Genomic DNA, 230,686 nt, shown 5'->3' on the forward strand with positions numbered 1-230,686 from the left:
ATTCATTAACACAAAGTATCAATGGCTATCCAGGTTGGGCAAATAATACGGCTTATTTGGAGCGGGATGCGCAGGATGGCAAAGTGTATCAAGTGGATTTAAAAAGCGGTAAACGTGAATTGCATGTTGTGCCGGCTAAATCTTCTGTGAAAGTGTACATTTCAAAAAATGATATTTTTATTCAGGACGGTAATCAAGCTGCCAAGCAATTGACAAATTCTCCCGATATTGCTGAGCAAAATCCAACCCTTTCACCAGATGGTAACCTTGTCGCATTTACACGAAAAAGCGATTTATATGCTATTGATTTAGTGTCGGGGAAAGAAATTCGCTATACGAATGATGGCACTGATGTCATTTATAATGGTTGGTCATCTTGGGTATATTATGAGGAAATATTAGGAAGATCGACCAATTATAAGGCTTTTTGGTGGTCTCCGGACAGTAAGAAATTAGCATTTATGCGCTTTGACGATACTAAAGTGCCGATGTTTCCAATTTATGTGTCAAAAGGTCAGCATGGCTATTTAGAAGAGACACGTTATCCGAAAGCTGGTGATCCCAATCCTGAAGTGAAAGTCGGAATTGTGAGCGCTACAGGTGGTCAGGTGATATGGTCTGATTTCAATGAAAAAGATGATCAATATTTTGGTCAACCGTATTGGAGTTTTGATAGTAAAAATATTATGGTCCAATGGATGAATCGTGACCAGAATAATTTGAAATTTTACCAAGTAGATCCTAATTCGGGCTCTAAGAAAGAAATTTATGATGAAAAGCAGTCCTCATGGATCAATTTAGATCATGATGAGCGGATTACTTATTTGGAAGATAATAAGCATTATATATTAAAATCGGATAAGACGGGCTGGGCACATTACTACTTATACACCTTAGATGGTAAATTATTAAACCCGATTACAGCAGGTGATTGGCAGGTGACTTCATTGGAATATATCGATGAAAAAGCTAAAGTGGTGTATTTTATGGCTCGTAAAGAAAATTCTGCCCGCTATGATCTATATCGTGTTGACTTTTCGGGTAAAAACATGAAGCGTTTAACATTTGGAGACTATTCTCATGAGGTGAAGATCTCTCCTGATGGACAATATTTTATCACGAATTACTCTAACGTAAGTACGCCAAACAAGGTTGCTTTGGTCGATAATAAAGGTAAGATCGTGAAAGAGCTTGCTGATAGTAAATCTCCTGATTTTAATTCTTATCAATTTGGTGCGACTAAGTACTTCACGATCAAGTCTGATGATGGTCAGTATGATTTACCGGTGGTGGTTACTTATCCGACAGATTTTGATGAGACAAAAGAGTATCCAGTTATTTTCAGTATCTACGGAGGTCCTGATGCAGGAACAGTCAAGGATACTTGGAAAGGAACTCGAAGTCAATATTGGGCTAATGAAGGTATTATTCAAGTTTCAGCAGATCACCGCGCATCTGGACAGTTTGGAAAGCAGGGGGTAACACTGATGCACCGAAACTTAGGGCATTGGGAAATAATCGATTATTCTACCATTGCGAAGTGGTTTAAGGCAAAGCCTTATGTCGCTAAGCATAAGTTTTTAATAACGGGACATAGCTATGGTGGGTATATGACTTGCTTGGCATTGACGAAGGCTGCTGACGTTTTTGATTTCGGTATTGCGGGTGCTCCTGTGACCTCATGGGATCTATACGATACGCACTATACAGAACGTTGGATGGATACACCTCAAGATAACCCTGAAGGGTATAAAAATGGATCGGTATTGACTTATACGGATAAATATAAAGGTGTTTTAAGAATCATGCATGGAGATATGGATGACAATGTCCATTTGCAAAATACCACACAATTGGTAGATGCTTTAACAGATCGTTCGGTACCGTTTGAGTTGATGATCTATCCAGGTAGTCGTCATGGATTTGAAAGGTCAAAAAATGCGTATGATTTTAAAGAACGCGTTCGTTTCTACTATCAATATTTATTGGAAAAACCAGTTCCAAAAGACTTCAAATAGATCATTTTTAATGTAAAGAGCCTTCTCAGATATTATTTTGAGAAGGCTTTTTTGATTTAGAGTACTTTATCTTTAAAAAAAGATGAAATATTGATGTGTTAAATTGTTGATAACCAAAAATTATTTCATCTTTGTGTAATTTATTTTTATTTCGATGATTCAGTTTCTCAAGGAGAGCACTTTTGCTGTTAATGAAGTTTTAAGCAAGTCAATTCAAATACTTAAGGGACATTATTTCTCTATTGGAGGATTACTGTTGTCTATTTTTTTATTGTTTGTCGTTGCACATGAATTGACATTCTATTTAGAAATGTCAAGTATACTCATCAAAATTCCTTTGATGTTATTATTTGCTGTTACTTTGTTAGGATTGCAATTGTTTCTTTTTAAGTATATTTTAAATTTATTGGATCATAAAGAGCATGTAGGAGTGGTCAAGACATGGCCTTCATGGTCAGAATTATTTATCTTTTTAGGTGGAATCGTTTTATTTACGCTATCTTCTTTATTGATTCTTGTAGTTGCCATGATTGTTTGTTTTCCCCTGATCTATATGGGTATTGATACCGAGGTAGTTTCTTTTGAGATAGTGCCAAATGTGGCAGCGATTTTGTCGTTCTTTATTTTACTTCGAATTTCTTTTTTCCCATTTTTTATCATTGATAAAGGAACAAATGTGACGAAGTCATTGCGTTGGAGTTTGGCGATTACAAAAGGAAATGTCGTTAGACTTTTTTTAATTTTGTTGAGTTTAGCATTTGTGAGCGTATTGAATATTTATTGGGTCTATATGGAATACTCCATTATGGCGATTATATTTAGTTTAATAAATTCCTTTTTGATTATTCCTTTAACATCAGTTGTTTATACTGTTGCTTACCGAGATATGGTTCAAGAATATAAGGGAAGTGAAGATCCAAGTATCTTAAGTAATATATTTTAATAAAAAATTTTGATTTTGAATAAAAAAGGAATAGCTGTTTTAGGTTCGACGGGTAGTATAGGGACACAGACCTTAGATGTGGTGCGGGCTTTTCCTGATCGTTTTGATATTGTCGTATTGACTTGTGGTTCTAACGCTACTTTGTTAGTTGAGCAGGCACTGGAATTTTTACCACAGGCTGTTGTTGTAATTGATGAAGCTCAGTTCGAATTTGTTAAAGTAAAATTGAGTCATACTGCTATTGCTGTTTATTCCGGTATGCAAGCTTTAGAAGAAGTAGTGCAGTTTGAAGAAATCGATGTGGTTTTAAATGCCATTGTTGGTGCGGCAGGTTTACGACCAACCATTAAAGCCATTGAAAATGGTAAAGATATAGCACTTGCAAATAAAGAGACCTTGGTTGTTGCTGGGGAACTGGTAATGGGTTTAGCGTCACAACATCAAGTTCAGATGTTGCCGGTTGATTCGGAACATTCTGCTATCTTTCAATGCTTAGCTGGAGAGGAGACTAACCCGATTGAAAAGATTTATATAACCGCTTCTGGTGGTCCTTTTCGCGGAAAGGATCGGTCTTTCTTGGCGTCAGTAACAAAGGAACATGCTTTGAAACATCCAAATTGGGTGATGGGCGCTAAGATTACTATTGATTCTGCTTCTTTGATGAATAAAGGTTTAGAGGTCATAGAGGCAAAATGGCTTTTTGATTTGGAAGTGGATCAAGTTGATGTCATCGTACATCCACAGTCTATCGTGCATTCTCTTGTTCAGTTTCAAGATGGTTCTATCAAAGCACAGCTTGGGGTGCCCGATATGAAATTGCCGATACAATATGCGTTGTCTTATCCGCATCGTTTGGAAAATAATTTTGAACGGTTTAACTTCTTGGATTATCCTCAATTGACTTTTGAAAAGCCCGATTTACATACCTTCAGAAATTTGGCACTGGCTTATGATTCATTGCGAAAAGGCGGTAATCGTCCATGTGTGTTAAATGCGGCCAATGAAATCGTAGTGGATGCATTTTTAAAGGATAAGATCAGTTTCTTGGGTATGAGTGATGTAATCGAGACGGTATTAGAAAAAGTAAATTATCTTGCGAGACCAAGTCTAGATGACTATATTGAGTGCGATTATGCCGCAAGGAGAATTGCGGAAGAAATTATCAATTAAGTAAAATTATAGAAGGAGATACATGGGTGTTTTAATTATGGTGGCACAAGTCATTTTAGGCTTGTCGATTTTAATTGTATTGCATGAGCTGGGCCATTTTTTAGCGGCACGAGCTTTTGGGATCAAAGTAGAAAAGTTTTATTTGTTTTTTGATGCTTGGGGTGTCAAATTATTCAAATTCAAATATAAAGATTGTGAGTATGGTATAGGATGGTTGCCTTTAGGAGGATACGTTAAAATCGCTGGTATGATTGATGAGTCCATGGATACTGAGCAATTGAAAGGAGAACCTCAAGAGTGGGAATTTCGTTCAAAACCAGCTTGGCAACGCTTGATTGTGATGTTGGGCGGTATTATCGTGAATGTAATTGTTGGTGTTGTAGTTTTTTGGATGTTAACATTCAAAATGGGAACCACAGATATTAAAAACGATCAATTGGTGAATGGAATTGTTCCGGGTGAAATTGGTAAATCAATCGGCTTACAAGCGGGAGACCGTATCATGGCTATTGATGGTGTTAAAATTGAAAACTATTCGGACTTAATCAGTTCAAAATTATTAATGGGTGGTGTTGATCTTACCGTTAATCGTGCTGGTGTAGATACTCAAATTCATGTACCTGCTGATATTTTAAATACTATTGCAGATAAAAAGGATGAGAAGTTTATCGAACCTCGTATGAAAATGACTGCTGTTGCTGGTATTCAACCGGGTTCTGAAGCTGTAAAAATGGGCTTTATGAAAGGTGATAGTATCATCGCAGTTGATCAAACCCCAATTTTGTTTTTTGACCAGTTCAAAGATCAGTTGAATAGTAAAATAGGCAAGCCGATTGAATTGAAAATTGTACGTAATGGTCAAGAACAAGCACTAAAAGGTGTGGTACCAAAGGATGCAATTTTAGGTTTTAATGTCAATCGTGATCAAACGATTAAAACGTTTACCATCCATTATAGCTTATTGGAATCTTTACCAATGGGCGCAAAAAAAGCATTCACTGTGATTACAGATAATGCAAAAGGATTTGGTAAAATATTTAAAGGCGAGATTCGTGCTGATAAGGCGCTTTCAGGTCCTGTAGGAATAGCACAATTGTTCGGTACTGAAGTGGATTGGGTACGTTTCTGGTCACTGGTAGGTATGTTGTCAATGGCTTTGGCATTTATGAATTTATTACCTATTCCAGCTTTAGATGGTGGTCATGTTGTTTTCTTATTAATAGAAATGATACAAGGAAAACCGTTAAGTGAAAAATTCTTGGAGAAAGCACAAATGGTTGGGTTTTTTATTCTACTCGCTCTGATGGTGTTTATTTTCGGGAATGATATTTTTAAATTATTTAAATAGCATCGCATAAACTTAGTGAAACAAGGTCTTACTTGATTTGTAAGACCTTGTTTATTTTTACATATTTGTATTATGGATGGAAAAACAAGAGCAACGATTAAACCAGGTATGTTGGTTAATATTATCCTAAAAAAAGATCAACGTTCGGGAGAGCTTACAGAAGGTATCGTAAAAGATTTATTGACTTCAGCCCCTTATCATCATAGAGGAATTAAAGTCCGTTTGATGGACGGTCAGATAGGTCGTGTGGCTGAGATTATTGAAGAAGACTTTTAATGGAGTTCTTCTGTTGTAAAAAAGGCTTCTATCCAGTAAGATAGAAGCCTTTTTTATACCTATTATCAGAGATTTATTGCTGTCTGCTTTTTTTCTCTGAAGCATGTGTACATCGTTGAATTAGATGATCGGGAATATCTTTTTTTGGAGATCGATCTTATAATTGCTTTTTAATGAATTGAAAAAGTCCTGATTGCTCGGATTATTTTGATATACGAGATAAGGAATTTCAATAATCTCCTCCTGAGTTTTGATTCTAAAATATCCAAACAACAATCCTTTTGTATTTTGAATAGACTCGATTTGTTGTACAGCTTGGACATCGCTAAGCAAATTAAAGCGATAGGTCTTCTCTGTTAGAGATTCAATCATGACATCTGCTGTTTGTTTATTATACCAAATTACCTGACTGGTTGTTTTCTTTAAATGATTTTTGAAGAGAAATAAGTAGCCCATCATATAGATTGAGATTGGCAGTAAGAACAGCAGTAGCTTGACTTTGATGATCAATGCAAGCATGATAATAAGTAAGACGCCACCTATACCCACATTTTTCATTACTTTTTGAGAAGTATCGGCGATGATGACTTTGGAAGTATCGATTTTTTGATAACCATTTTTTACAATAATAGCTGGACTATTACTGGCAGTAAATGATGCTGACAACTTTTTACTGATGTAGTATAATATAAATAAGATAAGTCCGGCTATTAAAATAATTTTGGTCATGACAACTATCGGTTAATATTGTTCGTTTTGATTGGGATAATCGACTGATTTTACATCAGCAACATATTGTCCAACTGCTCCAGTTATTTCTTGATAGAGCTGTGCATATTGCCTTAAGAATTTAGGTTTAAACCCATCTGTCAATCCAAGCATATCATTAACGACTAATACCTGTCCATCGCATTGATTTCCAGCACCTATACCAATCGTTGGTATGTTTAGCGAAGCACTTACTTCTGCGGCTAGTGCAGCAGGTATTTTTTCGAGTACAATGGCAAAGCAACCCGCTTCTTGTAGTGCTAAAGCATCAGCTTTTAATTTTTCAGCTTCGTTTTCTTTTTTAGCACGAACACCAAAATTTCCAAATTTATTGATTGCTTGAGGGGTTAATCCTAAATGACCACAGACAGGAATCCCTGCGTTTATAATTTTTTTAATGTTGTCAATGATTTCCAGGCCGCCTTCTAATTTCAGCGCATGTGCTCCAGATTCTTTCATTACACGTACCGCTGATAAATATGCTTGCTCAACACTACCCTGATATACGCCAAATGGAAGATCAACTAAAACCATAGCTCTGTTTGTACCACGTACCACAGAAGCAGCATGGTAGATCATATGATCTAAAGTAATGGGAAGCGTAGTTTCATAACCCGCAAATACGTTCGCCGCTGAATCTCCTACTAAAATGATGTCGATTCCGCCTTGGTCTAGTGCCCTAGCCATGGTGAAATCATAACCGGTTAACATCGCAATCTTTTCGTTACGCTGTTTCATCTCTTGTACTTGTACTGTTGTAATACGTTTTACTTCTTTATTTACAGACATTACTGATTTATTTTAATTTAATCAAAATTAGAGAAATTCGTTGAATTAAGGTCATTAATTATTGATTTTAACATGATAGTTTAGTAATTAGAAGACTAAATTGCTTTGATTTTACTATTTTTGTGCCATGAGAGAAAACGAAACTCGCTTATTTAAATTTCCGAAATTTTCCGATCTTATTGTTTTTGAAGATGATAATTTGATTGTTATCAATAAACCACCATTTATCGCTTCTTTGGACGAACGCGAAGGGGGGGAGATCAATATTTTACGCTTAGCAAAAAAATATTTTGCCGATGCACAAATTTGTCATCGACTGGACAAGGAAACTTCGGGATTGTTACTTATTGCTAAAAATCCGGAGACCTACCGTGCCGTCTCTATTGAATTTGAAAGACGTCGTGTCCATAAAGTATATCATGCTATTATCGCTGGAACACATACCTTTACAGATCTGAAGGTTGAATTACCGATTTTGAATCAGGGTAGTAAAAATGTATCTATAGATCGTGCCAAGGGAAAAGCTGCAACTACAATTTTTAATTCTATCCGTTATTTTAATCATTATACTTTAGTAGAATGTAAACCTATTACAGGTCGTATGCATCAAATACGTATTCACCTAGCGACTCAAAAAGCAGCTATTGTCGGTGATGATATGTATCATGGAAAGCCCATTTATTTATCACAGATAAAAAAAAGAGGATTCTCTTTATCTAAAAATGAAGAAGAGCAACCGATTATGAAACGCTTTGCGTTGCACTCTCGATATGTTGATTTTACGATTGACGGAAAGAAATTTGAATTTGAAGCTCCTTATCCAAAAGATTTCGCCACATTGCTTAAGCAGTTAGAAAAGTTTGATTCCTAAATGTATCATTCATGAATCCAAAAACTAAAAAAATAGTATTCAATTCTATCTTTGTTGTCATCATTCTTTTATTGCTTTGGCCTACAAGTCGTGCATATTTTCAACAGGGATTGATGCGGATCGGTTTATTTAAGCCTTCTTTAGAAAAGCCTACAAAATCAGAGTCGGAAGCTTTTATCGCTACGGATCACAATATTTCTTTTAAGAATGATCAGGGAGAAATTGTTCAGATGGCTGATTTGAAAGGAAAAGTGGTATTCATCAACTTTTGGGCTACTTGGTGCCCACCTTGTATTGCCGAGATGCCATCTATTGCTACTTTATATGAACGATTAAAAGATAATAAAGATGTTGTTTTTCTTATTGTAGAGATTGAGGGTGAGTCTGAAAAGGCGAATACGTTTATGAAGGGTAAGCAATTGAATTTGCCAGTTTACTATCCCAATTCTGCAATTCCAAAAGAATGGTTAGGGGGTTCTATTCCAACGACATTGATCATCAATAAGAAAGGTGTTATTGAAACTAAACATGAAGGCTTAGCAGATTACTCTCGTAAAGAAGTATCTGATTTTATAATCGAATTAACAAAAAAATAGTACAGAATAACAAGTATGACAAGAGCAGAACTTATTCAACAGATCAAAATAAAAAAATCATTTCTTTGCGTTGGTTTAGATACAGATATCACTAAAATACCTGAACATCTTTTAGCTGAGGAGGATCCAATTTACGCGTTTAATAAAGCAATCATTGAGGCTACAGCAGATTTATGTGTTGCTTATAAGCCTAATATTGCATTTTACGAGAGCTATGGAATAAAAGGATGGCAATCCTTGCAGAAAACTTGGAAGGCACTTCCTAAAGATTGCCTAAGCATAGCGGATGCTAAGCGAGGTGATATTGGAAATACGTCGAAAATGTATGCACAAGCTTTTTTTGATGAGCAACAATCGGGTTTGGGTTTTGACTCGATCACTATTGCACCTTATATGGGAAAAGATTCTGTTACTCCATTTTTAGATTTTGATGGGAAATGGGCAATTGTACTTGCTTTAACATCTAATGAAGGAAGTTTGGATTTTCAGAATTTTCAAAACACTTCTGGATTGCAGTTGTTTGAACAAGTTATTGATAAGGTAAATACTTGGGGAACGATTGAAAATCTGATGTATGTCGTTGGGGCAACGCGTGGAGAAGGATTTATTAAAATTCGTGAGCATGCTCCTGATCATTTCTTATTAGTACCTGGTGTGGGTGCGCAAGGAGGATCGTTACAAGATGTGTGTCAATATGGAATGAATAAGGATTGTGGTCTTTTGGTCAATAGTACTCGAGGTATTATCTATGCATCAAAAGGTCTTGATTTTGCAGATAGGGCAAGAGAAGAAGCGCTTAAATTGCAACAAGAAATGGAAGTGGAATTGATTAACGCTGGAATTATCAGCTAGTTGATATAACTATAAGCTTAGAAAGCTCCATATCGAAAGATATGGAGCTTTCTTTGTTAGAGATTTTATATTTTGGGAAATTTTTGGTAAATAGAGTTAAAATCAGCCTCATCAAGTGTATGATGTTTGTAATTTTAAAATGGGACGTATGTGGTTTGTGAAACGAAAAAATAGTTGGATTCTTTTTGTATTGTTTATCTTGATATGCATTGCTATTCCGCTCTTTCATATTATGAAAACAAAGTGGAATGAAAATAACCATCATACCACGATACCTGTAGGTTATACGGACGATGCTAGTCAGTTGAATTTGACTAAAATAGACTCCATTATACCGGTTTCTGAAGATCCAGAAGAAATGATCAAGCAATTACGTGAAGTTATACACTATGCCAAAAAATATCATTTAAAGATTTCTATAGCTGGTGCTCGACACAGTATGGGTGGGCATACCATGTCTAAAGATGGTTTGGTACTTAATATGCTTCCTTATAAACATATGCATCTAGATACCGTGACCAATGTCCTCACTATTGGAGCAGGTGCTTTGTGGAGAGATGCGATACACTATTTAGACGGTTATAATAAATCAATAGCTGTCATGCAGGCATTTAGTTCATTCTCGATTGGTGGTTCAATAAGTGTAAATGGTCATGGCTGGCAAGCGAATTCGGGACCAATTGCTTCTAGTGTTATCTCTTTTACATTAATGAATGTTGAAGGACAAATCCTGACTTGTAGCCGAGATCAAAATACGGAATTGTTCCATCTGGTACTTGGAGGTTATGGATTATTTGGGATTGTGCTGGATGTTTCTTTGCAAGTTGTTGAGAATATTCCATTGACCTATCATTATCTACGATTGAGTCCTGAGCATTATGTGGAGTCTTATAAAAAGTTTGTTTTAGATAATCCTCGGATTAACATGGCGTTTGGCAGACTGAGAATTTCTGATAAATTTTTCTTAGAAGAGGCAACACTTACATTTTTTGAGAAAGGCAATGATAAAATAGAATTATTAAGGGAGCAGGCTGACAAAAAAATAGAATCAAGGCGTTTAGTTTTTAGGAGTAGCGTCAATAGTGAGTACGGGAAAAGACTGCGCTGGAATTTAGAAACTGGCTTGAATAATATATTAAAAAATCAAGTTTTTTCAAGGAATGATCTGTTGAATGATGATGTTTCACTTATTGAAAATAGGGATTCATTATCAACAGACCTTTTACAGGAATATTTTATTCCTGAGCGAAATTTCAACCATTTTATTGAGGGGATAAAACCAATTTTGAAACGGACATCAATTGATCTTTTAAATATCACCATACGTGCGGTAAATCGAGATCGCGATAGTTTCATGCATTATGCAAAAGAAGATGTGTTTGGGTTTGTATTCTTATTTAACCAGCGTAAAACAAAAGAACAGGAAGAGGAAATGAAAATATTAACAAATCAAATTTTCGATGAAGTAATCAAAAATGAAGGAACTTTTTACTTGCCTTATCGTTTACATATTGATCAGACCAAGATGAGAAAAGCTTACCCACAGGCAACTTCGTTTTTTGAACAAAAATTAAAATATGATCCAGATGAAATTTTTAGTAATAAATTTTATGAGCATTATAAATAGGGGGAGCTAATTTTAACTAAAATGGAAATTTAAGATCAAAAACGTAATTTTAAATAGTAAATTATCATTAAAGAATATTATAACTGATGAAAGTAATCAAATTACTGCTTTTAATAGGTCTAATGAGCATATGGCATGTTAGTGTTGCGCAGGAGAAAGAAAGTTTAGCTGTCCAAGTAAAAGAAGTTGGGGATGTGGTATTAGAACCAACAAGCTCTTCTAGTGATGACTTGTATCAAGTTGCATGGGATCTTTATAAGGCTGGGAAATATGAAGAAGCTTTAAAACTGATTAATAAGCTTATTGTTCAAGATCAAACAATAAGTGCTTACTATGAAGTGAAATGCTATATCTTAATTGGATTGAAAAGGAATGCAGATATTATTGCTACGGCGACTAAAGGAATAGCATTGGATCCTGAAAATCATTCTTTTTATGATATTCGTGGTAATACGTATTATTTTGATTTGAAACCGGAATTGGCGAGATCCGATTATCAGCGGGTGCTTCAGTTGGAGAAAAATAATGCGCGATATTACAATAATTATTTGAAGCTGTTGAATGAAATGCGCAAAGATGATGAGCTCATAAATGTATTTACGATTTTTGAAAATAATATAAAAAGAGGCGAAGAGATAGCTGAAGCACGATTTGTAGCTGATGTTTATTTTTATGGGTCTTTGGCCTTTCAACGTCAAAAAAATAATTTAAGAGCTATTGAACTTCTTGGTAAAGCGATTGAAAAGTCTCCAAAAGCAGCCATGTATTACAATAATAGAGGTTTGATTTATCAAGATATGGATAAGCTATTGTTGGCCAAGAAAGATTTGGATGAGGCTATTGAATTGGATAATACCAATCCGTTGTATTATGAGAATAGATATTCCATATTATTTGACTTGAAGAAATATCAGGACGCTCAAAATGATTTATTGAAAGTGATTAGTTTGGGTAATTCTGATTTGGATATTTATGCTTCGTTGGCATTGACTTACGATGTGCTAAACAATTATGCAAAGGCAGCTGAATATTATGATTTGGTCTTACAAAAAAGTCCAAAACAAAGCATGATACTTGGTAACTATGCTTATGCTTTATTCGAGCTCAATCAAATTCCTAAGTCGATCGAAATGTTTGAACGTGCGCTTGCTCTAGATCCTTCGGAAATTGATGCATTAGTGGGATTAGTGGTTTTATATCATCTTGATGGCAAAGAGGCTAAATCTAAAGAAATAATAACAGTGATTAAGATGAAAACTACTTACCCAGCCACAAAAAAATTATTAGATATTCTTGAGAAAGGAGATTACAGATTTACACCTAAATTTAAATTAGCCTGGGGAAAACTCCTCTTGTTATAATAGAACAGAGACCTATATACTTATAGGTTATAAAACTACAGAAATTAATTTCTATGCGTTGCATTTAATTAAAAGAGTTTATTTTTATTGGAATAAAATAATGGGTTCTTTTTATACTATATGGAGTATTTTGAGTCGATTTAAGTCAAATTTCCATTCTATAAATTCATATCAAATGTGTAACTTTGCGCCATGCCAGAAAAAATTATAATTCTTGACTTTGGTTCGCAATACACGCAATTGATCGCGCGTCGTGTAAGAGAACTTAACGTATATTGTGAAATTCATCCATTCAACAACTTACCTGAATTTGACGAGACTGTAAAAGGAGTCATCCTTTCAGGAAGTCCATATTCAGTGAGACAAGAGGATGCGCCTCAAATTGACTTTAATTCAATTCAAGAGCGTTTTCCTTTGCTAGGTGTTTGTTATGGAGCACAATATATCGCTCAAAAATCTGGAGGTGAAGTTTTGCCTTCGGAGATTCGTGAATACGGACGTGCAAATTTGCAATTTGTGAATGCTGAGAATGAATTATTAGCAGGTGTACCTGTTCAGTCTCAAGTATGGATGTCACATGGTGATACGATTAAAGAGGTTCCTTCAAATTTTGAAATTATTGCTAGTACGGATAAAGTTCGTGTGGCGGCTTATCATGTAGTAGGTACAAGAACGTATGGTATTCAATTTCACCCTGAAGTGACACACAGTACCGATGGTGTAGTTTTATTGAAAAACTTTGTTGTTGGAATTTGTGGATGTGCTCAAGAGTGGACTCCAGATGCTTTTGCTGAAACTAGTGTTGCTGCTTTGAAAGCTGAATTAGGTGAAGACCATGTAATATTGGCACTGTCAGGTGGGGTTGATTCTACTGTAGCTGCTGTATTGTTACATCAAGCAATTGGAAAAAACCTACACTGTATATTTGTGGATCACGGTTTGTTACGTAAAGGTGAGTTTGAGCAGGTATTGGATTCATACAAAAATATGGGTCTTAATATTAAAGGTATCAACGCGAAAGAATTATTCTTTGGTCGTTTAGCTGGAATTTCTGACCCGGAGCAAAAACGTAAAATCATTGGTAATTCTTTTATCGATGTATTTGATGAAGCTGCAAAAGAAATTCAAAAAGAATTACCTGAAGGTTTGGAAGCGAAATGGTTAGGTCAGGGTACTATATATCCAGATATTATTGAATCGGTATCGGTAAAAGGTCCTTCTGCAACTATTAAATCACATCATAATGTGGGGGGGTTGCCTGATTTCATGAAACTGAAAGTAGTAGAGCCTTTAAAAACTTTATTTAAGGATGAGGTCAGACGTGTTGGTAAAACATTAGGTGTAGATCCTGCAATCCTTGGAAGACACCCATTTCCGGGTCCAGGATTAGCGATACGTATATTAGGTGATATCACAGAAGATCGCGTTCGTATTGTTCAGGAAGCAGATGATATTTTTATCCGTAACTTGAAAGAAGCAGGATGGTATGATAAGGTTTGGCAAGCTGGCACGATTTTTCTTCCTGTTCGTTCTGTAGGTGTTATGGGTGATGAGCGTACTTATGAGCATGTTGTTAGTTTACGTGCTGTAGGTTCATTGGATGGCATGACTGCAGATTGGATTCACTTACCTTATGACTTGTTGGCTAAAATTTCAAATGAAATTATAAACCATGTTAAAGGAATTAATAGAGTTGTATATGATATCAGTTCAAAACCACCAGCGACGATTGAGTGGGAATAAAATAGTTCTTGCAGTAGCATTGGCTTTATGCCTTTCAAGCTGTACGACAAAAAAAATAGGCGTACTTCGCTCACCTTCTAGTAAAGGTGAGCAGGGTACTGCTTCTAATAATGGTGGAATAACGGCTGCTAAACAAGCGGAAGACGCCAAAAAACTCGAAGCTGCTAAATCGAGTGAAAGCCTTAAAAATCAAAAATCTATTGCTCTTCTTTTACCTTTTCAATTGAACCGTATCTCTGGTATGCGTCCTACAGCAGAGGATGTCAAAAGATCGGCTTTAGCATTGGATTTTTATCAAGGTTTTCAACTTGGATTAGAGGAACTCGGTGATCAGGGTAGTAAATTTAATTTACAGGTGATTGATTCTGAGGATGATAATTACAGGAATTCATCTTTGGCGACATCTAATGTTATCAAAAATGCAAGTTTGATTGTCGGACCTATTTATCCGAAAGAGATTAAAGCTTTTTCACAATCTTTTAAAGATAAAAATGTCTTACAAATTTCGCCTTTAGCGGCAACGTTAGCTTCTGAGTTTGCTATTCCTAATTTAGTATCTTTGACACCTTCTATTCGTGCTCACTCTGAAATCATGGCCAAGTATGTATCAAAGCAATATGCATATGGTGATATGGTATTGGTATACCATGTGCAAGATGCGGATAGCAAGCAGTTTTTAGACAATTTTGCTTCGGAAGCTCTTGGGTATAATAAAAGCTTGCAAATAAAGGTTGTCACTTCAATAGCGGAGTTAAATGATAATTTGGTTGTAGCAGGGACTAATCATATTATCTGCGGTACTACAAATAGAAACCAAATCCGAGCATTATTAGCCAACATGGATGTGCAAAGTAGTGAGTCCGGATACGCTTTTAAATTGTATGGCCATCCAAATTGGGCTAAACTTTCTTTTGAAGACTATACAAACATAGACCGTTATGAATTGACCGTTACCACTTCAACATTGGTAGATGAGGGGGCTGAAAAGACACGTAAATTCGATCAGAAATATAAAGCTAATTTTAAAATAGTACCATCTGATTTTTCTTATAAAGGGTATGATGCTGCTATCTATTTTGGTGGTCTGATAACTAAATATGGTGAAGACTATGTAAAGCATCTAGTAACAGAGACTTATTCTGGTATTAATAATGATTTTAGTTTTGATTATTTTCCTGAATGGGGATATGTGAATAGGGGAATACGATTTATGATATATCGTAATAATAATTTTGATAGGAAGTTATAGATGAGTGATTTTAGCGAAAAAAGAGTTCAGCAGCAAATTCGTAATTTTGAAAGAGCACTGGACGGTTATGAAGGGAATGAGCCGTTTGCACGTTATCTTACCACATTTTTCAAAATGAATAAACAAATGGGATCAAAGGACCGTAAATGGACTTCCCGGTTGTGTTATAATTATTTTCGATTAGGGAAAGGGGCGAAGCAGCTTTCTCAGCAAAAGAGGTTGATTATAGCAGAATATCTTTGTGAGACAGAGAGTCCATTTGTAGCTTTATTTGAACCTGAATGGAATATAGCAAGACCTCTTAAGGATAAATTATCTTTTTTAAAAGAGCAGGATTTGTTACAAGTTTCTGATGTTTTTCCTTTCAAAGATGACTTATCGATTGCGATAGATCAGGATGATTTTATTCATAGCCAATTTTTACAGCCCGATTTATTTATTCGCGTGAAGAGGGGTAAAGAAAAGTTTGTGAAAGCTATCTTTGAGTCCGAAGGAATAAGTTATCAATTTATTTCTGAACAGACGGTTGCTTTGCCAAATGGTACTTCATTGCAGCGGTTTAGAGATCTTGACGGCGTAATTGAGGTACAAGATTTATCCTCACAGCGTACTCTTGACTTTATGGATGCTTCTCCAAAAGAAAACTGGTGGGATGCTTGTGCTGCTTCGGGTGGTAAAGCACTATTGTTTCTTGATAAACATCCTAATACCAATTTGTTAGTTTCAGATGTCCGCATGAGTATTTTGCGTAACTTGGATGAACGTTTTGAACGTGCGGGAATAAAAGATTATCGTAAGAAAATAGTGGATCTAACAAAGGATACTACTCCGATCTTGGGTGCAGAGCTATTTGATGGAATTATTTTGGATGCTCCTTGTACGGGTTCTGGTACCTGGGGACGTAGTCCTGAGAATATCAATTATTTTAATGCAAGGAAAATCAATGAATTTGCTTCATTGCAAAAGGAAATTGCAAAGAATGTATCTCAGCACCTTAAAGTGGGCAAACCATTAATATACATTACGTGCTCTGTTTTTGGAAAGGAAAATGAAGAGGTTATTGCATACATTCAAAAAGAATTAGGCTATGCGCTTGAATCATATCAAGTCTTAAAAGGTTATTATGAAAAGGCTGATAGCATGTTTGTCGCCCGGTTAATAAAATTATAATCTGTTATTTTCTATAAGAAATTCATAGCCATTTGCGTCAAGCAAATGGCTATTGTTTTTCTTAAATATGGTGATGTCTTTTAAATAGATAACTATAAGCTTTCAAACGTGTTTACTAAAATGGTACTTCAATTGAGCGCTTTTTAAGACTTCTAAATTTTATAATGACGTGAATAAGTTACTGTTTTTGCAGTAGTTGAAAATAAGATTTGTTATGGGACAGGACTGATGAGCTAACAAGTTATACCAGTAGACAGATGCTGTTTATTTAGTATTGCCTACTGGTATAGATACCGTTTTATTCGCACTTGCTGGGTACCACTAGTACCGGGCATGTTGCTTTTCGAATGACTGCTTCAGAAACGGAACCAGATATAAAATGATCAAAACCAGTTCGCCCATTAGAACCCATGACGATAAGATCTGCTGACCATTCATGTGAAGTGGCAAGTATTTCTTCTTTTACAGATCCAATTCTATTGAATAGGAAAACCTCACTGGCACCTTCAAATTCTTGTCCAAGTTCTTCTAGATATTTTTGTGCATTTTGCTGCTCTATTTCTGATACCTCTGGTATAATAATAGGCTGCTGTCCTAATAGGGGATCAGCTCCGTAGCTTGCTGGTGAAGTGGGAGAGGTGACGGTCACTAATGCAACTGAAGTTTCAAATTTCTTTACCATCTCTTTAGCATATGCTATGGCTTTATGTGAACAGGGTTCATCGTCCACAGCGACTAATATTCTAGTTATTTTTACGACATTGGTATCCATGGTTGTGATATTAAAGTTTATTTTCGTATTATATATATTAATTTATATATATTAATAACCTGAATATACACATTTTTGTTTTTATAAATATGGAATTTGGAATATGTAATTTGACAATCGTCCCTCTTCGTGCAGAAGGTGCACATCGGAGCGAAATGATTTCGCAACTATTATTTGGTGAGACTTTTGAAATTATTACGAAATCAAAAGATTGGACTAAAATCAGTACTACAGCTGATGGTTATATGGGTTGGATACAAAATGGTCAATTTTTAACAGTAGACAGTCAATTATATCAGCACTATCAATCTTTATCTATAACACGTGTCGGATTTGAGGGAGGCTTTCTTAGACATCGTGATTATGCTATTCAGCTTTTACATGGAACTCATGTTAGAACATCTTTTGCTTATTTTGATGCGGATAATATACAAGAGTTTGTTGGCCAGGAATTGCGATACAGCGCAGTAGATTTTAAGGAACAGGTCTCATTATTAGCAAAGCGCTATTGGGATGTACCTTATCTATGGGGTGGTCGTTCTAAGTTTGGAATTGATTGTTCTGGTTTTTCACAGTTGATCTATCAGTCATTTGGGGTTTCGTTGCCTCGTGATGCTTATCAGCAGGTTGAATTAGGAGATACGGTTGACTTTTTGTCAGAGATTGAGGTTGGTGATTTGGCCTTTTTTGATAATGAGGAAGGTCGGATCAATCATGTCGGTATAATGTTAGATTCTGAAACGATCATTCATGCCTCCGCGCGTGTACGTATTGACCGCATGGATCTGGAAGGTATCTTTAATCAGGAATTAAATCGCTATACCCACAAATTACGTATTGTCAAACGGTATATATAAAAAAGCAAGGGTCGGTTTATTAAACCGACCCTTGCTTTTTTATACTCTATGAGATTAGAATTTGAAAGTTAAACCAAATTTAGCAGTATCAAAAAAGTTATTGAAGCTATTGATGTTAGCATTAAATTCATTTGAAGATTTTGCACCATCAACATCAACTTTTTTGCTGTTGAATGACAATAAGTTTGTTAGACCAAAGTTGATCGCGATTTTTTCAGTAACAAAGTAGTTAACACCTAATCCAGCTCCGGCACCAAATCCTTTTGTTTTAGCGATATCTGTTGTTGTTGTACCATTATTGATTTCACCACCGAATTGGTTGTAACCAGCTGACAATTGTGCATAAGTTTTGAAACGTGGGCTTAAATCTAAGAAGTAGTAACGACCATAAGCACCAATTCCAAAATTGTTGTTTTTAACATAAGTATCTTCAGTTGCTGAATAATCCGTGTTTTTTGAATTACCAATATTGAAATCTAAACCAACTGCAACTTTATCTGATACGAAATAACCAACAGAAGGATTGAAGTTAAATGTACTTGTTTTTTTCTCTGTTTCTTTGTTATTCGTTGTATTTGCTGATAAATTACCTTCCACAATAAAATCAGTTTTTTTGAAACCAAATTCTTGAGCTTGAGATGCAAAAGTTAAACCAGCTACTGCTGTTAATGTAAGTAATAATTTTTTCATTTTTTTAAAAGTTTGTTTTTTAACGTCTAGCCAAACCTTTTGACTATTTGATTGATAATATCAATATGGATACCAATCGCACTTTTAAATGTCATGAAAATGTATTAAGAAATTATGCGAATCGTAATTTAAACACTATCAGAGATTTAAAAATTGACATTATGGAAAAATAAATCTTCTAAATTTTTCAGTTTGATATTCATCTAACTTTTTGTGAAAAAATGTCAGTTTGTATGATGACATAAAAAAAGACCATATGTCAGTGCTGACATATGGTCTTATATGTGTTGATACTATTTATTATTTAATCGAAATATTCTTTGATACGTTCAAAGAAAGATTTTTCAGATTTACCTGGTTGAGGTTTGAAATTTGGAGATTCTTTCAATTTCTCTAAGATTTCTTTTTCATCAGAAGATACCGCTTTTGGAGTCCAAATATTAACATAAATAAGTTGATCTCCTTTATGATAAGAATTGACTTCAGGAATACCTTTTCCTTTAAGTCTTAAAATTTTACCAGCTTGTGTTCCTGGGTCAATCTTAATTTTTGCTTTACCATCAATGGTAGGCACTTCAACACTGGTTCCTAATGTAGCATCTACGAAGTTGATATAAAGGTCATAAATGACATTTAGACCATCTCTTTTCAAGGCTTCATGTGGAATTTCTTCAACTAGAATGATAAGATCTCCAGCAATTCCACCACGAGGTGCAGCATTACCTTTTCCGCTCATTGATAATTGCATTCCTTCACTTACACCAGCAGGAATATTGATAGCAATAGTTTCTTCTCCTCTTTCTAATCCTTCACCTTTACATGTTGTACATTTAGCAGTAATCTCTACACCTTCTCCGTTACAAGTAGGGCAGGTGCTAGTTGTTTGCATTTGACCTAAAATCGTATTGGTGACACGTCTAACCGATCCAGAACCGCCACAAGTATTACAAGTATGGAAAGATGATTTATCTTTTGCTCCACTACCATCACAAGTATGACAGTTTACCTGTTTATTTACTTTTACTTTTTTCTCAACGCCTTTAGCAATTTCTTCCAGCGTTAACTTTACTTTAATGCGAAGATTTGTACCTCGAGCAACACGGCGACCACCTCTTGAGCCCCCGCCGCCGCCACCGAAGAAACTTTCGAAAGGATGACCACCTCCACCAAATATATCTCCAAATTGGCTAAATATGTCATCCATATTCATACCACCACCATAACCGCCACCTGAAGCAGAGTTACCCGCATGACCAAACTGATCATAGCGTTGTTTTTTCTGAGGGTTGCTTAATACATCATATGCTTCTGCAGCCTCTTTAAATTTTTCTTCAGCTTCATGATCACCTGGATTTTTATCTGGGTGATACTTTACGGCTAGTTTACGATAGGCAGATTTGATTTCTTTTTCATCTGCACCACGAGCTACACCTAATATATCGTAATAATCTCTTTTTGACATCTTTTTTATCTTATTGACCTATAATTACCTTTGCATGACGGATTACTTTATCATTTAAATAGTAACCTTTTTCAATAACATCAATAACTTTATTTTTTAAATCAGGGGTAGGAGAGGGAATTGCTGTAATTGCTTCCTGTAAATCTGCATCAAATTCCTTACCTAATACATCCATTTCTTTTAAACCTTGTTGCTCCAAAGTTTGTCTAAATTTATTATTGACGATATCTATACCTGTTTTGATTGATTCGACATCTGTAGCTGTTTCCATTGCTTTTAAAGCTCTGTCAAAATCATCTACCGTTGATAATAATTTTGTGATGACATCTTTTCCTGCAGATTGAATCAATTCAACACGTTCTTTACTTGTACGTTTTCTGTAGTTGTCAAATTCTGCTGATAAACGGATATATTTATCTTTTGATTCTGCTAATTCAGCACTTAATTTTTCCTCAACAGATAGTTCAATGGTTTCTTCTTGATTTTCCGTTGTATTATCCTCAATAGGATCTTGAATCGTCTCGTTATTATTCTCTTGTTCGCTCATTTCTTCTAAATTCTATGTTGGAAACTAATGTTCTTTCTTTAAAATTTAAATACAGTCAAAGTTGTTGCCAAAACAAAAAAATCCGACAGCTTGTCAGTAAGCCAAGAATTGGACTAACAAAATGTCGGACGATAAGGTTTTCTGTCAGTTTTGACAGTTATATTTCTACTTGATCTAGGAGTACACCATCAGCTGTTTTTATAATACGTGCTGGCATATTACGAATGATTTGGTAATCGTGAGTTGCCATTAATATAGCCGTTCCTGAAGATGCAATATCACGTAAAAGCAACACAATTTCTTCTGAAGTAGCTGGATCTAGATTTCCTGTTGGCTCATCGGCCAATATAATTTCTGGATTGTTCAATAAAGCACGAGCAATAACAATACGTTGTTGCTCACCTCCTGAAAGTTCATGTGGCATTTTTTTCAATTTTGAACGCAAACCTACTTTTTCTAAAACATCAAGCATGCGATGCTCAATTTGTGTTTTATCTTTCCAACCTGTTGCTCGTAGTGCGAATTCTAAATTTTTCTCTACAGAACGATCTGATAATAAGTGGAAATCTTGAAAAACGATTCCGAGTTTACGTCTTAAATAAGGAACATCGTTTTCATGCAGTTTTTTAAGATCAAATCCTGCAATTAATCCTTCTCCATTGCCAATATATAAATCGCCATAAATGATTTTAAGTAAACTACTTTTACCACTCCCTGATTGACCAATGAGGTAAAGGAATTCGCCTTTATTAATATTCAAATTTACATTTGATAGGACCAAATGTTTTTGTTGATAGATATCGACGTTTTTTAATGTGATTACTGTATTTTCAGACATTGAACTATAATTCTAATTTTTTTATTTGTCCAAATGGTAAGTCCTTTACCATTTGCATAATATACTCTGACTTATCTCCAAGACCAATTTTGTCCAACGATTTGTCAGGGCGATCTACCCTAAAATATGCTAAAAGAGTGAAAGAATCATCTCTTAATTGCACATAATCCGGGATTTTGGCTACTCCTTTTACTTTGATTATATACATCTACTTACAAAGTTAGTTCTTTTTATTTCAAAAACCCTTCCACGAATATAAGGCTATGCTTATTGGTTTGCAAATAAAAAATCGAGTGTATTGACTCCATCAGCATAATCATCCAACGCAGGAACTTGACTTGCCCCAAATCCAAAAGTAGGTGTTTTGATCGCCAATGGCATCTCTGATGTCACACATTGTAGACGATCTGCTATAATATCCAAATATTGGGCTAAATCATTTACATTTTCGTATTCATCGAAGTAAATAACGGCTAATGGAGATGCTATTTTGTCATCTTTTTTTAATAATAGAAATCCATTATCGTAATGTTTGTCAGCATTGATGAGGTAAATGGATTTATTATAATCGTAATTGTTGTTGTATTTGAAATGTGTGTTTACATATTCAAATGATGCAATTCCTTCATAAAAATGGCTGATATCGTAGTCTTTAGGAACAAATACTTTTGATACAGATCGACATCCTAAACCGAAATAGTCAAAGATATCATGCCCCAAAGCTTTCAGCTGATCAGGTGACTCGTTGCCGGTTATTACAGCAACACTATTTCTGTTTTTTCTAATGATATTTGGTTTTTTTCCAAAGTAATGTTCAAAATATCGGGAAGAATTATCGGAACCTGTGGCAATGACTAAATCGAAATGGGTTAAGCGTTCGACTACTTCAACTTTATCCTTAAATCTCGGCTCCACTTCAATCAATTTTTGGATGACATAAGTGGTTAAGTATGCATCGTCAGATGAAACTTTTACACTGGCTTTAAAGCCTGCAGCTAGTACACATAAAAGATCATGGAAACCTACTAATGGTATATTGCCTGCTAATACAAGACCTACAACTTGATTACTTTCAATATCTGGATAGGGTGCCATCCAATTCTCGAGTTGCTCAATTTTTAAATTCGCTTTCCAAGAAGCAAAAGCCTTAGTTACATGTTCTGCAGTGTACCATGCATTTTTATGATGAGCAGAAGTGATTAATTCTTGTAGCTCTGTGTTATCCGCATGGAATAAGTTCGCAAGTTTTGCAAAACCTTCTAATCGTTGTTTCTTTGTCAAAATGTGAAAATTAATAAACATGTATACACAAATTTGTTTTATATTTGTGTTGTCAACATACAATCAGCAAACCAAATTACTATATTTTAAACGTGTAAAATGATTTGATTGTATAAATGACATTACAAAAATAGTTTTTTATCATAATTTTGAGGTTATAAATGGCGATTAAAATTACAGACGAGTGTATTAACTGTGGTGCTTGCGAACCGGAGTGCCCAAATAATGCAATATATGACGCTGGAGTGAGTTGGAAATTCTCAGATGGAACGGCATTAGATGGAGTAATCGATTTTGGAGATGGGGTGACGTTAGATGCTAGCGATTCTCAAGCTGCAGTGTCAGATGAAGTATATTACATTGTTTCAGACAAATGTACAGAGTGTGTTGGTTTTCATGATGAGCCACAATGTGCAGCAGTATGTCCAGTAGACTGTTGTGTCGACGATGAAGAAGTTCGTGAATCACAGGAAGAGTTATTAGCGAAAAAAGCTTGGCTACATGCTGAATAAAAGTGTCGCTTTTAAAATAATATTTCGGAAAAGGTAGAATATTCAAATGTTCTACCTTTTTTTATGACCATATCTTTGCATTTAGTTTGAATTTATGATCATAGAGCTATATTAATATTTGTGAAAGCCTAGTATTTTTTTATTTTTGTACTTTACCTTTATAATAGTGTGCCGATGTATAAATCAAAAATGGGGCTAATTACCCTTGTTTCGGTAACGATTGCAGCAATTATTGCAATATGTTACGAATTTAGTTGGGTCAATTTTTCTCCATCATTTTTAATGGCAGTAAGATGGATTGTTGCTACTGTGTTAATAGCGAATGCTTTGGTTCGTAAAAATCTGACTACTTGGATTTTGACTTGTATGATCTTAGGTATTTTTGTGGGTTTGGATTTTCCTAATATTGCTATTTCTTTACAACCTTTGAGTAAGGGCTTTATCAAGCTGGTTAAGACAATTGTAGGTCCAATTTTATTTGCTACTTTAGTATATGGTATAGCTGGTCATTCTGATTTGAAACAAGTCGGTCGGATGGCATGGAAATCTATGTTATATTTTTTCTGTGCAACAACTTGTGCTATCTTTATTGGACTTGGTGCTATCAATTTAACAAAAGCAGGTGTTGGAGTAGATGTGGCACATATGCCACATGAAGAATTGCCGAAAACACAGATCAGCAATGATGCTGATATTTTAGCTTCATTGCCCGAGCATGTTCACCCTGTATACAAGTTTACTGCTTTTTTCAGAGATCTTTTTCCGGAGAATATTGTCAAAGCAGTGTATGATAATCAGGTACTTCAGATCGTTGTATTCTCAGTTTTATTTGGAATTGGTCTAGCGATGGTTGACGAAAAGAAAAGAAAACCTTTAGTCGATTTTACTGAAAGTTTGTCTGAGACCATGTTTAAGTTTACGAATTTGATCATGTATTTTGCACCTGTTGGGGTTGGTGCCGCTATGGCCTTTACAGTTGGTCATCTTGGTGTGGATATTCTGAAAAATCTATTTATGCTCTTAGCAACGCTATATTTGGCATTAATTGGTTTTATGTGTTTCGTTTTATTGCCAGTTGCATTATATTTAAAAATTCCGGTATTACGATTTATCAATGCTATAAAAGAACCTGTCTCCATCGCTTTTGCAACGACAAGTTCTGATGCTGCTTTGCCAAAGGCTATGTCGGCCATGGAAAAATTTGGTGTGCCACGTAAGATCGTATCTTTTGTTATACCGACAGGATATAGTTTTAATTTGGATGGAACCTCATTGTATTTATCATTGGCGGCTATATTTGTGGCTCAGGCGGCTGGAATACATTTAACATTTGGAGAGCAATTGATGATTGCTTTTACGTTGATGATCACTTCCAAAGGAGTTGCTGCTGTACCTCGTGCTTCATTGATTATTTTAATAGCTACAGCAGATCAGTTTGGTTTACCAACATTTGTGATTGCCGCAATTTTGGGAATAGATGAATTGATGGATATGGCGAGAACTTCTGTAAATGTGATTGGTAACTGTCTTGCAACAGTTGTTGTAGCCAAGTGGGAAGGAGAATTTGACGAGGAAGCTCCATATCGAGATGATCATGAACAACCGGAGTTAGAAAGTTAATAAAAAAATAGGTTTTATCATAAAAAGGGTCTTACAAGATGATGTAAGACCCTTTTTTATGACAAAAGATCACCATCTACATAATACCATATTCCTTCGGTTTGTTTAAAACGGGATATCTCATGATGAATCTGTAGATTCAGTTGAGCATCAAGATAGTGCGCTTCAAACTCTACTGTATTCGTGTTTGTCCTCAAGATCTGCAGCTGCAACCATTTCGACTCCTCTGCCCATTTTCGGATTTCTTTTTTATTTTGAAAACTACGTGTCGCCACATAAAAGCTTTTGTATAAAAAATCAATATTTTGAACAACGAAAGCGCTGTACCTTGCACGCATTAATTGTTCGGCAGTTTTTGCTTCCTTTTGGTCAATATGGACTTTCTTGCAGCAGTTCTCATAAGGAAGGGAGTGGCCACAATAGCAAGTTGTATGTTGTGTTGTCAATAGAAGTTGATTTAGATGTTTAGCAAAAGTAAATAATGATTCGTTCTTTTTGTTTTTTATGTAAATAAATTTTAATCTGATAAATTACTATATATCTGTATAGTCGTATACAATGTTATGTAAAATTTATTTTTAATAAACTGATAGTGAGGTTGTTTTTATATTTTTAACAAATATTAACATCTTTTCGTTAATCTTCTTTTGAGTCCTAGAGTCCTACTTATAAATAATTTGAAAAACATAAAATAATGGGAGGAGCAGGTATGAAAAAATTAGTTTACTTAACGGTATTAGTTGGCGGTTTGTTTTTTGTAAAGCCTGCTGCAGCACAAGTTAATGTCAGTATTAACATCGGCAATCAACCTTCTTGGGGACCGGTAGGATATGATTATGTTCGTTATTATTACATTCCGGAAATTAATGTCTACTACGATGTGATCAACCGAAGATATACGCATTTTCATGGACGAAGATGGGTCACCAGCAGAAGTTTGCCCGCAAGATACCGCAACTTCAATTTTTATAACACGTATAAAGTAGTGGTCAATGATAGAGACCCCTGGAGACATCACGATCGTTATAGAAGAGACTACGGACATTATGCAAATCGTAGAAATCAGGTCAGCATAAGAGATTATAGAGGCGGGCATGATCGTCCTCGTCATCATGCCGGATATGATAATCATCGTGTTGAACGCCGCAATGATCATCGAGGAAATCGACCAGATCATCGAAAATCGGAAAAAAGAAATGATAAAAGGAACCATGATCGCCGCTCGGATAGGGGTGAGGGGCATGGCAGAAGATAAAGGTTAATTTTTAGTGTGTTTATTAGAAAAAGAGGAAATGGAAGTTTCCTCTTTTTCTGTTAATCTAATGAGTTAAATAGGATATGCTGTTTCACTTTTGGTTTCAGATAAGACGAAATAGGTTTGTACTGTATTGACATGGGGAAGGACCGCGAGTCTATATCTTAAAAATTCATGATAAGCTTGCATATCTTTAGTGGCTATTCGAAGCATAAAGTCATAAGATCCCGCCATTTGATAGCATTCCATGACTTCTGGAAATTTTGCTACTTCTTTTTCAAATTCATTCAAAACTTCTGCGGTGTGTGCTTTTAGGAATACTTGAGAGAATGATATCAGACCCATATTAACTTTTTGCCGGTCAAGAATCGCAACTGTTTTTTTGATATAACCCTGCTGTTTTAATTTTTTGACCCGTTCATAAATTGCAGCAATGGATTTATGTAAGCGAAATGCGAGCTCTTTATTACTTAAGGTTGCGTCATGCTGTAATATTCTTAATAATTTGATATCTGTATCATCCAGCTGCATATGTGTTTTTTATTGATATTAGTAAAATGAGAATATGTATTTTGTTTTTTTTATTAAATATATCAAATTTTCAATAAAATTTATTGACTTTAATAGTATGTATTGAATATTATTTTGTTTTAAACCAATTTTGGTAATTATATAGAAGATGTATGTATCATCTCTATGTGATTTAAGTAATATAGATCATGGTTAACGATTTGATGTTTAGTAAGTGTTTATCTCCAGAACTTGATAGTAGATTTAAACATTTATGGTGTTTAGTTGGCAATACGCCAATGTTGGAGTTGCAATACACGTATAAAGGTAGGGCGGGAAAGATTTACGTGAAATGTGAAAACTATAATTTAACAGGAAGTATAAAGGATCGTATGGCATTATATATTATGTATAAAGCGTATATGAATTGTCAAATTCAGCCTGAAGATGTCATTATTGAAGCTACTAGTGGTAATACAGGTATTTCTTTTTCAGCAATTGGTAAAGCTTTAGGACATCAAGTAAAGATCATAATGCCTAATTGGTTGAGCAAAGAGCGAATTGACATCATCAAAAGTATGGGGGCAGATATACAATTGGTCAGTAAAGAAGAAGGTGGTTTTTTGGGCAGTATCCAGTTGAGTGAGGAATTGGCTAAAAAAGGTGGTGTATTCTTACCTAGACAATTTGAAAATCAATTTAATGCCGAAGCACATCAATTGACGACAGGTCGAGAGATTGGTATTCAGTTGGCATCAAAAAGTTTAGTGGCTGATGCTTTTGTAGCTGGTGTAGGCACCGGTGGGACCGTAATGGGGGTGGGACGTCATCTACGTACCCTAAATCCTCATGTCAAAATCCATCCATTGGAGCCTGCTGAGAGTCCTACTATGTCAACTGGACATAAAGTCGGGTCGCACCGTATTCAAGGTATCTCTGATGAATTTATTCCAGCTATTGTGAAATTGGATGAGTTGGATGAGATTATTGCGGCTTCAGACGGTGATTCTATTATTATGGCTCAAAAACTTGCTCAAGAGTTGGGTTTAGCAGTAGGAATTTCTTCTGGAGCAAATGTCATAGGGGCAATTAAATTGAAACAAAAGTTAGGGGATGATGCCGTGGTGGTGACCTTATTGTGTGATGATAATAAAAAATATTTAAGTACAGATTTAGTTAAAGAACAACCGATTCGTGATGGTTACGTATCTACAGATCTTAATTTTACAGGATTTCAACCCATTAGTCGATTAGAGAAATCTCTTTTTAGAGCAGAAATGGTCTAAAGTTTTGTTCTTAATTGATTTGTATTCAGGGTTGATTTTATATTATAAAATGATCTGATGCAATTGTATATATGCTATTGCATCAGATTTTAACCAATTACAATTTGTCGCTAGACATTATTATTTAGTTATTTATGAAAAGTTTAATCGTAAAATTATTGCTTCTAATAGCTTTTTATCCGGTTTTAGCTCAAGCTCAGCAACCTGATACTTTATTAAAAATGGATGAATTAGAATTTGTAGACGGAGGTGTTCCTGAAGTAGAGGCGGAAACTGTAGTCGCTGATTCAGCACCGTATGTTCAGAAAACTGAAGCTGTTGTGATCAATAATGAGGCTAAAGGTGGTGACTCTCTTGTTGGGATATTTTTAGCTGGATTTATTGGCGGTTTTGCAGCATTACTCATGCCATGTATATTTCCGATGTTACCACTAACGGTAAGCTTTTTTACGAAAGGAAATCAAAATCGTTCAAAGTCTTTTATTCGGGCTTTATTTTATGGAGTTTCTATCATTGTGATATATGTGATCCTTGGGTTAGCGGTTACGATCATCTTCGGTTCTGATGCGCTTAATGCTTTATCTACGAATGGTATCTTTAATTTCTTTTTCTTCTTGATGCTTATTGCTTTTGGTGCATCTTTCTTAGGAGCGTTTGAAATCAGTCTTCCGAGTTCTTGGGTAAACAAGATGGATGCTAAATCGGATGAAGGAGGATGGGTAGGTATATTTTTTATGGCTGCCACATTAGCTTTAGTATCATTTTCATGTACAGGACCTATTATTGGTACTTTATTGGTGCAAGCTGCGACTAGCGGTGCGTTGTTAGGACCTGCCGTAGGGATGTTTGGCTTTTCGTTAGCTTTAGCTATCCCATTTGCATTATTTGCCTTATTTCCAAGTGCGATGAAAGCGATGCCAAAATCTGGAGGTTGGTTGAATAGTGTGAAAGTTGTATTGGGATTTTTAGAATTAGCTTTTGCTCTTAAATTTCTTTCTAATATTGATTTAGCATACCATTGGAATTGGTTTGATCGTGAAATTTTCTTGTCCTTGTGGATTGTTATATTTGGTCTAATGGGTCTTTATTTACTTGGGAAGATTAAATTTGCGCATGATAGTAGTTTACCTTATTTATCTGTTTTACGCACTTTTTTTGCGATCATCGTTTTGTCATTTACAGTCTATATGATTCCGGGCTTGTGGGGAGCCCCGTTGAAGTCAATATCTGCTTTTTTACCGCCACAAAGTACACAGGACTTTGATTTGAATCAATCTTCAAATAGTACATCGACACTTCCAAATGATCTATCTAACCGTAAGTATGCAGATCTATTTCATGCACCTCTTGGTCTTAATGTGTTCTTTGATTACGAAGAGGGGATGGAATATGCCAAAGCTCAAAAGAAAATGGTGATGCTTGATTTTACTGGGCATGCCTGTGTTAATTGTCGGAAAATGGAAGCTAATGTTTGGACAGATTCGCATGTTCGTTCTTTTTTAACGAGTAATGTCGTTATTATACAACTTTATGTGGATGATCGTACAGAATTGGCTATCGCAGACCAACAAAAATCAAGTGCTGGTAAGTTATTAAAAACAATAGGAAGTAAATGGAGTTACCTGCAATCTAGTCAGTTTGAATCGAACTCACAACCTTTTTATGTATTAATGAACTCAACTAATCGTCAGGTTTTGGTGAAGCCTAAAGGAGCTGATTATGATCCTATTACTTATTTAGCTTATTTAAATGAGGGTTTGGAGGTCTTTGTGAAATCAAATTAGCTTTGAATAACTAATCTGATAAAAAATGTTTTTATTCTTGACGAAAAAAGGTTTCATAAAATTGGATTACTGATAAATTTAATCTTACTTTTACATCGTTAAAACCACTACGTTTTAAATATTGTTTTGAGTGGTTTATGTGTAGGGTTAACAGTGAATTATAACATGAAGAAAGCATTCAATCTGGGGTTGTTCCTTGGATTATTATCAGTGACATCTTTTGCATTACAATCATGCAATGAAGGTGGAAATAAAAAAACAGGTTCAGTTCCTATCGGTACTGTTGATAGCACAAACGCAATAGATGATATAGATACGGATACGGTTGTTAAACAAATTAAAAAAGATTCAATTGCCGTTAAGGATAAAAAGAGTATTCTACATCATGAAGTAGATACGGCTAAATTATTGACGGATTCTGTGTCTCCGCGTTATATTTATCTGACTTTTGACGATGGGCCTTTGAATGGTAGTCAATTTATTGATTCGATAGCAACAGCAAAAAATATAAAAATCAATGTATTTCTTATTGGAAAGCATGATCGTATGAGCAAAGGCTTGCATAAATATTATGAACGTTATATGAATAATCCTTTAGTGGATTGCTATAACCATAGTTTTAATCATGCGAACAATAAGTTTACTTATTTCTATAGTAATGCTGAGTCTGCTTATGAAGATTTTGATAAAAATGAGAAAGATTTAAATTTAAAACATAAAATCGTAAGATTGCCTGGTCGTAATATTTGGTATTTTGCTGATCGTAAACGTATTGATATGCAAAGTGGATCGAGCACTGCAGATTTATTATACCAAAATGGTTACCGATCGATGGGTTGGGATTGTGAGTGGAAGAAGGGTAAACCATCGGGTATGCCAGTAGAGTCTGTGAGTTTTATCTATCGTCAAATTAATAATAGGTTGCGTAATGGTACGTCATTTTCTAAAAATAATGTTGTTTTATTAATGCATGACGATATGTTTCAAACTAGGAAAGCACAAAAAATGTTAAGTGATTTGATCGATAGCTTGAAATTGCATCCAAATTATGAATTTGCACATATGCGCGACTATCCTAAACAGAAATAAAAAAGGACTGTTTAATAAAATCCTTTATTTAAAAAAGATCCCCGATACTTTTCTGTATCGGGGATCTTTTTTATTTTAATTCTGCTTTCTTAAATATTTTGTCAAAATCACGATCGTCTGACCATCAATTTTTCCTTCAATTTGTTCTGTATTATCGAAAACAAGTCGGATATTTTTAACAACAGTACCTAATGTTGCACGGATTGAAGATCCCTTTACATCTAATGTCTTGGTGAGCACTACAGAATCTCCGTCAAACAATTGTTGTCCGATACTATCCAGGTGAAATTCTACATAGCCATCATTTTCATGATCTCCTGTTTGTTTGGCCCATTCCAAGGTATGATCATCTAGATATAAAATATCTAATGCATCTGAAGCCCAACCTTCATTTTTTAAGCGATTCAACATACGCCAAGCAGCTACTTGGACAGCAGGTACATCTGACCACATATTATCGGGTAGGAATTTCCAATATTCGGCATCTAATTGTGTCGTTTTATTGAATTGATCGGCACATTTTTGACATACAACGATGGTGTTTTCGGCATTGGCTTGTAAATCGGGTGGTAATGTGTATAGGACTAAATCTTCAGTTGCTTGACTCAATTCACATTTATTTCCCGCTCTTTCGAAAAGTTGATTTTCTAATTTCATCTAAATTTTGGATAAGTTGCAAATGATAAGTTGCAAACATAATGAATATTTATAATTCTATATCTAAAAATACCAGATATAACAACTCTAAAAATAAAGGATTGATAATTTGGAATATAATTTGCGATGCTGTAAACGATATAATTTGTATCTTATTTAATATTAACTGAAATTAAACTAAAATTGTGTAAACATGAAATGGCAAGGTGGTAGAAAGAGTGACAACTTTGAGGATAGAAGGGGAATGTCTGGTGGTCAAAAACTGACTTTAGGTGGCGTAGGTGGAATAATTGTATTGATTATTGGATTTCTGATGGGGGGAGATCCAGCGCAGTTATTACAACAGGCGCAAAATATGACTGGTACAGAGCAAACTGGACAGCCAAGAGAAATTAGTGAAGAGGAAGCAAAATTAACTGATTTTTCAAGAACTGTTTTAGCGAGTACGGAGACTGTTTGGACGGCACTTTTTAAAGAGCAGTTGGGTAAAAATTATGAAGCAACCAGTTTGGTGGTTTATGATGGAGGTACGGAAACTGATGGATGTGGTGTAGGAAAAGCATCTTACGGACCATTTTATTGCCCGGGTGATCATAAGATCTATTTAGATTTAACTTTCAATCAAGAATTGAAAACAAAATTTGGTGCTAAAGGTGAGTTTGCTTTGGCCTATGTTATCGCACATGAAGTTGGTCATCATATTCAACAACTAGTTGGTTTGCTACCACAGACGAATAATATGCGCGGTAAATTGAGTGAAGTTGAAAATAATAAAATCTCGGTGATGACTGAATTACAAGCCGATTTTTACGCTGGAGTATGGGCGCATCATGTTAATAAACTGTCTGACATAAAGATTGACTACAATGATATCTTGGATGGTATGGCTGCTGCAGAAGCTGTAGGGGATGATAAATTACAGACTCAAGCTCAAGGTTATGCTGTGCCCGATTCTTTCACACATGGAACCTCAGCACAGCGACGTGCCTGGTTTAAGAAAGGATATGATTCTGGTGATATGACAAGTGGAAATACTTTCGAAGATCCAAGTTTGAAATAATGATATAAAAAAGACCAGAAAGTTAAAATCTGGTCTTTTTTGATATTTTGGCTAACTTTTAAAATCAGGTTTTTTTATTATTTTCTTTCTGCATATCTTAAGCATACATCTAATTGCGACGATCTGCATGCATAAATTATTGTACAAGTAAATTACAACCGCGTATATCGCTTTGATCAAACCGACCTAATACTTCAAAAGATCCATCATCGTAAATTTTTCCGAGGTCTTGGGTTGCGATAAATGAACATGAATATCGATTTGCTAGGTCAATAACATTGATCGCTCCTGTTTTTTTGTTTGTCGCAAGTGTTAGTGGATCATTTGTTTCTCGAATTAAAATCTTCATCCAATTGGGATGCTTAAATATGCCATTGCCATAAGAATATCCTTGAGACAGTAATTCTGTCATTCCATATTCAGAATGTATGCCAGAAACCTGAAAGCTTTTACAAAGTAAATCATGAATTTCTTCCCGAACCATTTCTTTACGTTTGCCTTTCATGCCTCCCGTCTCCATGATGATTAATTCTGGAAAAGATAATTCATATTTTTCTATGAAATCTAGTAAGGCAAATGTCACTCCGAAAAGTAATGTCTTCGTCCCTTTTGTTTTTAATTGTAAGAGTGTTTGGTATAGTTCTTCGTGATTATACAGAAAATAGTTACTTTCTGGCTGTTGACTATGCTCCATTAAATCATTAATCATATAAATTAGTGAAGATCCAGTACGTTCTAAATAGGAGGGAAGTAGAGCTAATATGGCTATATTTTCCATTTTTCCATAAAATTGTTCAAAAGCAGTTCTGAAACTTTGCTCATAAACTTTTTTTTCAGCAACAAGATGCTTACTGGTAGTCATTCCTGTGGTTCCTGAACTTGTAAATATGATCTCAGGTTGTAGATCATGGGCAATAATTTCCTGAGTTTTAAAAAGCTCGATTGGCAGAAATGGTATTTTAGTGTAATGATCGATCGTATTTATTTTTATATTGAGGTACTGCACATATTTTTTGTAAATACTGACATGTTCCATTTGAAAATGAAAAGTGTCTAAGCAGATTTTATTAAATTCTGTTTGATTTTGAATAGTAAATACCCGATCCCAGTTCATACGCTATAAATTTCAGTACAAACTTAGATAAATTTGTTTTATTTACAATCCTAAATGCATGACAGGTCACTCATGTACCCATTCATTTTTTTGCTTTTGACTAATGTTTGTGCCAATATGAATAATTTCTAGGCTGTTAATATCTGTATTGGATAGTGGCAATGAGGCTATCAATAAAAATTTAGCGCATAAAAAAGGTTCTTGTTAATGTTCAAGAACCTTTTTTTAATATTTTATGTATATCTGATTACAACATACCGCCATCTACAGGCAATACTTGTCCTGTAACGTATGCCGATAAATCTGATGCAAGAAATAAACATGCATTTGCAACATCTTCTGCTTCTCCAGCACGTTTCAATGGTATACCTGCTTCCCAGCCTGCTACTACTTTCGGATCTAATACTTCTGTCATTTCAGTACGAATAAAACCTGGAGCAACGACATTGGATCTGATATTACGTGAACCTAATTCTTTAGCAACTGATTTTGAAAAGCCAATAATTCCAGCTTTAGAAGCAGCATAATTTGCTTGGCCTGCATTTCCTTGAACGCCTACTACAGAACTCATGTTAATAAAAGAACCCTTACGGTTTTTCATCATGACCTTGGATGCTGCTTTAGTGATATTGAATACGGATTTTAAGTTTACATTGATTACATCGTCCCAATTTTCTTCTGTCATACGCATTAACAAGCCATCTTTTGTAATTCCTGCATTGTTTACAACCACATCAATAGTGCCGAAATCAGCAACGATGTCACTGATTAATTTTTCAGCTTCATCAAATTTTGATGCATCTGAACGGTAACCTTTTACAGTCGTTCCGAAAGCCTGAAGTTCTTGCTCCAAAGCTTGACCTTTTTCCACAGATGATAAATATGTGAATGCCACTTTTGCACCATGTTGTGCAAATACTTCAGCAATTTTTCTTCCTATTCCTTTTGAGGCTCCAGTGATTAGAGCAGTTTTTCCTTCAAGTAATTTCATTCTTTTGTATTATATGTACTATAATGTACTTGCAAAAATGTTAAAACTATACTACAATCGCAACCTTAATATCAATTTAATTTTGCATTCTCGAAAAGCATAATTGAAAAATAAGTTTTAAAAATAGCGACTACTTTAAAGAGTCGGGTTAAATCAAAATAAGGAAAACGTTCAGGTTAGGGAATTCTTAATAATAGTATGGTATTTTTGAATAAGTGGTTTTAAAAAGTACAGTTTTTTGACAAAAGGATTGCGTTAATATAAAAATCTATATTAAATTTGCATCAATCACGAAGACATGAGTAAAAAAACAAAAAATACCAAAGAGGTAGACGTCGTTTTAATTGGCGCAGGTATCATGAGCGCAACTCTAGGCACACTTATTAATGAGTTGAGTCCGGATATTAAAATAGAGATTTTAGAGCGCTTGGATGTTGTTGCAGCGGAGAGTTCAGATGCATGGAATAATGCAGGAACTGGTCACTCTGCATTATGTGAATTGAATTATACCCCACAACAAGCGGATGGTTCGGTAACAATTGATAAAGCAATCAGTATTGCTGAACAATTTGAGGTATCTAAACAATTTTGGACTTACTTGGTCGACCAAGGAGTTATCAAAAAACCGGAAGACTTTATTCGTTCTGTCCCGCATATGAGTGCTGTTTTTGGCGAAAAAGATATTGATTTTCTTCATAAGAGATTCGATGCTTTGTCTAAGAATAACTTGTTTAAGGGCATGGAATATACAGAAGATAAGGCCGTCTTAAATGAATGGATTCCATTAATGATGAAAGGTCGTCCTGCAGATGATAAAATCGCTGCGACGAAAATGATATTAGGTACGGATGTAAATTTTGGCGCGTTAACACGTGATTTAGTTGAGCATTTGGATTCTAAAGAAAATATTACCTTACATCTTACCCAAGAAGTACGTGATATTGATAGAAATGAAAATGGTACATGGGAATTAGAAGTCAAGGATTTAAAGACTGGGGAAAAAAGATCAATCAACGCTAAGTTTGTTTTTATAGGTGCTGGTGGACACTCTTTATTATTATTAGAGAAATCTGGTATTCCTGAATCTAAAGGTTATGGAGGATTTCCTGTTGGAGGTCAGTGGTTACGTTGTGTCAATGATGATGTGATCAAAGAGCATCATGCGAAAGTATATGGTAAAGCATCTATAGGTGCACCTCCAATGTCTGTTCCACATCTTGATACGCGTTATATAGATGGTAAGCAAGCTTTATTGTTTGGACCATACGCTGGTTTTTCCACTAAATTTTTAAAACAAGGTTCTTATTTTGACTTACCGGCTTCTATCAAGTTATCAAATATTAAACCGATGTTATCTGTAGGACGTGATAATATGGACTTAACAAAATATTTAATTTCAGAGGTGATGAAGAGTCCCAAAGATAAATTAGATGCTTTGAAACAGTTTATGCCTACAGCGCAATTAGAGGATTGGAAAATTGAAGTTGCTGGCCAGCGTGTACAAGTGATCAAAAAAGATGCTAAGCATGGGGGTGTTCTAGAATTTGGTACTGAAGTTGTATCTTCTGCAGATGGTTCCATTGCAGCGTTATTAGGCGCTTCGCCAGGTGCATCTACTTCTGTAGCTATTATGATCAAACTTCTGAAAAGATGTTTTCCGGAACGTGCTAAAGCGGATGAATATCGCAAAAAGTTACGTGAAATGATCCCATCACATGGACAATCATTGAATGATGATGCTGAGCTTTGTGAAGCCACTAGAAAGCGGACACATACTGCATTAAAACTTGAAAATTTTAAAGATTAATTTCTTCTAACCATACTTATGGGGTGCTTGCAGTAGGATTTACTGTTACAGGCTGAGATTATACCCAAATAACAACAATTGCTCATTTACTCTGAGCAATTGTTGTTATATACCTGATCCGGGTAATGCTGGCGTAGGGATATTTAATTTCAAAAATCTTGCATTTATAGCGACTCCCTAAGTGTGTATTGTTTTTATTTTACACACATATTAAATGCAGTTAAATCAAATTTTAAACGATTTTTTTCAGCAGGTTAAAGCTACATCCCTCGCAGAATGGCTAGCAGTAGGCTTTGGTATATTGCAGGTTTGGTTTGCAAAGTCTAATAAACCTATTAATTACCTTTTTGGTATTTCTGGTATTGTGATATCCATTTACGTTTTATATTTCGCAAAACTATACGGTGAAATTGCCTTGAACATGTATTACTTATTAATGAGTATTTATGGTTGGATTTACTGGCAACAAAATAGTAATCATCAACATATCATATCGAGTGCATCACGTAAGGATTGGATTATTGTCTTATTGATATGTATTATAGGATTTACCGTATTCTATTTCGGATTGTTACATGCTACAGATTCTGATGTTCCGCTATGGGATGCCTTGGTATCTTGTACCGCATGGGCAGGCATGTGGTTGCTGGCAAAGCGAAAAATCGAGAATTGGATTTTATTAAATATTAGTAATCTCATGGCGATCCCTTTGCTTTATCATAAAGATTTACTACTATTCGCAGCACTGACTGTATTTTTATTTGTGATGGCTTTCTTTGGTTATTTTAACTGGAAGAGAATTCTTAAACATGAACTAACATATGATACTTACTCCAGATCAAATTAATCTGATAAAAGACCAACAACAGCATGCAATTGATTCTAAAACGATGACTGCAGCTCAATTGGATTTAACCATTGCTGAAAAATGGTTTAAGATATGGGTACCTCAATCTCTTGGTGGTTTGGGATTTTCTTTGTTAGAAGGACTCCAATTTTTAGAGGAGTTGGCTTATCATGATGGCGGCTTAGCCTGGACCATTACTTTATGCTCCGGAGCTAATTTATTTGTCGGTTTTATCGATCTGCAAATCGGTAACGAGATTTTTAAGAATCCTCAAGTCTGTCTTGGTGGAAGTGGTCGTGCATCGGGATACGCAGAGCGTGAGCAAGGAGGTTATATAATTAAGGGTCATTGGAAATATGCTACTGGAGCTCCGCATCTGACTCATTTTACAGCAAACTGTGTCATCACTGAAAATGGTATACCCGTATTGGATGAAAGTGGTCATCAGCTTGTATATTCTTTCTTTTTCGATCGGAATGATGTTTTAATTCATTATGATTGGGATACGTTTGGTTTAGAGTGTACAGCAAGCCACAGCTTTTCTGTAGAAAATATTTTTGTAAAGGACTCACGGAGTTTTTTGATTAATGAATCAAAAAGTACTTGGCCTGAACTTTTGTACCAGTATCCCTTTATTCCGTTTGCAGAACTAACATTGCTAAGTAATTTTATCGGTATGTTTAGACGCTTTATTGATCTGGTCGAAAGGTATTTTATTATAAAATCTCAGGATGAAGTCTGGTTAAAGGATAAAGGGAAACTTCATTTTAAACGATTGGATAAGATACGAGATGATTTTAATAAACGGAGAGATTTAATTTATCAATTGGCAGAGCAATCGTGGAAAAATCGGGAACAAGACATGGATAACGCCATAATATATAACAGGATTGCAATTGAAAGTCGCGCCTTTGTATCTATTTTCAAAGATCATGTGATTCATTTATTTCCACTTTGTGGCATAGAAGCTGCACAGCGGGAGAAGGAAATGAACATCGTATTTAGAAATATTTTTACCGCTTCGCAACACAGTTTATTACAGGAATAATATCGAAGCGATAAGGTTTATCGCTTCGATATTAATTATTGATTCTCAAGCGCTTTTTTTAAATTTATCAGACGATGGTAAGAAGGACATTTTTCTAATTCTTTATTCCAACGTTCCAAAGCAGCTATATTAGCTTGTAGAAACTTGGGCATATCGAAAATATGCATATCAACTGTTATTTGTATTTCTTCGGGTAATGATACAACATCAAAATATTCTTTTAATTCCTCAATAGTCATATGCCAAAGATAAAATTATAATGTGATAGAAAAAATTTAAGGTTACTCTTTGTTTATGCTAAATCATCTATATTTATAATCTGGCAATAGTTTTAAAACAAGATTTAAAGATTCATGAGAATAGAAAAAAGTAGTATTGAAGATTTGGTTACCCACATGGAATTGTATGAGCAGGCAATTGCCTATCAACATGCATTAGGTAAGGTGAACTGGTTGGGATTTGAAGAGTGTGTGGTACTTAAGGAAATTGAAGCGGGACAGCAGTATAAGATTGTGATAGATAAACAAATTGCTTGTGTTTTTCTACTCGCTGATTCTGATCCGATTATATGGCAAGAAAAAAATGATATACCGGCGATTTATATTCATCGTATTGCTACAAATCCATTTTTTAGAGGTCAAAATTTTGTCGTCAAGATAATTGAATATGTGAAAATAATAGCTAAACAAGAACAAAAAGAATTTATAAGAATGGATACTACTGCAGGTAATAAACGATTAAATCATTATTATAAAGAATGTGGTTTTAATATTGTAGCCACCATTGCGCTTCAGGGAAATACTGATATGCCAGCGCATTATCGAAATAACTCATTTACGCTTTTTGAAATGAAAGTATAATATCTTTTTTTTTAATACTGATTATTTATTGTTTATAAACAATGCTTAATTTCTGCTAAAAGAGATTCTACCTATAAATTCCTTTTACTTTACATGGCTAATTCCTACCAATAGATGCTATTGGAATATAAGCTATCTATAAATCTAAAGGTAGACCTTATCGGGAAAGGTTCTTATTTATTTCTTTGGGTATAATTTTTTAAATGCATTATATACGGCTTGGTGAACAATTGTTGCATGCAATTCTAGTTGTAAATAGTCAAAACATAAATTGATGTTATTGATTTGTTTCAATATCTGAGAAAACTTTATTGATTCCTCATACATTTTAATGTCTTCATCTTTATTGGGAATTCCTAAATAGACGTTTAATGGATTTTTGATATTAGCATTTAATGGATTTTTAGATTCATGTAATAATTTTTGTTCTCCCCACCATAGACTCGGTGCTATAATGATGTATTTACTAAATAAATCAGGCTTCTCCACTAGAATTTCAGATGCTAAAAGACCTGCTAATGATTCTCCAATAACTGTTCGATCTTTATTTGCATGGTATTTATTTTCCATATAAGGCTGTAATTCACTTTCAAGAAATGCGATGTATGCTGCTGATTTTCCATATTGGGGAAAACTTTCTTTCTTAAAACCTTCTTTTTCTAGGAATTCCAGATTGTCTACAGCAAATGTGAAATCTCTCTTTCTATTGGTATTTTCGATACCAACGACGATTGATTTTGGAAATTGCGCGATCCACGGTTGTGTATAATAACGAACGATCCCCACTAGGTGAATAAAATCTTCTTTTATACCTCCATCTAAAATATAGATGGTCGGGTATTTGATTGTATCTGTGCTATTATAATCTTCTGGAAAATATATATTTATAGTTCTATTCTCTTTAAGTATTGTTGAATATATCTGATCTGTTTGCCCAAGATCAATGACGCTTTGAGCATGTAAATTACTCGTTGAGAAAATAATTGCAATGAATAGTTGTATGTATTTTGTCATTATAATTTTTTTACAGAACAGACTAGCGATATCGTGCTGTTAAAGATAAGTCTAAATATGCAAAATCGATTATGAAAACTAGGCGTTTGGAAAATATGCATTTAAGAGGAAAAGCCATGATATATAATGATTAAACACTATAAGCATTTGATTGTTATATATATAAGTAATAGAATAAATCTATGGACAGCAATAAAAATAGTTTGGATGCACGTATTGCACGATACAATAAGCATTATGGATTCTTAGAAAATCCTCAAAAATTTAGTCTAGTATGTAATCCACATCGATTGATTGTTAGAAATTTTGCGCTGCGAAATAATCGACGTGATCTATATGAAGAATATATTCGGAATTTTTATCCTGAAAAAGCAATTAAAGAATTGGTAGAATTTGATTCTTGTCTTATGTATTTAAAATTTTTGACTAAGGAAGAGGCTAGATACTGGTTTATTTCTAATGATACGAAAGTGGTGGAATCTGACATTCAAGTGAGTGAAAGTGATGCCATATTGCGAATGCTGTTTGTAGAGAATGAACAGGATCGTAAAGATTTACTCCATTCTGATCAATCCATTGTTTTAAATCGAGTTACCCCGGAATCTATTCTAAAAAGTCGCGATCATTTTTGGATTGATACCCGAATATGTTAATGGCTAAAAATTGAATACTTGCATGTACTGATTTTATTGCTTTTTAAATGGTATGGGATGATTTTGCAGGTGTCCGTGTGTGTCGGACGAATTATTATAATTTCCGACTTCTTGGTGTTTTTAACTATTGAAAAAAATCAATTAAACTTATTCAAATGGCATATCAATTCGTTTCATAAATGTTTCAATATAAATGTCACCCTTTCCTCTACAGAAATTCTAGGAACTTCTATAATATCGTAATGATAATTGGTATAAGTGCTTCGCATGATGGTAAAGGTATAAATTGCTTCTTCCCAAGAGTAAAGCTTATAATAGATGAAACCAACTGTTTTTTGGACCCATTAGGATCCAGGGAAAAATCCAAATTATTACATATTCTTTTGATAAGAAGAATATTTTTATATTTTTGCATAACTAGTTATGTAATTGGTTATGCAGATGGGCAATCTAAAAAATATTTTATGAATTTTTTTAATAAAACTGGAAAAATGGCGTTGGGCAGTAGACTCCGATTATTGACTAATAAGGTGACGGAAGATGCTGCGCAGATATATGAACTATACCATGTCGAGTTTCTTCCGAAGTGGTTTCCCGTATTCTTTATCTTGGCAGAAGAAGGGGAAAAAACAATTACTGACATTGCAAATGAAATTGGACATTCGCAACCTTCTGTAACCAAAATTATAAGAGAAATGGCTCAGGCTGGACTTGTTGAAGATAATTTATCATCAAGTGATAAACGTCGAAATGTTGTGGGCTTAACTGATAAGGGGAAAAATCTCAGTGAAACAGTAAAAATTTCATGTAGCGATGTGGATGCAGCCATCGAGACGGTTATAGATGAAGCTACATATAATCTTTGGGAGGCAATTGAAGAATGGGAATTTCTTTTAGAGCAAAAATCATTGTTAAAAAGAGTAAAAGAACAAAAAAAGATACGAGAAAGTAAAGCAGCACAGATTGTTTCTTATCAATCTGAACACCAATTAGCCTTTAAATCTCTTAATGAAGAGTGGATTTCTACTTATTTTGAAATGGAAGAGGCTGATTATCGAGCGCTGGATAATCCTCAAGAATACATTTTAGATCAAGGTGGGGCTATTTTAGTAGCGCTTTATAATCATGAACCATTAGGTGTTTGTGCTCTTATTAAAATGAATGACGGAGATTATGATTTTGAAATGGCTAAAATGGCTGTATCTCCAAAAGCTCAAGGAAAAAATTTAGGATTTTTGCTTGGTCAAGCGGTCGTAAATAAAGCTAAAGAATTGGGTGCAGCAAGTATATACTTAGAGAGTAATACCATTTTAAAACCTGCTATCAATTTATATCATAAGCTCGGATTCCGAAAAATCGCGGGGCGAGCGACTCCTTATAAAAGATGTAATATTCAGATGGTTTTACAATTGAGTCAGTAAGTATATATTTTCTGTTTCCCTGTTTTTTAGCCTATTTGTTGCTATCGTAACCTTTTTAACAATCGATATGAAGCAAATTTTATAGATAGTACGTTTAGATAAAGGATAACAACCATTATTTCATTATCGTGCAGCTAGGATATTTAAATAATCTCAATGCCTAACTCTTTGTAAACTTTTAATGCATTATGGTTTGGATCTGCTTCAGTAATAATGCTATCAAGAGCAGTGGCTGGTCCAATATAAAATGCCTCAACGGTACTGGTTTTTTCTAGGGTTGATAAAGCAACTGTTTTAACAGCTTGTGTAATCATCAATTTTTTTATTTGTGCATCCTCGTAATCCTTAGCGGTAATACCTATGGTATGGTGAATACTACAAACACCTAAGAAACAGACATCAGCGCGAACATTCTTTATCGTATTCAATGCGTCTATACCTATAGCTGTGAAAGATACTTTATATAATCTTCCCCCTGCAAATATAACTTCCACATTTGGATGGTCTTCTAGAACATTGACTACGGGAAAACTATTTGTTACTACTGTTATTCTTAAATTTTTTGGAAGACTTGCTGCTAACGCCACAACTGAAGTTCCTCCATCAAAAAATACGACATGTCCATCTTTTAAAAAATTTAATGCTTTTAAAGCAATAGCTTGTTTTTGACCTAAGTCATACTTTTCTCGATCTCTATAATGATGTGGAATAGGAGAGTTGGCCAATGCGCCACCTCTTACAGCCTTTAAGAGCCCTTGAGAGTCTAATGTTTTAATATCCCTACGGACAGTATCTTCAGAAACCTTTAGCAGATCACTGAGATGCTCTAGTCGTACTTTATTTTCTTTTGAAAGCTGTTCTAATATGAGTTGTAGGCGCTCCTCTTTTACCATAATCGTTACTTATATATGCAAATATATACAATTATATTTGGCATAATGTTGTATAATATTGCATAATTTAGTATTTTTATTGCAAAAAATAGTAGATATGAAAAAATCAATCGCTATAGATATGGATGGTGTCATTGCTGACATTGAGCCACATCTTATTGAATGGTATAAAAAAGAAACTGGTGTAGCATTAAACCAAGATATGATCAAAGGGTTGGGAGAGGAGGAGGCATTTTCTGATAAAGAAGCGCTACACAAAATCTTAAACACAGAATCATTTTTTAGGACTGCTCCGGTTATGGACGGTGCTATAGAGACGGTCAAATCGCTAATGAAAGAGTATGAAATATTTATTGTTTCTGCTGCTATGGAATTTCCATTATCCTTGTTTGAAAAGAGAGCTTGGTTGCAAGAGCATTTTCCTTTTATAAGCTGGAAAAATATTATTTTCTGTGGAGATAAAAGTATTATAGATACGGATTTTATGATTGATGATTATTGCAAGAATCTTGATTTTTGTAAAGGAAAACCGTTAATGTTTACGGCTTATCATAATATTGCTATCGATCATCATGAACGCATTAATCATTGGAATGAAGTTCCTTCATTACTTGAGAATCACATTGCTAAAACTGAAAAAGTGCTATAAAAGCACTTTTTTAAATAATGCGTTCATATTTAGTTGTCTACTTCTGTATACTGGATGTATATTTATACTGTTTTTTACAGTTTGTAGAATGTAAATAGAAAACCGATAAGAACTATCATTTCTTCGACCATGATGGATCAGATTCCCATAATTAAATCGTACTTAGATTTAATGTTAATGAATCACTGTTACACTGTAAATCTATTTACATCTTTAAAATGGTTACAGCTTCTATTTCAAAATCTAAATTTTGCCAACGTTTATTCTTCAAATGAAAGACTTACTTTATTGAAACCTAAACCCTTTAACAGCGGTGTAAAAACGTTCAACGCATTTGCTCGGGTTTGTTGCAATATATCTGATTTTTTTACCTCGGTTGCAATCTCCTTTTCCGCATTTTTATAGGCTTCATCTACAAGGTCAGCTTCTCTAAAGAATGCCATTTTGGTATCGTAAACTCGGGAAGATTTATGATCTATCTTGATGTAGCAAATTTCAGGTAAAGGTAGACGCATAGAAACAGAGTCTCCAAAAACTTCAATATCTTCTTGTTTGACTTTTGTTAAATCGATACATCCAACGGCATCTGCTTTTATGATAAGTAGTACACTTGCGTCGGGTAAGAATGTTGTAATATTTTTATGTTCAACAACATCGCTAAATCTATATTTGACCAATTCAAGCTTGCCCATTGCTTCTATTCGCTCGATCAAAAGTTGATGTGTTGTAACTTTTGTAGTTTTGTTTTCAAACTTAGACCATAGCAACCATCCGAAGACCGCAATAATAGCTAATAAGAATATTACTTTTAAAAATCTTGCCATAACTTAATACAATCAATTTATAGACCAACAATTACTATATATATGTAAAATTTTTATTTCATTAAGATTTTATGTGATCTATCATAGCTTAACGTATAGGTATATAATAAGCGACATTGGCTATTTGATGTATGCATATTGTGCATAGAAAAGGTATAGAAGGCCTGTTTGTTTAGTGGATCTCGTATCATCCTATAGTTCGTGTTGTATGATCCTAGGCTAGTCCTTGTGTGGTGCAAGTGTGGTCATTCAGTCCATGTTGTATGATCCTAGGGTTGTATTTGGGTGGAGGTGTGTGATCATAGAATTGATCGTGTATGATCCTAGATTAACCTATTGTTACTCTTTATAATAGGGTAACTACATGGTTGAGGATTTTTGTTTATGTATTTTTTGTACTTGTTGTCAGTAATCCGGTTCTATAAAGATTCAGTGCTTCTTGCATGATGTGATTGATCGTAACTAAATCGAAGTCTGCGTTGGGATCAACATAAAAAACTTTCATTTTAGAACGATTTCCCGATTCAAGAGCTGGAATATCTAAATGTCTGCCTTCTACCATCATGATATAGGGAATATCTTTTTTTGAATCTATTGACAGATAACAAAATATTCTATTTTTATAGCAGAAACAGGGCATGCCCCATTTCTGCGTTTCTGTTATAAGCGGATCCAGTCTGAGAATAATTTCTTTTAATGCTAGTAAACAACTTTTTATTGGTTCTTTTTTACTGTGATAGTAATTCTCAACTGTTTCAAACATAATGAATAGTTATATGTATTATTCGCAAATTTCTTTTAACCTTGATAAGGCTTTGGGCCAAGTTTCATCAAAGTAAGATAGGTATTCTTCTGTGGTATCTACTTGAACAGTTACATTTGTTATTCCATTATGTTCTTTAAAATGATAGTTCTCCGTACCTCCTGCCCAGCTTTCGACTGCTGGTCCCTCTGTGATTTCTATATCTCCATCCAATATTCCGTAATGATAAATGGAAACAAATTCATTAGGGATATTTTCTAAAATTTTAGCTACCATACCTTCACGTTTACCATCTTTATTTTGTCCAATAAAGTAAATTTTATCATCTTTATTCCATCCGCCTTCATAATCTGATGTAGGGTTGAATTCGGAAGTCCATAATTTATAGGTTTCTTTATCTAGCATTTTGTGAAATACTACTGAAGCTGGTGCTTGAATGTCGATTTGATATGTTTGGTTTTTCATGATTTATTTTTTTGGAAAATTTGGATCTGCTAATACTTCTTCAATCTGTTTAGTGTGTCTAGCACAGTGAGCGGCGATAAAAAGTAGGTTTTGATAACCATCAACTACGCCTGTTGGGTAGTCACTGATGTGATTGCGAAGGTCATCTATATTTGCATTTTTGATGTATAATAAAACAGGCTCTCTAGCTGCTAGAAAGTCCTTTATTGCTACTTGGCTATTTTTATATTTTCCTGTGGGTTGCAGTTCTTTTGGCGCCTGAAATTTTTGACTTCGATCAGTCATCATGTTTATGAGACCTTGATCAGTTGATTTGACTTCATTTTTCCGGTTAGGCTGTGGCGCTTTTCCCAATTCTTTTTTTGCCATTTCAAATAACAGACTTTCTGAGCTTATGATATGCTCTAGACATTGACCTATTGACCATTTTCCTTCTCCAGGACTAAATTGTAGTTGTGCTTCACTTAATCCTGATATGTCATCTTTTAATGATTTGGTTGTGTATTGAAAATATTGGATTAATGAATCAATATTTCCTTGCTGATTTAAAATGACAGAAGGGGCGTTTTGTTCAATTATTCGCGTAACGTTATTTATTACAGCAATTTTATCAGCAGCTTTGGCCATGATACAGGGAAGAGTTATACTGACACCTAGTGCAAGCATAAATTTTATTAGTATTTTCATTTTTTTTTAATTGGTGAAGTGTGCAAATTCCATTGTTATCTATTATATTTTTTTAGATCCTGACGTTAAACCGTTCATAATTGTTTCTATTTCAAACAATTTAGTTTTAACAATTATAACCTTATTTTGTTTAGCACTGCTTGCCATAAGACAAGAAATAAAAATACGCGTATTGAATAGTAAAAGTGAAGATTTAAATCAGAGAAAAGATTAAAATAATACTGCTCCATCTTAAATATAAAGAAGTATGTGCTGAATTTTGTTTAAGGATGACTCTGTATTGTATGATCTTCTAATTATATGTATTATTGTAGCTAGGATAATCCTTATTTTTTATTTGATGAGAATAGGTGCAATCTTAATCTTTGATGAGCGCGCATCCATATTTCGCAGGTAAGTCTACACATCTGATGTGGATTCAATTAATTTTTTATACGAAATTATTCGTATTCTACGATCACTCCTATGAGAATAGAGTTCAAGGTCATCTTTTCTTGAAACGTAGATTATTAAAATGGATATAATGATCTGGAAACCTGAATGAAAAAGTAAGCCGTTGAGAGGGAGATAGATTAGGGTAATTCTCAAATTAATAACGTAGATCGATAATTTAAATGCTAAAAAAGATTGTGGCATTCCTATTTAAATGGCGCAATAATAATTTATTAAAATAAATGAAAATAAAAAGCTTAGTTACTTTGAAAGATTTTAGAATTGTCAAATCATGGTTAAATAGTACATATAAAACCATTAAGTTTGGTCGTATTTGTACAGAGTCTCTACCAAAACGACAAACAGTACTTAATTTAAATAAAACTATAAATTGGCGTAGTCTCGGTCATAGTTTTATTTTTCTCTTTCTTTCGCATGCGACATTGGCGCAAAAAAAACCAGTAGAATATGTTAATCCATTTATTGGAACAACTAACTATGGTACGACTAATCCGGGTGCACAGGTTCCGCAGGGGCTGATGAACGTTTCGCCTTTTAATGTCATGGGGTCATCTTTGAACAAATTTAATAAGGATGCACAATGGTGGTCCACTCCCTATGAATATAACAATAAGTTTTTTACGGGATTTTCTCATGTTAACTTGAGCGGTGTAGGATGTCCAGATATGGGGAGTCTTTTGCTGATGCCAACAACAGGCCGTCTTGATGTCGATTATCGGAATTATGGAAGTACTTACAAAAATGAAAGTGCCACACCGGGTTACTATACCAATTTTTTAGAAAAATATGGTGTGAAAACTGAAGCTACAGCGACACTACGAACAGGAATTTCCAGATTTACCTTTCCGAAGGGTAAAAGCCATATTTTACTTAATTTAGGTGAAGGGTTAACGAATGAAACGGGAGCTACAATGCGATTTGTTAACGATCGAGAGATTGAAGGTTCAAAGTTATTGGGATCATTTTGTTATGTTAACAATCAAGCTGTATATCCGATTTATTTTGTCTTAAGGTTGAGTAAGAAACCTTCGGAAAAGGGATACTGGAAATTTCAGAAGCAGGGAGAAGTTTGGGAAAACGATTGGAATAAGGATGCTGGAAAGTATAAAGTTTTTACAGCATATCATAACGAAATGTCCGGGGATGATATTGGTGCTTATTTAAGCTTTGAAACTTCTGAAAACGAGCAGGTTGAAGTCCAGATGGGAGTCTCCTTCGTAAGTGTTGAAAATGCAAGACAAAATTTAGATCAAGAACAACCCAAAGGCGGATTTGATCAAATCAGATTAGCCGCTTCTAAGAGATGGAATGAAGATTTGTCGAAAATCGAAGTTGAAGGTGGTACTGAAGATCAGAAAGCAGTCTTCTATACAGCATTGTACCATGCTCTAATTCATCCAAATATTCTTCAGGATGTTAATGGACAATATCCCGCTATGGAGACCCGTCAAACATTAAAAACGTCAGGAAATCGTTATACTGTATTTTCTCTGTGGGATACTTACCGCAATGTCCAGCCGTTAATGAGTCTATTGTTTCCTGACCGACAAACAGAGATGATCCGTTCTATGATCGATATTTATAAAGAAAGCGGATGGATGCCTAAATGGGAGCTGTATGGTCGCGAATCTTATACCATGGATGGAGATCCCGCAATTCCCGTTATCGTTGATGCATGGATGAAAGGTATTCGAGATTATGATCATGAAGCTGCATATGAGGCGTTTTATAAATCAGCAACAACTATAGATAGTACCAATAAAATTCGTCCTGATAATGCTGATTATGTAAAATACGGTTACGTACCACTACGTGCCAAATTTGATAACTCAGTGTCTCATTCAATTGAGTATTTCCTTGCAGACTGGAACCTTTCACAGTTCGCGGCTTCACTAGGTAAGAAAGAGGATGCCAAAATGTTTGCTGAGCGGGCAAAAGGTTATAAGCACTACTATTCAAAAGAGTATGGAACTTTTAGACCTATACTTCCTGATGGTAAATTTCTAACCCCTTTTGATCCTTTGCAAGGTGCTAATTTCGAACCAAATCCTGGTTTTCATGAAGGAAATGCCTGGAATTATACTTTTGCCATTCCACATGATATTGCTGGATTAGTGAAATTAATGGGGGGTAAGCGTAATTTTGTGGAAAAACTTCAAGCTACTTTTGATAAAGGATATTTTGACGTAACTAATGAACCTGATATGCTTTATCCGCATATCTTTTCGGAAATCGAAGGGGAGGAATGGCGTACTCAAAAATTAGTAACGGAGATTTTAGAAACTCATTTTAAGAATGCTCCAGGAGGAATACCTGGTAATGACGATACAGGCACAATGTCTACTTGGGCATCTATGAATATGATGGGAATATATCCGTTATGTCCAGGGAGGCCGGAGTACACGGTTGTAACTCCGGTATTCGATAAGGTGACGATACATTTAGATGCAAAATATCATCACGGTAAAGATAAGTTGATTATCAGAAGGGACCGTAAAGGTGATGCAGGGTTTATTAACGGTATTTCAATTGATGGGAAAAAAGTAAAGGGCTTTAAAATATCTCACCATGATCTTGTTAATAGTAATGAAATTGTAATTACTACTGGAAATCGTTGATATATGTTTTTAACAGTGAATTATTTGAAAAAAATAGCCTTAGGGCTATTTTTTTTTGATCTGAGTATTCCAACTTAGTTCGATAATCTTTATTCTTTCTATATAAATAGTTTGATTTAATATATCTCTAACTCGTTGTGCATTATGATTTAGGGCTATAAATAAGATAAATAAGTTGTTCATTAATCTGATAATCAGTAAACTGTTTTTTCATGCGAGCCGGAGCAGGCTTATGCTTATTTCTTCCATTTCATCAGTTTTGTTAAGGGCAATGAGTTTCAGCCAGAATATTTTTGTTACACAAACGGAGGTTCCTCTCTTTAATTTTTAGGTGCAGCAAACGAAGATCAGATGATTACCAAATTATATCTTTTAACATTATTTGTTCAGTGTTTGTTCAGTGCTTGCTCAGTGATCACTCAGTGTAGACTGTATCAATATTGACTGATTACTGTATAAAAATTGATTAAAAAGTGCTATTAATTAAAATTTGGTATTAGGTTGTTTCCGTTTTAATGTTTATCTTAATTATCTATAAACTAATCAGGTAATTATGGCAATCATCAAAAATGGCGTTAATGGGACTGTTTCCGGGAAAGCAGGTTCTGTTGTGTTTGTCTTAACGAAAACAGGAAATTATGTGCGTTCTCTCCCTCGCGTTAAAAAACGCGAACCTACACCTGAGCAACTGCTCAGTAGAACGCGCTTCAAAATTGTGAGGTCGCATATTAGTATGTTAAATCCCATTATCAATATTGGTTATAAGGCATACAGCTATCCTAAGCGGGCATATGATGTGGCGATGTCTTATAATTTGAACGAAGCACTTATTCGGAAAGAAGACGATTTTGTAGTTGACTGGCAGAAATTTATGATTGCCAAAGGAAGCCCGAATCCCATCACTTCCTACACGATGGATTTCGATCAAGAAAATCAAGTGATTCGCGTTACTTGGGAATATGATGTCTATCTGGAGAAGAAGTTTAACACCAGGTCTTACGATTCCTTCTTAATCCTGTATAATGCAGAAGATAATGGGGTTGAATATCCACTTTTGATGAACGACTCGAAAGACAGCTTAATATCTGGCAAACAAAATGTTAAAATCCCGAAACATAAAAAGGAAGTGATGTATGAAGTGTTTATATTTTTTGTAGAGAGTTATGGTGGTGGTAATACAGACAGTATGCACTTAGGTAAGATTAAGGTTTGAGTGCTATCAGGTGTCATTATTCCAGGGTGAATGTAAACTGGAGGTACAAGCTTTGAAACAGATTTAATAAATTAAAGAAACCCGTTGTGCATTATGATTTAGGGCTATAAATAAGTTGTTCATTACTCTGATAATCAGTAAATTATTTTTACGACAAAACGATTTAGAATGAATAACCTACTCGCAAATTACGAAAGAATATTGGGAGTTTTAAGAGCAATATCAATAATTTAAAAATTAGCACTATTTAAAATGTACAACGGGTTATCTCTAATCATATTTCATTACGATAATCTAGACCTAAGTCTTGTTGTGCAGCTCATGCTATTTTTATGATTTTTTCAAGGGAATTGTCATTTTAAATTCAATTGTAATAAAATTTGTTACAATATAAAAAATATTCCTAACTTTGTTGGTGATATGAATAATACAAGATTTTCAACAGCTATACATATATTAACATTGCTGGCTGATAGTGGAGAAAATTGGGTGAACTCGGATTGGATTGCAGGTAGTATTAACACGAATGCTGCGATGGTGCGGAAAGAACTAAGTGCATTGCAAGATGCAGGTTTTGTCATAGGACGTAAGGGCAAAGAGGGAGGTTCTCGGTTAAATAAGCCGAGTAGCCAAATTTCATTGGCAGATATCTATGTGGCAGTGAAGAATACTGAAGTGCTAGGTAAAAAGAATTTGAATACGAATCCGCAATGTCCAGTCGGTAAACAGATTAATAAGGAGTTGGATCAGCTCTATTCTGATACCGATCAATTGGTGATTAATTCGTTAAAAGGGCTGACATTGGAAAATTTCGCGAAGAAATTTCGTTAGTTTTTTTTGCTTTTAAATGTAACAAAATTTATTACAATATAGAATTTATGAAAATAGGAATAACAGGTGCAACTGGACATCTAGGACGTCTGGTAGTGGAAAAATTAAAAGAAAGAACTGCAAGCAGCAATTTAGTTGCATTAGTGCGTGACACTCAAAAAGCTGGTGACTTAGGTATCGAAGCACGCTTATTTGATTATAATAAACCGGATACTTTGGTCGAGTCATTGAAAGGAATTAATCATTTATTATTGATATCAGGAAATGAAATTGGACAGCGTCAGGCACAACATGAAAACGTTATCAAGGCTGCAAAAGAAGCGGGAGTAGAATGGATTGTATATACCAGCCTTTTACATGCTGATACATCTTCATTGGTGTTGGCAAATGAACATCTATTAACGGAGGAAATTCTAAAATCATCGGGTGTGCCTTTTACTATTTTGCGTAATGGTTGGTATACTGAAAATTATACCGCTTCTGTTCCTACAGCACTACAAAATGGTGCATTATTTGGTAGTGCAGGAGAGGGGAAAATAGCATCTGCAGCGAGAGCTGATTATGCTGAAGCGGCAGCAGTTGTTTTAACCAGTGCAGATCAACAAAATAAGATATACGAGCTAGCAGGTGACTATGCTTACACCTTAGCTGAGTTGGCTGAAGAGATTTCAAATCAAACAGGTAAAGTTATTCCATATAAAAATTTAAGTGAGTCAGATTATGCGAAAGCTTTAATAGAAGCAGGTTTACCTGAAGGATTAGCAACTGCTATCGCAAGTTTTGATACCGGGGCAGCAAATGGTGATTTATATGATGATGAAAAACAGTTATCTACTTTGATCGGTCGTCCAACAACTTCGCTGACTACTGCTATCGAAGCAGCTTTAGCGGGATAAAATTTAGCGTAGTTCTAAAAAAAGGAGTATCAGAAATGATACTCCTTTTTTTTAGAACTACTTCCTATATCATATTCATATCATACCCTATTTGAGAATATTTTATAAATTGCATAAAAAGATTCTAGAATGAGTACAAAACAAGATCCGATTAAGCATTGGTCCCGTGTTGAATATTTGCACAAAACTCATACCAATCCCAATATTCATATTAAGGGCAATACAAGTTATTACAGTAACGCTTGGACAGGAAATTTTGAAGAATGTGTTGTTCGTTATTTGTATGGAGATGTGTACAGTTTAAATCAATGGGAACCTGCCTGGGTTATAGACCAGTTATATATAGGTTCGTATGTGTGTATTGCGGCTGAAGCTGTAATATTGATGGGGGGAAATAACACGCATCGTTCGGATTGGTTTAGTTTATATCCTTTTGTTGAGTCTATCGTAGAATCGTATCAAAGTAAAGGAGATACAATAATTGGTGATGGTGTTTGGATAGGGATGCGTGCCATGATTCTTCCGGGTATTCAGGTTGGAGAGGGCGCTATTATTGCTTCAGGAGCTGTTGTTACAAAAGATGTTGCACCCTATAGTGTTGTTGCTGGAAATCCGGCAAAGCATATTAAGTTTAGGTTTCAATCGGATACGATTATTTCATTGCGTGATTTAAAAATTTATGATTGGGATGAGGCGAAATTTAAACATTTACAGTCATTTATATGTGGAAACGATATAGAACGATTGATAGAGGAAGCATGCAAATATGAAGCCTCCCTGTAATATGTAGTTTGAAAACAATTTAAGAAATTAGAGCTTATTTGTTTTTTTGAGGTTATTTTCTTGTAGCGTTAACATAATTTGTAAAAATTCATTTTTCTTAAAAAAATGATTCTCTTCCAACAAGTGGTTATAGTTGGTGATAGCATTAAATAAAACTTCTAGGTTCTCATCTTGATATTGGTCAAAATTGAAATACATAAGATCATTAGATAGGTATCTATTTAAAGAGTTCAGGTTCTCTTCATTAAGATCTTCTGTAATTCCAGGTTGTTCTAAGAGTTTTTTCAATTCGCATTTAAGTTCGATCTCACGTCTTTTGAGATCACTGAATTTTGCTTCTATCTCTGCAAAAGGTGTAGTCTCGAAAATAAATCGTGTATTTTCAATAAGCTCTTGATATAACTTTTGTTTACTGTCAAATGATTTTTGATAGGAAGCGAAATCATAATATAATTGCTCAAATAAGACTTCAGTTTCTTGTTCTTTGGCCAATTGAAAGAAATAATGATATACCAAACAATTGTTCTCTTTTATTTTATTTTCGATATCACTGATTTCATTATCTATTCTACGAAGAATTTGATCTGACTCTGAAGCTAAATATCTCACTCCATCATAATCAAATGTCTTTACTTCAAGCATATTCGTATGAATAGCTTCAATGGTTGCTTTGTCATTTGTAAGTGCAATTAATGTATAGATTTCATCACGCCATTGATCTGAAAATAATTCTTCAAATTTCGATACGCTATTATTTTCGAATTTGAGAGGCGGACCTTCTACACTAGGATTGTTATGATCGTAGAAGTTATTAAATATGGAATCGAAAGTATATTTATTTACTATTTCGGAATAGGATGTTTTAAACATTTCTATTGGAAATACAGTAGGATTTTCCGTGTATTGAATAGAAGAAAACAGTTTATTAGAAATATGAAGAGCAATAGCAGCATTATTGGATAGTAGATTTATTGCAGGGGTATTAATTATATCAGATTTAATAATGTTAAGATTTAAAAGAGCCTGAACGCGGTCTTCTTCGGATGGGTGAGTAGCCCATTGGTTTTCAAGGTTTAATTTTGATTTGTTATACTTTTTTAAGGTTGCTATTTGAATTTGTGGTAGATCATTTTCGATTAAATAGTTGTTTTTTTTCGCTAGAAAGTTCATAGCGTAATGATGCTCAAGATAAATATTCTCGCTACGAACGTTAACATTTATTTTTTGTTCGTAAAAATTTAAAACGCCTTCCATTGCATGATTTGCAAGACTTAATCGTAATAATGAATCAGCTAAGGCTTGTGATCCAGCGACGTTTGCGGCAATTTCATCAGCATGGAATTCCATTTCACGGGAAAGAGCCATGTAGTTGATATTGATGTATTCATATAGCTTTTTTAAAATACTTTGTATCTTTTGAATGATAAAAACTGAAATTCCAATAAAAATGGTGGCATATCCTGTTACATTCCCCCATTTTTCAAACATCCTATCTAAAGATTCATTTTTGTACAGCATGTTATAAATAATTTGATTGACATGATATACATAACTTCCTACTTTCATGCTACGTTGAGAAAAGTGTCCAAATTCATGAGCTAATATGGCTTTTAATTCTTGATGTGTAACTGCATTTATCAGACCTACACCAATTTGTAAGTTTTTGCGGATAGGGAGGAACATACTCCAAAAATTAGAATTATAAAAAACGGAAGCATTTACTTCATAAGACAGAAAAACTTTTTTAGGAAAGCTGGTTTTTACTTCATTTACTACTTCATGAATGAGTGCAAATAATTGTGGTTCATCTTTTTGAGTTATTTCTGTCAGATGTCCTATGTCTATTTTTGTAGAAGCAAAAATGAATTTCACGAGGAAAAACAAAATTGATAATCCTGATGCAAATAATCCCAGACATAAGACCGCAGTATAGAACATTGGTTTAGCCATGAAGATCCAAATGCCGGCAAATGTGAAACCTAAAGTAAGAGAGACTGCTAAAGCAAGAAGAAAAAGATAGGTTAATGCAAAAACAAATATGAAAAACACTGTTTTTTTTGCATATTTTTTAAAATTCGAGGATACTTCTACTTTCATAATTTATTAATAATACTTTAAATTATGATTTTTTTTGAACAAAAAAAATTTAGCATTTACTTAGAGATATACGTTCTTGACAAGGGGGGAACTTAAGTTTAATTAACCTGAGTAAAGAAATAGTACGAAACATATTATTGGACCTATTTTTTCAGTATATTTATTCTAATAAAATGAGCGATAATTTCTTGAATTTTATTCCTAATTGAAATCCTAAATATGAAAAAAGTAACTGGGCTTGGAGGTGTGTTTTTTAAATGCGAGGATCCTCAAAAGATGAACGACTGGTATGCCAAGAATCTAGGTTTGGAAGCTGGTGAATATGGCGCAACTTTTAAATGGCGCGAGCTTGATCATCCATCGGTTAAGGGGGCAACAGCATGGTGTACATTTCCTCGTGATTCTGAATATTTTAATCCTTCTGTAAAGCCCTTTATGATCAATTACCGCGTCGAAAACCTTGTTGCGCTGGTTGAGGAATTAAAAAAAGATAATGTCACTATCGTAGATGAAATTTCGGAGTATGATTATGGAAAATTTATTCATGTATTAGATCCTGAAGGTAATATCATTGAACTCTGGGAACCAATAGGGGATCTGGAATAGCATCGTCAAATAAAATAATAGTATGAAAAGTACCGCTGGACATGATGAACGAATAGCAAAAATGATATTTGCATCGGTTTATCCTCATTATCTCGAAAAAGTTGAAAAGAAAGGTAGAACAAAAGAGGAGTTGCATCAGGTTATAAAATGGTTAACCGGTTTTGATGAACAACAGTTGCAGGATCAAATTGATCAAAAAGTAAATTTTGAAACATTCTTTGAAAATGCACATCTTAATGTTAATGCCAGTCTTATTACTGGTGTAATCTGTGGTTATCGTGTAGAGGAAATTAAAAATCCTCTAACACAGAAAGCTAGATATCTCGATAAGATCATAGATGAATTAGCAAAAGGGAAAAAAATGGAAAAAATTTTGCGATGAGTTTGTTAATTATTTGTATATTAGATTGTTGTAAATGATTGTTGTTTCTTTGTTTTATTGAAGCTAACTCAATATATAATAAGTAAAGCCGTTTGCATTCGTGTAGACGGCTTATTTTTTTAATAACCTGACTTGATGTTAACAGTGATTAGTAAAAAATAATTTTAACTTTACAGTTGGTCGACCGACTGTGATTGCGTACTATTATCAATAGTCAGCAATCAAAATGAATGAGGATATATAGATTAACTGTTATCTATTCTTCCTAAAATATCAGAACATAAATGATTTAAATCCCATGGGAAAACGCTTACAAATTGCACTCTTTTCATTACTATTTACTATAACTGCCCATGCACAAAATATAGAGGGTTTAAGAAAAAATATTCAGCAGATCATGCAGAACAAAGATGCTGTTGTTGGTGTAGCAATAAACGGCATTAATCATAGTGATACATTGGGTGTAAATGCCGATAGACGACTTCCTATGCAAAGTGTTTTTAAATTTCCATTAGCGATTGTCATGTTAACAGAAATCGATAAGGGTAATTTTAAACTTGATCAAAAGATAGAAATCACGAAGCGTGATCTTACACCAGAAATTTGGAGTCCAATTAGAGAAAAATATCCTACTGGAACAACGCTTACGATAAAGGAGATTCTGGAATATACAATCACTTTAAGTGACAATGTAGGATGTGATGTTCTTTTAAAACTTCTCGGCGGACCTCAAGTTGTAGAAAGCTATTTCGCAAAAAAAGGATTTAAGGACATATCGATTAAAATTAATGAAAAGACGATGCAAAGTAATTGGGATAAACAGTTTTTGAATTGGTCAACCCCCAAAGAAATGAATCGAATTTTGCAGACCTATTATGTGAATAAGAATAATTTGCTTTCGATGCCGATGTATGATTTTTTGTGGACAACCATGAAGTCTACTAATACAGGTCTTAAACAATTGAAAGGACAACTTCCTGATCAAACAGTTGTAGCACATAAGACTGGCTCATCTGGAAGTAATAAGAAAACTGGAATAACGGCTGCACTCAATGATGTTGGAGTTGTTTTACTTCCAAGCGGTGAGTACTTTGTGATCAGTGTCTTTGTAACCCATTCGAAAGAAAATCAGGAAACGAACGAACGTATTATTTCAGATATAGCGAAAGCGGCTTGGGATTTTTTTACAGGAGCTCATCAATTATAGTAATACTTCTGGATCAGTTGTTCCTTTTTTTATCAGATCATCAATACTTTTCAGTGTTCTTTGAGATATTTGTTCTAATGCTTCCTCTGTGAAAAAAGCCTGATGGGCAGTAACTAAAACATTAGGGAAGCTCAACAATAACTGAATGGTGTCATCGTCAATAATTGTTGCCGATAAATCTTTAAAGAAAAGTTTCTCTTCCTGCTCATAAACATCGATACCAAGTAGGCCTATCTTTTTAGTTTTTAATGCTTGTATTGCATCATTGGTATTAATCAGATTACCTCTGCTCGTATTGATTATTGTGACACCATATTTCATTTTATCAATAGATTCTTTGTTAATTAGATAATGGTTGTCAGCTGTAAGAGGGCAGTGTAGCGATATGATATCAGATTCCATAAAGAGTGTTTCTAATGCGACATATTTTACACCTAGATTAATTAACGTTTCATCAGGGTATAAATCATACGCAATAACCTCTGCCCCAAATCCCAGTGCTATTTTAACAAATGCTTTTCCTATTTTACCGGTCCCGACCACACCAATTTTCTTTTGGTAGAGATTGAATCCTAATAAACCGTTTAATGAAAAATTTTGTTCACGCACACGATTATAAGCCTTATGAGTTTTTCTGTTTAAGGTCAATAGCATAGCCATTGCATGTTCTGCTACAGCTTCTGGTGAATAAGCGGGGACACGGCAAACTTGAATATCAAAATCTTTAGCGGCTTCTAAATCAACATTATTGAATCCCGCGCATCTCAAAGCGATGTACTTAACTCCTTTTTTCGCAAGAATTTCAATGACATTTCTATTTAGTTTGTCATTTACAAAAACGCATACTGCATCTTCATTTTCAATTGCATTTACGATATGAGGTCCTAAATGTGTTTCAAAAAAATGAAGTTCAAAACCATATTTTTCATTTTCTTTTTCGAAGAATTCTCGATCGTATGGCTTGGTTGAAAAGAAGGCTATTTTCATAACATATATTTTATATAAACTTAAGTAAATTTGCCAGTATCTACAATGATTTCATTAAGTTAAATGTCACTCTACTATCAATTCCCTTTTCAATCGATACGTTTTAAAATTCGTAAGTAAATGTTTACGTTTCTTTGTTATTGAAACTGTAATTTGAATATTTTTTTCTATGGATACACATATATACAATTATTGATATTTTTTTTATTTTAAAAGGCGATTAAATTGATTCATTTAGATGTTTTATGGTTTTAAATTCTTTTAATAATGGTTTAAATAAAATTTACTAGCCCTTATAACTCTGTTTAGTGTATGATTTTATTTGTTTTTAATCAATTGTAACATAATTATGAATAATTGGTATTAATAGCTATCTTAGTTTCGGCACTAACCTAAGATATGTCTAACCAAACCTTGATCTCTACCGCAGAATTTGAGCGTATTTATGAAAAATGGAACCGAAAAGTCTATCAATATGCTTTAAGCAAGACTTCTTCCACTTTTATTGCCGAAGAAACTGTCCAACGTGTATTTATCAAGCTTTGGAATAATATTTTTCAAAAGAAAGTGCATGTGGAAATAGAAGCTCAACTATTTTGCATTGCTCGTACCACACTTTTGGATATTGTGAAAGAAGAAAGGAGGAGGCAGGATCTATTGCATCTAAAAGTTGAAACTGATCAAGTCCCCACACCGTCAGAGTTATATCGCTTAAAGGAACTGAATGAACGGTATGAGGACATCGTGTCAAGAATGCCAGAATCTAGAAGAAAGGTGTTCATGATGAGCAGGTTCGAAAATTTGACTTATAAAGAGATCGCAGAAAGATTGTCGATTACACCCAAAACTGTTGAAAATCATATCGCTTTGGCATTAAAAGTTTTGAAAAAAATGTTTGTGTTTATCATTCATCTATTTTTTTAAAAATAGGCTTGGGGGTAAGTGACGTTTCTGCAGTATTATTATTATATGAAGATTACGAGAGAACTTATCAATCGATACCTAAAGAATCAATGTTCGGCTGAAGAAGCTGCTTATCTGGAAGATTACATAGCACATTTGGGAGAATCTCTTGATCAGCTATTGTCTAAAGAAGAATGGGATCTTACTGACGAAAATTTAGATTATCCCAATCAGCAGGAAATCAAAGATAAAATATTAGCTTTTGCTAAAAAGCAAAATGTTTTAAAATATAACAGGAAATTACTTCGCATTGCTTCCGCCGCCGCAGCTATAATCATTTTTATTTTCGGTTTTTATGTGAATTTAAATCCATTATTAAATAAGCCTGCACCACATCTTGGACAAATAGCTTCTGTTGAAGATGAGAAAGAGGAGGTAAGTAATCTATACTACATAAATTCAGGCAATGACAATATGTTATTAACGGCTAGTGACGGATCTGTTATTACACTTTATCCGCAGTCAGAAATCAAATATGCTGAAGATTTTAGTACCCAGCAGGAGAGAGTGCTGTATTTGAAGGGGAAAGCTAAATTTGAGGTTGCCAAAGATAAATCGAAGCCATTTCGTGTACATTCGACCGGTGTAGTCACTACAGCTTTAGGAACGGTTTTTAGTGTTGATGAATTGCGATCTACTCAAACGCAGATCAAATTGATGGAAGGTAAAATAGAGGTGAAAGCTGTGGATCACCAGAGAGGGAAAGAATTAGTGCGGACCTTTTTGCCACACGAAGAGATTACCTTGGATCATCGTGAATTAAAGGTTGTCGAAGAGATAAAGACTCATACAATAGGAACAGATCGAGGTGGCCATTTTCTTCAAAATAACCAGATCATCCAGTTTAAAAATATAGCCCTAGAGGATGTTTTGACAATTCTGATGCAAAACTATGACATCAAGTTGCAATACGATAAATCATTGATCATTAATAAATTTTACAGCGGAACTTTTACGAATAAAACGAATGTCTTTGAAGAAATTATCAGAGAAATTAACTACTTACATCATGCCGGTATAAACTACACCAATCCACAATAATAAACAATTAAACCAAACAAATTATGAGCAACTTTTTATCTAAAAAGCATCAGTTTCAAACTGTGCTGCTACTTCGATTTAAAAGTCCACGTACTAACTGGCCCCTTCGACTCGGAATGTTGGGATTACTGAGTATGGGATTTCATGTGGGGTACAGCCAGTCAACAGCTTCTGTAAGTGGAGTTGTCAGGGATGGAAGTAATAATCCCATCAGTGGCGCTACTGTAAGTATTGAAAATCTGTCTACGAAGTATAAACAGATGAATACGACGAATGCAGAAGGAACTTTTTCGTTTGACCGTATTCCAGAGGGGCAGGGATACGAAATTAAAATCAGTTTTGTAGGCTTCAAGACCAAAGTACTTAGTAACTATAATATTGATTCAAAAGATAAAGTTGCTATTACTGTTGCTCTAGAGCAAGAACAGGAAAGTTTAGAAGAGGTTGTAGTAGTTGGTTATGGAAAGCAAAAAAAAGCAAATATTACAGGTTCAGTGACTTCGGTCAATGCCGAACAATTAAAGAATATTTCGCCTTCTAACCTTTCTAATGCCTTAGCTGGACGTGCCGCAGGTATAAATGTTACGAATACTTCGGGTATGGCGGGAGCTTCCTCAAGCCTACGCATTCGTGGTAGTTTTGCAGAACCTTTGTATGTAATTGACGGAATTGTACGGGATAAAGCGGCATTCGATGCTTTGGAAGCCAATGAAGTGGATCAGATGAGTTTTTTGAAAGATGCCGCAACAGCTGCGGTCTACGGGACAAGAGCGGGTAACGGTGTTGTGGTTGTCACAACTAAAAAGGGATCAGCTCAGGAGCCTGTATTTAATGTGCAAAGTAATTATAGTTTTGGCGCTCCTACTCAAACGCTTTTAGCAGATATTACGACTGCGGCTGATGAACTGACTTATCAAAATCGGGTATCTCAATTTCTGTGGGAAAATGGCTCTAAAACAGAACCATGGGTAGCACCCAATGGACAGGCTGAGTTTGATTATTTTAAGGATAAGGACTATAGTGTTAATGATAATATCTGGAGAAACCCTTTTAGTCACCGACAATCGATCTCGGTGTCGGGTGGTGGAGACCGAATTACTTATTATAATTTAGTCAGTTATCGTAAAGAAAATGGATCTTACAAATCATTGGATCATGAAAAATTCAATTTAAGGAGTAATGTCAGTGCCAAGATTACGGATGATTTTACGATTGATGTTAATATCTCGGCCAATCAAATCAATTCCAAGCGTTTTTATTGGCCATTTAGTACTTCCGCTAATGATGATGATTTTGATGTGTCAGATTTTTATCGCGTAACATTCAATTGGCCTAAAATGTATCCGTTTTATTTAAATGCAGATGGATCTCCAAGTAATTCCCCAACAGCATATCCTGTTCAGACACCCATGGGGAGCTGGCAAGCCTGGAATGTGATTGACCAAGTAGTTGGGAATCGATATATCGATCGTAAAGTTCGTCAGGTGAACCCAATCATGACGTTGAATTATAAGTTGGATAAACTCATAGAGGGCTTGTCAACAAAAGTTGTAGGTAGCTATCTCGCAGAGGATTATATGCGTAAAAGATTTATGACCTTCCAAAAGAACTACACATTTACTTCTCTGAATCCGGATGGAAATAGGTTTATACCTGCACCACCTTCAGAAGACAAAGTGAATATTTTTACTTTTAGTCAAGCACAGCCTTTTATGGATTATTCTCCTCAACGGGAGTGGGAATATCAGGTCAACTGGTTTTTGAATTATAACCGTAAATTTAATAAACATGCCATTGATGCGTTGTTGGTCTATGAACAATTTAAAGCTGGTGGAACCTATGTAACATCCCGTGCTGAAAATCCAATTGTTAGTATTGATCAAATGTTTATTTACCCGACTGATCGTAATTTTAGAGCTACTGATGCGTATGAAACTATTAATTCTAGAAGGGGATTTATCGGACGTGCAAATTATAACTATGCAGATAAATATATCGCTGAATTTTCATTTAGATATGATGGTTCGCCCTTATTCCCCGGCGATAAACGGTGGGGATTTTTTCCATCCATGTCAGCTGCTTGGCGTGTGTCGGAAGAACAGTTTTTCTTAGATATCAAAAATACAGTGAGTGATCTAAAGTTAAGAGCTTCATATGGAACAACAGGGAATGATCTTGATGTTAATGCGCAAAGGATCGGACAATTTTTGTATCAGGAAAAATATAGGCCTTCAGGTGGCTACATGTTTGGTGATCGTTACTATAATGGTATTGCCTATGGTGATACACCTACACAGAACCTGACTTGGACGACATCCAAAAGTGTTAATATCGGTTTGGATTTTGGTTTTGTAAATAATAAACTAAGTGGCTCAATAGATGTGTTTAATCGTAAGGAAACAGATATTTTAGGACGGCGTACTTTGAAAATTCCTGATAATTATGGACGGTCATTGGCTCCGGAAAACTATGCTGCTCGAAGTTATAAAGGTGGAGAGGTATCTATTAATTGGAATGATCGTGTGGGTGAAGTAGGTTATGGAATCACAGCTAATATGGGGTATGCAAAAGATCGTTGGGATGTCTATGATGAAGAGCCTGCATTTGCTGTAGGGGGAACGCGCAATTTCGAATCTCGAATAGGAAGACCTGAAAATCGAATCATCGGCTTTGAAGCTGTGGATCTTGTTAGAACACAGGAGCAATTAGATGCATTGAAGAGCAGTGGGTTTAAAACATATGGTCGTGATCCATACTTAGGTATGATTTTGTACAAAGATATTCGTGGAGCTAATTATTCTGAAAGCCCAGATGGTAAGATCGATGATAATGATCTGACGTTGCTTTCCGAAAATAATACTCCACGCATCAATTACGGTTTTGGGCTAAATGCAAACTGGAAAGGTTTTTCTGTTTCAGCTTTATTGCAGGGTGTACTGGCATATGATCGTGTTATCAGTAATTTGGAAGGTGGGGGAATTCGTCAGCATGGCGGTACTTTTCGACCGTATTATCCTATTTGGGCAGGCGATGTTTGGACAGCAGATAATCCACAGGCAGATTATCCGAGAGTAGTAGGTTCCAACTGGCAGGAATCGGGAACAGGTGCTTCGAGTTTTTGGATTCGTAATGGTGCATATTTGCGCCTAAGAGATTTAAATATATCCTATAGTTTACCGCAGTCAATTACAAAGTCGATGAAAATAAACAGTGTGAATGTATTCTTTAATGGAACAAACTTATTTGTGCTTTCTCCTATGACCGAGTTTCATGATCCGGAACAGAAAATGTATGATTCCTATCCTGTTATGAAAACATTCACCTTGGGTTTGGATGTTAAATTTTAATTGAAAAAACTATGAAAACGATATTTTATACCCTAATAGCACTTTTATTTACAGTAGCGTCTTGTAAAAATGTGTTAGATATTGAAGATCTTAATTCACTTGACGAAAGCAAAGTATGGAATGATCCGAATCTTGTGAATGCCTATATAACGAATCTTTATCCCATGTTTGGAAATTGGAATGCTTCAGCGGATGCCAATTCAGAGCAATTAATGGGCATATCTTTTCCTTTGGATGCTATCACTGTTAACAATGCCGCTTATAAATCTTGGGATTATACCACTATCCGTAGAATTAATACTGCAATTCAAAAAGTAACCGAAAGTGCAGGATTAAATGCAGATGTAAAAAATGCTGTTCTTGGGCAAGCTTTATTTATGAGAGCATATATGTATTTTAATATGGTTCGATATCATGGTGGTGTGCCCTATATTACTGTACCGCAGGATTTGGAGAAAGATGATCTAGAAACACCTCGTAATACAACGAAGGAATGCTTTGATTTAATGATAAAAGATCTAGATCAGGCGATTGCCATATTGCCGCCTATGATTGCCAAAAGTTCAGGAGATTATGGTAGAATCGATGGGAATTTTGCACTATCTTTTAAAGCTAAGGTTTTATTGTACAAGGCTTCCCCTCAGTTTAATCCAACTAACCCTTATAATAATGTGTATTGGGCAGAAGCGCATGCTGCAAATAAAGCTGCCTATGATAAGTTAAAGGCTGATGGATATAATTTGACTCCAGACTATGCTAACATTGCTTTGCAGGAGAAGGGATCTGAAGTTGTTTTTGCTGTAATCAATTCGTATCCGAATAAAGTGGCGAGTTGGGATAATGGAGTGCGCCCAGGTTCTGAAAGTAGAGGCGCAGCAGGTGCAGTTCCAACATGGGATTTTGTCAAGTTATTTCCCATGAAAGATGGTAAGGCTTTCTCAGATCTGACAGGTAAGTATTTTAAAACGAATGAGCAGTTTTTACAATCTTATTGGGAAAATAGAGATCCTCGGTTCGACAAATCTATTGTATGGAATGGCAAGATCTACGAAGTTTCTGGGAAATCAGGGAAACGTCAATATACCTCTGTGGGTATAGCCGCAGATCTGGATAACTTTGGTATTAATCCTAAGGCTAAAACACCATCAGAAAATCTGAATCGATATAGTGGATTTTTTATACTTAAAAATTCAAAGTTATCGCTGAAGCAAACAGAAGTAGAAACTCAATATGATGTGGATTTTGTACTGATGAGATTTGCGGAGGTTATGATCAACTATGCTGAAACTGCAAACGAAACCGGGGATTTTAATACCGCATTAACCATTCTAAAACAGATCAGGATGCGTGCAGGTATTGAAGCAGGAAGTGACGGAAATTACGGTATTACCGCTATTGACCGTACTCAGATGAGAGATGCAATTTTGGCAGAACGGAATATTGAGTTTTGTTTTGAAGGACACCGTTTCTGGGATCTGAGAAGAACTCGAAAATTGAATATACTTAATAATACGACCAAATATGGTGTAGAGGCTATTGCTATTCTTAGTAATGGGGCTGAAATGGATTTGGATGAGGCCGCAAATCTTGCCAAAACTTATCAGCTTAAGGAAAATCAGTTTAAATACAGTGTTTTACAAGTTCCAAATACGGGAAATAAAGTAAATCTTGTACCCGATACTTATTACTTCTTTCCATTAGCTCAATCTGTGATTGATAAAAATCCTAAAATATCACAGAATAAGGATTGGGGTGGAACTTTTAATCCGACACTGGAATAGTGATGTATGATAAATAGCGTATAAGTAAAGCACGGTATGTTTATTGACATAATCGTGCTTTATTATTGTTTTATGTGTTATAGGAAAGTTGGTTTCAGCTTATTTTTATTAATGGATAACATCATTTCTTAAGCATTTTTTTATTTAATAGAATTGATTTCTCAAGAAATCCAATATTTTTTTTAGAATCAATGATGTACATATTTTAAAACTTGATAAAAATTTGTTTAACAGTTGTCAAAAAATGATATAATGGATCGTTGAACTACAAAGCTAAATTCGCATTTTAAACTTATATTATGTAAGCTTAATTCTGACTTTTGACAGTGAATTGTCAAAAAACAAAAATATTGGATTTTATACCTATTTTAAATTTTAACTTAGATTATCTCATATCAGAGTTTAAGATTTATGGAACGTCGAATTACATTTTTCACTTTAAAAGAATTTGTTGCTAGACAGATGAATAAGCAACAGTATGATGGATTTACTATTTGTCATTTACAGAAAAATAAAATGGCCGATATTAAATTATATGAACCTATGCGCACGGATAGCTTTGGTATGAGTATCATATTGAGTGGGAGGCTCCGGATGCGAATTGGTTTTTCAGAGCAAGAGATTCATGGAAACATGATTTTTCTACATTCGCCCACGACAATTATTGAATTTTTAGACATGGATGATGATCTTGATATGATCACTTTTATGTTTTCCTTAGATTTCGCAAAGAAAATTGGTATTTTTTTTCATGGTAAAACCTCTTTGGATTTCCTTCTTGATAATTATTTGCGCGTCTTTACCCTACAAGAGCGTGTTATAAAACGATTTGTGATGTATCTTGAGCATCTGCAGGAATTAAATTTGAGCACTAAACCCAGTAAAAATCAAGCAGAAATCATTAAAAATACTTTTGCCCTATTAAATTATGAAGTTGAATCTGAGTTAATGGGCGACATTGTTAATCGTGTTGTACTGAGTGGAAGGAAAGAAAAGTTATGTTTGGATTTTATTACACAGGTGGTCGAACAATTTCAGAGTCATCGATCAGTACAATATTATGCAGATAGCTTATTTGTTAGTCGGAAGTATCTCAGCCGAGTAGTCAAAGAAGTTACAGGAATGAGTCCGATGCAAATTATTGAACAAACATTGATGGCAGAAGTTACCGCTAAATTACGTTCCAATTTTTATTCAATTTCTGAAATTATGCAGCAATTAAACTTTAGTGATTTGCCAACGTTCAGTAAGTTTTTCAAAAAAAATATGGGACAATCTCCCATTCTGTACCGTAAAGAATTGTTGAACTAGGAACCTAGTTACAAAATTTAGTGTCTTTCTGACAAGTAAAAACTCCCTTTAGACTTTTTAACCTATTTAGTCAGTTGTATATTTGTGGTATTCATGCGAGATGATAAGGGGTTGGTTATTAAATAAATAAGTTTTAACTTATAATCTTTCTTCGTATCTTTAAGATTGCGAGAGCACCATATATGATAGTTAGATGACCATGCTTTTATCATTAGCATGGTGGGTTAACAATCATATTTTACCAAATTGTGATCAGAATCCAAAAGTGAAGAATAGTTTAAATCGCATTGAATTTGCAGTCTGGATAGTCTTGATTGCGAAGTAAATGCGCGGTGATGATTGTTTAAAGGGACAGTAATGCTTGATTATGTTTATTAAAATTGCCTATCAAATCATCAGTATTGAATAAAGAATAGCATTAGTAGTTTATTATATCAGTTTAACGATGTGTCTTGAACAATGGTGTTTAAGACATTTTGCCCAGATTGAGGTCTGGACAATTGATTTTAATTATCACTTAAAAACAATAAGATGAAACAGCAAGTGAATGAAGCAAAAGGCAAGCTTGGTATACTGATTCCAGGTTTGGGTGCAGTAGCCACCACATTGATCGCAGGTGTCGCAGGTATTAACAAAGGTTATTCGAAACCCATCGGTTCAGTTTCTCAATTGAGTCGCATTCGTTTAGGTAAGCGTACAGAGGATAGAAATCCATTGATTAAGGATTTTGTGCCATTAGCAAAATTGGAGGACATTGTATTTGGAGGATGGGACGTATATGCAGACAATGTTTATGAGGCCGCTTCAAAAGCTCGTGTATTAGAATCATACCAGTTGGAGCAGGTACGTGAAGAATTGGAGCAGATTACGCCTATGAAAGCCGTATTTGATCGCAGCTTTGTTAAAAACTTGGATGGCCAGCATATTAAAGAAGGTCTTTCAAGAAGAGCGCTAGCTGATGCGGTACAAGCGGATATCGAAAATTTTAAAAGGGATAATAACTGTGATCGTATTGTTGTACTTTGGTGTGGGTCAACAGAAAAATATATTGAAGGAGCTGATATTTTTAATAGTTTGATGAATTTTGAAGATGCATTAGATCAGGATGACTCTCGTATTCCACCGAGTATGATCTATGCATATGCTGCTCTAAAACAAGGTGCGCCTTATGTCAATGGAGCACCAAACTTAAGTTGTGATGTTCCTGCAATAGTGGAGCTCGCACATCTTATGCAAGTTGCGATTGCTGGTAAGGATTTCAAAACTGGTCAAACTTTAATGAAAACAATTGTTGCTCCAGGCTTGCAAGCTCGTGCATTAGGTGTCGAAGGTTGGTTCTCTACCAATATTTTAGGTAATAGAGATGGACTTGTCTTAGATGATCCTGAGAATTTTAAGACAAAAGAAGTTTCAAAATTGAGCGTGCTGGAAGAGATATTAGACGCTAAGAAAAACCCTGAATTATATGGCGACTTGTATCATAAAGTTCGCATCAATTATTATCCGCCACATGGTGATAATAAGGAGAGCTGGGACAATATTGATATTTTTGGTTGGATGGGATATAAGATGCAGATTAAAATCAATTTCTTATGTAGAGATTCTATTTTAGCCGCTCCTGTAGCATTGGATTTAGCTTTATTTATTGATTTAGCACAACGTGCGGGTATGTTTGGCATTCAAGAATGGCTGTCTTTCTATTTAAAATCTCCTCAAACAGCACCTGGTTTACGTCCTGAGCACGATATATTTAAGCAATTGATCAAGTTGCAAAATACATTACGTCATATGATGGGTGAAGATTTAATCACGCATTTAGGACTTGATTATTATCAGGAACTAGTGGATAGCATGTAAGCTATTATAAAATTTACATCACCCTTGAAGTATGTTAATAGTACTTTAAGGGTTTTTATCTATGAAGATGGAGTATGCGATTATAGCTGCTGGAGAGGGGCAGCGATTAAAAGATGAAGGATTTCCTAAAGCTAAGCCTTTATTGACTTTGCTCGGTGTTCCTATGATTGAACGCTTGATCAATATTTTTGCTGATCAAGGAGCAAAGTCGGTATTTATTATTATTAATGAAAAGAATATAGAGTTGCATGAGTTTTTAGTAACACATGAATTTTCTATCCCTATTCATTTGTTGGTTAAGAACACTATCAGTTCATTGCACAGTTTTGTTGCTTTGCAAGAAGCCTTCCCCAAGTGGGAGTCTTGTTGTCTAACGACTACAGATACGGTTTTCGATCCTAAAACTTTTGGACTTTATATTAAAGAGTTTCAACAAGGTAATATGGATGGTTTGTTTGCCGTTACCCCATTCGTGGATGATGAAAGCCCTTTATATGTTACAGTAGATCATGATAAGCGTATCGTTTGTTTTTCAGATAACAAATATTCGCAGTCGGTATTTGTATCTGGAGGTATTTATTGTTTACGTAAGGATGCAATGCAAGCTGCAGAACAGTCTTTGGCTGCTGGAAATCATCGTATGCGAAATTATCAGCGATTCCTTATTGATCGTGGATTGATGATTAAGGCATATCCTTTCGAAAAGATCGTAGATGTTGATCATCTTCATGATCAGGAAACTGCTGAATACTTTTTACTTGAACAAAAGATACGATCATGAGAGTTTACGGAATTTTGAGAAAAAATGACTTTTCTCCCAATCACATCAATAATGATATTGCTATTTTTCAGCAAGTAATCCGTTTATTGGAAAAAGAGGGAGTGAGTATTACCGTCGTGACCGAAGATGAGTTTTTGGTGATGAAAGATTATGATAAAGAACCCATCATTACGATGGGTCGATCAAAAGCTTTGGTGCATCGTCTTCAAGAGCTAGAGCGCACTGGTGTTTTAATTATCAATTCTTCATTTGGTATTCAAAACTGCTATCGGACTCTTATGACTACCAAATTGGTTGAGAATCAAGTACCGTATCCAGACAGCATCATTGTCGATACACATGCAGATATCGAAGCTATATTTGATATTTTGGGAGTACCCGGTATCTGGATAAAAAGAGGAGATTTTCATGCCGTTCATAAAGAAGATGTTAGTTTCGTGAGTACAAAAGCTGAGGCGAATAATATTTTAGCGGAGTATGCGCTACGTGGTATTGAAGAAGCTGTCATATCACAGCATCTTTTTGGGGATTTAGTTAAGTTTTATGCAGTAGCTGGAACCGATTTTTTCTACTGGTTTCATCCTTATGATCTAAATCATCATAAATATGCGGCATATGAACAAATTAATGGTGCTACTGCACATTATGCATTTGATGAGGCAGCGTTACAGCAGACTGCGCAACTTGCTGCCGAAGTATTAGGAGTTTCTATTTATGGCGGGGATGCTATCATACATGCTGATGGAAATTTTCATATTATAGATTTAAATGATTGGCCGAGCTTTGCACCTTGTAGAGAAGTAGCTGCAGAAGCAATAGCCACCCATATTTTTAATAAATTTTCTGACTTTATAGATCTAACGATCTTTCAGGAAGAAGATAAAGATGATATTAATTATGTCTAAATCAGAGCATACATTATTTGAACAATCACTTAAGTCAAATGATACGGAAGAGAGGATCGACATTTGGTTTTATAGACCTATAGGTTACCGTATTGCCAAAGTTTGTGCGAGTTTAGGAGTGACCCCCAATGCGGTTACAATCACCAGTATATTTTTTGGGGTGGGTGCGGGCATATTATTTTATTTTTCTGAATTGTGGATTAATGTTATCGGTATGCTCCTATTAATATTTGCAAATTCTTTAGATAGTGCAGATGGTCAATTAGCTCGAATGACAGATAATAAAAGTCGATTTGGAAGAATTTTAGATGGATTTGCTGGTGATTTTTGGTTTGCAGCGATTCACATTGCCCTGTGTTTGCGTTCTATGAATGAAGGCTGGACAGCTTGGATATGGGTACCTGGAGTATTGGCAGGAGTATCTCATGTATTCCAATCGGCCATGGCTGATTATTATCGAAATGTACATCTGTATTTCATAAAGGGGAAAGCAGGTAGCGAACTGGATAACTCAACCGAACTTCAAGCAGAGCTGGACAAAATGAGTTGGAAGAAAGACTTTTTTCAAAAATTCGTACTCAATGGCTATAAGAATTATACCAAAATGCAAGAAAACTTTTCTCCAAAGCTTCAACACTTACTGCATCTGGTCAAGTTTAAATTTCAAGATCAGATGCCGGCAACCTTTATACATGCTTTTCGTCTTCGTAATAGACCCTTGATGAAATATACCAATATTGTCCAGTTTAACACCCGCGTACTGTTTTTGTTCTTGTGGATTTTTATTGATCAGGTATGGTTATATTTCTTTTTTGATATGTTCATTCTCAACCCCATTCTGATTTATATGTGTAACAGGCAAGAACGAGTAAGTGCTCATTTTATCGATCAGTTAGCATCATCCAAATACGATGAAGAACATATATAAGCTGCTTTTCTTGATCATCGGAGTGATCACGCTTGGGTATATGATCTATAATATTGGTACAACTAAAATTTGGATCAATATGCTACAGACAGGTTGGTGGTTTGTTCCCATTTTACTTAGTTGGTTGATCATTTATATCATAAATGCGGTGGCTTTTAAGGCTATTATTGAAGAACCTACTGTTCCTGGAACTAAATTGCCATTTCTTAAGATCTTACAGTTGACAGTAAGTGGTTATAGTATTAATTATGTCACTCCCTTTGTGGCATTAGGAGGGGAACCCTATCGGATTATGGAATTAAAACCATTCTTAGGTGAAGCAAAAGCTAGCTCCTCAGTATTGTTGTACGGCATGGTGCATATCCTATCCCATATTGTTTTTTGGTTGGTTTCTATCGTTTTGATTTTAGCAGTACTTCCATTAAGTCCGACTATGTTGATACTATGCTTATTTATTTTATTATTTGGACTGGGTATCTTTTGGTCATTCTCGAAAATTTATAAACGTGGATTTACGGTAACTATATTACGGTTTTTACAGAGAATACCGCTTGTTGGAAAATATGCGTGTACATTTTACAAAGAAAAAAGAACAGTCTTAGAGCATATTGATGAACAAATCAAAGATTTATATGCGCAGCGCAGATCTCAATTTTTTAAAGCTTTGTTTTTGGAATTCTTTGCTCGGGTTATTGGTTGTGCAGAACTTTATTTTATTGCTATAGCACTCGGTTTAGACATGAATATCATTCAAGCATTTATCGTTAGTTCAGGCTCATCTTTATTTGCAAATCTCATCTTCTTTTTACCGATGCAATTAGGTACTCGTGAAGGAGGGTTAGCGATGGCGGTGACCAGCATTGGATTTTCAGCTTCAGTTGGTATATTTATGGGGCTAGCAACGCGTATACGTGAGATTATATGGATCGCAATAGGATTGATTTGGATGAGTATTGTGCGTAAAGAAATCATGAATTAATATGAAGAAAATAACAGGTATAAAAGGATTGTTGTTTGATTATGGCGGAACATTAGATACCAATGGAAGACATTGGGCTGCTGTTTTTTTTGAACAATATCAGCAACATGGGATAGCGATCGAAAAGTCAGATTTCTATAACGCTTATGTGTATGCTGAACGTAAAATGGCAACACAGCCCATTATCAAATCTTCTTTTAATTTTAAAGATGTACTTTTTGCAAAGATTAATGCTCAGTTTGAGTATCTAAAAATGGAAACTTTAGTTGATAGTGTAGGTCTACAAATTGTGAATGCTTGTGATACGATTGTATTAGATTGTTTGAAAAGAATACAACCTTTATTAGCATCTTTATCTATACAGTATAAGATGGTTATGGTATCCAATTTTTATGGCAATTTAGCGCATGTATTAAACGATTATGACATGACGCACTACTTTCAAACGGTTATTGAATCTTCACTTGTAGGGGTTCGTAAACCTAATCCTGAAATCTATACATTAGGAGTTGCAGCTTTAGGATTACCTGCAGATGCGTGTGTTGTTATTGGAGATTCCTACACGAAAGATATGGAGCCGGGCAAGGTAAATGGTTGTAAAACAATATGGCTGAATGGTGATGGTTGGGAAGAAAAACCACTTATTTCAACAGAAGCTGCCGATTTTATGATTACTGATATACTACAACTGAAGAAGTTGTTATAGTAATTTCTTCAATTGTAAGTTTCCATAAACCTCCATCATTATTGGCTTTCTTGATTTATGCCGATTTTGTTTGGAGGTTCTTTTTGTGCTGAATATTTTCCTACTATCTCTCTGTTATTTTAATTTCATCAATAAATCATGATGAACTTTTATTGATCATCTTGTGAATCAAGGATCGACTTATATGATTGTTTATCTATTTATAAGTCGTTATGTTGTTTTTTGATTCTCTATTATTTTAAGGTCATTCCAGTTCTGTATCAAACGAGTTATTGGTTACACCTTTTAAATAATGGGTAAAAGTGTTGCATGGATACTATTCGTTATATTTATGAATTAACCATTGGAATGGGAGTAAAAGCAACTGTATCGTAGTTGTATGAGAACACTAATATTAATAAAGGCAACGCAAAAACAGATTGTAAACTATGGGTAGGTTAGTCTCTTCATACTTTTAGCGCAGATTCAACCACTCAGATCATTCAAAATTTAATTGAAGAAGTAAGTGCATTAGCTTAAGAAAGAAATGTGGTTAAAAGGAGATAGTAAAGAAATTAGAATAAAAAAATGCGCAGTTTTTGGCTGCGCATCTAAAAATACTGTTAATACTATTAACCTAAATAAGATTTTAAAATCTTGCTACGAGAAGTATGACGTAAGCGTTGTAAAGCTTTGTCTTTAATCTGGCGGACACGTTCACGAGTCAGGTTGAATTTTTCACCGATTTCCTCTAAAGATAATTGGTGGTTTGATCCAAGACCGAAAAATAAAACGATTATTTCTCTTTCGCGCTCTGTCAATGTAGAAAGTGAACGTCTAATTTCCTCCGATAAAGACTCATCGATAAGGGAACTGTCAGTATCTGGGTCATGATTCTCTAATACGTCTAATAGGGTGTTTTCTTCCCCTTGCACGAATGGTGCATCCATAGAGACATGTCTTCCCGAATTACTTAAAGTATCCGAAACTTTATCGACTGTTGTTTCAAGGATGTCCGCTAACTCTTCTGGTGAAGGTTCGCGTTCATACTCTTGTTCTAATTTAGAGAATGCTTTACTAATTTTACTTAATGAACCCACTTGGTTCAAAGGTAAACGCACAATACGAGATTGCTCCGCAATAGCTTGAAGAATTGATTGACGAATCCACCATACCGCATAAGAGATAAATTTAAAACCCTTAGTTTCGTCAAAACGTTTAGCTGCTTTTATTAAGCCCAAGTTGCCTTCGTTGATTAAATCACCTAAGGTTAATCCTTGATTCTGATATTGTTTTGCTACAGATACGACGAAACGTAAGTTAGTTTTAGTCAATTTCTCCAAGGCAACTTGGTCACCTTCACGAATACGTTGTGCTAATTCAACTTCTTCTTCTGCTGTTATTAAGTCTACTTTACCAATTTCGTGTAAATACTTGTCTAACGACTGTGACTCACGATTGGTAATCGATTGTGTAATTTTGAGCTGTCTCATTAATTATATTAATACCTTTCTTCTCTGAAATGTTTGCAAAAATACAAAATAAAAACGAATTATTTTAATATTTATTGCTGATACATGATTATATCATGCTGATTATGAGGAATTTTATTTCTTAATTGATGTAGCAAAAATTATTCCAAAAAGAGTTGAAATGGTCATAATAATGTTTGAACTTTTAAATCAGGTTGTAATTGATTGGTAATGAATGAGCTTTGCCTGTGTAAAGGACTTGCTACTCATAATGGGAGAGGAAAAGCTGTATTTTTCAAAATAAATGATACATTTGATCATACTGGAAATTAAATTTTTCATAACCAAAACATTTTTATGATTCACATGTTTTTCAATAAAACATATAATTTTGATTATGCCAATTATTATACATTTAGACAAAATAATGCGAGATCGCAAAATGTCACTGAATGAGCTAAGTGCTAAGGTAGGCATCACACTGTCAAACCTATCTATCATTAAAAATCAAAAAGCCAAAGCATTGCGTTTGGATACTCTGGCTTCGATCTGTGAAGCGTTAGCGTGTCAGCCAGCTGATTTAATGGAATTTATACCGGAAAAATCCGATGAACAGAAAAAAGAGGAGGTGGCATTCTAGAACCGATACCCTCTTAAGAAATCTATAATTTCCATTTTTTTCTTACCTTCTATCTGCAATTGGATCACATGTATGTAACCATTATTGCCTGCAAATTTTAGGTAAGACTTACCGTCGGTCTTATAATCTCCAGGTGTAATATCTGGGGTTGAATATTCTTTTGCCCCCATATAAATCTTTAATACTTTATTGTCTAAGTATGTATAGGCGGTAGGATATGGACTCAATCCGCGAATGAGGTTATAGATAGTATCAACATCTTGATTCCAGTCAATTTGACAGTTTTCTTTGAATATTTTAGGCGCATGCTTCAATTCGTTCTCTGGAATTAACGTGTTTTGTGCTTTGGGTGTTAAGGTATTAGTTTTTAGTCCTGCCAAAGTTTTTAAAAGTAATTGTGCACCAGTATGCATCAGTTTATCGTGTAAAATTCCAGCATGGTCATCAGGGGCAATAGTAACCTGCTCCGATAATAGAATATTTCCGGTATCGATTTCATGTTGTAAAAGAAAGGTTGACACACCGCTCACTTTTTCGCCATTGATAATTGCGTGGTTGATGGGGGCAGCTCCTCTATATTGCGGTAATAATGATGCATGTACATTAATGGTGCCATAAGGGGGCATATTCCATACTGCTTCAGGTAGCATGCGAAAAGCAACGACCACTTGCAAATCTGCTTGATAGATTCTTAATTCTTCCAAAAAATCAGGATCTCTAAGTTTAACAGGTTGTAATACCGGTATACCATGAGCTTCTGCATAAACCTTGACTGCAGATTGATGAAGTTTTTGTCCGCGACCCGCCGGTTTGTCTGGTGCTGTGACTACTGCTACAATATTTTCTCCGGACTGTACCAGAGCATCCAATGAAGCGACTGCAAAGTCTGGAGTTCCCATGAATATGATGCGCATATCGATAATGTTTTCTTATTTTAGTACTGAAATGATGGAAACAGCAGGAATAAAGTAGGCTGGTTCGCATTTTTTTTTAACTTTGCGAAGTTACATAAATAATTTAAAAGCTTGAATTTTCCATACTTTTTAGCCAAGAGGATCACTTTTTTAGGAAAAAGAACTTTTTCTAAATTAATCGTGCGCATTACCATAGGAGCAATAGCCTTGGCAATCGCGGCGATCATTCTTTCTGTGGGTGTATTACGAGGATTCAAATCAGAGATCACCGGTAAGCAACGTGGTTTTTTTGGAGATATTATCGTTCTTCGTTATGATCTCAACAATTCTTATGAAAATTCACCGATTGCTTTAGATTCGGAGCAATTAGATTCCGTTAGAAATCATGACAATGTGGTTGGTATTAGTTCTTTTGCTACTAAGCCTGGAATTATCAATGTCAACGATGAGGTGGAGGGGGTATTACTAAAAGGAGTGGATACGGGATACGATCAACGTTATTTAAAGAATATACTAGTTGAAGGGGATACCTTAAATTTTAATAAGGATGAAGGTACAGGAGAACAGATTTTAATTTCTAAATATCTAGCCAACAGATTAATGCTTAAGGTCGGTGACGATTTTATCATGTACTTTGTGCAGCAGCCTATTCGAAAACGTAAATTTGAAATAAAAGGTATTTATAACTCGGGTTCTGAAGAGTTGGATAAAGTGTATGTCATCGGTTCTCTTAATTTGATTAGGAGACTTAATAATTTGGATAGTACGGCTGTTGGCGGGTATGAAGTGCGTATTCACGACTTCTCTAAATTGCAACAAACAACTAATGAAATTGATGATCTTATACCTGTAGATATGCATGCTGTAAGTATTCGTGATCAGGTACCTGATATCTTTCAATGGTTAGATTTACTTGATATGAATACGACAATAATCTTTATACTGGTCACTTTAGTAGCGATCATCAATATGGTTTCAGCCTTACTAATCACCATTTTGGAACGTACTTCGATGATTGGGATTCTAAAGGCATTGGGCTTTCATAATACTGGTGTGCGACGGGTGTTTATGTACAATGCGCTATATTTGATTGGTTTAGGGCTATTGTTAGGTAATTTTATCGGATTAGGCCTTTATTTCTTCCAAGATTATACTCATTTCTTCAAATTGGATGAACAGACTTATTATATCTCTTATGTGGCGGTCAAACTATACTGGACCGATATTGTGCTGATCAATATGTCATTGGTAGTGATCGGTATGTTAGCGCTGTTTATTCCTTCCTTATTGATTACTAAAATTAGTCCTATTCGCGCGATTTCTTTTAAATAATTGATTGCTTTAATTGTAGTTCCGAAATAAATATTTTACTTTTAGAGGTTTTGTAGAGGGATTTCTATGTGAAATACTTTGCACATGTGTACTTGAATTAGCTTATATATTTATGAATAGAAACGTATTAGATCACTTATCGCATGCTTTTGAAGCACCTTTAAAAAGTCCAGTACTCATTTTCGCGCTTGTCTTATTTATTATTTTATTGTCTCCTATTTTATTACGTTCTATTAAGGTTCCTGGTATTATAGGTTTAATTATCTCTGGAGTGGTCATTGGTCCACACGGATTGAACTGGTTGGAGAAAAATTCGGCAGTGGACCTATTTTCCACAATCGGCTTGCTCTATATTATGTTTATTGCTGGATTGGAGCTGGATATGAATGAATTTAAAAAAACAAAGCATAAAAGTTTATGGTTTGGTTTTTTTACTTTTATCATTCCAATAGCCATCGGTTTTCCGGTCTGTTATTATTTTTTGGATTACGGTATTTTAGCTAGTATATTGATTTCGAGTATGTTTGCAACACATACATTGGTGTCATATCCGATTGTTAATAGTTATGGTATTTCGAAAAATGAGGCTGTAGCTATTACTATTGGAGGTACCATATTGACTGATACTGCAGTATTGATTATTCTTGCTGTGATCACAGGTGCTTCCCAAGGTAATATCGGTCAAGAATTTTGGGTTACCTTAGGTGTATCCTTTGCTATCTTCCTTTTTATCATGTTTGGTGTTATTCCTCGTATTGCCAAATGGTTTTTCGAACGTATTGAAAGTGAAAAAACTTCTCACTATATTTTTATCTTATCGATTGTATTTTTCGCGGCTTTTTTGTCTGAGATAGCGGGGCTTGAACCTATTATAGGTGCATTCGTTGCAGGCTTGGCATTGAATAAGTTGATTCCCCATTCTTCGGCACTGATGAATCGGATTGAGTTTATTGGAAATGCGATTTTCATTCCTTTTTTCTTGATTAGTGTGGGGATGATTGTTGATGTAAGCGTTTTATTGCGCGGTCCAGAAGCTTTAATTATAGCAGCTACATTGACATTAGTTGCTATATTAGGTAAATGGGGTGCTGCATGGATAACACAATTAGTCTTTAAATATTCAGCAGGACAACGTAACGTTATCTTTGGTTTGAGTAGCTCACATGCTGCTGCAACTTTGGCTGTTATAATGGTCGGTTATAAAAATGAGATCATTGATGAAAATGTTTTGAACGGTACGATTTTATTGATTTTAGTAACGTGTATAGTAGCAAGTATTGTGACGGAGGGAGCATCTAAAAAAATTGTAATGGATGGGGATCAAGATGAGAGCCATATCAATATCGTAAAAGAACATGACGAGCATATTTTGATTCCACTGGCAAATATGGAGAATATGCAGCCTCTCTTGGATTTTGCTACTTTAATGCGTAGTAAAAAATCACATTATCCGATTAGTATTGTTTCTGTAGTGAAGGATAATGAGCAGGCGGAGAAAAATATGGCAATTGCTCGTAAAAACTTGGATAATATTGTTAAATATGCTTCAGGAAGTGAGACTGAAGTCAATATTGCAACAACTATTGATTTCAATATCCCAAGTGGTATCAGTCGAACTGCAAAAGATGTGATGGCTGATTGTATCTTGTTGGGATGGCCGAGCGCAAGCAATTTTGTGGATAAAATCGTTGGCGAGAAGTCTGAAAGTATTTTAAATCGTACTTCTGCTAATGTCATGATGTGTCGATTTAAAAAACCATTTATTACGCATAATAAGATTATTGTATTTGTACCACCCTTGGCTCAATCTGAATTTGGTTTTGAGTATTGGGTTGAGAAAGTGCTTAAATTAGGACAGGAGCTTACTATTTCGGTCACTTTTGTATGTGATCAACGTACAGAAGTCGCTACTAAAGCATTTCTAGATGAAATCAAAAATTCAGTTCCAGTCAATTATAAGATGTATGATGATTGGGATCATATACAGGGACTAGCATCATTTAGAGAGGATAACGCACTTCTATTTTATGTGTCTTCACGTTATGGGGAAGTGTCATATCGAGATTCCTTGGATGGTTTGGCAAAGAAATTGGAAAGTATCCATGAAAATGTGGTATTAGTATTTCCAAGTCGAGTAGACAATCAACATATCGATGAATATGAAGATGTACAAGCGGCGCCGATTTTTAGAAAAATCAGTAAGGAAATTGGCAACATGTTCAATAAAGATAAATAAACTGAACTATGGCGAGTAAAATAACAAAGTCTTTGAATGGATCGTTGCAAGTGCCCGATCAACCGATTATTCCTTTTATTATTGGTGATGGAATAGGTCCCGATATTTGGCATGCTTCTGTGCGCGTATTCGATCGAGCTGTCGAGGTGGCTTATGGTGGTAAAAGAAAGATCGAATGGAAAGAGATATTGGCTGGTCAAAAGGCTTTTGATACGACTGGAGAATGGTTGCCACAAGAAACGATTGATGTATTGAAAGAATATTTGATCGGTATTAAGGGGCCTTTGACAACACCTATTGGCGGAGGAATTCGTTCTTTAAATGTGGCTTTGCGTAAAGAGCTTGATTTATTTGTGTGTCAGCGACCGACTAAATGGTATGAAGGTGTGCCTTCACCAGTGAAACATCCAGAATATGTCAATATGGTCATATTTCGTGAAAATACAGAAGATATCTATGCTGGAATCGAATTTGCTGCTGGTACATCAGATGCAGCTAAAATTCAAGATTTCTTACGTGATGAACTTCATGTTGATTATAATTTTTCAACGGGTACGGGTGTGGGAATTAAATTGGTTTCTGAATTAGGATCTAAACGATTGATCCGTGCGGCTATTGAGCACGCTCTCGAACATAAACTTCCTTCGGTTACTCTGGTGCATAAAGGTAATATTATGAAATTTACAGAGGGAGCATTTAAGAATTGGGGTTATGAGCTTGCTGAGACAGAATTTGAACATCAGACCTACACTTGGGGGCAGTGGGAGCGTACCAAAGAGGAAAAAGGAGATTCCGCTGCTAATGCCGAGCAGCAGGAAGCTTTGGCAGGAGGTAAATTATTGATTAAAGATGTAATTGCCGATAATTTCTTGCAGCAGATTTTATTGAATCCAAGTGATTACTCGGTGATTGCCACATTAAATCTGAATGGAGATTATATATCTGATGCTTTAGCGGCTATTGTAGGCGGTATCGGTATAGCTCCTGGAGCGAATATCAATTATAACACAGGTCATGCTGTTTTTGAGGCAACACATGGAACTGCTCCTCGTTTTGCAAATACGGATACGATGAACCCCTCCTCTGTTATTTTAAGTGGTGTGATGATGTTGGAATATATGGGTTGGCAGGAAGCTGCTGATATCATTGTAAAAGCATTGAGTAAAACCATAAAGGAGAAAACTGTAACCGTAGATTTTTTCAGTCTAATGGAAAATGCAACGCTTGTTAAAACGAGTTCGTTTGCTGATCATATTATTGAAAAGTTGTAAAAATTGTTTCAAATACAAGAGATAAATTTGACCTTTGACTATTGTTCAAAGGTCATTTTTTTTATATGCAATTTTCAGATTTACCCCCTTTTATAAAAGTTTCCCCTGTATTTACACCAGAAGAGATACAACAATTGTTGACAGTAAACCAGCTACCTGATGATGATGAGATCGACGCGATACGCGATGAACCGGAAATTTTTGATCTGCTCAATGCTTTTATTGGTGATGATTCGAGTCGTCAAATACATCTCCAACTTTATGCCCAAGATTTATTAAAAAAAAATAAAGTAGATCAAGCTTGGAAAGTAATCTTATTATAGGTTGGACATAATATCATTTTTAACAAATTTGAAGCAGTTTTATGTTATCTTTTTATCATTTAGGCATTAGTTTTTTCTAAATTTCATTAATATTGATTTTTTATTGAAATTTAAATAAGAAATCTTGTACCTTTGATCTTCGGAAAGCAAACGTTTGCTTAATCGAAGCGTAGAAAAGCTATACAAAAACAAACTATATATCGATGAAACATAATTTTGGAGCAGGTCCTTGCATTCTGCCAAAGGAAGTTTTTCAAGAAGCTTCACAAGCTGTAATTGATTTTAATAATACAGGTTTATCCATCTTAGAGATTTCGCATCGTTCCAAAGAATTTGAAGCGGTATTGGATGAAGCTACTAAATTAGTTCGCGAATTGTTAAATGTACCGCAGGGATATTCCATTTTGTTCTTACAAGGAGGCGCGAGTTTGCAATTTGCTATGGTAGCGATGAACTTGTTGCCGGAAGGTGGTAAAGCGGCTTATTTGGATACTGGAGTTTGGGCTTCTAAAGCGATTAAAGAAGCTAAGAAGATCGGAGCTGTAGAGGTTGTTGCTTCATCGAGTGATAAAAACTACACCTATATACCAAAACAGTTTACTGTTCCTGCTGATGCGTCTTACTTTCATTATACATCGAATAATACAATTTATGGTACGGAAGTATTTGATGTACCAGCTTCAAATGCACCCATAGTGGTTGATATGTCTTCGGATATTTTGAGCCGTGAGATTAATGTTTCTGATTTTGATTTGATTTATGCTGGCGCACAGAAAAATATGGGACCTGCAGGTGCTACTTTAGTAGTTGTAAAAGATGAGATCTTAGGTAAAACGGGTCGAGTTATTCCATCAATATTAGATTATTCAGCTCATATAGCTGCAGATTCTATGTACAATACTCCACCTGTATTTTCTATTTTCGTCTCGTTGCTTAACTTACGTTGGTTGAAAGCTAAGGGTGGTGTCGCAGTTATTGAGCAAGAAAATATCATCAAAGCACGTACTTTGTACGATGAAATTGATCGCAATCCATTCTTCAAAGGAACTGCTGCATTGGAAGATCGTTCTCGTATGAATGTTACCTTTATCATGGATTCTGCAGAATTAGAAGCAGAGTTTTTGGCTTTGGCAAAAGAGCGTGAGTTGATCGGTATCAAAGGGCATCGTTCAGTTGGTGGTTTTAGAGCTTCTATTTACAACGCTTTGACGATCAGTAGTATCAATGCATTGGTGGATGCGATGAAGGAGTTTGAAGAATTGAAAAATAAAATCTAATTTATATCATGAGAATATTAGCAAATGATGGTATCGATCCAGCAGGTAAACTACTTTTGGAGAATGCCGGATTTGAAGTAGATACGAATCATATACCGCAGGAAGAGTTAGCGGAAAAATTACAAGTATACGATGCTATTACAGTACGTAGTGCAACGAAAGTAAGACAAGCGTTAATTGATGTTTGTCCAAATTTAAAAGTGATTGGACGTGGTGGTGTCGGTATGGATAATATCGATGTTGAATACGCACGCTCGAAAGGAATAGCCGTATTAAACACTCCTGCAGCTTCTTCATTATCTGTAGCGGAATTGGTATTTGCTCATCTATTAAATGGCGTACGTTTTCTTTACGATTCGAACCGTCAGATGCCAATATCAGGCGAAAGTAAATTTGGTGCTTTGAAAAAAGCATATGCTGGTGGAACTGAACTTAGAGGTAAAACTTTAGGTGTTGTTGGTTTCGGTCGTATTGGTCGTGAGACTGCAAAAATTGGATTAGGTATGGGTATGGACGTCGTTTACTACGATCTTGCCGATGGTCCTAAAACTTTAACTTTGTCTTTAACACAGGGATTTGAAGTCGAGCTACCTGTAGATCAGGTATCGATGGAAGATTTATTAAAAACATCTGATTTTATTACGCTGCATGTTCCTTTCCTAGATAAACCCGCAATTGGTCAAGCTGAATTTGCGTTATTAAAAGATCAGGTCGGTTTAGTGAATGCTGCTCGAGGTGGTGTGATTGATGAGCTTGCTTTGATTGAAGCGTTAGATTCAGGTAAAGTGGCGTTTGCTGGTTTAGATGTATTTGACAATGAGCCTACTCCGCGAGTAGAGATTTTAAAACATCCAAAAATTTCGTTGACGCCCCATATTGGAGCGGCTACAAATGAAGCACAAGAACGTATAGGTGTTGAATTAGCACAGTTGATTATCGAAAATCTTAAGAAGTAATCTTCCGCATAATAAATGATGCGGCACAAAAACTTTATGTATTTGTGCCGCATTTTTTTGCAAAAAAACTAAGTAATTGCCTATATTCACGGCAAAATTTAAATATAATGTAATTCAGTATGAAAATTTTAAAATTTGGTGGTACATCTGTCGGAAGTGCAGAACGCATCAAAGGGTTGTTAGATATCGTAAATCCTTCTGAGCGTCAAGTTGTGGTGTTGTCAGCTGTGTCTGGGACAACAAATGCTTTAGTAGAAATTGGTCAAGCATACCTTGCAGGTGATAAGGACTTGGCGAAGGATTTAATAAAGAAGCATAAAGACAAGTACGAAGACCTTATTAAGGAATTGTTCAAAACTGAAGCGGGATATAAAAATGGTAAAAGCCTGATTGATTCTCATTTTAATTTCATTGAAAGCTTTGCCAATGAAATTTTTACTCCTATCGAAGATAAAATCATCTTGGCGCAGGGAGAGTTGATGTCTACCGCTTTATTTCATTTTCATTTGACAGAAATCAATGTTCCGTCTATTTTATTGCCGGCATTAGATTTTATGAAGATTGATGAAGACAATGAGCCTGTTGTAGACTTTATTACAGAAAGGTTGACACCCTTGCTTGCTAAATCACCAGAAAATACGTTATTCATTACTCAGGGATTTATTTGTCGCAATTCTTTTGGTGAAGTGGATAATTTACGACGTGGCGGTTCAGATTATACTGCCTCTTTAATAGGTGCGGCTATCGGTGCTGAGGAGGTCCAAATTTGGACAGATATTGATGGTATGCATAATAATGATCCGCGTATTGTTAAAAATACTACTCCAATAGCACATTTGAGTTTTGATGAGGCAGCAGAGCTAGCTTATTTTGGAGCTAAAATTTTGCACCCACAATCTGTTTTCCCAGCTCAGAAGTATAATGTTCCAGTGCGTTTGTTGAATACGATGGACCCACAGGCAACCGGCACGCTTATCAGCAAAGAAGGTGGTCAAAAAGGAAGTATCCGTGCTATTGCTGCTAAAGATGGTATCACTGCCATTCATATTCATTCTTCTCGTATGCTATTAGCATACGGATTCTTACGTCGTGTTTTTGAGATATTTGAGCGCTATAAAACGCCAATTGATATGATTACAACTTCTGAAGTGGCTGTTTCAGTTACTATTGATGATACAAAAAATCTTCTGGATATCATCAAAGAAGTCGAAGATTTTGGAACAGTTTCAGTTGATGAGCATCAAACGATCGTATGTGTAGTTGGTGATTTTGACTTGAACACGCATGGATATGCTGCGCGTGTTTTAGATGCTGTAAAGCACTTACCTGTTCGTATGATTTCATACGGTGGTTCTGACTATAATGTTTCTGTTTTATTGGATACAAATCATAAAGTCGAGGCATTACGTTCGTTACACAACCGTTTATTTTAATTGAAATAGCCTAAATGAAAAACGAAAATATAGAAAATCAGTTCATAGGAAAAGAAACTCCTTTTTATTATTATGATCTGAACGTATTGGAAGATACGTTGGATGCAGCATATGAAGCATCCAGTAAACGTGGATTTCATGTACATTTTGCTTTGAAATCAAATTTTAATAGTAGATTGCTTGAAATGATCCAAAGCAAGGGCTTTGGTGCCGATTGCGTAAGTGGTAATGAGGTGCAACAAGCCATTGATGCAGGTTTCAACGCAAAGATGATCACTTTTGCTGGAGTAGGAAAGTCTGACAAAGAGATAAATTTAGCATTAGAGCACGATATTTTTGCTTTCAACGTAGAGTCTATTCAAGAGTTAGAAGTTATCAATGAGTTAGCTGAAGTACAGGGGCGTAAAGCGAAGGTAGCTTTGCGAATCAATCCGAATGTCGATGCCCATACTCATCATTACATCACTACAGGGTTGGATGAAAATAAATTTGGTGTCACAAATGCGGAATTAGAAAGAGCAGCTGCTGTAATACGGAAATGTGAAAATATCGAGCTTATTGGACTTCATTTTCATATTGGTTCTCAAATAACGGATATGAATGTATTTAAGAGCTTGTGTGTAAAGGTAAATGAGTGGAAGAACTGGTTTGAGGAGCGTGGTGTAACGATCAAAGTATTGAACGTAGGGGGGGGGCTAGGAGTAGATTATCATCATCCAGATACCAATGCCATACCTGATTTTGAGGCTTATTTTGATATTTTTGATAAGTTTTTGGAAAGAACAGCTCAACAAGAAGTTCACTTTGAGCTAGGTCGAGCTTTAGTAGCACAATGTGGTTCTTTAATTAGTAAAGTACTTTATGTGAAGAATGGTGTAAAGAAGAATTTCTTGATTTTGGATGCTGGCATGACCGAATTAATGCGTCCGGCATTATACCAAGCTTTTCATAAAATCGAAAAATTGGATGATGCTGCATCCACGGAATTTATCAACTATGATGTTGTAGGACCGATCTGTGAAAGCTCAGATTGCTTTGGAAAAGAGGTGACTTTGCCCGTGTCAAAAAGAGGAGATTTGATTGCGATACGTACTGCTGGTGCGTATGGTGAAGTTATGTCTTCGCGTTACAACCTTAGAGAAGAGATCCGTTATGTCTATAGTGACGAATTAGCATAAACTATCCTTATAAAATAAAAAGGCTTAAACAAAAGTTTAAGCCTTTTTATTTTATAAGAAATTATACGCTTATCAATTCAGTAAAGGGGTGAAATATATTTCTGTTTTGCTGTATATCCTTGTACATTTGTAAATGCAACAGATTCAAGATATACTAAAGAAATTGTTTGGACACCAACAGATTGACTCAGATTTTGATTTAATGGATAATACAACCGCTTTATTAGCGAAGTATGCTTATTTACCAATCCAAGAATTGCTTGATTTTAAACCTGAGGTCACTGCCGAATATCAAGGGATTTTAGCTGAATTAGATGTTGTAAATGCGGAAGCTACTGCAATACTTTTATTGAAGGGATTGACAGCAATACAATCTGGTTCAATAGATGCTGCAAATTATTTACAACAAGCTCAAGGGGTACAAGTAACTGCGCTAGGTTATAGTTATCTAGCATTACACTTTTTTTTACAAGATGAACCTGAAAAAGTTGTTGAAGTTTGCACGAATGCTATCGTAGATTTTCCAAAAGAACCTTATTTTTATGCATGCCGTTGTATACTGAATCGTAATTTAGATGATGATGAAGGTGCTTTTTATGATTATCAGGTGGCAAAGCGCCTCGACTTTAATTATCATAGCTTATTAGAATGGCATGAGCATCTTCCTTATTTGGAGGCACTCAAAGCGGAACAATTAGACATCCAAGAGCTCGAAAGATGTTGCAGACAAACTCCAAATAATATTGAAAATTTAGCGAAGCTTGCTTTGGAATATGTTCATATTTATGATTATCAACAAGCTATTGATTTGTATTCACAAGGGTTAACCTTGTCATCTGATCCTGCGGAATGGTATGTTTACCGTGCAGCTATTTACAGCAAGTTGACCTTATACATATTGGCCTTAAAAGATTGTAATCAAGCATTAATAATTGATAAGTCTTGTGTGTCAGCCTATATTTTACGTGCAAAATTGCATGAATGCCTAGGGAAGGATAAGGAGGCGTTAGGAGATTATGAGAAAGCCGAGTCTATAAATCCAGATCAATCAGCGATCTACGAGGAGCGAGCTTCGCTATTTGAAAGATTGGGAAAAGACGAAGATGCAATCGTTGATTATTCTAAATTGATCGCTCTGATGAAAGATGATTTCTATCCATATGTACTTCGTGCAGACGTATTTGAACGCCTGGGTAAGCAGGAGGAGGCTTTATTAGATTATAATCGGGCTATTGATCTCAATCCATACTATTCGGATCTTTACCAATACCGTGCAGCGATTAAAGAATCATTAGGTGACAGAATCGGAGCTGAGGCAGATTTACAAAAGTTTGAAGAACTGGATGAAGAATAGATTCATCTTATTTTATGAAAAATCCCCTAAAGCTAGATACGTTTTAGGGGATTTTTATTTAATGCGAAGCATATTGATGGTTATATTCCTAACTCAACCTGAAATAGAAATCCCCATGAATTTTTTTCATTAGCATTGTCAAATTGCCCCTCTTTAAAGGTGTAATTACCACTTAGATTAAATTTTAGGCGATGTGCTTTTATATATTTATTTATGCCAGCTTCTATAATCTCTGTCTGCTTTTCATAAGCTTGAATATCTCTGTGTGGCTGAACAAAAGTATAGCGACTGACAACTTCATATCCATGATTCATTAGATAGGACATCTGTTGGTTGATCCCGAATCCTTTATATGCATAGGCTGTGTTGCCTTGTAAATCAATATTCATTGGATTGTCGACATCGCGACGCATATACTCAACTTGATAAGCAAATCCTTGATATTTGAAGATCGCATCCACAAAGCTTGTTTTTAAAGTGAAAGGGTTTTCAACATATTTACCGGTTTGACCACCTATTCTTGTCGTTCTATCGTTGAAACTATATCCTCCTCCAATTGATAACTTAGGTGTTTCCTCCCTTTCTAAATCTCCTTCTGAATAGTCTCCTCCGTTTTCAAAATTGCCAAAAGGTAAAAATTCAACCCTTCCTGTGTAAGACAATCCACTATCTGTACCACTTGCTGCTCTACCTTCACCCGTAGAGATTGCTACTTTAGCATTAATAGGTACTTCGCCAATTTTTTTGCTGAGATTGGCACTCATACCGAAATCGCGATCTAATGTAAATCTGGTGTTTACTAAGGAACGATCTGCAAACTGGAGTTGCCCAGAAGAATTGACACGTTGCCTGTTTCCTGGTAATTTATTTTGCCCAAAACTGATGTAGAAATCATCTGTAAAGTTGTAGAATACAACCGCGTCACGGACAATATTGGGAATACCAGTTTCATCAAAATCTTGATCACTTCTAGTAAAGGCCAATTGCAACGAGTAGCTAATCTTAGGTGTGTAGATATAACCGTCGACACGCATCCTAAGTCTACGAACACGTGCATCCCACTCTCCATTTTTTTCTCCGTCTAGTTTTTCGGTGAAGCCTGCGCGGTTTTGCATTCTAAACCTGAAGTTTGTGTAGAAAAGGGAATCTTTGCTATGGAATTGAATTCCTTTGAAATTTAAGATAGTAGCTCTATCATCTCGTTCTTGCCCTTCTGCTGCACAGGTTAAGATCGCAAGTAAGGCTGTAAGGGTAACAATTTTTGTTGCTCTCATTCGTCTTTTAAAAAAAATTATAGTAAGGGTTGTTTTTTATTGTAATTAATGATGATTTCACTGAGGTATATAGAAATATCAATAAAGTTCCATATGCTGAAATGCAAAGATCTCTATTGGAGTCATGTTGGAGATAATTTTTTCAATACATCATTTTAGAATTTAGAATATGGTAGCTAAATACTTGTTATTGGTTAAAAATATGAGTTATTTGTGCGATCGTTTTTTTTTAGTAGATCCTTTTCTACTACTTTTTTCAAATTGAAATATGCGAAGTCAATTCACATTTTGTATCTGCTTCTTTTTGATTGTTAAGAACAAAGATAATAATCTAAACAATAAAAAGCCACCAGTTGGTAGCTTTTCAGTTTTTATAATTCTTTACGTAGACGGGCGACAGGTATATTGAGTGCTTCACGATATTTCGCTACAGTACGTCTAGCAATATTATAACCTTTATCTTTCAGAATTTCTGTTAATTTCTCGTCAGCTAGAGGTTTACGTTTATCTTCATTTGCAATACATTCTTCTAGGATTTTTTTTACTTCCTTATTGGAAACTTCTTCACCGGATTCGGTTTGGATCGCCTCAGAGAAAAATGATTTGAGAAGGAAAGTTCCAAATTCGGTCTGTACATACTTGGAATTTGCTACACGGGAAACTGTTGAAATATCCATGCCGATACGATCAGCAATGTCTTTCAAGATCATGGGTTTAAGTTTGACGTCATCTCCTGTTAAGAAGTAATCGTATTGGTATTCCATGATGGCATTCATGGTTTTCAATAAGGTTTGTTGCCTTTGTTTGATAGCATCAATAAACCATTTAGCAGAATCCAGTTTTTGTTTAACAAACTGTACAGCTTCCTTCATCTTTTTATCCTTTTGATTGGACTTTTCGTAGTGTTCGAACATACTTTGGTAGGAACGGCTTACACGAAGTTCTGGAGCATTACGGCCATTTAGGGTAAGATGAAGTACACCATCATTATTACTGATATGAAAATCAGGTATAACATGCAGTTGTTTGCCGGCAACAGCGCCCGAATCTCCTGGTTTAGGATTTAGTTTGAGTATTTCATTAACGATATTCTTAAGATCTTCAGAGGTTAATCCTAATGATTTCTCCAGTTTATCGTAATGTTTCTTTGTAAATTCTTCAAGATAATTTTTAACAACTTTGGTCGCTTGAATAACCGTAGGGTTATTCTGATCTTTCTTTTGTAGCTGGATGAGTAGACATTCTTGCAGATCACGTGCACCGATACCAGCAGGTTCAAAATCTTGAATCACTTTAAGCATCTCCAATACTTCACTTTCTGATGCTATAACATTCTGTGAGAATGCTAGATCATCGATAAGGCTTAATATAGGTCTACGCAGGTAACCATCATCGTCTAGACTTCCAATAATTTGTTGTCCAATTAGAAAATCACGGTCATCTAAAGCTAATAAATCCAATTGTTGCTGCAATTTTTCGAAAAATGAATCTTGCACAGCAATAGGAATTTCTTTTTTATCATCATCTTCATCGGAGTAATTATAATTATTGGAATAATCGGTATAATCATCTTCCTGAATGTATTCATCTACATTAAACTCATCGCTGTCATAGCTTTCTTCACTATCGAAAGTATCATCAGGATCACGATCCGGGTATTCCTCATTTGGTTCAGCCATATTTGCTAAGCTGCCGTCTTCAAGAGCTGGATTTTCTTCTAATTCTTCTTTAATGCGTGCATCCAGGGATACCGTAGGAACCTGTAAAAGTTTAATAAACTGAATCTGTTGTGGAGATAGTTTTTGTAATAACTTTTGTTGTAAGGTTTGCTTTAACATGTTTTGTATGACTAATTCGAAGATAAATTTAAATAAATTATATCTATTAATGAAACAAAAATACATAGATAACATATTTAGGTATAGTTATTGTAGCAATATGGATTCTTATAATCCTAGTTATCAGATTTGGAATAACGAAATGTTAAATTTCGTTAATTCTTCTTTAGAGCATGTAAAAGCTTATTTTTTTTGCTTGTTTTCACAAAACATTTTTAGACCTTTACCGTATGTTCAAACGTATTAAGAATAAATTTTTACGCTATATAGCGATCGCTATATATTTTTTAATCGTCCTGGTTTGTGCTATACAGCTTAACTTTTTAGGGCTTTTTGGCTACTCGCCTACAAAAAAGGATATTACGATGCCAAGTGTCAATATCTCAACAGAATTGTATACGGCAGATAGTGTATTGATAGGTCGCTATTTTGATGAAGACCGTAATCCCGTTGCTTTTGATAGTATATCTAAGCATGTCATAAATGCTTTGGTTGCTACGGAGGATGTCCGTTTTTATAAACATAGTGGGGTTGATTTTTGGGGTTTAGGATCGGGTATTATTTCGACCTTGACTGGTGATAAAAGGGGAGCAAGTACCATTACACAACAACTTGCAAAAAATCTGTATCGTACTCGATATAATAAATCTGGTGGTTTGCTAGCAAAAATACCAGGTGTAGGTTTGATCGTGACCAAATTCAAAGAATGGATGACAGCTTATAAATTGGAGTCCCGTTATGAAAAGAATGAGATCATTACAATGTATTTGAACACAGTCTCGTTTAGTAATAATTCTTATGGTATCCAAACTGCTGCTCGTCGTTATTTTAGTAAAAATGCAAGTGATCTGAGTATTAATGAATCCGCAGTATTGGTGGGAATGTTGAAAGGAACTACGATCTATAATCCAATGCGTAATTTAGAAAAGTCGCGTGAACGTAGAAATGTTGTATTGGCTCAAATGGCAAAAGCTGATTATATTGATCAATCACAGGTAGATAAATTGTCAAAAGAACCATTGGTATTGCATGCCGATAATAAGGATGTACATGCAGGAGAAGATTCGTATTTGCGTGCAGCTGTAGAACGTTGGTTAGAGAAGTGGGCAGAAGAGAATGATCGAGATATTTATAAAGATGGTTTAAAAATTTATACCACCATCAATTCAAAAATGCAAAAGCATGCCGAGGAGGCTGTGGCTAAACAGATGCAAGTATTGCAAAGAAGATTGAAAAACGCATGGGGCAGTGAAGAACCCTGGAGAGACCTGTCGGGCAAGGTAATTCCTGGATTTATTGATAATTTGGTTAAAAAAACTGATTATTATAAATTTTTAGCTAAAAAATACGATAACCGTACAGATAGTATAGATTACTATTTGAATCGAAAAAAAGAAATGGAAGTTTTTTCATGGAAAGGTGAACGCTTGCGTGAGAAGGTTCAAATGTCTACAGTGGATTCGATAAAATATTATGTCACTATGTTGAATACGGGTGTGATGAGTATGGATCCATATTCGGGTGAAATCAAAGTTTGGGTTGGAGGTATTGATCATCAATATTTTAAGTATGACCATGTGAATCAGTCAAAAAGACAAGCAGGATCTACATTTAAGCCATTTGTATATCTAGCTGCTTTAGAATCAGGTATGACGCCCTGTGATCAAATGCAAGATAAACCAGTCACGATTAAAATTGATAAAGGCGATTCTATTGAAGTTTGGGAACCTAAAAATGCAGATTGGAATTTTAGTTACCGAGATATGTCATTGCGTTGGGCAATGGCGCGTTCGGTAAATTCGATCACCGTGCAGTTAACGGAGAAAGTTGGGGCGGATAACATAGTAGAAGCAGCTCATCGTGCCGGAATAGAAAGTAAGTTGAGTCCTGTCGCTTCGATTGGCTTAGGACCGAATGATGTTTCAGTTTTCGAGATGGCCAATGGGTATTCAACTATGATGAATCATGGTGAGCGTGTAACTCCGATTTTAGTTTCGCGTATTGAAGATTATGAAGGTAATGTTATTGCCACTTTTAAGCCAGAACGTAAGCAAGTTATCGATAAACAGGATGCTTGGTTGATGACTTATATGTTGCGTGGAGGCATGGAAGAGCCAGGAGGTACTTCACAAGCATTGTGGGAATATGACTTGTTTAATAAAGAAAATGAGATAGGCGGTAAAACCGGAACTTCATCCGAATATGTGGACGGATGGTATATGGGTGTCACGAAGGATTTGGTAACAGCAGTATGGGTAGGCTGTGATGATCGTAATATTCACTTTAAAAACTCGCAAACTGGAGAGGGTTCTAAAACAGCTTTACCTATCTTTGGTTTGTTCATGGAAGCTATATATAAAGATAAAGCCTTGGGTTATACTCAGGGTAAATTTCCAGCACCAACAGTCGAAATCACTAAGAAATACAATTGTGAGACACCCCGTCCTCCTCGCGAAGAAGTGTTATCAGATTCTACAGCAATAGAAGATGAATTGCCTTTGGAGGAATTAGAAAATAGTGGTAATGAGGGAGCGACTCAAGAAGAGGGATTGTCAACACCTGGGCAGGGAGACCAAATTGATGTCTTGTCTAGCGAAAGAGATGCTGTCGCAACAAAACCACGTGATTCGATCGGCGATGATGAGTAAAATAAAGAAATAATAGTTTTTAAAACCGGTTGTTTATGAAGTATAAGCAACCGGTTTTTTTTGTGCTGTATGAATCTGGAACGGACACAGATTTTTCCAATTCGCATTTTGTTTTCGGATCAGTTTTTCTTTTTGCATAAAGGTAAAATGACGCAGTTCAAGTAATCTTTTCTCTGCCTTTTCTTTAGATTCAAATTTTTCCATATAAACGATACGTGTTAAGTGCGGTCCGTTAGGAAAGAAGATATTACTACTGCTTCTTATTTCGTTTGCTGTTAGAGTAAAATCTGATGTGATGTCGACATTTAGGAAGTGTCTATTGCTGTCAGTAATGATGTATAAAGTGTATGATTTCATGTTTGAGCTAATAAATTTGGTTATTTGTATAATTTTTACTAATTTTATTGGCACAATATTACTAATATTTTTAGATATTAAAAATTAAATTTTAAAAAATATGCCAAACATAGCTTCCAATCTTAAGTTTTTAAGAAAAACGAAAAGACTTACACAACAGCAGTTTGCCGATTTATTGGATATAAAGCGTGCTTCAGTAGGGGCGTATGAAGAAGATCGGGCTGAACCAAAATATGAGTTACTAAAAAAAATAGCAGAGTTTTATGATCTATCGATGGATGAGCTTGCTAATGATGAGATTAATGATAAGTGGAAGCGAGCACCGAAGAGTAACGCTTCTAATTTGCGTGTATTGAGTGTAACAGTAGATGGGCATGATCGTGAAAATATAGAACTTGTTCCCGTTAAGGCGAGTGCTGGTTATATGAATGGTTATGCTGATCCCGAGTATGTAGCAACTTTGCCTAAGTTTTCGTTACCCATGTTCAATCAGGGGACTTATCGTGCTTTCGAGATTAAAGGAGATTCGATGCGTCCTCTCGCGAGTGGCTCTATTATTGTGGCAGAATATGTTGAAAACTGGAATGATATTAAACCAGGACAAACTTATGTGATTGTTTCAAAGGATGAGGGGGTTGTTTATAAGCGAATTGCTTATAAATTTAAGGAAGATAAAGGATTGAAGCTGGTTTCGGATAACAAAAGTTACGATCCTTATTGGGTTGAGGCAGGTGATATTATGGAAGTTTGGCGAGCAAAAGCATTTATCAGTACTGCCTTACCAGAGCCAAATAATGAGCCGACGATGGAAACGCTAACAAGCATGATGGCTGAAATGCAAAAAACAATAAATTCGGTCGTTGATAAAGGTTAAATGTAGATTATTGGTAAACTTTTTTGATTCGAATTTTGATTGTTTGAAAAAAATAGTTACCTTTGTCCTATCTGAGAGGAAGGGGGCAACGTATGCCCCCTTTTTTAATTCATTGATTTCAGTATTTTTATTCGATTTCGACAGAATATGCAAAATATAGAGAAAAGAGTTATCGAACTCGTTCAAGAAAAAATAGCAGATCGCGATGATTTGTTTATTGTAAGTGTTAAATTTCATCCAAACAGTGTCTTGGAAGTTTTGCTGGACGGTGATCAAGGGATTAGTATCGATGACTGTGTACAGGTTAGCAAATTTGTTGGATTCCAGCTGGAGGAAGAGGGAGCAGTAGAAAAAGCTTACCGTCTTGAAGTTTCATCTCCGGGTATAGATACTAATTTTGTTCATCAAAGACAGTATGAAAAAAATATTGGACGCAATGTGCAAGTGAAGTTGAATGATGGAACTAAAACTGAAGGTATTTTACTTGAAGTTGAAGAGACGAAGATAACAATTGAAGAAACAATAAAAGAAAAAGGAAAAAAAGCGCAGCAGGCTGCTCGTATTATTCCTTTGGAACAAATAAAAGCAACTAAGGTGTTAATTTCATTTAAATAAAAATGAGCAGCAATATCAATTTGATTGACTCTTTCCAAGAGTTTAAAGAGTTTAAAAACATTGACCGACCTACGGTTATTTCTGTATTAGAGGAAGTTTTCCGTAGTATGATCCGTAGACGTTTCGGCACAGATGAGAATTGTGATGTTATTGTCAACCCAGATAATGGGGATTTAGAGATCTGGAGAACTCGCGTTGTTGTTGAAGATGAATTTTCGGAAGATGATGATTTAGAAATTGAATTAACAGAAGCGAAGAAATTTGATGTTGATTTGGAAGTAGGTGATGACTATATTGAGCAAATTACATTAGAGAGCTTTGGTCGTCGTGCTATTTTGGCAGCACGTCAAACTTTGGTTTCAAAAGTATTGGAATTAGAGAAAGACGAAGTTTTCAAAAAATATAAAGACCGCGAAGGTGAATTGGTTATTGGTGAAGTTTATCAAATCTGGAAAAAGGAATTACTTGTTTTGGATGATGATGGTAATGAATTGATTTTACCAAAAACCGAACAGATTCCTGCGGATTATTTCAAAAAAGGTGATAGCATTCGCGCAGTAGTTTATAAAGTAGATATGATGAATAACAATCCTAAGATTCTTATTTCTCGTACTGCTCCAGAATTTTTACAGCGTTTATTTGAGTTGGAAGTTCCTGAAATTTTCGATGGCTTGATCACGATTAAGAAAATCGTTCGGGAACCAGGAGAGCGTGCCAAAGTCGCTGTTGAATCTTATGATGATCGTATTGATCCAGTTGGTGCTTGTGTTGGTATGAAAGGATCTCGTATCCATGGAATCGTACGTGAGTTGCGTAATGAGAATATTGATGTAATCAACTTCACGACCAATCACTCGCTTTATATCACTCGTGCATTAAGCCCTGCTCGTATTAGCTCCATCAAAATTGATGAGGAGAATAAAACTGCAGCTGTTTATTTAAAATCTGATCAGGTATCTTTAGCAATTGGTCGTGGTGGACACAATATCAAATTGGCTGGTAAATTGACCGGTTATGAGATCGATGTATATCGTGAAAATGATGAATTTGATGAAGATGTGGATATCGAAGAATTCAGCGATGAGATTGAAAGCTGGGTGATTGACCAGTTGAAACGTGTAGGTTTAGATTCAGCACGTTCAGTATTGGCACTGACAGAAGAAGAATTATCCAGACGTACTGATTTGGAAGAAGATACGGTAAAAGAGATTTTACGTATTTTACAGGCTGAATTCGAATAAAATGAAGCCACATAATTTATTTTCATCTCTATTTCGAATTTAATTGTTATAGAGATGTAAAAAAAACATATTTTTGTATTAAATATTTAATTAGTTAAAATAATAGATGACTGAAGGAAAAGGTACAAACCTGCTTAAAGCAGCAAAGGAACTCAATATTGGCATATCTACTGCCGTAGATTGTTTAGTGAAAAAAGGATATGACGTCGACGCCAAGCCTAATACTAAACTATCCGGAGAGATGTACAATGTGCTGTTGAAAGAGTTTCAAGGTGACAAAATCGTGAAAGATGAAGCTAAACAAATTGTTATTGGCAAAATTCGTCGTGATGAGTCGCCAGTCGCTTCTCCTAAAGAATCATCTAAAAATGACGATTATGAAGAAACTGCAGTTTCAAAAGAAATTTTGATTAAGAACGTTGCAGTTAATACAAGAGAAGGATCTGATGCTGTTAAGAATGAGACACCTACTGATAAAGTAACTGAATCTGAAGCAAAAGAAAGTTCGTCAAATACGCATACTGGAGGGATGAAAGTCGTGGGTAAGATAGATTTAGATGCTTTGAAAAGAGGATCTAAACCTAAAAAAGAAGAAACTCCAGAAGTGAAAGCTGAAACTCCAAAGGAAGTGGAGAAGAAGCCAGAGGTGGTTAAAGAAGCAACTCCTGCTGCTCCAAAACCTAATGTAATAGCAGAGCCTAAAGTAGAGGTTCCGAAAGTGGAAGCGTCAAAAGCTCCGGCAGTGGAAGCAACAAATGCAGAAGAGAAAGCGAAGGAAGCACCGAAGGTTGTCATTGCTGCACCTCAAAAAGTTGAAGTTAAAACTGAAGCTCCAAAAGTTCAAGAGAAGAAAGTGGTAGAAGAAAAGCCAAAAAATGAAAAACCTGCTGTAAAAGCACCGGTTGAAACTCCTGTAAAGGAAGAGAAAAAAGTTAATCCTGCTGATGAAGTTATTAGTGCTAAAGCAGAACGATTAACAGGTCCAAAAGTAATTGGTAAGATTGAATTGCCTACGGCAAGACCTTCTCATAGAGATAAACCTGTAGCATCTTCTTCAAGTGCTACTGGTAATGATCAGAAACGTAAGCGTAAGCGTACAAATAATACGGGAACTGCACCTCAAGGTGGTGGTACTCATCCTAATCGTACAGGTGGACCTAACCAAGGTGGTGGTACTCATCCTAATCGTACTGGAGGGAATCATCCTGCGGGAAATAATCAAAATCGCCCAGGTGGTGGTCCAGGTGTAAATCAAAACCGTCCAGGTGGTGGTCCAGGTGGACAACATAACCGACCAGGAGGTCCAGGTGCTAACAAAAGTCGTCCTCCTTTTAATAATAATAGAGGTAAAGGACCTAATGAGCCGAAAGAGGAACCTACAGAAAAGGAAATCCAAGATCAAATCAAGGCGACATTAGCACGCTTAAGTGGTGCTGGTAAATCAGGTAAATTCGCACAACGTGCTAAATTGAGACGTCAAAAACGTGACGATGTAGCTAGTAATGCAGAAGAGGAAGCATTAGAAAGAGAAATGCAAGCAAAAGTGTTGCGTGTTACGGAATTTGTAACTGCAAACGAACTTGCAAACTTAATGGATGTGGCTGTTACACAAATTATCGCAACTTGTATGAGTTTGGGTATGTTCGTGTCGATTAATCAGCGTCTAGATGCAGAAACTTTAACAATTGTTGCAGATGAGTTTGGTTATCAAATCGAGTTTATTAAACCTGAAGATGAAGAGATCGCAGATCTTGAACAATTAGACAACGAAGATTCATTAGTTTCTCGTGCTCCAATTGTTACTGTAATGGGTCACGTCGATCATGGTAAAACATCTTTGTTAGATTATGTGCGTAAAGCAAACGTAACAGGTGGTGAGGCCGGTGGTATCACCCAACATATTGGTGCTTATGCGGTACAACTAGATGGTGGACGTAAGATCACATTCTTAGATACCCCAGGTCACGAAGCTTTTACCGCGATGCGTGCCCGTGGTGCTAAAGTAACAGATATTGTTATTATTGTTATTGCAGCGGATGATGCTGTGATGCCACAAACAAAAGAGGCGATCAACCACGCACAAGCTGCTGGTGTGCCGATTGTATTTGCATTTACAAAAATAGACAAGCCTGGTGCTAATACAGATCGTATTAAAGAGCAGTTGTCTCAAATGAATATATTAGTAGAAGATTGGGGAGGTAAATACCAAGCGCAAGAGATCTCAGCAAAAACTGGATTAAATGTTGATCTTTTATTAGAAAAAGTATTATTAGAAGCAGAAATGTTAGACCTTAAAGCCGATCCTAATAAGCGTGCTGTAGGTTCTGTTATTGAAGCTGCTTTAGATAAAGGTAGAGGTATTGTTACAACTGTATTGATCTTAGGAGGTACGTTACGTGTAGGAGATCCAATTTTAGCAGGTTCTCATAGTGGTAAAGTAAAAGCTTTGACCAATGAACGTGGAGAACGTGTTAAAGAAGCTGGTCCTTCTGTGCCGGTTCAGATATTGGGTATGGCAGGAGCACCTACTGCAGGTGATAAGTTTTACACAATGGAAAGCGAATCTGAAGCACGTAATGTGGCGAATAAACGTCTTCAATTGCAACGTGAGCAAGGTATGCGTGCTACGAAACATATTACTTTGGATGAGATTGGTCGTCGTTTGGCAATCGGTAACTTTAAAGAATTGAACGTAATCGTAAAAGGTGACGTGGATGGTTCGATCGAGGCCTTATCAGATTCATTATTGAAATTATCAACACAAGAGATTCAGGTAAATGTAATCCACAAATCTGTGGGTGCAATCTCTGAGTCAGATGTATTGTTAGCTTCTGCTTCTGATGCGATTATCATTGGATTCCAAGTTCGTCCATCTATAGGTGCACGTAAATTGGCTGAGCAAGAGCAAATCGATATTCGTCTTTATTCGATCATCTATGATGCTATTGCTGAACTTAAATCAGCAATGGAAGGTATGTTGGCTCCGAAATTTGAAGAGAAAATCGTTGCTAACGTTGAAATCCGCGAAACATTTAAAATCTCTAAAGTTGGTACTATTGCAGGTTGTATGGTATTGGATGGTAAGATTAACCGCAATAATGATATTCGTATCGTACGTGATGGAGTTGTTGTTTTCACAGGCAAATTAGCTTCATTGAAACGTTTCAAAGACGATGTGAAAGAAGTGTCATTTGGTTATGAGTGTGGTTTGAATATTCAAGGATACAACGATATCCAAGAAGGAGATATTGTAGAAGCTTACGAACAAGTTGAAGTAAAACGTAAATTGTAATATCCCATTTACGTTATATAAATAGGCTATATTATGAATTCAATTTAGTCTTTAAGTATAAAATATCCTTGTAAAGGATAATAAGAAAAAATAGGTTGCACTTTTTTAAGTGCAACCTATTTTTTTGTTGACTTCATATTTGATTGATTTCAAAGGTGGCATATTTTTAATTGGCATCTTATTGATCTACTTTTTTAAAATATGCGCACGATTATATTCATAGTTCATTCGCGCAATGTTTAGAACCGAAATACTTTGAGGGCACTCTACTTCACAAGCTTCAGTGTTTGTACAATGCCCAAAAAGTTCTTTATCCATTTGATGTACCATATCAATCACACGTGATAGACGTTCTTCTTTACCCTGCGGAAGTAATACCATATGATTGATTTTGGCAGAAGTAAAAAGTGCTGCACTTCCATTTTTACAAGTGGCAACGCAAGCACCACAACCAATACAAGCTGCCGAATCAAATGCAGCTTCTGTTATTTCATGTGTAATCGGTATGGTGAGTGCCTCTGGTGCCTGTCCTGTATTGATAGATACAAACCCACCAGAGGAAATAATGCGATCAAATGCAGAGCGATCTACTTTTAAATCTTTTTTAACAGGAAAAGCTTCTGATCTAAATGGTTCAATAATAATAATTTCTCCATCTTTAAAAGATCTCAAATGTAATTGACAGGTCGTTGTATTTTTAAGAGGACCGTGTGCAATTCCATTAATCATTATACCACATTGACCACAAATTCCTTCACGGCAATCGTGATCGAATTCTACTGGTGTGTCATTGGACAATATGAGTTTCTCATTGAGGGTATCCAACATTTCGAGAAAAGACATATGTGGATTGAGATTTTCTAATGTATAATCTACGAGTTTGCCTTCAGTGTTTTTACCTTCTTGCCTCCATATTTTCAGTTGTAACTTCATAGCTTGAATTTTAGTATTATTTATAACTACGTACAATTGGTTGAATCACTTCAAAGGATAGGGGCTCTTTATGCAATAGGGGTATTTCATTATTATTCCATTCCCAAGCAGAAATAAATTGATATTCCTCATCATTTCGTTTGGCTTCACCCTCTGTTGTTTGATATTCTTCACGGAAATGTGCTCCACAAGACTCATTTCTTGTAATTGCATCATAACACATCAGTTCACCAATTTCCAAATAGTCTGCAACTCTCCCTGCTTTTTCTATTTCGGTGTTCATGGTTGCCTCAGTTCCTGGAATATGAACATATTTATGAAATTCTTCTCTTAATTTTCTTATTTCAGAGATTGCAAATTTTAAACCATTTGCATTTCGAACGAGTCCGCAATAGTCATACAATATTTTACCAAGTGTTTTATGATAATAATCTACCGTTTTATCTCCTTTGCTATTGCTGAATCGATGCAATTGTGCTCTTACCTCTTGTTCAGCTTTTTCGAACTCAATATGATCTGTCGATATTTTTCCTGTATGGATATCCCCTGATAAATAATTTGCAATCGTATAAGGTGCTATAAAATATCCATCTACAGAAGCCTGCAAGAGTGAATTTGCACCTAAGCGGTTAGCCCCATGATCTGCAAAATTAGCTTCACCTAAGGCAAATAATCCAGGAATTGTGGTCATCAGTTCGTAATCTACCCAAAGACCGCCCATTGAGAAGTGTGCGGAAGGAGAAATCATCATCGGTACTTCATATGCATTGTAACCGGTAATTTTTTCATACATATCGAATAAGTTACCATACTTTTCTTTAATCTTCTCGATCCCTTGTTCTTTAATTGCTTTAGCAAAATCAAGATAAACTGCATTTTTTAATGGTCCAATTCCAAAGCCAGCATCAATCCTTTCCTTTGCTGCACGAGACGAGATGTCTCTTGGGGCAAGGTTTCCAAAAGCTGGATATCTACGCTCTAGGTAATAGTCTCTTTCCTGTTCGGGAATCTCATTGGCAGATCGTTGTTCATTTTCTTTACTCGGTACCCAGATTCTTCCATCGTTTCGCAATGATTCAGACATCAGCGTTAATTTGGATTGGTAATCTCCAGATTGCGGTAATGAAGTAGGATGAATTTGAATCCAGCTTGGACTAGCCATTAAAGCCCCTTTTTTATGGGCTCTCCAGATGGCAGAACCATTACATCCCATTGCTAAGGTAGAAAGATAGTATATTTTACCATAGCCACCCGTTGCCAATATCACTGCATGTGCTGCATGCCGTTCGATTTGACCGGTGTCGAGATTTCTTATAATTACACCTCGTGCTTTCCCCTCAATAACTACTAAATCTAACATTTCATGTCTACTATATAAAGCGACACTTTTTTTTCCTACCTGACGCATAAGCGCTTGATAAGAACCTAATAACAATTGTTGTCCTGTCTGTCCTCGTGAATAAAAGGTACGGCTTACCTGCACCCCACCAAAAGAGCGATTATTTAAATAGCCACCATATTCACGACCAAAGGGTACTCCCTGAGCCACTGCTTGGTCAATTAGATTAAGTGAACATTCGGCCATACGGTAAACATTTGCTTCGCGAGCACGAAAATCACCACCTTTTAGTGTATCAACAAACATACGATACACACTGTCACCATCATTCTTATAATTTTTTGCCGCATTAACACCTCCTTGTGCAGCGACAGAATGTGCACGTCTAGGGCTGTCTTGGAAGCAAAAGGATTTGATATTATAGCCCATTTCTCCTAATGATGCAGCGAGGGAACTTCCAGCTAGCCCAGTTCCAATGACAATGACATCTAATTTTTTGCGATTTGCAGGATTGACCAATTTGGCGTTTTTTTTATAGTTCTCCCATTTTTTTTCCAAAGAACCTTCTGGGATTTTTGCTTCTAAATTCATGTTCTTAAAATATGAAGGTTAACCTATTGTGTAAAGTAAATGTAGATGGGCATCATTGCAAATCCTACACTTATGATGACGGAATAAGCGATACCACAATTTCTTATCCATTTTACATATTTGGGATGGAAAAGCCCTAAGGTACGAATAGCGCTATGTACACCATGTATTAAATGATAGCACAATGCGACCATAGATAATACATAAATCACCACATACCACCATTCTCTAAAAGTGGTGACCACCAATATGTAGAGATCTTTATTGCCATTACTGTCTATTGGGGGGGTGCCAAATTTATAGATATACCAAAAATTTTGAAAATGAATGACTAAGAATATTAAGATAATTGTACCTAAAACACCCATATTGCGACTATACCATTTGCTGGCCCGCTGTCTTTGATCGCAATGGTATTTTTTTCCTGATCTTCTATTTTTAATGGTGATCACGACTGCATCTAATGCATGTAATATGATGCTGGTATATAAGACATACGATACTATTTTAATAACGATATTGCCTGATAAAAAATGAGAATATGCATTAAATTGGGTATGTGCTTGTTCGGCAGGAAGAAATAATTGTAAGTTTCCTAAAAAGTGAATGATTAAGAAAAAACAAAGAAATAGACCTGTAAAACACATCAGCAATTTTCGAGATAGCGTTGTCAACATAAGCAAAGAATTAATAGTAACCGATTATTTTCATCCACAGACCACCAATTGCCATGTAGATCACAAGTAATAAAACACCAATTTCAAAACCTTTTACCCACCATGATTTAAGGTCTACATATCCACTTCCGAAATAAACGGGGGCGGGGCCATGTCCATAGTGAGTCAGAACACCATATATTGAACCAACAAACCCAAGCATCATTGCGAGTAGCATACCTGGTATGCCTAAAGAAACCCCTACACCTAACATAGCAGCATACATTGCGGCAACATGAGCTGTCGCACTTGCGAAAATATAGTGACTGTAGAAGTAGACTAAAATAATTACAGGAAATGCAATAATCCAATTAAGACCCCCGATTTGGGTTTTAATTAAATCGCTAAACCATCCTATAAATCCTAGCTCATTTAGGGAGCTAGCCATCATGACCAACACTGCAAACCAAACGATCGTATCCCAAGCGCCTTTTTCAGATTTGACATCTTCCCAAGTGAGTACGGAAGTGAGCAGCAAAAGTGTGAGTCCTATAAAAGCGGTTGTCGTGGCATCTATGGACAACGAACCACCGAAAATCCATAAACTCAATAGAATGAAAAAGGCAAGTAACATCAACCATTCGTTTGTTTTAATTGCTCCCATTTCTTTTAGTTTTTCCCTTGCCATTTTGGGGGCATCAGCTGTTTTTTTTAATTCAGGTGGATATAATTTGTACAAGACTAGTGGCACTAGAATAAATGCAACAAGTCCAGGAACAAATCCTGCAGCTGCCCAAGACATCCATGTTATATTAATTCCTAAATCTGCTGCAAATTTCTGACACATCGGATTACTTGCTGTTCCGGTAAGAAACATTGATGAGGCAATGAGATTCATATAATAACTATTTAAAGTTAAATAGGCGCCAATTTTTCGATGTGTATTCGGGTCTTCTGGGAGTGAACCAAAGCTGATTGCCATAGATTTCATAATGGGGTAGATGATACCTCCACCTCGAGCCGTATTGCTTGGTATAGCGGGAGCAAGGCAAACATCTGCAAGACCTAGTCCATAAGCTAAGCCCAATGAACTCTTTCCGAAAATTTTGATAAATATAAACGCAATTCTATTTCCTAAACCTGTTTTGATAAAGCCTCTAGCTATAAAAAATGAAATACCAATAAGCCAGATTACTTTGTCACCAAAACCACTTAATGATTTGGTAATAGATAGGGCGGGATTACCTGGTGCTAATACTTGTGTTAAAGCTGTAAATCCTATAGCTAGCATACACATGGTTCCCATAGGTGCTGCTTTTAGGATAATACCTAATATGGTTGCTGCAAAAATTGCAAATAGGTGCCAAGCTTCGGGCGATACACCATGTGGTACCGGTATAAACCAAATAATCAATGCGAAAGCAAAGGTGATACCCATTTTTTTCATGTCCACTTCTTTCATAATATGTATGTTAGTTAGGTTACAATCGACTTTGAACTTGTAAAATGAACAAATTGCCATTGTATTTGTTTGAACTTTCGAATTGATGTTTATAATAGTCGATCTGCATACCCATTTGTATTCTAGCACCGTAATTTTTTAAGAATTCTAAACTGATCATGGGTACTATAGATTGTCTTGGATTGGAATTTTGCCTAAAATCAGTATCTAAATATTCGTACCTGCATGAAAATTCAATAGCTTTTAGGTTTTTATAATCAATTTCATAACGCATATTGGGTAAGAAATAAGCCCCTCGCATTTGATATTGATATATGTTTTCTAGTCGATTTGCTTGTTCAAGACTGAAATATAAATTGTGATTAATCGCTTGTTTTGCCTCTATTTGAAAATCCATGTTCCACTTTTGAGCAAGTTGAAATTTGGATGATATATCAAATGCTAAAGCGTGTACATTTCTTTTAAATACGGTACCCGCCCCCCCGTTTAATCCTATGCTAAAATCATGTTTTTTGGAAAGATCAAACACAATACGCGTTAAAAATTGTTTACCATTATCCTTGTCCGAAACCTGATTTTTTCCATTTCCATTAACTACAGAAACAGCATACCGCATAGGTATGGTACCAATAGGTAGTGTTCCGCCAACAGAGGCTCCTATCTGAAAGCTTGTCCAACCATTTTTACCAAACTCTGTATATTGATTTGACCATTCTAATGATTTTATAATATCCACTGGGTATGTTTCTTCTAGTCCGAACCAAGGCCTGAACTGCCCTACAGTAATAGCAACCTTAGGATTAAAGCTATATCTCAGATAAGCGTTTTCTAAAACTCGTGTTTTGGGGTCATTTTTAAAATCTGCGAAGTTGGCTAAAGCTACAACTTCTACTCTTTTACTGATTTGTCCTTTCACTTGTGCTCGCATATATTTAAGAGAAAAGGAGTTGTTGGTACCCTTCTGATCTGTATGATGAAGGCCTTCTACATCAACATTTTTTTTAAGACTTGTGGTAAATCGTCCTTGAAAAAGTCCTTTGAATTGAAATTTAGGATAACTATCCAAAATTTTTCCTTGTGTACTATCTGGTACCTGGGCTCGAACAGCGTGACTTTTTAAAAGTATAAAACTGATCATGACACTTATTACAAAAGGTAAAAGTTTTTTCATATAAAAAAAATAATGTGAAAAGAACAAGGTATTGATTGATATAAATTTTAATTTATACTCCAAATGTAATTGTATAGTTGGTTATTAATAAGCAATTCTTTTTTTTTGCTCATATAATAAAAGTAAGGAGTTAAATCTAAATAAAAAAGGAAAAAATATAATAATTCAATATTTTTTTAAGTTAAATGATTGGTTCAAGTTGCTTATTGAAAAAGTACTTCAATGAAAAAGTAATATACTGTTGTTTAGGTGAAGAGAGACGAAAAGCTTTTAACATCAATTTTGTGATGGGATAATCTGTTTAATCTCAAATGAGCAATATTATTAAGTAACATCATGCTTGCACAGAGATTTTATCGTACAAGGATTTCGGATGAAATCTAAAAAAAGCCTTCGTCAGTTTATGACGAAGGCTTGATGTCTTTTTTATCTCAAGTATATTTTAAATCCTTTTTTGACAGGTCATATTAATTGATTTGAATGAGTTTATCCAAAGACTTTTTAATTGCTGGATCAGCATAGTCGCGCCCACCTTCCAGTCGATCTACCAGTTCTCCCTTTTTATTAAGGATTACTGTCGTTGGAATAGCGTTTCCTAAGAACTCAGATGGTATTTCACCATGGGGTGCATAGACTTGTAAATCATATTTATTTTCAGCCATGAATGCTTTCGATTTATCCATCATACCATCAACATCTACCATTAAAAAGATAATTTCATTGTTTTCTTTAAAAGATTGTTTTAAAGAATTTATAGATGGCATTTCATGAATACATGGGGGACACCATGTAGCCCAAAAGTTAATAAATACCACTTTACCTTTTAATGAACTTAACGTAATATCTTTTCCATTTTCATCTATAAAGGAAACCTCATTAGCTTGGGATGTTGGACTTGTTGCAGCACTGTCAACAGTTGTTTCGACTGCTTGTGAATTTGGATTGTCTTTAGTTTGCGAATTGCAGGATACAGCAGTAATACTGGTTACAACCAGGAACATGCCGATCATTTTTTTATTTAAATGGGTTATCATATTTATTTCTATTTGTTTATTATACCTTCTTTAATTTCTTCCGATGGTTTCAGTATGATTTGACTATCTGCCGAAACTTGACCAAATACTTCTGTTAAAGTATCCAAATATATGCCTTCTTTGATAGGAATACGTTTAATTTCCTGATTGTCTAATATAAGGATAAATGTGCCACTCTGTGTAGTCAGAATACTTTTTTTAGGTACCCAAGTTGACGGTTGCTTACGTTTTAACATGAGTTTGACTTGAGCATAATCTCCTCCTTGTAACTCTCCTGATATATTATTTACATCAAATTCTAGTGTTAATGATCGATCATGTTGAGCCAACAGTCCAGATGTACGTGAAAGTGTTGTCTCAAATATTTTTCCAGGTTGAGAACTTACGGTAAAATTGGCTCGTACACCTTGTTGTACGGATGCAGCATGTTTTTCTGGAAGAGATAGGGTTAAGCGTAATTTATTTTCTTGTGCAATTATAAATAGAGATTGATTGGACGACGAGCCCGCCAATGCGCCTATAGATACATTTCTTTCCGTGATCACGCCATCGAAAGGAGCAGTGATACGTAGATATTGCTGTAATTGTGACGTATGCGAAGTACTTGCTTTAGAAGCTTCGAAAGAAGCTCTTGCACTTTCAACATTACTTTTAGCCCTGTCTAATTCAATTGCTGCTACGGCACCCGATGTTGTTGAAGCATCTTTTAAGCGATCATATGCTTGCTGAGCAAAAAGATAATCACTGTAGATTTTCTGTTCTGTAGCTTTGTCAGATAAATAACGCTGATTCATTTCGGGAGCTTCTAATACCGCTAATAGCTGTCCTTTGCGTACATGATCTCCGCGATCTACATATAGCTGTTTTACAAATCCTGATACTTTTGCAAATACTGCTACTTGCTCATAGGGTTTTAGTTCCGCAGGAATAGAAATTTCGTATTCTGGATGGATAAATTGTACTGATGCTGTTGGATGATTTATTCTTTTTTCCGTTTTTTTTGCTTCCTTATTCACCTGATTTTCTTGCTGTAAGCATGCCGTAAGTGGAATTGATAAGGCAAGTGCAAGGGTCAATCTTGTAATTTTATATGTTGAAATTGTAGGGGACATGATCGTATAGTTTAAATGAATTATCTCGTTTGATTAGAAAAAAATTGGCTTTCCTCATCATCAGGATCTAGAGATGGACTGATATTAGCTGTTTTGGACATGAGGGATGAGAAAAAGTGTGGTAATAGAAGCAGAATCGCGAGGGTAGATGCAACAAGCCCACCAATAACAGCTCTACCTAATGGTGCAACTTGTTCTGCTCCGTCGCCAATCCCTATTGCCATCGGTAACATACCAGCTAGCATGGCAGCAGCAGTCATTAATATAGGTCTTAAACGGGATGCTGCTGCTAGTCTTGCTGCATTTACTGGTTTCAAAGCCATATTTTTTCTATAATATTCGGCTTGATTAACGAGCAATACAGCATTGGATACTGATACACCAATGGACATAATTATTCCCATATAGGATTGTAAATTAAGTGTACTGTTGGATAAAAAAAGTAAAATCAGACTTCCGGTAATCACTGCAGGAATAACAGATAAAATAATCAATGGTACTTTAAAAGATTGGTAATAACCAGATAGCATCAAGAAAATAGCGATGATTGCTACTGCTAATCCGGTCAATAGGCTCCCTAATGTGTCATCCAGCAGCTGCATTGTTCCTTCTGTCCATACATTGATACCCCGAGGAGGTTGTCCTACATCATTGATTGCTTTTTTTACGGCAGTAGAAGCTGTACCCAAATCCTTATTGTACACATTGGCTATAATGGTGACATAACGATTAGGACCTTTTCGGTTTACTTGTGCTGGGGAAGTCACTCTGCGCACTGTTGCAACATCTTCCAGTAGTGGACGAAGATTTCCTTTTTTTAACGGAAGCGACTTGAGCATTTCTTCTGATGACATGATATGCTCGGGAATTTGTACCTGAACTTGAAAAACAAGTCCTGATTTAGGATCTATCCATAGATTTTTATCTGTAAATCGAGTAGAGGATGTAGCAGCAATCAAACTTCGTGTGACGTCTTGCATGGTTAAACCAAACTGACCCGCAAGATCACGATTGACTTCAATTTCCATTGTAGGATATTCCAGTGATTCCGCGATGCGTACATCTCTTAAATATGATATTTCTTTTAAATTGGATTCAATTTTTGATGCATATGCACTTGCAGCCATTAGTTGCCCAGCTCCGACTTTCACTTCAATCGGAGTCATGGCCCCTTGTCCCATTATTTTTTCAGTCAGCTCCATCGGTTCAAAATTTAGTTGTACTTGTGGGTACCTTTCGTTTATGTTTTTTCTTATTTCCTCTTTGAGATCCTCCATGGAATTTTTATAAATATCCTGATTAACGGATACTTGCAATACCGCTTCATGAGAAGCACTGGTAAACAGAAAAATAGGGTTGATTGGGGATGTTGCTGGATGCATCCCAACAAAAGCTGATGTGATCGTAATTCCATTGTCAGGAATCTTCACTTTGATATCCTCTGTAATTGCTTTGACAATTTGTTCTGTTTTTTCAATTCTACTCCCTTGGGGTGCTTGGATACGGATCTGAAAGTCGCCACTATTGGAAATAGGCATCACATCAGTACCAACAAAGTTCAATAATAATCCAGTTGTAGCTCCAGTGCATAAGGTGTACATTATAAAAAGGGGCAATGATTGGGTAGACCATTTCCTTATCCTATACGAATAGTTTAGGCTGAATTTTTCAAAAAATACTCTTTTTCTTGGTGTTTTCCTTATCTCTTGATACTTATCTTTCATAAGCCAAATGGCCAATATCGGAACGAAGGTTTGAGAAGCTATAAAAGAGGCAATCATAGCAAACGCTACAGCCATAGAGAGAGGAATAAACATGTCTCTAGGAATACCGGTCATGATAAAAGCAGGTGTTAACACAGCAAGGATACAAAGTAGAATTAACAATTTAGGAACAGAAATTTCAAGTAATGCATCGAGAATAGCTCTTTGTTTACCTTTTTTCATTTCCATATGCTGGTGTATATTCTCAATAGTGACCGTGGCTTCATCAACAAGGATACCGATCGATAATGCTAGGCCACTCAATGTCATGATATTGATTGTTTGACCAAAGTAGTATAGCACCATAACAGCTGAAAGAATAGCAATTGGGATAGTAAGTACCACGATAATTGCCCCCCGACTATCACCTAGGAATAAGAAGATCATCAATCCGGTAAATATGGCTCCCAATATACCTTCATGTATTAGATTTGTTAATGATCGTTCTATATATTTTGACTGATCAAATTCATAACGGATATTTACATCTTCAGGAAGTTGGTTTTTTAACAGATCCATTGATGATTTTAAATTATTTACAGCATCAAGTGTCGAAGCATCAGCTTTTTTAATAATGGGCAAGTACACAGAGCGCTTTCCGTTGACCAAAGCATAACCTACTGTCTGATCCGCAGCGTCAGATACTGAGGCTACATCACGAACATAAATGGTTCGATTGTCTGTTGTTCTAATAGGAGTGTTTAAAAATTCCTCCGGATTTTTGACAATTGAGTTAATCGGAGCCATTAAATTTTCATCTGCGATACGGATGTTTCCCGCAGGAGATGGAATGCTACTTTTTGTAATGGCTATGGTAATGTCTTCTGGATTCAGACCATTTGCTTGCATGGCTTGGGGATCAATATCGATCACTATAGAACGCGTGCTACCTCCAAATGGTGCAGGAGCAGTGATTCCAGGAATGTCGACAAACATAGGCCTAATCTTCGTCAGGACAAGAGTCTGTATTTCATTGATTGAGAGCTTGTCACTTTCAAATACCAATTGCCCGACAGGAAGTGAACTTCCATCAAAGCGTACGACCATAGGAGGTACTGCTCCTGCAGGTAGAAAACCCATGGCTCTTGAAACTGATGTTGAAACCTCACCAGCCACTTGTGCCATGTTGGTGCCTGGATAAAAGGTCAGTTTCATCAGGCTTAGCCCTTGTACACTTTTAAAGTCTATGTTTTTGACACCGCTTACAAATAGGAGTACCTTCTGAAATTCATTTGCCATAAATCCATCCATGTAGGCTGGAGATAAACCTCCATAAGGCATAGCGATATACATAGCAGGTAGTTCAACTTCCGGGAAGATATCTACATTTATTTTTTTTATTGTACTGTAGGAAAAAAAAGCGATCGTAATGACGGCCACCATGATAGTAATGGGTTTCCTAAGTGCAAATCTAATTAAATTCATGGCTATGTATTAAAGGTTATTAAAAAGATAATCGAAATCGGCAGTTAGCTCTGATTCATGAGCTAGTAATATCCAGTAGGAAAGAGAAGCTTCGATATGATTATTTTCAGCTTGTTCTAATAAATTGCGGATTTGTAATAATTCACTCAGCGTGATCAATCCACTCTTATATCGGGCGAGATACATGAGATAAGCATCTTGAGCTTGTTTAACAGCAATTTGGGATTTCTGGATTTGTTTATATTGCCAGATGCTTTTTGTTTGAGATGCCGATAGGTCAGCTAGCATGGCTTGCTGATATTGTATTTGTAACAGCTTAGTGCTTTCAGCTTCTTTAAATAAGCCTTCTCCTCTAAATCGATTTGTATATAGGCTCGTTATATTCCAGGTTAATCCTATTCCAACCAACAGATTGTTGGTGCTATTTTTAAATCCATCTTGCCATGCATTTGAAGTTTTTCCACTGGTATTAACCCCTGTTCCACGATATGCATAACCACCTAATAATTTCAACGATGGCATGGATGCTTTTTTTTGTGCTTCTCCGCTATGGGCGTAATATTGTGCTTGCTTGTCTAATGTAACTAATGCCGGATGTGTATTTGATATGCCTTGATCAGCATGTAGATGATATTTTTCCTTCGGATTAGAAAAGCGATGAATAGAAGATCTGTAATTCAGATCTTCTCTGCCATATAATTCTTGCAGTTTGATGTAAGAGGAATGCTTATTACCCATCCAATGGTCATACTCACCTATAGCCTGCATATAAGAAGAGGACGCTAAGAGACTGTCAGCTGCAGGTTTAAGACCGGATAAGGCTAGACTTGAACTGATCTTGCGGATATCGTTTAAGCGTTCTGTGTTTTTCTCTGATAAATCTAATTTTGCGTTATGATAAAGCAATGTGATATAGCGTTCCGATAGTACTTTTTTGAGGTTAAGAATGTATGACTTTTGCTCACTGACTTTTTTCTGAAATAACATCTGTGCTGCTTCATTTTCGTTTTTAATTCTACCGAAGGTGAACAATTCCAATTCTATAGTAGCAGATGCGAAATTATTTGCGGCCAATCGGCTATCTTCTAATGCAGTTGAATTACCACTAACATTAAAAAAACCGGGTTGTGGAAAAAAAGCTCCTGCATTACCTTCATATGTCCCGAAAGTACTTTGTAGTTGTGTTTTTAGTTGTGGAAGACTATTGGTCTTTATAGCCTTAGCTTTTAACTGGGCAGCATGTGCTATACTTTTTTTAACCCCTATTCCGGGATAATTTTCTTCCACTTGCTTCCATAAATTGCCGAGTGTATTATCGATTTGTTGCTGTCCGTATATTGGTGATAAGGACGCAATGGCAAACCATACATATGTAGTTGCCACCATGTGTTTCATCATAGTGATTATAATTATTATGAGACCGTTGGTATATCAACGGTATATCTTGAATAAAATAGAAGTTTTGCCTATTAAAAAGTGATGATCAATAGGAGTACAGATAGGTAAAAAGGAATATTATATTTGGAGATTACGAACTCGAATAAAAATGGGTATGGAACTTGATATCTTCAAGTTTACATAATGTGGATGTACTTGCAGGCTGCGAAGAGTAATGCTAAACAGCAGCATAAATGCAACGGTAAATAAAACTGTTGGTGCATAATCACTCGCCTGGAAAGAAATAGTTTGTGATATCTGTGTATTTGTGATTTCAGCACTGGTACAATTATACGTATTGCTACCCGAAAATAGATTTCCGTTTTTTATCGGGGCTTGAGCTGTACTGCTTTGGATATCAGCCCAACTTTTGATACTACTTTTTACTGCACAGGAGGTAGAAAGCACAAAAAAAATCGTGGCAACGATAAATAAGATGCGATGAATTTTTTTTGTTATATCTAGTCTACAGTAGTTCATATCTTCGTAAATCTAGGGCTTTTTATATGAGTCAGCAAATATTGCCTATTGTTTTTTGTTTTCTAACAGGTTTGTTGCTTAAGCCATAACTTTTATAGGAAGAATTTTAGTCTGTTTTATGAACGAATACCATTATTAATTAGTGATGATATGAAGTACGACTCATATTACGAGTTTTATATGCTGAGTTTTTTTAGCATCTCTTGATGATGTTTATTCTCAAAGTATGGAAAAGGCTTCATCTCTGGTCTTTACAAAGTTTATTTGTTTTCCTTTGTTGCTTTCAAAAATAAAACCGCTCATACTTCTAGAATTGTATTTTGAAAAATCACCAATAAAAATAAGTTGTATACGATAATTTGAAAATTTTTGTAATACATCTCCTGCAAATTTATTCTGCAGATCAAAAAAATCTGGAATTAAATTCTTTTCATAGACGATTACTTTAGATATATCCTGATAGTAAAGATTACCTATTAATTCTAGGGCATCTTCTAAATTTTTCATAATTGTATTTTCTGAAGTTACTTCTGCAACTTTATTACCAGTGACATGATGGATATTAATATTCATAATTTATGTTGTATGTGGCATAGTCTACAGTTCTTCTATAATGGAATGCCCACTAGATAAATCTCCTGATGTCCATTGCCATTCTTCATATAGCCTTATTTTTCCATTTGATAAGATTTTAGGCTTAGATTTACAAATACCTGTCATTAATTTCCCTTCTGTATTTACTTGATGATACCGCATATCTATCTCTCCAAGCTCATTCACTATTCCGATCAATTGACCACTAATAATTTTGCCTCCCGTGTAGTGAGCCATTAAAATATTGTCCATTTGTTTATAATGAAATACCGTTTCAGATGATGTTTCTCCATTTTCACTATTGGCTATCGCAGAAAAGGATTTATTATGATAATTGATCATACTTTTTGTGTTATATCTTCATAATGTAGTACTTGAGGGAAAGGATCATAATAATCATGCAGCAATGTTTTCCACTTTAAGTATTGCGGAGATTTACGGAACCCGACTTCATGGGCTTCAATAGAATTCCATTCCACTAAAAGAAGGTATTGATTCTCTATTTCAATACATTTTTTCAAAGAATGGGCTAAATATCCTTCAATAGATGATATGTATTGGCTCGCCTCGAGAAAATCATTCTCAAATGCTTTTTGCTTACCTTTTTTTACATTTAATATGGCTAATTCTATTATCATGGGAATATTTTTGGTATAACTTCAAAATACAATAGCTCATCTTAGCTAATTCAAAATTGCACAAAAGTTCAGGTTCATCATCTCCTGCTCATAGCTGCAATTTAAGAAATAATCTTAAAAAATCATTCACGCTATTATACTCCTTGAATTCTATCCTTAATTGAGGATGCTTTAGCCTGTAATTATTCGTCTGTGCAATAACTGAGTCGAACCAGACGAGGTCTATTTCCATATCATTTTATGGTATCTATATTTTTCTTTTGAACCTTATTGGTGCCTGCTTTTACCTGTCTTTGAAGATTACTAGCTGTTGTAAAGTCATTGCATAGACTGTGCAATGATACCAGAGTTAAAAGCTAGTTACTAGCTGGTAGGCTATAGGTTGGATACGATATTGAATTAATGGGTTTATTTAAATCAATTGTTGTTTGTAAATCTTTTTCTGCTTTTAAGTTTTAATTGATTAAATTGTTTTTACAGTTATCGATTGGTTCTATTTGAAAATAATAAATCTTAAAAAATGATCATATCCGAATTATACCCAAATTTTCTGCTCTTAATCTGCAATTACTGTCTATATTTTGGAATCAAAGAATCAAAAATAAAAAGATATTGTAAAAAAACTCATCTAAAGATGAAGGTTTGTGTGGAGAGCAAGGGATTATTTCTTGATCTCATTAAGAGTTAAGCTTCATGATAAGATAAAGCCATTTGCTTTGCTTAGTTCTTTTATTTTATGTTTTTTCGTTTGAGGGCTCGCACAAAAGTCTATAAACAATAAAAGCCCAAGTTACTTTGGGCTTTTATTGTTTTTGGCGGAGAGCGAGGGATTCGAACCCCCGGACCTATGACAGTCAACAGTTTTCAAGACTGCCGCATTCGACCACTCTGCCAGCTCTCCGCGACAAAAGTACGAATTTTAACATTGCTACCAAATTTATTTTGAAAATATAATCACTTTAGTGGGAGATAAAAGGGGATTTTATTGGTATTAAGGGTTTTAATTTTAATTATTGTATGATTTTAGATGGGAGTTAAAGATGTGTTCAATAAGAAACATGAAATTTTAATGTTCAAAAAAGAATGATGATCATGGAGTAAAGTATACTTTGTCTTATTTTCGTTTATAGGTTAAAAAAACAAATTTTGAGATCATATGTTATAAATTAAAAGTTTATTCGTATGAAATCATTTAAAGTTGCACTCGTTGTTGGTAGTTTAAGAAAAGAATCATTTAACAAAAAAATTGCTAGGGCTATTCGTGAGTTAAATGTTGAAGGTATGCATTTTGAAAATATTGAAATCGGAGATCTACCTTTATATAATGAAGATTTGGAAAAAGATGTACCCCAGTCATGGCAATATTTTAGGGATGTGCTACCATCTTATGATGCTGTATTGTTTATTACTCCTGAATATAATAGGTCAGTTCCGGCTGTACTTAAAAATGCATTGGATGTGGGATCAAGACCTTACGGTAAAAGTGTATGGGCTGGAAAACCAGCTGCTATTATCAGCTGTACAGCGGGGGGATTAGGTGCTTTTGGAGCTAATCATCATCTTCGTCAATCTTTAGTTTTTTTAGATATGCCTACTTTACAGCAACCAGAAGCCTATCTAAGTCATGCAGCCAATTTATTTGATGAATCAGGTACATTAAAAGATACATCTACTCGAGACTTTCTAAATTCTTTCCTTATTAAATTTGAATCGTGGATTGAAAAGAATATAGAAGAGAAAAAAGTGTAAAGCAAAAAATCCTCTTTACTTTTGTAAAGAGGATTTTAAGTACGCCCATCAGGATTCGAACCTGAGACCGTCGGTTTAGAAAACCGATGCTCTATCCAGCTGAGCTATGAGCGCGTTTCCCTTTCGGTGATGCAAAAGTACTTAAATGATCTATATTTCCAAAACTTAAGTGCTTTTTTTTTAATCAAAAACATTAAGTACTTGCTTTTCAAGCTGATTAATTTTGGAGTATATGAACTAAAAAATGTGGATTGCTGTGATCTGAGCTGATTTTAATGGAGTTGATAGTTACAAAGTATATCTTTTTCATTAAAACTTGATAATTTCAACGGATATGACAGATGTTACAGTATATCATCTTAATAATTTTGTTTTGATTTTGAGAAAAAATTATTCCTCACTAATTTTTATTAGCTATTCAGTAGACTTATTCACAATCCATATCTGGAACACTTATATGTTCGAATGCGGTAATGGTTAGCCATTTGGTGTAATTTGTATCAACTGGTTTATCACTTGAATAGATGTTATCACCATAATCAATCCGCATGATATCCTCTGGGAGCTTTACTTTATCCTTTGGTAATTGGAATAGTTCTTCCAATTTATTCTTTGCAATACTATCTTTAAAGGTGACGACTATCTCTTGTAAACTGCCGTTTTCAAAACTAAGACCGATATCCTTAATTAATGGGGAAATTTTAGATGTCAATGCCGATGGAAATTGTATGCCCTCATAATAGGCATCGGTTAATACACATGGGTCACCTTTATTAATATAGTTGTTATGGTCGCAATTAAATATGGAATCTCGATAATCAAAATGTTTTTCGATGATGCAGCCTATTTCTGCTGGATTTTTTCCTGCCCAAGATAATATGGGATAAACATAGTGTCCATCAAAAGGTGATTTTATTACAGACGCTATTGTACTTCCAGTATAGTTGTTACAGGCACTACTTAGGATTAAAAAAGAAAAAAATAGGATGCTGGATATTCGTAGCATTTAAGTTTTTTTTATGAAAAAATATTAAACTTTGAAGTTACAAAAAAATATTACCGTGAGTAGAATAGTATGTATAAATAATCAATTTGTTACTGAAGCGGGGTAAGTATAAAAAAATAGCTTTAACATGCATGTTAAAGCTATTGATGTGGTGCCAGCTGGATTCGAACCAGCGACACAAGGATTTTCAGTCCTTTGCTCTACCGACTGAGCTATGGCACCTTCCAAGTTTTTATTTTGAATCTGTTACTTTCAGATTTGGTGGTGCCAGCTGGATTCGAACCAGCGACACAAGGATTTTCAGTCCTTTGCTCTACCGACTGAGCTATGGCACCTTCCAAGTTTTTATTTTGAATCTGTTACTTTCAGATTTGGTGGTGCCAGCTGGATTCGAACCAGCGACACAAGGATTTTCAGTCCTTTGCTCTACCGACTGAGCTATGGCACCTTCCAAGTTTTTATTTTTGAATCTGTTACTTTCAGATTTGGTGGTGCCAGCTGGATTCGAACCAGCGACACAAGGATTTTCAGTCCTTTGCTCTACCAACTGAGCTATGGCACCTTCTTCTTGCATTCACGTTTAACTTTGAATGCGATGCAAATATACCCCGATAATTCGAATTCTAAAATTTTTCACCCATTTATTTCATGTATTTTTTTGAAAGACTTGATTTAGATACAGATAAAATTTACAAGAAATTAACACGTTAAAATTTGAAATAGCCTATCTTTGCATTTCAATAAAACAAAATGAGTAAAAGAGGAAGAGTATTAGTTGCTATGAGTGGGGGTGTTGACAGTTCGGTAGCGGCTGTCATGCTTCATGAACAAGGATATGAAGTCATAGGGATCACGATGAAGACTTGGGACTACGCAGCTTCTGGTGGTTCGTCTAAGGAAACTGGATGTTGTAGCTTGGATAGTATCAACGATGCACGTTCATTGGCGGTCAATTATGGTTTTCCACATTATATATTGGATATTAGAGATGAGTTTGGCGATTTTGTTATTGATAACTTTGTAGAGGAATATATTGCCGGCCGTACGCCAAATCCTTGTGTATTGTGTAATACCCATATCAAGTGGGAGGCGTTAATGAAGCGTGCTAATAAATTGGACTGTGAGTTTATTGCTACGGGACACTATGCCAATATTCGCCTTCACGATAATAACCGTTATGTGATTTCGAAAGGTAAAGATGAAAATAAAGATCAGTCATATGTACTTTGGGGAGTGGCACAAGAGAACTTGGCACGAACTCAATTTCCATTAGGATCATTTACGAAAAAGGAAATACGCCAAATGGCTTTGGATATGGGACAGGTTGAGCTCGCTAATAAAGCGGAAAGCTATGAAATCTGTTTTGTACCAGATAATGACTACCGTGCTTTTTTGAGACATAAAGTACCAACATTAGATCAACAAATTGGTCAAGGTAACTTTATATTGACAGATGGTACAGTAGTAGGTCAGCATATCGGTTATCCTTACTTTACTATTGGGCAGCGTAAAGGTTTGGGAATTGCATTGGGTAAACCCATGTTTGTAGTCGAAATACTTCCAGAAAGTAATACGGTGGTTTTAGGTGAAGAGCACGAATTGGAAAAATCATTCGCTTATGTGCGCAATGTCAATTTGGTGAAATATGCTTCATTGGATCAACCGATGGAAGCGATCTCGAAAGTACGCTATAAAGATGCTGGAGCTTTATCAACCATCTCGCAAGAAGGAGAGATGGTTAAGATTGACTTTGTCCATAATGTAAAAGGAATTGCTCCTGGACAATCTGCTGTTTTTTATGAAGGCAATGATTTGATCGGTGGTGGATTCTTAATGAAATAGAAAAGTATAAATTAAAATAAAGAAAGGTCTTAAATTTAGTTTTAAGACCTTTTTTCGTTGATATTGCTCTCTGCTATTTGTAAGACTCGATGATTTGATTTATTTTCCATTCTTGATTCTCATTACATAAGGTAATACATTCAACTTTTGTAAATGTATCGTATTTCATCTCTATTCTCGCTATGACACAGTTGTCATTCTTTTCAACAATGCTATAGTTCGTTTTACAATTTTGAATAAGTCCTTTGTTTGATTTTAGGTAGGCGACTAGATCTGCTTTATTATATGTTTTTGTTTTTGCATTTGAGGATTGCGTCCACTTAAAATCTTTGGAAAATAAATGTTGGATACCTTCGGTATTACCTTCAGTTGTGATCTGGATGTAGTGATCAATGACAGTTATGGCATTTGTGTTTTTATTTTTTTTATCCTTTGCAAAACTATTCGTTGTCAAAGCTACAAGAGCTCCTATTAGTGCAAATACGATAAAGATCGAGTTAAATGAATTTTTCATGGTTTTTAGTTTTAGATTTTTGATTAAAGTTTTTCTATTTGTTAAATCAAAAGTAGATACGTCAACTAAAAGTATGAATGGCAATCAGGTAAATGATCTGGTAAACTCGGTAAAAGGGGGGAAGGTCTCGGTAAATCGAAACTACAATTGAAAAAGGCTCGGTAAATATTTTTTGGGTATAAAACAGTTCTTTTTGATGGAAAAAGAACTGTTTTATTATAGGCTGAAGTGGACTAATATTTCATCCACTTCATAATTTCTTTATAATTTGCTTTTTTACCATAAATCAGAATACCAACTCGGTATATTTTGGCTGCTAACCAAGTTACAAGCAAGAAAGTAAAAATCAAAATGATCAATGACACAGCAATCTGCCAAGTCGGAACTCCAAATGGTATACGTACTAACATAGCAATAGGGGAGGTAAAGGGTATGAAGCTTAACCAAGTTGCTATAGGACCATTGGGATCGTTAATAATGACACCAAAAGATAACACATAAGTTAGCAATAATGGCATGGTGATGGGCATAGTGAATTGATTGGCTTCTGTCTCACTATCTACAGCCGAACCGACTGCTGCAAAGATAGCGCTGTAAAGTAAATAGCCTGCTAGGAAGAATAGGAAGAAACAAATAATGATCTCTGTGACATTAACTGACTCAAGATGTTGCAAGATGCCAAAACCAAATCCAGAGTTTGGTGTTTGCTGCATAGCCGGCATACCACCTTGCTGCATTGCAGCCTGTTCTACAGTTTCTTTATTCAGAAGATTAGTAGCTAAAAAGATTAATCCACCTGTCAGTATAATCCAAAGTAGGAATTGCGTAAGTCCGACCATACCAATACCGATGATTTTGCCCATCATTAACTGAAAAGGTTTGACTGATGAGATAATGACTTCGATGATACGGTTGCTTTTTTCTTCAATGACACCTCGCATCACTTGAACACCATAAAGAAATAGCGAAAGGTAAACTAGTATTGCTAGCCCTACACCGATACCCATAGCAATACCTGTGTTACTATTTTTCTCTTCGCCATCTTCAGTCAGTTCTTTGGCATTGACGTTTATATGTGGTTGTACAGAGACTAATACCTGAGGGTCAATACCCAGCTTCTTGTATTCTGTTAGTCGAATGATGCCTTCGAGCTGACGAGCGATGGAATTTTGGATTGTTATATTTGCTTTATCAGCAGAAATGAGCTCAATAGCAGAGTTTTGGTAGATATTCTTTGGAATAACCAGTATCGAGCTGTTTTGTTCATCGTCTTTGATTTGTATTTTCAAATCTCTTAGGGGGCGGTTACTTACAGTGAACGTAATGTTGGGGTCGCTTTTCAATTGCGGAGCAAAGTCACCGTGTTGATCCAGAATGTAAATATGAGCATGGGCATCTTTGAAACTTTTCTTTGTCAAATAAAATATTCCACCATATAAAGCGATGAAAAATAGGGGAACCAGAAATGTCATCAATAGGAATGATTTCTTTTTAACGCGGGAGAAGTATTCGCGTTGGATGATGAGTAATATTTTATGCATGATCGATTTCTTTTTTAGAATTATTGGATAGGGTAACCTGCTCGATGAAAATGTCATTAATAGATGGAACGATTTCTAATACTTGATGGATCTCGGCTAATGGTAGTAGACTTTGTAATACTTGATTTATACTAATGTCTTGGTTTAACTTGATCGTTATATTTGTTTTGTTTTCAATTTGTTCTAAGTTTTTTAATTGATATAGATTTTCTATACGAATCGATTTTTCATCTGTTAAGGAATGTAATTCGATTTTATAGGTCTGATTTTTATATTTGTTTTTAATGTCCTTAATATTGCCATCTAGTATTTTCTGCGAGCGGTTTATCAATGCAATATGATCGCAAAGTTCTTCAACAGATTCCATACGATGGGTCGAAAAGATGATTGTAGCCCCTTTTTTGTTCAATTCGATGATTTCATCTTTGATTAGGTTAGCATTGACTGGGTCAAATCCAGAGAACGGCTCGTCTAAGATAATAAGATCAGGTTCATGAAGTACAGTAGCGATAAATTGTACTTTTTGTTGCATGCCTTTACTGAGATCTTCTACTCGTTTATCCCACCATGACAAAATGTCAAGTTTTTCAAACCAGTAATTAATTCGATTATTTGCTTCTTTCTTATTCAGGCCTTTTAACTGCGCTAAGTAAAGCATTTGTTCACCTATTTTCATCTTCTTATAAAGCCCTCTTTCCTCAGGAAGATAACCTATACGTTCAATATGTTTAGGTGCTAATGGTTCACCATCGAAAATAATTTCTCCAGAATCTGGACCTGTTATTTGATTGATGATTCTGATCAATGATGTTTTTCCTGCGCCATTCGGACCTAATAGTCCAAATATTTTTCCTCTTGGAATACTGAGAGATACATGATCCAAGGCTCTATGACTCGCATAGTCTTTTACGACATTTTTGATTTCTAAAAGCATGTTTTATTTTGGTTAATTCTTATGTACTATATGTTCTGTAACGGCTGTGTAGTGAACTCTTGTTGTTTTGATAATTGATGATCATCATTCTATTTCTTGATGATTTATACCAGTGAGCTAATCAGTTACATTTGCTTAACATGAGTATTTTAAAGTTAGTAAACAGTCTTCATGAAATGTTACAATTTTATTTACTTTATTGTTTAGATAAAATTGCATGGCATCGGAGTTGAATTTGTCAGAAGGATAGTTTTATGCTACCTTTGCAAGATGCAAATTAAAAAAGCCGAATTCATCTGTAGTAATACACGAGTTGATAAATTGCCGGAAGGCAAACTACCAGAGTATGCTTTTATTGGTCGTTCCAATGTAGGTAAATCATCGTTAATCAATGCTATGGTTGGTAAGAAAGGTTTAGCTAAAACATCGCAAAAACCCGGTAAGACTCAACTCATAAATCATTTTATCATCAATGATGATTGGTTTCTAGTGGATTTGCCTGGTTATGGTTTTGCTAAGACTTCAAAAACTAATCGGGAAGCTTGGGAGAAATTTATTCGCCGTTATTTGACCCATCGCGATAATTTGCAATGTATTTTTGTTTTGATCGATAGCCGCCATGAACCACAAAAAATAGATCTTGAATTTTGCTATTGGTTAGGTGAGAAGGGTTTACCTTTTATGCTCGTATTTACCAAGGCGGATAAACAGTCCCATGTGAAATCTGATGTGAATATGTCAAAATTTAGAAAAGCATTGTCGGAATGGTTTGAAGAGATCCCGAAATGTTTCCTAACTTCTGCAGAGGTAAAATCAGGGTGTGATGCTATATTGGATACCATCGCTGATATCAATACGCGATTTGTTTTGCCTGAGGTGACTTCAGATGTTGATCAAGAGGGATATGATGATGGGGATGAGGATAAATACGGTGACGTTGATCTTGATAGATATCGTCATGCTGATGAAGAGGAATAGTTTATGAAGAAATATCTATCCCTTGTATTATTTGCGCATAGTATTTTTGCATTGCCATTTGCCATTATTGGTTTTTTCTTAGCAATCCATACAACCCATCATACTTTTGATTGGAAGCTGTTGGTGCTTATGCTTATTTGTATGGTAACAGCAAGGAATGCAGCCATGGCATTTAATCGTTACTTAGATAGGGATATTGATGCAATTAATCCTAGAACAGCCATGCGGGATATTCCGGCAGGTAGAATTTCTGCACCTGGTGCACTACTATTTACCATAATGAACTGCTTGATTTTTGTAATTGCGACCTATTTTATCAATAGCTTATGCTTCATGTTATCACCAATTGCTTTATTTGTTGTGCTGTTTTACTCTTACACAAAGCGTATTACTGCATTGTGTCATTTGGTACTTGGGCTAGGGTTAGGTTTAGCTCCTGTAGGTGCTTACTTAGTCGTTACAGGACAATTTCATATTGTACCTGTACTTTATGGACTGGCGGTATTGTGTTGGGTAAGTGGATTTGATATTATTTATGCCTTACAAGATGAGGAATTTGACCGTCAAAATAAGTTGAACTCTATACCTGTATTATTAGGTACTAAAGGGGCTTTAAGGTTCTCCGAAATCTTACACATATGTTCATTTATATTCGTCCTACTGCCTATATTATATATGGAAGTGGGATGGTTTTATTATATAGGTGTTGTCTTTTACGGATCTTTACTGATCTATCAGCATCGAATTGTGAGTCCTACTGATTTGAGGCGCGTAGATCGTGCTTTTATGACAACAAATGGTATCGCATCGGTGATATTTGCTGTTTTCTATTTGCTCGATATTGTTCTATATTGATATGATGTAGCGTTTAGTTATATAGGTTACTTAAAGCCAGATTAATTTTGATTAGTCTGGCTTTTTTGTATTTTCTGAAATGTTTTTTGCATCATCCTGAATAAAAATTTATATTTTCAGAACTTGAAATATGAATTAAACGCTACTTATTAGCAAAACCATAAATTATGACAGAAAATTATTTTGAAAATTTTGTAAAATTAGCATCTGACCTTGTGTGGAGTGATGTTTTTATTTATTTATGCTTATTGACAGGTTTGTATTTCTCCATACGTACTGGATTTCTTCAACTAACATATATCAAAGATATGTTGCGGTTGTTGTTCCAAAAAAAACAAACTGATGAAGGCATTTCTTCTTTTCAAGCCTTTGCATTGGCTATTTCAGGTCGTGTGGGTACCGGAAATATTATCGGAGTAGCCACAGCTATCTATATGGGTGGCCCAGGTGCTATCTTTTGGATGTGGGCCATTGCATTTTTAGGTGCTGCATCAGCATTTGTCGAATCTACCTTAGCGCAGGTATATAAACAACAGGTTGGTGGTGAATTTAAAGGAGGTCCGGCTTATTATATCGAAAAATGTCTCGGTGTAAAATGGTATGCGGTTTTATTTGCCATTATAACAATTGCAAGTACTGGTTTTTTACTACCTGGTGTGCAAAGTAATGCTATTGCATCTTCGATGCACAATGCCTTTGAGATACCTGTGACTTATACAGGCATAGGAGTAGTAGTTTTACTTGCTGTTATTATTTTCGGTGGCGTACAGCGAATAGGACGTGTGGCTGAACTCGTTGTACCCTTTATGGCAGGAGCTTATATCTTGATGGCTTTAGTGATTATTGCTCTAAATTATACCCAGATATTTGATGTTTTTGGTTTGATATTTAGCTCTGCTTTTAGTTTGAATGCCACCTTTGGAGGTATTATAGGTATGGCTATCGCGTGGGGAGTAAAGAGAGGTATCTATTCCAATGAAGCTGGACAGGGGACTGCACCACATGCTGCTGCAGCAGCAGAGGTGAGCCATCCGGCGCAACAGGGATTAGTACAAGCATTTTCCGTATACGTCGATACTTTATTTGTTTGTACAGCTACAGGGCTGATGATTTTATTTACCAATCAGTATAATGTGGGACAATTTGATGGTGCTGGCCAACTGATCGGGTTCATTTCAGAACATGTTCCTGGGGTAAATTATACTGCTTTTACACAAGCAGCAGTATCGCATCATTTTCCATTGATAGGTAATGGCTTTGTCGCAATAGCATTATTCTTTTTTGCATTTACTACCGTAATGGCCTATTATTATTACGCAGAAACTAACTTGTCATATATATATTCAAATAAGGTAAATCAGACGATTACTTGGGTTTTACGACTGGTATTTTTAGCTTCGGTGTATTATGGATCTATAAAAACTGCGGAAGTTGCTTGGGCAATTGGCGATATTGGTGTTGGTCTAATGGCATATGTCAATTTGATTGCTATTTTATTGATGAGCAAAACAGCATTAAAGGTTTGGAAAGATTATAAAATGAAACGCAATAGAGGCGAGTTGAATCCAAAATTTAGTGCGAAGGAATTGGGAATTAAAAATGCAGATTTTTGGGATCAAGAAAAATTATAGAAGAGATCTATCATAACATCAAATATTAAGAATTAATGCTTCTGATAAGGAGTCAGTCTCTACAGGCCGCTTTCCTTACCGCTATAAATTAAGAAAAGCTCTCAAGTCAATCTTGAGAGCTTTCTTATTAATTTAAAGTGCCAAATTGACGATCAGCCATATCTTTTTCATAATGTGCCATGAGCGCATTACGATGATTTAATACTTTTGATTTTGCAAAGTACTCTTCATTGTCCGCGTAAATAAATAATAGCGTTCCATCTTTAATGGTGTTAATAATGGGTTTGCTTAATTCTCTTGGTAGGGCAGGGCAGCCATAGCTGCGTCCTAATCGACCCAATGCACTGACGATGCCTGTATTGACATAATCTGCTCCATGAACCACTACAGCTCTTGATTTGGCCTTATCATTGAATCCCTCTTCTAATCCATTTAGTACTAAAGAATATCCATTTTCACCTTGATAAGTATTCTCTGTTACATAAAAACCAAGTGAGCTTTGGTATGATTCGGGAGTATTTGAAAAAGAAGTAGCATAATTGCTACCGCTATTCTTACCATGGGAAACAAGGGAATGAAAAAGGACCTTTTCGTTTTTAATATCTAATACAATAAGTCTTTTTTCGGTTGATGCCAATGTAAAATCAATTATCGATAATATATCTTTGTTTTTAGCCGGTAGTAATTGATAACCTTCCATTGCTTCTTTGAATGCTTTATAGTTCACTACATCCTTCAGATTCATGCTTTGGTAGAGTGAATCTACCTTTGTTAGTTCTTTTGTAATTTCAATTTGTTTTTTATGAATTTCTGGCGCTACTGCATTTTTTGATTCTGAGAATACTGCCGCATATAAACCCATAAATAAAATGAACACTAATTTCTCCATATCTTATCCTTAATTGTTTTTCAAATACAAATCTAAGAACTAAAGATAGTTAAAAAGTGTAAAAAATTGTTAATCAGTTTATTAATTATTGTTAATCAATAACTATCACCAATGTTTGAAAGTCTTTTGACCTTTTATAAACAAATTGTGCATGTGATGACGCATTTCTGACACACATATGTGATCGAGGAATAGTACCTAAAGTGGAACTATATTCTGTTATTTTTCCATTAGGATTATTAACAGGAACCCCGTGTATGTAAGCTCCGGCCGTAAAACGGCTTGCATATGGCGCATATCCTTCTATGCGTTTTGTACCATCTTTAAAATAAAACATTTTGGATTTATGCTCTTGAAGTACGAAGATACCTGTAGGTGTTTCTTGTGCATGGGGAGGCTTGTGACGGCCCGTTGTAGCGGGATTCATGCTGCGGACTACCCATCCTTTTTCTGTTTTATCTAGTGTACAAATATTTTGGTTTGTAACATCTACGATCGCTACTTTGTCAAATCTGACCGAATCTCCGATTGTTTTAACATATTTTTTTGGCACTTCCCATGTTCCATCAAATGATACACCCTCAACTTTTATACGTTTTAAGGTATCACTACTTTGTAGCTTGACTAGCCATCCATCTTTACCATATATAGCAGGTAATTTTGTTTCTCCTATACGGTATAATGGACTTGCTTGATAGCGCTCAGTTCCTAAAGAATCGGCAACGCGCTTGTAAGAATCTCTTTTGAAATTGGGAATTGTTGGTGCCTCACCATTCGAGTTTTGATAATTTTGCAAAACTCCATAAATCGACTGTCCATCTTGAAAATTTTCAATAAAGGCTAATTTTTCTTTTATTTTATCCCATTGAAATTGCCTTACAGTATCCTTATAAGGATAAGTATCTTCCAACGTATACTTTGTATATTGTAATTCTTTGGTGATTTGGATGTCTTTTGCGTTCTTTGGTTTAGCTTTTGCTATTTCTTCTGCCTTCTTTTTCGCCGCCGCCAATGAATCTGCAGTCATATTTTTTTTGTTTTTTTGATCACTATTTTCAGGTTGGCCATGTTGACAAGAAATAAATAGTAAACTAATAAAAACAGTGTATTGCAATTTTTTTTTGACAGACAAATACTTCATAAAATAGGACTCATTAAAATGATGATCTTTCAGAAAACTTTTAATTCTTAACGATGAAATTTTCCTGAATTATTTCTTTACCAAACATAGTGCCGAGATTTAGCATTTATAAGGTATTTTGTTATAGAACATCACAAAAATAGAGCATGAGAGGTTGTTTGAACTAATTTTATTGTAATCAGGATAAAACATTTATATCATGATGACGTTCTATCAATAATTTCCATTATTTTTAGATTAACTATTTTTTTTAGGTATATGAATTCAAATTTGCGCTATTTAATATTACTCTTATTTATTTCTTCTTGTGGTATTATGCATAATGTACCGCTCTCACAGAAGCCTAATTCTTTCGTTAAACCTAATATTTCAAATTCATTTGTGGATCAGAATGGAAATTTTTATCCTGATAATTGGCGAAAAACTTATGGAAATCCTCCACAGAATGGAAAAAGAGAAGCATATTCGTTGATGAAAATAGCGACAGACCGAGGAATTGTAGATGAACTGAATGGATTTGAAGTTAAAAAACTGAAAGAACTTAAGGAGCATGTGAAATCAAAGAAACGTATTTTTATTTTTGTTCATGGATTTAATGCAACCAATCAAGAAGTAAATGAGAGTTATGGTTATATCCAAAAATTAATTAAGATTAATGCTAAGGAAGACGAGATCATACGTTTTTATTGGGATGGGCTATCCATTACGAATCCCTTTGCAGGAGTCAAAGTTTGGTTTACAGCGACATCTTTTAGTCAGATGGCGGGTGAGTTTGGTTTACGAAGGGTGTTAAATGCGATATCAAATAAAGACGTTTACATTATTTCACATAGTCGTGGCGCTTCTGTAGTACTTAGTGCACTTAGTAAGCCTTCTTTTAATGAGAAATTTGTTAAAGAAATTAAGGAAGTGCATAAGGTTGATGTAGAAAAAGCGAGCAGTTTATTAGAAAATCAAAATCGTATAACTTGCATTATGTTAGCGCCAGCGATTGGGTTGATTGATTTTAAATCAAATGAAATGGGCAATGATTCTTTTTGTTCATTTAGTCCTCAAATCAAAAAAATACATATTACTACAAATAATACTGATAAGATGCTCAAGAAATTTTTTGGATTTCTTGCTGATAAATTAACGCCAACAGATTTAGGGTATAAAGATGATGTCTACAACGAATTGATCAAACATTATTCTTGCATTGATAAAACTGATTTTTCAGGAATGGAAAGCCACGCTTTTAACCAGTATATTCGTAACCCTAAATTTAAAACCATGTTAAAAGCAAATGGAATTGCATTAAAATAGGCAAACTAACTGTTTTTGTTGTTTTCTCTCTTATTATAAGTAAGATAAATTCTTTTTACTTCTAATTGTTCTGATCTCCCTTTTTTAATCATCATATGTCGATGTTTATCCGTCATTAACTTACTGTTTCGAATTTTATTTTTTAAGATATTAAGATGGGCAATAGCGCCAAATCGCGGTTTGTTTAAACCTAAAAGTTGACATGAATAATTGCCTAAAAGATAGTAGTTGTAATAAAGGTGAATTTCACGCATCATTTTACGGCCTAATGCTGATGTGGGGTAATAGGCTGCTAGTGGTTCCTGCTGTAGTGCATTTGCTAGCAGTTTGGAATCTGCATCGCCTTCTTTTTGTGTCATTGTCCAATAATAAAGTGCTTGGATCGCTTCCTGCTCTGTGTCAGGCAATAATTCAAGAGAAATTCCTAATAAGTATCCAATATATTTCCAAAGGTGAAGTACAGCAGTGATCTCTTCAGGAAGAATTTGAAAATGCATATGTTGTAGACCTACCATAAAAACTAAAGAAAAGCCTAGGTTTGTAGCCAACATATCCCACTGGTTGAGTGGAATACCCCAGTCATCTTTCTTCCAATCCGTCTTACTCAAAATATTAATTCGAGAATAGGAATGGATCATTCTAGTTTCAATGATTTTTAGAAAACCGATCTGATCTTTTTTTAAGGATTGGTTTTGCATGATATCAACCCAGAATTCAACTGTATCAGCAAGTCTTTTGACTGCTCCTTTTTTTAATGCACCTGTATAAATTAATGGCTTATTGATGGCAGCGGATTCATAGCCGCCCATAAGGCAATAATCGCGCAAAACAATTAATCCATTTAAACCTGATCGTTGGCTAATTCCTATACCCTTCTCTAATAAGTCCCAATTGAGCCATGACGGTGAAGTATCTATTTGTTTAAAAAAGCTATCTAGTGCATATTTAAATGGTGGCAGTACACTTTTATGATCTATTAAATAATCTTTTATAAGTTGTTGACCTTTTACAAATCCAACTTGCTGATGCAGCTGCTTCACCAATTTATCGGCAGACTCATCGTATGCGTACAGATAAGGAATAAGTTTTTTCGCATCATCTAAGTTGGGTGTATGATCTAATTTTTTTAATAGTTTTACTCCAGCTCCTTTTGTCCAATAATGTTGAAAAGAGGAGGTATTGATTTTGTACCGATTTGGTATTTCCATTTTATACTAATTTTCAATATTCCAGTTTACAAAATCTCCTACGGCATTTATAAAATTTGGTCGATAAGTAAAAGTGAAATCGATATAATCCGACTGACAAGAGCTGGTATCGCTACAACAGAATTGACGATTTATATTGAAATTAATTCGGAATTTACCATTAGTTTTTTTCTCGTCAATAGTGAATTTTGCTACTGTAAGATCATCAATTAGTGGGGCACCATCTTTATCGGATAAATTGTCAAACACAACTTCCTGCAATTGTTTTCGCTCGTCAAGTGTGATGTTATTGATTAATAATGTGGAATTATGATTGATTTCTACCCATTCTTTTTCCGACACCTTTATATTTAATTTGATTGTTGACATGTCTTTAATGTATAAGCAATTTGATCCTGAATTAACTGTCCTTCAGGAAAATAGTGTTTTCGTATTTTGGGGTTCAAACTCAAGAGTTCAGCAATTGCGTTAAAAATGAGGTATTTAAGCTCAGAAATAGACAAACAAATAATAACGTTGCTAAAAGTAATGCTATTTCGGTCTTGAATAGTGTATAAACGTTTTTGCATGGATCTAAGTTTTATCACATTGATCAATATCTGTAATTCTTCTTCCCAATAACCGATGAGATCTGCCAATTGTTGTAATACAAACTGTTTCCTCCATTTATTCAACTGTTTTTGATACTCCGTGTTACGTTTACAATAAATGGAAATCGTTCTATTTTTTACAATGATCTTAGGAAAAATGCTATTCTTGATAATTTTAAGTATATAGTTTTGTTGAAATAGTTGAATAGGCTCATCTACATAACTAATTTCTTCATTAATAGCGGTATTCGTTTTTTTATTTTTTATAAACTGTTCTAATGTTTTGACATCAATATTCGCAGGGACAAAGATGGTAGGAACACTCAGCTTCGTGTCTAAACGAATATCTTTCGCATCTGTGGTAATGATTTTATAGTGTTTTCCAGCTATTTCAGTGATCATATGGAAATTAAATGTTTGTCCTTGTAAACATAATACTTACTTTTATTAAGTTTGTCATTAAATTAAAACAAAATAAACGGTGATATGAAAAAACACACAGTACTTGCTGCTTTGATGATGTGTGGAGGGGTTCTCTTTGCACAGCAAAATCCAGCAATCAATCCAGCATTTATGGATAAAAGTGTTCGTCCACAGGATGATTTTTACAATTTTGTAAACGGTCAGTGGATGAAAACGGTTGAAATACCTTCGGATAAAGCAAGATGGGGATCTTTTGATGAACTTCGTGAAAATACGGATATCGCTACTTTAAAGATCTTAAAAGAATCCTTAAGTACTACATTTGAAAAAGGCTCTGATGGTCAAAAGATTGGTGATTTGTACCGTTCCTACATTGATTTTGACAAACGTAATCAATTGGGGGTAACTCCAATTAAGCCTTATTTAGATAAGATCGATGCTATAAAGGATTTTAAAGGCCTTTATAATTACTTAGTCGAAGTAACGCCTATCGGTGGCAATCCTTTCTTTGGTGGTTATGTATATGCGCATTTGAAAAACAGTAATGTCAATACGGTTTATTTAGGTGCTGCGAGTTTAGGTCTTGGACGTTCTTATTACCAAGTGGTAGATGCTAAAAATACCGAGACTTTAGGAGATTATTCTAATTTTATTTCGGCGCTTTATAGCAAAGTCGGTCAACGTACTCGTGACTTAAAAGGTCCAAAAATTGTTGCATTTGAAAAAGAATTAGCTAAAAATCTAAAAACAGTAGAGCAGTCGCGTGATGCTGAAAAGCGTTATAATCCAGTTGCAGTTGCTGATTTAGGAAAGATGGTTAAGAACATCGATCTAGCGAAATATTTGAAAGATACAGGATTTAAAGCAGATACGGTTATTATTTCAGAATTGGGTTATTACCAAAATTTAGATAAAGTATTGAAACCTGAGAATTTGGATATGATAAAAGAGATGCTGAAATTTAATGTCATGAATGATGCAGCAGGATACTTAACGGCAGATTTGGATCAACTCAATTTTGATTTCTGGGGTAAAAAGCTGAAAGGTCAAAAAGAGCAGCGCGATCTGGAAAAAAGAGGTCTTGAGTTTGTCAATAGCCTTGTGGGAGAGCTTTTGGGTAAGATGTATGTAAAAGAGAATTTCCCGCCTCAAGCAAAAGCACAGGCAGAAGAGTTGGTCGATTATTTGATCAAATCTTTTCAGCAACACATCAAAGATCTAGCATGGATGTCTGCAGATACGAAAGTGAAAGCTTTAGAAAAATTGGCTAAGTTCAAGGTGAAGATTGGCTATACGGATAAATGGAAGGATTATTCTACTTTAGCGGTTGGTACTTCTTTATTTGACAACATTTTGAATGAGCGCAAATGGGCTTTTAAAGATAACTTAGATAAACAAGGTAAACCTGTTGATAAGACAGAGTGGGGTATGACTCCGCAAACGGTAAATGCTTATTACAGTCCTTTGTTCAACGAAATTGTATTCCCCGCAGCTATTTTACAACCACCATTCTACGATTATAAAGCTGATGCAGCTGTTAATTTTGGAGGTATCGGTGCGGTGATTGGTCATGAATTGTCTCATGGTTTTGATGATCAAGGTGCCAAATATGATGGAAATGGTAATTTGAACAACTGGTGGACTGAAGAGGATAAAGCTAAGTTTGAAGCTTCGGCTGATGCTTTGGTCAAACAATTTGAGGCTTACGAACCTGTACCAGGTGTTAAAGTAAATGGCCGTTTTACTTTAGGTGAAAACATCGGAGACTTAGGTGGATCATCTGTTGCTTTTGATGCATTGAAGATGTATTTGAAAGATAAAGGTAATCCGGGCTTGATCGATGGATATACACAAGAGCAACGTTTCTTCTTATCATGGGCGACAATCTGGAGAACCAAAACGACAGATGAGTTTGTTGTGAACCAAGTGAAGACAGATCCCCACTCGCCTGCACAATACCGTGCTTTTGCTCCAATCATCAATTTAGATGGTTTCCATGAAGCATTCGGTACTAAAGAAGGTGATAAACTATTTGTTCCTAAAAACGATAGAATTGTGATTTGGTAATGTAGAATAAATTTTAAAATAGAAAGGGGTCAGCGTTTTTTAATGCTGACCCCTTTCTATTTATCCTGATCTTATTTAAAAAAGTAAAGCTCTTATTTGTCTTTCATCTTCTTTAATTTGATCCTTCATTTCTTGTAGTGAATCAAATCTTTCATCATGACGAATAAAGTGTAAAAACTTTACACGCAATGTTTTGCCATATATATCTTCATTGAAGTCAAAAAGGCTAATTTCAATACTTCTGTTCATTCCATCTACTGTCGGACGTGTGCCTATGTACCCCATTCCTTTAGCAATGCTATATGGTTCAGTTTCGATGTATTCACCTGTGGTGATATTTTGAAGATGATCAAAAATATGAACTTCTACGGCATAAATACCATAGGCCGGAATCAATTTATGCTGTTCATGTACCTGAAGGTTGGCTGTAGGAAAACCTATTGTTCGACCAATTTGATCACCACGTATTACCGTTCCTGTTAATTCAAAGGGATAACCCAAATATAGGTTTGCGGTGTTGATATCACCTGTAATCAATGCAAGGCGTATTCGTGTTGAGGATACGGCTACATCATTGATGTCCTGCTCGGGGATTTGCTCTACGGAATAATCAAAAATATCAGCATACTGCTGTAAATCTTTTAAACTGCCTTTTCTATCCTTTCCAAAGTGATGATCATATCCAATTACAATCTTTTTTGTACCTAATTTTCCTACTAATACATTGCTAATATATTCTTCAGGAGTTTGGTTTGAAAAATCACGAGAGAAAGGGGTAATAATTAAATGATCAATATCTAATTCTGAAAGTCTACTGACTTTCTCTTCGATATCATTAATAAGTCTCAAACTATCATCATCAGGATTGATAATTAATCTTGGGTGAGGGTAGAAGGTTAATAAAACCGTTTCCCCATTAATTTTTTTAGCACATTCTTTTAAATGAGTTAATATTTTTTGATGACCAATATGGACGCCGTCAAATGTACCAATGGTAACAACTGCATTTTCCAATGCTTTAAAATCATCTAAACTTCTATAAATTTTCATTTAATGAAATATTTTCGGGAAATTAATAAATAGAAATCAATTCTTAAGATTGATGTTCTGCCATATTAATTTCTTTATGAACTTTTATTTTTTGAATTAATTCTTCTAAGTTCCAAGCATTTTCAACTTGGTAATCGCCACTTTTAGTTCTTCTGAGTGAACTTAAATGAGCACCACTGTTGAGTACTTTTCCAAAGTCATATGCGAGGGAACGAATATAGGTTCCTTTACTGCATGAAACCCTGAAATGGATAACAGGCATTTCTATTTTTTCAATGATAAAGCTATTAATCGTGACTTTGCGGGTTTTTAATTCGACTGTTTCACCTCGACGAGCTTTTTCATAGATACGTTCTCCATTGATTTTAATAGCTGAATGCGCAGGAGGGTATTGGTCAATATCACCTTCAAAAGTCTTCGCAGCATCATATATCATTTCTTCCGAAATATGATTTGTAGGAAAAGTTTCATCGACTTCTGTTTCAAGATCGTAAGAAGGGGTTGTCCCACCTAACGTGATGGTCCCCATATACTCCTTATCTTCAGCTTGATAGCTATCTATTTTTTTTGTAAATTTACCAGTACACACAATTAACAAACCCGTTGCTAATGGATCTAATGTACCCGCATGACCTACTTTTATTTTTAATGGTTTAATGGAGTTACGAATTTTCCCAACCACATCAAAGCTTGTCCAGGTCAGTGGCTTATCTATCAATAACATTTGTCCTTCGGCAAATGAAAACACTTTTTCTATTTGATCTTTTTCGTTATTTTCCATTCATTGATTCAATTGCACTAGATCATTGATTTTGTTTTCATTTGTTAAATCCTTTTAAAACAAGTATTTGACATAACAAAGTCAAGTTGATTTTGTGTTTTTTTTGCAAAGCTACTAATATTATTTTTCGCACTTGTATTTAAATAGTAAGCGTAGCGTCAAATGTCTTAGTTATTCCAGAAAAATACCAATAAAGCGATACCTATAATAATACGGTACCAGCCCCAAAATTTAAATCCATATTTCGTTAATACGGTAATAAATGATTTAACCGCTATCATAGCAACGATGAAGGCAACGACGTTACCCACTATAAAAACAATGATATTTTCATTGGTGGCAAATATCATTTCATAGCCTTTCTGTGCATGTGCTGTACCTTCGCCCCAAGTTTTAACAAATACGGAGTAAACGGTTACAGCAAGCATGGTAGGAACTGCTAAGAAGAATGAAAACTCTGCTGCAGCTCTTCGGTCTAATCCTTGAGTCAGTCCACCAATAATAGATGCAGCTGATCGAGAGGTGCCGGGCATCATAGCTAGACATTGCCAGAAACCGATAATTAATGCTTTCTTAATTGGAATTTCTCTTTCGTCCAAGATTGTTGGATTCTTGAACCATTTGTCAACAAATAGCAAGACAACACCTCCTAGGACCAGTACTGTCGAGATAGCGATCTGATTACCTAATACAGCTTCTATTTTATCGTCCAATAGTTTTCCTAGAACCAATGCCGGAATAACAGCAATGGCTAATTTATAATAAAGTTGGATATTTTTTATATCAAAAAATTTCTTCCAATAGAGAACTACGATGGAAAGGATAGCGCCAAATTGGATAGACACTTGAAACATTTTGAGGTATTCACTTTCCTGCATACCCATTAAAGCTGCAGTAAAGCCCATGTGGGCTGTTGATGATATGGGAAGATATTCAGTTAATCCTTCAATAATCGCTAGAAGGACAGCTTCAAATAACGACATAGTCTAGTATTGTTTTATTTAGATTTTGGTTTGTAAAGAATGGCTACAAAGCCTAAAGCAAAACCAAGTACTATGACTATGGGAGCTAACGTGATTTTAGTAAAACTATAGATATCTGTATTACCGCTCATTAGGAAAAAACCAATGATAACAATAATAATACTGACAATAAATAATTGATAATTCAATTTTCCGAAAACAAAAGCACTTTTGTTTGTCGATTCAGATTTTTTGATTTGAGCCATTTTTAACTGTATAAATCGTTAGATTTTGCTTTTAAATATTTGGTTACGGCAAAGTATGTACTTAGGCCAGAAATTAGAATTCCGATTGCGATAACTACAATAAAAATAGCTGCAAACTCATACCAATTTCTTAAAAATACCAATTCAGGAATTTGCTGTTGTGCAAATTTTAATGTAAATATCAATAATAAGATTGCTATTAATGAGCCTAATAGACCATGTATGATACCATAAGTAATAAATGGCTTACGTATAAAGTTTTTTGTAGCTCCAATTAATTGCATACTCTTGATTAGAAATCTTTGTGAGTAAATCGCTAAACGTATCGTGTTGTTGATCAATGCTACTGCAATTACCAATAAAATTGCCGCAAATGCCAATACAACAATACTGATGATCCGCACATTTTTATTCACCATATCAATAAGTGATTCTTGATAAACCACTTCTTTGATTCTGTTGTTTCGCGATATTTTTTCAATAAAAGTTTTAATACTGTCGGAGTTTGCATAATCTTCCTTCATATAAACATCAATAGAAGGAAGTAGTGGATTGTGCCCTAAGTACTGAACAAAATCTTCACCCAAATCTTCTTTTAAAGATTTCGCTGCAAGTTCTTTGCTGATATACTCTGAGCGTAAAACATAATTATCCTTCTCTAGATCTTTTTGCAATGAAAGAACATCACCTTCGTTAGTACCATCGTTAACGATAACATTTAAAACAATGTTTTCTTTTACATATTTGGATAAATTCTTTGCGTGAACAAGTAATAAACCTAACAATCCAGTCACTAAAAGGACCAGTGCTATACTGATAACAGTAGAGACGTAAACTGATTTTGTTTTTCTTTTTTGCGTGCTTGATTCGTATTCTGACATAATAAGCAATAAAAATTTATTTGCGAAAGTAATGATTTGAGGGGATTAATTCGAATTAATCTTGTAATAACTTTATTTCGAAAGTGCAAAAATTCGCTATATCCTTTGTAATTAACTTTTCAATACTATCATTTATTGTTTAAACTACAAAACTTTTCTTACAATTCCCCATTAAAATCGTAATTTCGCAAGTCTTACAAAATTCCTCAATACAAAAATGGAGTACAATCACAAATCGTTAGAAAAAAAGTGGCAAAAATTTTGGGCCGATCATGAAACATTCAAATCAGCGGATACACATGAAAAACCGAAATATTATGTTTTAGATATGTTTCCTTATCCTTCTGGAGCTGGTTTGCACGTCGGTCATCCACTTGGCTATATCGCTTCGGATATTTTTTCAAGATATAAACGTTTAAAAGGTTTTAATGTTTTACATCCCATGGGATATGATTCATTCGGTCTACCTGCGGAGCAATATGCAATCCAAACGGGACAGCATCCGGCAATCACGACTGAGGCTAATATAAGTCGCTACCGTGAACAATTGGATAACATCGGTTTTTCTTTTGATTGGAGTAGAGAAGTACGTACTTCTGATCCTTCGTACTACAAGTGGTCGCAATGGATTTTTATGCAATTGTTCAATTCCTGGTATAACAATGAATCGAATAAAGCAGAGTTAATAGATACTTTAGTTAGCTGTTTTGAAACAGTTGGTTCAAAAGGAATTAATGCAGTTTCTGATGATGATGTCTTGTCGTTTACAGCAGCAGAGTGGCTTGCATTTGATGAAGAGAAGCAACAGCGTGAGTTGTTGAAATACCGTATTGCTTATTTACGTGAAAGTACTGTTAACTGGTGTGCTGCATTGGGAACTGTACTTGCTAATGATGAAGTGATCAATGGCTTTTCTGAAAGAGGGGGATTTCCTGTAGAACAAAAGAAAATGATGCAGTGGTCTATGCGTATCACAGCATATGCTGATCGTATGTTGCAGGGATTGGATCTTGTTGACTGGCCTGAACCCTTAGTCGAGATGCAACGTAACTGGATTGGAAAGTCTGTTGGTGCTTTAGTGAAGTTTCCAGTTCCACAATTAGATACAAATATTGAAGTTTTCACGACACGTGTAGATACAATCTTTGGTGTTTCATTTGTTGTGTTGGCACCGGAACATGAATTGGTTTCAAAATTAACGACTGATGAGCAACAGACTGACATCAGCGCATATATTGATAGAACAAGTAAAAAATCTGAATTAGACCGTATGTCTGATACCAAAACGGTATCTGGTGCTTTTACAGGTTCATATGCAAAACATCCGATCACGGGAGAAGATGTTGCGATTTGGATTGCTGATTATGTATTGGCAAGCTACGGAACTGGGGCTGTGATGGCAGTACCTTCTGGAGATCAGCGAGATTATCTGTTCGCTAAGCATTTTAATCTGCCTATTGTACAAATTTCTGATTCACAGCAGATCGAGGAGGAAGCGGATCCAAATAAAGAGGGTAAATATATCAACTCTGATTTCATGAACGGTATGAACTATCAAGATGGTGTTACTGCTGTAATCGCGAAATTGGAAGAGCTAAAATTAGGAAAGGCTAAAATTAATTACCGTATGCGCGATGCGATCTTTGGTCGTCAGCGTTACTGGGGAGAGCCGGTTCCGGTTTACTTTAAAAATGGATTGCCTTACTTGATTAAAGAAGAGGAGCTTCCATTGTTATTACCTGAGGTAGATAAATATTTGCCAACAGAAACTGGCGAACCTCCATTAGGACGTGCAGAAAACTGGAAGTATGAAGATCAATACGATTATGAATTGAGTACAATGCCAGGATGGGCTGGTTCTTCTTGGTACTGGTTCCGTTATATGGATCCTCAAAATGAGCAGACTTTTGCTTCTAAAGAAGCTGTCGATTACTGGAAGTCTGTCGATCTATATATCGGTGGTTCTGAGCATGCTACAGGTCACTTGTTATACTCGCGATTCTGGAATAAATTCTTGAAAGATTTAGGTTTTCACAATGAGGAAGAGCCTTTTAAAAAATTAATCAATCAAGGAATGATTCAGGGACGTTCTAACTTTGTGTACCGTTTATTAAGTGATGAGGGTAAGGGGACAAATACCTTTGTTTCTTACGGATTGAAAGATCAATATAATACCACTCCATTACACGTAGATGTTAATATTGTAGTAAATGATATCTTGAATTTGGAGAAATTCAAAGCTTCGAGACCAGATTATGCCGCTGCCGAATTTATATTGGAAGATGGTAAATATATTTGTGGAACGGAAGTGGAGAAAATGTCTAAATCAAAATTCAATGTCGTTAATCCTGACGATATCATTGAGACATATGGTGCAGATACGCTTCGTTTATATGAAATGTTCTTAGGCCCATTGGAGCAAGCGAAACCTTGGAATACAAATGGTATTGAGGGGGTATATAAGTTCCTAAAAAAGGTGTGGCGTTTATTTCATGATGCTGAAGGTAACTTTAAGGTATCAAATGATGAACCTACGAAAGCTGAATATAAAGCTTTACATAAGATCATTAAAAAGGCCGAGGATGATATTGAACGTTTTTCATTCAATACATCTGTTTCAGCTTTTATGATTTGTGTCAATGAGCTTACTGATCTCAAATGTAATAAGCGTGCCATTTTAGAGCAACTGGTTATCGTACTTCAACCTTATGCACCACATATCTCAGAAGAGTTATGGTCTTTACTGGGAAAAGAAGATGGATCGATCTCGTACGCAACATATCCGACATTTGTTTCTGATTATTTAGTTGAATCTGAATTTGCTTATCCCGTATCGATCAATGGTAAAATGAAAATGAATCTTTTATTAGCATTGGATCTGGATGCGAAAGCTGTTGAAGAAATTGTTTTGTCGAATGAAGATGTCAAGCGTTTTATGGATGGAAAAGCTTTGAAGAAGTTAATTTTTGTAAAAGGTAAGATTATCAATATAGTCGTTTAATCAGGGTAATAGATATTCTAAAAAAAGCCGCTTTTGAATTATTCAAAAGCGGCTTTTTTTAGAATTATATATTGTTGTTACATTATGTTTCCTGACCTCTGTTTATTAAATAGATGTGTTTTGCTCTACGAAAGTGATCAGGGTAACGTTTTTTTAACAGCCTTTATTTCTATTCAATTTCTATTCATCAGTTTACTCACTATCATACGCTTTCATTGATACCCTAGATCTGGTTTTTAAAACAACACATCTTGAAAAGCTTCAGTTCTGTCAAATACAGATTTTGCAAAGGGACAAAGCGGCATAATTTTAACATTTTTTTTACGGGCATAATCTACTGCTTCCAAAACCATTTTTTTACCTACACCATTGCCGTTAAATTCTGGATATACTTCTGTATGGTCAATGATAAATTTATCTTCTCCTGCCCAGGTATATTCCATAATACCAGCTTCTCTTCCGTCTAATTCCGCGATTATTTGACCTTTCTTTTCGTCTTCAATATTTTTTATAGTCATCTCTTTTTATTTAAATAAACAGCTAATTTCTGTCTTTGGTTTTTTAAAATTAAGATTTTTATAATAATTTTTTTTCATTTAAATATTTCCAATAGCGTTTTGGTAAACTTTTAACATGCAGTTTTGTATTTTTCCGTTCTTTTATATTAACAGCATCAAAGTAATTTTTCCATAGGTAACTATAGTGTAATTCATCATCATCTAATTGAATTGAAACATGATTTTTATCTAATGTATGACTAAACTTAACCTCCGTAATCTGCTCTAAATCATAGTAAATACCGTAATTTCTTTTTAAATCGTAGATAAGCCATTTTTGATCGGCATAACGATCTTTAAAAAAATTAACAATTAAGGGTAATACATTAAAGTCGGGCTCCAGATTCGCAAAGTATAATCCATCTTTCATCTTTTGAAATCTAACAAATGCTTTAACGCGATGTCTTTCCCTTGAAACAGATTTTACAATTTTTTTTATTTGTAAAATATCATCATTTGCGTAATTAAGATTTGGTTTATTATTCGGTTTAAAGTAATAAACAATACTTCGAAGTATGAGGAGTTCCATATTTTTTAACTCTGAAAGAAATACGTAGTAAAGCTCTTTAATTCCTTGAATTCCTATTTTTTTCTCTAATCCTAAAAGAACGCGTTTAACCTTAACATCATCTGTTATTACTGTTTCTGAAGTAACGAATAAGCCGGACTGTATGTTCTGATTATTTTGTTGGATAGTCTCAATCTGCCATTTGTATTCGAAAGAACAAAATACACAGGTGATCAATCCTGGCCATGTACCATCATAAATAAGTGTTTTGAGCATCTTAAAATAAGGTTAATTGTTGCGTATTATTTTTGATGTATTTACTAGTTGATTGTGCTAATATGTACTGTTTGATATTTGCTCCTGATTTATCAGCATATATTTGTTGAAATCCAAGACAAGTGATGAAATATTTCGCACGATTGATCGCAACTCCTAACTTTTGGAGATTTTCTATGCGTAAGGGGCCAAATCGTCTAGCCATGATGATTTTCTTAGCTGATTGAACTCCAATGCCCGGGATACGAACTACAGCATTATAATCAGCTTTATTGATATCAATAGGAAATACATGTTGATTGCGTAATGCCCAACTTAATTTAGGATCAATATCGAGATCAAGTAGTGGATGAGTATCATTAACAATTTCGTCGGCATTAAAACCGTAAAAACGCAATAGCCAATCGGATTGGTATAATCTGTTTTCTCTAACCATAGGTACTGCAGAACCGATCTCAGGCAGTCTCTTATCGTAAGATATCGGAACATAGCCCGAGTAATAAACACGTTTTAGGTTAAAATTTTTATAAAAATGCTGAGCAGTCTGAATAATATGTTTATCAGATTCGCCCGATGCGCCAATGATCATCTGTGTACTTTGTCCAGCAGGAGCAAAGGTAGGTGTCGATTTGATGATCTTTCGTTCTTCATTTGTTCTTATGATTTCATTTTTCAGATAACGCATAGGGACAATCATATCTTCACGATTTTTATCTGGAGCTAAGAGTTTAAGCCCTTCTTTTGTAGGTATTTCTAAATTGATGCTGAGACGATCAGCATATAAACCTGCTTGATGTACAAGTTCATCACTAGCCCCTGGAATAGTCTTTAGATGAATATAGCCGTTGAATTTATGTTCTAATCTCAACTTTTTAGCTATGGAAACCAACCTTTCCATTGTATAGTCTGCGTTTTTAAAAATGCCTGAACTTAAAAATAAACCTTCAATATAGTTTCTACGATAAAAATTGATGGTCAGATCTACCACCTCTTGTACAGTAAAGGCAGCACGCTCTATATCATTGCTTTTTCTTGATACACAGTAAGCGCAATCATAAATGCAGTGGTTAGTCAATAAGATTTTTAATAAGGAGACACATCGTCCATCTTCTGTATAAGAATGACAAATCCCTCCTTGATTAGCATTGCCCAGACCTTTATTTTTATTAGCCCTATTGCTACCACTAGAACTGCAGCTTACGTCATATTTGGCTGCGTCTGCTAAAATATTAAGTTTTTGAAATATACGATCTGACATAAATCTATTTATTTTAGTAAATGTACTAATATTTTTAGATATCTAGAGGTTTTCACATAATTTAATGCAATACATTGATTAATTTAACTTACCTATTTACATCATTGTAAGTCACACAAAGCCTAAATTATATTTTGTGTTTTTTATATACGATTATTAATTTTAGATATACTATTAAATAACAGCTCTAGTTTATTTCTTGTATTTAAAATAGAAAATGCCTTGGTTTTAAAAAGATAAAAAAAATTAAATTCAGATTACTGATTTTACTTTTTTGAATGCAATTCACGTATATTGAGCTATTCAATTCAAATGTCATAATTATTTTGATTGATTCATTCCAATTTTGATAGAGCTTATAGTAAAAATAGAAGCATGATTGAATTATAATGTAATGATTATTGTCCGATTATTGAATTATCAACTTATTTAGATGGAAAATGACCAAATTTATATAGAGCAAGTGATTGCCTCGCGGACATGGAGAATTCGTCAACAGGCATTATATCCTAAGGGTTCACTAAAAGATGTGATGGTTGATGAAGATTTTGATGGAACACACTTTGCTGCTAGCGTAGAAGGGGAGTTGGTTGGTGTTATTTCTGTTTTTGAGGTTGATAAAGAGACTTATCAATTTAGGAAATTTGCCGTAATACCTAAATTTCAAGGATATGGTATAGGCACTGCATTGCTACAGTCTGTTTTTGACTTTTGTGTGCTATGGAAAGGTAGTACACTTTATTGTGATGCGCGAGTAGAGGCAGTTTCATTTTATAAAAAATTTGGTATGGAAGAGAAAGGGCAACCTTTTTTTAAGGGAACGCTTGCATATGTCCGCATGCAAATTTGTTTAACCGCCGATCTAGCATGATACTATTTGATATGAGCTAGTATCGATATCAAAATAGGTTTATCTATGGGAGTATGATGCCGTCATGTGTTAAACAATGTATAGACCTAATTCCACGTTTTTAAATTTTCAGAATAGAATTTCCATTCTGGTGTTCGTATAACTTCACCAGATAGGGCATACCAAGGACTTATAGATTTGTTAATGGGATTATTGATGATTTGTAATTCTTGCGCAGGCATGTAACTTTGTGCCATTAATACTAATTTTTGACCTGTTTTGGGATTTATTACCAGATCTACAACCACGATAGCATGGCCGATAGGATTTCCTTTCTGAACAAAAGTATCTCCTATTCGCACGTCATCCATCGATTTAACTGTCGACAATTCATCATGAAGAGATGCAGTGTTAGCATAGGCGAAAATATATTCTAAGTACTTCCAGTATGTTGAATAGGAATAGTCCCCATTTGCAAATTTATTATAATACCTCGGCTTGCCATCGGACAGGAAATTGAAATGAATATCATTATATTTCTTATTTTGATATAAATAATCAGCTCGCAGTCTCATAACAGCATCTGCACATTGATGTAGGTCTCTTTTTCCTATAGGCAGATCAATCACACTTGCATAAATATCTCTTCTATCTTTAGTCCTTCCATTATAATAGGTCACGAGTTTATCTATAGATTTGACGGGGAGCTGCTGTAAGAAATAACCAAATTCATTTTTTTTATAATTTATCCTTTCGTAGCCAACCGGAGGTTTGAATCTATCTTTAATGATTTTTCCCTCGGCATCTACCAATTGCTGATTATAGCCATCAACCATATGCAATTGTTCGGACTTATCTTTCAATTTATTTTGATTGGAAGATGCAGTACAGTAGGTCAGCATGAAACAAATAGAAATAATACACAATATATTCATTACCTTGATGCTAAAATAAAACATTATAACCTAGTGAAAAACGGGCAAATGGATAACTTTTATCAACATCAGGATAGTCTTTGAAGTTCCCTTCTAATCTAAAATAGCCAGAATTCATGTTTAATGAAAAGTTTTTCAGCAAACGAAGACTTCCACTGATGGAAGCTGTATGTAAAAAATAGTGGGATTCGTTGCCGCTCAGGGTGACGAAATAGCCTCCATGGTACTGTGCTCCAAACTTAAATCTATTCAGCACACTGATTTCCCCCGAACCGCGGACATCGATACCTGGTCCATAATTGTAATTTCGGCTTTCTCCAAAAAGGAGGTAGGGATCTGGTACTGCAGCTAATATCACCGGTCCACCTCCTAAGGTTGTTGTTAAACGATTCTTACCACCCAAACTAAAGGTCGATATGACATTATAGTTCATACTTTGTGCTCCATAGAAAAAAGCTTCATTATGGTAAAAATCATAATTTGCAGACAAAACTCCGAGATGCCTTCCTGGTAGATTTTTTAGTACACGTTTTCCGTAAAGTGAGGCATATACATTGACGGTGTTGACAAATGAACTATCGTCACCGCCGACTTCCAGATTAACATAAAAATCATCAAAAGGTTTCTTGTTTTCAATATCATCATTGGAATAAATCAAGCTTAACCGGACAAAATAATCTGTTTTTCCTTTCGTGATAATATCCAGATCTTTTGTGTCAAAGCGTCGGAAACCAAAATCGACTTCAGCTCTAACTTTTGAGGAATCGATCACAGAACCTTTTACGACTCTTCCCCAACGTCCGTCCAATAGGCGATTTAAACCATTAACAGGATTAATAAAAAAAGCTAATACTTCTTTTCCTTGTCGTTCTGCTAATGAGCTTGTCGGTCTAGATAGTACATTTTGTGAAATACGGTGGGTGATTTCACCTAATATAATACCGCCATAGGTGGTGTTAACTAAATCGTTGATCGAAGGAGCTTGTGTTTCACCAGCGGTTTCCCAAATAAAGCTTCCCGCTAAAGTGGCGGCAGAGGACTGTAGGAAACTATAATTATTTGATCTGAACGCATTAAAATACAATTGCCCATGATAGGGATGTGCAATTTGGTTTGTCGCAAAGGCATTATCATCCCATTCCCATGCGTTTGGTTTTAGATGTTTAAACCAATTATTTAGCGTGATATGCGAGTATGGATCTTTTCTGATGAAATAATTGAATGAAGCCGGTAATGCCTGAAACATAAACCATTCGGTTGCTGCCCTAGCAAAATGTTTACGCGGATTATGATTGATGGTGTCTTGATAATTAGGAAGTTGGTAATTTCCATGAGTAACTGTAGAAGAAGTTATGATACTTTTACTGTTTTTAGTTGTAGCAGATGGAATTTTATCCTGTAATGGCTCGAAATTATTAACCGTATCTACATATTCCTGAACATACTCCTGGGCATGTATAGTTTGCGTTGAAAGCAGGAACTGTACAAATAGCATTGTTACATATAAGGATAGAAATCTAATTTTCGTCATTTTAAACATGTCATATATCAGGCTTAAATTCATAAACAAGTAATAAACTTAAATAGTTTTAAATTTAAAGCCTAAAAATATTATTGAAATACAATTAATTTGACCAAAATTTGATTAAAAATTAGTAGATTCTTTAATTTCAAGTCTATCAGCTTCGGTAATATTCCTAATAATTTTGCACGGATTACCAGCAGCAATGACATTGGCAGGAATATCTTTGGTCACAACTGATCCTGAACCAATAATGCTGTTTTCTCCAATGTTTACACCCGGATTGACGATAACATGCCCACCTAACCAAACATTGTCAGCTATCGTGATAGATTTTGAACATTGCCAACCTTTTGCACGGTCCTCTGGATGAATCGCGTGTGTTGAAGTAAATAACGATACATGCGGTCCAAATAAAACATTTTTACCGATGGTAATAGGAGCTGAGTCAAGTAAAGTGCAGTTATAATTAGCGAAAAAATTATCATCTATTGAAATATTGAATCCATAGTCGCAATAAAATGGAGCTTCGATAAAGAAACGATTGGATTTTGTTTTTAATAGATTTTTAATGAGGAGTTGTCTTTCCTTAAAAGATTTTGGCTCGGTATCATTAAATTTTTTAATCTGTATTTTTGCATGGAGTCTTTTTTCGAAAAGTTCTTTTCCAGATTCGCGATAGAATTGATTCCTTAGATTCTTATTATCCATGGGTCGAAATTACTTCAAAAAAACTAACTTTGTTATTGAAATAGAAAAAATTATGACAAATAATAATTTAGAAGCTCTAACTCCTCAGGAGTTGTGGGCAAATTTTTCTGCATTGAATGCAGTTCCTCGTGCTTCTAAGAAAGAAGAACGTGTTATCGCATTTATGATAGATTTTGGTGAAAAATTGGGATTAGAAGTTACTGAGGATCATGTTGGAAATGTTTTGATGAGAAAAGCTGCGACTCCAGGAATGGAAGATCGTAAAACAGTAGTTCTGCAATCTCATTTAGATATGGTACATCAGAAAAACAATGATACTATTTTTGACTTTGATACCCAAGGAATCGATATGTTTGTTGATGGAGATTGGGTTAGAGCTAATGGGACCACCTTAGGTGCGGATAATGGAATTGGTGTAGCCACGATTATGACAATATTAGCATCCAAAGATTTGTCACATCCTGCTATCGAAGCTTTATTTACAATTGATGAAGAAACGGGTATGACTGGTGCAATGGGGTTGCAGGGAGGAGTTTTAACAGGAGAAATTTTATTAAATCTGGACACCGAAGAAGATGATGAAATTGATATTGGTTGTGCAGGAGGAATTGATGTAACGGCATCTAAATCTTACCTTGAAGAAGCAAGCCCTTCTGGAGCAGTGGCTTTTGAAATCGCTGTCAAAGGACTTAATGGTGGCCATTCTGGGATTGAGATTCACAAAGGGTTGGGTAATGCAAATAAAATTATGAACCGTTTGTTGTATAAATCCTATGAAGAATTTGGTTTACAGATTGCAACTTTAAATGGCGGAAGCTTACGTAACGCAATCCCTCGTGAATCGGTTGCCAAAGTGATTGTTTCTTCAGAACATGAAGATCATTTTGCATCAGATCTAGCGCCTTTAATAGCTGATATTCAAGCTGAGTTTAAAACGGTAGATGCTGGTTTGACAATCACTGTTGAAAAACTAACACAAGTTCCCGCTCAGGTGATTTCAGCTCATGATCAAGAACAACTGATCAATGCTGTTTACGCTGCCCAAAATGGCGTATATCGGATCAGCGCTGATTTCGACGATTTAGTGGAAACTTCTAATAATATTGCCAAGGTAAGTGTTGCCGACGGTAAAATCAGTGTAAAATGCTTAACAAGATCATCTGTTGAAAGTTCTAAAATAGATTTGGCGCAATCTTTAGAAGCAACTTTCTCTTTAGCAGGATTTGACGTCGAATTTTCTGGTTCATATCCAGGTTGGACTCCCAATGCAAATTCTGAAATCTTAGAAGTATTAAAGCGTATTTATATAGAACAGCATCAGGAGGAACCAAAAGTGGTGGCTTGTCATGCTGGATTGGAGTGTGGAATATTAGGTAAAAATTATCCAGACATGGATATGATATCTTTTGGACCAACTATTTTAGGGGCTCATTCTCCAGCAGAAAGAGTATCTATTTCTTCTGTTCAAAAATACTGGGAATTTGTAAAACAAATCTTGAAGGAAATTCCAAAGAAGTAATATATTAGTTCTTATGAAAAGGCTTAAATTAATTTTTAAGCCTTTTTTATTTTTGTCTATTGTTATTTTGACAAAGATTTTTTAAATTTACTTTTAGAGTTGTAGATATAACCATATATGTTTACTCATTCCTTAGATAGATAGTACTACCCAATATTTCCTTCTGTCTTCATCGAATTTCCATTCATTCCATTTGTTTTTATATTTATTCAAAAAAGACAAAATTTTATTCTGGATAAAATTGCTATTGATTCATATATGGTTGGAATTTATGTTCAAATCCATAATAACTAGAATGATCTAGTATTTATTTTTTAGCTTATCTGCGTTTTTTATGTGTTTTTGTTAAAATTTGACGCAACAAAAAGCATGTTTTAACACATGCAATTGATGTTAAAATTAGTTAAATAGGTGTGGGAATTTTACTTTTGCACCATCAAAACTATATCAAACACATCTTACATGAAAAAGTCTCTACTTTTTTTTGCTCTTGCTGTTGCAAGTTATGGCACAATCCATGCACAAACAACAACAAGTAGTGTTACAGGGGTTGTCAAACAATCTACTGGACAAACAACGACAGGTGCAACCATTAAAGTTACACACCAGTCAAGCGGAGCCACCTTCAGCGGATCGGCAGATTCTAACGGACAATTTAACATCGTAAATCTTCAAGAGGGGGGGCCTTACAAAATTGAGGTTACTTACATTGGTCAAAAAACCCTTGTTTACGAAAATGTGTTCTTGAAAGCCGGTGAAGCACTACATTTAGACCCTGTTTTTGCAGAATCATCTTCAACAAATTTGGGTGAAGTTGTTGTGGTAGGTCGTGGTTTGATTGACATTGCTGAAGATCGTAAAACGCCGATTGCTGTTTCAACTATTTCTCAACAAGAAATTGAAGAGAAAGTAGGTGCACAAGATATCACAGCGACTTTGGCCAATACTCCATCTGTTTATGTGACAAGTCAAGCGCGTGGTTTTGGAGAGTCTTCGATGACTACTCGCGGATTCGATCAATCTAATACTGCCTTCTTATTAAATGGCCAACCGATCAATGGTATGGACAATGGTCGTGTTTTTTGGTCTAACTGGAGTGGTTTGACAGATATTGCTTCTCTTGTTCAAATTCAACGTGGTTTAGGGTCCTCAAAATTAGCGATTTCTTCTGTTGGTGGTACAACAAACTTTGTTACTAAGTCGACAGATATGAAACAAAGTGGTTTTATTAAGACAACGATCGGTAATGATATGTTTGTGAAATCAACCATAGCCTATAACACAGGTTTAATGAAAAGTGGATTCGCTGTCTCAGCAATGGTTACAGGATGGCAAGGGAATGGGTACATGAAAGGTACTGAAGGTGCCGGTCAAAACTATTTTTTATCTGTTGGTTATAAGGTAAACGAGAAGCACAACTTAAATCTAATGGTGACAGGTGCTCCTCAGTGGCACAATCAAGGTTATACTTCTGAATTATCTAACTTCTTGAAAGAAGGAAGAAAATATAATGATAATATAAAAATGATCAACGGGGTAGAGACTAACCCACGTAAAAACTATTATCATAAACCAGTTGCTAATTTAAACTGGGATTGGACAATTGATGATAAATCATCATTGTCAACGGTTGTATATGCTTCTATGGCTCGTGGTGGCGGTCAGTCACTACGTAATGATGCTTCTAAAGAAAAAGTTCCTTATTTAGCTGCTGATGTTAATAATCACCAATGGTATGGTGTAGTTTCTAACTACAACCGTAAATTAAACGATAATTTAAACTTTAATATTGGATTTGATTTACGAGACTACAAAGGAGAGCACTATCGACAAGTTACAGATTTATTAGGAGCTCCAAGTATATCACATAAAGACAATGTAAATTTACCTGGATTGACCGTTACTTCAAATCAATACTCCACAAATCCTTGGAAGACATGGTCTGATAAACCGACTGATGCTAAAGATCGTTTAGCTTGGGATTACGAACAAATTATTCGTTACGCGGGTTTGTTTGGCCAGATCGAATATGCGAAGGATGGTTTCACAGCATTTGCGCAAGGATCGGTATCGCAACAGCACAATAGCCGTAATGATGTATTTTTATACAAAATCGGTGAAGGTAAATCAGAATCTGTTAACAATTTTGGATATAATGCTAAAGGAGGATTAAGTTATACATTAGGTGGTCATACGTTATTTGGTAATGCGGGATATTATTCACGTCAGCCTTACCAAAATAATATCTTCATGAACTACAAAAATGATGTTAATCCATATGCTGTTAATGAAAAAATCTTAGGATTAGAATTAGGTTATAAATATAATTCGAGATACTTTGATGTAAGTGTAAATGCGTACCGCACAACTTGGGCTGACCGTACAACTGGTAGTTCTTTTACTGCTACTCAAAAAGAAGTGGATAAATATGGAGCTGACTTAGTTCAAGTTGGTAGTCTTATTTACAATACAAACTATGGTGTAAAACAGGACCATCAAGGTGTAGAATTGGAATTATTGACACGTCCTTTTTCTTTCTTACAATTGAAGGGTTTCGGTTCAGTAGGTAAGTGGGTATATGATGGTGAATCCAACACTATCGTACGCAATGAGGATCGCGTCGTATTAGAAAATAAAGTAAGGGATTTAACAGGTGTTAAAGTGGGTGATGCAGCACAAACATCATTCGGAGTTGGTGCTAAAGTATTCATCATAAAAGGTCTTTCTGTAGATGCCGATTACAGAAGATACGAAAGATTATACGGTGCATTACCGAGCAATACACCTACAATGAAATTACCAGATTACGATTTGTTAGATGCGGGTGTATCTTATAGAATTGCTGTGAGTGAAAAAAATGCGATCAGTTTCCGTGTTAATATGAACAACGTTCTGGACAAGTTGTATATTTCTGAAGCTACTTCAAATGTTGAGTCTAAAGCAGGTGCCACATACTGGAAAGGCATTGATACTTCAAACTACGTGTTGATGGGATGGGGACGTACATGGAATGCTTCTGTGAAATTCACGTTCTAAGCGAATACAAAACATAATTTTACTTCTTAAAAGCCGTTGCAAATTATCGCAACGGCTTTTTTTATATCGACCAATCTAGATCTTAATAAAATAGATGATGTTCTATTTTTATTTGATGCTGTATAATTTTTGTTAGTGCTTTATGAGAATGATGGCACAATGAGGTACAGGTGGATATTTAATTTTAGGTAGATTATTATAGTTATCATATCCATACCGCTTTCTATGTTTACGATTTTTTGATTATATCTTGCTTTTATTAGTATAAAAAAAAGGCTAAACATAGTTGTTTAGCCTTCTTGTATCTTTTTAATTTTATCTATCTTGACATGGACTGTATCACACTAACATGTGATTTAAAAGCCGAATTTAATGTTTTATATTCCAGGTATTTAACATTAAATTCCTGACATGTTTCTCTGACCAATTTATTAATGGCAGGATAGTGTATGTGACTTATCTTTGGGAATAAATGATGCTCAACCTGATAATTTAAACCACCTAATATCCAGGTTAAAAACTTGTTTTTTGTAGCAAAATTTGCTGTAGAGCTCAACTGATGGATCATCCATTCATTTTCCATTTTAGTTGCATCTGTTGTTTGTTCTAAAGCAACAAATTCTGTTTCAGTTACTACGTGAGCGAGTTGAAATACAGTGGCCAAACATATACCACATGCAATGCCGGATATTAATAATCCCACTAAAGTAGGCACCCAACCAACAACTAAAACAGGGATAACAATAAAAATACTCAGGTGAACAATTTTACTTACCCAAAATATTACTTTTTCACGTAAAGGGAACTCAAATGATTTTTTTCTACTGCCCATAGCTTCAAGAAAATATTTTTCATAATCTTGGTAGAAGATCCAAGCTAAATAAGATATGCTATATAAAAGCATAAAATAATACTTTTGATAGGAGTGATGCTTCTTTAACTCTTGGTCTTTGTGCACGCGCATAAATTTAATATCAATATCATGGTCTTCACCTTCAATATTGGTATAAGTATGATGTGCTATATTATGCTTTAGTTTCCAAAAATATATATTGCCACCCATTAAATTAAGGCTGTAAGACAAAGCGCTGTTTAGCCTTTTACTGTTAGAAAAAGTATCATGACCAGCATCATGCATCACGTTGAAGCCAATGGCTGCAAAGTTAATGCCGAGTAGTATTAAAACAACAACACTGATTAACCAATGTGGTTGAATGACAACTAATGTGATATAGAAAGATATAGCGGTTAAAAACAGGATAATTGCTTTTGTTAATACTCTTTTTTCTCCTGTTTTTTGAATTTTATTAGTTTTGAAATAGTCGTTAATTCTTTCCTTTAAAGATTTGGAAAATAATGTGTTAACATTATTAAATTTAATTGTTGTTTTCATTGAGATCGTTTAACTCTGGTTAAAAATAAGTGTAAAACTAAATTTGCATACAGAGCTTAAATTGATTAATTTATTATTTGTATAAAGGTAATAAATATTTTTTTCAATGATGTTAATTTAAGTTAAAGGTTTTAAAAAGTAATTTGGTCTTCTTATATAATTATTTATTGAGATTCAAGTTTTTGATTCTACATTTTGGATAGGATACTAGAATAGAAATATTTTAGGAGGCAAATAAAAGGGATTGCAAATTGATGCAATCCCTTTTATATTATCAAGCTATAAGTTAGTTTAAAGCATTGATTTTAGCTGTAATTTCTGAAGTTTTTGCTTCATCTTGCATAAAAACGTAATAGTTTTTAAGATTTGTTAAAGCATCAACATTTTTAGGTTGCAACTCCACTGCTTTTGTTAAATACACTAAAGCAGGTTTTATTTCTTCTTTAATCTTCGCAACACCTTCATTGTATTTTGCTTGACTTAACGATCTATCATTATTCAAAATATTCAATTTTTCGCGAACACCATTCATCATTGTAATTGCGATATTAGTATTTGCTTCAAAATAATCAGGGTCAACAGCTAATGCTTTTTTATAAGCTTCAATAGCAGCTGCATCATTTTTATTTGCAGAATTAGCAATACCTAAATAATAATTTAAACTTTTGTTATTTGGATCTTTTGCTAATTGTGCCGTGATACCAGCTAAAATTTCTTTTTCACGTCCAGTAATCAAGTTGAACTCGATATTTTGAACTGCAGCAGCATTATCTTCAGGATATAATTCTACCGCTTTAGCAGCATACTCTAATGCTGAAGAGGTATCTTTTGCTGATAAATATAATTTTGGAAGATCCACCACTACCTGTTTGTGAGAAGAAAATTCTTTCACAGGAATCAATTGTTTATATTTTGCAATTGCTTTATCGTAATCATTAACCTGTAATGCCGAAATACCGCCATAGTAAATTAATGTTGTATCACCAGGTAAGTATGTCAATGCTTTTTCAAAAGAGTCGTAAGCTTCTTTATATTTTTGACCTTGATATTCTTCAGCACCGATATTAAAATTATATTGACCTAATACTTGTTCCGACACTCGGATATTATCTTTATTTGCACCATCAGTATCCAAAGATTTTGCTTTAGCAATTCCATCTTCTGCTTTTTTTGCAGCTTCAGTAGATTTATCCAAATTAGCTAAATTAGCATATACCAAAGAATAGATCGTCCAAGCCTCTGCATTATCTTTTGTCTTGTCATGAACAACAGCAAGATCAATAGCTTCTTGTGCAGTTTTTAAATTCGGTAAAGCTAATTGCGGAGTACCTGCGCCTTTCAGTTCTTCAAATTTGGCTATACCAGTTTTTGCTTTATTAACATTATTTTTTTGTGCATAAACAGATGTTCCCGCCGATGCAATAGCTGCCAATAATAATAATGATTTAATGTTCATCTCTAATTAACTGTTAATTGATTTAATAATATATTCACACGATCTAATTGTACAAAATCTTCTATCGCATTGTAGTAAGTCGATAGGGCTTTAAGCGCATTAACATCATATGGTTTAATTTCATTTGCTTTGAGCAGATATGCTTGTGCATATTGTTTGTCTTCGTCTGTTTTAGACTTTAGAAAATCTTTCAAATAAATAAGTCCTAAAGCTAAATTTGATGGATAATTATTAGCATCTAAACGCAAAACCTTATTGTAATATTGTTTTGCATTTCGAATATCTTTAGCGTCTTCATATGCATAACCCGCTAAATAATTTAACTCCACATTTTCAGGCTCCAATTTTATAGCTTCATCAATGATCGGCAAGACAGCGTCATAAGATTCATTTTTAGCATAAATATCGATTAGCTTAAAAAGAATCTCTTTATTTTGAGGAAATTGCTGACGACCAGCTGTCAATGTATTAAGCTCATCTTGCTTGGTGCCAATTTTCTCATATACCGCCGCCAGTTCCAGATAATATTGCGCTTTTCGAGAATCCTGTTTGATTAATTCATTGTAGTATTTAATGGCATCAGGATATCTTTTGCTGCTTACCGCTAATGTTGCTAAATTAAATTTTAAGTCAGCATTTTTAAAACCAAGAGAATCTACTTTAAGAAATCCTTTGTAAGCTTCATCAAACTTGTTATTTTTCAAATCAATATTTGATTTGTAAATTAAAGCCGTTGCTAAATTTTGTTTGATATAGTCAACTTCAGTGGGAAAATTTTTATAAGCCTTTTTACTATTGATCAGTTTTAATGTATTTAAACTTTCATCAATAGGGTCGAGGGTATATTTTTGTTTTCTTGTTGAATCTGCCACAGCAAAGGAACTATAAACTAATCCTCTTAAAATATTATTGCGAACTGAAGATGAATCTTTTCGAGTTTTAAATGCAGCATCACTAAATTTTCGTGCATTTTCGAGATTTTTTATATCTCCAGTTTGCGTATAAAGTGCAAAACTGTTGCTGCCCTCCTTGATATTGGATTGGGCAACAACAGTTAAACTTGAAGCTGACAGTATTAATGATGTCAATAATGCTCTCATTCTATTTTATTCTTCGTTAGATTCAGATTTCTCGTCTTGATCGGTTTCTGTTATTTCCGTAGAAGTCTCACCATCTTCTGTTGTTGGTATTTCACCATCTTCAGTTGCGATAATTTCTTCTTCTTCTTCTTCTTCTCGATCTACTTTAGTAATAGAGGCAATTTCATCATCACCTTTAAGATTGATCAAACGTACACCTTGTGTAGCACGTCCCATTACTCTTAATTGTTCTACTGAAATACGAATAACAATTCCTGATTTATTGATGATCATCAAATCTTCAGTATCGTTAACACCTTTTACTGCGACTAAACTACCTGTTTTTTCTGTAACGCTAATCGTTTTTACACCTTTACCACCACGGTTTGTAACGCGGTAATCTTCAATGTCTGTACGTTTTCCATAGCCTTTTTCCGAAACAACAAGTACTGTAGTCTCTGGATCATCTACACTAATCATACCAATTACTTCATCAGTTTCACTACCTAAAGTGATACCGCGAACACCAGTAGCTGTTCTTCCCATAGGTCTAACCGTAGACTCGTTAAAGCGAATAGCGCGTCCAGAGCGTAATGCCATTACAATTTCGCTAGTTCCACTAGTTAAACATGCTTCTAATAATTGATCTCCTTCGTTGATGTTAATAGCATTAATACCATTAGCACGAGGGCGAGAGTAAGCTTCTAAAGATGTTTTCTTAATTGTACCTTTCTTAGTACACATAATGATGAAATTATTCTCCAGATATTCTTGGTCTTTTAAGTTCTTCACTAAAATGTAGGCCTTAATTTTTTCGTCTTTTGGAATATTAATAATATTCTGTAAAGCACGACCTCTAGAAGTTCTGCTTCCTTCAGGTACCTCAAATGCACGAAGCCAGAAACAACGTCCAGATTCTGTAAATAGCAACATGTAATTATGTGCAGAAGCTGTAATGATATGTTCCGTAAAGTCTTCTTCACGTGTAGTGGAACCGATAGATCCACGTCCACCACGACCTTGACGTTTATATTCAGTAAGTGGAGTACGTTTTACATAACTATTGTGAGAGATTGTAATCACGATTTCTTCATCGTCAATAAAATCTTCCATACGCATATCTTCAGCGGAGTGTACGATAACCGATCTACGTTCGTCACCATATTTCTCTCTGATTTCGATCAATTCATCCTTAATGATTTGCATACGAAGACTTTCGTCTGCTAGAACAGATTTTAAGTATTCGATTGTTTTCATTAATTCAGCATATTCTTCTTTAATTTTGTCATGTTCTAGTCCAGTTAGACGACGAAGCGTCATATCTAGAATAGCACGAGCTTGGAGATCCGATAAACCAAATTTCTCCATTAAACCTACGCGGGCATCTTCAGGAGTTGCCGAAGCACGAATAAGTTTAATGACCTCGTCTAAATGGTCTAGAGCAATTAAATACCCTTCTAATATATGTGCTCTTTTTTCTGCTTCAGATAATTCAAATCGAGTACGACGTGTAATTACATCATGACGGTGATCTACAAATACCTGAATCATATCTTTCAAATTCATCAACACTGGTCTTCCTTTGACAAGTGCGATGTTATTTACTGAAAATGATGTCTGTAAAGCTGTATACTTAAATAGATTATTGAGTACGACGTTTGCATTAGCATCACGTTTGATATCATATACAACACGTAAACCCGTACGATCCGATTCGTCCCGAATGGCTGAAATACCTTCTAATTTTTTCTCATTAACCAATTCAGCGGTACGTTCAATCATATTCGCTTTATTGATTTGATAAGGAATCTCCGTGACAACGATCGATTCTCTACCTGATTTTGATACTTCAATTTCGGTTTTTGCACGCATGACCACACGACCACGGCCTGTATTTTCAGCATCTTGCACTCCCGAATAACCATATATCAAACCACCAGTAGGGAAATCTGGACCTTTGATATATTGCATCAATTCTGGAATGTCAATATCGCGGTTATTAATATAGGCAACTGTACCATTGATGACCTCTGTCAAGTTGTGCGGCGCCATATTTGTCGCCATACCCACAGCGATACCCGATGCTCCGTTTACTAATAAATTAGGAATACGGGTAGGTAATACTGTTGGCTCTTGTAAAGAGTCATCAAAGTTCAATTGATAGTCAACTGTATCTTTATTAATGTCCGATAAAATCTCCTCAGCAATTTTTTTCAATCTTGCTTCTGTATAACGCATTGCTGCAGGTGGATCTCCATCGACTGAACCGTAGTTACCCTGCCCGTCCACTAAAGGATAGCGCATGTTCCAATCTTGCGCTAGACGCACCATTGCATCGTATACGGAAGTATCACCATGTGGATGGTACTTTCCTAAAACGTCACCAACGATACGTGCCGACTTTTTGTAAGGTTTACTACTTGTAACACCTAAATCCAACATGCCATAAAGAACACGACGGTGTACAGGCTTCATGCCATCTCTAGCATCTGGTAATGCACGAGAAACAATAACTGTCATTGAATAATCAATGTAAGCAGTTTTCATTTGATCCTCTATACTTACCGAAATAATTCGATCGTTTGCAGGCACTAAATTATTATCATTTTCTGTTTCTTCAGCCATATTAATTTGGTTTCGATAAAACTATTAAACAATACCGTCTACACGGATTGCTACGCATGCGAAGTTACAAAAAAATAACCTCAAAAGCGAATGTTTTGAGGTTCAAGATAGTGAAAAAAATAGTCTATTTTTTTATTGATTTTAAAATCAAAATCTAATCACAGTTGCTCTTTATCTTAATTTTTTAAAACGTAGTCGAAGTGAATTGCCAATCACAATAACATCTGAAAATGCCATAGAGAATGCCGCCAGCATAGGACCTAAAAATCCCATCGCTGCAAGTGGTATCGCCACGATGTTATAAGCAAAAGCCCAAAATAGATTTTCCTTGATTGTTTGTAAGGTATGTCGACCAATAAGTAATAGATTCTCAATGGATTTTAAATCGGAGTTTAATAAGATTATTTTTGCCGATTGAATCGCAATGTGACTCGCGTCGCCCAAAGAGATTCCAACATGTGCTGTTGTTAGGGCAGGGGCATCATTGATTCCATCTCCAACCATGGCGGTGATACCTGTTTTTTTTAATTGATTGATGATGTTTAATTTTTCTTCTGGATTGCGGTCTGAATAAACTTCTGCTATTCCTAATTTTTGGGCCACCTGATCGCATTTTGTTTTGCGATCGCCACTTAGTATGACGGGAGTAATGTTTTTAGCTTTAATCGCCTGAATCAATTCTTTTGCGTAAGGTTTTATTTGATCTTCAATAACCAGTCCCGCAACAACAACATCATTGATCGACAATATTAAGTCATAACGGTTTGAATAATCAACTTTTCCTAATCGTGCATTGATCAGTTTGTATGCATTGTTGTTGGTATCTGTTGCATAGATGCCTTCGCTCTTAATTTCCTTGACATGCTGAAAGATGATGCGGTATGCTTTCACCTCAGTCATGTGTTGTCGGATAGAGGTTGCAATAGGATGATTAGAATAACTTTCTAATTGAGCGATAATAGATTCAACTTGCTTTTGTTCGATACCAAAGGTTTGGATTGCTTTAATATTAAAATCGCCCGTTGTCAAAGTACCTGTTTTATCAAATACCATATACTTCAGTTCGGACATTTCTTCGATCGTATCGCCTCCTTTGATTAATATTCCCATTTTTGCGGCTCTACCTAAGCCGACCATGATTGCCGTTGGTGTTGCTAACCCCATAGCACAAGGACAGGAGACGACAAGTACAGCAATGGCATTCATTAACGATTGCTGTAATGAAATTTCAGCAATAAAATACGTGATGAAAAATGTGAACACCGCTATGACAACCACTAAGGGTACAAAATATGAGGCAACTTTATCACCCAGCTTTTGAATAGGAGGTTTTTTTGATTGCGCATCTTTAATCAGTGATATGATCTGTGAAAGTACCGTTTTTCGACCAACCTTAGTTGCAGTTATCTTAAAGTTTCCATCTGTTAAGGTTGTTCCTCCAATAACGCTATCATATTTCTTTTTAAATACAGGTAGACTTTCTCCCGTAATCATGGCTTCATTTACAAACCCATCTCCAGATAAAATATCACCATCTACAGGGATGAGATCCCCTGATCTAATGAGTAAAACATCTCCTTGTTTGACATCTTTCGTATGTATTATTTCTTCATGTTCACTTGAAATTCTGGTCGTATTCACATTTTGAATTTTGATGAGATCTCCAATTGCTGAAGTTGTTTTTTTGACAGACTTCTTTTCTAGCAAGTTTCCTAAAAGAACTAAAGTAATAATCGTAGCACATGTTTCATAAAACATATAATCAGGGCCCAGCTGCTGGATGGTACCGATGAGACTATAGGTGAATGCTGCCGACGAACCTATAAATATAAGCACATCCATATTGGGCATTCCATTCCTTAAGGAGAAGAATGCACTTTTACCAAAATGAAAGAAACCAAGTAAGAATACAGGAACACAAAGCGCAAGTTGTACATAAGGATCATGCAACAAGGAATGATGTATAAACATATGGGCAAATAATGGAATCGTAAAAATCAGACTAAACCAAAATTTAGTTTCTATTTTTTTGTAAAAATGCTCTTTAGGTGCTTCATCAGTTATGACATGGAAGCCTAAGTTTTCTATTCCCTTGGTTATTTCTCTAAGATTTTCTTGTGCAATACCGGAAAACTTCACTTCATCTGAAGCAAAATCCACAAATATATCTTTAGCGTCCTTTTTCTCTAAATATTGATGTATAGCTATTGCACAATTGGTGCAATGCATCCCGGTTACAGTAAGCTCTACAGTTGTTGTTTCTTCGTTCATACTTTTTCGACCGCTGGTCTACTGCAAATATACTTAATTTTAGGTGTATCATTTTTCTATATTGATTGAAAAATGATTAGTTTAGTTCCTTAAGAAAATCAGATTTAAATGGTTAAAAATAAATTGTCCCTATCATTCGTCATTCGTTGTATTCTTTGGTTAGCCTTAAGCTACTCATTTGTTGGTTTAGCCTCATTTTACGAGCAAAATCGTATTATACTACATTTTGCTTATGCTTTAAACACATTTTTGACAGCCAATCTTCTCATTTCAATTGGACGATTTTTAATTGTTTCGCTGTATAATCGTAAACATGCAAATCACGATGTCAGGGGTAATTTTGTTTTAGGTATCTCACGCGTTGCGCGTGTGCTAAATGCTGTTATGATTGTGGTTACTGTGATGATTGCATTGGGTATTGATCCGAAGGAATTTATAACCAGTATGACCATTGTCGCGATGGCGATAGCCGTTATCTTTAGGGAATACATAACCAATATGATTAGTGGATTATTGGTCATGTTCTCTGACCAATTTTCTATTGGAGATCATATTAAAATCAGCAATTATCAAGGTAAGATCGTTGATATTACCCTAGCCAATATTGTTGTTAGGGATGAAGATGATGATGTGGTGTTAATTCCTAATAATCTGATATTTACTTCCACTATGGTGAATAAGTCATCTCAAAAGTCCAATAAGCTCATTGTCAAGTTTGAACTTCCTTTAGAAAAACCTCTTGAGATTACTTCTTTTGAAAACCATTTAAAGCCGTTGCTTAAAGTAAATAGCAACATTATTTGGAATGATTTATTTAAAATAAAAGTCGCTGAAGTGGGCAAGGATTTTGTTAAATATAAAATTGAACTGACGACCATATCCAGTAGCAATAAGTTACATCATCAGATTCAAAATGAAATCTTAAATGAAATGTTATTATTTCGATCTAGAGAAGACTAGATTTTGCGAACTTTTACATTTTTAACGAAATGATGACTACCTTTTTCTAAGATCAGATCTGCTCGATATCGAGTCGGCAATATATTGTGTATTAGATTTGGTTTGTTGATCTCATTCCAGATTTGATGCGCCATCTGAATACTCTCTTCTGCATTCATATCGGCATAGCGATGAAAAAAAGATGCTGGATTTTGGAAAGCTGTACGTCGTAAAGACTCAAATCTATTGGTATACCACTCTAATAGATTTTTTTCACTGGCATGAACATAAATGGAATAATCAAAGAAATCAGAAACGAAAACACTGTGTCCTTTTCTTGGTCTTTGTGAATTGACTTGCAATACATTGATCCCTTCAACAATAAGGATATCCGGGTGATCTATCAATTGTTGTTGATCATCTGGTAGGACATCATATTCAAGATGACTATATAAGGGGACCGAAAGTGATCCCATACCGGATTTTATCGCCGATAAAAATTGTATTAATTTTTTAGCATCGTAACTTTCAGGGAAGCCCTTTCTATTCATGATATCTCGCTCATTTAAGATATGATTAGGATACAAGAAGCCATCCGTCGTTACTAAATCTACTTTTGGCTTATTAGGAAGGAGACTCAAAACCCGTTGTAATACACGCGCAGTCGTACTTTTTCCAACAGCAACGGAACCTGCAATACCTATAATAAATGGAAGCGTACTTTCATTTTTTTCAAAAAAAAGATTTGTACTTTTATGTAAGTCCTGAAAACGTTCAATATGAATACCCAAAAGATGACTTAGCGGAAAATATACATCTTCAATTTCTTCAGCGTTCAAAGGTTCATTGAGTGCATGCAATTGATCCAAATCGTGTTGCGAAAATGTGTGCTTCAAGTGACCATTCAGTTTTTTCCAATTTTCTCTTTTTATTGAAGTAAAAGGAGAGTCAATTGGAGTGTGCTGTTCATTTTGCATGTTCATAGATTCTTTGTGGCGACAAATATAGCATCTGATGGATGTAATCAAAAATTCTAATCGATTTTTTTAGATCAAATTAGAAGAAATGATAATTGGATTAGACAGAATTTTGTGAATAGGACATTTTTCTGCAATCTGTAGCAGACGATCTTTTTGCTCCTGGTCCAATTCTCCTTTAAAAGAGAGGTGACATTTTATATAGGTTGTTTGCTGTAATTCACTTTTTAAAGTTTCATAGGAAAGTTTAATATTGACCTCTTCCAATTTCCATTTTTTACGATCAGCATACATTTTTACTGTCATTGCCTTACATGAGCCTATTGCTGATAGTAATAGGGCAGGAGGATTAACCCCTTTATCTTGTCCACCTAATTCTTGTGGTTCATCAGCAATCAAGGTATTTTTTCCATGTGTAATGGTTGTTGTATAAGGAATGTCGCCAATCGTTACCAAGATTTCGTTATCGTTCATATTTCTAAATATAAATAATAATTAGGATAGTATGTATTTAAAGTTTTTTAAATCCTTATTCATCTTCCAATAGCCCTTCAATGATCAGGCTTCCTGTCGCGGGATTGGTTGCCAATGGAACATTGTATAAATCACAGACACGCATTAACATTTGTATATCTGGTTCATGAGCATGTTTACCAAGTGGATCTCTAAAAAAAATGATGCCATCGACCTTTCCTTCCGCTGCAAGAGCTGCAATTTGTGCATCACCCCCCATAGGACCGCTTAACTTTAGCTCCACTTCAAGCCCTGTTTGTTTCACATAAGAACCAGTTGTACCTGTCGCGACCAAATGTGCCTTTCTTAAAAACTCGATATGATCTTTTACAAAAGCAACCATTTCTGGTTTCTTACCATCGTGTGCGATTAAAGCAATTGTTTTTATCATCTAAAAAAATATTGAAAAATTTAACCAAAAAAGATATAGGCTAAAATAATAGCCGCAATTAAGCCCACTAAATCAGCTATCAGGCCACATATAAGAGCATGTCTGGTATTTTTAATACCGACAGAACCAAAATAAACGGCCAGAACATAAAAAGTTGTTTCCGACGATCCCTGAATCACACTTGCAAGTCTGCCTTGAAAGGAATCCGCTCCATAGGCTTGCATCACATCAACCATAAGACCTCGTGCACCTCCACCGCTCAGCGTTTTCATCAATCCAACCGGAAGCGCTGGCACAAAACGGGTGTCTAAACCAAAATAAGCAAAGCATGAACCGATTGCATTCACGATATAATCCATACATCCGGTAGTTCTAAAAGCAGAAATAGCAACCAAAATAGCGATTAAAAAAGGAATGATCATAATGGACGTTTTAAATCCATCTTTAGCCCCATCAATAAAAGCATCATATACATTTAGTTTTTTAAATGCACCATAAACGATAAATAGGATGATAATTGAAAAGATTAAAACGCCACCAATTAATCCAGTTACAATTTCAATTTTTTCAGGAGGTAAGCCATTTAAACCAAAATATAGTGCAGCCATTAAAACAACAAAGCTGCCCAAAAAAATGAGTATAGGTAGTTTAAATAGGTTTATTTTCTGAAAAAAAGCAACAGCTACCATACCAGATATAAAGGAAATAAATGTTCCAATTAAAGCTGGAATAAAAATATCAGCAGGATTTGCGGCACCATTAGCCATCCGTAATGCAATGACTGATGTAGGAATTAGTGCGATACCAGCTGTGTTTAAGACCAAAAACATGATTTGCGCATTTGTCGCTGTTTCTTTTTCAGGATTGAGTTCCTGTAGTTCTTGCATTGCCTTAAGTCCAACAGGCGTGGCGGCATTATCCAAGCCAAGCATATTTGCAGAAAAATTCATGATAATAGAACCATTTGCAGGGTGATTTTTTGGAATCCCAGGAAATAGCTTACTAAAAAAAGGATTAACCGCTTTAGCAAACAATGTAATCATACCCGCTTTCTCACCAACTTTCATGATTCCTAACCAGAAAGTCATCATACCAACTAACCCTAACGAAATTTCAGCCCCATTTTTAGCACTGTCAAACATGCCATTGATTATTTTCATGAAAATCTCGGTATCACCAAAAAAAATGAGCTTGATCAAAGCAACAATGAATGCAATAACAAAAAAGGAGATCCAAACGATATTTAGTGCCATATTGATTTAAAATATGCGTAAATGTAAACTTTTACAACCTATCCATCAACTTAGACCAAGGATTTTTCTTGTTTTTAGCATTATTTTCTTTGATCAAATGATCTACGATCTGATTCAATTGATATTCATTATCACTCATAAGTCTATCTGCCAGAGAGATGAGCTTTTGGATGTTGTTTTGTGAAGCTGCATCCATGGAAGATTCAACACTTGACATATTTGTTGGCTCCAAACGAATATAATTTTTAGATTTTCGATTGAACTTAAATAATTGCTCAATAAAAAACTCTGTGCTTTCAGAAGACGCGCTTGTCATGATATCGACTAATGCGGGCCCAATCTGAATAGCTAATTTTTTCTTAAAATGTTCATAATTATAAGCGGTCTTTGCTATACCCGTGCCTAAAGAAACCATAAATAGATCGTTTATTTCCGTGTCTTCAAAGGCCTTCATCACTTCCAATAAAGCACAAATGGATGGATTTTGAGCCACCATTCCACCATCAACCAATGGAAATCTTGTTCCAGCTATGGAGTAGATTTCAGCAACAGAGAAATAGGTGGGGGCTGCTGAGGTCGCCCGGCAAACGTCTTTTAAATAGAAGTCGCGAGCTGTACCATGCGTGATGGCCTTTTGCTGTCTGAAAAAATGATTCTTTCGGAGTTCGATGTTATAAGCGGTGATGATACATGGCTTGATGAGCTGACTTAACTTCGTTTCTCCAAAATACTCTGCCAATACACTCTCTAATGCATTAGCGGAATATAATTCGCTTACCAGGCCAAATTCACTTAAAAATTTTCTCCATTTTGTAGTTTTAAAAATGTCACTACCATGAGATACATAGAGATTTAGCGCTTCTTTAGCAGAATATTTAGGTTTTAAAGGGTTTTCATCACTCGGGTACAATAGAATACAGGCCAGAATACCTCCCGTACTTGTGCCTGCTATGAAATCAAAATATTCAGCAATTCGAGCATCAGGGTCATTGCATTTTTTTTGAAGAATTTCTTCTAATACCACTAATACCATTGCTGGTATTACACCTCTAATCCCACCTCCATCTATGGAAAGTATATTTTTCATTTTTAATGTTTATCCTTATAAAAATAGGATTAAATAATGAAATAGGTAAATGCTTTTTCTCTTTTATTTATTGGATATGGCTTTGTTTGTAAAACAATTACTGTCGAGTGACATGAATCTATCAAATTAGAGTTCAATTAAAAAGGGTGCGATTATTAAACAAATAATCGCACCCTTTTTGGTCAAATAGTGACTTAAGAAAACCAAGCCAAGACTTCGTCTTTTGTTGGCATTGTGATTTCTAATTTCATTTTTTTACGCATTCCACCTAAGTCGTTAAACACTTTATTAGGATTAGCCTCTTTCAATTCAGGTATAGTATTAAAACCCATTTTTTGTAATACAGGTACCCATTCCGCAGGAATTCCTAATGCTATATAATCCTCAGTTGAAGCAACTGTTGCAATCTTTTCTGGACGCATTTGAGGAAAGAATAATACTTCTTGAATAGAAGCATTATTGGTTAGGAACATAATTAAACGATCCATACCAATACCTAAACCAGAGGTTGGAGGCATACCATACTCCAATGCACGTAGAAAGTCTTGATCGATAAACATGGCTTCATCATCTCCACGAGCGGATAATGCCATTTGTGCTTCAAAACGTTCGCGCTGATCAATAGGGTCATTCAACTCTGAATAAGCATTTGCGATTTCTTTACCACAGACCATTAATTCAAAGCGTTCAGTAATCTCTGGATTATCGCGGTGCTTTTTAGTCAATGGAGACATTTCTTTTGGATAATCTGTGATAAACGTCGGTTGAATATATTTGCCTTCACATTTTTCGCCAAAAATCTCATCAATTAATTTTCCTTTACCCATGGTGTTGTTCACCGCAATTCCCATTTCCTTAGCAGCTTCGAAAATTTCTTGTTCAGATTTCCCTGTGATATCAAAGCCTGTAAATTCCTTAATTGAATCCGCCATGGTAATCCTTTTGTACGGAGCACGGAAATCGATTTCATGTTCACCGAATGTCGTTTTCGTTGTTCCATTTACAGCAATTGCACAGTGCTCTAACAATTGTTCTGTAAATTTCATCATCCAGTTGTAGTCTTTATAAGCTACATAAATTTCCATTGCTGTAAATTCTGGATTGTGTGTGCGATCCATACCTTCATTTCTGAAGTTTTTTGAAAATTCGTAAACACCATCAAAACCGCCCACGATCAAGCGTTTCAGATACAATTCATTTGCGATACGCAAATATAGAGGCATATCTAAAGCATTGTGATGCGTTATAAATGGACGAGCTGCCGCACCCCCAGGGATAGACTGTAGAACTGGAGTTTCCACTTCCATGTAACCTGCGTCATTAAAGAAGTTACGCATAGCGCTAAACAACTTCGTTCTTTTGACGAAGATCTCTTTATTTTGCGGATTAACAACAAGATCAACGTAACGCATTCTATAGCGTAATTCGGGATCTGTAAAAGCATCGTATGTTTTTCCTTCTGCAGTTTTTACAATTGGAAGAGGGCGTAATGACTTCGATAATACTGTTAATTTTTCAACGTGAACACAGATTGCTTCCGTTTGAGTTGTAAAAACATAGCCTTTGATTCCAACGATGTCACCAATATCTAATAATTTTTTAAACACGATATTGTACATCGTTTTATCCTCATCAGGACAGATGTCATCACGTTTTATATAAGCCTGAATACGGCCTGAACTATCTTGAATTTCAAAGAATGAGGCATTTCCCATGACACGACGGCTCATGATACGTCCCGCAATGCTTATATTCTTATAGTTAAGCTTATCTCTATCGTAATTTTTTAATATATCAGCAGCATTTGCACTGATCTCAAACTCTTCAGCCGGATAGGGGTCGATACCCAAATCCACAAGAGATTGCAATGCCTGTCTTCTTAATTGTTCCTGTTCGGATAATACAGTACTCATTGGTAAGGATTAAATAATATAAAAATCAGACAAAAATAGCTTTTTTTTTGCATTTATAGGAGCTCAAACTATTTTATATTTTATAATAATAATCCTGTAGCATAATGTTACTGGAGATCGTTATTAAACTGTACTTAATAAATAGCATGACAAAAATTGAAATAAAGACTTTTAGAATCTTAATTTAGAAAGTATTATTTTAGATAAAGATTAGGAAATTAATATAGTCTTATTTGAGTGAGCATTATACAATCATACTTTAAAAAGGAAAAGCAAGAAACGCTGAAAGGTGCACTGGAAGAGTGTTTGCGTGATCGTGAGCAAGGGAAGGCTTTTGTCTATAAAAAGTACTATGGCTACTTAATGGCTATCATTATTCGCTATGTTAAATCCGATGTAGATGCAGAAGAGTTAACGAATGAATCATTTATACGAATTTTCAGACGTTTGGATTCTTTTAATCATTTAGTTGAAGAAGAGGTGTTAGAAAAATCATTTCGATCATGGATCGGTAGAATTGCAGCTAATATTTCGATTGATTTCCTGCGTTCAAAAAAGCAGATGACTTCATTGGAAGATGTGGCAGAAAATAGTATACATGTTCCGATGGTCTATAATTCAAGTAATTTAGAGGTTAGCGATATCATGAAGTTATTGGATTCATTACCTGAATTGCAGCGTATCATATTCAATTTATATGAGATTGAAGGTTTTTCACATGATGAAATTGCAAAACAGCTATTAATTCCCGATAGCACCTCCCGCACTTATCTTACTCGAGCAAAGCAAAAACTAAGAATGCTTTATTTGGAACAGAATAAGATAGGACAGGAATTTAAATAATAAGAAGTAGTTACTAAGATGACAAAAGAAAAAGATAAGGAATTGATAGACGACATCGTCGATAAAATGAAAGCTCATGAGCTTCCTTATTTGGAAGGGGCTTGGGAAAAATTTGCGTCAAATCATACTACTCTTGTTTCAAAAAAACAAGTTAATTGGAAGTATTGGAGTGCAGCCGCAGCAGTATTATGTATTGCCGGTGCTTCATTCTTATATCTAAGACACTTACCTCAAGAGGATTTACCTGCTGTCGCCCACATAAAATTAGTAGAAAAACTGGTTGAACAAAAGGATGATTTAGATACAACAATCGATTCTCCGACATGGTCATTCAGTGATCCTAAGACAAATCGTGCTGAAGCCAATTCCAATTCTAGTGATCAAAGTCCTGTTCGTGCCATAGGTCATGATGAGCATAACAGGCTTGCTGCTGGGCATGACTTCAGCTTTTCAACCCCAACTTTCAATGATCATGATCAAAAAAATGATTTTATAGATCCTCAACCTTCAACGATTAAAGATATTGTAGAAACAAAAAGAGAGGGGGTAAAGGATCATAATTTAGTAACCAATAGTAGTGTCAATAAGAATAAAGAGACTACGCGTTCCATTGCAGAAAAACTGGAAAGCCTCGGATCTTTATATCCTGGAAATTCAGAAAAGCATGATTTTGCTTCAGCTATTAAAAAGTGGGAAATAGGAGCCTTTGTATCCCCATCTTCAACTGTTGATAAGATGAGCTTAGGTGGAGGTTTAAGTTTAGCTTACCAAGTCACGGATAAAATCAGTATTCGATCGGGAGTTTCTATGCAACAATATGGTGCAGGGGCAAATCGACAAAATAATTTAAGCGCTGTGCAATCAGCTAGTATGTCCTATAATGCAGCGGTATCCAATAATCCAGTCATCAAAAATGATGAATCATTGCTATTGGCTAAACAGCAAGCTCCAGATAAAGAATTAAGTGCTGTCAATAATAAACTTTTGACCATTGATATACCCGTTGATGTACGTTATCATGTAACGAAGAGTTTCTACACTTCAGTGGGCGTATCTTATGTAGGTGTATTAGATCAAACGCAAGAAAATTATTTTGTAAATGGAATCAATGAGCATACTGCTGCAGATAATGGCAATGCAGTTTACGCTCCAGAAAACATGAAACAATCCTTTAAAGGTAATGCCGTTAATACAAATGAGTTTAACGGGTTTGTCAATTTTTCTGTTGGAAAAAAGATGCAAGTAGGAAAGAAATTGTCTGTCGCAGTCGAACCCTTTGTAAAGCTTCCTATTGGCGGGCTTAAATCCACCGATTTGAACTATACCAATGGAGGTTTAAAAGTGGTGACCAGCTTTTAAATTTGGTCAATACGTACAGCTCCCATTCCAGCAGCTAAAGCTCCCTGTACTCCAGGTACTCCATCTTCATATACTAAACATTTTGATGGGTCTATCTGCAATCTCTCTGCGGCCAAGAGAAATGGTTCCGGAGAAGGTTTGCCATGAGCAGTATCACCAGCACATACCAAAGTTTCCAATTTATCCAAGACATCAAGAACCGTGAGTGTAATATTTAAGGTTGATCTTGATCCTCCTGATACTGCTGCAATACGTTTCTTACCAATTTGAAATTTTAAATGCTCGACGACATAATCTATAGGTTGTGTTTCTTGAATAAATCGTTCTATAAAAATGGCTGATTTACGAGTTGAAAATTCCTGAACATCAAAAGTTTTATGATATCGGACACCTATTTCTTTGGCTACAGCAACAGTAGGCCAGCCAGCAGTTTCATCGATGAGGCTATCATCTAATGAAACATCATATTCTGCAGCAGCAGCCACATATGCTGCTTTGTGTGCACTTATATTATCAGCTAATGTTCCATCCACATCAAATAATAAGGCTTCGTATGATTCGGCTATTTCATTAAGTTTATTGAATTTCGCTATTGATTCAGGTGACATATGTTAATTTTATTGTGCAAACTTACAAAAAAAGCTAGTCTTAACGACTAGCTTTTCTTCTTTGTTTTTCTTTCATGATTAAACCCAGCTCGCGACCTGTTTGGCCTGCAACTGATGTATTTTCCTGTGCTCTACGGAATAAATAGGGCATCACAGCCTTAATCGGTCCATAAGGCATATATTTTGCTACATTATAGTTTGATTCGGATAGGTTGAATGTCAAATTATCGGACATTCCCAACAATTGTGCAAAATAGATGCGGTCACTTCTATGGTCAATACCACGTCTGTCTAGTTCATTTGCTAACAAAAGACTGCTTTCCTCATTATGAGTACCTGCCATCATACCAAAGCGATCGATATGATCTAATATGAAATGGATAGCCGCATCATAATCTTTATCAGTTGCTGCTTTTGTTGGTTGGATAGGATCTGGGTAACCTTTTTCTGCAGCTCTTTGTCTCTCAATCTCCATATATGCACCACGTACAATTTTAGCACCGATGAAGAAATTTTGTGTGTTAGCATAATCAAAATCAGCTTTTAATGATGCTAATTTATCGTGACGGTATAATTGATAGGTGTTATATACAATAGGTTGTTCTTTATTGTATTTTTCCATCATATCACGTGCGATATCATCAATAGCATCTTGGATCCAAGAGTGTTCGGCATCGATTAATACCTTCACATTTGCCTCATAACAAGCCTTGCAAATTTGATCACAACGATCATACATTCTGTCGTATTCCGCTTGTTCTGCTTCCGTTAATGTTTTGTTTGCATTTACTTTTTCAAATAAATCAAAACGGCCTAATCCAGTAGGTTTAAATACAGAAAAAGGAATGTATTTGTTTGTTTGAGCTGCAACTACTGTACGTAAAGTCTCTTTAAAAGTAGCATCAAATGCCGCTTCTGTATCTTCACCTTCTACCGAATAGTCTAAAATTGTACCGACGTTGTTTTCGCCCAAATGGTTAATTGCTGCTGTACAGCCTTCAATTGTTTCACCTCCGCAAAATTGCTTGAAGATTGTAGATTTTATGATTCCTTGGATAGGCAATCCAATATGAAGTGCAAAATTAGTGATTGGAGGACCCACTTTTACTAAAAAGTTGCTAGCTATTACTTTGTAAAGTAAATAAGCACGATCTAAATCTTTGTCGGTTTTACTTTTGAATGCAATTTCTGTATTATCAAAAGATAGTTTTCTGGTTTCAGCAATCTGTGTCATCATTTTAATCTAATCCACACAAATGTAGTAAATTCAAAAATATTACCACTTATTGATTAGGAGATTCCTGAAATATTAACTTATTTTTGCTGTATGCAAACATTCAAAATCGAAGGAGAATATATTCCATTAATTCAGTTACTAAAAGCTTTAAACTGGGTGGAGCATGGTGCTATGGCTCAGTTAGTTGTAACTGAGGGCATGGTGACTGTTAATGGTGAGGTAGATTACCGGAAAAGACTGAAAGTTAGACCTCATGATATCGTGGAATTTGAAGGTCAACAAGTAAAATTGGTATAATATTTAACAAAATTTGTTTATAAAAAACATTAACTGAACGCAATAGAAATGCAATTTATAGAAAGTTTAGGCTATCAAGTAGTCTTTGATGACTCCTTACAGTCTCTAAAAACCTTTATACAAGAAAGAAATTACTCCAAGATTTTGGTCTTAGTTGATCGAAACACCAGTGATCATTGTTTACCTATTTTACAACCTATTTTGGCTGATCTCGGAAATTTTGATGTGATTGAAGTCGATCCTGGAGAAGAAAATAAGAACATTGATTTTTGTATCGGTGTATGGAATACCATGCTTGATTTTGGCGCTGATAGACATAGCTTATTAATTAATTTAGGTGGTGGTGTTGTTACCGATATGGGCGGTTTCGCTGCCTCCACATTCAAAAGAGGAATTGATTTTATTCAAGTTCCTACGACATTATTGTCTCAAGTAGATGCATCTGTTGGAGGTAAAACGGGAATAGATTTAGATAATTATAAAAATATCATCGGGACATTTACTCAGCCCCAAGCCGTATTTATATCAAGTGTATTTTTGAAAACTTTGGAAAGAAGACAGTTGATCTCGGGTTTTGCAGAAGTGATCAAACATGGATTGATTTTCGATGGTTCCTATTATAACAAGATTAAAAACCTTGATGTAAATGCCATTACTTCAGAATATGTCAGACATTCGGTAGGTATTAAAAACACGGTGATCACACAAGATCCAAAGGAAAAAGGACTTCGTAAAATATTAAATTTTGGACATACGATTGGTCATGCAATCGAAGGTTATTCATTAGTTCATGATGAGCAATCCCTACTTCACGGTGAGGCTATTGCAGTTGGTATGATCTGTGAAGGTTATTTGTCACACAAATTGAATGGTCTTCCGTTGGAAGATCTACATGATTTAATTGCCACATTTAGAAAAAACTTCAACGACTATCAATTTGATGATTCCATTGATCATGAGCTACTCGGTTTGATGAATAACGATAAGAAAAATCATTCCAATCAGATCGGGTTTGCCTTGTTGAGTAAAATTGGATCATGTGACTATGATATTTTTGTTACGGAAGATTTAATTATGGAAAGTTTAGATTTTTATCGTAATTTAATTGCATAAACCTCATTATAACTATGTCTAATCTTTTCAGAAAAGTAGTATTCTTCTTTACAACATTTTGTGCGACTCAGGTGAGTGCCCAAGAACGAATTTTGATTTTTTCCAAGACAACGGGATTTAGACATGAAAGTATCGAACATGGTGCTGCGGTATTAAAGCAATTAGCATTGAGCAATAATATGCAGGCCGATCATTCTGAAGACAGTCGCTTATTTACAGACTCTACGCTAGCAAAATACGATGCTTTAGTTTTTTTGAGCACAACTGGAGATATTTTTAATGAAAGTGAAAAAGCGGCATTTGTTCGTTTTATACAATCTGGTAAAGGATTTGTAGGCATACATGCTGCAAGCGATACGGAATATAATTGGCCTTGGTATGGACAACTTGTTGGCGGATATTTTGCTTCGCATCCGGCCGTTCAGAAAGCTAATATTAACATCATCGATCACCATCACGAAGCAACGAAGCATCTACCTAAAATTTGGTTTCATCGCGACGAGTGGTATGATTTTAAATCAATGAAAAAGGGACTTCATGTATTAATGGAGTTGGATGAGACCAGCTACAAAGGAGGGAAGATGGGAAAATTTCATCCCATTGCTTGGTATCAAGAGTTTGATGGCGGCCGATCATTCTATACGGGGCTTGGCCATACTTTAGATGCTTTTGACACTGAAAAATTTCAACAGCATATTATTGGTGGAATCCAATATGTTATGAAGAAGAAATAACAAAAAGATCATTCTATGAGTGGCCCCAAATAGTAAACAACTATTTGGGGCCATTTTATTTTGCCTCACCTTTTATCAGTTTAGTAGCTAATCGTGTATTTTGCACCCAGTGTATACCAAGTACCTGGCATGGGTACTGCACCAGCTTCAATGTATTTCACATTAAATAGATTCTGTGCATCTGCATAGAGGTTTAATTTGTTGATTTGATTGGAAACACGAACATCCGAAATATAATACGATTTATAAGAAAGTCGTTCATTGAAGCGATTGGCAGTTGTTAAACTCCAACTTTTATGACTCACTGTTAAGTTTAAGTTGACTTGGTTTCTCAAACTTTCAATCGTATATTTTGAAGCATTCGGAAGTTCATCCTCTAATTTTGGATGCAAATAACTGTAACCAATAGTGGCGTAATATTTTGTTTGAGATTCTGGAGAATTTAGGTCTACGCGCAGATTGGCATGGAAACCATGTACTTTATTGTTATCGATGTTTTGTGGTTGCCAAGGCTCTGTATTTACGGAACGAGTCCAGTCTATAAAATCACTAATCGTTCTGTAGAAATATCCTGCTTGTGCAATGATATGCGCACTCGTATATTTCACAGCCCCTTCGATTTGTTTGGCTCGTTCAGCTTGCAATTGAGGGTTTCCAATGTTAGCAGGTCTTTGATTTAAATACAGATCTGTAAACGAAGGTATCCGTTGACTCGATCCCGCATTGAAAATCAATTTCCAATTGGTATGCAGATCATATCCCAAATCTATACCTGGGAATACTTGCCAACTGTAGTCACTATTATAATTTACATAAGTACCTAAGTTGATATATAGATTTTTGATCATTTCAGTCTTGAATTCGATGTATCCACCATAATTTTCACGACTGTGCTTGCCTATATTGGAACTGGTTATATTTTCAAAACGACTTTCAACCCCTAATCCAAAAGAACCGTAATTTTGATCGTAACTAGCATTTAATTCGGCCATAAAGGCGTTATTGTAATGTTGACTTCTTGCCTTACTTAAGTCATGTCTAAAATAGCGGTAATCGTCTTCGTTGTAACGATTAGAAATCCGTGGAGATAGGGTTAATGCTTCGCTGAGTTTATGCTTCGACTGTATGGTTGCAAATGCTGTTTTAACCAATTCGTAGGATTCTTTATCTCCAGGAGAAGCATAATAACCATTTGCTCCAAACTGATTATCGATATAGCCAATAGATGTAGCAATATTATTTAGACTATCGGGAGTATAAGTTCCTTGATAATAAATTTTATTGTTTTTTGAAGCGGTGTTATAGCGCTGTCCATTTGAATCTTCATGTCCTAAATAGAGCTGATGGTCAAACTTGGATGTCTTATTCATGATGCCCAACTGAAATCCTTTACCATAGTATTTTCCAGTTTTTGTATCCTCACTGTTTTGAAAAGAACTTCCCGTGTATACTTGAGCACTGATGAGGTTGCTTGTTGCTGATTTTGTGACAATATTAATTGCACCAGTTAAACTATTGATGCCATAAATTCGAGATGCAGGACCTTTAATAATTTCAATGCGTTCGATAGCTTCTGTTGGAATGGGCAGGTTAAGAGAATGATGAGCCGTTTGTGGGTCTGATATTTTAGCTCCGTTTAATAATATAAGTGTTTGTTCAAAAGAACCTCCATCAATGTTGACGTCAGCCTGTGAGCCGAATGGTCCTCTTTGACGGATATCGACACCATTTATGTATGCTAATAGTTCATTGACAGATCGTGCGGGCAACCGTTTGATATCTTCCTGCGTTATAATTTGAATATTTCTTGTTTGTTTTGTAAAAGGAATTTGCAGCCGATTTTGATTAATGATCACCTCACTTAAGTTTGTTGTATCTTTTAATCTCTCGACTTGATCACTATTTACTTGACTAAAGGCATAAGTAGATGCTACTAAAGCAAGTGCTAGTAGGGTAATTTTTTTACTCATTTGGCATGTCTTAAAATTTATGTGACAAAAGTAATTTCATCATGATTTATTTTAAGGTGCCGGTTTTTAAATTGTATCTAGTCCGGTTGATTTAAAGTTCTTCTCTTCCCATATTTTTTTTATTTTCCGTATTTATAGGGGCTTCATCAATCGTCACTTTTCCTATATTTTTGAGATCTGGTTGACCTGCTTCCACCCACGCAGAGTACCAAAATGCACCTACTTGTTGTATAGCGCTTGTCATTCTTCTTTCAACCATGCCATTGAGTAATTGATGATAAGCATGTGCATATTCGTCCGAATACGTTCTGATTAATATATTGTTTCGTTCAATGAATGCATATTTTTTATATTTTGAGAATGAATTGTTTAATTGTTTCTCAAGCATGAGTACAGAATCTACAAGTCGATTGCTTTCTTTTACAATATCCCAAGCAGTCGCTATTGGATCGTTAATAAAATGTGCCCGCCCTTTGATGAATGTATATTTGCTAGAAAACATTTCGGGCAAACGACTTTCCCAAAAGGCATGTATACCAATTTGGTTAGTCAATTGTCCATTGTAGTTTTTAGTGGTGTGAAGTGGGACATGGGCATCCCCAATATAATGACCCAAATCAGCTGAAAACCGGATGATCTTAGGGATATCTTTATGTTTAAATGCCAGTACCAATTTATTGTAGCTAAAGGATATTTGCCATGGAACGATTCCGGTTAACAATAACTGCTTTTCTTGATATTTTTCTTTTGCTTTTGACCAGTGTATCGGAATAGAGTCAATAGTAAGTTCATCAAAATTATCGATGTCGATATAATGACGAGTTGGTTCGAGACTATCGATATAGCATCTTTTATCTGCATCGACTGCTTTTTCACTAATTAAGATAATATTTTTCTTATAAAAGGCTGCTAGTGTTGGCGGGAGGGTGTAAACAGCATATTCATTAATTTTTTTATGAGCAAAAAATCCCCAAGAATTACATAATAGAAAAATAATGGATAAAGAGATTATGATTGATAATCTTTTCATGTTTTAATAATTGGTTATTAGAAAGTAAGTTACGGACTATCATTTAAAATGCCAAGCATTTATTCATCATAAATGTAAAAACCTAACCTAAATTTAACTTTAATGTCATCAAAAATTTTTATTTTGGCGATAAATAATCGCGAAGTTTATGAAAATACTTTATGCGGTACAGGGTACAGGAAATGGTCATCTCAGTAGAGCGATGGATATCGTACCTTGTTTACGTAATTTTGGAGAAGTGGATGTATTGGTTAGCGGGACGCAGGCTGATTTGGTTTTACCGTTTGAAGTTAAGTATCGGCTTCATGGTTTGAGCTTCATTTTTGGAAAATCGGGTGGAGTAGATCTTTGGAAAACATTTATGAGTTCTACGGTCCGTAAATTTACTCAGGAGATTAAATCACTTCCTATTGAACAATACGATCTTGTTATCAATGATTTTGAACCCATATCTGCTTGGTCGGCTCATATGAAAGAATATCCCTGTATTGGTTTGAGCCATCAGATTGCCGCTTTAGACCCGTCCAGTCCTAAGCCCGATGATACCGATATGTTGGGGAAATTTATCATGAAAAATTATGCTCCTTCTACCTATGCTTATGGATTTCACTTCAAAAGTTATAATAAAAACATATTTACTCCTGTTATTCGAAATTCTGTTCGTGAACTCGATGTGCAAGACAAGGGGCATTATACGGTATATCTACCAGCCTATGATGATGCGCATCTCTTGAAGCATCTGATGAAATTTTCCGATATCAATTGGCAGGTATTTAGTAAACATAATTCGCGCGCTTTTGACATGAAAAATGTTTCTATACGTCCTATTAATAATGATGCCTTCATCACCAGTATGGCTAGTTCTTCAGGTGTTCTTTGTGGGGCAGGATTTGAAACACCTGCAGAAGCCTTATACCTGCAAAAGAAACTATTGGTCATTCCGATGAAGAACCAATATGAACAGCATTTAAATGCTGCAGCATTGGAAGAAATGGGTGTACCTGTCATATCTAGCCTCAAACAAAAAAATATGTTATCCATAGAGGCTTGGTTAAATAGCAAATCTCGGGTAGTAGTAGATTATAAAAATAATACTCAAGAAATTATCACTAATATTGTGACAAAACATACTTAAAATTTTATGAAATATATTGCTTTAGCATTACTGTCTTTGGCTACACTATCGGTATCGGCACAACAAAAAAAGAAAATTGTAAAAAAAACAACAGCGGCAAAACCAATGTTATCTTCAAAAGCAGATTCTGTATCTTATGCTTTTGGGCGTGATATTGGATCATCGCTAAAAAGTTTAGAAATTGCGGACTGGAACAAAGACCTGATCGGTAAAGCTATCATCAGTGCACTTGATGGACAAAATTCTTTAATAGCAGAAGATGAATTACGTGTTGTGATCCAAAACGCTGTCAATGAAGCTAGAGAGTTGAAAGAAAAGGAGAATCTTGCTAAAGAGCAAGCTTTTTTTACTGAAAATGCTAAGAAAGCGACAGTGAAAAGTACGGAAGAAGGACTACAATATGAAATATTGGTGGAGGGTAATGGTGAAAAGCCTAGCCGTGAGAATGAAGTAACTGTGCATTACACCGGGACCTTATTGGATGGAAAGAAGTTTGATAGTTCTCTTGATCGTAATGAACCCTTGAAAATGAAGTTGGATCGTGTGATTGAGGGTTGGAAAATTGGAGTTCCACTGATGTCTAAGGGAGCAAAATATCGATTTTATGTTCCAAGTAAATTAGGATATGGAAGTCAAAATATGGGCGCTATTCCTCCGAATAGTATTTTGATCTTTGATATTGAATTATTAGATTTTGTTAAAGATGAAGTATAATACAATAGGTCAATCATCTATAGCCGTATCTTCAATTGGTTTGGGCTGTATGTCTTTAAAAGGAAGCAAGCATAAGCAAGGGGTAGAGCTCATTCGTAAGGCTTTTGACAGCGGTATCAATTTTTTTGATACCGCTGATTTATATGAAAAAGGATTTAATGAAATGCTTGTTGGTGAGGCCGTGCAAGATTTTAGAAAGGATATCGTTCTATCGACTAAAGTTGGAAACAGTTGGCGAGCTGATGGAAACGGTTGGGATTGGAAAGCATCCAAGCATTATATTGTCAAAACAGTTGAATCATCTCTGTCGCGATTAAAGACAGATTATATTGATCTTTATCAATTGCATGGAGGGACTATTGAAGATCCCATTGATGAAATTATAGAAGCTTTTGAAATACTCGTTGACGCGGGTAAAATTAGAACCTATGGTTTATCTTCGATACGGCCCAATGTCATTCGACAGTATGTAGCAAAATCAAATATAAGTGCTGTCATGATGCAGTATAGTTTGCTTGATCGACGTCTAGAAGAAGAAATTGCCGCTTATTTATTGGAAAATCAGGTCTCCATATTGGCTAGGGGAGCAATCGCAAAAGGAATGTTAATCAATAAACCGGCTGAAAGTTTTTTACAATATAGTTCCAGTGAAGTGCAGCATATCATCCGGAATCTGAATGCCTTTGCTAAAAGACACGAAGTTAACAACCTAACCGCTGCGCTATCCTTTGTACTATCCAATGAAGCCGTGACTTCCGCGTTATTGGGCATAAATACCCCATTGCAAATGTCCGAATTTATTCAAATTAAAGAACAGATTCGTCTTTTAAGTTTAACAGAAAAAACTGAATTATTAAGCGGTGTCCGTGCACTGTATTTTACGGAGCACCGTTAAATTTAGGATGTGAAATAAGTTTGTATAATACGTTCCAGATCTTCTTTTGTATCGACAGCAATTGTTTCATGCTCTGTTTCTGCCGTTTGGATGGTGTATCCGTGCTCGATCCAGCGCAATTGTTCTAACGCTTCAGTCTCTTCGAGAGCTCCAATAGGAAGCTGTGTAAGTTCTTTTAAAATAGCTGTTCTATAACCGTATATTCCAATATGTTTATAAAAGCTATGTTTTGAAAGCCAGTGTTCTTGTTCTAAGCCTCTAAGGTAAGGTATCGTTTGTCTCGAAAAGTAGATTGCTTGTTCATGAATATTGCGTACCACTTTTGGGATATTGACATTAAACAATTCGTCCGGTGTATGAATTTTTTTGACAAGCGTGGCTATTTGTGTTTCCTCCTTATTAAAACAAGATGTGAGTAATTCGATCTGTAGCGGATTGATGAACGGTTCATCTCCTTGTATATTGATCGCTATATCAAATCCACTGATCTTAGATACCACTTCTGCACAACGATCTGTTCCAGATTGATGTGCAGATGATGTCATAGCGACATTTCCAGCAAAGCTACGCACATGTTCTGCTATCCGTTCATCATCTGTTGCTACGATGACCTCATGCAGACAACTTGCATTTTTTACTTGTTCATACACACGTTGAATCATGGATTTACCAGCGATATCAATTAATGGTTTTCCAGGAAATCTGGAAGAAGCAAAACGTGCAGGAATAATACCGATTACTTTCATTTTTTTAGCTTTAAAAGTAAAGCCAGTTTCCATGGAAAAACTGGCTTATGAATTATTTTATCCTATGTTGATTAAAACAAACCAAATAATTGGGATTCAATTTTTTCAACGATAGTACCTAAATCTTCTGGATTCTTTGTAAAATCTAGATTATCTTTATCGAGAATCATCAACTTACCTTCTTTGTAATTGTCGATCCATTTATCATACTTTTCATTCAATTTAGATAAATAATCTAAACGAATGCCTGATTCATAATCGCGTCCACGAACCTGTATATTATTGACTAGAGTAGGGACTGAGGCTTTTAAATATATTAATAAATCAGGAGGTTTGATATAATGTATAATACTTTGAAAAATATTACTATAATTTTCAAAATCACGTGCACTCATCAATCCCATATCATACAAATTCTCAGCAAAGATATAAGCATCTTCGTAAATTGTACGATCTTGGATCATATCAATATTTGTTTTTTGCAATTCGACAATTTGTCTAAAGCGACTATTCAAGAAAAAAATCTGCAAATTAAATGACCAACGCTTCATATCAGCATAAAAATCCTCTAAGTATGGATTATTGTCTACTGCTTCAAATTGAGGTTCATATTTAAAATGATCCGCTAATAATTTTGTTAGGGTTGTTTTCCCGGCACCAATATTTCCGACAATAGCAATATGCATATTTTTGGGTTTTAATTCTTAATAAAATCTTCTAATACCAATAATCTCGCGAACCTCTTTCAATGTTTTTCGAGCTGATTCTCCAGCTTTTTCGGCACCTAGCTTAGCAACTTTTGCAATATAATCATTGTCATTTGATATATCTTCAATTCGCGAACGCACAGGTTCAGTCGTATTGACCATATCTTCTGCTAGTTGCTTTTTAAAGTCTCCATAGCGAATGGCACAATTATTATATAAATCTTCAAAATGTTGTAAGGTGTCAGCACTTGAAACCACTTTCATCAAATCAAATAAATTTTGAATAGCCTCTGGTTTAGGTTGATTCATTTCCGTAGGACCTGAATCTGACACGGCACGCATGACTTTTTTACGAATCACATCTGCACTATCTGATAGATAGATACAATCTGCTTCACCATTAGATTTACCCATTTTACCCTGTCCTGCTAACCCGGGTATTTTAACGAGTTTATCCGAATAACTAAAAGCAAAAGCTTCTTTGAAGTATTCAACATCGTATAAACGATTAAAACGATTGCCAAATGTTCTGGTCATTTCCAAATGTTGCTCTTGATCTTTACCAACAGGAACTTTTGTACCATGATGAAGTAAGATGTCACAAGCCATCAAAACAGGGTAGGTAAGTAGTCCGGCATTGACATTATCGGGATTGCTACGTACTTTGTCTTTAAAAGCTGTCGCACGTTCGAGCTCACCTAAATAAGCATTCATATTCATATATAAGTATAATTCGGAGACTTCTGGTACATCCGATTGTACATATATAGTTGATTTTTCAGGGTCTATACCAGCAGCAAGATACTCCACAATCACTTGACGAACGGTGCTTTGAAGACCGTGAGGTGTTGGGTGAGTCGTTAAAGAATGTAAATCGGCAATGAAAAAATAACAATTATATTCATTTTGCATTTTCACAAAATTGCTTAATGCGCCGTAGTAGTTTCCTAAATGTAATTTTCCGGTACTTCTAATACCACTGACAACAGTTTCCATATTGCTTGCGAATTTAAGTATAAATTCCTTAAATATTGTTCTGCTGACTTTTTCTTTTCCTTTTTTGTTTGACTTTAATTTATGTTAGAAAAACATGTTAAGGCCCATGTATCTGGAAGCTCTTGCTCTAAGTTAACGATAACTCGAATTAATTTAAACAAAGACTTAACATAAGGTATCTCATTATTTTTAAGCTATGCTTGGACTAAAATCGCAATATATAGTCCAGTGTCCTAATTTTTTTTATTCTTATTTTTTATTGGTCCATAACGACCCTAAATAATAGATCTGCCGCTAATTTAGCTGTACGATTATCATAATCATACTCTGGATTAAATTCTGCGACATCTATACTCACGAGCTTTCCAGAAGAAAGGAGATGCTCATATATGTCAAGGAAAAATGCATCGGGAACAATTCCATTAAAGGCAACTGCACTAACTCCTGGAGCATAGCTTGCCGCAAATACATCCAGATCTATCGTTAGATAAAAGTGATCGATCCCGCTGATGAATGCATCAATCTGATCTAGGATTACTTTTCTATTGTGAGACTGAAAGTCTTGTGCCTCTATCCAACTGATTTGATATTCGCGTGCTGTATCAAATAAAATTTGAGTGTTGCTGATCTTTTGTATCCCAATAGGTAGGTAACTCAACTGTTTTTCCAATTGTGCAATTTGATAAAAACTGGTACCTGATGTCGCAATTTCTTGTTGCGGTTTTCTGATGTCAAAGTGAGCGTCAAAATTTATGATGCCAAGTTTACTTTTGTAATTAGCTTTGAGGCCTAAATAATGGCCAAAGGTGATTTCATGTCCACCCCCTAATACGATCGGGAATCCTCCACGCTGAAGAATAAGATGGATCACAAAACCAAGTGCTTCTTGTGCATTTTCCAGGTGCTTATCATTGCAGTGGATCGTACCAGCATCTATTAACTTGGTTTTTTTATTTCGAAATACAGGAAGGTTTGCAAGCGTTTTCTTTAAGATTTCAGGACCCTTTGCCGCTCCAGACCTCCCCAGATTTCGCAACACACCCTCATCGCATGCAAAACCTAGTAACACATAACTGCCGCTAAGATCCAGCTCATCCCTGAGATCAATACAATGAATAATTTGATGCCATCTTAAATGGTCTTCTGTCATACCATCTATACGACCAGACCATTTTTTTAAATCTGCCCGATCATAATAGGTCCAATGCCTAGTCTCCATATTCTTCAAAAATTTGATTTATTGCTACAGTTTCAACACGATTTGCCAACGTTACTTTTAGGGATTTAGTTCTTGCCAATTCGACTTCAATAGCCTGTCTGGCCGTATCATTTCGAGCCCATGCACGACGTGCTATACCATTGTTGACATCATAAAAAAGCATATTTTCGAGTTTTCGATCTGCATCTTCAGAACCATCCAACAACAAACCAAAACCGCCATTAATAACCTCACCCCAGCCAACACCACCACCATTGTGAATAGAGACCCAAGTCGCTCCTCTAAAGCTATCACCGATGACATTATGAATAGCCATATCTGCGGTAAATTTGCTTCCATCATAGATGTTACTAGTTTCCCTGTAAGGAGAATCTGTTCCGCTGACATCGTGATGATCTCTTCCCAGTACAATGGGAGCACTTAATTCGCCCTTTCTGATAGCCAGATTGAATGCTTTTGCTATTCGTATTCTACCGATCGCATCAGCATACAGGATTCGAGCTTGGGAGCCGACGACGAGTTTATTTTGATCCGCTTGTTCGATCCATTTAATATTATCCCCCAATTGTTGCTGAATTTCAGGATAAGCTGTGTTTTGTAAGTCTTTTAGAACTTTTAATGCTATTTGGTCTGTGGTTTTTAAATCATCTGGGTCTGCAGAAGTACATACCCAACGGAAGGGGCCAAATCCATAATCAAAGCACATCGGTCCTAAAATATCTTGTACATAAGAAGGGTAGCGGAAATTGATATCATCCCTTGCCATTACATCTGCTCCAGCGCGGCTACTTTCTAGTAAAAAAGCATTACCGTAATCGAAGAAGTAAGTGCCTCGTGCGACATGATCGTTGATCGCCTTGACGTGACGGATTAGCGATTGTTGCACTTCTTTTTTAAATTGCTCGGGTTTTTCGGCCATCAGGACATTGGATTCTTCAAAGCTTAATCCGATAGGGTAGTAGCCACCTGCCCAAGGATTATGTAAAGAAGTTTGATCAGAACCTACCGTAATCTGAATGTCCGCGTGCAGGAAAGCTTCCCATACTTCTATGATGTTGCCCAGATAAGCGATTGCAACAATTTGTTTGTTTTGAATAGCTTGCCTAACATCAGTTATGAGTTCGTTTATATTTTCTATTAATACATCTACCCATCCTTGCTCATGTCTTTTGCGAGCAGCATCAGGATTAACCTCTGCACAAACGGTAATACAGCCAGCTATATTGCCCGCTTTAGGTTGTGCACCACTCATGCCCCCCAATCCAGATGTTAAAAATACCTTGCCATGTATAGTATCCTCTTTTGATAATTGCTTTCGAAAAGCATTCATGACTGTTATGGTAGTACCATGGACGATTCCTTGTGGTCCGATGTACATATACGATCCAGCTGTCATTTGACCATATTGTGTCACACCCATGGCATTATACTTCTCCCAATCATCAGGTTTAGAATAGTTTGGGATCATCATACCATTGGTGATCACCACCCTTGGAGCATCTTTTGACGAAGGGAATAATCCCATGGGATGACCGCTATACATATGTAGCGTTTGATTATCGGTCATTTGAGCTAAGTATTGCATGGTCAATACATACTGTGCCCAATTTTGAAACACAGCACCATTTCCACCATAAGTGATAAGTTCATGAGGGTGTTGCGCAATAGCGGGATCGAGGTTGTTCTGAATCATCAGCATGATACTTCGCGCTTGCAGACTTTCGCCAGGATAATCCGCAATTGGCCTGGCATACATCGCATAGCTGGGACGAAAACGATACATATAGATACGTCCAAATTGTAGTAACTCCTGTAAAAACTCTTTCCCCAATTCCACATGCCAATCCATAGGGAAATAACGTAGCGCATTCTTTATCGCCAATATTTTCTCTTCTTTGGATAAGATATCTTTACGTTTAGGAGCATGACTTACACGACTATCATAAGCAATTTTGGGAGGTAAACGCTTAGGTATACCCTGTAATATTTCGTCTTTAAAACTTAACATATTTCATTTCCTTTCGTATAGATCAAGGTTCCTTTCTTCCATACCTGGATAGGTTTTAAAGTACCTTGTCTGTATGTGATATTTTGATAGTTATCGGTTTTGTAAACGGCAAAATCAGCTAATTCTCCCTTCCTCAATCTTCCTCGGTCACTCAAATTCAGGGCTTGAGCAGCTCGGTATGTAATTGCGGCAAAGAGTTCAGCATTTGACAATTTCTCCGCAGTTGCTAGAATAGTAGCTTGTGTCATGAGTTGACCCATTGGTGCAGATCCCGGATTCCAGTCAGTAGCAATAGCCAAGCATGCTCCTTGGTCCAAAAGCTTTCTAGCAGGAGTAAAAGCGCAACCGATACCAATTGATGCACCTGGCAATGCGACAGCAACAGTATGGCTATTTGCCAATAATTCAATTTCCAAATCGGTTGATGCTTCCAGATGATCTGCACTTACTGCTTCAAATCGAACTGCAACCTCAGATCCTGATGTTGAAAATTGATCCGCATGTACCGTGATGTCAAAGTCCATTTCTTTAGCTTTGCTGAAATACTGTTCAATCTGATCGGCAGTGAAAGCACTTTTTTCAATAAAGGCATCTATTCTGTTGGTCAGCTGTTCACTTTTTAATACTGGAAAAAGTTCATGAGCGATTTCATTCAGGTAGTCTTCACTGCTACCATTATAGTCTTTAGGCTTCATATGAGCTGCTAGACAAGTCGGAATTAAGTCAACTGAAACAGATTGTTGTGCTTTGTTGATGGCACGCAGTATTTTTAGTTCCTCTTTTATAGATAACCCATACCCACTTTTAACTTCAATAGTGGTGATTCCTTGTGCTAATAATTCTTTTGCATATTGGATGATATGTGCAGTCAAGTCCGATTCGCTTGCCGCTCGAGTATGTTGTACTGTGCTCCAGATACCTCCACCTGATTCTGCAATTTCGAGATAACTGGCTCCAGCGTTTCGTAATGCAAAGTCATTTGCTCGATTTCCAGCAAATGCAAGGTGCGTATGGCAGTCGATATAACCTGGAACACATACAGTATCATCTGCCATCAATAGCAGTTCTGCCTCATTATGCTCACTTTTTTTTAAATCATTATAGTTGCCAATCGCGACTATTTTACCGTCTTCAACGACTATGCCTGCATATTTTGCAATTTCGATCTGATCATCTGTTAATGCTCCTTTTAATGGCGTATGATCGAATGATAGCAATTGAGAGAAAGGGCCAATTAATATTTTATCCATTATTAAAAATTATTAAAATATTCGTGATGTAATCCATGATAAGGTACACGTTGTTCTTTTGCGATTTGTTTTGCGACGTGCACCAAGGATCCTGAAGAAACGAGTTGCTGTGCAGCAGAAAGAATATCTTCCATCATTTGATCTTCCGTTATATGAGGAATCACTTTTCTGATTTCTTGATGTACTGCTTCCATAATAGCTGTCGATTGGAGTGGTTTATGAAAATCAAAAGCTTGAGCCGCACAGATGAGTTCGATACTCAGAATGTTGCTGACATTATTAATGACTTGTAGCAGTTTTCGGGCACCAATGGATCCCATGCTCACATGATCCTCTTGTCCTAATGATGTTGGGATGCTATCTGCACTGGACGGAAAACATAATCCTTTATTTTCGCTTGCTAATGCTGCAGTACTATATTGTAAGATCATAAAACCAGAGTTGAGCCCTGTTTCTTTCAGTAGTAATTTGGGCACATTTGGTGTATCACCTTCTAATGAAAGATATACGCGTCTATCAGAAACGTTTCCGATTTCTGAGATCGCCAATGTCGCATAATCAATGGGTAGAGCGATTGGTTGTCCGTGAAAGCTTCCTCCACTTATTGTCAATTCACTGTCGATAATAATCGGATTATCTGTAACCGAATTGATTTCAATTTCAATCGTATCTTTTAAATGTAACCATGCGTTGCGTGATGCGCCATGTATTTGCGGAATACAGCGTAAAGAATAAGGATCTTGGACACGTGAGCAATTTTGATGAGAAGTAACGATTTCTGATGCCTGTAACAAGTTATAAATAGTACTTGCTACATATTGGTTCCCTTTATAAGGTCTAAGTTGATGGAGTTGTGCAAAAAAGGGTTTGATCGATCCATTTAAACCCTCTATCATTAATGTTGCAATCAGATCTGCATTTTCAAGTAAATTATGCATTTCTGAGACCGCTTTTATAGCATGTGCCGCCATAAATTGTGTTCCATTTATGAGTGCTAACCCTTCCTTTGCACCCAATGTAATAGCCTTTGTTTCCAATAATGCTAATACCTCTGAAGTTTGTCGTATCTCATTTTGATACCAAACTTTTCCTAATCCAATTAGTGGTAGAAATAAATGGGACAGCGGGGCAAGGTCTCCAGAAGCACCTACAGATCCTTGCTTGGGAACGATCGGAATGATATCATGATCAATAAACCATATCATGCGTTCCAATGTGGTCAGCTGAATCCCCGAATATCCTTTAGCAAGCGCATGTACCTTTAAGATCATCATCAATTTGGATAATTGCTTATCGATCGGTTCGCCAATACCGACGGCATGACTTTTTAAAATATTTTCTTGTAATTTTTTAGTGTCTGCTGGATTGATTAACGTGGTACAAAGCGGTCCAAATCCAGTATTTATTCCATACACTATTTTACCAGAATCAACTATTTCTTGCACATATTGGGCACTTTGTACAACCTTTTCTATGGTTGATGCAATCAGTTCTCCTTTAATATGTCCTGTCGCAAGTTGCATCGCGATAGAACAGGTTAATTGATCATTGCCGTATTGAAATATTTTTCTTTTATTTTCCATCGAATAAATTGTATTAAGCGTGTAGTTCCCACATTTGGATGAATTTGCTGCACGCGACTTGATTATTGATTATTTAGTTTTGAGCAGTCATATTATTTTTAAACTTTTTAAAAGCATGAAGAATCTCATTGGGAAATATAGTAGTCCTATTTTTTAGATTTCACGTATGCCGATTATACCATTGTTGCAGGATAAAAAATACTTTACCCGCTATGATTTCATTCTATTATCTCAAATTTAACTGATATCTTTAATGATTATAAATACCAATATTGACAAGTATTGATTACTATGAGTTATCAAATAGAATTGAGGCATCTTTATTATTTTAAAGTTTTAGCAGAGGAATTGCATTTTAGAAAAGCAGCTGAACGACTTTATATCTCCCAACCTGGGTTATCTCGCCAGATCAAACAAATGGAAGAAATCTATCAGGCCCTTTTATTTGATAGGGGTAAGCGCTATGTCCGATTGACTGGAGCAGGAGTATATCTAAAAAAGGAAGTTGATATTTTATTCAACCAGATGGATAAGATGACACGTGAGCTCCGTATTATGGGATCTGACGATATCACAGAACTTCGTCTTGGTTTTATTGGATCTGCTGTTCAATCTGTGCTTGCTAAAGTGTTGGTTCATCTGAGGCATGATTTCCCTTCGGTAGAAGTCGATTTGCAGGAACTATCTAACGAAATGCAGATTACTAAGGTATTGAAAGAAGAGTTGGATTTTGGATTTGTTCGATTAGATGATTTTCCAAAAGGAATTCATCATATTGCCATCGTCAAGGAGCACTTTTCTTTAGTTGTTCCAAGAGATTACCCCATTCAGCAGGCAAACTTCACCAGTGTGAGTGAATTCAAGAATGAACCCTTTATTCTTTTTTCAAAAGACTATAGTCATTCCTATTATGATTTAGTGATGAGCATTTTTAAAGATGCGACATTTGATCCGCATGTAGCTTTGCGTACAGTCAATGCCTTGACCATCTTTAACCTAGTGGAACAGGGGTTAGGAGTAGCGATTGTTCCAGCCTCATTAAAAAATGGTTATACTTCAAAAGTGAAATTTATTGATTTAATCCATATTGAACAAAGGACCACCTTATCACTGATTTATAATGCCAGTGTTAGCCATCCGGGAATTGATCTTTTTTTAAATGTGATACAAAAGGAACTGAGTCTTTCACAGTAAACCGAATCTTAAAAAACTAATAATCGATATTCTTGCCACCTATTATTTCAAGATTAAAAGGTGAACTCTGTGTGCATTTTTCCCTGAGTCAAATCCCTGTTAAACAATATTTAATTGTTGTTATTATCAGTATTTGGAGGATTAGTAATTTAATTTTTTTTATATTTATACCCAAACTAAACCAAGGTGAGGGAGAAAGCATATGCCAGTCAAAATACCAGATAATTTGCCAGCTATTGAGCTATTAAAAAAGGAAAATATTTTTGTAATGAGCGATCTGAGAGCCAATGAACAGGACATTCGTCCCATGAAGGTGCTCATTCTAAATTTAATGCCATTAAAAATTACCACAGAAACCGATTTTATTCGACTATTATCAAACAATCCTTTACAGGTTGAAGTAGAATTTTTAAGGTTGGATACCCATATGTCTAAAAATACTCCACAGGAGCATTTGGAACTGTTTTATAAGTCTTTTTCAGCAATTGAAGATCAGTATTACGACGGTATGATCATCACAGGCGCGCCTGTTGAGATGATGCCCTTTGAAGAGGTGAACTATTGGGATGAAGTAACCCGTATTTTTGATTGGGCAAAAAGACACGTTACTTCTACATTGTATATCTGTTGGGCATCTCAAGCAGCACTCTATCACTTTTATGGGGTTGAAAAAAGCCCATTGGCTGAAAAGCTATTCGGCGTGTTTAAACATACCACTTTAGATAAAACGAACCCGTTATTTAGGGGTTTTGACGATGAATTTTTTATCCCACACAGTAGACATACCACGATTTTAAAATCTGAAATTGAAGGTAAACCAGAAATTGAACTGTTGTCCGAATCGCCAGAAGCAGGCTTAGCTATTTTATCATCACGCGGTGGAAGGGAATTTTATTTGACCGGACATTCCGAATATGCTCCCTTGACTTTACATACCGAATATATGCGTGACGTAGAGAAAGGACTTGAGATCGAGGTTCCAGATAATTACTACTTAAACAATGACCCAGCTCAGGGACCTTTGGTCAGATGGTCAGGACATGCTAATTTATTGTTTAATAATTGGTTGAATTATTATGTTTATCAAGAGACTCCATTCGATCTCAACGAACTGGAAACATTAGAAGATATTAAAAGACAAAACTAGTTTCAAGATTAATCATAAAGTAAAATAGCTTTAAGATATAGCAGATCATACGAGCCATATCTTAAAGCTATTTTTTTATCTTTAGTGCTTTTCAAAAACTTCCGAAAGTTGAGGTTTATTACGATTTTGACAATTTTTTCGCCTCATTCCAGTAGACATCCATTTCCTCCAGTGTCATATCCTGTAGTTTCTGTCCATTTTCACCTGCTCTTTGTTCGAGATAAGTAAAGCGGCTGATAAATTTTTTATTTGTACGCTCCAATGCATTTTCAGGATTAATACCAATATGCCTTGCATAATTTATTAATGAAAATAGCAAATCTCCAAATTCACCTTCTGCTTTATCGAGATCTGATTCTTCTGGTTTGTCAATATCGTACTCGGCCTTAAATTCAGCTAATTCTTCTTCCACTTTAGCCCAGACTTCTTTCTTATCTTCCCAGTCAAATCCTACTCCACGAACTTTATCTTGGATCCGATAGGCTTTGACCAATGCAGGCAGACCATGAGGTACTCCAGATAATACTGATTTGTTTCCTTCTTTTAGCTTAAGGGTTTCCCAATTTTGTTTTACTTGGTCTTCATTCTCCACTTCGATATCGCCATATACATGCGGATGACGGCTGATCAGTTTGTCACAGATGCCATTTAATACGTCCACAATCGTAAAGCGATTTTCTTCTTCTGCAATACGTGCATAAAAAACCAGATGCATCATGACATCACCCAGTTCCTTTTTGATCTCTGGATAATCTTCATCCAAAATAGCATCTGTAAGTTCATATAATTCTTCGATCGTCAGGTGACGTAATGATTCCATCGTTTGTTTTTTGTCCCAAGGACAGGCCACACGAAGGGTATATAAAACATCTAATAATCGTTGAAAAGCAGTTGCTGGAGTCGATTCGCTGGCAGGTATGGGATAACTCATATTGAAAAATTTAATACAAAATTAGGGATTTAATAGTGAAAAATACAAACTTCTATTGTATTCTGGCTATTGACTCAGCAAGAATGGTGACACTTTTTTCCATTTCTTCTTGATTCAAATTGCCAAATCCAACTCGTATTGCTGTCATATCCTTCGCTTGGTACAAGATTGTTTTAGGTAGAAATAGATTTGCTTTTGCACATTGCTTTCTCAACTGGATTAAATTTATATCTTTTGTCCAATTGGTCCAAAGTGCGAGCCCGCCTGTAGGGATATCAAAATCAACATATTCATGTAAGTCACGAGCAAGTAAGTAGCTCATATAATTGCGTCTCTCTTTATAAAGTTTTACCGATTTTTTTAACGATCGATGTATTTCACCTTCTTCTATTAGATCACTTAGTACTTGTTCCATCACAAAATCACCTTGATGGTCCATCATGTTTAACAGCTTTTGTAATTCTATAATCAAATTTTCGGGAGCAACGATAAAACCAGTTCTAAAACCGGGAGCTAAAGATTTACCAAAGCTACCTGTGTAAATGACCATACCATCATAATCTGCGGCAGCCATGGGCATTAGTGGAGCCTCATTATAATGAAACTCATAATCATAATCATCTTCAATGACCGCAAAACCATATTGGGAAGACAGATGTAGCACCGCCGTTCTTCTCTGCGGGCTCAGCGTTACTGTAGTCGGATAATGATGATGCGGAGTAAGATAGAGAAGTCTTATTTTGTGTGTTTGACAGATGTGCTCAAGAGCTTCGATCACAATACCATCATGATCTACAGGTATAGATTTAATTCTTGCACCAGCTTGCTGAAAAATCATATTCGCTGCAAAATAACTGGGCTGACCGACAATGACCAGATCATGCGCTTGCAAGAGAGTTTGAGCAATGATATAAGTACTCATTTCGACAGAGCGCGTTATTAAAAGATTTTTAGGTTGGATGTGTAACCCTCTGCTTTGGTTTAAAAAGTTGCACAATTGTTCTCTAAAAGATGCCGGTCTGTTTTGATCGCTAGAACCAAGATATTTTAAATTCTTTTTTCGTTTTAAGTTTGCCGTATAAAATTTGGAAAGCTGATGTATGGGAGAAAGTCTACTGTCAGGGATACCGTCATCAAATTTTAATACACACATGCTTGATTCGAAAGGGTTTTCTAAAATATTACTCTTCTCAAAATCATAACCTGTCTGCCCAGCATACTGTTTCTGTACTACTGTACCAGAATGATCGATGTTTTTTTTTGCTTTACTGGTGTTTTTAAGTACATATGACCCAATATTTGCTTTAATATCAATCCATCCTTGTGCCTCAAGTTCCTGCAAAGCTGCTACGACGGTGTTACGATGGATGGCTAAAGTCTGAGCCAATTGGCGACTTCCAGGCAGTTTCGTTCCCATAGGTATGAAACCTCGTTGAATAGCCTGAATAATTTGTTGTGCTAATTGTACGTAAATAGCAGTATCCTCGTGTCTATTAAGATGGATAAAGCTATTAAAAGGAATTTGCCCCGGACTATTCATTTACCATATAAATTGAATTTATCAAATAGTCCGGAAAGTTAAGGATTATTACTTTATTGTAGGCACCTGAGTTTAGGTTTCTACTATTTACGTTTTAATCTGGATTCCTCCAGGTCAAGCGTATATTCTAAGTCCTTGATAATACTACTATCATAATGCTTTTCTTCACGTATTTTATAAAGTCCATTTCTTCTAATGGCAACAATTTCTAACATGATTTTATTATAAAGACTTCTTACAGCAGTCAATTGAGCACAGCTATCTTCCTGTTTTGCACTTTCAGAAACCGAGATACTTCTTTGTAATTGCTCTTTTATTCTTGCAATTGTTTCATATTCTTCCATTTCTTTGCTATAATTCTGATCTAAATATGCGATAGATTCTTTTGCTAACAATACACGAATTTCGTCGATCTGATTTTCGACAGGTTCCTCAATATCAATTTCATCTATCTTGATAAGTTTTATTAAAATAGGAAGCGTCAATCCCTGAAAAACTAATGTAATCAAAATAACAACGAAGGTGATAAAGAGAATTAAATTGCGATGCGGAAAAGGGTCTCCATTATTTAATGTTAATGGTATTGCCAATGCAGATGCAAGTGAAACGACACCACGCATGCCCGCCCAGCCTACGATCAAAGGTAATTTCCAACCTGGACTCTTTTCTCTAACCCTTATTTTTTTGGATAACATACGAGGAAGAAATTCTGATAAATATACTAATACAATTCGCAAGACGATAACGATAGCACTAATGATTAAAGCATAGTTAATCGCCTCTCCTTGAGAATATGCTCCTAATCCGGCCACAATGACCGGTAATTCCAGTCCGATCAAAATAAATACAAATCCATTCAATAAAAAACCTAAAGTAGCCCAAACTTCTTTTGTTTGGATACGGGTATGATAGTTCAGATAGTCACCAGAACGAAAGGATAAAAACAATCCGCCGCTCACGACTGCTAATACACCAGACCAGTGGAAATGCTCTGCCACAATATACATGATATAGGGAGCTATCAGTGTGATAGGAGTGGATATGCTGGATGATTTGGCGACATAACGTAGAAATAAATATAAGATATGTGCGATGGCCAAACCTACAACAACGCCCATGATGGATAATACCACAAACTCAGTTGCTGCTTTCTGAAATACAAATTGACCAGTCAGGATAACGGCAACAGCAAATCTAAATACGGTCAAGGAAGCGGCGTCGTTGACCAGACTTTCTCCTTCTAATAACGTGATACCTCGTTTAGGAATTTTAACACCCTTCAATACCGATGTTGCTGCCACAGCATCTGGTGGAGAAATAATGCCACCTAATAAAAATCCCAGGGCTAGTGTAAATCCTGGAATAATATTCACAGAGAAATATGCGATCGCAATCGAGGTGAAGAATACTAACCCAAAACCTAAACTTATTATTGATCTGCGCCACTTTTTTAAACTATCCCAATTGGTATACCATGCCGCTTCAAATAGTAGTGGTGGTAAAAAAACTAGAAATACTAAGTCAGGATGGATGCTAATTACAGGCATTCCCGGAACAAGTGAAATCGCTAACCCTCCAATAACCAATAAAATGGGGTAAGAGATGTTTATTCTTTGGCTGATCACAAATAACATCGCCATCACAAAAAATAATGACAACACTAATAAGACATTTTCTTCTATCATAAGTTTTTACTGAGTATTGATTTGGTATAAAATTTAAGATACAAAGTTAAAAACATTCATTTTATTGTACTCCATAAGTCAGTAGAAAAATATTTCGTTTGGTTATTTTAATTTTATCATCCATCATGAACAAGATTATTTTATCATAGTTAATAGCAAGATGAGGTCAAGCGATAAGTTTTTTTAAGCTGTATTTTTGTCGTAGGAAGCGTAACCGATCAAAAAGAACATAAATTCCATAAGTATCTGCGAATGCTTATGTATTTTTGCAGAAAAAAATCAATGAGTGCACTACTTCGATATTTAAATCCACATGGGAAAATCAATTACAGGGTAGAGATTTTGGCTGGGTTAACTGTTGCGATGACAATGATTCCCGAATCGTTGTCTTTTGCCATACTAGCAGGACTATCGCCTTTGACGGGTTTGTATGCTGCTTTTATAATGGGTTTAGTGACCGCTATTTTAGGAGGTAGACCAGGTATGATATCGGGAGGAGCAGGGGCTACAGTTGTCACCCTGATCGCCTTGATCAGTATGCATGGTGTAGAATATTTATTTGCAACAGTTGTATTGGCGGGTATTATTCAGTTTCTTGTTGGCGCTTTTAAATTTGGGAAGTTTGTTAGATTAATACCACAACCCGTGATGTATGGTTTTCTGAATGGTTTAGCGGTTATTATTTTTATGTCGCAGGTGGAGCAGTTTAAGATAGTCGATGCCTCGGGAGCCACGCATTGGTTGTCTGGACCATCTGCCTATGTGATGCTCGGTTTGACGCTATTTGCAGCATTTGTCGTATATGTATTTCCTAAAATTTCGAAAGCAATTCCTGCATCTTTGATTGCCATAGTAGCGACGTTTCTTGTGGTATATATATTCCGCATCGATACCAAGACGGTTGGTGATATCGCATCAGTAAAAGGCAATTTACCTGCATTTCATATTCCCCAAATACCCTTTAATTGGGAAACTTTGACGATTATCTTTCCATTTGCACTGGTCATGGCTTCAGTAGGGATGATTGAGTCCCTGCTTACCTTATCGATGGTGGATGAGTTGAGCAATACAAAAGGTAATGCCAATAGAGAAGCAATGGCACAAGGGACAGCTAATCTTGTCAATGGTTTTTTTGGTGGTATGGGAGGCTGTGCCATGGTCGCACAGACCTTGGTTAATATCAATGCAGGTTCTCGGTCGCGTTTGTCTGGAATTATTGGTGCGCTGACTATTTTAACCATTATTTTAGTCGCATCCCCATTTATAGAGCAAATACCCATGGCGGCATTGGTAGGCGTGATGATGGTCGTGGCTATTGGTACTTTTCAATGGGTTTCTTTCCGTATTATCACAAAGATGCCAAAGTCTGATATTTTTGTGGGTATGCTGGTTGCTTTGATTACGATTGTACTGCACAACTTAGCGTTAGCTGTTCTCGTTGGGGTTGTTATTTCCGCTTTGGTATTTGCCTGGGATAATGCGAAGCGCATTCGTGCCCGCAAAACAATTGATGCAGCAGGAAATAAGGTGTATGAAATATATGGTCCTTTATTTTTTGGATCGGTAACAGGATTTTTAGAAAAGTTTGATATAAATGAAGATCCGCAGTATGTTATTGTTGATTTTAAAGAAAGTAAGATCACCGATATGAGTGCTATTGATGCGGTCAATAAGTTAGCCGAGAAATATCAGAGTCAATCCAAAATACTCCGATTGCGACATTTGAGTGAAGACTGTAAAGCGATATTGAAAAAAGCAGACAGCCCTGTACAAATTGAGACTTCTGAAAATGATCCTACTTATAAAGTCATGCCTAAATAATTTTTCGCTACTGACAATAGGTTGTCAATATCCCTGCTATTTTTGAAGTATCAATTTAAAATAAAGCGATATGAATACAGTAGCAATTATTTCGAAAGAAGAATTATTGAAGCATTGGTTGGGGCATAGAAACCTGACAAAAAGAACCATTGAGAAATTTCCTGAAGCAGAACTTTTCAATTATGCCGTACCAGGTATGCGTACATTTGGTGAAATGCTCAATGAGCTCATCTCAATTGCAGTTCCAGGTTTAAAGGGGATTGTCCATAAACAGATAGAAGGATATACAGAAGGGATGCCATACACGACCAAAGCAGAAATATTAGCTGTATGGGATCAGCATACGGAAGAACTTAAAGGATTATGGGCTCAATTGAAAGAGGATGAATTCCATCAGACATTTAATTTATTTGGTCAATATGAATTTCCAATTATTGATAATATCTTATATTTTATCGATAACGAAGTGCACCATCGCGGGCAGGGTTTTGTATATCTACGAGCATTAGGCATTGAGCCTCCATTTTTTTGGGACCGTTATACCAAATAGAAAACTTTTAATGATCAATACCTCCGAGAAAGTGCTATGCTTTTCCGGAGGTATTTTATTATATTAAACGTTTGATTTGTACTTGTAGCAGTGACTTGACCGTATCCTTTAGCGATTGTGGACTGATGATATCAGCACGGTCTCCAAACATAAGAAACCATCTTGCAAAACCCATATCCGGATTTTTTACATCAAAAATCATCTCAATACGATCATCTTTAATGCTTTCTTCCTTAAAACCAAAATATTTGCGTTCCCAATGTAGATAATGGGCAAATGGTTGATCAACATGAATCACCACCCTTGTCATTATGGCATCTAATTCGCGTTCAGCCAAATATTCTTCTAATTGGGGGTGCTGTTTAAATTGCACCTGATCCAATATTTTGATATCACAAATGCGATCTGTTCTAAATTGTCGGTAATCATTTCTAACTAAACAAAAAGCATAGATGTACCAATGATTACTTTCATGGAATACCCCGATAGGTTCGATTTCCCGAACGGTAGTTTCAGACTGATAAGCAGCTTGATAGCTGATTTGCAGTACATTTCTCTGGGCGATACACTGAAAAAGTAAGGTCAGTGTATTGGGCAATGCTTTATTTTGTTGATTGTGCCCAATCGATTTCATGACGACATGTTTGTCGATAGTCTCCATCCAATCTTTATCCGAACTTCGAATAATTGCCTTGAGTTTATACAAAGCCGAAGAAAAATGATTCTTCATTTCCTGATCAATAAATTTGAAGACCAGTTTTTCAGCAGCAACAAAACTCGTAATCTCAGCCTTTGAAAACATCATAGGCGGTATTTTATAACCATCTACCAATTCATAACCTAATCCAGCCTCACCGATAATCGGGATTCCAGCAGCAGTGAGACTTTTTATATCTCGGTAGATGGTGCGTAAACTGACCTCAAAGCGGTTTGCTAATTCTTGAGCCTTGACCGTTTTTTTTGATTGGAGTTGAATTAAAATTGCAAGAATGCGATCAAATCTATTGAGTTGTTCCACTTTAAAATCTTCTTCTGAATACTATAAAATATAGGTTCAAGATATCGATTAATTTTTAAAGACAACAATTGAAATGCATATTTCTCCCAAACACTTTACTACTCATTACATTAAAAAAACAACAGATTTATTGATCTGATGCAAACCAATTCATATCAATTGATTTCTTTTTTTACTGTTGATTTTTCCAGATCTTCAATAATTGCCGTCGTGTAATCTTCTCCATTCAGTTCACAGGCTTGCGGTAATGCTCCAGGGCTAAAAACATTGATCTCCATGATTTTATCCGCAATAATGTCTAGACCAACGAAATACATACCATCTTCTATCAATTTTCCGGAAACTTTTTCGACCATTTCCAATATCTCAGGAGTGATAACTGCTTGCTGCGCTGTCGCCCCCTGATGGATATTACTTCTTAATTCACCCTCTGGTTGTACTCGATGGACGCTTGCATATTTTCCATTGATAACCAACGGCTTTCCATTCAGTAGAAAAAAACGGATATCGCCATACTGAGCATTTGGTAAATATTCTTGTGCAATTAAATAACCATCTCGACAGATGACTTCTACAATCTGTTTTAGATTTTTACTTTCTTGTTCATTGACCAGAAATACATTCTTTCCTCCAGATCCTTTTAATGGTTTTAAGATGATTTTATGGTTCTCTTCATCAAAGAATTGTTTTACGTCGTCGTAACTGCGAGTCACGATTGTTTTGGGACGAATTTCTTCTGGAAATTTTTCAAGATAAAGTTTATTTTCAGCATCAACTAAGGCTTTCGGATTATTAAGAACCCGGACACCACTATGTTGTGCCAGCTGAGCAAACTGTAATCCCATAGATGCTGCCCATGGACGATTTATCATATCAAGGACGGGATCAAATCGAAGCCATAAGATATCTAAATCTTGGACTAGAACACGTTCTTTTTTTGTAGATCGAAGTTTATCCATCAGCTCTTCGCAATCCGTGATATCTTCAATCTGATGTACTGCTCGGGCATGTGCCGCAATCTGATCTTGACCTAGATATACAAAATCTGCCAAACCGATGTAATAGATTGAATGACCACGTTGTAGGGCTTTTAGTGCTAATAATGTCGTTGTAAAACTAGCTTTTTCTTTATGTGTTTGATTGATGACAAATGCAATGTTCATAGGTGATATGATATTAATGGTTTGAAAGGTTGAAAATATTGTCTCCTGATTTAATTCTATCTAAATTGTGTAAATAAGGTTCGTCTAGATAGCGCGGTTTCAAGATGGGATTATTTAATAATCCCCGTTGTGTTAATTCTTCTACGATTGGAATATAATCTTCTCGTATTTTTCCAATAAGGAGAGGGGATAAATCTCTTCCTTCTCGGATGTAGGTAATGATGCTCATCAGACCTTTGAGGTAAAGAGCATCTTTTGTAAATCCCCCACCGCGATATACGCGCGTACAGATATGAAAGGATATTTCTTCTGTGAAATGATAACGATCGACCAATAGGAAGAATGTATCGCTAAAATTATGACCTGCTAACATATGATGAACGGCAACAACACGAGCAGCAATAATACGGAGACGGTCACCACTAAGTTCATTGACCATATATTCCGAAAATACAGCAAGCCCTTCTTGCAATTGCTCATAGCCCGGTACACCTAGACTGAATAATTTGAAAGGCTGCGCTTTACCATTGAAATAGGTGACGATGTGTGTTCCGACTTCGTGCTGAATTAATGCGATAGCTCTTGAAGCTTCGATTTCATAATCTTTACTGATATTGAGTACACCACGGTTGACCATAATACCCGTAATATCATCTCGAATCCGTACACCTGTTTCTAAAGAAGGCATCTGTTGTCTCAAGTAATGGAGTTCCTCTTTCGCTAATTTAGCGAATTCGGTAGCATTGATCATTTTCTTAGGAGCAACGGGCTTATTTTCGTTGTGCTCATAGACCATTAAAATGGCGCGCGCTGTTTCTAGCAAATGGTCATTTACATTGCCAAAGACTTGTAAACTACCATGCAAAAAACCTTCATTTCCGCGATCAATGAGCATCGTCATCATCGCATCCAACTCTTTTCTTTTATCTCTAAAAAGGTAAGCGATTGTTGGATCATCAATATCCTCGATCCGAAGATTGTATAAATTTCGTTTCACCAATTCTGGATCTACAGGCATGGGTCTGTACCTAAATTTAGGTGTTTTTAAAAATTTATCTTTTTTAAATTGAATCCAAGCTTCACGCGCATTTAATGGACTCACTAATAATAAAAAATCAAATTTTTGACTTTCTACAGCTAATTCTTGATCAATTTCTAATACGAGCGGCTGAAGTTCCGTTGTGCTTAACATACGGAACTGGGAAACTTTCAGAGAAGTATAAAGACGAACAAATTCTAAAAAGCTCTTGCGTAGACTTTTCGTTAAAACATCTCTGTAATTTCGCAAAATAAGCGGATAGGCTTTTCCAGAATTTTCATCGAGATAATGCGGTTTTATAGCTATTCCAGCATAGAGCAATTGTTTAAATTCTTCCGCCAAAGGATTGATAACCGGTACTGTTCCAGGGGGACTTGGTGACTTCGTATCCTTTTTAATATCAATGGACAAAGCCATATTCTGCTCATTAGTTTTAAAATCTTTAATAAACTTTTGAGCAATAGTCAAAGCAGATTTTTGCGAAATATAAATAGATACATCGCTTTCCATTTGCTTATCTTGCCAGATTTCAATGAGTTGACAAGCCCCAAATTCATCTATCATTTGTCTGATGATAGGGGTTACGACCGCAGTAAAATCCAAATCAGACTCTTTGCCGACTAAAGAGCATGTTTCTGATTTTGCCAAATTGGATATCATCTGATCTTTCCCTTCAATAGGAATACGATAAATTAATAATAACGGGCTGATGCGTTTAAGAACGAGTTTACTGTCTTTTGAAAACTGGATGTGAACGGGTTCTTTTTGTATGATGGATGTAACTGCTTTTGCGATTGCTTTACTTTGATCCATAGTGATTTTGATAGCTTTTTTTAATAAAGGATACAGAAGAATGTAAGATTTTTCTCAACGATTCGATGTGGTCAAGGTGAGGTATACCATTCCATTCATTCATAAAATCTTTACGAAACTCAATCGATAAAACACAACCTTTTTGACCATATTTACTTGTAATCCATTTGGATAGGTAACCTCCCGAAAACTTCACATTTTCGCGAGCATCAATAGGTTGATCTTGAATACGGTGATCCTTCAGATATTTTATAAAGGAGTCGATTAATGGTCTCCAAATTCCCTTGTTATTAAGTGTTCCAATATTTATTTGGGGATTAGCCTCGGTATCCACTATTTCATCAGGTCCTAGACGTTTTGCATTATAACTATGGATATCGTAAATAATAAAATACCCATATTTTTGAATACTATTTTCGATAACCAATGATAATATTTTTTGAATATAATGATAAGAACGTTGTAGTTCTGCTAGCATCATTTTAGTGGGTTCCTCTTTCCATACTTGGAGTCCCCAAGCCTGATCAGGATGTAAATAAACGGCATCCTGTATGGATCGATTTAGATCCACTTGAAATCTGGAGGTGTTAACGATCAGCCGGTTGGTGTCTATATCCGTTAACATCCCTGTGAAGGGGTCTTCCTCCCTCAATCTTTCAGATTCGGAGAGATTCATGATAGGCGTAAGTTGATCTGCAAGTTGGTGTCCGTCGTGAATGGCCAACGCAAAGATTGGTCCACCTTTTTCTTCTAATACATATTGTATGTCCATATTGTTTTTCGCTTAAAAATAAGTAGATCGTACATAGATTAAACAATTTGGAAGGCAAATAGTTTGATTAACATGCAATCGTGATGCGGTGTAAACTAATTACTGGCATCCTTGTTATTAAGAATATGGCGTTAATAAGTTTTACTAATCGAGGTATTTATTGCAAACAGGGAGATTTTTATATCGACCCTTGGTTGCCAGTAGACTATGCTGTCACTACACATGGTCATGCCGATCACGTGCGTTGGGGTAATAAATATTACCTATGCCACCATTTTACAAAAGCGATTATCAAGTGCCGCATAAGTGCCGATCTGATTGTCGAATCATTAGAATATGGAGAGACTGTCGTGCGAAATGGAGTGGAAATATCCTTTCACCCAGCAGGTCACGTGATTGGATCCGCACAAGTTCGATTGGCCTACAAAGGGGAGATTTGTGTTATTTCGGGAGATTATAAGGTTGAATATGATGGAGTCAGCACAGCTTTTGAACCGATCAAATGCCATACATTTGTTTCAGAAAGCACTTTTGGGCTGCCTACATACAACTGGTTGGCACAGAATATCATCTTTGACGATATTAAAAAATGGGCTATTCAAAATAAAGAAAACCATAAAACAACCGTGCTCATTGCTTATAGTTTAGGCAAAGCACAACGCTTATTACAAAATTTAGCAGGCGATCTTCCCATCTATGTGCACAACAGTATTGGTCGATTAAATGAAGCTATTGAACATGCAGGAGTGCCATTAGCCGCATATCAAACCATAACTCCAGAATTGAGTAAGGACGAGTTACAGGGAGGTATTTTGATCGTGCCCCCAGTCATGCGCGATAGCAAGTGGATCAAGAGTTTACAGTCAGCAGCTGTTGGTGTCTGTTCAGGATGGATGCAGGTGCGTAGTCACAGAAGGTGGCAGAGTGCTGATGCTGGATTTGCATTAAGTGATCATGCAGACTGGCGTGGTCTGATTACAGCAATCAAAGCTACTGAAGCCGAACAAATATATGTGACGCATGGATTTACATCGGTGTTTGCTCGATATTTATCCGAACAAGGCATAGCTGCCCAAGCCGTAGCTACGCAGTTTGGTCAAGAAGATGACGATGTTGCAGCAGAAAAGGAGGTCATAATTTGAAAAAATTCAGCAGGTTAATTTCCAAGCTTGAACAAAGCAACAAAACCAATGATAAACTATCTGCATTGGTAGATTATTTTTCAGAAGCAGATGATGCTGATAAAATTTGGGTGATTGCCTTATTTACGGGTAAAAAGCCTAAAAGAACCATCAATACCAAGTTATTGAAAGAGTGGATTATCAAAATCACGGGTTTACCTACTTGGCTTTTTGTGGAAAGTTATCATAATGTGGGGGATCTAAGCGAAACCATTGCACTGCTTTTACCACCCTCTACATCCGAATCTGATATTCCTTTACATCAATGGATCTTGGAGCTGAAGGGACTGGTTCGTAGTAGTGACCAAGAAAAAAAAGAATTTGTATTAAATGCCTGGCAAAAATTGAATACTCAAGAACGGTTTGTATTTAATAAATTGATTTCAGGGAATTTTAGAATAGGAATATCGACCAAAAATTTAATTCATGCTTTGGCAAAATTAACTGGTTTAGATATCAACCATATTACGCACAGTATCATGGGGAAGTGGGATCCTGAACAGATTACCTTTACCGATTTAATAAACGGTTCACATGTTAATACAGATAGTTCTTGGCCCTATCCTTTTTGTCTAGCACATCCAATTGATGTGCCTGTGCATGAGCTTGGACCTCCATTGGATTGGCAGGCGGAGTGGAAATGGGATGGTATCAGAGGACAAATTATTAAACGAAATGACGAATTGTTTATCTGGTCCCGAGGCGAAGAATTGGTTACCGATCAATTTCCTGAATTGCATATTGCCTTATTGGGTCTTCCCAATGGTACGGTTATCGATGGAGAAATATTAGCTGTTCGCGATGGTGAAGTATTATCATTTAGTACCTTGCAACAGCGTCTGAATAGAAAGATAATTTATAAAAAACAATTGGAAGAAGCGCCTATTGCTTTTTACGCATATGATGTACTCGAATTTGGTGGAATAGATTATAGAAATGAGCCTCTTCATACAAGAAGAGCTATATTGGAACAATTATTACCTATAGAAAATATCATACTCACTGCACCAATTGTGTTATTTGATTCGTGGGAAGAATTAGTGGAAGAAAGAAAGCAATCTCGTGAATTGAATAGTGAAGGGATTATGTTAAAACATAAAGATTCTCTTTACCATAATGGTCGAAAACGGGGGGATTGGTGGAAATGGAAAATAGAACCTTTTACGATCGATGTCGTCATGATTTATGCTCAAAAAGGGAGTGGAAGAAGAGCTAATTTTTTCACAGATTATACTTTTGCTGTGCGTGACGGAGATCAATTTATCACAATTGCCAAAGCGTACTCTGGTCTTACTGATAAAGAAATCAAAGAGGTAAATAGTTTTGTTGTGAAAAATGCGATTGAAAAATTTGGACCAGTACGTACGGTTAAACCAGAATTGGTATTTGAAATTGCATTTGAAGGTATAGCAGTCAGTAAACGTCATAAAGCCGGACTTGCGTTAAGATTTCCCCGTATTGTTCGTTGGAGAAGGGATAAAAAAGTCGCTGATATCAACACACTAGAAGATTTGCAAATGCTATTACAATCCACTTTGAGAGCTAGTGAAAGATGAAAAAAACAATGGGTTATCAACACGTTTTAAAGTGGCTTAAAACAAGTAAAAGAAAGCCATTTCCATTTCAAGAAAAAACATGGGAATCCTATTTGCAAGGTTATAGTGGTGTGGTCAATGCCCCCACAGGCTTTGGAAAAACGTATTCTGTATTTTTAGCTCCTATTATTGCCTATCTCAATGAAGAACATGGTCAATCCAAGAAAAAGAAAAAACTTGGACTCCGCATGATCTGGATAACACCCTTACGTTCCTTAGCAAAAGATTTGGCGCGCGCAATGGAAGAAACCTTGTTAGAGCTTAATATCGACTGGACAGTGGGTGTACGTAACGGCGATACATCCGTATCAGATCGACAAAAACAAAAACGTGCTATGCCGCAGGTATTACTGATTACACCAGAGAGCCTACATTTGCTCTTAGCACAAAAAAATACAGACCATCTATTTGATGACCTCACTTGTATAGTCGCAGATGAGTGGCATGAGTTATTGGGTACAAAGCGTGGTGTATTGGTCGAATTGGCTTTGTCCAGAATTAAAGGAATAATTCGATCGAGAACGGATAGAACACTTCGTATTTGGGGTATTTCTGCAACAATCGGTAATTTAGAAGAGGCTTTGGAAGTGTTGCAGCCCGACCATATGGTTCCAAAAATAATTGTCAAAGCAGATGCCGAAAAGAAAATCCGGATACAATCCATTATTCCAGATACCATCGAAATGCTTCCCTGGGCAGGGCATTTGGGCATAAAATTGGCAGATAAATTAATTCCAATCATCAAAAAAAGTAAAACCACGTTAGTCTTTACCAACACGCGAAGTCAGGCGGAAATCTGGTTTCAACATTTATTGAAGATTCATCCAGACTTTGCTGGTCAGATGGCTATACACCATGGATCCATTGATTTTGAGTTGCGCAATTGGATTGAGGATGCGCTGCATACCGGTATTTTAAAAGTCGTGATCTGCACCTCTTCTCTCGATTTGGGCGTCGATTTTAAACCTGTAGATACCGTAGTCCAAGTGGGATCTCCAAAAGGGGTGGCGCGTTTTTTACAGCGTGCCGGACGTAGTGGGCATTCACCCTTTGAAACGTCAAAAATTTATTTTATGCCCACGCACGCTCTTGAATTGCTTGAAGTTGCTGCAATAAAAACGGCAGCTAAGACACAACAGATTGAAAGACGTGAACCCTTTATTTTACCTTTTGATGTCCTGATTCAATACTTGGTCACCTTAGCCGTCGGAGATGGGTTTGACGATAAAATAGTTTTTGATGAGGTAAAAAATACTTTTGCATTTTCAGAATTATTGGCAGAAGAATTTGCTTGGTGTATGCAGTTTATTACCCAAGGAGGCAATAGTTTACAGGCTTATCCCGAATTTCATAAAGTAGTTTTAGATGAAGAGGACGGCCTCTGGAAAGTAACGAGTAGACAGATTGCCATGCGCCATCGTTTACATATTGGTACCATCGTGAGCGATGCGATGCTAAAAGTAAAGTTTTTGACAGGCGGATATATTGGGATGATTGAAGAATATTTTGTTTCCAAGCTAAAACCCGGGGACCGTTTTAATTTAGCAGGACGAAGTTTAGAATTTGTCATGGTCCGAGATATGCTGGTTCTTGTGAGAAGGAGTAATCATAAAAAAACGATAACGCCAAGTTGGATGGGGGGGCGGCTGCCATTAAGCTCTAATTTGGGAGCGATACTACGTAAAAAATATAGCCAAGTACTGACTGAAAATCATGAAGAAGAAGAGTTGACCGTAATAAAACCATTGTTTGAATTGCAAGAATCGATTACGCATGTACCATTGGAGCATGAGTTTTTGGTAGAATTGATCAAAACCAAAGAAGGGTACCATCTTTTTGCATACCCCTTTGAAGGAAGATTGGTCCATGAAGTCATGGCCGCATTGGTAGCTTATCGGATTTCAAAATTAATGCCCATTACATTTTCGATTGCGATGAATGACTATGGTTTTGAATTGTTGAGTGATCAAGAAATCCCAATGGATGATGCGATTGTCTATGAAGTTTTTTCACCTGATAATTTGAGTGAAGATATCAATGCCAGTATCAATGGGACAGAAATGGCCAAAAGAAAGTTTAGAGATATTGCCTGTATTTCAGGGCTGGTATTTCAAGGTTATCCAGGTAAATATTTAAAAAATAAACAGATTCAATCTTCTTCTTCTTTATTTTTTGATGTATTTGAGTCTTATGATTCAAAAAATCTATTACTTAGACAAGCTTATGATGAAAATTTTCATTATCAGCTTGAAGAACCGAGATTATTGCGAGCTTTACAGAGAATTCAGCAGAGTACTATTGTACTAAAGTCGGCAGAGCGTTTCACCCCTTTTTCTTTTCCAATTAAAGTTGATAGTATGCGTGAGAGTATGAGTTCTGAAGAATTAGAGGCACGAATAGAAAGAATGAAGGCAGAGGTATTTAAAAATTTAGATTGAGATGATTCGCATTATAAAAAGAGGAATTGAGCTCATTCTTGATCAGGAGCGAGCGTTGTATATTCCTTATTATCAATTGCTTGTTATTAGTGATTTTCATTTGGGTAAGTCGGGACATTTTAGGAAAGAGGGCCTACAAATTCCTAGGCAAGTATCCGAAACCGATATTACGCGTCTTGATCATCTCGTAGCGATGTACAATCCAAAAACGTTATTGGTAACGGGTGATATGTTTCATCATCATCATAATATGGATTTAGAGGAATTTCGGATATGGAGGATAGAAAATAAAACATTGGAAATTATTTTGGTGAAAGGCAATCATGATAAGCTGGCCAGTATTTTTTATGAACAATTAGCGATTAAACTTTTTTCAATCTACTATGAAATAGGTGATTTTTGCTTTGTTCATGAGCAAAAAGATGCCCCTGATCACGGTAAATATATTTTTTCGGGACATATTCACCCAGGCATATTATTGAAGGGGCCAGCAAGACAACGGTTAAAATTGCCTTGTTTTGTTTTTGATGATAACACCGCTTTATTACCCGCATTTAGTTTGTTTACCGGTTTGTATTTAATTCAAGCTAAAACAGGTCAGGAGGTATTTGCCATAACAGCAAATCGAGTTACAGCTGTTGCAACATTTTAATATTTATGTTTATGAAAACATTTTTCGTTCTTGCATTTATTTGTATTTCAAACAGGCTGAATAGTTTGTTACAGAGTAGGGATGAGGTGAGTAGGGGATAACAATCGAAATTCATTTTGTCTTTTATCAATTGAATAGGCTGTTCATGGAAAGTTTCATTCATTTTTAAAAGATTCTCCAGATCAACTTTGGAAAAAAAAAGGTTAGTAATTTTTGAAAAAAAACACTTAACATCTGAGTTATCAGAAATTAAAATTAAATTTAGGTAAAGCAATAAAAATTAGAAATAGAAAAATATGAAAAAGCTGATTATATTATCCTGTGTCGTATTCACCATGCTAAGCTGTAGAAACAAAGATGCGAAAAAAGCTGATGCTCACGAGGTTAAATCTGAGATGCCTCAGCAAACCAGTACGGCACTTGATTTAGGGTGCTATGTCTTTAATGATGGCAAAAATAAAGTTTCCTTAGAAATTACTGAAAGTGGAGCAGAAGTGAAAGGAAATTTAAGCTATGCTTTTGCTGAAAAGGACAAGAATACAGGAACTTTTATTGGTCAATTGAAAGACGGGGTGTTAGTCGCAAATTATACCTTTCAATCCGAAGGATTAGAGTCGGTTAGACAAGTAGCATTTCAAGTCCAAAAAGATACGCTTATGGAAGGTTACGGTGATATGAATGCTGATGGTACGACCTTTAAGGATGTCAACAGGTTAACATTTTCTTCTGATATGCCATTAGTTAAAACAGATTGCGATGAGCAGAAAAATGCATGTTTATATCAAGATGGAAAAGTATATTCTGTACTAGAGCAAAACTGTTTAACCTTGGCATCCTTTAAAACTAAATTAAATCCTTTAAAAGATGGCGCTCGAGTGGAAGGAAATCCTACCTATCTCATTTTTAATGCGGACAATTCGAAAGCCGAAATTTTTTTACCAAATTCCGATAAAGGAATTGTGTTAGAAAAATCAAGTGAAGGCAATTGGGATTCAAAACAATATAAATTATTTGCCTGGAAAGGATTTGTCTTACAAGAAAAGGGCGTAGCCATATATGGTGGATAGGAGTGTCAACTCCTTCCACTTAACTATAATAAAGGTCTTTCAAGTGCCTTATTTTTCAGCATCGATCATCGCCAAATTTGCGATCTTGATGAGCCAATTGATGCGATCATTTTCATCCAACTCATACAGAGGTCCAATAAAATTATTTTCTATAGCAGATACTCCACAGTATTCTAAAATTCCTGTTTTCAACTGAATAAGTCCACTTGAACCATATTCTTTTTCATAACTATCCAGAGATACGTCACCCGCTGTGGTGATGACTCGTCCTGTCTTGTTCTGTAATAATCCTTCACTGATTCCATTTTTATTGCTTTTAAAAGTAAGGCCAGGAAGAAATGCTCTGTCAAAGAAGCCCTTCATAATAGCCGGCATCCCCAGCCACCACATGGGATGTATCCATACTTGATGATTACTCCAGTGGATATCTTCAAGAGCTTTTACCAAATCAGGTTCCAAATCCATCCTTTTCCGATAACCAAATTGCAAGTTTGGATTGAAATCCAATTCCCCTATGGCGAGGTATCGAACTTCAGCGCCAGCTTCTTGTGCCGATTGGATATAGGTTTGAGCAATAGCACTGTTAAAACTTTCTCTGTCCGGATGTCCATTGACTACTATTATTTTTTTCATTTATCTTGATTTACTGTTTTTGTTAATACATTCAATAATCGGTCATAAAATGCATCTGATAGCGAACTCTCGAAAAAATCAAACGCATGCACCGCTCCTTGTATTTCGATAAGCTCCGTCGATACAGCTGCTTGTCGTAATTTCTCGGCATACATTTTCCCCTCATCTTTAAGCGGATCAAATTCGCAGACCACTACCGTAGCATCGGGAAGTTGATTGAAATTTTCTTCAAGTAGCGGCACCGCATAGGCAGGCCGTTGATCCATATGGGGTAGATAATGTTTCCACATCCATTTCGCGGCATTTTTGGTTTGCATAGGTGCATCCGCCAATGATTCCATTGAAGCTGTGTTGAGCAAATGACTCATCGCAGGATAAAGTAAAAGCTGATGTCTGATTTTTATTTCTTGTTTATCCCGTGCCAAATGGGTGATGGAGGCCGCAATTGTGGCTCCAGCACTGCTGCCTCCAATGAGGACACGATTCGGATCTCCACCAAGGTTAGAAGAGTACTGAGCGAGCCATTTTAAACTATCATATCCATCTTCCATAGCTGCAGGAAATGGGTGTTCGGGAGCTAATCGATAATCGACAGAAACAATCATTAAGTCCACATCCGAAGCCAATCGAAAGAATATAAAATCATACTGTTCGGGAGTTCCATAGATAAAAGCACCACCATGAAAATATACTAAGACGGGCAAATTGCTTTTATCCTTTGATCTGTAAATTCTTAAACGGATATTTCTCCCTTTGTCAGAAGATGGTATATACCTATTTCGAACGTCGAGGTCGTGTGGTATAATGGCATCTGGTTCCAATAGGGACACCTGCATTTCTTGATCTCTAATTTTTTGGGGATTATGCTGCAGTAAATTTTCATAATCGATCTCTCCATAAGCACTATGCGAAATTGCGGCTAAAAGCTCCTGATCTATTGTGTTCATTTCTCTTGCTTTTTATAATTTAACAACGACTTTTCCTACGGTTCTTCCAGTTTCAATTTGTACATGTGCTTTTGCCATTTCATCAAAATTGAACACGTGAGCAATATGAGGTTTTAGTATTCCCGATTCCAACAAGCCAGCGATACGCTGCATATCTCTACTGCTACTGTAGACGGACATAAAATAACAAGCATGAAGCTGTTTTTCCTGCGCCTTTAATTCATCATCTTTACTATGGCCAGAGGGCAGGGTGACAATTGAACCAAATGGTTTCAATACTTGTACTGATTTTTGAAAATTTGCGCCACCGACCGATTCGAGGACAAAATCTATATCCGAAAGAACTTCTTCAAAAGCCGTTTTTTGGTAATCAATATGTTCATCTGCTCCCAATTGGATGATAAAATCTCGGTTAGATGCCGAAGAAGTTGTGATGACGTAAGCTTGGAGATACTTCGCGATCTGTACAGCAAAATGACCTACACCACCTGATGCGGCATGGATAAGAACCCGATCATGGGGTCTTAGTTTTCCGTAGGAATGAAATGCTTGCCAAGCTGTCAATGCAGCTAAAGGGCTTGCCGCAGCTTCAATATGACTAATTTTTTGCGGTTTTCGTGCAAGATGCCCTTCAGGAGCCGCTACATATTCCGCATACGCTCTGCCATGACCGACAAAGTTGATCAGACCAAAAACTTCATCTCCAATTTGAAAATTGGTAACCGCATCTCCAATTTCAACAATGACTCCCGAAATATCCCAACCTAAAATTAGAGGATCATATTTTGATAACATGTCAGCAAGTGGAGCATCACAACTTCTAACTTTGACATCGACAGGATTGATACCGATCGCCTTCACCTGGATCAGCACCTCATCAGGTTTGATGTTGGGTTTTTCAATATTCTTTTCAATAAGATGTTCAACACCGCCAAATTTTTCCAATACAATTGCTTTCATATATTATTCTTGAACAACAAAAATAGACTGAAAAAAGCATTGAATACAGGTACATATAAGTGTTATTTGGGTATCTTTGCATCATGGCAAAAGAAAATATCTATCAATCCCTTGAAGTTTTTTATGAAAACGTAACCGTATGTCCGCTGCGTGACAGACAATTTAATTTCTTTGAGCTGGTGTATGTTATTTCTGGCAAAGGAAAACACAGTGTCAATGGAAATAAATTTGACTATTTCCCAGGAGACTTATTTCTTATTACACCAAATGATTGCCATGGGTTTGATTTGGAGGGAAATAATGAGTTTATGGTCGTACGTTTCGGAGAAAGTTATATAAAAGAATATCAATGGAAAAGCATCGATCACATCGAATGTCTTTTATATTATGCTTCTCATTTATCAGGTTCTATTTTAGTCAATAATGATGATAAACATATGGTCAATTCGTTGATTCAGAGTTTGCAACAGGCATGCAGTCACCAATCCCTTTACAATGAAGATTTGACCAGACATCTGGTCAATGCTATTATCGTTATCGCAGCGCGAAATATAGCCATCAATAAACCTCAGGAACTTACTCCTAATGCGGATAGGCGTACACTACAGATATTAGATTATATCCAAGCATACATACGACAACCCGAGCTCCTTACCATCGCTGTAATTGCTGCGAAATTTGGATTTTCGCCAACCTATCTAAGCAGCTATTTCCGCAAAGAATGCAACGAGTCTCTACAGCAGTATATCTCTTCCTATCGGATTCGCTTGATCGAACATCGATTGCGGTTTAGTGATAAAAGAGTGCATGAAATCGCAGATGAATTTGGATTTGCTGATGAAAGTCATATCAATAAGTTCTTTAAGCGTCATCATGGTATCAGTCTAAAAAAATATCGGGAAGCATCCCTTTCCTAAAAGCAATTGGACGCAGCTTCATTTTGATTAAGCTTCATGAGCTGATGATCTGTATACGAATGGATGGGTTCGAACACCTGGAGCGTGAATTTCAAAATAGAGCACATCCCGCTAATACTTTGGTTTTACGATCCAGTTACCTCTTTTATCATTATCTTTTACGTTAATTGTCTAAATTGTTTTAGTCTTTGTATCTTTGTCCCATAAATATAATAACATGCCAAGAGAAACAAAAAAAGGGCTATATCAAGGAATAATCGAGCAAGACGAAAAAGGTAATTACTATTGTGGACCATATTTATTGGACTATCAATTGGTAGAAGATCAGTTTAGATTAGGAGATAAAGTTAGTCTAAAAAAAATAATTGGTAATTCCAGTAGAAAAAGTTTTGATGATTATCCTCAAAAATCAATCAAGTTTTCACTAGTGGGAGAAGACCACGAAGGTTAATCACAAACTTATACCAGTCAGTATTTAATTTTATACATGCTGACTGGTATATTAGCTTTTGAAGAATAATAGATCTGATTGACTTGATGTGGATTAAGTTAAATCTGCTGTCCAAAAGTAAGTAAATTGTTATCGGGATCGAGCAAAGAAAATTCTTTTTGTCCCCAAGGCTTTACCGCTAAATGACCATTTGGATGTATCGGAATGTGGTTATCCAATAAGGTCTGGTAAACAGCATCTATATCATCCGTCCTAATATATACCTGACCATAGTTTTCTTTAGGATCAAGATCTGTAAACTTAAAAAAATGAATCTGGATCTGATCCTTATAGACCATTAAATAATCCTCAAATTCATTTCCGAAAGTTTGAAAACCGAGTTTGTTGATGTAATAGTCAGCTGTTATCTGCCTATCTCTCATGGGTAACTTTGGGTTTATTTCTAGTAGCATATTAAAATTCAGTTTAAGTTTTTCAAGAATTCTAAATTTTTTAGAATAGGTTGTTCATGATTGAATGGCGAAAGCATTTTATGCTGCTTTGTACTAAAATGTAAATTCAAGATTTAAAAAGGCTTTCTAATCGTACAAATAGTATCTGAAAATTTCTTGCGATGCCCTTATTGATGTTCAGTACCTTATACGTAAAAATAACAATTTATTTTCAATCAACGAGGGAGTACCTATTTTTATTATTTTAACATGGATTTCATTTCTTAAACCTAATTTTTATTTCCATTGAGGATTATGACCAATAAATGTTCTATTTTTTAGCTCATAATAGGAGTCCAAGCATAATGATAGGGTTGATTATAGGAACATGTTGCTGAAAACATGAGCGCTTTGAGACATGAAGTAACGGATGGACATTCAATTGGATCAAATATTTAGCCTAAAACTAGCGGTATTCAGGGAGATATTCACAACATTATAATTAAGATATTTGAGAAAATCTTGAGGTTCATGAAACATCTTCTTCCTATCTTCTTTCTGCTATTACCTTTTTTTGGATATTCACAAACTGTTCAGATCGTAGAATCAATGGGCTTTGAGCGGTCCATTTCACCACTAATCAAAGTTAAAAAAGAAAAGAAGGATTTTTTTTATCATTTAGCAGGCAATCATTGGATAGATGATGTAGAAGAGCACGCGGCAGATTTATTTGTTGTGATTAAGGATGGTTATTATGGAGTGCTACACGAAGATGGAGATCTGATTGTTCCTATAGCGTATGATGAGATCGAACTTGCTACATCTTATGATGGACAGTGGCATAAGGGAAAGCAATACGATTATAAATACCTTGTGCTAAAAAAGAATGGAAAGACTGGAGTTGCTGATGAAAAGGGCAAAATTATTGTTCCGGTCCAATTTCAGAAAGCTGAAGTAATTAATAAAAATATTATTGGTGTTGCTGATGATCATCTGTGGGGATGGGTTTCCGCTCTTAATGGTCAAATTTTGCAAAGACCTCAATATGAGTATATAACAAGTTTCTTGTCTGATGAGTTTGTGGAGATACGCACACACGATAAAAGTGGGTTGGCCAAGATAAATGGTGAGCTCATCGTACCTGTCGAGTATGATAGTCATCTTCAGTACATCAAAGGGGATGGACAGACCTATATTAAGGGGAAAAAAGGTACACAACTTGATCTCATGGATACCAATGGCAACGTATTGCTTTCTGGATATACGGATTATAAAATCATTGATGGTTCTAAATGGTTGATTTTTAAACAGGGAAATCATTATGGTGTTGTTGATCCAATTTCCAAAAAAGTAATCATAAAAAATGAATTTGAACAGCTGGATTCATTTATTAGAAACCTTGGAATAGCAAAAAAAGCAAGTGGTTATGGCGTTATTGATATCAACGGTAAGACAATTTTGCCTTTTGAGTATGAGGAGATCCGCGTATTAGCTGCCAATGGGAATCATAAATACAGTTCCAGTCCAGTGATCGGGATGTCTGATCTTATTTTTGACGCAAATATAACGGAACAAGTCAGGCAAAGATTAGCTTATGAAGTCCAGATTGAGCAAGCTCCATATTTTTTTGAAGTGACTAAAAATGGAAAAACAGGTATCTGTAACTGGGATGGAAAAACCATTATTCCATTGGGGAAATATCAGAACATCAAGTTGCACTATTATAACGGGAAGACTTTTTTCTTAGTCGGATCTAATCAAAACTCAGGAATCGTATATGAAAATGGAATGGAAATCTTACCGGTGCACTATAGTTTCGATGATGGTTACCAATATTCAGCATCGGGAATAGAAGATCAATTTGATATATCGCAACGTTTTATCACATTTTCAGATGGAAAAGCGGGCGAACATCATGCTTTAAAAATAGGTTTGTTTGATTTGGAGACTAAGAAAGTATTGATCTCTCCGCATGAACAACAAATCACGATCTTTAATAAGGATCTTATTCTTGTCCGCAAATTAGTTTCTAATTATCAGTACCAGTTTTGGATCTATCATATTGGACAGGATAAGATCCGTACATTCGACAATACGGTCACAGATATACGTTTAGTAAACGACCATTTCTTATTGGTTGAACATCACGATAAATCTTTGCAATTAACCGACACGGATGGAAAATTGGTGTATTCGAATACCAATTGGACATCCGATGGTAGTTACGATTTGATCCGCTTTCCCAATTATAAAAAATATCCGAATGGTAGATTTTATCATGGCTTAAAAAAGATATATGCCAAAGAAGGAAATCTTTTTATCGATACCGTGGGAAATGAAAAACGCTTTGAAGAGTACGATCAAGTCGATGATTTTTATGAAGGTTATGCCATAGCAGCTAAAAAAATCATCGATAAAGAAAATTACTCAGGCTTTAAATATCAGCGCGGAATGATTGACTTAAAAGGCAACATCGTAGTTCCTTTTGAATATGAACAGGTATTGACCACTGGTAAAGAATCTGACATATTGATCTTCAGTAAACTGAATCAGCAGATCATGGTCAGACGTGATGGGCAGATTATACTCGGTCCTGGATATCAGGATCTCGAAGTTGGTGGTGCATATCTGAATTTTACTTTTGCAAAAGGCGATAAGTATGGACTGGCTGATTGGTCAGGTAAAATTTTGGTAGAACCATTGTATGATGAGATCCGTCGAAATTATGAAGGTGAAGATAAAACATGGCCGCTGTTGGTAAAGGAAGGAGAATGGTATTATTTTGTTGGTAAAGACGGACAGAAATATGCTATAAAATCAAAAGAGAAACGGTACTAATCTCTAAAAATAATTTTTATGATATTATTCTTAATTAATAGCGCACAGAGTACCTGGAATTTGAAGCTTTTTTTATTCCATTTTGCTTTATTCTTTGGCTTAGTATTTTCAGCCCAAGCACAGACCGAGTTATATCAGTTTGGACAGGAGGGGAGGCGTATGGCACCTTTTAGAAATGGATTTGCAAAAATAATAGATAAGGATAATACGTACTATATAGATACCCTTGGAAATAGCCTTATACTGGCAGAAGAAACCTCCATTGAGTTTAACGATACCTATGCAATAGAAGATTATAAACGGGAGTTGGCAGCCCATCCACAGCTATTTCCCAAAACTGTACTAAAATATTTAAAAGACAAAAAAATGGGTATCATATCTCCCAAAGGTGATGTTTTGCTTGAAGCAGAGTATGATGATATAGATATTCAATTTCGTGATTTTTGGAAAATAAAACGTGATGGTAAAGTAAGTTTATTATTTGTTGATAAAACGCAATTGCCTTTTTTTGATGAAATTGGTTACTTGGATGGTGATTATTTTGACGTCAAACAACATGGGAAATGGTACTTATTTAGTCGGTCGCACAATAAAATAATGACTAAAAATGGTTACGATGGCTTTGATTATTGTGGAGGTTGTGGTCATCGTCAGTCTTATCTTTATGCACAAAAAAATGGAAAATGGGGTGTTATAGATTGGAATGAGCATATCTTGGTTCCGTTTGAGTATGAGCATCATCACCTGGGTATGCGCAGTGATAACTGGATTTCTTCCTTTTCAAAAGGAGGTAAGTCGCTTGTTATACATATTCCTACGAAAAAGGAATTTGTCGATACTGAACTCTTAATGGGATTACTGATTGCCAAAAAAAACAATCTTTACGGCGCATATGGTCAAGATGGTGAGTTGAAAATTCCGTTTGAATTTGAACGTATTGAACTTCCTAATGATAATTCTTTTAACGGTTACTACGGAGAATATCTCATTACGACAAAACAACATAAAAAAGGAGTGGTAGACTTGAAGGGAACCGTAATATTACCTAACATATACGATGAGGTCAAAGTATACGATGATTATTTAGTTACTAAGAAGCAACAGATCACCTCCCTTTTAAACCCGAATCGACAGGTCGTTTTTAAAATAGAACATGGTGATATAACACATGTCAATGACTATTTTTACTCATCGGGGAGCCATGGATTAGCTATTTTTAAAATCAAGAAAAGAGCTTTTTATGGATTGTACATTCCACAAACAAATACTTTTATAGATCCTCAATATTACCATATCCAATTTTTTGATTTTAAAAATCCAGACCGTCAAAAAAAATACCTGATTGCCGAGAAAAATAAATTGTTCAGTTTTTTTGATACAAACGGTCAATTGTTATTAAGTGATGTAGAAGGAATTTCTGAGTTATACCATGGACCTGAACATATAATCGCCTTTATAAAGAATGGGAAAACTGGCCTATATGATCTGGATTTGAACAAGGAGATGATTCCGGCTATTTACGAAAGTATCGATATCTTAAATTTAGGAAAACAAGATTATATTAAAGCGAATATGCATATTCCTGAAAATGAAAGAATTGATGAGTTTGATACTCAAATCAGTCATTTATTTGACCTAAAAGGTACAAAAGTAGTAGGAGCGGATATCAAGCAGATCGATACCATCGATAGCAAAAGATCTCTGGTAAAGATTAGAAACGGTAATAAAATGAGCTATCTTTTAATGAATCTGGAAAATTTAAAAGGTGAAGAACTAAATTATCATGCTGTGTATCGCATGAATTCAGCTCAGGTTTTACTGGTGTCCGAAGATGATAAAATAGGAAAGCTCTATGATATGACGTCTCATCAGGAGCTGAAAGGATCATATAGCCTAACATTTGTAAAACAAGGGTACTTACCTCAGAATTCAGGTAAGGAGACCGTCATTATGCCATATAAAAATGGTATGGCTTTGATACATAATGAAAACGGCTATGGATATATCAATGAAGAAGGTCGAATCGTTGTCGCTCCGCAATATGTATGGGCTTTTGATTTTGTAGGAAATGCTGCTCTAGTATGCCAATCCGAAAATTCGGATCCGAGAGCATTAATGTTTAAAATGGGGCTTATCAATAAAAAGGGAACCATCATATTCCCTTTGGAATATGATCTGACCAATTCGAGATTAAACCATCAAGAATCTTTCTTCCTTGATCATGCTGTCATATTACCAAAAGTAAATGGCTATGATCAATATTATGGTCTTGGGGATTTGCATAGCGGTAAGCTACTGCTTCCCGTTGAATATACCCAAATCCGATCTATTCAGAATGGACAATATCTCCTTCTTCAAAAAAATAATAAATTTGGGATATCAGATGTTCAAGGTAAGATTATTATCCCAGTGGAGTTGGAAGAAATTCTATTTGATGCACCATCATATTTTAATACTCATACAGATACTTCCCCAGATATTTTTCCTCTACTCGTTTATCGAAATAATACCTGGAGATATATATTAAAAAATGGAGATTTGCTCCCTTTTCATTTAGGAGCAAAGTAGGTTCAACCCCAACACCCTATTTATTTTATAAAGTTTTGGATCTCTTTGTCGTTTTCTATTTAATTTACTGATCTAGCTTTGATATTGCCTGGCAATTTTTTCTTCAGGTTTTTCACTATACAAGTACAGACATAAGAGGAAAAAATATTCTAAGGGTTTCATTAATCTATATACCAAGTTTGATCTTTGCACGGTTGTGACCTTTTTAGACAAAGGGTAACCGTATTTATCGTACAACCCTCTTATGATTTTATGTGCCGCAGGCCAACTTTCCCAGATTAATTCTTCAAAAGCATTTGCAATGAGCAACTGTCTGTTTACAACGATTTCAAGCCCATGTCTTTTTCCTAAACGCAGTGGTTTTACGACTTTGGGATCACCACATATGGCAACAGTACATAAATAATGCCCTCGATGATCTAAAAATGGAGGATGAGTTTTTGTTGAAAAATTCCAGGTTGTAGTTTCCGTAAATACTTTTGATATCGAATCAGCTTCCTGTCCAAATAACATCAGGATAGCCACTATCATTATACATATAGGTAACAGCAAAATAATAACATACAAGGGTTGATGAGCTGTATGAGCCATCTTTTGATTCAGGTAATTGAGAAACTTATTACGATAAGTTTTATTCGAAGCTTCCGTTGCCTCTTCAGCAATGACTTTGTAAATTAAAGTTATAGCCGTTATGATGTTGGTGACAGGTAAAAAGCCAAACAACCAAGCATCGTAAAATTGCGTGTTAGAGGAAATCTGTAATAATACAAAAAAACTAATTATGATGCCAAGGACGACAAAAATCAATGTTAGTACAAATAACAAAGGGGGTAGTGATCTCCCTTTTAACCAGAGTTTTATCGATCCAAAAAGAGCTGTTCCAAATAAGAAAATGAGGGTTAAACTATGTTCCGAAGCAAATGGAGAATAACCATTGTCAACGATATCTATCGCTTCTGTGTGATGTGATCCGTACATCATCAACCCAAAACAGAATAAAAGGGATGATAAGCATAAAGCAACAATAAATATATACTCCACAATTTTTGTAGGAGTACTAACCTGTTGTCGAATTTGCCTATAAATCAAATAGCCGATTACTGGAACTGATAGTATAGATAGTATAATAAGGATTTCCATTAGTTTTGCAGTAAATTATTTTTAAATTTAGTTTGTACAATGAATTTATGGTGTAAATTTCCGTTTATATCTTAATGTTAAATGTCCTATTTTATGATAAAGACCTCCTATTTATACCTTAAAAATACAGTTTTTCGAATCAAGAATTAAAAGAGATTAGCATTCGTATTAAAATTGGCAATATATATTTATTGTACCCCTAAAAAATTGTGTTTCTGTATCTGTATCCCATACATATCGTTCTTTAAATTTGCCGTTCACGAATATGATATGAGCATGAAAGTCAACAATTTTGAAGATTTTAAATTAGAAAATTTATATCTATCTGAACTCCGTTCTGTTGTTTCTTTATATAAGCAACTTGTTAATCAAAATTCATCTAGCGAGCATGTAAATTCGGTAGAAGAGTTAACCATAGACTTTGGGTTACCGTTAGCTGTTTTACTAGAAGCTAAACAGGTTGTTGGTTATGCAGCAGCAATTGTCAATCCCTATCATCAAGTGGAAATAAATTGTATTTTCTTCGATGAGATCCATCGACATGAATTTCAAGACGCATTAATTGCAAAAGCAAAAAATAATTTTAATCAGGCATTTGAGGATGGCGAACAGCAACTTCTTAGATTGACATCAGCTATTGAGCGGCTTATTTACTGGTTGAATCTTTAAATGTTGTTTGTAACTTTAAAAAGCAGTTCTAATTGCGCATTCATGGATGGATTGGATTTTTTAAAATTGATCATTGGAGCTCTAAAAATGATTACATTGGAGGTTTGGTATCCCATGTTAACGTATAATCAAATCGATCTTGAAGAACATAGCATCACTAAAGAATATATTGTTATCATATAGTTAAAGCCATGAAGAAGGAAGTCTTATATGTAAAGATTGCAAGCATTATTGAAGAACAGATCGTCAATGGTACGTTAAAACTGGGAGAAAAACTTCCTTCTATACGTACCGTACAGAAGATGTATCATGTGAGTATCAATACCGTTAAACAAGCTTTTCTCGAATTGGAGAGCAAATCGCTGATCAACTCTAGACCACGCCTTGGTTATTATGTCAGTAAAACTTCACAACGAAGATTTTCTCTTCCATCTGTGGGCATGTTGTCGTCATCAGATGGCGAAAAGCAGCCTGAAGATCTTATCGATAAAGTTTATAATTCCTTAAAAAATAAAGAGGTCACTCAATTTTCCCTTGGTGTTCCGGCGCAAAGTATGCTTCCTATTGCCAAGCTTAATAAAGGAGTGATCCATATGATTCGGAAACTTGATGATGGAGGGACAAGTTATGAACCTGCTCAAGGAAGTGTCAATCTGAGGAGAAGTGTTGCCAAATGGAGTATGGAATTTGAAGGGCAGCTTACGGAAGATGACTTAGTAACGACATCTGGTGCTATGAATGCCATTTTTAACTGTTTGCTTGCTGTCACAAAACCAGGCGATACCATAGCGATTGAAACTCCGGTGTATTTTGGAACGATACAGGTTGCTAAATCTTTGGGTTTACAGGTCATTGAGATACCTGCACATCCGCTTACTGGCATTGATATGGATGCATTAAGAAAGTATCTGCCACGTATAAATGTGTGTTGTTTTACAGCAAATTTTAGCAACCCATTAGGAAGCTTGATGCCAGAAGATCATAAAATACAATTGGTTAAATTACTCACCGAGCATAATATTCCATTAATTGAAGATGATCTTTATGGCAATCTATACTTTGGAGCCACTAGACCAAAGCCTTGTAAAGCGTATGATGAAGAGGGAATAGTCATGTGGTGTGGCTCTTTTTCCAAAACATTAGCACCAGGTTATCGAGTAGGCTGGGTTGCTCCCGGAAAGTTTAAGAGTAAGATCATTCGTCAGAAACTTCTACAGACGATTTCTACCCCTATACTCTATCAAGAAGTGATAGCCGATTTTATGGAGCACGGCAGGTATGACCATCACCTGCATCAGTTTAGAAACAAACTCTACGCAAATTGCCTCCAATATCAACAGGCTATCGAGGAATATTTTCCTGACAATACTAAAATAGGTCAGCCACAAGGAGGCTTTGTGCTTTGGCTTGAGTTAGATAAAAGAGTTGATACCGCAGCATTATATGATACCGCTATGCGTCATCAAATTAGCTTTGCTCCCGGTAGAATGTTTACCCTCCAAGATCGTTATCACAACTGTATGCGACTCAACTTTGCTTTAGGTTGGAACGAAAGGATTTATGCTGATTTGAAATGTTTAGGCAAAATTGTCAAAAATGCCTTTTGATTGATCAGTAATCAATTACGTTGCTGTAAACTTGTTATTGTTTATAAATCAAATCTTGTAAAAGCTCTTGCAACTGTTTGGTGATAGGGCCAGCTTGTGGAGCAAAATCTTGATAACCCAGCAGCGATGTGACGGGAGTAATATTTTTAGTGGTCGAACTTATAAAAGCTTCCGCGGCATTTTCCATATCGGAGATGCTAATATCTCGTACTTCTACTTCCATGATATTTTTTGCTAAATCAATGATTTTCTTGCGCGTAATACCTTGAAGGACATCTTCCGCTGCGGTCAATAACTTTCCCTCATGACTGATCAAAAAGAAATTGGCACGAGGACATTCTGATATAAAGCCATTTTGCATATAGACCACATCGTCAGCACCTTTTGATTTTGCTACTTTTAAAGCTTGTATCCCCATGACATAGTCGATGGATTTGACCTGACTAAAGGGACGATGATAGGTAAAAGGAAGTAGCTTTAATCCTTTCTCTTCCAAAATGACATTTCTTTTTAATGGTTGTTGGCTGATAATGAAGTTGGGTTCTGCTATGCTATAGCCATCGGGACTATAGCCACCAGTCAATAGCAGCTTAATCCCAGAGTCCGGCATATTGTTGGCTTGTATCAACGTATCTATGCATGTTTTGATTGCCTCCCGAGCATAATTAACAGGAAGATCCATGAGATATGCAGATTGATAAAAACGATCCAGATTATCTTCCAAAAATATAGGGAGTCCATTTACCGTTTTGAAAAAATCAAAGATACCGTATCCGCGAACGATAGCTAGATCACTGATGGCGAGTTGAGCTTCATTTTCCGAAATGAGTTTTCCGTTAAAAATAACATAGGGAGTTTGCATATCCTTTTTGTATTAAATGTTTTGCGGAAACAAACCTAGGCAATCCACTATGGAAAAGCAAGTTTGAAAAGTTTACTTACCACTAATCTTTTCTATTAAGGCTATTGTTGAGCATGCAGCCAATCATGCCTTTGTTAATCATTTCATAAGCTTGGGGTAATCCTCACTTAACAATCAACTTATAGCTTTGCCGCTAATCAATCTTATTTGTAAAGGCAAAACTCATGTACTTTAAATCATCTAGACTATTGTGGCTGTTATTACCACTTACATGCCACTCTCTACCTACAGAAGCAAGCAATTTAAGAATAGCCTTGTTGAAAAGCGAACTGAATATTCAACAGCAGCTATCCGGAACTGTGCTCGATGCAGATGGTCAGCCCATTAGCGGAGCTACCGTCCGTAATCTACGCACCCAACAAGATTATCAGACCGACCAGAACGGTAAATTTGTGCTGGAAGGAAAAGTAGGAGACACCATTTCTATACGGTTTATTGGCTACGCCACAGCGCAGCATACCGTTACTACTTTAAGTGGATTTCAGATCAAATTGGTTTCAGAAGGCCAGCAGCTCGAGGAGGTGATGGTATCCATTGGTTACCAAAAAATCCGTAAATCTGATGTAACAGGAGCGATTGCAAGTGTAAAAGCTGAAGAGCTCAACCTGACATCGCCTAAACTTTCACAAGCCTTAGTGGGCAAAGTAGCCGGTGTACAAATCATGCAAACAAGCGGAGCACCGTATGAGGGAACTAAAATTAAGGTGCGCGGTATGGGTTCTATCAATGCAGGTTCAGATCCGCTATATGTTATTGATGGCTATCCGTCGGGCAATAACTTGAATATCAATCCTAATGATATCGAGACCATCGATATCCTCAAAGATGCTGCTTCTGCCGCGATCTATGGTTCCAGAGCGGCAGGTGGTGTGGTCCTCATTACCACCAAACGCGGTAAAGAGGGGCGTAGTCAAGTAGATTACGAAGTATTAGGTGGTTTTGGGCAGCTATCAAAAAAGATAGATCTATTAAATGCTGCCGAATTTATCGACTTGTTGATCGATGGTCGTAATAATGCTTACAAAGATCTGGTCATCGGTAAAGGATTGACTTGGAATGATAATATGCGCTTAGACAGCAATGCCGATCGTGTCGCGCGTGTCAGTAACGCCGGTTCGGTGTCGATTCCAGAAGAATATTATGATTTTTCCACTGGCTTGGCCAAGAAAGCAAAATATGATACCGATTGGCAGGATGCTTTATATCGAAATGCGCCTTTTCAAAGACACAATGTATCGGCATATGGTGGAAATGATAAAAATAGATATTTTTTGAGTACTTCATATCAAGATCAAGAAGGTATTATGTTGGGTACAGGGCAAGAGGTTTTTAACTTCAGAGCCAATGTCGATGCCAAAGTGAGCAAGCGCCTTACTGTAGGTGCCAACGTATCTTTCACCTATAACGATAACAATGAAGTGACTACAGGTCGCTATGACAGCAGCCCTTCTATGGCTGCATTGATTTATTTACCTACGTTGCCCGTTTATAATGAGGATGGGAGCTATGCCAAATTTTTGATGGCAGATCTATCGGGCAATAACTATGGCGTACAAAATCCGGAAAATCCATTAGCCTATGTCACTGAGATCAAGAATAATAGACGTGGAAAGCGCGGACTATATAATGCTTTTGCTGATTTCTCTATCTTAGAAGGTTTGAACCTTAAGGTAAATGGTGGTTTGTCAACTTACGACGAGAAGCACGATTATTATCGACCTACCAGTATTTCAAATGGCAATAATGCACCCTATTCAAATTCTGCAAAAGCCGCCGCTTATGCCGATGCTACTACCCGTGGCGAAATCGACAAGCTAGTCGAAACCACGTTAAATTATAACAAGACATTTGCAGATAAGCATCAAGTAACTGCCCTGCTAGGCTATTCGGCACAAAGGACAGATATCGACTATATGTCTGTTCGTGCCAATGGATTTCAGAATGATGCGATCGATGAGATCACTAACAAAGGAGCAGATCCGTCAAATTTCCAATTGCGGGGCGCATACAAAAGAGTTACCACACTACAGTCTTATTTCAGTCGGGTGAATTATAGCTTTGATGCCAAATATTTTCTATCCGCGTCATTTCGTACAGACGGATCATCTCGGTTTGGACCGAATACCAAATGGGGAACATTTCCTTCTGTTTCTGCCGGTTGGACGATCTCCAAAGAAGATTTTTATGACGATTGGTTAGGTGCTGGGTCGATGGTAAAATTGAGAGCGAGCTGGGGTAAAAGTGGTAACAACAATATTGGAGATTATAATGCCATCACCACCTACAATTCACCCACAGGTGTGATCATTGGCAATAAAGTGGAAACCTCCCTTGCGCCAGGAGATTTACGTGATCCAAAATTAGGTTGGGAAACCACCTCACAGTACAATACCGGATTGGATTTTGGGCTTCTCCGAGGTCGATTGAATATCATGACCAACTTCTATTTGAGCCGTTCGTCCAATATGTTGTTCAACCAGCCGATCACGGCAGTATCTGGAGCGACTACGATCTTGACCAATCTGCCTAATAGTAAAGTTGAAAATAAAGGGTTTGACCTTCAGATCGACGCAAACTTAATTCGTAAAACGGACTTTGATTTAGGGATCAGTGGCAATATCAATGTCAACCGCAATAAAGTACTTGATCTTGGTGGAAGCTCTACTATTATGACCAATGGGGCAGAGCGTTCATACATCACGCATATTACACAAGAGGGCAGCCCAATCGGTACGTTCTACGGATTTAAAGTGTTGGGAGTAGCAACTGAAGAGAATTATAAAAATGTCGCACCATCTGCAGGTTCGACCAATCCATTGCAACCAGGCGATCTTTATTTTGAAGATGTGGACGGTAACGGAATCGTGAATGATGAAGACAAACGTATTATCGGTAGTCCGCATCCTGATTTTACCTATGGTTTTGCGATCAATACACGATATAAAAACTTTGACTTGAGAGCGTCTTTTAATGGATCTCAAGGAAATAAAGTATTGGATGGTTATGATTACTACCTGTATAATATGGAAGGCTCGGGCAATCAATATGCAGATGTGGCGCAACGCTATAGATCGGCCTCAAATCCGGGCAACGGCGAAGTGTACCGTGCCTCACGAGGCGGAACCCAGAGCAACAGCACACGTTTGTCTACTTTTTACCTACAAGATGGTTCCTTCCTTAGGATGACCAATATCATCTTGGGTTACAGCTTACCAACTGCAACTGCCAATAAGTTATCTCTTTCAGGAATAAGGATATCCGCAAGTGTAGACAATCCATTTACCATTAGCAAATACAAAGGTTACAATCCAGAGCCCGACTACAACCAGCGCGGTAATCTGACTCCTGGGGTAGATTACGGTTTATATCCTTTGGTGCGTTCATTCAATCTTGGATTAAAAGTTACATTCTAAAAAAATCGACTATCATGAAAAAAAGATATTTATTACCCTTCGTTCTTTTAGCACTATCCTCTTGTGATAAAGGATTTTTGAATCAGGAAAATCCTAATGAGGTATCAGTCGGCGCATATTTCAAGTCAGAAAACGACGTTTTATTAGCTGTGAATGGTTTATACCAAGCATTGCGCTCAGGAAGCACTATCGGCGAGTCTAGTGCACTTTACAGTGAAGAGCGTTCGGACAATACCGGCCGCGATGATAACCAGTCCAATGCAGGTGAACCCTTCCAGTTTAATGATTTTTCGATATTACCGAGTAATTCCTATATCAAGACACACTGGTCAGCGATGTACGATGGAATTGCACGCTGCAATACGCTATTGTCCAATATCGACCGCGTAACATTTACCGACAATGCAGTCAAAGAACGATACATTGCCGAGACGAAGTTTGTGAGAGGACTCTTATATTTCCATATGGTACGCAAGTTTGGTGATATTCCGTTGTCAACAGTCGAGATCACGACCAAAGAGCAAGCTGCCGAAATTGCCTATAGACAGAAAGAGTCTACTGTTTACCAGCAGATCGTAACTGATCTGACTGATGCCCTGAACAGCAACCTGCCCAATGTGCAGTGGCAGTATGCTGTGGGTCGCACCTCCAAAGCAGCCATCAATGCTATTTTAGGACAAGTCTACCTGACAATGGGAGCCACTTTAGCCGGCGATAAACAAGTTAATTTTCAAAAAGCAGAGCAATATTTAGCAGCATCATACGGAATGCGTACGTTCGGAAAGCTTACCGAGATCCCTTATTCAGAAGTTTTTGATGTGAGCAAAAAAAGTACCTGTAAAGAATTAGTGCTGCAAGTTCAGTATCTGCAAGGTGATCAAAACTACAGTTCAAGTATTGCGCGTAATAATCAGGCAAGAGGAGAAAATATCAATTCAAAATTTGTATCAACAGGTATTGGAGGCAATGTGAAGCATGATCTGGTAAAAGATTATGAAGAACAAGATCTGCGCAAAAGCTTTTCGATCAAGTTTGCCGAACATGCACAAGTTAAAGACTGGTTTATCACCAAATTCAGAGACAACAGTGAAGCCGCAGGAACCGAGGGAAGAGGAGGAAATGACTGGATACTGATCCGTTATGCCGATGTAATGTTGCTCTTGGCAGAAACGAAGATGCATTTAGGTAAAGATGCCGAAGCCATTGCTTTGCTCGATGAAGTTAGGCTTCGAGCAGGCTTACCATCATATGCAGTTTCAAGGACTAGTGCCAGCTACGCAGCCAAATACCCGACATTGAAAGATGCTATTTTGCATGAGCGCCGTGTAGAACTAGCCTTTGAAAACCACAGATGGTTTGACCTCATCCGCAATTATGATGCAAATGGACTGGTCGATTATTTTAAAAAGAAGAGTCAGGCCGACTATGGCAATGCCAAATTATCCAATATTACGATTAAGGATCGCTATTATCCGATACCATTTGACGAGTATAAGTTAAATCCTGAAAAGATGTATCAAAATACAGGATATTAACTATTGAAATCTATGTTTATGATCAATACCATGACCATATGGCTTCTGGCCCTTCGGACATTCTTTTCGAATGTATCCTGGGGACAGGAGTTTCATAGCGATAGAAACCCGCAAGATTGGGTGATCGCCAAAAACTATTATGCCACCTTTATCCTAGGCCAAGATACGGCACTGACGAAAGAATTATTGACCCTTCCAGAAGTTCAACATCTGCTGAAACAAAGACATAGCCGCTACCTCAATAATACTAAATGTGCAGACGTAGCCTGTTTTCTCGATGCTTTCAAATGGAAGCATCAGGAGATTGATCTCTTGGTGAATATCTTTGTTGCTAAATCCAAAGGCCAAGTAGGGCAATCATTCCGTAAACGACTGATGGATTCTCAGACCTATGGGCTGTCACAAGGAAAGAAAGCAGATGAATATCTTGCTCGCGCGTTGCGACAAGATCTAGAAGCGATGAACTACGTGATCGATGTCTATGCCGGAGCTAACAAACCCAATTACCCGCGCATCGATTCGATTTCTTTTAATATTGCCAGCAAATCTTATCTGTACCTGCTCAAAGACGTGGCACAAGACGTTCTCAAAGACGTGCGGCAACCTAATCTGGCTTTCTACGAGTCTCTTTGGACAGCTGTAAGGTTGTTGGAGGTCAACGAAAGGTGGGATGCGGCACAGCTGGAACCTCTCATGGAGCAGGAAAATAAGAAAGCATACGAAGCGATCCGTACAACAGATTTTAAGCGATATCCTTACAGTCTTCTCCTAACTTTGGGAGCAGGTCCAGATCAATACGATCAGCCTATCAGCCCAGGAGGGATGTTACGTTCCAGAATGGCGGCACGGAGTTACTTTGACGGGCTGGCACCCTTTATTGTGGTTTCAGGAGGCCGTGTGCATCCCTATAAGACACCCTATATCGAAGCGCTGGAGATGAAAAGATACCTGATGCAGGTACTTCAGGTGCCTGAAGAAGCCATCTTGATTGATCCACATGCCCGACATACCACCACTAATCTCCGTAACACCGCTCGTATCTTGTTGACTTACGGATTTCCTCCAGATAAATTTGCAATCGTCAACAGCAGTGTGCCGCATATCGATGCCGTTCAAAATATGGCCGATCGTTGTATACGAGAATTAGGTTATGTGCCTTATGAATTGGGAAAACGTATCAGTGAAGTCATTGTGGAATTTAAACCTCGGGTAGAATCACTAACCATTGATCCAGATGAACCGTTAGATCCGTAGCATTTTTTGATAGCTGTATTAACAATTTTCAAATTCATCCATAATTCACACCAAAATTAAAGTAATTTACAGGTCTATTTTTAGGACCTTTAAATAGCGTTATGAAAAAATACTTGAGACAATTATCGACCAGCTTTCTAATCACCTTAAGTCCTGTGTTAGTACTTTATGCCCAGTCAAAGACCGAACTCACAAATGTATTTTTAGGATCTTCCGGCGATCACGGACAACTGTCACCGGCAGCATCTTCGCCATTCCATCAGATGAGTATCGCACCCCAAACCTATCCGACGTTGCATATGGGCTATGAACATCTAGCCAAGGAAGTATTGGGATTTACGCACAATAGATTTGAAGGAGTAGGTTGTAAGGGTAGTGGTGGCCTGATTTTGGTAAAGCCATTTTTGGGACTTCAGGATGATGGCAAACCTCTGATTAAAGAGCAGGAAAAGGCCGGGCCAGGATATTATGATATTGCCTTAAAGAGTCGTATAAAAGCACAATTTTCGGTACATGAAAACTTTGGAATCCATGAATACACGTTTCCCGTAGGAGATAAAGGGTTATCGTTAAATCTCGCTCATGCTTTCAATGGTGCATTTGTCTCCAATACGTACACGCTTACAAAGGACGCTGTGCTCAAAGGAACTATTCGATCAAGAACAACTTGTGGGGTGGGCATATACAGCGTCCATTATGCCATCGCTGTAGCAAACAATAGCCAGTGGAAAGGAGCAGACAATCTCTTGACACTTCACCTCGACAATCAAACACAAAAGGTTACATTGCGTATTGCTTTTTCTGCCGTGAGTACCGATTATGCCGAGGCGACTTTAAAAGCCAATAGCACTAAAACCTATGCTCAGGTAAAGGCTGCCTCAGATCATCGTTGGGAAACTTACCTGTCAGGTATCACGGTCAAAGGAGATCCTAATCGCGAGAAACTCTTTTACTCCTTGCTTTATCGCACCCTGCAGTCTCCTTATCAGATCAATGAATCAGATGGTCATTATAGGGGTACAGATGGCCAGATTCACCAGTCCAAAGGCAATCGCTACCATGGATGGGCCATATGGGATAATTACAAAACACAGCTTACCTTGTTAGAACTGCTATATCCAGAGCAGTATCAAAATATCGTTTCTTCGGTTTCAGATCTTTATCGTTATGGCAAGTTTGATTTCGCAGGACCAAACGAGCCTGCAAACTCCGTTAGGACAGAACATGCAGCTGTTGTGCTTTTAGATGCGAGTAAGAAGGGATATGATATTCATTTATCCGCTATCCGTGATTCCTTAGTGCGGGATACCATGCGTTTCGATTTTTCAAAACCCGATAAAAATTTAGAAGCCGCTTATGACATGTGGGCTATGGCAGGTTTGTTACCAGCAGATCGCAAGCACTACCTCGATCGAGCCAGCAGCTATGCCGGTGTTTGGTTAAAGGAATTTAAAGATCTCGCCCGTCCGGATGTAGATCGTATGTCGGCAAGAAATATGTATCAAGGTACAGTTAGGCAATATCGCTGGAATGTACCATTTGATATGCAGGGACTGGTCAATCTGGCTGGAGGCAAAGAAGCATTTACAGCGCAATTGGATGATTTTTTTGATCATCATTATTTTAATCGCGCCAACGAACCCGATATACAGTCACCCACATCCTATTATGCCAGCAGTAAGCCATCACGCTATCAATCATTGGTACGGGAGCTGGCTCTGGATACGGTCATACAATATTACTTTAATGACAATAGCCGTGGTATCGATCCCTTCATAGACCAGGTATACAAGAACCAACCTAAAGCATTTGTACGGACC

The 230,686-nt window shown here is 35.8% G+C and carries 197 protein-coding genes and 6 tRNA genes (2 of these 203 cut by a window edge); 101 read left to right on the top strand and 102 right to left on the bottom strand.

All coding sequences use genetic code 11. From position 1 onward, the window contains the following. The 5 genes from C8N37_RS02720 to C8N37_RS02740 all read left to right on the top strand — a co-directional run. On the top strand, positions 1-2,018 hold the 3' portion of the coding sequence (locus C8N37_RS02720) for a S9 family peptidase (protein ID WP_108157432.1). 112 nt of this gene lie to the left of the window's left edge; 2,018 of the gene's 2,130 nt are visible here — the last part of the coding sequence; its start codon lies beyond the left edge, outside the window; the stop codon is at positions 2,016-2,018. 154 nt (positions 2,019-2,172) lie between these two features. Beyond that, the gene (locus C8N37_RS02725; protein WP_108157433.1) at positions 2,173-2,961 is read left to right on the top strand and encodes a beta-carotene 15,15'-monooxygenase; all 789 of its coding nucleotides are present in this window, start codon (positions 2,173-2,175) and stop codon (positions 2,959-2,961) included. A gap of 15 nt (positions 2,962-2,976) precedes the next feature. Further along, positions 2,977-4,131 carry a 1-deoxy-D-xylulose-5-phosphate reductoisomerase gene (locus tag C8N37_RS02730; RefSeq protein WP_108157434.1) on the top strand — a complete coding sequence of 385 codons (1,155 nt, stop codon included), beginning with the start codon at positions 2,977-2,979 and terminating at the stop codon, positions 4,129-4,131. A gap of 22 nt (positions 4,132-4,153) precedes the next feature. Beyond that, complete coding sequence (gene rseP / locus C8N37_RS02735) at positions 4,154-5,479, top strand: RIP metalloprotease RseP (RefSeq protein ID WP_108157435.1); 1,326 nt, start codon at positions 4,154-4,156, stop codon at positions 5,477-5,479. A gap of 72 nt (positions 5,480-5,551) precedes the next feature. Next, complete coding sequence (locus C8N37_RS02740) at positions 5,552-5,755, top strand: YwbE family protein (RefSeq protein WP_108157436.1); 204 nt, start codon at positions 5,552-5,554, stop codon at positions 5,753-5,755. Positions 5,756-5,875: 120 nt separating this feature from the next. On the opposite strand, the gene C8N37_RS02745 is transcribed toward C8N37_RS02740, so the two are convergent. Both C8N37_RS02745 and panB read right to left on the bottom strand, forming a co-directional pair. Then, positions 5,876-6,484, bottom strand: coding sequence for a hypothetical protein (locus C8N37_RS02745; RefSeq protein WP_108157437.1), 609 nt, complete (start codon positions 6,482-6,484; stop codon positions 5,876-5,878). A 12-nt stretch (positions 6,485-6,496) separates the two neighbouring features. Beyond that, complete coding sequence (gene panB, locus C8N37_RS02750; protein WP_108157438.1) at positions 6,497-7,312, bottom strand: 3-methyl-2-oxobutanoate hydroxymethyltransferase; 816 nt, start codon at positions 7,310-7,312, stop codon at positions 6,497-6,499. 127 nt (positions 7,313-7,439) lie between these two features. Here panB and C8N37_RS02755 point away from each other — a divergent pair, with 127 nt between their 5' ends. The 8 genes from C8N37_RS02755 to C8N37_RS02790 all read left to right on the top strand — a co-directional run bounded on the left by C8N37_RS02755 (position 7,440) and on the right by C8N37_RS02790 (position 16,781). Further along, complete coding sequence (locus C8N37_RS02755) at positions 7,440-8,183, top strand: RluA family pseudouridine synthase (RefSeq protein ID WP_108157439.1); 744 nt, start codon at positions 7,440-7,442, stop codon at positions 8,181-8,183. An 11-nt stretch (positions 8,184-8,194) separates the two neighbouring features. Further along, complete coding sequence (locus C8N37_RS02760) at positions 8,195-8,779, top strand: TlpA family protein disulfide reductase (RefSeq protein ID WP_108157440.1); 585 nt, start codon at positions 8,195-8,197, stop codon at positions 8,777-8,779. Between the two features lie 15 nt (positions 8,780-8,794). Continuing rightward, positions 8,795-9,631, top strand: coding sequence for an orotidine-5'-phosphate decarboxylase (gene pyrF, locus C8N37_RS02765; RefSeq protein ID WP_108157441.1), 837 nt, complete (start codon positions 8,795-8,797; stop codon positions 9,629-9,631). Positions 9,632-9,779: 148 nt separating this feature from the next. After that, entirely contained in the window at positions 9,780-11,258 is a 1,479-nt protein-coding gene (locus tag C8N37_RS02770) for an FAD-binding oxidoreductase (protein ID WP_108157771.1), read from the top strand. Positions 11,259-11,344: 86 nt separating this feature from the next. Further along, the gene (locus C8N37_RS02775) at positions 11,345-12,619 is read left to right on the top strand and encodes a tetratricopeptide repeat protein (RefSeq protein WP_108157442.1); all 1,275 of its coding nucleotides are present in this window, start codon (positions 11,345-11,347) and stop codon (positions 12,617-12,619) included. 192 nt (positions 12,620-12,811) lie between these two features. After that, positions 12,812-14,362: a glutamine-hydrolyzing GMP synthase gene (guaA, locus tag C8N37_RS02780; RefSeq protein ID WP_108157443.1), complete on the top strand. Its 1,551-nt coding sequence runs from the start codon at positions 12,812-12,814 to the stop codon at positions 14,360-14,362. Beyond that, positions 14,319-15,611: an ABC transporter substrate-binding protein gene (locus C8N37_RS02785; protein ID WP_170114456.1), complete on the top strand. Its 1,293-nt coding sequence runs from the start codon at positions 14,319-14,321 to the stop codon at positions 15,609-15,611. The genes guaA and C8N37_RS02785 overlap by 44 nt, the downstream gene beginning before the upstream one ends. Continuing rightward, complete coding sequence (locus C8N37_RS02790) at positions 15,612-16,781, top strand: RsmB/NOP family class I SAM-dependent RNA methyltransferase (protein ID WP_108157445.1); 1,170 nt, start codon at positions 15,612-15,614, stop codon at positions 16,779-16,781. Between the two features lie 298 nt (positions 16,782-17,079). Here C8N37_RS02790 and C8N37_RS02795 read toward each other — a convergent pair whose 3' ends face one another. Continuing rightward, positions 17,080-17,553, bottom strand: a complete 474-nt coding sequence (locus tag C8N37_RS02795) for a universal stress protein (RefSeq protein WP_108157446.1) — start codon at positions 17,551-17,553, stop codon at positions 17,080-17,082. Between the two features lie 89 nt (positions 17,554-17,642). On the opposite strand from C8N37_RS02795, the gene C8N37_RS02800 reads away from it, so the two are divergent. Beyond that, on the top strand, positions 17,643-18,410 hold the full coding sequence (locus C8N37_RS02800; protein WP_108157447.1) for a C40 family peptidase: 768 nt from the start codon (positions 17,643-17,645) through the stop codon (positions 18,408-18,410). 54 nt (positions 18,411-18,464) lie between these two features. On the opposite strand, the gene C8N37_RS02805 is transcribed toward C8N37_RS02800, so the two are convergent. The 6 genes from C8N37_RS02805 to C8N37_RS02830 all read right to left on the bottom strand — a co-directional run bounded on the left by C8N37_RS02805 (position 18,465) and on the right by C8N37_RS02830 (position 23,228). Further along, positions 18,465-19,100 (bottom strand): outer membrane beta-barrel protein, encoded by a 636-nt coding sequence (locus tag C8N37_RS02805; RefSeq protein WP_108157448.1) that lies wholly within the window; start codon positions 19,098-19,100, stop codon positions 18,465-18,467. Positions 19,101-19,404: 304 nt separating this feature from the next. Then, the gene (gene dnaJ / locus C8N37_RS02810) at positions 19,405-20,562 is read right to left on the bottom strand and encodes a molecular chaperone DnaJ (RefSeq protein ID WP_108157449.1); all 1,158 of its coding nucleotides are present in this window, start codon (positions 20,560-20,562) and stop codon (positions 19,405-19,407) included. 10 nt (positions 20,563-20,572) lie between these two features. Continuing rightward, a complete protein-coding gene (locus tag C8N37_RS02815; protein ID WP_108157450.1) occupies positions 20,573-21,109 on the bottom strand; it encodes a nucleotide exchange factor GrpE in 537 nt (178 codons plus the stop codon). A gap of 157 nt (positions 21,110-21,266) precedes the next feature. After that, complete coding sequence (locus tag C8N37_RS02820; protein WP_108157451.1) at positions 21,267-21,947, bottom strand: cell division ATP-binding protein FtsE; 681 nt, start codon at positions 21,945-21,947, stop codon at positions 21,267-21,269. Between the two features lie 4 nt (positions 21,948-21,951). Beyond that, positions 21,952-22,155, bottom strand: coding sequence for a hypothetical protein (locus C8N37_RS02825; RefSeq protein ID WP_045752692.1), 204 nt, complete (start codon positions 22,153-22,155; stop codon positions 21,952-21,954). A gap of 59 nt (positions 22,156-22,214) precedes the next feature. Continuing rightward, positions 22,215-23,228 carry an acyl-CoA reductase gene (locus C8N37_RS02830; RefSeq protein ID WP_108157772.1) on the bottom strand — a complete coding sequence of 338 codons (1,014 nt, stop codon included), beginning with the start codon at positions 23,226-23,228 and terminating at the stop codon, positions 22,215-22,217. A gap of 161 nt (positions 23,229-23,389) precedes the next feature. On the opposite strand from C8N37_RS02830, the gene C8N37_RS02835 reads away from it, so the two are divergent. Further along, a complete protein-coding gene (locus C8N37_RS02835; protein WP_108157452.1) occupies positions 23,390-23,740 on the top strand; it encodes a 4Fe-4S dicluster domain-containing protein in 351 nt (116 codons plus the stop codon). A 174-nt stretch (positions 23,741-23,914) separates the two neighbouring features. Next, positions 23,915-25,360: a dicarboxylate/amino acid:cation symporter gene (locus C8N37_RS02840; RefSeq protein ID WP_108157453.1), complete on the top strand. Its 1,446-nt coding sequence runs from the start codon at positions 23,915-23,917 to the stop codon at positions 25,358-25,360. 56 nt (positions 25,361-25,416) lie between these two features. On the opposite strand, the gene C8N37_RS02845 is transcribed toward C8N37_RS02840, so the two are convergent. Continuing rightward, a complete protein-coding gene (locus C8N37_RS02845; protein WP_108157454.1) occupies positions 25,417-25,806 on the bottom strand; it encodes a YchJ family protein in 390 nt (129 codons plus the stop codon). 263 nt (positions 25,807-26,069) lie between these two features. Here C8N37_RS02845 and C8N37_RS02850 point away from each other — a divergent pair, with 263 nt between their 5' ends. Beyond that, a complete protein-coding gene (locus C8N37_RS02850) occupies positions 26,070-26,615 on the top strand; it encodes a hypothetical protein (protein WP_108157773.1) in 546 nt (181 codons plus the stop codon). Between the two features lie 72 nt (positions 26,616-26,687). Here C8N37_RS02850 and C8N37_RS02855 read toward each other — a convergent pair whose 3' ends face one another. Continuing rightward, positions 26,688-27,146 carry an Lrp/AsnC family transcriptional regulator gene (locus C8N37_RS02855; protein WP_108157455.1) on the bottom strand — a complete coding sequence of 153 codons (459 nt, stop codon included), beginning with the start codon at positions 27,144-27,146 and terminating at the stop codon, positions 26,688-26,690. A 188-nt stretch (positions 27,147-27,334) separates the two neighbouring features. Here C8N37_RS02855 and C8N37_RS02860 point away from each other — a divergent pair, with 188 nt between their 5' ends. From C8N37_RS02860 to C8N37_RS02870, 3 genes are all read left to right on the top strand, one after another. Beyond that, positions 27,335-28,411: a PLP-dependent cysteine synthase family protein gene (locus tag C8N37_RS02860; protein ID WP_186812854.1), complete on the top strand. Its 1,077-nt coding sequence runs from the start codon at positions 27,335-27,337 to the stop codon at positions 28,409-28,411. Between the two features lie 134 nt (positions 28,412-28,545). Continuing rightward, the gene (locus C8N37_RS02865) at positions 28,546-30,195 is read left to right on the top strand and encodes a protein-disulfide reductase DsbD family protein (RefSeq protein ID WP_108157456.1); all 1,650 of its coding nucleotides are present in this window, start codon (positions 28,546-28,548) and stop codon (positions 30,193-30,195) included. A 165-nt stretch (positions 30,196-30,360) separates the two neighbouring features. Then, entirely contained in the window at positions 30,361-31,284 is a 924-nt protein-coding gene (locus C8N37_RS02870) for a polysaccharide deacetylase family protein (protein WP_108157457.1), read from the top strand. A 75-nt stretch (positions 31,285-31,359) separates the two neighbouring features. Here C8N37_RS02870 and C8N37_RS02875 read toward each other — a convergent pair whose 3' ends face one another. Further along, entirely contained in the window at positions 31,360-31,941 is a 582-nt protein-coding gene (locus tag C8N37_RS02875) for a PhnA domain-containing protein (protein WP_108157458.1), read from the bottom strand. Between the two features lie 193 nt (positions 31,942-32,134). Between C8N37_RS02875 and ypfJ the strand changes: the two genes are divergently transcribed. After that, a complete protein-coding gene (ypfJ, locus tag C8N37_RS02880) occupies positions 32,135-33,001 on the top strand; it encodes a KPN_02809 family neutral zinc metallopeptidase (protein WP_108157459.1) in 867 nt (288 codons plus the stop codon). A gap of 136 nt (positions 33,002-33,137) precedes the next feature. Here the strand turns inward: ypfJ and C8N37_RS02885 are convergent, their stop codons facing one another. Both C8N37_RS02885 and fabG read right to left on the bottom strand, forming a co-directional pair. Continuing rightward, positions 33,138-34,115: a LuxE/PaaK family acyltransferase gene (locus tag C8N37_RS02885; protein WP_108157460.1), complete on the bottom strand. Its 978-nt coding sequence runs from the start codon at positions 34,113-34,115 to the stop codon at positions 33,138-33,140. A 247-nt stretch (positions 34,116-34,362) separates the two neighbouring features. Further along, positions 34,363-35,106: a 3-oxoacyl-[acyl-carrier-protein] reductase gene (fabG, locus tag C8N37_RS02890; RefSeq protein WP_108157461.1), complete on the bottom strand. Its 744-nt coding sequence runs from the start codon at positions 35,104-35,106 to the stop codon at positions 34,363-34,365. Between the two features lie 298 nt (positions 35,107-35,404). Between fabG and C8N37_RS02895 the strand changes: the two genes are divergently transcribed. The 3 genes from C8N37_RS02895 (at position 35,405) to C8N37_RS02905 (ending at position 38,808) form a co-directional block, all read left to right on the top strand. Next, on the top strand, positions 35,405-36,913 hold the full coding sequence (locus C8N37_RS02895) for a malate:quinone oxidoreductase (RefSeq protein ID WP_108157462.1): 1,509 nt from the start codon (positions 35,405-35,407) through the stop codon (positions 36,911-36,913). Between the two features lie 214 nt (positions 36,914-37,127). Then, positions 37,128-37,760: a nicotinamide riboside transporter PnuC gene (gene pnuC / locus C8N37_RS02900; RefSeq protein ID WP_108157463.1), complete on the top strand. Its 633-nt coding sequence runs from the start codon at positions 37,128-37,130 to the stop codon at positions 37,758-37,760. Next, a complete protein-coding gene (locus C8N37_RS02905) occupies positions 37,735-38,808 on the top strand; it encodes an acyl-CoA dehydrogenase family protein (RefSeq protein WP_108157464.1) in 1,074 nt (357 codons plus the stop codon). The genes pnuC and C8N37_RS02905 overlap by 26 nt, the downstream gene beginning before the upstream one ends. A 35-nt stretch (positions 38,809-38,843) precedes the next feature. On the opposite strand, the gene C8N37_RS02910 is transcribed toward C8N37_RS02905, so the two are convergent. Next, positions 38,844-39,047, bottom strand: a complete 204-nt coding sequence (locus C8N37_RS02910; RefSeq protein WP_108157465.1) for a DUF6965 family protein — start codon at positions 39,045-39,047, stop codon at positions 38,844-38,846. Between the two features lie 114 nt (positions 39,048-39,161). Here C8N37_RS02910 and C8N37_RS02915 point away from each other — a divergent pair, with 114 nt between their 5' ends. Then, complete coding sequence (locus C8N37_RS02915; protein ID WP_108157466.1) at positions 39,162-39,668, top strand: GNAT family N-acetyltransferase; 507 nt, start codon at positions 39,162-39,164, stop codon at positions 39,666-39,668. Between the two features lie 177 nt (positions 39,669-39,845). On the opposite strand, the gene C8N37_RS02920 is transcribed toward C8N37_RS02915, so the two are convergent. Then, positions 39,846-40,682 (bottom strand): alpha/beta hydrolase, encoded by an 837-nt coding sequence (locus C8N37_RS02920; RefSeq protein ID WP_108157467.1) that lies wholly within the window; start codon positions 40,680-40,682, stop codon positions 39,846-39,848. A 182-nt stretch (positions 40,683-40,864) separates the two neighbouring features. On the opposite strand from C8N37_RS02920, the gene C8N37_RS02925 reads away from it, so the two are divergent. Together C8N37_RS02925 and C8N37_RS02930 are read left to right on the top strand one after the other, a co-directional pair. Further along, positions 40,865-41,335 carry a hypothetical protein gene (locus tag C8N37_RS02925; protein WP_108157468.1) on the top strand — a complete coding sequence of 157 codons (471 nt, stop codon included), beginning with the start codon at positions 40,865-40,867 and terminating at the stop codon, positions 41,333-41,335. 242 nt (positions 41,336-41,577) lie between these two features. Next, positions 41,578-42,756, top strand: coding sequence for a bifunctional helix-turn-helix transcriptional regulator/GNAT family N-acetyltransferase (locus C8N37_RS02930; RefSeq protein WP_244914325.1), 1,179 nt, complete (start codon positions 41,578-41,580; stop codon positions 42,754-42,756). Between the two features lie 143 nt (positions 42,757-42,899). Here the strand turns inward: C8N37_RS02930 and C8N37_RS02935 are convergent, their stop codons facing one another. After that, positions 42,900-43,649 carry a DeoR/GlpR family DNA-binding transcription regulator gene (locus C8N37_RS02935; RefSeq protein WP_108157470.1) on the bottom strand — a complete coding sequence of 250 codons (750 nt, stop codon included), beginning with the start codon at positions 43,647-43,649 and terminating at the stop codon, positions 42,900-42,902. A 97-nt stretch (positions 43,650-43,746) separates the two neighbouring features. Here C8N37_RS02935 and C8N37_RS02940 point away from each other — a divergent pair, with 97 nt between their 5' ends. Further along, positions 43,747-44,298, top strand: a complete 552-nt coding sequence (locus C8N37_RS02940) for a 5' nucleotidase, NT5C type (protein WP_108157471.1) — start codon at positions 43,747-43,749, stop codon at positions 44,296-44,298. A 260-nt stretch (positions 44,299-44,558) separates the two neighbouring features. Here the strand turns inward: C8N37_RS02940 and C8N37_RS02945 are convergent, their stop codons facing one another. The 4 genes from C8N37_RS02945 to C8N37_RS02960 all read right to left on the bottom strand — a co-directional run bounded on the left by C8N37_RS02945 (position 44,559) and on the right by C8N37_RS02960 (position 47,037). After that, positions 44,559-45,122 (bottom strand): DUF4230 domain-containing protein, encoded by a 564-nt coding sequence (locus C8N37_RS02945; RefSeq protein WP_045754089.1) that lies wholly within the window; start codon positions 45,120-45,122, stop codon positions 44,559-44,561. A 382-nt stretch (positions 45,123-45,504) separates the two neighbouring features. After that, on the bottom strand, positions 45,505-45,885 hold the full coding sequence (locus C8N37_RS02950; RefSeq protein ID WP_108157472.1) for a DUF1801 domain-containing protein: 381 nt from the start codon (positions 45,883-45,885) through the stop codon (positions 45,505-45,507). 18 nt (positions 45,886-45,903) lie between these two features. Next, positions 45,904-46,350, bottom strand: a complete 447-nt coding sequence (locus C8N37_RS02955) for an SRPBCC family protein (RefSeq protein ID WP_108157473.1) — start codon at positions 46,348-46,350, stop codon at positions 45,904-45,906. A 3-nt stretch (positions 46,351-46,353) separates the two neighbouring features. Beyond that, positions 46,354-47,037 carry a DinB family protein gene (locus C8N37_RS02960; RefSeq protein WP_108157474.1) on the bottom strand — a complete coding sequence of 228 codons (684 nt, stop codon included), beginning with the start codon at positions 47,035-47,037 and terminating at the stop codon, positions 46,354-46,356. A 674-nt stretch (positions 47,038-47,711) separates the two neighbouring features. Here C8N37_RS02960 and C8N37_RS02965 point away from each other — a divergent pair. From C8N37_RS02965 to C8N37_RS02985, 5 genes are all read left to right on the top strand, one after another. Further along, positions 47,712-50,108 (top strand): GH92 family glycosyl hydrolase, encoded by a 2,397-nt coding sequence (locus C8N37_RS02965; protein WP_108157475.1) that lies wholly within the window; start codon positions 47,712-47,714, stop codon positions 50,106-50,108. Positions 50,109-50,661: 553 nt separating this feature from the next. After that, positions 50,662-51,321, top strand: coding sequence for a DUF6266 family protein (locus C8N37_RS02970; protein WP_108157476.1), 660 nt, complete (start codon positions 50,662-50,664; stop codon positions 51,319-51,321). A 420-nt stretch (positions 51,322-51,741) separates the two neighbouring features. After that, positions 51,742-52,152 (top strand): Rrf2 family transcriptional regulator, encoded by a 411-nt coding sequence (locus tag C8N37_RS02975; protein ID WP_021189475.1) that lies wholly within the window; start codon positions 51,742-51,744, stop codon positions 52,150-52,152. Between the two features lie 47 nt (positions 52,153-52,199). Beyond that, a complete protein-coding gene (locus tag C8N37_RS02980; RefSeq protein WP_108157477.1) occupies positions 52,200-53,048 on the top strand; it encodes an SDR family oxidoreductase in 849 nt (282 codons plus the stop codon). Between the two features lie 129 nt (positions 53,049-53,177). Then, positions 53,178-53,831: a CatB-related O-acetyltransferase gene (locus C8N37_RS02985; protein ID WP_108157478.1), complete on the top strand. Its 654-nt coding sequence runs from the start codon at positions 53,178-53,180 to the stop codon at positions 53,829-53,831. A gap of 27 nt (positions 53,832-53,858) precedes the next feature. Here the strand turns inward: C8N37_RS02985 and C8N37_RS02990 are convergent, their stop codons facing one another. Beyond that, positions 53,859-55,928, bottom strand: a complete 2,070-nt coding sequence (locus tag C8N37_RS02990) for a M48 family metalloprotease (RefSeq protein WP_108157479.1) — start codon at positions 55,926-55,928, stop codon at positions 53,859-53,861. Between the two features lie 219 nt (positions 55,929-56,147). On the opposite strand from C8N37_RS02990, the gene C8N37_RS02995 reads away from it, so the two are divergent. The 3 genes from C8N37_RS02995 to bla all read left to right on the top strand — a co-directional run bounded on the left by C8N37_RS02995 (position 56,148) and on the right by bla (position 58,123). After that, positions 56,148-56,534, top strand: coding sequence for a VOC family protein (locus C8N37_RS02995; RefSeq protein ID WP_108157480.1), 387 nt, complete (start codon positions 56,148-56,150; stop codon positions 56,532-56,534). Between the two features lie 22 nt (positions 56,535-56,556). Next, positions 56,557-56,916 carry a DUF2200 domain-containing protein gene (locus C8N37_RS03000; protein WP_108157481.1) on the top strand — a complete coding sequence of 120 codons (360 nt, stop codon included), beginning with the start codon at positions 56,557-56,559 and terminating at the stop codon, positions 56,914-56,916. 298 nt (positions 56,917-57,214) lie between these two features. After that, positions 57,215-58,123: a class A beta-lactamase, subclass A2 gene (bla, locus tag C8N37_RS03005; RefSeq protein WP_108157482.1), complete on the top strand. Its 909-nt coding sequence runs from the start codon at positions 57,215-57,217 to the stop codon at positions 58,121-58,123. On the opposite strand, the gene C8N37_RS03010 is transcribed toward bla, so the two are convergent. Continuing rightward, positions 58,118-59,110, bottom strand: coding sequence for a 2-hydroxyacid dehydrogenase (locus tag C8N37_RS03010; protein ID WP_108157483.1), 993 nt, complete (start codon positions 59,108-59,110; stop codon positions 58,118-58,120). The two genes, bla and C8N37_RS03010, sit on opposite strands and share 6 nt — an antisense overlap. 399 nt (positions 59,111-59,509) lie before the next feature. Between C8N37_RS03010 and C8N37_RS03015 the strand changes: the two genes are divergently transcribed. The 11 genes from C8N37_RS03015 to C8N37_RS03065 all read left to right on the top strand — a co-directional run bounded on the left by C8N37_RS03015 (position 59,510) and on the right by C8N37_RS03065 (position 73,709). Further along, on the top strand, positions 59,510-60,034 hold the full coding sequence (locus tag C8N37_RS03015) for a sigma-70 family RNA polymerase sigma factor (protein WP_108157484.1): 525 nt from the start codon (positions 59,510-59,512) through the stop codon (positions 60,032-60,034). Between the two features lie 45 nt (positions 60,035-60,079). Further along, positions 60,080-61,114, top strand: a complete 1,035-nt coding sequence (locus tag C8N37_RS03020) for a FecR family protein (RefSeq protein WP_108157485.1) — start codon at positions 60,080-60,082, stop codon at positions 61,112-61,114. Between the two features lie 23 nt (positions 61,115-61,137). Then, positions 61,138-64,461: a SusC/RagA family TonB-linked outer membrane protein gene (locus C8N37_RS03025; RefSeq protein WP_108157486.1), complete on the top strand. Its 3,324-nt coding sequence runs from the start codon at positions 61,138-61,140 to the stop codon at positions 64,459-64,461. Positions 64,462-64,472: 11 nt separating this feature from the next. Beyond that, positions 64,473-66,242, top strand: a complete 1,770-nt coding sequence (locus C8N37_RS03030; RefSeq protein WP_108157487.1) for a RagB/SusD family nutrient uptake outer membrane protein — start codon at positions 64,473-64,475, stop codon at positions 66,240-66,242. A 411-nt stretch (positions 66,243-66,653) separates the two neighbouring features. Beyond that, positions 66,654-67,553, top strand: coding sequence for a helix-turn-helix domain-containing protein (locus C8N37_RS03035; protein WP_108157488.1), 900 nt, complete (start codon positions 66,654-66,656; stop codon positions 67,551-67,553). 531 nt (positions 67,554-68,084) lie between these two features. Next, positions 68,085-69,410: an inositol-3-phosphate synthase gene (locus tag C8N37_RS03040; RefSeq protein ID WP_108157489.1), complete on the top strand. Its 1,326-nt coding sequence runs from the start codon at positions 68,085-68,087 to the stop codon at positions 69,408-69,410. Between the two features lie 61 nt (positions 69,411-69,471). After that, positions 69,472-70,191, top strand: a complete 720-nt coding sequence (locus C8N37_RS03045; protein WP_211322180.1) for a nucleotidyltransferase family protein — start codon at positions 69,472-69,474, stop codon at positions 70,189-70,191. After that, complete coding sequence (locus tag C8N37_RS03050; RefSeq protein WP_108157490.1) at positions 70,188-71,096, top strand: hypothetical protein; 909 nt, start codon at positions 70,188-70,190, stop codon at positions 71,094-71,096. Before C8N37_RS03045 ends, C8N37_RS03050 begins: the two co-directional genes overlap by 4 nt. Then, entirely contained in the window at positions 71,089-72,024 is a 936-nt protein-coding gene (locus tag C8N37_RS03055; RefSeq protein WP_108157776.1) for a CDP-alcohol phosphatidyltransferase family protein, read from the top strand. The genes C8N37_RS03050 and C8N37_RS03055 overlap by 8 nt, the downstream gene beginning before the upstream one ends. After that, complete coding sequence (locus tag C8N37_RS03060) at positions 72,008-73,003, top strand: lysylphosphatidylglycerol synthase transmembrane domain-containing protein (protein ID WP_108157491.1); 996 nt, start codon at positions 72,008-72,010, stop codon at positions 73,001-73,003. Before C8N37_RS03055 ends, C8N37_RS03060 begins: the two co-directional genes overlap by 17 nt. A 1-nt stretch (position 73,004) precedes the next feature. Then, complete coding sequence (locus C8N37_RS03065; protein ID WP_108157492.1) at positions 73,005-73,709, top strand: HAD family hydrolase; 705 nt, start codon at positions 73,005-73,007, stop codon at positions 73,707-73,709. Positions 73,710-74,320: 611 nt separating this feature from the next. Here C8N37_RS03065 and C8N37_RS03070 read toward each other — a convergent pair. Next, positions 74,321-75,181 carry a sigma-70 family RNA polymerase sigma factor gene (locus tag C8N37_RS03070; RefSeq protein WP_021189489.1) on the bottom strand — a complete coding sequence of 287 codons (861 nt, stop codon included), beginning with the start codon at positions 75,179-75,181 and terminating at the stop codon, positions 74,321-74,323. Positions 75,182-75,557: 376 nt separating this feature from the next. Here C8N37_RS03070 and C8N37_RS03075 point away from each other — a divergent pair, with 376 nt between their 5' ends. Continuing rightward, on the top strand, positions 75,558-75,800 hold the full coding sequence (locus tag C8N37_RS03075) for a helix-turn-helix domain-containing protein (protein WP_108157493.1): 243 nt from the start codon (positions 75,558-75,560) through the stop codon (positions 75,798-75,800). On the opposite strand, the gene fmt is transcribed toward C8N37_RS03075, so the two are convergent. Next, a complete protein-coding gene (fmt, locus tag C8N37_RS03080; protein WP_108157494.1) occupies positions 75,797-76,714 on the bottom strand; it encodes a methionyl-tRNA formyltransferase in 918 nt (305 codons plus the stop codon). The two genes, C8N37_RS03075 and fmt, sit on opposite strands and share 4 nt — an antisense overlap. 111 nt (positions 76,715-76,825) lie before the next feature. Between fmt and C8N37_RS03085 the strand changes: the two genes are divergently transcribed. From C8N37_RS03085 to C8N37_RS03125, 9 genes are all read left to right on the top strand, one after another. After that, on the top strand, positions 76,826-78,046 hold the full coding sequence (locus C8N37_RS03085) for an ABC transporter permease (protein ID WP_108157495.1): 1,221 nt from the start codon (positions 76,826-76,828) through the stop codon (positions 78,044-78,046). A 112-nt stretch (positions 78,047-78,158) separates the two neighbouring features. Next, positions 78,159-80,282, top strand: coding sequence for a cation:proton antiporter (locus tag C8N37_RS03090; RefSeq protein ID WP_108157496.1), 2,124 nt, complete (start codon positions 78,159-78,161; stop codon positions 80,280-80,282). A gap of 8 nt (positions 80,283-80,290) precedes the next feature. Continuing rightward, entirely contained in the window at positions 80,291-81,553 is a 1,263-nt protein-coding gene (gene icd, locus C8N37_RS03095) for an NADP-dependent isocitrate dehydrogenase (protein WP_108157497.1), read from the top strand. 65 nt (positions 81,554-81,618) lie between these two features. Then, on the top strand, positions 81,619-81,876 hold the full coding sequence (locus C8N37_RS03100) for a hypothetical protein (RefSeq protein ID WP_108157498.1): 258 nt from the start codon (positions 81,619-81,621) through the stop codon (positions 81,874-81,876). 203 nt (positions 81,877-82,079) lie between these two features. Beyond that, positions 82,080-83,153, top strand: coding sequence for a 3-phosphoserine/phosphohydroxythreonine transaminase (gene serC, locus C8N37_RS03105; protein ID WP_108157499.1), 1,074 nt, complete (start codon positions 82,080-82,082; stop codon positions 83,151-83,153). Positions 83,154-83,161: 8 nt separating this feature from the next. Next, entirely contained in the window at positions 83,162-84,109 is a 948-nt protein-coding gene (locus C8N37_RS03110; protein ID WP_108157500.1) for a D-2-hydroxyacid dehydrogenase, read from the top strand. A gap of 119 nt (positions 84,110-84,228) precedes the next feature. Next, positions 84,229-85,542 carry an aspartate kinase gene (locus C8N37_RS03115; protein ID WP_108157501.1) on the top strand — a complete coding sequence of 438 codons (1,314 nt, stop codon included), beginning with the start codon at positions 84,229-84,231 and terminating at the stop codon, positions 85,540-85,542. Between the two features lie 14 nt (positions 85,543-85,556). After that, complete coding sequence (gene lysA / locus C8N37_RS03120; RefSeq protein WP_108157502.1) at positions 85,557-86,720, top strand: diaminopimelate decarboxylase; 1,164 nt, start codon at positions 85,557-85,559, stop codon at positions 86,718-86,720. 133 nt (positions 86,721-86,853) lie between these two features. Then, positions 86,854-88,074, top strand: coding sequence for a tetratricopeptide repeat protein (locus C8N37_RS03125; protein WP_108157503.1), 1,221 nt, complete (start codon positions 86,854-86,856; stop codon positions 88,072-88,074). 80 nt (positions 88,075-88,154) lie between these two features. Here C8N37_RS03125 and C8N37_RS03130 read toward each other — a convergent pair whose 3' ends face one another. Continuing rightward, positions 88,155-89,348 carry a porin gene (locus C8N37_RS03130; RefSeq protein WP_108157504.1) on the bottom strand — a complete coding sequence of 398 codons (1,194 nt, stop codon included), beginning with the start codon at positions 89,346-89,348 and terminating at the stop codon, positions 88,155-88,157. A 371-nt stretch (positions 89,349-89,719) separates the two neighbouring features. Then, the gene (gene rpoN / locus C8N37_RS03135) at positions 89,720-91,186 is read right to left on the bottom strand and encodes an RNA polymerase factor sigma-54 (RefSeq protein WP_094771657.1); all 1,467 of its coding nucleotides are present in this window, start codon (positions 91,184-91,186) and stop codon (positions 89,720-89,722) included. A 230-nt stretch (positions 91,187-91,416) separates the two neighbouring features. Here rpoN and C8N37_RS03145 point away from each other — a divergent pair, with 230 nt between their 5' ends. Beyond that, on the top strand, positions 91,417-93,834 hold the full coding sequence (locus C8N37_RS03145; protein WP_108157506.1) for a penicillin-binding protein 1A: 2,418 nt from the start codon (positions 91,417-91,419) through the stop codon (positions 93,832-93,834). 33 nt (positions 93,835-93,867) lie between these two features. On the opposite strand, the gene C8N37_RS03150 is transcribed toward C8N37_RS03145, so the two are convergent. Next, the gene (locus C8N37_RS03150; protein ID WP_108157507.1) at positions 93,868-94,191 is read right to left on the bottom strand and encodes a GIY-YIG nuclease family protein; all 324 of its coding nucleotides are present in this window, start codon (positions 94,189-94,191) and stop codon (positions 93,868-93,870) included. 100 nt (positions 94,192-94,291) lie between these two features. Here C8N37_RS03150 and C8N37_RS03155 point away from each other — a divergent pair, with 100 nt between their 5' ends. The 4 genes from C8N37_RS03155 to infB all read left to right on the top strand — a co-directional run bounded on the left by C8N37_RS03155 (position 94,292) and on the right by infB (position 100,213). Further along, positions 94,292-95,065 (top strand): XRE family transcriptional regulator, encoded by a 774-nt coding sequence (locus C8N37_RS03155; protein WP_108157508.1) that lies wholly within the window; start codon positions 94,292-94,294, stop codon positions 95,063-95,065. Between the two features lie 147 nt (positions 95,066-95,212). Next, entirely contained in the window at positions 95,213-95,680 is a 468-nt protein-coding gene (gene rimP, locus C8N37_RS03160) for a ribosome assembly cofactor RimP (RefSeq protein WP_108157509.1), read from the top strand. Positions 95,681-95,682: 2 nt separating this feature from the next. Beyond that, positions 95,683-96,921 carry a transcription termination factor NusA gene (gene nusA / locus C8N37_RS03165; RefSeq protein ID WP_045754911.1) on the top strand — a complete coding sequence of 413 codons (1,239 nt, stop codon included), beginning with the start codon at positions 95,683-95,685 and terminating at the stop codon, positions 96,919-96,921. A 106-nt stretch (positions 96,922-97,027) separates the two neighbouring features. Then, a complete protein-coding gene (gene infB, locus C8N37_RS03170; protein ID WP_108157510.1) occupies positions 97,028-100,213 on the top strand; it encodes a translation initiation factor IF-2 in 3,186 nt (1,061 codons plus the stop codon). Between the two features lie 186 nt (positions 100,214-100,399). Here infB and C8N37_RS03175 read toward each other — a convergent pair whose 3' ends face one another. The 14 genes from C8N37_RS03175 to C8N37_RS03240 form a co-directional block, all read right to left on the bottom strand. Next, positions 100,400-101,146: a succinate dehydrogenase/fumarate reductase iron-sulfur subunit gene (locus C8N37_RS03175; protein ID WP_108157777.1), complete on the bottom strand. Its 747-nt coding sequence runs from the start codon at positions 101,144-101,146 to the stop codon at positions 100,400-100,402. Between the two features lie 16 nt (positions 101,147-101,162). Continuing rightward, the gene (locus C8N37_RS03180; protein ID WP_108157511.1) at positions 101,163-103,076 is read right to left on the bottom strand and encodes a fumarate reductase/succinate dehydrogenase flavoprotein subunit; all 1,914 of its coding nucleotides are present in this window, start codon (positions 103,074-103,076) and stop codon (positions 101,163-101,165) included. Between the two features lie 23 nt (positions 103,077-103,099). Further along, the gene (locus C8N37_RS03185) at positions 103,100-103,753 is read right to left on the bottom strand and encodes a succinate dehydrogenase cytochrome b subunit (protein ID WP_108157512.1); all 654 of its coding nucleotides are present in this window, start codon (positions 103,751-103,753) and stop codon (positions 103,100-103,102) included. A 10-nt stretch (positions 103,754-103,763) separates the two neighbouring features. Further along, a complete protein-coding gene (locus C8N37_RS03190; protein ID WP_108157513.1) occupies positions 103,764-105,194 on the bottom strand; it encodes an anion permease in 1,431 nt (476 codons plus the stop codon). Between the two features lie 19 nt (positions 105,195-105,213). Then, the gene (locus C8N37_RS03195; RefSeq protein WP_108157514.1) at positions 105,214-106,365 is read right to left on the bottom strand and encodes a porin; all 1,152 of its coding nucleotides are present in this window, start codon (positions 106,363-106,365) and stop codon (positions 105,214-105,216) included. Positions 106,366-106,832: 467 nt separating this feature from the next. Further along, complete coding sequence (locus C8N37_RS03200) at positions 106,833-107,399, bottom strand: TlpA family protein disulfide reductase (RefSeq protein WP_108157515.1); 567 nt, start codon at positions 107,397-107,399, stop codon at positions 106,833-106,835. Positions 107,400-107,407: 8 nt separating this feature from the next. After that, positions 107,408-108,511 carry an efflux RND transporter periplasmic adaptor subunit gene (locus C8N37_RS03205; protein ID WP_108157516.1) on the bottom strand — a complete coding sequence of 368 codons (1,104 nt, stop codon included), beginning with the start codon at positions 108,509-108,511 and terminating at the stop codon, positions 107,408-107,410. A gap of 20 nt (positions 108,512-108,531) precedes the next feature. Next, positions 108,532-111,699 carry an efflux RND transporter permease subunit gene (locus C8N37_RS03210; RefSeq protein ID WP_108157517.1) on the bottom strand — a complete coding sequence of 1,056 codons (3,168 nt, stop codon included), beginning with the start codon at positions 111,697-111,699 and terminating at the stop codon, positions 108,532-108,534. Between the two features lie 9 nt (positions 111,700-111,708). After that, positions 111,709-113,097: a TolC family protein gene (locus C8N37_RS03215; RefSeq protein WP_108157518.1), complete on the bottom strand. Its 1,389-nt coding sequence runs from the start codon at positions 113,095-113,097 to the stop codon at positions 111,709-111,711. 117 nt (positions 113,098-113,214) lie between these two features. Further along, positions 113,215-113,616, bottom strand: coding sequence for a hypothetical protein (locus C8N37_RS03220; RefSeq protein WP_108157519.1), 402 nt, complete (start codon positions 113,614-113,616; stop codon positions 113,215-113,217). Between the two features lie 219 nt (positions 113,617-113,835). After that, the gene (locus tag C8N37_RS03225; RefSeq protein ID WP_108157520.1) at positions 113,836-114,189 is read right to left on the bottom strand and encodes a DUF4180 domain-containing protein; all 354 of its coding nucleotides are present in this window, start codon (positions 114,187-114,189) and stop codon (positions 113,836-113,838) included. Positions 114,190-114,213: 24 nt separating this feature from the next. Beyond that, positions 114,214-114,552 carry a n-acetylglutamate synthase gene (locus tag C8N37_RS03230; protein ID WP_108157521.1) on the bottom strand — a complete coding sequence of 113 codons (339 nt, stop codon included), beginning with the start codon at positions 114,550-114,552 and terminating at the stop codon, positions 114,214-114,216. Beyond that, the gene (locus C8N37_RS03235) at positions 114,549-114,848 is read right to left on the bottom strand and encodes an antibiotic biosynthesis monooxygenase family protein (RefSeq protein ID WP_108157522.1); all 300 of its coding nucleotides are present in this window, start codon (positions 114,846-114,848) and stop codon (positions 114,549-114,551) included. Before C8N37_RS03235 ends, C8N37_RS03230 begins: the two co-directional genes overlap by 4 nt. Positions 114,849-115,661: 813 nt before the next feature. Next, a tRNA-Ser gene (locus C8N37_RS03240) sits at positions 115,662-115,749 on the bottom strand. Between the two features lie 281 nt (positions 115,750-116,030). Here C8N37_RS03240 and C8N37_RS03245 point away from each other — a divergent pair. Beyond that, positions 116,031-116,597, top strand: a complete 567-nt coding sequence (locus C8N37_RS03245) for an NADPH-dependent FMN reductase (protein WP_108157523.1) — start codon at positions 116,031-116,033, stop codon at positions 116,595-116,597. Between the two features lie 40 nt (positions 116,598-116,637). Here the strand turns inward: C8N37_RS03245 and C8N37_RS03250 are convergent. From C8N37_RS03250 to C8N37_RS03275, 6 genes are all read right to left on the bottom strand, one after another. Continuing rightward, a tRNA-Arg gene (locus C8N37_RS03250) sits at positions 116,638-116,711 on the bottom strand. Positions 116,712-117,024: 313 nt separating this feature from the next. After that, the gene (locus C8N37_RS03255) at positions 117,025-117,603 is read right to left on the bottom strand and encodes a hypothetical protein (RefSeq protein WP_108157524.1); all 579 of its coding nucleotides are present in this window, start codon (positions 117,601-117,603) and stop codon (positions 117,025-117,027) included. A gap of 149 nt (positions 117,604-117,752) precedes the next feature. Continuing rightward, positions 117,753-117,825: transfer RNA gene (locus tag C8N37_RS03260), tRNA-Phe, on the bottom strand. Positions 117,826-117,862: 37 nt separating this feature from the next. Beyond that, positions 117,863-117,938: transfer RNA gene (locus C8N37_RS03265), tRNA-Phe, on the bottom strand. 37 nt (positions 117,939-117,975) lie between these two features. Continuing rightward, positions 117,976-118,051, bottom strand: a tRNA-Phe gene (locus C8N37_RS03270). Positions 118,052-118,089: 38 nt separating this feature from the next. Then, positions 118,090-118,165, bottom strand: a tRNA-Phe gene (locus C8N37_RS03275). Between the two features lie 188 nt (positions 118,166-118,353). On the opposite strand from C8N37_RS03275, the gene mnmA reads away from it, so the two are divergent. Then, complete coding sequence (mnmA, locus tag C8N37_RS03280) at positions 118,354-119,445, top strand: tRNA 2-thiouridine(34) synthase MnmA (RefSeq protein WP_108157525.1); 1,092 nt, start codon at positions 118,354-118,356, stop codon at positions 119,443-119,445. A 73-nt stretch (positions 119,446-119,518) separates the two neighbouring features. On the opposite strand, the gene C8N37_RS03285 is transcribed toward mnmA, so the two are convergent. From C8N37_RS03285 to C8N37_RS03295, 3 genes are all read right to left on the bottom strand, one after another. Continuing rightward, the gene (locus C8N37_RS03285) at positions 119,519-119,959 is read right to left on the bottom strand and encodes a nuclear transport factor 2 family protein (RefSeq protein WP_108157526.1); all 441 of its coding nucleotides are present in this window, start codon (positions 119,957-119,959) and stop codon (positions 119,519-119,521) included. Between the two features lie 233 nt (positions 119,960-120,192). After that, positions 120,193-121,500, bottom strand: a complete 1,308-nt coding sequence (locus tag C8N37_RS03290) for an ABC transporter permease (RefSeq protein WP_108157527.1) — start codon at positions 121,498-121,500, stop codon at positions 120,193-120,195. Beyond that, positions 121,493-122,434 (bottom strand): ABC transporter ATP-binding protein, encoded by a 942-nt coding sequence (locus tag C8N37_RS03295; protein ID WP_108157528.1) that lies wholly within the window; start codon positions 122,432-122,434, stop codon positions 121,493-121,495. Before C8N37_RS03295 ends, C8N37_RS03290 begins: the two co-directional genes overlap by 8 nt. Before the next feature lie 270 nt (positions 122,435-122,704). On the opposite strand from C8N37_RS03295, the gene yihA reads away from it, so the two are divergent. From yihA to C8N37_RS03310, 3 genes are all read left to right on the top strand, one after another. After that, a complete protein-coding gene (yihA, locus tag C8N37_RS03300) occupies positions 122,705-123,412 on the top strand; it encodes a ribosome biogenesis GTP-binding protein YihA/YsxC (protein ID WP_108157529.1) in 708 nt (235 codons plus the stop codon). A 3-nt stretch (positions 123,413-123,415) separates the two neighbouring features. After that, on the top strand, positions 123,416-124,267 hold the full coding sequence (locus C8N37_RS03305; protein ID WP_108157530.1) for a UbiA-like polyprenyltransferase: 852 nt from the start codon (positions 123,416-123,418) through the stop codon (positions 124,265-124,267). Positions 124,268-124,434: 167 nt separating this feature from the next. Then, a complete protein-coding gene (locus C8N37_RS03310; RefSeq protein WP_108157531.1) occupies positions 124,435-125,898 on the top strand; it encodes an alanine/glycine:cation symporter family protein in 1,464 nt (487 codons plus the stop codon). A 127-nt stretch (positions 125,899-126,025) separates the two neighbouring features. Here C8N37_RS03310 and C8N37_RS03315 read toward each other — a convergent pair whose 3' ends face one another. Further along, positions 126,026-126,787: a murein L,D-transpeptidase catalytic domain family protein gene (locus C8N37_RS03315; RefSeq protein WP_108157532.1), complete on the bottom strand. Its 762-nt coding sequence runs from the start codon at positions 126,785-126,787 to the stop codon at positions 126,026-126,028. Positions 126,788-126,878: 91 nt separating this feature from the next. Continuing rightward, a complete protein-coding gene (locus C8N37_RS03320) occupies positions 126,879-127,814 on the bottom strand; it encodes a L,D-transpeptidase (RefSeq protein WP_244914326.1) in 936 nt (311 codons plus the stop codon). Positions 127,815-128,186: 372 nt separating this feature from the next. Between C8N37_RS03320 and C8N37_RS03325 the strand changes: the two genes are divergently transcribed. Then, the gene (locus C8N37_RS03325; protein WP_108157534.1) at positions 128,187-129,233 is read left to right on the top strand and encodes an alpha/beta hydrolase; all 1,047 of its coding nucleotides are present in this window, start codon (positions 128,187-128,189) and stop codon (positions 129,231-129,233) included. Between the two features lie 5 nt (positions 129,234-129,238). Here C8N37_RS03325 and C8N37_RS03330 read toward each other — a convergent pair whose 3' ends face one another. Genes C8N37_RS03330 through C8N37_RS03340 form a run of 3 tightly spaced genes read right to left on the bottom strand, consistent with a single transcriptional unit; the run spans position 129,239 to position 131,433 of the window. Beyond that, positions 129,239-130,441, bottom strand: coding sequence for an oxygenase MpaB family protein (locus C8N37_RS03330; protein WP_108157535.1), 1,203 nt, complete (start codon positions 130,439-130,441; stop codon positions 129,239-129,241). 6 nt (positions 130,442-130,447) lie between these two features. Next, positions 130,448-130,810 (bottom strand): hypothetical protein, encoded by a 363-nt coding sequence (locus C8N37_RS03335; protein WP_108157536.1) that lies wholly within the window; start codon positions 130,808-130,810, stop codon positions 130,448-130,450. Next, entirely contained in the window at positions 130,792-131,433 is a 642-nt protein-coding gene (locus C8N37_RS03340) for a YgjP-like metallopeptidase domain-containing protein (protein WP_108157537.1), read from the bottom strand. The genes C8N37_RS03335 and C8N37_RS03340 overlap by 19 nt, the downstream gene beginning before the upstream one ends. Before the next feature lie 84 nt (positions 131,434-131,517). Here C8N37_RS03340 and C8N37_RS03345 point away from each other — a divergent pair, with 84 nt between their 5' ends. Then, entirely contained in the window at positions 131,518-133,521 is a 2,004-nt protein-coding gene (locus C8N37_RS03345) for a M13 family metallopeptidase (RefSeq protein ID WP_108157538.1), read from the top strand. Positions 133,522-133,596: 75 nt separating this feature from the next. Here the strand turns inward: C8N37_RS03345 and C8N37_RS03350 are convergent, their stop codons facing one another. The 5 genes from C8N37_RS03350 to C8N37_RS03370 form a co-directional block, all read right to left on the bottom strand. Then, on the bottom strand, positions 133,597-134,571 hold the full coding sequence (locus C8N37_RS03350) for a bifunctional riboflavin kinase/FAD synthetase (protein ID WP_108157539.1): 975 nt from the start codon (positions 134,569-134,571) through the stop codon (positions 133,597-133,599). A 43-nt stretch (positions 134,572-134,614) separates the two neighbouring features. Further along, positions 134,615-135,352, bottom strand: coding sequence for a tRNA pseudouridine(55) synthase TruB (truB, locus tag C8N37_RS03355; RefSeq protein ID WP_108157540.1), 738 nt, complete (start codon positions 135,350-135,352; stop codon positions 134,615-134,617). Between the two features lie 167 nt (positions 135,353-135,519). Next, entirely contained in the window at positions 135,520-136,335 is an 816-nt protein-coding gene (locus C8N37_RS03360) for an undecaprenyl-diphosphate phosphatase (protein WP_108157541.1), read from the bottom strand. 14 nt (positions 136,336-136,349) lie between these two features. Next, a complete protein-coding gene (locus C8N37_RS03365; RefSeq protein ID WP_108157542.1) occupies positions 136,350-136,580 on the bottom strand; it encodes a DUF3098 domain-containing protein in 231 nt (76 codons plus the stop codon). 2 nt (positions 136,581-136,582) lie between these two features. Beyond that, positions 136,583-137,461 carry a cell division protein FtsX gene (locus tag C8N37_RS03370; protein WP_108157543.1) on the bottom strand — a complete coding sequence of 293 codons (879 nt, stop codon included), beginning with the start codon at positions 137,459-137,461 and terminating at the stop codon, positions 136,583-136,585. Between the two features lie 217 nt (positions 137,462-137,678). Between C8N37_RS03370 and leuS the strand changes: the two genes are divergently transcribed. Continuing rightward, entirely contained in the window at positions 137,679-140,462 is a 2,784-nt protein-coding gene (leuS, locus tag C8N37_RS03375; RefSeq protein ID WP_108157544.1) for a leucine--tRNA ligase, read from the top strand. 236 nt (positions 140,463-140,698) lie between these two features. Here the strand turns inward: leuS and C8N37_RS03380 are convergent, their stop codons facing one another. The 3 genes from C8N37_RS03380 to C8N37_RS03390 are packed head-to-tail and all read right to left on the bottom strand — an operon-like array spanning position 140,699 to position 143,061. Continuing rightward, positions 140,699-140,980, bottom strand: coding sequence for a GNAT family N-acetyltransferase (locus C8N37_RS03380; protein ID WP_108157545.1), 282 nt, complete (start codon positions 140,978-140,980; stop codon positions 140,699-140,701). Positions 140,981-141,038: 58 nt separating this feature from the next. Beyond that, complete coding sequence (locus C8N37_RS03385) at positions 141,039-141,803, bottom strand: TIGR03915 family putative DNA repair protein (protein WP_108157546.1); 765 nt, start codon at positions 141,801-141,803, stop codon at positions 141,039-141,041. A gap of 1 nt (position 141,804) precedes the next feature. Then, positions 141,805-143,061, bottom strand: a complete 1,257-nt coding sequence (locus C8N37_RS03390) for a putative DNA modification/repair radical SAM protein (protein ID WP_108157547.1) — start codon at positions 143,059-143,061, stop codon at positions 141,805-141,807. A gap of 433 nt (positions 143,062-143,494) precedes the next feature. On the opposite strand from C8N37_RS03390, the gene C8N37_RS03395 reads away from it, so the two are divergent. After that, positions 143,495-143,932: a GNAT family N-acetyltransferase gene (locus C8N37_RS03395; RefSeq protein ID WP_108157548.1), complete on the top strand. Its 438-nt coding sequence runs from the start codon at positions 143,495-143,497 to the stop codon at positions 143,930-143,932. 86 nt (positions 143,933-144,018) lie between these two features. Here C8N37_RS03395 and C8N37_RS03400 read toward each other — a convergent pair whose 3' ends face one another. The 3 genes from C8N37_RS03400 to C8N37_RS03410 form a co-directional block, all read right to left on the bottom strand. Then, positions 144,019-144,846, bottom strand: a complete 828-nt coding sequence (locus tag C8N37_RS03400) for a DUF4846 domain-containing protein (RefSeq protein ID WP_244914327.1) — start codon at positions 144,844-144,846, stop codon at positions 144,019-144,021. 10 nt (positions 144,847-144,856) lie between these two features. Then, positions 144,857-146,377 (bottom strand): DUF3943 domain-containing protein, encoded by a 1,521-nt coding sequence (locus tag C8N37_RS03405; RefSeq protein WP_244914328.1) that lies wholly within the window; start codon positions 146,375-146,377, stop codon positions 144,857-144,859. 114 nt (positions 146,378-146,491) lie between these two features. Further along, positions 146,492-147,079 (bottom strand): sugar O-acetyltransferase, encoded by a 588-nt coding sequence (locus C8N37_RS03410; RefSeq protein WP_108157550.1) that lies wholly within the window; start codon positions 147,077-147,079, stop codon positions 146,492-146,494. 52 nt (positions 147,080-147,131) lie between these two features. On the opposite strand from C8N37_RS03410, the gene C8N37_RS03415 reads away from it, so the two are divergent. Continuing rightward, positions 147,132-148,598 (top strand): aminoacyl-histidine dipeptidase, encoded by a 1,467-nt coding sequence (locus C8N37_RS03415; RefSeq protein WP_211322182.1) that lies wholly within the window; start codon positions 147,132-147,134, stop codon positions 148,596-148,598. Between the two features lie 462 nt (positions 148,599-149,060). After that, complete coding sequence (locus C8N37_RS03420; protein ID WP_108157552.1) at positions 149,061-151,634, top strand: TonB-dependent receptor; 2,574 nt, start codon at positions 149,061-149,063, stop codon at positions 151,632-151,634. A gap of 319 nt (positions 151,635-151,953) precedes the next feature. On the opposite strand, the gene C8N37_RS03425 is transcribed toward C8N37_RS03420, so the two are convergent. From C8N37_RS03425 to C8N37_RS03445, 5 genes are all read right to left on the bottom strand, one after another. After that, positions 151,954-153,027, bottom strand: a complete 1,074-nt coding sequence (locus tag C8N37_RS03425; RefSeq protein WP_108157553.1) for a fatty acid desaturase family protein — start codon at positions 153,025-153,027, stop codon at positions 151,954-151,956. A 286-nt stretch (positions 153,028-153,313) separates the two neighbouring features. Then, entirely contained in the window at positions 153,314-154,483 is a 1,170-nt protein-coding gene (locus C8N37_RS03430; RefSeq protein WP_108157554.1) for a tetratricopeptide repeat protein, read from the bottom strand. Between the two features lie 2 nt (positions 154,484-154,485). Beyond that, complete coding sequence (locus C8N37_RS03435) at positions 154,486-155,583, bottom strand: tetratricopeptide repeat protein (protein ID WP_108157555.1); 1,098 nt, start codon at positions 155,581-155,583, stop codon at positions 154,486-154,488. A gap of 6 nt (positions 155,584-155,589) precedes the next feature. Beyond that, positions 155,590-158,187, bottom strand: a complete 2,598-nt coding sequence (gyrA, locus tag C8N37_RS03440; RefSeq protein ID WP_108157556.1) for a DNA gyrase subunit A — start codon at positions 158,185-158,187, stop codon at positions 155,590-155,592. Between the two features lie 171 nt (positions 158,188-158,358). After that, complete coding sequence (locus tag C8N37_RS03445; RefSeq protein WP_108157557.1) at positions 158,359-160,458, bottom strand: heavy metal translocating P-type ATPase; 2,100 nt, start codon at positions 160,456-160,458, stop codon at positions 158,359-158,361. 108 nt (positions 160,459-160,566) lie between these two features. On the opposite strand from C8N37_RS03445, the gene C8N37_RS03450 reads away from it, so the two are divergent. Then, complete coding sequence (locus tag C8N37_RS03450; protein WP_108157558.1) at positions 160,567-161,418, top strand: mechanosensitive ion channel family protein; 852 nt, start codon at positions 160,567-160,569, stop codon at positions 161,416-161,418. Here C8N37_RS03450 and coaA read toward each other — a convergent pair. The 6 genes from coaA to lysS form a co-directional block, all read right to left on the bottom strand. Continuing rightward, a complete protein-coding gene (gene coaA / locus C8N37_RS03455; protein WP_108157559.1) occupies positions 161,415-162,374 on the bottom strand; it encodes a type I pantothenate kinase in 960 nt (319 codons plus the stop codon). The genes C8N37_RS03450 and coaA overlap by 4 nt on opposite strands. 69 nt (positions 162,375-162,443) lie before the next feature. Next, positions 162,444-162,848, bottom strand: a complete 405-nt coding sequence (locus C8N37_RS03460) for an OsmC family protein (protein WP_045754486.1) — start codon at positions 162,846-162,848, stop codon at positions 162,444-162,446. 55 nt (positions 162,849-162,903) lie between these two features. After that, positions 162,904-163,278: a methylglyoxal synthase gene (locus C8N37_RS03465; RefSeq protein ID WP_045754487.1), complete on the bottom strand. Its 375-nt coding sequence runs from the start codon at positions 163,276-163,278 to the stop codon at positions 162,904-162,906. Positions 163,279-163,298: 20 nt separating this feature from the next. After that, on the bottom strand, positions 163,299-164,531 hold the full coding sequence (locus C8N37_RS03470; RefSeq protein WP_108157560.1) for a nucleoside recognition domain-containing protein: 1,233 nt from the start codon (positions 164,529-164,531) through the stop codon (positions 163,299-163,301). Between the two features lie 31 nt (positions 164,532-164,562). Further along, on the bottom strand, positions 164,563-165,618 hold the full coding sequence (locus C8N37_RS03475) for a patatin-like phospholipase family protein (protein ID WP_108157561.1): 1,056 nt from the start codon (positions 165,616-165,618) through the stop codon (positions 164,563-164,565). Positions 165,619-165,812: 194 nt separating this feature from the next. Beyond that, the gene (gene lysS / locus C8N37_RS03480) at positions 165,813-167,531 is read right to left on the bottom strand and encodes a lysine--tRNA ligase (RefSeq protein WP_108157562.1); all 1,719 of its coding nucleotides are present in this window, start codon (positions 167,529-167,531) and stop codon (positions 165,813-165,815) included. 237 nt (positions 167,532-167,768) lie between these two features. Between lysS and C8N37_RS03485 the strand changes: the two genes are divergently transcribed. Beyond that, positions 167,769-168,374, top strand: a complete 606-nt coding sequence (locus C8N37_RS03485) for an RNA polymerase sigma factor (RefSeq protein ID WP_108157563.1) — start codon at positions 167,769-167,771, stop codon at positions 168,372-168,374. A gap of 18 nt (positions 168,375-168,392) precedes the next feature. Continuing rightward, complete coding sequence (locus C8N37_RS03490; RefSeq protein ID WP_108157564.1) at positions 168,393-169,733, top strand: hypothetical protein; 1,341 nt, start codon at positions 168,393-168,395, stop codon at positions 169,731-169,733. On the opposite strand, the gene C8N37_RS03495 is transcribed toward C8N37_RS03490, so the two are convergent. Together C8N37_RS03495 and C8N37_RS03500 are read right to left on the bottom strand one after the other, a co-directional pair. Further along, positions 169,730-170,341: an HAD family hydrolase gene (locus C8N37_RS03495; RefSeq protein ID WP_108157565.1), complete on the bottom strand. Its 612-nt coding sequence runs from the start codon at positions 170,339-170,341 to the stop codon at positions 169,730-169,732. The two genes, C8N37_RS03490 and C8N37_RS03495, sit on opposite strands and share 4 nt — an antisense overlap. Positions 170,342-170,381: 40 nt before the next feature. Next, on the bottom strand, positions 170,382-171,575 hold the full coding sequence (locus tag C8N37_RS03500; RefSeq protein WP_373866216.1) for a proline dehydrogenase family protein: 1,194 nt from the start codon (positions 171,573-171,575) through the stop codon (positions 170,382-170,384). Between the two features lie 93 nt (positions 171,576-171,668). Here C8N37_RS03500 and C8N37_RS03505 point away from each other — a divergent pair, with 93 nt between their 5' ends. The 3 genes from C8N37_RS03505 to C8N37_RS03515 are packed head-to-tail and all read left to right on the top strand — an operon-like array spanning position 171,669 to position 173,722. Further along, positions 171,669-171,875 (top strand): RNA-binding S4 domain-containing protein, encoded by a 207-nt coding sequence (locus C8N37_RS03505; RefSeq protein ID WP_108157567.1) that lies wholly within the window; start codon positions 171,669-171,671, stop codon positions 171,873-171,875. A gap of 48 nt (positions 171,876-171,923) precedes the next feature. Next, entirely contained in the window at positions 171,924-172,988 is a 1,065-nt protein-coding gene (gene aroB / locus C8N37_RS03510) for a 3-dehydroquinate synthase (protein ID WP_108157568.1), read from the top strand. Between the two features lie 14 nt (positions 172,989-173,002). Continuing rightward, entirely contained in the window at positions 173,003-173,722 is a 720-nt protein-coding gene (locus C8N37_RS03515; RefSeq protein ID WP_108157569.1) for a ThuA domain-containing protein, read from the top strand. Between the two features lie 80 nt (positions 173,723-173,802). Here C8N37_RS03515 and C8N37_RS03520 read toward each other — a convergent pair whose 3' ends face one another. After that, the gene (locus C8N37_RS03520; protein ID WP_108157570.1) at positions 173,803-175,692 is read right to left on the bottom strand and encodes a TonB-dependent receptor plug domain-containing protein; all 1,890 of its coding nucleotides are present in this window, start codon (positions 175,690-175,692) and stop codon (positions 173,803-173,805) included. Positions 175,693-175,783: 91 nt separating this feature from the next. Next, the gene (locus tag C8N37_RS03525) at positions 175,784-176,722 is read right to left on the bottom strand and encodes a zinc dependent phospholipase C family protein (protein WP_108157571.1); all 939 of its coding nucleotides are present in this window, start codon (positions 176,720-176,722) and stop codon (positions 175,784-175,786) included. A gap of 148 nt (positions 176,723-176,870) precedes the next feature. Between C8N37_RS03525 and C8N37_RS03530 the strand changes: the two genes are divergently transcribed. From C8N37_RS03530 to C8N37_RS03540, 3 genes are read left to right on the top strand one after another with little or no spacing between them, the layout of a single operon-like run. Then, entirely contained in the window at positions 176,871-177,857 is a 987-nt protein-coding gene (locus tag C8N37_RS03530) for a glycosyltransferase family protein (RefSeq protein ID WP_094771623.1), read from the top strand. A 6-nt stretch (positions 177,858-177,863) separates the two neighbouring features. Further along, entirely contained in the window at positions 177,864-178,571 is a 708-nt protein-coding gene (locus tag C8N37_RS03535) for an FKBP-type peptidyl-prolyl cis-trans isomerase (RefSeq protein ID WP_108157572.1), read from the top strand. Next, positions 178,561-179,466, top strand: a complete 906-nt coding sequence (locus tag C8N37_RS03540) for an aldo/keto reductase (RefSeq protein ID WP_108157573.1) — start codon at positions 178,561-178,563, stop codon at positions 179,464-179,466. The genes C8N37_RS03535 and C8N37_RS03540 overlap by 11 nt, the downstream gene beginning before the upstream one ends. 2 nt (positions 179,467-179,468) lie before the next feature. Here the strand turns inward: C8N37_RS03540 and kdsB are convergent, their stop codons facing one another. The 7 genes from kdsB to hutH form a co-directional block, all read right to left on the bottom strand. Next, positions 179,469-180,212, bottom strand: coding sequence for a 3-deoxy-manno-octulosonate cytidylyltransferase (kdsB, locus tag C8N37_RS03545; RefSeq protein WP_108157779.1), 744 nt, complete (start codon positions 180,210-180,212; stop codon positions 179,469-179,471). 71 nt (positions 180,213-180,283) lie between these two features. Continuing rightward, the gene (locus C8N37_RS03550) at positions 180,284-180,898 is read right to left on the bottom strand and encodes a deoxynucleoside kinase (protein ID WP_094771620.1); all 615 of its coding nucleotides are present in this window, start codon (positions 180,896-180,898) and stop codon (positions 180,284-180,286) included. Positions 180,899-180,916: 18 nt separating this feature from the next. Beyond that, entirely contained in the window at positions 180,917-181,915 is a 999-nt protein-coding gene (trpS, locus tag C8N37_RS03555) for a tryptophan--tRNA ligase (protein WP_094771619.1), read from the bottom strand. Positions 181,916-182,171: 256 nt separating this feature from the next. Further along, positions 182,172-183,134: a formimidoylglutamase gene (gene hutG, locus C8N37_RS03560; protein ID WP_108157574.1), complete on the bottom strand. Its 963-nt coding sequence runs from the start codon at positions 183,132-183,134 to the stop codon at positions 182,172-182,174. Beyond that, entirely contained in the window at positions 183,124-185,142 is a 2,019-nt protein-coding gene (locus tag C8N37_RS03565) for a urocanate hydratase (protein WP_108157575.1), read from the bottom strand. Before C8N37_RS03565 ends, hutG begins: the two co-directional genes overlap by 11 nt. Next, the gene (hutI, locus tag C8N37_RS03570; RefSeq protein ID WP_108157576.1) at positions 185,136-186,392 is read right to left on the bottom strand and encodes an imidazolonepropionase; all 1,257 of its coding nucleotides are present in this window, start codon (positions 186,390-186,392) and stop codon (positions 185,136-185,138) included. Before hutI ends, C8N37_RS03565 begins: the two co-directional genes overlap by 7 nt. A 2-nt stretch (positions 186,393-186,394) precedes the next feature. Further along, entirely contained in the window at positions 186,395-187,975 is a 1,581-nt protein-coding gene (gene hutH, locus C8N37_RS03575; RefSeq protein WP_108157577.1) for a histidine ammonia-lyase, read from the bottom strand. A 291-nt stretch (positions 187,976-188,266) separates the two neighbouring features. Between hutH and C8N37_RS03580 the strand changes: the two genes are divergently transcribed. Both C8N37_RS03580 and metA read left to right on the top strand, forming a co-directional pair. Next, positions 188,267-189,169 (top strand): LysR family transcriptional regulator, encoded by a 903-nt coding sequence (locus C8N37_RS03580; protein WP_108157578.1) that lies wholly within the window; start codon positions 188,267-188,269, stop codon positions 189,167-189,169. Between the two features lie 202 nt (positions 189,170-189,371). After that, complete coding sequence (metA, locus tag C8N37_RS03585) at positions 189,372-190,316, top strand: homoserine O-acetyltransferase MetA (RefSeq protein ID WP_108157579.1); 945 nt, start codon at positions 189,372-189,374, stop codon at positions 190,314-190,316. A 118-nt stretch (positions 190,317-190,434) separates the two neighbouring features. Here the strand turns inward: metA and mazG are convergent, their stop codons facing one another. The 3 genes from mazG to C8N37_RS03600 form a co-directional block, all read right to left on the bottom strand. Continuing rightward, positions 190,435-191,247, bottom strand: coding sequence for a nucleoside triphosphate pyrophosphohydrolase (mazG, locus tag C8N37_RS03590; protein ID WP_108157580.1), 813 nt, complete (start codon positions 191,245-191,247; stop codon positions 190,435-190,437). 52 nt (positions 191,248-191,299) lie between these two features. Next, entirely contained in the window at positions 191,300-192,787 is a 1,488-nt protein-coding gene (locus C8N37_RS03595; protein ID WP_108157581.1) for an aminotransferase-like domain-containing protein, read from the bottom strand. Between the two features lie 83 nt (positions 192,788-192,870). Continuing rightward, on the bottom strand, positions 192,871-194,472 hold the full coding sequence (locus tag C8N37_RS03600) for a Na+/H+ antiporter (protein WP_108157582.1): 1,602 nt from the start codon (positions 194,470-194,472) through the stop codon (positions 192,871-192,873). Positions 194,473-194,754: 282 nt separating this feature from the next. Between C8N37_RS03600 and C8N37_RS03605 the strand changes: the two genes are divergently transcribed. Beyond that, complete coding sequence (locus tag C8N37_RS03605; protein WP_108157583.1) at positions 194,755-196,293, top strand: SulP family inorganic anion transporter; 1,539 nt, start codon at positions 194,755-194,757, stop codon at positions 196,291-196,293. Positions 196,294-196,363: 70 nt separating this feature from the next. After that, positions 196,364-196,843, top strand: coding sequence for a DinB family protein (locus C8N37_RS03610; RefSeq protein ID WP_108157584.1), 480 nt, complete (start codon positions 196,364-196,366; stop codon positions 196,841-196,843). A 58-nt stretch (positions 196,844-196,901) separates the two neighbouring features. Here C8N37_RS03610 and C8N37_RS03615 read toward each other — a convergent pair whose 3' ends face one another. The 4 genes from C8N37_RS03615 to C8N37_RS03630 all read right to left on the bottom strand — a co-directional run bounded on the left by C8N37_RS03615 (position 196,902) and on the right by C8N37_RS03630 (position 201,648). Continuing rightward, complete coding sequence (locus tag C8N37_RS03615) at positions 196,902-197,861, bottom strand: helix-turn-helix transcriptional regulator (RefSeq protein WP_108157585.1); 960 nt, start codon at positions 197,859-197,861, stop codon at positions 196,902-196,904. A 155-nt stretch (positions 197,862-198,016) separates the two neighbouring features. Continuing rightward, positions 198,017-199,024, bottom strand: a complete 1,008-nt coding sequence (locus C8N37_RS03620) for an ATP-grasp domain-containing protein (RefSeq protein ID WP_108157586.1) — start codon at positions 199,022-199,024, stop codon at positions 198,017-198,019. Between the two features lie 13 nt (positions 199,025-199,037). Continuing rightward, positions 199,038-200,876 (bottom strand): flavohemoglobin expression-modulating QEGLA motif protein, encoded by a 1,839-nt coding sequence (locus tag C8N37_RS03625; RefSeq protein WP_108157587.1) that lies wholly within the window; start codon positions 200,874-200,876, stop codon positions 199,038-199,040. Next, positions 200,863-201,648, bottom strand: a complete 786-nt coding sequence (locus tag C8N37_RS03630) for an N-formylglutamate amidohydrolase (protein ID WP_108157588.1) — start codon at positions 201,646-201,648, stop codon at positions 200,863-200,865. Before C8N37_RS03630 ends, C8N37_RS03625 begins: the two co-directional genes overlap by 14 nt. 125 nt (positions 201,649-201,773) lie before the next feature. Between C8N37_RS03630 and C8N37_RS03635 the strand changes: the two genes are divergently transcribed. From C8N37_RS03635 to C8N37_RS03655, 5 genes are all read left to right on the top strand, one after another. Then, a complete protein-coding gene (locus C8N37_RS03635) occupies positions 201,774-202,790 on the top strand; it encodes a ligase-associated DNA damage response exonuclease (RefSeq protein WP_108157589.1) in 1,017 nt (338 codons plus the stop codon). After that, positions 202,787-204,385, top strand: a complete 1,599-nt coding sequence (locus tag C8N37_RS03640; protein WP_108157590.1) for an ATP-dependent DNA ligase — start codon at positions 202,787-202,789, stop codon at positions 204,383-204,385. The genes C8N37_RS03635 and C8N37_RS03640 overlap by 4 nt, the downstream gene beginning before the upstream one ends. Further along, complete coding sequence (locus tag C8N37_RS03645; protein WP_108157591.1) at positions 204,382-206,862, top strand: ligase-associated DNA damage response DEXH box helicase; 2,481 nt, start codon at positions 204,382-204,384, stop codon at positions 206,860-206,862. The genes C8N37_RS03640 and C8N37_RS03645 overlap by 4 nt, the downstream gene beginning before the upstream one ends. A gap of 1 nt (position 206,863) precedes the next feature. Further along, on the top strand, positions 206,864-207,514 hold the full coding sequence (pdeM, locus tag C8N37_RS03650; protein WP_108157592.1) for a ligase-associated DNA damage response endonuclease PdeM: 651 nt from the start codon (positions 206,864-206,866) through the stop codon (positions 207,512-207,514). A 296-nt stretch (positions 207,515-207,810) separates the two neighbouring features. Continuing rightward, positions 207,811-208,581, top strand: a complete 771-nt coding sequence (locus C8N37_RS03655; RefSeq protein WP_146170985.1) for a hypothetical protein — start codon at positions 207,811-207,813, stop codon at positions 208,579-208,581. A gap of 48 nt (positions 208,582-208,629) precedes the next feature. Here the strand turns inward: C8N37_RS03655 and C8N37_RS03660 are convergent, their stop codons facing one another. Genes C8N37_RS03660 through C8N37_RS03670 form a run of 3 tightly spaced genes read right to left on the bottom strand, consistent with a single transcriptional unit; the run spans position 208,630 to position 211,121 of the window. Next, on the bottom strand, positions 208,630-209,214 hold the full coding sequence (locus C8N37_RS03660) for an NAD(P)H-dependent oxidoreductase (RefSeq protein WP_108157594.1): 585 nt from the start codon (positions 209,212-209,214) through the stop codon (positions 208,630-208,632). Next, positions 209,211-210,161 carry an alpha/beta hydrolase gene (locus C8N37_RS03665; protein WP_108157595.1) on the bottom strand — a complete coding sequence of 317 codons (951 nt, stop codon included), beginning with the start codon at positions 210,159-210,161 and terminating at the stop codon, positions 209,211-209,213. Before C8N37_RS03665 ends, C8N37_RS03660 begins: the two co-directional genes overlap by 4 nt. A gap of 12 nt (positions 210,162-210,173) precedes the next feature. Further along, positions 210,174-211,121, bottom strand: coding sequence for an NADP-dependent oxidoreductase (locus tag C8N37_RS03670; protein WP_108157596.1), 948 nt, complete (start codon positions 211,119-211,121; stop codon positions 210,174-210,176). Positions 211,122-211,204: 83 nt separating this feature from the next. Here C8N37_RS03670 and C8N37_RS03675 point away from each other — a divergent pair, with 83 nt between their 5' ends. Continuing rightward, the gene (locus tag C8N37_RS03675) at positions 211,205-212,038 is read left to right on the top strand and encodes an AraC family transcriptional regulator (RefSeq protein ID WP_186812842.1); all 834 of its coding nucleotides are present in this window, start codon (positions 211,205-211,207) and stop codon (positions 212,036-212,038) included. A 217-nt stretch (positions 212,039-212,255) separates the two neighbouring features. After that, positions 212,256-212,489 (top strand): hypothetical protein, encoded by a 234-nt coding sequence (locus C8N37_RS03680; RefSeq protein WP_108157597.1) that lies wholly within the window; start codon positions 212,256-212,258, stop codon positions 212,487-212,489. A 98-nt stretch (positions 212,490-212,587) separates the two neighbouring features. On the opposite strand, the gene C8N37_RS03685 is transcribed toward C8N37_RS03680, so the two are convergent. Further along, positions 212,588-212,911, bottom strand: a complete 324-nt coding sequence (locus C8N37_RS03685; protein WP_244914329.1) for a bleomycin resistance protein — start codon at positions 212,909-212,911, stop codon at positions 212,588-212,590. Positions 212,912-213,451: 540 nt separating this feature from the next. On the opposite strand from C8N37_RS03685, the gene C8N37_RS03690 reads away from it, so the two are divergent. Beyond that, complete coding sequence (locus C8N37_RS03690) at positions 213,452-215,758, top strand: WG repeat-containing protein (protein ID WP_108157599.1); 2,307 nt, start codon at positions 213,452-213,454, stop codon at positions 215,756-215,758. Positions 215,759-215,776: 18 nt separating this feature from the next. Then, positions 215,777-218,326: a WG repeat-containing protein gene (locus C8N37_RS03695; RefSeq protein ID WP_108157600.1), complete on the top strand. Its 2,550-nt coding sequence runs from the start codon at positions 215,777-215,779 to the stop codon at positions 218,324-218,326. Between the two features lie 72 nt (positions 218,327-218,398). Here the strand turns inward: C8N37_RS03695 and C8N37_RS03700 are convergent, their stop codons facing one another. Continuing rightward, positions 218,399-219,466, bottom strand: a complete 1,068-nt coding sequence (locus C8N37_RS03700; protein ID WP_146170986.1) for a DUF6688 domain-containing protein — start codon at positions 219,464-219,466, stop codon at positions 218,399-218,401. Between the two features lie 276 nt (positions 219,467-219,742). Here C8N37_RS03700 and C8N37_RS03705 point away from each other — a divergent pair, with 276 nt between their 5' ends. Further along, positions 219,743-220,135: a hypothetical protein gene (locus C8N37_RS03705; protein ID WP_108157602.1), complete on the top strand. Its 393-nt coding sequence runs from the start codon at positions 219,743-219,745 to the stop codon at positions 220,133-220,135. A gap of 191 nt (positions 220,136-220,326) precedes the next feature. Then, positions 220,327-221,742, top strand: coding sequence for an aminotransferase-like domain-containing protein (locus C8N37_RS03710; protein WP_108157603.1), 1,416 nt, complete (start codon positions 220,327-220,329; stop codon positions 221,740-221,742). A gap of 34 nt (positions 221,743-221,776) precedes the next feature. Here C8N37_RS03710 and C8N37_RS03715 read toward each other — a convergent pair whose 3' ends face one another. Continuing rightward, a complete protein-coding gene (locus C8N37_RS03715) occupies positions 221,777-222,604 on the bottom strand; it encodes an aminotransferase class IV (RefSeq protein ID WP_108157604.1) in 828 nt (275 codons plus the stop codon). 224 nt (positions 222,605-222,828) lie between these two features. Here C8N37_RS03715 and C8N37_RS03720 point away from each other — a divergent pair, with 224 nt between their 5' ends. From C8N37_RS03720 to C8N37_RS03735, 4 genes are all read left to right on the top strand, one after another. After that, positions 222,829-226,077 (top strand): SusC/RagA family TonB-linked outer membrane protein, encoded by a 3,249-nt coding sequence (locus tag C8N37_RS03720; protein WP_108157605.1) that lies wholly within the window; start codon positions 222,829-222,831, stop codon positions 226,075-226,077. A gap of 14 nt (positions 226,078-226,091) precedes the next feature. Beyond that, positions 226,092-227,612, top strand: a complete 1,521-nt coding sequence (locus C8N37_RS03725; RefSeq protein WP_108157606.1) for a RagB/SusD family nutrient uptake outer membrane protein — start codon at positions 226,092-226,094, stop codon at positions 227,610-227,612. 30 nt (positions 227,613-227,642) lie between these two features. Continuing rightward, positions 227,643-228,866 carry a YdcF family protein gene (locus tag C8N37_RS03730; RefSeq protein ID WP_244914330.1) on the top strand — a complete coding sequence of 408 codons (1,224 nt, stop codon included), beginning with the start codon at positions 227,643-227,645 and terminating at the stop codon, positions 228,864-228,866. A 101-nt stretch (positions 228,867-228,967) separates the two neighbouring features. Continuing rightward, positions 228,968-230,686: the 5' portion of a glycoside hydrolase domain-containing protein gene (locus C8N37_RS03735; RefSeq protein WP_108157607.1), read on the top strand. Its footprint extends 342 nt past the window's final position; the window shows 1,719 of its 2,061 coding nt (coding positions 1-1,719); its start codon is at positions 228,968-228,970; the stop codon falls past the right edge of the window.

The organism is Sphingobacterium faecium (assembly GCF_003054045.1).
Taxonomy (GTDB): domain Bacteria; phylum Bacteroidota; class Bacteroidia; order Sphingobacteriales; family Sphingobacteriaceae; genus Sphingobacterium; species Sphingobacterium faecium.

Excerpts from the sequence above, each read along its gene's own strand:
- C8N37_RS03655 (WP_146170985.1), top strand. The coding sequence starts at position 207,811 with ATGAAAAAGCTGATTATATTATCCTGTGTCGTATTCACCATGCTAAGC.
- dnaJ (WP_108157449.1), bottom strand. The coding sequence starts at position 20,562 with ATGTCAAAAAGAGATTATTACGATATATTAGGTGTAGCTCGTGGTGCA.
- C8N37_RS03475 (WP_108157561.1), bottom strand. The coding sequence starts at position 165,618 with ATGAAAAATATACTTTCCATAGATGGAGGTGGGATTAGAGGTGTAATA.
- C8N37_RS02870 (WP_108157457.1), top strand. The coding sequence starts at position 30,361 with ATGAAGAAAGCATTCAATCTGGGGTTGTTCCTTGGATTATTATCAGTG.
- C8N37_RS03580 (WP_108157578.1), top strand. The coding sequence starts at position 188,267 with ATGAGTTATCAAATAGAATTGAGGCATCTTTATTATTTTAAAGTTTTA.
- C8N37_RS03305 (WP_108157530.1), top strand. The coding sequence starts at position 123,416 with ATGAAGAAATATCTATCCCTTGTATTATTTGCGCATAGTATTTTTGCA.
- C8N37_RS03605 (WP_108157583.1), top strand. The coding sequence starts at position 194,755 with ATGAGTGCACTACTTCGATATTTAAATCCACATGGGAAAATCAATTAC.
- C8N37_RS03225 (WP_108157520.1), bottom strand. The coding sequence starts at position 114,189 with ATGAATATTAATATCCATCATGTCACTGGTAATAAAGTTGCAGAAGTA.
- C8N37_RS02800 (WP_108157447.1), top strand. The coding sequence starts at position 17,643 with ATGGAATTTGGAATATGTAATTTGACAATCGTCCCTCTTCGTGCAGAA.
- C8N37_RS03130 (WP_108157504.1), bottom strand. The coding sequence starts at position 89,348 with ATGAGAGCAACAAAAATTGTTACCCTTACAGCCTTACTTGCGATCTTA.
- C8N37_RS03215 (WP_108157518.1), bottom strand. The coding sequence starts at position 113,097 with ATGATGAAACACATGGTGGCAACTACATATGTATGGTTTGCCATTGCG.
- serC (WP_108157499.1), top strand. The coding sequence starts at position 82,080 with ATGAAACATAATTTTGGAGCAGGTCCTTGCATTCTGCCAAAGGAAGTT.
- C8N37_RS03200 (WP_108157515.1), bottom strand. The coding sequence starts at position 107,399 with ATGATAACCCATTTAAATAAAAAAATGATCGGCATGTTCCTGGTTGTA.
- C8N37_RS02855 (WP_108157455.1), bottom strand. The coding sequence starts at position 27,146 with ATGCAGCTGGATGATACAGATATCAAATTATTAAGAATATTACAGCAT.
- C8N37_RS02775 (WP_108157442.1), top strand. The coding sequence starts at position 11,345 with ATGAAAGTAATCAAATTACTGCTTTTAATAGGTCTAATGAGCATATGG.
- rpoN (WP_094771657.1), bottom strand. The coding sequence starts at position 91,186 with ATGTTAAAGCAAACCTTACAACAAAAGTTATTACAAAAACTATCTCCA.
- C8N37_RS03110 (WP_108157500.1), top strand. The coding sequence starts at position 83,162 with ATGAGAATATTAGCAAATGATGGTATCGATCCAGCAGGTAAACTACTT.
- C8N37_RS02790 (WP_108157445.1), top strand. The coding sequence starts at position 15,612 with ATGAGTGATTTTAGCGAAAAAAGAGTTCAGCAGCAAATTCGTAATTTT.
- mazG (WP_108157580.1), bottom strand. The coding sequence starts at position 191,247 with ATGAGTTATCCCATACCTGCCAGCGAATCGACTCCAGCAACTGCTTTT.
- C8N37_RS03420 (WP_108157552.1), top strand. The coding sequence starts at position 149,061 with ATGAAAAAGTCTCTACTTTTTTTTGCTCTTGCTGTTGCAAGTTATGGC.
- C8N37_RS02725 (WP_108157433.1), top strand. The coding sequence starts at position 2,173 with ATGATTCAGTTTCTCAAGGAGAGCACTTTTGCTGTTAATGAAGTTTTA.
- C8N37_RS02740 (WP_108157436.1), top strand. The coding sequence starts at position 5,552 with ATGGATGGAAAAACAAGAGCAACGATTAAACCAGGTATGTTGGTTAAT.
- kdsB (WP_108157779.1), bottom strand. The coding sequence starts at position 180,212 with ATGAAAGTAATCGGTATTATTCCTGCACGTTTTGCTTCTTCCAGATTT.
- C8N37_RS02970 (WP_108157476.1), top strand. The coding sequence starts at position 50,662 with ATGGCAATCATCAAAAATGGCGTTAATGGGACTGTTTCCGGGAAAGCA.
- C8N37_RS03700 (WP_146170986.1), bottom strand. The coding sequence starts at position 219,466 with ATGGAAATCCTTATTATACTATCTATACTATCAGTTCCAGTAATCGGC.
- C8N37_RS03620 (WP_108157586.1), bottom strand. The coding sequence starts at position 199,024 with ATGAACATTGCATTTGTCATCAATCAAACACATAAAGAAAAAGCTAGT.
- metA (WP_108157579.1), top strand. The coding sequence starts at position 189,372 with ATGCCAGTCAAAATACCAGATAATTTGCCAGCTATTGAGCTATTAAAA.
- C8N37_RS02940 (WP_108157471.1), top strand. The coding sequence starts at position 43,747 with ATGAAAAAATCAATCGCTATAGATATGGATGGTGTCATTGCTGACATT.
- C8N37_RS02770 (WP_108157771.1), top strand. The coding sequence starts at position 9,780 with ATGTGGTTTGTGAAACGAAAAAATAGTTGGATTCTTTTTGTATTGTTT.
- C8N37_RS03690 (WP_108157599.1), top strand. The coding sequence starts at position 213,452 with ATGAAACATCTTCTTCCTATCTTCTTTCTGCTATTACCTTTTTTTGGA.
- C8N37_RS03460 (WP_045754486.1), bottom strand. The coding sequence starts at position 162,848 with ATGAACGATAACGAAATCTTGGTAACGATTGGCGACATTCCTTATACA.
- C8N37_RS03665 (WP_108157595.1), bottom strand. The coding sequence starts at position 210,161 with ATGAACACAATAGATCAGGAGCTTTTAGCCGCAATTTCGCATAGTGCT.
- C8N37_RS02945 (WP_045754089.1), bottom strand. The coding sequence starts at position 45,122 with ATGGCAAGATTTTTAAAAGTAATATTCTTATTAGCTATTATTGCGGTC.
- bla (WP_108157482.1), top strand. The coding sequence starts at position 57,215 with ATGGGAAAACGCTTACAAATTGCACTCTTTTCATTACTATTTACTATA.
- C8N37_RS03680 (WP_108157597.1), top strand. The coding sequence starts at position 212,256 with ATGCCAAGAGAAACAAAAAAAGGGCTATATCAAGGAATAATCGAGCAA.
- C8N37_RS02840 (WP_108157453.1), top strand. The coding sequence starts at position 23,915 with ATGTATAAATCAAAAATGGGGCTAATTACCCTTGTTTCGGTAACGATT.
- C8N37_RS03710 (WP_108157603.1), top strand. The coding sequence starts at position 220,327 with ATGAAGAAGGAAGTCTTATATGTAAAGATTGCAAGCATTATTGAAGAA.
- C8N37_RS03175 (WP_108157777.1), bottom strand. The coding sequence starts at position 101,146 with ATGAAGTTACAACTGAAAATATGGAGGCAAGAAGGTAAAAACACTGAA.
- C8N37_RS03230 (WP_108157521.1), bottom strand. The coding sequence starts at position 114,552 with ATGATCAATTATCATAATAAATCCTTTTCTGCGATAGCCAATAGTGAA.
- C8N37_RS03315 (WP_108157532.1), bottom strand. The coding sequence starts at position 126,787 with ATGGAGAAATTAGTGTTCATTTTATTTATGGGTTTATATGCGGCAGTA.
- guaA (WP_108157443.1), top strand. The coding sequence starts at position 12,812 with ATGCCAGAAAAAATTATAATTCTTGACTTTGGTTCGCAATACACGCAA.
- C8N37_RS03540 (WP_108157573.1), top strand. The coding sequence starts at position 178,561 with ATGAAGTATAATACAATAGGTCAATCATCTATAGCCGTATCTTCAATT.
- C8N37_RS02815 (WP_108157450.1), bottom strand. The coding sequence starts at position 21,109 with ATGAGCGAACAAGAGAATAATAACGAGACGATTCAAGATCCTATTGAG.
- C8N37_RS03390 (WP_108157547.1), bottom strand. The coding sequence starts at position 143,061 with ATGTCAGATCGTATATTTCAAAAACTTAATATTTTAGCAGACGCAGCC.
- C8N37_RS03505 (WP_108157567.1), top strand. The coding sequence starts at position 171,669 with ATGCAAACATTCAAAATCGAAGGAGAATATATTCCATTAATTCAGTTA.
- C8N37_RS02895 (WP_108157462.1), top strand. The coding sequence starts at position 35,405 with ATGAGTAAAAAAACAAAAAATACCAAAGAGGTAGACGTCGTTTTAATT.
- C8N37_RS03395 (WP_108157548.1), top strand. The coding sequence starts at position 143,495 with ATGGAAAATGACCAAATTTATATAGAGCAAGTGATTGCCTCGCGGACA.
- C8N37_RS02820 (WP_108157451.1), bottom strand. The coding sequence starts at position 21,947 with ATGTCTGAAAATACAGTAATCACATTAAAAAACGTCGATATCTATCAA.
- C8N37_RS03360 (WP_108157541.1), bottom strand. The coding sequence starts at position 136,335 with ATGTCGTTATTTGAAGCTGTCCTTCTAGCGATTATTGAAGGATTAACT.
- C8N37_RS03725 (WP_108157606.1), top strand. The coding sequence starts at position 226,092 with ATGAAAAAAAGATATTTATTACCCTTCGTTCTTTTAGCACTATCCTCT.
- pyrF (WP_108157441.1), top strand. The coding sequence starts at position 8,795 with ATGACAAGAGCAGAACTTATTCAACAGATCAAAATAAAAAAATCATTT.
- rseP (WP_108157435.1), top strand. The coding sequence starts at position 4,154 with ATGGGTGTTTTAATTATGGTGGCACAAGTCATTTTAGGCTTGTCGATT.
- C8N37_RS02915 (WP_108157466.1), top strand. The coding sequence starts at position 39,162 with ATGAGAATAGAAAAAAGTAGTATTGAAGATTTGGTTACCCACATGGAA.
- C8N37_RS03535 (WP_108157572.1), top strand. The coding sequence starts at position 177,864 with ATGAAATATATTGCTTTAGCATTACTGTCTTTGGCTACACTATCGGTA.
- C8N37_RS03525 (WP_108157571.1), bottom strand. The coding sequence starts at position 176,722 with ATGAAAAGATTATCAATCATAATCTCTTTATCCATTATTTTTCTATTA.
- C8N37_RS03035 (WP_108157488.1), top strand. The coding sequence starts at position 66,654 with ATGGAACGTCGAATTACATTTTTCACTTTAAAAGAATTTGTTGCTAGA.
- mnmA (WP_108157525.1), top strand. The coding sequence starts at position 118,354 with ATGAGTAAAAGAGGAAGAGTATTAGTTGCTATGAGTGGGGGTGTTGAC.
- C8N37_RS03405 (WP_244914328.1), bottom strand. The coding sequence starts at position 146,377 with ATGACGAAAATTAGATTTCTATCCTTATATGTAACAATGCTATTTGTA.
- pnuC (WP_108157463.1), top strand. The coding sequence starts at position 37,128 with ATGCAGTTAAATCAAATTTTAAACGATTTTTTTCAGCAGGTTAAAGCT.
- C8N37_RS03220 (WP_108157519.1), bottom strand. The coding sequence starts at position 113,616 with ATGAACTACTGTAGACTAGATATAACAAAAAAAATTCATCGCATCTTA.
- C8N37_RS02925 (WP_108157468.1), top strand. The coding sequence starts at position 40,865 with ATGGACAGCAATAAAAATAGTTTGGATGCACGTATTGCACGATACAAT.
- C8N37_RS03335 (WP_108157536.1), bottom strand. The coding sequence starts at position 130,810 with ATGTCAACAATCAAATTAAATATAAAGGTGTCGGAAAAAGAATGGGTA.
- C8N37_RS03020 (WP_108157485.1), top strand. The coding sequence starts at position 60,080 with ATGAAGATTACGAGAGAACTTATCAATCGATACCTAAAGAATCAATGT.
- C8N37_RS03380 (WP_108157545.1), bottom strand. The coding sequence starts at position 140,980 with ATGACTATAAAAAATATTGAAGACGAAAAGAAAGGTCAAATAATCGCG.
- C8N37_RS03055 (WP_108157776.1), top strand. The coding sequence starts at position 71,089 with ATGTCTAAATCAGAGCATACATTATTTGAACAATCACTTAAGTCAAAT.
- ypfJ (WP_108157459.1), top strand. The coding sequence starts at position 32,135 with ATGAAATGGCAAGGTGGTAGAAAGAGTGACAACTTTGAGGATAGAAGG.
- C8N37_RS03210 (WP_108157517.1), bottom strand. The coding sequence starts at position 111,699 with ATGAATTTAATTAGATTTGCACTTAGGAAACCCATTACTATCATGGTG.
- C8N37_RS02950 (WP_108157472.1), bottom strand. The coding sequence starts at position 45,885 with ATGTTTGAAACAGTTGAGAATTACTATCACAGTAAAAAAGAACCAATA.
- C8N37_RS02985 (WP_108157478.1), top strand. The coding sequence starts at position 53,178 with ATGAGTACAAAACAAGATCCGATTAAGCATTGGTCCCGTGTTGAATAT.
- C8N37_RS02785 (WP_170114456.1), top strand. The coding sequence starts at position 14,319 with ATGATATCAGTTCAAAACCACCAGCGACGATTGAGTGGGAATAAAATA.
- truB (WP_108157540.1), bottom strand. The coding sequence starts at position 135,352 with ATGGAAAATAACGAAAAAGATCAAATAGAAAAAGTGTTTTCATTTGCC.
- yihA (WP_108157529.1), top strand. The coding sequence starts at position 122,705 with ATGCAAATTAAAAAAGCCGAATTCATCTGTAGTAATACACGAGTTGAT.
- C8N37_RS03550 (WP_094771620.1), bottom strand. The coding sequence starts at position 180,898 with ATGCATATTGCTATTGTCGGAAATATTGGTGCCGGGAAAACAACCCTA.
- C8N37_RS03075 (WP_108157493.1), top strand. The coding sequence starts at position 75,558 with ATGCCAATTATTATACATTTAGACAAAATAATGCGAGATCGCAAAATG.
- C8N37_RS02835 (WP_108157452.1), top strand. The coding sequence starts at position 23,390 with ATGGCGATTAAAATTACAGACGAGTGTATTAACTGTGGTGCTTGCGAA.
- C8N37_RS03150 (WP_108157507.1), bottom strand. The coding sequence starts at position 94,191 with ATGAAATCATACACTTTATACATCATTACTGACAGCAATAGACACTTC.
- C8N37_RS03465 (WP_045754487.1), bottom strand. The coding sequence starts at position 163,278 with ATGATAAAAACAATTGCTTTAATCGCACACGATGGTAAGAAACCAGAA.
- C8N37_RS03115 (WP_108157501.1), top strand. The coding sequence starts at position 84,229 with ATGAAAATTTTAAAATTTGGTGGTACATCTGTCGGAAGTGCAGAACGC.
- nusA (WP_045754911.1), top strand. The coding sequence starts at position 95,683 with ATGAGCAGCAATATCAATTTGATTGACTCTTTCCAAGAGTTTAAAGAG.
- C8N37_RS03190 (WP_108157513.1), bottom strand. The coding sequence starts at position 105,194 with ATGAAAGAAGTGGACATGAAAAAAATGGGTATCACCTTTGCTTTCGCA.
- C8N37_RS03330 (WP_108157535.1), bottom strand. The coding sequence starts at position 130,441 with ATGGAAATACCAAATCGGTACAAAATCAATACCTCCTCTTTTCAACAT.
- C8N37_RS03660 (WP_108157594.1), bottom strand. The coding sequence starts at position 209,214 with ATGAAAAAAATAATAGTAGTCAATGGACATCCGGACAGAGAAAGTTTT.
- C8N37_RS03500 (WP_373866216.1), bottom strand. The coding sequence starts at position 171,575 with ATGACACAGATTGCTGAAACCAGAAAACTATCTTTTGATAATACAGAA.
- lysA (WP_108157502.1), top strand. The coding sequence starts at position 85,557 with ATGAAAAACGAAAATATAGAAAATCAGTTCATAGGAAAAGAAACTCCT.
- lysS (WP_108157562.1), bottom strand. The coding sequence starts at position 167,531 with ATGAGTACTGTATTATCCGAACAGGAACAATTAAGAAGACAGGCATTG.
- C8N37_RS03625 (WP_108157587.1), bottom strand. The coding sequence starts at position 200,876 with ATGGATCAAAGTAAAGCAATCGCAAAAGCAGTTACATCCATCATACAA.
- C8N37_RS03470 (WP_108157560.1), bottom strand. The coding sequence starts at position 164,531 with ATGGCACTAAATATCGTTTGGATCTCCTTTTTTGTTATTGCATTCATT.
- C8N37_RS03145 (WP_108157506.1), top strand. The coding sequence starts at position 91,417 with ATGTTCAAACGTATTAAGAATAAATTTTTACGCTATATAGCGATCGCT.
- C8N37_RS03430 (WP_108157554.1), bottom strand. The coding sequence starts at position 154,483 with ATGAACATTAAATCATTATTATTATTGGCAGCTATTGCATCGGCGGGA.
- C8N37_RS03565 (WP_108157575.1), bottom strand. The coding sequence starts at position 185,142 with ATGTTAAGTTTTAAAGACGAAATATTACAGGGTATACCTAAGCGTTTA.
- C8N37_RS03645 (WP_108157591.1), top strand. The coding sequence starts at position 204,382 with ATGAAAAAAACAATGGGTTATCAACACGTTTTAAAGTGGCTTAAAACA.
- C8N37_RS03385 (WP_108157546.1), bottom strand. The coding sequence starts at position 141,803 with ATGCTCAAAACACTTATTTATGATGGTACATGGCCAGGATTGATCACC.
- gyrA (WP_108157556.1), bottom strand. The coding sequence starts at position 158,187 with ATGGCTGAAGAAACAGAAAATGATAATAATTTAGTGCCTGCAAACGAT.
- infB (WP_108157510.1), top strand. The coding sequence starts at position 97,028 with ATGACTGAAGGAAAAGGTACAAACCTGCTTAAAGCAGCAAAGGAACTC.
- C8N37_RS03600 (WP_108157582.1), bottom strand. The coding sequence starts at position 194,472 with ATGATAGAAGAAAATGTCTTATTAGTGTTGTCATTATTTTTTGTGATG.
- C8N37_RS03000 (WP_108157481.1), top strand. The coding sequence starts at position 56,557 with ATGAAAAGTACCGCTGGACATGATGAACGAATAGCAAAAATGATATTT.
- C8N37_RS02910 (WP_108157465.1), bottom strand. The coding sequence starts at position 39,047 with ATGACTATTGAGGAATTAAAAGAATATTTTGATGTTGTATCATTACCC.
- C8N37_RS03425 (WP_108157553.1), bottom strand. The coding sequence starts at position 153,027 with ATGAAAACAACAATTAAATTTAATAATGTTAACACATTATTTTCCAAA.
- icd (WP_108157497.1), top strand. The coding sequence starts at position 80,291 with ATGGCGAGTAAAATAACAAAGTCTTTGAATGGATCGTTGCAAGTGCCC.
- C8N37_RS03450 (WP_108157558.1), top strand. The coding sequence starts at position 160,567 with ATGGTTAAAAATAAATTGTCCCTATCATTCGTCATTCGTTGTATTCTT.
- C8N37_RS03670 (WP_108157596.1), bottom strand. The coding sequence starts at position 211,121 with ATGAAAGCAATTGTATTGGAAAAATTTGGCGGTGTTGAACATCTTATT.
- fmt (WP_108157494.1), bottom strand. The coding sequence starts at position 76,714 with ATGCGCATCATATTCATGGGAACTCCAGACTTTGCAGTCGCTTCATTG.
- C8N37_RS03340 (WP_108157537.1), bottom strand. The coding sequence starts at position 131,433 with ATGATCACTGAAATAGCTGGAAAACACTATAAAATCATTACCACAGAT.
- C8N37_RS03185 (WP_108157512.1), bottom strand. The coding sequence starts at position 103,753 with ATGTTGACAACGCTATCTCGAAAATTGCTGATGTGTTTTACAGGTCTA.
- C8N37_RS03205 (WP_108157516.1), bottom strand. The coding sequence starts at position 108,511 with ATGTCCCCTACAATTTCAACATATAAAATTACAAGATTGACCCTTGCA.
- C8N37_RS03495 (WP_108157565.1), bottom strand. The coding sequence starts at position 170,341 with ATGTCACCTGAATCAATAGCGAAATTCAATAAACTTAATGAAATAGCC.
- aroB (WP_108157568.1), top strand. The coding sequence starts at position 171,924 with ATGCAATTTATAGAAAGTTTAGGCTATCAAGTAGTCTTTGATGACTCC.
- C8N37_RS02955 (WP_108157473.1), bottom strand. The coding sequence starts at position 46,350 with ATGAAAAACCAAACATATCAAATCGACATTCAAGCACCAGCTTCAGTA.
- C8N37_RS03675 (WP_186812842.1), top strand. The coding sequence starts at position 211,205 with ATGGCAAAAGAAAATATCTATCAATCCCTTGAAGTTTTTTATGAAAAC.
- C8N37_RS03370 (WP_108157543.1), bottom strand. The coding sequence starts at position 137,461 with ATGTCAGAATACGAATCAAGCACGCAAAAAAGAAAAACAAAATCAGTT.
- C8N37_RS03490 (WP_108157564.1), top strand. The coding sequence starts at position 168,393 with ATGACAAAAGAAAAAGATAAGGAATTGATAGACGACATCGTCGATAAA.
- C8N37_RS02885 (WP_108157460.1), bottom strand. The coding sequence starts at position 34,115 with ATGAACTGGGATCGGGTATTTACTATTCAAAATCAAACAGAATTTAAT.
- C8N37_RS03520 (WP_108157570.1), bottom strand. The coding sequence starts at position 175,692 with ATGAGTAAAAAAATTACCCTACTAGCACTTGCTTTAGTAGCATCTACT.
- C8N37_RS03345 (WP_108157538.1), top strand. The coding sequence starts at position 131,518 with ATGAAAAAACACACAGTACTTGCTGCTTTGATGATGTGTGGAGGGGTT.
- C8N37_RS02905 (WP_108157464.1), top strand. The coding sequence starts at position 37,735 with ATGATACTTACTCCAGATCAAATTAATCTGATAAAAGACCAACAACAG.
- C8N37_RS03060 (WP_108157491.1), top strand. The coding sequence starts at position 72,008 with ATGAAGAACATATATAAGCTGCTTTTCTTGATCATCGGAGTGATCACG.
- C8N37_RS03730 (WP_244914330.1), top strand. The coding sequence starts at position 227,643 with ATGACCATATGGCTTCTGGCCCTTCGGACATTCTTTTCGAATGTATCC.
- C8N37_RS03415 (WP_211322182.1), top strand. The coding sequence starts at position 147,132 with ATGACAAATAATAATTTAGAAGCTCTAACTCCTCAGGAGTTGTGGGCA.
- C8N37_RS03070 (WP_021189489.1), bottom strand. The coding sequence starts at position 75,181 with ATGAGACAGCTCAAAATTACACAATCGATTACCAATCGTGAGTCACAG.
- C8N37_RS03400 (WP_244914327.1), bottom strand. The coding sequence starts at position 144,846 with ATGAATATATTGTGTATTATTTCTATTTGTTTCATGCTGACCTACTGT.
- C8N37_RS02755 (WP_108157439.1), top strand. The coding sequence starts at position 7,440 with ATGAGAGAAAACGAAACTCGCTTATTTAAATTTCCGAAATTTTCCGAT.
- C8N37_RS03050 (WP_108157490.1), top strand. The coding sequence starts at position 70,188 with ATGAGAGTTTACGGAATTTTGAGAAAAAATGACTTTTCTCCCAATCAC.
- hutH (WP_108157577.1), bottom strand. The coding sequence starts at position 187,975 with ATGGAAAATAAAAGAAAAATATTTCAATACGGCAATGATCAATTAACC.
- C8N37_RS03125 (WP_108157503.1), top strand. The coding sequence starts at position 86,854 with ATGCAACAGATTCAAGATATACTAAAGAAATTGTTTGGACACCAACAG.
- C8N37_RS02935 (WP_108157470.1), bottom strand. The coding sequence starts at position 43,649 with ATGGTAAAAGAGGAGCGCCTACAACTCATATTAGAACAGCTTTCAAAA.
- C8N37_RS03090 (WP_108157496.1), top strand. The coding sequence starts at position 78,159 with ATGAATAGAAACGTATTAGATCACTTATCGCATGCTTTTGAAGCACCT.
- C8N37_RS03435 (WP_108157555.1), bottom strand. The coding sequence starts at position 155,583 with ATGAGAGCATTATTGACATCATTAATACTGTCAGCTTCAAGTTTAACT.
- C8N37_RS03320 (WP_244914326.1), bottom strand. The coding sequence starts at position 127,814 with ATGACTGCAGATTCATTGGCGGCGGCGAAAAAGAAGGCAGAAGAAATA.
- C8N37_RS03245 (WP_108157523.1), top strand. The coding sequence starts at position 116,031 with ATGAAATCATTTAAAGTTGCACTCGTTGTTGGTAGTTTAAGAAAAGAA.
- C8N37_RS02875 (WP_108157458.1), bottom strand. The coding sequence starts at position 31,941 with ATGAAATTAGAAAATCAACTTTTCGAAAGAGCGGGAAATAAATGTGAA.
- coaA (WP_108157559.1), bottom strand. The coding sequence starts at position 162,374 with ATGCAAAATGAACAGCACACTCCAATTGACTCTCCTTTTACTTCAATA.
- C8N37_RS03635 (WP_108157589.1), top strand. The coding sequence starts at position 201,774 with ATGGCGTTAATAAGTTTTACTAATCGAGGTATTTATTGCAAACAGGGA.
- C8N37_RS02920 (WP_108157467.1), bottom strand. The coding sequence starts at position 40,682 with ATGACAAAATACATACAACTATTCATTGCAATTATTTTCTCAACGAGT.
- C8N37_RS03695 (WP_108157600.1), top strand. The coding sequence starts at position 215,777 with ATGATATTATTCTTAATTAATAGCGCACAGAGTACCTGGAATTTGAAG.
- C8N37_RS02865 (WP_108157456.1), top strand. The coding sequence starts at position 28,546 with ATGAAAAGTTTAATCGTAAAATTATTGCTTCTAATAGCTTTTTATCCG.
- C8N37_RS02795 (WP_108157446.1), bottom strand. The coding sequence starts at position 17,553 with ATGGATACCAATGTCGTAAAAATAACTAGAATATTAGTCGCTGTGGAC.
- C8N37_RS03290 (WP_108157527.1), bottom strand. The coding sequence starts at position 121,500 with ATGCATAAAATATTACTCATCATCCAACGCGAATACTTCTCCCGCGTT.
- C8N37_RS02860 (WP_186812854.1), top strand. The coding sequence starts at position 27,335 with ATGGTTAACGATTTGATGTTTAGTAAGTGTTTATCTCCAGAACTTGAT.
- C8N37_RS03015 (WP_108157484.1), top strand. The coding sequence starts at position 59,510 with ATGTCTAACCAAACCTTGATCTCTACCGCAGAATTTGAGCGTATTTAT.
- C8N37_RS03705 (WP_108157602.1), top strand. The coding sequence starts at position 219,743 with ATGAAAGTCAACAATTTTGAAGATTTTAAATTAGAAAATTTATATCTA.
- pdeM (WP_108157592.1), top strand. The coding sequence starts at position 206,864 with ATGATTCGCATTATAAAAAGAGGAATTGAGCTCATTCTTGATCAGGAG.
- C8N37_RS03685 (WP_244914329.1), bottom strand. The coding sequence starts at position 212,911 with ATGAGAGATAGGCAGATAACAGCTGACTATTACATCAACAAACTCGGT.
- leuS (WP_108157544.1), top strand. The coding sequence starts at position 137,679 with ATGGAGTACAATCACAAATCGTTAGAAAAAAAGTGGCAAAAATTTTGG.
- C8N37_RS02825 (WP_045752692.1), bottom strand. The coding sequence starts at position 22,155 with ATGTATATAATCAAAGTAAAAGGAGTAGCCAAAATCCCGGATTATGTG.
- C8N37_RS03325 (WP_108157534.1), top strand. The coding sequence starts at position 128,187 with ATGAATTCAAATTTGCGCTATTTAATATTACTCTTATTTATTTCTTCT.
- C8N37_RS03065 (WP_108157492.1), top strand. The coding sequence starts at position 73,005 with ATGAAGAAAATAACAGGTATAAAAGGATTGTTGTTTGATTATGGCGGA.
- C8N37_RS03255 (WP_108157524.1), bottom strand. The coding sequence starts at position 117,603 with ATGCTACGAATATCCAGCATCCTATTTTTTTCTTTTTTAATCCTAAGT.
- C8N37_RS03100 (WP_108157498.1), top strand. The coding sequence starts at position 81,619 with ATGCAATTTTCAGATTTACCCCCTTTTATAAAAGTTTCCCCTGTATTT.
- C8N37_RS03720 (WP_108157605.1), top strand. The coding sequence starts at position 222,829 with ATGTACTTTAAATCATCTAGACTATTGTGGCTGTTATTACCACTTACA.
- trpS (WP_094771619.1), bottom strand. The coding sequence starts at position 181,915 with ATGGAAACTGTTGTCAGTGGTATTAGAAGTACCGGAAAATTACATTTA.
- rimP (WP_108157509.1), top strand. The coding sequence starts at position 95,213 with ATGCAAAATATAGAGAAAAGAGTTATCGAACTCGTTCAAGAAAAAATA.
- panB (WP_108157438.1), bottom strand. The coding sequence starts at position 7,312 with ATGTCTGTAAATAAAGAAGTAAAACGTATTACAACAGTACAAGTACAA.
- C8N37_RS03025 (WP_108157486.1), top strand. The coding sequence starts at position 61,138 with ATGAGCAACTTTTTATCTAAAAAGCATCAGTTTCAAACTGTGCTGCTA.
- C8N37_RS03285 (WP_108157526.1), bottom strand. The coding sequence starts at position 119,959 with ATGAAAAATTCATTTAACTCGATCTTTATCGTATTTGCACTAATAGGA.
- C8N37_RS03410 (WP_108157550.1), bottom strand. The coding sequence starts at position 147,079 with ATGGATAATAAGAATCTAAGGAATCAATTCTATCGCGAATCTGGAAAA.
- C8N37_RS03010 (WP_108157483.1), bottom strand. The coding sequence starts at position 59,110 with ATGAAAATAGCCTTCTTTTCAACCAAGCCATACGATCGAGAATTCTTC.
- C8N37_RS02930 (WP_244914325.1), top strand. The coding sequence starts at position 41,578 with ATGATAATTGGTATAAGTGCTTCGCATGATGGTAAAGGTATAAATTGC.
- C8N37_RS02745 (WP_108157437.1), bottom strand. The coding sequence starts at position 6,484 with ATGACCAAAATTATTTTAATAGCCGGACTTATCTTATTTATATTATAC.
- C8N37_RS03530 (WP_094771623.1), top strand. The coding sequence starts at position 176,871 with ATGAAAATACTTTATGCGGTACAGGGTACAGGAAATGGTCATCTCAGT.
- C8N37_RS02995 (WP_108157480.1), top strand. The coding sequence starts at position 56,148 with ATGAAAAAAGTAACTGGGCTTGGAGGTGTGTTTTTTAAATGCGAGGAT.
- C8N37_RS02980 (WP_108157477.1), top strand. The coding sequence starts at position 52,200 with ATGAAAATAGGAATAACAGGTGCAACTGGACATCTAGGACGTCTGGTA.
- C8N37_RS03595 (WP_108157581.1), bottom strand. The coding sequence starts at position 192,787 with ATGAATAGTCCGGGGCAAATTCCTTTTAATAGCTTTATCCATCTTAAT.
- C8N37_RS03040 (WP_108157489.1), top strand. The coding sequence starts at position 68,085 with ATGAAACAGCAAGTGAATGAAGCAAAAGGCAAGCTTGGTATACTGATT.
- C8N37_RS03030 (WP_108157487.1), top strand. The coding sequence starts at position 64,473 with ATGAAAACGATATTTTATACCCTAATAGCACTTTTATTTACAGTAGCG.
- C8N37_RS03610 (WP_108157584.1), top strand. The coding sequence starts at position 196,364 with ATGAATACAGTAGCAATTATTTCGAAAGAAGAATTATTGAAGCATTGG.
- C8N37_RS03195 (WP_108157514.1), bottom strand. The coding sequence starts at position 106,365 with ATGAAAAAACTTTTACCTTTTGTAATAAGTGTCATGATCAGTTTTATA.
- C8N37_RS03515 (WP_108157569.1), top strand. The coding sequence starts at position 173,003 with ATGTCTAATCTTTTCAGAAAAGTAGTATTCTTCTTTACAACATTTTGT.
- C8N37_RS02975 (WP_021189475.1), top strand. The coding sequence starts at position 51,742 with ATGAATAATACAAGATTTTCAACAGCTATACATATATTAACATTGCTG.
- C8N37_RS03715 (WP_108157604.1), bottom strand. The coding sequence starts at position 222,604 with ATGCAAACTCCCTATGTTATTTTTAACGGAAAACTCATTTCGGAAAAT.
- C8N37_RS03045 (WP_211322180.1), top strand. The coding sequence starts at position 69,472 with ATGAAGATGGAGTATGCGATTATAGCTGCTGGAGAGGGGCAGCGATTA.
- hutI (WP_108157576.1), bottom strand. The coding sequence starts at position 186,392 with ATGGATAAAATATTAATTGGCCCTTTCTCTCAATTGCTATCATTCGAT.
- fabG (WP_108157461.1), bottom strand. The coding sequence starts at position 35,106 with ATGAAATTACTTGAAGGAAAAACTGCTCTAATCACTGGAGCCTCAAAA.
- C8N37_RS02990 (WP_108157479.1), bottom strand. The coding sequence starts at position 55,928 with ATGAAAGTAGAAGTATCCTCGAATTTTAAAAAATATGCAAAAAAAACA.
- C8N37_RS03350 (WP_108157539.1), bottom strand. The coding sequence starts at position 134,571 with ATGAAAATTTATAGAAGTTTAGATGATTTTAAAGCATTGGAAAATGCA.
- C8N37_RS02805 (WP_108157448.1), bottom strand. The coding sequence starts at position 19,100 with ATGAAAAAATTATTACTTACATTAACAGCAGTAGCTGGTTTAACTTTT.
- C8N37_RS03310 (WP_108157531.1), top strand. The coding sequence starts at position 124,435 with ATGACAGAAAATTATTTTGAAAATTTTGTAAAATTAGCATCTGACCTT.
- C8N37_RS03365 (WP_108157542.1), bottom strand. The coding sequence starts at position 136,580 with ATGGCTCAAATCAAAAAATCTGAATCGACAAACAAAAGTGCTTTTGTT.
- C8N37_RS03155 (WP_108157508.1), top strand. The coding sequence starts at position 94,292 with ATGCCAAACATAGCTTCCAATCTTAAGTTTTTAAGAAAAACGAAAAGA.
- C8N37_RS03445 (WP_108157557.1), bottom strand. The coding sequence starts at position 160,458 with ATGAACGAAGAAACAACAACTGTAGAGCTTACTGTAACCGGGATGCAT.
- C8N37_RS02760 (WP_108157440.1), top strand. The coding sequence starts at position 8,195 with ATGAATCCAAAAACTAAAAAAATAGTATTCAATTCTATCTTTGTTGTC.
- hutG (WP_108157574.1), bottom strand. The coding sequence starts at position 183,134 with ATGGAGACTAGGCATTGGACCTATTATGATCGGGCAGATTTAAAAAAA.
- C8N37_RS02965 (WP_108157475.1), top strand. The coding sequence starts at position 47,712 with ATGAAAATAAAAAGCTTAGTTACTTTGAAAGATTTTAGAATTGTCAAA.
- C8N37_RS02960 (WP_108157474.1), bottom strand. The coding sequence starts at position 47,037 with ATGAAAATACTAATAAAATTTATGCTTGCACTAGGTGTCAGTATAACT.
- C8N37_RS03235 (WP_108157522.1), bottom strand. The coding sequence starts at position 114,848 with ATGATAATAGAATTAGCCATATTAAATGTAAAAAAAGGTAAGCAAAAA.
- C8N37_RS03630 (WP_108157588.1), bottom strand. The coding sequence starts at position 201,648 with ATGGACATACAATATGTATTAGAAGAAAAAGGTGGACCAATCTTTGCG.
- C8N37_RS02850 (WP_108157773.1), top strand. The coding sequence starts at position 26,070 with ATGAAAAAATTAGTTTACTTAACGGTATTAGTTGGCGGTTTGTTTTTT.
- C8N37_RS03180 (WP_108157511.1), bottom strand. The coding sequence starts at position 103,076 with ATGAATTTAGAAGCAAAAATCCCAGAAGGTTCTTTGGAAAAAAAATGG.
- C8N37_RS03295 (WP_108157528.1), bottom strand. The coding sequence starts at position 122,434 with ATGCTTTTAGAAATCAAAAATGTCGTAAAAGACTATGCGAGTCATAGA.